The 230,686-nt window shown below is 55.5% G+C and carries 210 protein-coding genes, 2 rRNA genes and 2 pseudogenes (2 of these 214 running past the window's edge); 156 read left to right on the top strand and 58 right to left on the bottom strand.

Annotated features, from left to right (window positions below):
- The 4 genes from O3C79_RS06520 to O3C79_RS06535 form a co-directional block, all read left to right on the top strand.
- Positions 1–1,909 (top strand): 23S ribosomal RNA (locus tag O3C79_RS06520) (it extends 976 nt beyond the left edge of the window).
- A 130-nt stretch (positions 1,910–2,039) separates the two neighbouring features.
- Positions 2,040–2,155, top strand: a 5S ribosomal RNA gene (gene rrf / locus O3C79_RS06525).
- 146 nt (positions 2,156–2,301) lie between these two features.
- Positions 2,302–2,556, top strand: a complete 255-nt coding sequence (locus O3C79_RS06530; RefSeq protein WP_010322390.1) for an FAD assembly factor SdhE — start codon at positions 2,302–2,304, stop codon at positions 2,554–2,556.
- A complete protein-coding gene (locus tag O3C79_RS06535) occupies positions 2,534–3,010 on the top strand; it encodes a hypothetical protein (RefSeq protein WP_494385265.1) in 477 nt (158 codons plus the stop codon). The genes O3C79_RS06530 and O3C79_RS06535 overlap by 23 nt, the downstream gene beginning before the upstream one ends.
- Here the strand turns inward: O3C79_RS06535 and nadB are convergent.
- Positions 2,955–4,589 (bottom strand): L-aspartate oxidase, encoded by a 1,635-nt coding sequence (nadB, locus tag O3C79_RS06540; RefSeq protein ID WP_494385266.1) that lies wholly within the window; start codon positions 4,587–4,589, stop codon positions 2,955–2,957. The genes O3C79_RS06535 and nadB overlap by 56 nt on opposite strands.
- A gap of 221 nt (positions 4,590–4,810) precedes the next feature.
- Between nadB and rpoE the strand changes: the two genes are divergently transcribed.
- From rpoE to rlmB, 18 genes are all read left to right on the top strand, one after another.
- A complete protein-coding gene (rpoE, locus tag O3C79_RS06545; RefSeq protein ID WP_175612003.1) occupies positions 4,811–5,398 on the top strand; it encodes an RNA polymerase sigma factor RpoE in 588 nt (195 codons plus the stop codon).
- Positions 5,399–5,434: 36 nt separating this feature from the next.
- The gene (locus O3C79_RS06550; RefSeq protein ID WP_010322386.1) at positions 5,435–6,271 is read left to right on the top strand and encodes a MucB/RseB C-terminal domain-containing protein; all 837 of its coding nucleotides are present in this window, start codon (positions 5,435–5,437) and stop codon (positions 6,269–6,271) included.
- Positions 6,268–6,708 carry a SoxR reducing system RseC family protein gene (locus tag O3C79_RS06555; protein ID WP_010322385.1) on the top strand — a complete coding sequence of 147 codons (441 nt, stop codon included), beginning with the start codon at positions 6,268–6,270 and terminating at the stop codon, positions 6,706–6,708. Before O3C79_RS06550 ends, O3C79_RS06555 begins: the two co-directional genes overlap by 4 nt.
- A 12-nt stretch (positions 6,709–6,720) precedes the next feature.
- Entirely contained in the window at positions 6,721–8,124 is a 1,404-nt protein-coding gene (locus O3C79_RS06560; protein WP_029511002.1) for a DegQ family serine endoprotease, read from the top strand.
- A 133-nt stretch (positions 8,125–8,257) separates the two neighbouring features.
- Complete coding sequence (gene lepA, locus O3C79_RS06565; RefSeq protein WP_494385267.1) at positions 8,258–10,060, top strand: translation elongation factor 4; 1,803 nt, start codon at positions 8,258–8,260, stop codon at positions 10,058–10,060.
- Positions 10,061–10,069: 9 nt separating this feature from the next.
- Entirely contained in the window at positions 10,070–10,882 is an 813-nt protein-coding gene (gene lepB / locus O3C79_RS06570) for a signal peptidase I (protein ID WP_494385268.1), read from the top strand.
- A 12-nt stretch (positions 10,883–10,894) separates the two neighbouring features.
- Complete coding sequence (locus O3C79_RS06575; RefSeq protein ID WP_494385269.1) at positions 10,895–11,275, top strand: DUF4845 domain-containing protein; 381 nt, start codon at positions 10,895–10,897, stop codon at positions 11,273–11,275.
- Positions 11,272–11,958, top strand: coding sequence for a ribonuclease III (rnc, locus tag O3C79_RS06580; RefSeq protein ID WP_010322380.1), 687 nt, complete (start codon positions 11,272–11,274; stop codon positions 11,956–11,958). Before O3C79_RS06575 ends, rnc begins: the two co-directional genes overlap by 4 nt.
- On the top strand, positions 11,955–12,857 hold the full coding sequence (gene era, locus O3C79_RS06585) for a GTPase Era (RefSeq protein WP_417533373.1): 903 nt from the start codon (positions 11,955–11,957) through the stop codon (positions 12,855–12,857). The genes rnc and era overlap by 4 nt, the downstream gene beginning before the upstream one ends.
- Positions 12,857–13,552 carry a DNA repair protein RecO gene (gene recO / locus O3C79_RS06590; RefSeq protein WP_494385270.1) on the top strand — a complete coding sequence of 232 codons (696 nt, stop codon included), beginning with the start codon at positions 12,857–12,859 and terminating at the stop codon, positions 13,550–13,552. The genes era and recO overlap by 1 nt, the downstream gene beginning before the upstream one ends.
- Entirely contained in the window at positions 13,545–14,318 is a 774-nt protein-coding gene (gene pdxJ / locus O3C79_RS06595) for a pyridoxine 5'-phosphate synthase (protein WP_494385271.1), read from the top strand. The genes recO and pdxJ overlap by 8 nt, the downstream gene beginning before the upstream one ends.
- Positions 14,315–14,692, top strand: a complete 378-nt coding sequence (locus O3C79_RS06600) for a holo-ACP synthase (protein ID WP_494385272.1) — start codon at positions 14,315–14,317, stop codon at positions 14,690–14,692. Before pdxJ ends, O3C79_RS06600 begins: the two co-directional genes overlap by 4 nt.
- A 96-nt stretch (positions 14,693–14,788) precedes the next feature.
- The gene (gene cysM, locus O3C79_RS06605) at positions 14,789–15,685 is read left to right on the top strand and encodes a cysteine synthase CysM (RefSeq protein ID WP_494385273.1); all 897 of its coding nucleotides are present in this window, start codon (positions 14,789–14,791) and stop codon (positions 15,683–15,685) included.
- A gap of 154 nt (positions 15,686–15,839) precedes the next feature.
- Positions 15,840–18,116: a GTP diphosphokinase gene (gene relA / locus O3C79_RS06610; RefSeq protein WP_494385274.1), complete on the top strand. Its 2,277-nt coding sequence runs from the start codon at positions 15,840–15,842 to the stop codon at positions 18,114–18,116.
- Positions 18,116–18,916 carry a nucleoside triphosphate pyrophosphohydrolase gene (mazG, locus tag O3C79_RS06615; protein WP_494385275.1) on the top strand — a complete coding sequence of 267 codons (801 nt, stop codon included), beginning with the start codon at positions 18,116–18,118 and terminating at the stop codon, positions 18,914–18,916. The genes relA and mazG overlap by 1 nt, the downstream gene beginning before the upstream one ends.
- Positions 18,917–19,054: 138 nt before the next feature.
- Positions 19,055–21,655 (top strand): phosphoenolpyruvate carboxylase, encoded by a 2,601-nt coding sequence (gene ppc / locus O3C79_RS06620; RefSeq protein ID WP_494385276.1) that lies wholly within the window; start codon positions 19,055–19,057, stop codon positions 21,653–21,655.
- 374 nt (positions 21,656–22,029) lie between these two features.
- Positions 22,030–22,686: an adenylate kinase gene (adk, locus tag O3C79_RS06625; RefSeq protein WP_494385277.1), complete on the top strand. Its 657-nt coding sequence runs from the start codon at positions 22,030–22,032 to the stop codon at positions 22,684–22,686.
- A 188-nt stretch (positions 22,687–22,874) separates the two neighbouring features.
- Entirely contained in the window at positions 22,875–23,630 is a 756-nt protein-coding gene (gene rlmB / locus O3C79_RS06630) for a 23S rRNA (guanosine(2251)-2'-O)-methyltransferase RlmB (protein ID WP_494385278.1), read from the top strand.
- Between the two features lie 50 nt (positions 23,631–23,680).
- Here rlmB and O3C79_RS06635 read toward each other — a convergent pair whose 3' ends face one another.
- From O3C79_RS06635 to aroQ, 21 genes are all read right to left on the bottom strand, one after another.
- Positions 23,681–24,862, bottom strand: coding sequence for an acetate/propionate family kinase (locus tag O3C79_RS06635; RefSeq protein WP_494385279.1), 1,182 nt, complete (start codon positions 24,860–24,862; stop codon positions 23,681–23,683).
- Positions 24,862–25,836: a bifunctional enoyl-CoA hydratase/phosphate acetyltransferase gene (locus tag O3C79_RS06640; RefSeq protein WP_494385280.1), complete on the bottom strand. Its 975-nt coding sequence runs from the start codon at positions 25,834–25,836 to the stop codon at positions 24,862–24,864. The genes O3C79_RS06635 and O3C79_RS06640 overlap by 1 nt, the downstream gene beginning before the upstream one ends.
- A gap of 158 nt (positions 25,837–25,994) precedes the next feature.
- The gene (locus O3C79_RS06645) at positions 25,995–26,360 is read right to left on the bottom strand and encodes a histidine triad nucleotide-binding protein (protein ID WP_494385281.1); all 366 of its coding nucleotides are present in this window, start codon (positions 26,358–26,360) and stop codon (positions 25,995–25,997) included.
- A gap of 48 nt (positions 26,361–26,408) precedes the next feature.
- On the bottom strand, positions 26,409–27,938 hold the full coding sequence (locus O3C79_RS06650) for a SpoVR family protein (RefSeq protein WP_494385282.1): 1,530 nt from the start codon (positions 27,936–27,938) through the stop codon (positions 26,409–26,411).
- Complete coding sequence (locus tag O3C79_RS06655; protein ID WP_494385283.1) at positions 27,925–29,223, bottom strand: YeaH/YhbH family protein; 1,299 nt, start codon at positions 29,221–29,223, stop codon at positions 27,925–27,927. The genes O3C79_RS06650 and O3C79_RS06655 overlap by 14 nt, the downstream gene beginning before the upstream one ends.
- Before the next feature lie 78 nt (positions 29,224–29,301).
- A complete protein-coding gene (locus O3C79_RS06660; RefSeq protein ID WP_494385284.1) occupies positions 29,302–31,224 on the bottom strand; it encodes a PrkA family serine protein kinase in 1,923 nt (640 codons plus the stop codon).
- 195 nt (positions 31,225–31,419) lie between these two features.
- Positions 31,420–32,532, bottom strand: a complete 1,113-nt coding sequence (locus tag O3C79_RS06665) for a dihydrolipoamide acetyltransferase family protein (RefSeq protein ID WP_494385285.1) — start codon at positions 32,530–32,532, stop codon at positions 31,420–31,422.
- Positions 32,529–33,518, bottom strand: a complete 990-nt coding sequence (locus tag O3C79_RS06670; protein WP_010322356.1) for an alpha-ketoacid dehydrogenase subunit beta — start codon at positions 33,516–33,518, stop codon at positions 32,529–32,531. The genes O3C79_RS06665 and O3C79_RS06670 overlap by 4 nt, the downstream gene beginning before the upstream one ends.
- Positions 33,511–34,611, bottom strand: coding sequence for a pyruvate dehydrogenase (acetyl-transferring) E1 component subunit alpha (pdhA, locus tag O3C79_RS06675; RefSeq protein ID WP_494385286.1), 1,101 nt, complete (start codon positions 34,609–34,611; stop codon positions 33,511–33,513). The genes O3C79_RS06670 and pdhA overlap by 8 nt, the downstream gene beginning before the upstream one ends.
- Positions 34,604–35,665 carry a Leu/Phe/Val dehydrogenase gene (locus O3C79_RS06680; protein WP_494385287.1) on the bottom strand — a complete coding sequence of 354 codons (1,062 nt, stop codon included), beginning with the start codon at positions 35,663–35,665 and terminating at the stop codon, positions 34,604–34,606. The genes pdhA and O3C79_RS06680 overlap by 8 nt, the downstream gene beginning before the upstream one ends.
- A gap of 210 nt (positions 35,666–35,875) precedes the next feature.
- Positions 35,876–36,289: a hypothetical protein gene (locus O3C79_RS06685; protein ID WP_494385288.1), complete on the bottom strand. Its 414-nt coding sequence runs from the start codon at positions 36,287–36,289 to the stop codon at positions 35,876–35,878.
- Between the two features lie 26 nt (positions 36,290–36,315).
- A complete protein-coding gene (locus O3C79_RS06690; RefSeq protein WP_076462877.1) occupies positions 36,316–36,930 on the bottom strand; it encodes a LysE family transporter in 615 nt (204 codons plus the stop codon).
- Between the two features lie 205 nt (positions 36,931–37,135).
- Positions 37,136–38,422, bottom strand: coding sequence for a phosphoribosylamine--glycine ligase (gene purD / locus O3C79_RS06695; protein ID WP_494385289.1), 1,287 nt, complete (start codon positions 38,420–38,422; stop codon positions 37,136–37,138).
- Between the two features lie 28 nt (positions 38,423–38,450).
- A complete protein-coding gene (gene purH / locus O3C79_RS06700; RefSeq protein WP_494385290.1) occupies positions 38,451–40,034 on the bottom strand; it encodes a bifunctional phosphoribosylaminoimidazolecarboxamide formyltransferase/IMP cyclohydrolase in 1,584 nt (527 codons plus the stop codon).
- Between the two features lie 27 nt (positions 40,035–40,061).
- Entirely contained in the window at positions 40,062–40,343 is a 282-nt protein-coding gene (fis, locus tag O3C79_RS06705) for a DNA-binding transcriptional regulator Fis (RefSeq protein WP_010322349.1), read from the bottom strand.
- Between the two features lie 25 nt (positions 40,344–40,368).
- Complete coding sequence (gene dusB, locus O3C79_RS06710; protein WP_494385291.1) at positions 40,369–41,346, bottom strand: tRNA dihydrouridine synthase DusB; 978 nt, start codon at positions 41,344–41,346, stop codon at positions 40,369–40,371.
- Between the two features lie 147 nt (positions 41,347–41,493).
- Positions 41,494–42,444 (bottom strand): DUF3426 domain-containing protein, encoded by a 951-nt coding sequence (locus O3C79_RS06715; RefSeq protein WP_494385292.1) that lies wholly within the window; start codon positions 42,442–42,444, stop codon positions 41,494–41,496.
- 4 nt (positions 42,445–42,448) lie between these two features.
- On the bottom strand, positions 42,449–43,357 hold the full coding sequence (gene prmA, locus O3C79_RS06720; RefSeq protein ID WP_494385293.1) for a 50S ribosomal protein L11 methyltransferase: 909 nt from the start codon (positions 43,355–43,357) through the stop codon (positions 42,449–42,451).
- Between the two features lie 158 nt (positions 43,358–43,515).
- A complete protein-coding gene (gene accC, locus O3C79_RS06725) occupies positions 43,516–44,856 on the bottom strand; it encodes an acetyl-CoA carboxylase biotin carboxylase subunit (RefSeq protein ID WP_494385294.1) in 1,341 nt (446 codons plus the stop codon).
- A 22-nt stretch (positions 44,857–44,878) separates the two neighbouring features.
- Positions 44,879–45,337, bottom strand: coding sequence for an acetyl-CoA carboxylase biotin carboxyl carrier protein (accB, locus tag O3C79_RS06730; RefSeq protein WP_010322344.1), 459 nt, complete (start codon positions 45,335–45,337; stop codon positions 44,879–44,881).
- A gap of 48 nt (positions 45,338–45,385) precedes the next feature.
- Entirely contained in the window at positions 45,386–45,835 is a 450-nt protein-coding gene (gene aroQ, locus O3C79_RS06735) for a type II 3-dehydroquinate dehydratase (RefSeq protein WP_494385295.1), read from the bottom strand.
- Positions 45,836–46,111: 276 nt separating this feature from the next.
- On the opposite strand from aroQ, the gene O3C79_RS06740 reads away from it, so the two are divergent.
- On the top strand, positions 46,112–47,137 hold the full coding sequence (locus tag O3C79_RS06740) for a DUF2333 family protein (protein WP_494385296.1): 1,026 nt from the start codon (positions 46,112–46,114) through the stop codon (positions 47,135–47,137).
- A gap of 23 nt (positions 47,138–47,160) precedes the next feature.
- The gene (locus tag O3C79_RS06745; protein ID WP_494385297.1) at positions 47,161–47,934 is read left to right on the top strand and encodes a ParA family protein; all 774 of its coding nucleotides are present in this window, start codon (positions 47,161–47,163) and stop codon (positions 47,932–47,934) included.
- Between the two features lie 52 nt (positions 47,935–47,986).
- Here the strand turns inward: O3C79_RS06745 and O3C79_RS06750 are convergent, their stop codons facing one another.
- Positions 47,987–48,397, bottom strand: coding sequence for a PA2817 family protein (locus O3C79_RS06750; protein ID WP_494385298.1), 411 nt, complete (start codon positions 48,395–48,397; stop codon positions 47,987–47,989).
- Positions 48,398–48,557: 160 nt separating this feature from the next.
- Between O3C79_RS06750 and O3C79_RS06755 the strand changes: the two genes are divergently transcribed.
- From O3C79_RS06755 to O3C79_RS06770, 4 genes are read left to right on the top strand one after another with little or no spacing between them, the layout of a single operon-like run.
- On the top strand, positions 48,558–49,490 hold the full coding sequence (locus O3C79_RS06755) for an ABC transporter ATP-binding protein (RefSeq protein ID WP_494385299.1): 933 nt from the start codon (positions 48,558–48,560) through the stop codon (positions 49,488–49,490).
- Entirely contained in the window at positions 49,487–50,260 is a 774-nt protein-coding gene (locus tag O3C79_RS06760) for an ABC transporter permease (RefSeq protein WP_010322338.1), read from the top strand. Before O3C79_RS06755 ends, O3C79_RS06760 begins: the two co-directional genes overlap by 4 nt.
- Entirely contained in the window at positions 50,260–51,084 is an 825-nt protein-coding gene (gene queF / locus O3C79_RS06765) for an NADPH-dependent 7-cyano-7-deazaguanine reductase QueF (protein WP_494385300.1), read from the top strand. Before O3C79_RS06760 ends, queF begins: the two co-directional genes overlap by 1 nt.
- A 17-nt stretch (positions 51,085–51,101) precedes the next feature.
- Entirely contained in the window at positions 51,102–51,659 is a 558-nt protein-coding gene (locus O3C79_RS06770; protein ID WP_494385301.1) for an NAD(P)H nitroreductase, read from the top strand.
- A 294-nt stretch (positions 51,660–51,953) separates the two neighbouring features.
- Here the strand turns inward: O3C79_RS06770 and O3C79_RS06775 are convergent, their stop codons facing one another.
- Positions 51,954–52,967, bottom strand: a complete 1,014-nt coding sequence (locus O3C79_RS06775; protein WP_494384249.1) for an IS110 family RNA-guided transposase — start codon at positions 52,965–52,967, stop codon at positions 51,954–51,956.
- A 270-nt stretch (positions 52,968–53,237) separates the two neighbouring features.
- On the opposite strand from O3C79_RS06775, the gene O3C79_RS06780 reads away from it, so the two are divergent.
- Positions 53,238–53,687, top strand: coding sequence for a YiiD C-terminal domain-containing protein (locus O3C79_RS06780; protein ID WP_494385302.1), 450 nt, complete (start codon positions 53,238–53,240; stop codon positions 53,685–53,687).
- A 275-nt stretch (positions 53,688–53,962) separates the two neighbouring features.
- Positions 53,963–54,976 carry an IS110 family RNA-guided transposase gene (locus O3C79_RS06785; RefSeq protein ID WP_494384249.1) on the top strand — a complete coding sequence of 338 codons (1,014 nt, stop codon included), beginning with the start codon at positions 53,963–53,965 and terminating at the stop codon, positions 54,974–54,976.
- Positions 54,977–55,283: 307 nt separating this feature from the next.
- On the opposite strand, the gene O3C79_RS06790 is transcribed toward O3C79_RS06785, so the two are convergent.
- The 5 genes from O3C79_RS06790 to O3C79_RS06810 form a co-directional block, all read right to left on the bottom strand.
- Positions 55,284–56,975, bottom strand: coding sequence for an ABC transporter permease (locus tag O3C79_RS06790; protein WP_494385303.1), 1,692 nt, complete (start codon positions 56,973–56,975; stop codon positions 55,284–55,286).
- A 78-nt stretch (positions 56,976–57,053) separates the two neighbouring features.
- On the bottom strand, positions 57,054–58,079 hold the full coding sequence (locus O3C79_RS06795) for a Fe(3+) ABC transporter substrate-binding protein (RefSeq protein ID WP_494385304.1): 1,026 nt from the start codon (positions 58,077–58,079) through the stop codon (positions 57,054–57,056).
- Between the two features lie 173 nt (positions 58,080–58,252).
- On the bottom strand, positions 58,253–58,966 hold the full coding sequence (locus tag O3C79_RS06800; protein ID WP_494385305.1) for a 16S rRNA (uracil(1498)-N(3))-methyltransferase: 714 nt from the start codon (positions 58,964–58,966) through the stop codon (positions 58,253–58,255).
- Positions 58,967–58,996: 30 nt separating this feature from the next.
- Positions 58,997–60,007, bottom strand: a complete 1,011-nt coding sequence (locus O3C79_RS06805; protein ID WP_494385306.1) for an LLM class flavin-dependent oxidoreductase — start codon at positions 60,005–60,007, stop codon at positions 58,997–58,999.
- Between the two features lie 27 nt (positions 60,008–60,034).
- Positions 60,035–60,622, bottom strand: coding sequence for an antibiotic biosynthesis monooxygenase (locus O3C79_RS06810; protein ID WP_494385307.1), 588 nt, complete (start codon positions 60,620–60,622; stop codon positions 60,035–60,037).
- A gap of 162 nt (positions 60,623–60,784) precedes the next feature.
- Here O3C79_RS06810 and O3C79_RS06815 point away from each other — a divergent pair, with 162 nt between their 5' ends.
- Entirely contained in the window at positions 60,785–61,669 is an 885-nt protein-coding gene (locus tag O3C79_RS06815) for a LysR family transcriptional regulator (protein WP_494385308.1), read from the top strand.
- A 27-nt stretch (positions 61,670–61,696) separates the two neighbouring features.
- On the opposite strand, the gene O3C79_RS06820 is transcribed toward O3C79_RS06815, so the two are convergent.
- On the bottom strand, positions 61,697–62,596 hold the full coding sequence (locus O3C79_RS06820) for a LysR family transcriptional regulator (RefSeq protein ID WP_494385309.1): 900 nt from the start codon (positions 62,594–62,596) through the stop codon (positions 61,697–61,699).
- 104 nt (positions 62,597–62,700) lie between these two features.
- Between O3C79_RS06820 and kynA the strand changes: the two genes are divergently transcribed.
- The 6 genes from kynA to O3C79_RS06850 all read left to right on the top strand — a co-directional run bounded on the left by kynA (position 62,701) and on the right by O3C79_RS06850 (position 69,655).
- Complete coding sequence (gene kynA / locus O3C79_RS06825; protein ID WP_494385310.1) at positions 62,701–63,561, top strand: tryptophan 2,3-dioxygenase; 861 nt, start codon at positions 62,701–62,703, stop codon at positions 63,559–63,561.
- A 10-nt stretch (positions 63,562–63,571) separates the two neighbouring features.
- Positions 63,572–64,204 carry an arylformamidase gene (kynB, locus tag O3C79_RS06830; protein WP_494385311.1) on the top strand — a complete coding sequence of 211 codons (633 nt, stop codon included), beginning with the start codon at positions 63,572–63,574 and terminating at the stop codon, positions 64,202–64,204.
- Positions 64,201–65,442, top strand: coding sequence for a kynureninase (gene kynU, locus O3C79_RS06835; protein ID WP_494385312.1), 1,242 nt, complete (start codon positions 64,201–64,203; stop codon positions 65,440–65,442). Before kynB ends, kynU begins: the two co-directional genes overlap by 4 nt.
- Positions 65,443–65,584: 142 nt before the next feature.
- Positions 65,585–66,991, top strand: coding sequence for a sodium-dependent transporter (locus tag O3C79_RS06840; RefSeq protein ID WP_494385313.1), 1,407 nt, complete (start codon positions 65,585–65,587; stop codon positions 66,989–66,991).
- Between the two features lie 213 nt (positions 66,992–67,204).
- On the top strand, positions 67,205–68,521 hold the full coding sequence (locus tag O3C79_RS06845) for an OprD family outer membrane porin (protein WP_494385314.1): 1,317 nt from the start codon (positions 67,205–67,207) through the stop codon (positions 68,519–68,521).
- 171 nt (positions 68,522–68,692) lie between these two features.
- On the top strand, positions 68,693–69,655 hold the full coding sequence (locus O3C79_RS06850) for an AraC family transcriptional regulator (RefSeq protein ID WP_494385315.1): 963 nt from the start codon (positions 68,693–68,695) through the stop codon (positions 69,653–69,655).
- A 36-nt stretch (positions 69,656–69,691) separates the two neighbouring features.
- Here the strand turns inward: O3C79_RS06850 and O3C79_RS06855 are convergent, their stop codons facing one another.
- The 6 genes from O3C79_RS06855 to O3C79_RS06880 all read right to left on the bottom strand — a co-directional run bounded on the left by O3C79_RS06855 (position 69,692) and on the right by O3C79_RS06880 (position 75,186).
- Entirely contained in the window at positions 69,692–70,519 is an 828-nt protein-coding gene (locus O3C79_RS06855; protein ID WP_494385316.1) for an IclR family transcriptional regulator, read from the bottom strand.
- 99 nt (positions 70,520–70,618) lie between these two features.
- On the bottom strand, positions 70,619–71,329 hold the full coding sequence (locus O3C79_RS06860; RefSeq protein WP_494385317.1) for an ABC transporter ATP-binding protein: 711 nt from the start codon (positions 71,327–71,329) through the stop codon (positions 70,619–70,621).
- Positions 71,330–71,331: 2 nt separating this feature from the next.
- Positions 71,332–72,111, bottom strand: a complete 780-nt coding sequence (locus O3C79_RS06865; protein WP_494385318.1) for an ABC transporter ATP-binding protein — start codon at positions 72,109–72,111, stop codon at positions 71,332–71,334.
- A complete protein-coding gene (locus O3C79_RS06870; RefSeq protein WP_494385319.1) occupies positions 72,108–73,070 on the bottom strand; it encodes a branched-chain amino acid ABC transporter permease in 963 nt (320 codons plus the stop codon). The genes O3C79_RS06865 and O3C79_RS06870 overlap by 4 nt, the downstream gene beginning before the upstream one ends.
- A gap of 15 nt (positions 73,071–73,085) precedes the next feature.
- Positions 73,086–73,949, bottom strand: a complete 864-nt coding sequence (locus O3C79_RS06875; RefSeq protein WP_494385320.1) for a branched-chain amino acid ABC transporter permease — start codon at positions 73,947–73,949, stop codon at positions 73,086–73,088.
- 64 nt (positions 73,950–74,013) lie between these two features.
- Positions 74,014–75,186 carry an ABC transporter substrate-binding protein gene (locus O3C79_RS06880; RefSeq protein ID WP_494385321.1) on the bottom strand — a complete coding sequence of 391 codons (1,173 nt, stop codon included), beginning with the start codon at positions 75,184–75,186 and terminating at the stop codon, positions 74,014–74,016.
- Between the two features lie 232 nt (positions 75,187–75,418).
- Here O3C79_RS06880 and O3C79_RS06885 point away from each other — a divergent pair, with 232 nt between their 5' ends.
- The 14 genes from O3C79_RS06885 to O3C79_RS06950 all read left to right on the top strand — a co-directional run bounded on the left by O3C79_RS06885 (position 75,419) and on the right by O3C79_RS06950 (position 89,318).
- Positions 75,419–76,342 (top strand): catechol 2,3-dioxygenase, encoded by a 924-nt coding sequence (locus tag O3C79_RS06885; RefSeq protein WP_494385322.1) that lies wholly within the window; start codon positions 75,419–75,421, stop codon positions 76,340–76,342.
- Positions 76,343–76,787: 445 nt separating this feature from the next.
- Positions 76,788–78,137, top strand: coding sequence for a benzoate 1,2-dioxygenase large subunit (gene benA, locus O3C79_RS06890; protein WP_494385323.1), 1,350 nt, complete (start codon positions 76,788–76,790; stop codon positions 78,135–78,137).
- A gap of 3 nt (positions 78,138–78,140) precedes the next feature.
- Entirely contained in the window at positions 78,141–78,635 is a 495-nt protein-coding gene (locus O3C79_RS06895; RefSeq protein ID WP_494385324.1) for an aromatic-ring-hydroxylating dioxygenase subunit beta, read from the top strand.
- 74 nt (positions 78,636–78,709) lie between these two features.
- Positions 78,710–79,723 (top strand): benzoate 1,2-dioxygenase electron transfer component BenC, encoded by a 1,014-nt coding sequence (benC, locus tag O3C79_RS06900; protein ID WP_494385325.1) that lies wholly within the window; start codon positions 78,710–78,712, stop codon positions 79,721–79,723.
- A gap of 9 nt (positions 79,724–79,732) precedes the next feature.
- Positions 79,733–80,518, top strand: coding sequence for a 1,6-dihydroxycyclohexa-2,4-diene-1-carboxylate dehydrogenase (locus tag O3C79_RS06905; protein ID WP_494385326.1), 786 nt, complete (start codon positions 79,733–79,735; stop codon positions 80,516–80,518).
- 133 nt (positions 80,519–80,651) lie between these two features.
- Positions 80,652–81,044 carry a RidA family protein gene (locus O3C79_RS06910; protein ID WP_494385327.1) on the top strand — a complete coding sequence of 131 codons (393 nt, stop codon included), beginning with the start codon at positions 80,652–80,654 and terminating at the stop codon, positions 81,042–81,044.
- A 9-nt stretch (positions 81,045–81,053) separates the two neighbouring features.
- Complete coding sequence (locus O3C79_RS06915) at positions 81,054–82,277, top strand: benzoate/H(+) symporter BenE family transporter (protein ID WP_494385328.1); 1,224 nt, start codon at positions 81,054–81,056, stop codon at positions 82,275–82,277.
- A 221-nt stretch (positions 82,278–82,498) separates the two neighbouring features.
- Positions 82,499–83,566 carry a hypothetical protein gene (locus O3C79_RS06920; RefSeq protein ID WP_494385329.1) on the top strand — a complete coding sequence of 356 codons (1,068 nt, stop codon included), beginning with the start codon at positions 82,499–82,501 and terminating at the stop codon, positions 83,564–83,566.
- 325 nt (positions 83,567–83,891) lie between these two features.
- Entirely contained in the window at positions 83,892–85,352 is a 1,461-nt protein-coding gene (locus O3C79_RS06925; protein ID WP_417533337.1) for a 2-hydroxymuconic semialdehyde dehydrogenase, read from the top strand.
- A gap of 9 nt (positions 85,353–85,361) precedes the next feature.
- On the top strand, positions 85,362–86,147 hold the full coding sequence (gene dmpE / locus O3C79_RS06930) for a 2-oxopent-4-enoate hydratase (RefSeq protein WP_494385330.1): 786 nt from the start codon (positions 85,362–85,364) through the stop codon (positions 86,145–86,147).
- A 126-nt stretch (positions 86,148–86,273) separates the two neighbouring features.
- Positions 86,274–87,185 (top strand): acetaldehyde dehydrogenase (acetylating), encoded by a 912-nt coding sequence (locus O3C79_RS06935; protein WP_494385331.1) that lies wholly within the window; start codon positions 86,274–86,276, stop codon positions 87,183–87,185.
- A 14-nt stretch (positions 87,186–87,199) separates the two neighbouring features.
- On the top strand, positions 87,200–88,228 hold the full coding sequence (gene dmpG / locus O3C79_RS06940) for a 4-hydroxy-2-oxovalerate aldolase (RefSeq protein ID WP_494385332.1): 1,029 nt from the start codon (positions 87,200–87,202) through the stop codon (positions 88,226–88,228).
- Positions 88,228–89,034: a 2-oxo-3-hexenedioate decarboxylase gene (dmpH, locus tag O3C79_RS06945; protein ID WP_010322186.1), complete on the top strand. Its 807-nt coding sequence runs from the start codon at positions 88,228–88,230 to the stop codon at positions 89,032–89,034. The genes dmpG (O3C79_RS06940) and dmpH overlap by 1 nt, the downstream gene beginning before the upstream one ends.
- 92 nt (positions 89,035–89,126) lie before the next feature.
- On the top strand, positions 89,127–89,318 hold the full coding sequence (locus O3C79_RS06950; protein ID WP_494385333.1) for a 4-oxalocrotonate tautomerase: 192 nt from the start codon (positions 89,127–89,129) through the stop codon (positions 89,316–89,318).
- A gap of 144 nt (positions 89,319–89,462) precedes the next feature.
- Here O3C79_RS06950 and O3C79_RS06955 read toward each other — a convergent pair whose 3' ends face one another.
- Positions 89,463–90,473, bottom strand: coding sequence for an AraC family transcriptional regulator (locus tag O3C79_RS06955; RefSeq protein WP_494385334.1), 1,011 nt, complete (start codon positions 90,471–90,473; stop codon positions 89,463–89,465).
- A 255-nt stretch (positions 90,474–90,728) separates the two neighbouring features.
- On the opposite strand from O3C79_RS06955, the gene antA reads away from it, so the two are divergent.
- The 7 genes from antA to O3C79_RS06990 all read left to right on the top strand — a co-directional run bounded on the left by antA (position 90,729) and on the right by O3C79_RS06990 (position 97,658).
- Complete coding sequence (gene antA / locus O3C79_RS06960; RefSeq protein WP_494385335.1) at positions 90,729–92,114, top strand: anthranilate 1,2-dioxygenase large subunit; 1,386 nt, start codon at positions 90,729–90,731, stop codon at positions 92,112–92,114.
- 3 nt (positions 92,115–92,117) lie between these two features.
- A complete protein-coding gene (antB, locus tag O3C79_RS06965) occupies positions 92,118–92,606 on the top strand; it encodes an anthranilate 1,2-dioxygenase small subunit (RefSeq protein WP_010322190.1) in 489 nt (162 codons plus the stop codon).
- Between the two features lie 43 nt (positions 92,607–92,649).
- A complete protein-coding gene (gene antC, locus O3C79_RS06970) occupies positions 92,650–93,669 on the top strand; it encodes an anthranilate 1,2-dioxygenase electron transfer component AntC (RefSeq protein WP_494385336.1) in 1,020 nt (339 codons plus the stop codon).
- Positions 93,670–93,723: 54 nt separating this feature from the next.
- Positions 93,724–94,647 carry a catechol 2,3-dioxygenase gene (locus O3C79_RS06975; RefSeq protein WP_010322192.1) on the top strand — a complete coding sequence of 308 codons (924 nt, stop codon included), beginning with the start codon at positions 93,724–93,726 and terminating at the stop codon, positions 94,645–94,647.
- A 166-nt stretch (positions 94,648–94,813) separates the two neighbouring features.
- On the top strand, positions 94,814–95,800 hold the full coding sequence (locus O3C79_RS06980; RefSeq protein ID WP_494385337.1) for a TRAP transporter substrate-binding protein: 987 nt from the start codon (positions 94,814–94,816) through the stop codon (positions 95,798–95,800).
- A 53-nt stretch (positions 95,801–95,853) separates the two neighbouring features.
- The gene (locus O3C79_RS06985; RefSeq protein WP_010322194.1) at positions 95,854–96,402 is read left to right on the top strand and encodes a TRAP transporter small permease; all 549 of its coding nucleotides are present in this window, start codon (positions 95,854–95,856) and stop codon (positions 96,400–96,402) included.
- Positions 96,399–97,658 (top strand): TRAP transporter large permease, encoded by a 1,260-nt coding sequence (locus tag O3C79_RS06990; RefSeq protein ID WP_010322195.1) that lies wholly within the window; start codon positions 96,399–96,401, stop codon positions 97,656–97,658. Before O3C79_RS06985 ends, O3C79_RS06990 begins: the two co-directional genes overlap by 4 nt.
- Before the next feature lie 39 nt (positions 97,659–97,697).
- Here O3C79_RS06990 and O3C79_RS06995 read toward each other — a convergent pair whose 3' ends face one another.
- Entirely contained in the window at positions 97,698–98,705 is a 1,008-nt protein-coding gene (locus O3C79_RS06995) for an AraC family transcriptional regulator (RefSeq protein WP_494385338.1), read from the bottom strand.
- A 209-nt stretch (positions 98,706–98,914) separates the two neighbouring features.
- On the opposite strand from O3C79_RS06995, the gene O3C79_RS07000 reads away from it, so the two are divergent.
- From O3C79_RS07000 to O3C79_RS07020, 5 genes are read left to right on the top strand one after another with little or no spacing between them, the layout of a single operon-like run.
- On the top strand, positions 98,915–100,150 hold the full coding sequence (locus O3C79_RS07000; protein WP_494385339.1) for a dienelactone hydrolase family protein: 1,236 nt from the start codon (positions 98,915–98,917) through the stop codon (positions 100,148–100,150).
- Positions 100,151–100,161: 11 nt separating this feature from the next.
- Positions 100,162–100,950 carry an SDR family oxidoreductase gene (locus O3C79_RS07005; protein WP_494385340.1) on the top strand — a complete coding sequence of 263 codons (789 nt, stop codon included), beginning with the start codon at positions 100,162–100,164 and terminating at the stop codon, positions 100,948–100,950.
- 56 nt (positions 100,951–101,006) lie between these two features.
- A complete protein-coding gene (locus O3C79_RS07010; RefSeq protein ID WP_494385341.1) occupies positions 101,007–102,251 on the top strand; it encodes a styrene monooxygenase/indole monooxygenase family protein in 1,245 nt (414 codons plus the stop codon).
- Between the two features lies 1 nt (position 102,252).
- Complete coding sequence (locus O3C79_RS07015) at positions 102,253–102,792, top strand: flavin reductase family protein (RefSeq protein ID WP_494385342.1); 540 nt, start codon at positions 102,253–102,255, stop codon at positions 102,790–102,792.
- 56 nt (positions 102,793–102,848) lie between these two features.
- The gene (locus tag O3C79_RS07020) at positions 102,849–103,748 is read left to right on the top strand and encodes a SphA family protein (RefSeq protein WP_494385343.1); all 900 of its coding nucleotides are present in this window, start codon (positions 102,849–102,851) and stop codon (positions 103,746–103,748) included.
- Positions 103,749–103,808: 60 nt separating this feature from the next.
- Here O3C79_RS07020 and O3C79_RS07025 read toward each other — a convergent pair whose 3' ends face one another.
- On the bottom strand, positions 103,809–105,524 hold the full coding sequence (locus O3C79_RS07025; RefSeq protein ID WP_494385344.1) for a sigma 54-interacting transcriptional regulator: 1,716 nt from the start codon (positions 105,522–105,524) through the stop codon (positions 103,809–103,811).
- Between the two features lie 412 nt (positions 105,525–105,936).
- Here O3C79_RS07025 and O3C79_RS07030 point away from each other — a divergent pair, with 412 nt between their 5' ends.
- The 9 genes from O3C79_RS07030 to O3C79_RS07070 all read left to right on the top strand — a co-directional run bounded on the left by O3C79_RS07030 (position 105,937) and on the right by O3C79_RS07070 (position 113,321).
- Positions 105,937–106,248, top strand: a complete 312-nt coding sequence (locus O3C79_RS07030; RefSeq protein ID WP_494385345.1) for a phenol hydroxylase subunit — start codon at positions 105,937–105,939, stop codon at positions 106,246–106,248.
- 27 nt (positions 106,249–106,275) lie between these two features.
- Complete coding sequence (locus O3C79_RS07035; protein ID WP_494385346.1) at positions 106,276–107,259, top strand: aromatic/alkene monooxygenase hydroxylase subunit beta; 984 nt, start codon at positions 106,276–106,278, stop codon at positions 107,257–107,259.
- A 31-nt stretch (positions 107,260–107,290) separates the two neighbouring features.
- Complete coding sequence (locus O3C79_RS07040; RefSeq protein WP_494385347.1) at positions 107,291–107,560, top strand: MmoB/DmpM family protein; 270 nt, start codon at positions 107,291–107,293, stop codon at positions 107,558–107,560.
- Positions 107,561–107,576: 16 nt separating this feature from the next.
- On the top strand, positions 107,577–109,079 hold the full coding sequence (locus O3C79_RS07045) for an aromatic/alkene/methane monooxygenase hydroxylase/oxygenase subunit alpha (protein WP_494385348.1): 1,503 nt from the start codon (positions 107,577–107,579) through the stop codon (positions 109,077–109,079).
- An 83-nt stretch (positions 109,080–109,162) separates the two neighbouring features.
- Positions 109,163–109,525, top strand: a complete 363-nt coding sequence (locus O3C79_RS07050; protein WP_494385349.1) for a phenol hydroxylase subunit P4 — start codon at positions 109,163–109,165, stop codon at positions 109,523–109,525.
- A 21-nt stretch (positions 109,526–109,546) separates the two neighbouring features.
- Complete coding sequence (locus O3C79_RS07055) at positions 109,547–110,608, top strand: NADH:ubiquinone reductase (Na(+)-transporting) subunit F (RefSeq protein ID WP_494385350.1); 1,062 nt, start codon at positions 109,547–109,549, stop codon at positions 110,606–110,608.
- 168 nt (positions 110,609–110,776) lie between these two features.
- Complete coding sequence (locus O3C79_RS07060; protein ID WP_494385351.1) at positions 110,777–111,145, top strand: 2Fe-2S iron-sulfur cluster-binding protein; 369 nt, start codon at positions 110,777–110,779, stop codon at positions 111,143–111,145.
- Positions 111,146–111,165: 20 nt separating this feature from the next.
- Entirely contained in the window at positions 111,166–112,089 is a 924-nt protein-coding gene (locus O3C79_RS07065; protein WP_494385352.1) for a catechol 2,3-dioxygenase, read from the top strand.
- A 218-nt stretch (positions 112,090–112,307) separates the two neighbouring features.
- Entirely contained in the window at positions 112,308–113,321 is a 1,014-nt protein-coding gene (locus O3C79_RS07070) for an IS110 family RNA-guided transposase (RefSeq protein ID WP_494384249.1), read from the top strand.
- Between the two features lie 317 nt (positions 113,322–113,638).
- On the opposite strand, the gene O3C79_RS07075 is transcribed toward O3C79_RS07070, so the two are convergent.
- The gene (locus O3C79_RS07075) at positions 113,639–114,889 is read right to left on the bottom strand and encodes a YeeE/YedE family protein (RefSeq protein ID WP_494385353.1); all 1,251 of its coding nucleotides are present in this window, start codon (positions 114,887–114,889) and stop codon (positions 113,639–113,641) included.
- Positions 114,890–115,547: 658 nt separating this feature from the next.
- Here O3C79_RS07075 and O3C79_RS07080 point away from each other — a divergent pair.
- The 4 genes from O3C79_RS07080 to O3C79_RS07095 are packed head-to-tail and all read left to right on the top strand — an operon-like array spanning position 115,548 to position 122,114.
- On the top strand, positions 115,548–116,567 hold the full coding sequence (locus O3C79_RS07080; protein ID WP_494385354.1) for a WD40/YVTN/BNR-like repeat-containing protein: 1,020 nt from the start codon (positions 115,548–115,550) through the stop codon (positions 116,565–116,567).
- A 21-nt stretch (positions 116,568–116,588) separates the two neighbouring features.
- Entirely contained in the window at positions 116,589–119,084 is a 2,496-nt protein-coding gene (locus tag O3C79_RS07085; protein WP_494385355.1) for an efflux RND transporter permease subunit, read from the top strand.
- Positions 119,085–119,103: 19 nt separating this feature from the next.
- Entirely contained in the window at positions 119,104–120,756 is a 1,653-nt protein-coding gene (locus O3C79_RS07090) for a DUF1302 family protein (RefSeq protein WP_494385356.1), read from the top strand.
- A 41-nt stretch (positions 120,757–120,797) separates the two neighbouring features.
- Positions 120,798–122,114, top strand: coding sequence for a DUF1329 domain-containing protein (locus O3C79_RS07095; protein ID WP_010323261.1), 1,317 nt, complete (start codon positions 120,798–120,800; stop codon positions 122,112–122,114).
- Positions 122,115–122,177: 63 nt separating this feature from the next.
- Here the strand turns inward: O3C79_RS07095 and O3C79_RS07100 are convergent, their stop codons facing one another.
- Entirely contained in the window at positions 122,178–122,657 is a 480-nt protein-coding gene (locus O3C79_RS07100; protein ID WP_494385357.1) for a MarR family winged helix-turn-helix transcriptional regulator, read from the bottom strand.
- Positions 122,658–123,177: 520 nt separating this feature from the next.
- Here O3C79_RS07100 and O3C79_RS07105 point away from each other — a divergent pair.
- The 16 genes from O3C79_RS07105 (at position 123,178) to O3C79_RS07180 (ending at position 138,048) form a co-directional block, all read left to right on the top strand.
- Positions 123,178–124,326: an acyl-CoA dehydrogenase family protein gene (locus O3C79_RS07105; protein ID WP_494385358.1), complete on the top strand. Its 1,149-nt coding sequence runs from the start codon at positions 123,178–123,180 to the stop codon at positions 124,324–124,326.
- A 25-nt stretch (positions 124,327–124,351) separates the two neighbouring features.
- Positions 124,352–124,714 (top strand): hypothetical protein, encoded by a 363-nt coding sequence (locus tag O3C79_RS07110; protein WP_010323264.1) that lies wholly within the window; start codon positions 124,352–124,354, stop codon positions 124,712–124,714.
- A gap of 10 nt (positions 124,715–124,724) precedes the next feature.
- Positions 124,725–125,246: a nuclear transport factor 2 family protein gene (locus O3C79_RS07115; protein WP_494385359.1), complete on the top strand. Its 522-nt coding sequence runs from the start codon at positions 124,725–124,727 to the stop codon at positions 125,244–125,246.
- A 5-nt stretch (positions 125,247–125,251) separates the two neighbouring features.
- Positions 125,252–126,589: an aromatic ring-hydroxylating oxygenase subunit alpha gene (locus tag O3C79_RS07120; protein WP_237708638.1), complete on the top strand. Its 1,338-nt coding sequence runs from the start codon at positions 125,252–125,254 to the stop codon at positions 126,587–126,589.
- Between the two features lie 2 nt (positions 126,590–126,591).
- A complete protein-coding gene (locus tag O3C79_RS07125) occupies positions 126,592–127,077 on the top strand; it encodes an aromatic-ring-hydroxylating dioxygenase subunit beta (protein ID WP_010323267.1) in 486 nt (161 codons plus the stop codon).
- An 11-nt stretch (positions 127,078–127,088) separates the two neighbouring features.
- A complete protein-coding gene (locus O3C79_RS07130; RefSeq protein ID WP_494385360.1) occupies positions 127,089–127,844 on the top strand; it encodes an SDR family NAD(P)-dependent oxidoreductase in 756 nt (251 codons plus the stop codon).
- A gap of 10 nt (positions 127,845–127,854) precedes the next feature.
- Positions 127,855–128,817, top strand: coding sequence for a PDR/VanB family oxidoreductase (locus tag O3C79_RS07135; protein ID WP_494385361.1), 963 nt, complete (start codon positions 127,855–127,857; stop codon positions 128,815–128,817).
- 87 nt (positions 128,818–128,904) lie between these two features.
- Positions 128,905–129,933, top strand: coding sequence for a TRAP transporter substrate-binding protein (locus O3C79_RS07140; protein ID WP_494385362.1), 1,029 nt, complete (start codon positions 128,905–128,907; stop codon positions 129,931–129,933).
- 8 nt (positions 129,934–129,941) lie between these two features.
- Positions 129,942–130,463: a TRAP transporter small permease gene (locus O3C79_RS07145; protein WP_494385363.1), complete on the top strand. Its 522-nt coding sequence runs from the start codon at positions 129,942–129,944 to the stop codon at positions 130,461–130,463.
- A complete protein-coding gene (locus O3C79_RS07150; RefSeq protein ID WP_494385364.1) occupies positions 130,463–131,779 on the top strand; it encodes a TRAP transporter large permease in 1,317 nt (438 codons plus the stop codon). Before O3C79_RS07145 ends, O3C79_RS07150 begins: the two co-directional genes overlap by 1 nt.
- Before the next feature lie 106 nt (positions 131,780–131,885).
- Positions 131,886–132,809, top strand: a complete 924-nt coding sequence (locus O3C79_RS07155) for a catechol 2,3-dioxygenase (protein WP_494385365.1) — start codon at positions 131,886–131,888, stop codon at positions 132,807–132,809.
- 14 nt (positions 132,810–132,823) lie between these two features.
- The gene (locus O3C79_RS07160; RefSeq protein WP_494385366.1) at positions 132,824–133,744 is read left to right on the top strand and encodes a flavin reductase; all 921 of its coding nucleotides are present in this window, start codon (positions 132,824–132,826) and stop codon (positions 133,742–133,744) included.
- A gap of 22 nt (positions 133,745–133,766) precedes the next feature.
- The gene (locus O3C79_RS07165) at positions 133,767–134,795 is read left to right on the top strand and encodes a TRAP transporter substrate-binding protein (protein WP_494385367.1); all 1,029 of its coding nucleotides are present in this window, start codon (positions 133,767–133,769) and stop codon (positions 134,793–134,795) included.
- A 50-nt stretch (positions 134,796–134,845) separates the two neighbouring features.
- The gene (locus tag O3C79_RS07170; RefSeq protein WP_494385368.1) at positions 134,846–135,355 is read left to right on the top strand and encodes a TRAP transporter small permease subunit; all 510 of its coding nucleotides are present in this window, start codon (positions 134,846–134,848) and stop codon (positions 135,353–135,355) included.
- A gap of 10 nt (positions 135,356–135,365) precedes the next feature.
- Positions 135,366–136,700 (top strand): TRAP transporter large permease, encoded by a 1,335-nt coding sequence (locus O3C79_RS07175; RefSeq protein ID WP_494385369.1) that lies wholly within the window; start codon positions 135,366–135,368, stop codon positions 136,698–136,700.
- A gap of 49 nt (positions 136,701–136,749) precedes the next feature.
- Positions 136,750–138,048, top strand: coding sequence for an amidase (locus O3C79_RS07180; protein WP_494385370.1), 1,299 nt, complete (start codon positions 136,750–136,752; stop codon positions 138,046–138,048).
- A 77-nt stretch (positions 138,049–138,125) separates the two neighbouring features.
- Here the strand turns inward: O3C79_RS07180 and O3C79_RS07185 are convergent, their stop codons facing one another.
- Positions 138,126–139,178 (bottom strand): alkene reductase, encoded by a 1,053-nt coding sequence (locus tag O3C79_RS07185; RefSeq protein WP_494385371.1) that lies wholly within the window; start codon positions 139,176–139,178, stop codon positions 138,126–138,128.
- Positions 139,179–139,355: 177 nt separating this feature from the next.
- Here O3C79_RS07185 and O3C79_RS07190 point away from each other — a divergent pair, with 177 nt between their 5' ends.
- From O3C79_RS07190 to O3C79_RS07230, 9 genes and pseudogenes are all read left to right on the top strand, one after another.
- Positions 139,356–140,714: an MATE family efflux transporter gene (locus O3C79_RS07190; protein ID WP_494385372.1), complete on the top strand. Its 1,359-nt coding sequence runs from the start codon at positions 139,356–139,358 to the stop codon at positions 140,712–140,714.
- A 174-nt stretch (positions 140,715–140,888) separates the two neighbouring features.
- Positions 140,889–141,638: an acetoacetyl-CoA reductase gene (phbB, locus tag O3C79_RS07195; protein WP_010323281.1), complete on the top strand. Its 750-nt coding sequence runs from the start codon at positions 140,889–140,891 to the stop codon at positions 141,636–141,638.
- 376 nt (positions 141,639–142,014) lie between these two features.
- Positions 142,015–143,619, top strand: coding sequence for a methyl-accepting chemotaxis protein (locus O3C79_RS07200; RefSeq protein WP_494385373.1), 1,605 nt, complete (start codon positions 142,015–142,017; stop codon positions 143,617–143,619).
- Between the two features lie 232 nt (positions 143,620–143,851).
- Positions 143,852–145,534 (top strand): methyl-accepting chemotaxis protein, encoded by a 1,683-nt coding sequence (locus tag O3C79_RS07205; protein WP_494385374.1) that lies wholly within the window; start codon positions 143,852–143,854, stop codon positions 145,532–145,534.
- 75 nt (positions 145,535–145,609) lie between these two features.
- On the top strand, positions 145,610–146,302 hold the full coding sequence (locus O3C79_RS07210) for a DUF6134 family protein (protein WP_494385375.1): 693 nt from the start codon (positions 145,610–145,612) through the stop codon (positions 146,300–146,302).
- On the top strand, positions 146,299–147,078 hold the full coding sequence (locus O3C79_RS07215) for an SDR family NAD(P)-dependent oxidoreductase (RefSeq protein WP_494385376.1): 780 nt from the start codon (positions 146,299–146,301) through the stop codon (positions 147,076–147,078). Before O3C79_RS07210 ends, O3C79_RS07215 begins: the two co-directional genes overlap by 4 nt.
- A complete protein-coding gene (locus O3C79_RS07220) occupies positions 147,075–147,506 on the top strand; it encodes a nuclear transport factor 2 family protein (protein ID WP_494385377.1) in 432 nt (143 codons plus the stop codon). Before O3C79_RS07215 ends, O3C79_RS07220 begins: the two co-directional genes overlap by 4 nt.
- A gap of 334 nt (positions 147,507–147,840) precedes the next feature.
- Positions 147,841–148,308 (top strand): annotated as a pseudogene (locus O3C79_RS07225) (methyl-accepting chemotaxis protein); the annotation flags it as partial.
- Between the two features lie 66 nt (positions 148,309–148,374).
- Positions 148,375–148,737 (top strand): CZB domain-containing protein, encoded by a 363-nt coding sequence (locus O3C79_RS07230; protein WP_494385781.1) that lies wholly within the window; start codon positions 148,375–148,377, stop codon positions 148,735–148,737.
- A 26-nt stretch (positions 148,738–148,763) separates the two neighbouring features.
- Here O3C79_RS07230 and O3C79_RS07235 read toward each other — a convergent pair whose 3' ends face one another.
- Genes O3C79_RS07235 through O3C79_RS07255 form a run of 5 tightly spaced genes read right to left on the bottom strand, consistent with a single transcriptional unit; the run spans position 148,764 to position 154,028 of the window.
- Positions 148,764–149,336: a DUF3833 domain-containing protein gene (locus O3C79_RS07235; RefSeq protein ID WP_494385378.1), complete on the bottom strand. Its 573-nt coding sequence runs from the start codon at positions 149,334–149,336 to the stop codon at positions 148,764–148,766.
- Positions 149,314–150,627 carry an MFS transporter gene (locus tag O3C79_RS07240; protein ID WP_494385379.1) on the bottom strand — a complete coding sequence of 438 codons (1,314 nt, stop codon included), beginning with the start codon at positions 150,625–150,627 and terminating at the stop codon, positions 149,314–149,316. The genes O3C79_RS07235 and O3C79_RS07240 overlap by 23 nt, the downstream gene beginning before the upstream one ends.
- Complete coding sequence (locus tag O3C79_RS07245) at positions 150,624–151,874, bottom strand: class I SAM-dependent methyltransferase (RefSeq protein ID WP_494385380.1); 1,251 nt, start codon at positions 151,872–151,874, stop codon at positions 150,624–150,626. Before O3C79_RS07245 ends, O3C79_RS07240 begins: the two co-directional genes overlap by 4 nt.
- A complete protein-coding gene (locus O3C79_RS07250) occupies positions 151,861–152,658 on the bottom strand; it encodes a DUF1365 domain-containing protein (protein ID WP_494385381.1) in 798 nt (265 codons plus the stop codon). The genes O3C79_RS07245 and O3C79_RS07250 overlap by 14 nt, the downstream gene beginning before the upstream one ends.
- Positions 152,655–154,028: an NAD(P)/FAD-dependent oxidoreductase gene (locus O3C79_RS07255; RefSeq protein WP_494385382.1), complete on the bottom strand. Its 1,374-nt coding sequence runs from the start codon at positions 154,026–154,028 to the stop codon at positions 152,655–152,657. The genes O3C79_RS07250 and O3C79_RS07255 overlap by 4 nt, the downstream gene beginning before the upstream one ends.
- Positions 154,029–154,219: 191 nt before the next feature.
- On the opposite strand from O3C79_RS07255, the pseudogene O3C79_RS07260 reads away from it, so the two are divergent.
- The 5 genes and pseudogenes from O3C79_RS07260 to O3C79_RS07280 all read left to right on the top strand — a co-directional run bounded on the left by O3C79_RS07260 (position 154,220) and on the right by O3C79_RS07280 (position 159,159).
- Positions 154,220–155,365, top strand: a pseudogene (locus O3C79_RS07260) (RNA-guided endonuclease InsQ/TnpB family protein).
- Positions 155,366–155,479: 114 nt separating this feature from the next.
- Positions 155,480–156,100, top strand: coding sequence for a sigma-70 family RNA polymerase sigma factor (locus tag O3C79_RS07265; RefSeq protein WP_494385383.1), 621 nt, complete (start codon positions 155,480–155,482; stop codon positions 156,098–156,100).
- Complete coding sequence (locus tag O3C79_RS07270) at positions 156,097–156,753, top strand: ChrR family anti-sigma-E factor (protein WP_494385384.1); 657 nt, start codon at positions 156,097–156,099, stop codon at positions 156,751–156,753. Before O3C79_RS07265 ends, O3C79_RS07270 begins: the two co-directional genes overlap by 4 nt.
- 9 nt (positions 156,754–156,762) lie before the next feature.
- Positions 156,763–157,728, top strand: a complete 966-nt coding sequence (locus tag O3C79_RS07275) for a YbgA family protein (RefSeq protein WP_494385385.1) — start codon at positions 156,763–156,765, stop codon at positions 157,726–157,728.
- Complete coding sequence (locus tag O3C79_RS07280; RefSeq protein WP_494385386.1) at positions 157,729–159,159, top strand: cryptochrome/photolyase family protein; 1,431 nt, start codon at positions 157,729–157,731, stop codon at positions 159,157–159,159. It abuts the gene before it with no gap.
- 146 nt (positions 159,160–159,305) lie between these two features.
- Here O3C79_RS07280 and O3C79_RS07285 read toward each other — a convergent pair whose 3' ends face one another.
- From O3C79_RS07285 to O3C79_RS07305, 5 genes are all read right to left on the bottom strand, one after another.
- On the bottom strand, positions 159,306–160,166 hold the full coding sequence (locus O3C79_RS07285; RefSeq protein WP_494385387.1) for an alpha/beta fold hydrolase: 861 nt from the start codon (positions 160,164–160,166) through the stop codon (positions 159,306–159,308).
- A 64-nt stretch (positions 160,167–160,230) separates the two neighbouring features.
- Positions 160,231–160,782 carry a flavin reductase family protein gene (locus O3C79_RS07290; RefSeq protein WP_494385388.1) on the bottom strand — a complete coding sequence of 184 codons (552 nt, stop codon included), beginning with the start codon at positions 160,780–160,782 and terminating at the stop codon, positions 160,231–160,233.
- A 114-nt stretch (positions 160,783–160,896) separates the two neighbouring features.
- The gene (locus tag O3C79_RS07295; protein ID WP_417534456.1) at positions 160,897–162,093 is read right to left on the bottom strand and encodes an acyl-CoA dehydrogenase family protein; all 1,197 of its coding nucleotides are present in this window, start codon (positions 162,091–162,093) and stop codon (positions 160,897–160,899) included.
- Positions 162,094–162,138: 45 nt separating this feature from the next.
- Positions 162,139–163,077, bottom strand: a complete 939-nt coding sequence (locus tag O3C79_RS07300; RefSeq protein ID WP_494385389.1) for a 3-carboxyethylcatechol 2,3-dioxygenase — start codon at positions 163,075–163,077, stop codon at positions 162,139–162,141.
- Between the two features lie 264 nt (positions 163,078–163,341).
- Positions 163,342–164,151 carry a DNA-binding transcriptional regulator gene (locus O3C79_RS07305; RefSeq protein ID WP_494385390.1) on the bottom strand — a complete coding sequence of 270 codons (810 nt, stop codon included), beginning with the start codon at positions 164,149–164,151 and terminating at the stop codon, positions 163,342–163,344.
- Positions 164,152–164,545: 394 nt separating this feature from the next.
- On the opposite strand from O3C79_RS07305, the gene mhpD reads away from it, so the two are divergent.
- The 6 genes from mhpD (at position 164,546) to O3C79_RS07335 (ending at position 170,360) form a co-directional block, all read left to right on the top strand.
- Positions 164,546–165,343 (top strand): 2-keto-4-pentenoate hydratase, encoded by a 798-nt coding sequence (mhpD, locus tag O3C79_RS07310; protein ID WP_494385391.1) that lies wholly within the window; start codon positions 164,546–164,548, stop codon positions 165,341–165,343.
- Between the two features lie 22 nt (positions 165,344–165,365).
- Positions 165,366–166,298, top strand: a complete 933-nt coding sequence (locus O3C79_RS07315) for an acetaldehyde dehydrogenase (acetylating) (RefSeq protein ID WP_494385392.1) — start codon at positions 165,366–165,368, stop codon at positions 166,296–166,298.
- 11 nt (positions 166,299–166,309) lie between these two features.
- A complete protein-coding gene (gene dmpG / locus O3C79_RS07320) occupies positions 166,310–167,332 on the top strand; it encodes a 4-hydroxy-2-oxovalerate aldolase (RefSeq protein ID WP_494385393.1) in 1,023 nt (340 codons plus the stop codon).
- 104 nt (positions 167,333–167,436) lie between these two features.
- A complete protein-coding gene (locus tag O3C79_RS07325; RefSeq protein WP_083703206.1) occupies positions 167,437–168,489 on the top strand; it encodes a TRAP transporter substrate-binding protein in 1,053 nt (350 codons plus the stop codon).
- A 2-nt stretch (positions 168,490–168,491) separates the two neighbouring features.
- On the top strand, positions 168,492–169,007 hold the full coding sequence (locus tag O3C79_RS07330; RefSeq protein ID WP_494385394.1) for a TRAP transporter small permease: 516 nt from the start codon (positions 168,492–168,494) through the stop codon (positions 169,005–169,007).
- 18 nt (positions 169,008–169,025) lie between these two features.
- Positions 169,026–170,360 (top strand): TRAP transporter large permease, encoded by a 1,335-nt coding sequence (locus tag O3C79_RS07335; RefSeq protein WP_494385395.1) that lies wholly within the window; start codon positions 169,026–169,028, stop codon positions 170,358–170,360.
- Between the two features lie 48 nt (positions 170,361–170,408).
- Here the strand turns inward: O3C79_RS07335 and O3C79_RS07340 are convergent, their stop codons facing one another.
- The gene (locus tag O3C79_RS07340; RefSeq protein ID WP_494385396.1) at positions 170,409–170,609 is read right to left on the bottom strand and encodes a hypothetical protein; all 201 of its coding nucleotides are present in this window, start codon (positions 170,607–170,609) and stop codon (positions 170,409–170,411) included.
- Between the two features lie 274 nt (positions 170,610–170,883).
- Between O3C79_RS07340 and gspE the strand changes: the two genes are divergently transcribed.
- The 12 genes from gspE to O3C79_RS07400 all read left to right on the top strand — a co-directional run bounded on the left by gspE (position 170,884) and on the right by O3C79_RS07400 (position 186,001).
- On the top strand, positions 170,884–172,593 hold the full coding sequence (gspE, locus tag O3C79_RS07345; protein WP_494385397.1) for a type II secretion system ATPase GspE: 1,710 nt from the start codon (positions 170,884–170,886) through the stop codon (positions 172,591–172,593).
- A gap of 3 nt (positions 172,594–172,596) precedes the next feature.
- Positions 172,597–173,802 carry a type II secretion system F family protein gene (locus O3C79_RS07350; RefSeq protein WP_494385398.1) on the top strand — a complete coding sequence of 402 codons (1,206 nt, stop codon included), beginning with the start codon at positions 172,597–172,599 and terminating at the stop codon, positions 173,800–173,802.
- 14 nt (positions 173,803–173,816) lie between these two features.
- Complete coding sequence (gene gspG, locus O3C79_RS07355) at positions 173,817–174,254, top strand: type II secretion system major pseudopilin GspG (protein ID WP_494385399.1); 438 nt, start codon at positions 173,817–173,819, stop codon at positions 174,252–174,254.
- Complete coding sequence (locus tag O3C79_RS07360; RefSeq protein ID WP_494385400.1) at positions 174,235–174,699, top strand: prepilin-type N-terminal cleavage/methylation domain-containing protein; 465 nt, start codon at positions 174,235–174,237, stop codon at positions 174,697–174,699. The genes gspG and O3C79_RS07360 overlap by 20 nt, the downstream gene beginning before the upstream one ends.
- Positions 174,692–175,090 (top strand): type IV pilus modification PilV family protein, encoded by a 399-nt coding sequence (locus O3C79_RS07365; RefSeq protein ID WP_494385401.1) that lies wholly within the window; start codon positions 174,692–174,694, stop codon positions 175,088–175,090. The genes O3C79_RS07360 and O3C79_RS07365 overlap by 8 nt, the downstream gene beginning before the upstream one ends.
- Positions 175,087–175,773: a prepilin-type N-terminal cleavage/methylation domain-containing protein gene (locus O3C79_RS07370; RefSeq protein WP_494385402.1), complete on the top strand. Its 687-nt coding sequence runs from the start codon at positions 175,087–175,089 to the stop codon at positions 175,771–175,773. The genes O3C79_RS07365 and O3C79_RS07370 overlap by 4 nt, the downstream gene beginning before the upstream one ends.
- A complete protein-coding gene (locus O3C79_RS07375; protein WP_494385403.1) occupies positions 175,748–176,677 on the top strand; it encodes a type II secretion system minor pseudopilin in 930 nt (309 codons plus the stop codon). Before O3C79_RS07370 ends, O3C79_RS07375 begins: the two co-directional genes overlap by 26 nt.
- Complete coding sequence (locus O3C79_RS07380; protein ID WP_494385404.1) at positions 176,674–177,750, top strand: PilN domain-containing protein; 1,077 nt, start codon at positions 176,674–176,676, stop codon at positions 177,748–177,750. The genes O3C79_RS07375 and O3C79_RS07380 overlap by 4 nt, the downstream gene beginning before the upstream one ends.
- Entirely contained in the window at positions 177,747–178,343 is a 597-nt protein-coding gene (gene gspM / locus O3C79_RS07385; RefSeq protein WP_494385405.1) for a type II secretion system protein GspM, read from the top strand. The genes O3C79_RS07380 and gspM overlap by 4 nt, the downstream gene beginning before the upstream one ends.
- On the top strand, positions 178,340–178,891 hold the full coding sequence (locus tag O3C79_RS07390; RefSeq protein ID WP_494385406.1) for a hypothetical protein: 552 nt from the start codon (positions 178,340–178,342) through the stop codon (positions 178,889–178,891). Before gspM ends, O3C79_RS07390 begins: the two co-directional genes overlap by 4 nt.
- Before the next feature lie 58 nt (positions 178,892–178,949).
- On the top strand, positions 178,950–181,058 hold the full coding sequence (gspD, locus tag O3C79_RS07395) for a type II secretion system secretin GspD (protein ID WP_494385407.1): 2,109 nt from the start codon (positions 178,950–178,952) through the stop codon (positions 181,056–181,058).
- Between the two features lie 521 nt (positions 181,059–181,579).
- Positions 181,580–186,001 carry a prealbumin-like fold domain-containing protein gene (locus O3C79_RS07400; protein ID WP_494385408.1) on the top strand — a complete coding sequence of 1,474 codons (4,422 nt, stop codon included), beginning with the start codon at positions 181,580–181,582 and terminating at the stop codon, positions 185,999–186,001.
- Between the two features lie 82 nt (positions 186,002–186,083).
- Here the strand turns inward: O3C79_RS07400 and O3C79_RS07405 are convergent, their stop codons facing one another.
- Positions 186,084–188,963 carry an Ig-like domain-containing protein gene (locus tag O3C79_RS07405; RefSeq protein WP_494385409.1) on the bottom strand — a complete coding sequence of 960 codons (2,880 nt, stop codon included), beginning with the start codon at positions 188,961–188,963 and terminating at the stop codon, positions 186,084–186,086.
- Positions 188,964–189,955: 992 nt separating this feature from the next.
- Positions 189,956–191,359, bottom strand: a complete 1,404-nt coding sequence (locus O3C79_RS07410; RefSeq protein WP_494385410.1) for a sigma-54 dependent transcriptional regulator — start codon at positions 191,357–191,359, stop codon at positions 189,956–189,958.
- Positions 191,360–191,578: 219 nt separating this feature from the next.
- Here O3C79_RS07410 and O3C79_RS07415 point away from each other — a divergent pair, with 219 nt between their 5' ends.
- The 13 genes from O3C79_RS07415 (at position 191,579) to O3C79_RS07475 (ending at position 205,286) form a co-directional block, all read left to right on the top strand.
- Complete coding sequence (locus tag O3C79_RS07415) at positions 191,579–193,354, top strand: ExeA family protein (protein WP_494385411.1); 1,776 nt, start codon at positions 191,579–191,581, stop codon at positions 193,352–193,354.
- A 16-nt stretch (positions 193,355–193,370) separates the two neighbouring features.
- A complete protein-coding gene (locus O3C79_RS07420) occupies positions 193,371–194,066 on the top strand; it encodes a general secretion pathway protein GspB (protein ID WP_494385412.1) in 696 nt (231 codons plus the stop codon).
- Positions 194,067–194,157: 91 nt separating this feature from the next.
- Positions 194,158–194,556, top strand: coding sequence for an acyl-CoA thioesterase (locus tag O3C79_RS07425; RefSeq protein WP_494385413.1), 399 nt, complete (start codon positions 194,158–194,160; stop codon positions 194,554–194,556).
- A 31-nt stretch (positions 194,557–194,587) separates the two neighbouring features.
- Positions 194,588–195,616: an AI-2E family transporter gene (locus O3C79_RS07430; RefSeq protein WP_010325009.1), complete on the top strand. Its 1,029-nt coding sequence runs from the start codon at positions 194,588–194,590 to the stop codon at positions 195,614–195,616.
- 64 nt (positions 195,617–195,680) lie between these two features.
- Positions 195,681–198,542, top strand: coding sequence for an HD domain-containing phosphohydrolase (locus O3C79_RS07435; RefSeq protein WP_494385414.1), 2,862 nt, complete (start codon positions 195,681–195,683; stop codon positions 198,540–198,542).
- A 141-nt stretch (positions 198,543–198,683) separates the two neighbouring features.
- Positions 198,684–199,166: a GNAT family N-acetyltransferase gene (locus O3C79_RS07440; protein WP_494385415.1), complete on the top strand. Its 483-nt coding sequence runs from the start codon at positions 198,684–198,686 to the stop codon at positions 199,164–199,166.
- 117 nt (positions 199,167–199,283) lie between these two features.
- The gene (locus O3C79_RS07445) at positions 199,284–200,057 is read left to right on the top strand and encodes an ABC transporter ATP-binding protein (protein WP_494385416.1); all 774 of its coding nucleotides are present in this window, start codon (positions 199,284–199,286) and stop codon (positions 200,055–200,057) included.
- A 61-nt stretch (positions 200,058–200,118) separates the two neighbouring features.
- Complete coding sequence (locus tag O3C79_RS07450) at positions 200,119–200,877, top strand: transporter substrate-binding domain-containing protein (protein ID WP_010325005.1); 759 nt, start codon at positions 200,119–200,121, stop codon at positions 200,875–200,877.
- A gap of 51 nt (positions 200,878–200,928) precedes the next feature.
- The gene (locus O3C79_RS07455; RefSeq protein WP_494385417.1) at positions 200,929–201,621 is read left to right on the top strand and encodes an ABC transporter permease; all 693 of its coding nucleotides are present in this window, start codon (positions 200,929–200,931) and stop codon (positions 201,619–201,621) included.
- Positions 201,618–202,352, top strand: coding sequence for an ABC transporter permease (locus O3C79_RS07460; RefSeq protein WP_076460368.1), 735 nt, complete (start codon positions 201,618–201,620; stop codon positions 202,350–202,352). The genes O3C79_RS07455 and O3C79_RS07460 overlap by 4 nt, the downstream gene beginning before the upstream one ends.
- 166 nt (positions 202,353–202,518) lie before the next feature.
- Complete coding sequence (locus O3C79_RS07465; RefSeq protein WP_494385418.1) at positions 202,519–203,517, top strand: diguanylate cyclase domain-containing protein; 999 nt, start codon at positions 202,519–202,521, stop codon at positions 203,515–203,517.
- A 110-nt stretch (positions 203,518–203,627) separates the two neighbouring features.
- Entirely contained in the window at positions 203,628–204,557 is a 930-nt protein-coding gene (locus tag O3C79_RS07470) for a ZIP family metal transporter (RefSeq protein ID WP_494385419.1), read from the top strand.
- A gap of 159 nt (positions 204,558–204,716) precedes the next feature.
- Positions 204,717–205,286 (top strand): PH domain-containing protein, encoded by a 570-nt coding sequence (locus tag O3C79_RS07475; protein ID WP_494385420.1) that lies wholly within the window; start codon positions 204,717–204,719, stop codon positions 205,284–205,286.
- 30 nt (positions 205,287–205,316) lie between these two features.
- On the opposite strand, the gene ahpF is transcribed toward O3C79_RS07475, so the two are convergent.
- The gene (ahpF, locus tag O3C79_RS07480; RefSeq protein ID WP_494385421.1) at positions 205,317–206,855 is read right to left on the bottom strand and encodes an alkyl hydroperoxide reductase subunit F; all 1,539 of its coding nucleotides are present in this window, start codon (positions 206,853–206,855) and stop codon (positions 205,317–205,319) included.
- Between the two features lie 105 nt (positions 206,856–206,960).
- The gene (gene ahpC / locus O3C79_RS07485; RefSeq protein ID WP_471777533.1) at positions 206,961–207,518 is read right to left on the bottom strand and encodes an alkyl hydroperoxide reductase subunit C; all 558 of its coding nucleotides are present in this window, start codon (positions 207,516–207,518) and stop codon (positions 206,961–206,963) included.
- A 231-nt stretch (positions 207,519–207,749) separates the two neighbouring features.
- On the opposite strand from ahpC, the gene O3C79_RS07490 reads away from it, so the two are divergent.
- A complete protein-coding gene (locus O3C79_RS07490) occupies positions 207,750–208,223 on the top strand; it encodes a Dps family protein (RefSeq protein ID WP_494385422.1) in 474 nt (157 codons plus the stop codon).
- 234 nt (positions 208,224–208,457) lie between these two features.
- Entirely contained in the window at positions 208,458–209,471 is a 1,014-nt protein-coding gene (locus O3C79_RS07495) for an IS110 family RNA-guided transposase (protein WP_494384249.1), read from the top strand.
- Positions 209,472–209,861: 390 nt separating this feature from the next.
- On the opposite strand, the gene pyrC is transcribed toward O3C79_RS07495, so the two are convergent.
- On the bottom strand, positions 209,862–210,899 hold the full coding sequence (pyrC, locus tag O3C79_RS07500) for a dihydroorotase (RefSeq protein ID WP_494385423.1): 1,038 nt from the start codon (positions 210,897–210,899) through the stop codon (positions 209,862–209,864).
- A 272-nt stretch (positions 210,900–211,171) separates the two neighbouring features.
- Here pyrC and O3C79_RS07505 point away from each other — a divergent pair, with 272 nt between their 5' ends.
- From O3C79_RS07505 to O3C79_RS07585, 17 genes are all read left to right on the top strand, one after another.
- Positions 211,172–212,185: an IS110 family RNA-guided transposase gene (locus O3C79_RS07505; RefSeq protein ID WP_494384249.1), complete on the top strand. Its 1,014-nt coding sequence runs from the start codon at positions 211,172–211,174 to the stop codon at positions 212,183–212,185.
- A gap of 645 nt (positions 212,186–212,830) precedes the next feature.
- A complete protein-coding gene (locus O3C79_RS07510) occupies positions 212,831–213,844 on the top strand; it encodes an IS110 family RNA-guided transposase (protein WP_494384249.1) in 1,014 nt (337 codons plus the stop codon).
- A 324-nt stretch (positions 213,845–214,168) separates the two neighbouring features.
- A complete protein-coding gene (locus O3C79_RS07515) occupies positions 214,169–215,848 on the top strand; it encodes an MBL fold metallo-hydrolase RNA specificity domain-containing protein (RefSeq protein ID WP_494385424.1) in 1,680 nt (559 codons plus the stop codon).
- 156 nt (positions 215,849–216,004) lie between these two features.
- Entirely contained in the window at positions 216,005–217,315 is a 1,311-nt protein-coding gene (gene wbpA / locus O3C79_RS07520) for a UDP-N-acetyl-D-glucosamine 6-dehydrogenase (protein ID WP_494385425.1), read from the top strand.
- A 19-nt stretch (positions 217,316–217,334) separates the two neighbouring features.
- On the top strand, positions 217,335–218,282 hold the full coding sequence (locus O3C79_RS07525; RefSeq protein WP_494385782.1) for a Gfo/Idh/MocA family oxidoreductase: 948 nt from the start codon (positions 217,335–217,337) through the stop codon (positions 218,280–218,282).
- 53 nt (positions 218,283–218,335) lie between these two features.
- Positions 218,336–218,911, top strand: a complete 576-nt coding sequence (gene wbpD / locus O3C79_RS07530; RefSeq protein ID WP_494385426.1) for a UDP-2-acetamido-3-amino-2,3-dideoxy-D-glucuronate N-acetyltransferase — start codon at positions 218,336–218,338, stop codon at positions 218,909–218,911.
- A 47-nt stretch (positions 218,912–218,958) separates the two neighbouring features.
- Positions 218,959–220,035 (top strand): DegT/DnrJ/EryC1/StrS family aminotransferase, encoded by a 1,077-nt coding sequence (locus O3C79_RS07535; RefSeq protein ID WP_494385427.1) that lies wholly within the window; start codon positions 218,959–218,961, stop codon positions 220,033–220,035.
- Positions 220,036–220,088: 53 nt separating this feature from the next.
- Positions 220,089–221,474 (top strand): lipopolysaccharide biosynthesis protein, encoded by a 1,386-nt coding sequence (locus tag O3C79_RS07540; RefSeq protein WP_494385428.1) that lies wholly within the window; start codon positions 220,089–220,091, stop codon positions 221,472–221,474.
- The gene (locus O3C79_RS07545) at positions 221,471–223,057 is read left to right on the top strand and encodes an asparagine synthase-related protein (protein ID WP_494385429.1); all 1,587 of its coding nucleotides are present in this window, start codon (positions 221,471–221,473) and stop codon (positions 223,055–223,057) included. The genes O3C79_RS07540 and O3C79_RS07545 overlap by 4 nt, the downstream gene beginning before the upstream one ends.
- Positions 223,058–223,138: 81 nt before the next feature.
- Entirely contained in the window at positions 223,139–224,413 is a 1,275-nt protein-coding gene (locus O3C79_RS07550; protein WP_494385430.1) for a hypothetical protein, read from the top strand.
- A gap of 28 nt (positions 224,414–224,441) precedes the next feature.
- Positions 224,442–225,548 (top strand): glycosyltransferase family 4 protein, encoded by a 1,107-nt coding sequence (locus tag O3C79_RS07555; protein WP_494385431.1) that lies wholly within the window; start codon positions 224,442–224,444, stop codon positions 225,546–225,548.
- Positions 225,549–225,554: 6 nt separating this feature from the next.
- Positions 225,555–226,628, top strand: a complete 1,074-nt coding sequence (gene wecB, locus O3C79_RS07560; protein ID WP_494385432.1) for a non-hydrolyzing UDP-N-acetylglucosamine 2-epimerase — start codon at positions 225,555–225,557, stop codon at positions 226,626–226,628.
- Entirely contained in the window at positions 226,625–227,881 is a 1,257-nt protein-coding gene (locus O3C79_RS07565) for a glycosyltransferase family 4 protein (protein WP_494385433.1), read from the top strand. The genes wecB and O3C79_RS07565 overlap by 4 nt, the downstream gene beginning before the upstream one ends.
- A complete protein-coding gene (locus O3C79_RS07570) occupies positions 227,874–228,470 on the top strand; it encodes a sugar transferase (protein WP_494385434.1) in 597 nt (198 codons plus the stop codon). Before O3C79_RS07565 ends, O3C79_RS07570 begins: the two co-directional genes overlap by 8 nt.
- On the top strand, positions 228,467–229,093 hold the full coding sequence (locus tag O3C79_RS07575) for an acetyltransferase (RefSeq protein ID WP_494385435.1): 627 nt from the start codon (positions 228,467–228,469) through the stop codon (positions 229,091–229,093). The genes O3C79_RS07570 and O3C79_RS07575 overlap by 4 nt, the downstream gene beginning before the upstream one ends.
- Before the next feature lie 62 nt (positions 229,094–229,155).
- Complete coding sequence (locus O3C79_RS07580) at positions 229,156–230,505, top strand: AAA family ATPase (protein ID WP_494385436.1); 1,350 nt, start codon at positions 229,156–229,158, stop codon at positions 230,503–230,505.
- Positions 230,495–230,686 carry the beginning of a hypothetical protein gene (locus O3C79_RS07585; RefSeq protein ID WP_494385437.1) on the top strand. The gene runs 375 nt beyond the window's last position, so 192 of the gene's 567 nt are visible here — the first part of the coding sequence; it begins with the start codon at positions 230,495–230,497; its stop codon lies off the right edge, out of view. The genes O3C79_RS07580 and O3C79_RS07585 overlap by 11 nt, the downstream gene beginning before the upstream one ends.

Here is a 230,686-nt window from a genome sequence, read left to right on the forward strand (position 1 = left end):
GACCGCCAGCTAAGGTCCCAAAGTTCTAGTTAAGTGGGAAACGATGTGGGAAGGCTCAGACAGCTAGGAGGTTGGCTTAGAAGCAGCCATCCTTTAAAGAAAGCGTAATAGCTCACTAGTCGAGTCGGCCTGCGCGGAAGATATAACGGGGCTCAAACTAGACACCGAAGCTGCGGATGCCTTAGGGCATGGTAGAGGAGCGTTCTGTAAGCCGTTGAAGCGGAAGCCGGGAGGCACCGTGGAGGTATCAGAAGTGCGAATGCTGACATGAGTAACGATAAAGGGGGTGAAAAACCCCCTCGCCGGAAGACCAAGGGTTCCTATCCAATGCTAATCAGGGTAGGGTGAGTCGGCCCCTAAGGCGAGGCTGAAAAGCGTAGTCGATGGGAGACAGGTTAATATTCCTGTACCGCGCATAACTGCGACGGGGGGACGGAGAAGGCTAGGCCAGCACGGCGTTGGTTGTCCGTGTTTAAGGGTGTAGGTTGAGAAGTTAGGCAAATCCGGCTTCTTAAGACTGAGACCTGATGACGAGCTCCTTTATGGAGTGAAGTGGTTGATGCCATGCTTCCAGGAAAATCCTCTAAGCTTCAGGTTATGTGTGACCGTACCCCAAACCGACACAGGTGGTCAGGTTGAGAATACCAAGGCGCTTGAGAGAACTCGGGTGAAGGAACTAGGCAAAATGGTGCCGTAACTTCGGGAGAAGGCACGCCGATGTTGGTGATGGACTTTACGTCCTAAGCTGATGTCGGTCGAAGATACCAGGTGGCTGCGACTGTTTATTAAAAACACAGCACTCTGCAAACACGAAAGTGGACGTATAGGGTGTGACGCCTGCCCGGTGCCGGAAGGTTAATTGATGGGGTTAGCTTCGGCGAAGCTCTTGATCGAAGCCCCGGTAAACGGCGGCCGTAACTATAACGGTCCTAAGGTAGCGAAATTCCTTGTCGGGTAAGTTCCGACCTGCACGAATGGCGTAACGATGGCCACACTGTCTCCACCCGAGACTCAGTGAAATTGAACTCGCTGTGAAGATGCAGCGTCCCCGCGGCTAGACGGAAAGACCCCGTGAACCTTTACTATAGCTTCACAGTGGACTTTGACATTATTTGTGTAGGATAGCTGGGAGGCTTTGAAGCATTGGCGCTAGCCAGTGTGGAGCCGTCCTTGAAATACCAGCCTGGTACTGTTGAGGTTCTAACTCAGGTCCCTGATCGGGATCGAGGACATTGTGTGGTGGGTAGTTTGACTGGGGCGGTCTCCTCCCAAAGTGTAACGGAGGAGCACGAAGGTACCCTCAGGCTGGTCGGAAATCAGCCAATGAGCGCAAGAGTAGAAGGGTGCTTGACTGCGAGACAGACACGTCGAGCAGGTACGAAAGTAGGTTCTAGTGATCCGGTGGTTCTGTATGGAAGGGCCATCGCTCAACGGATAAAAGGTACTCCGGGGATAACAGGCTGATACCGCCCAAGAGTTCACATCGACGGCGGTGTTTGGCACCTCGATGTCGGCTCATCACATCCTGGGGCTGAAGCCGGTCCCAAGGGTATGGCTGTTCGCCATTTAAAGTGGTACGCGAGCTGGGTTTAGAACGTCGTGAGACAGTTCGGTCCCTATCTGCCGTGGGCGTTTGAGATTTGAGAAGAGTTGCTCCTAGTACGAGAGGACCGGAGTGAACGAACCTCTGGTGTTCCGGTTGTCACGCCAGTGGCATTGCCGGGTAGCTACGTTCGGACGGGATAACCGCTGAAAGCATCTAAGCGGGAAGCCCCCTTCAAGATGAGATCTCACTGGACCCTTGAGGTCCCTGTAGAGCCGTCCGAGACCAGGACGTTGATAGGCAGGGTGTGTAAGTGCTGTAAGGCATTGAGCTAACCTGTACTAATGGCTCGTGAGGCTTGACCATATAACGCCCAAGGCGTTTGGATGAATGGTTAGACGTTAAAGATTATCGGCTCGCAAGAGCACCGGTTGAGCGCTTGTAGCGACAAAACAGACAGTCGAAAGAATTTCAGATCCAGTTTGTTCCAGTTTTGCTTGGCGACCATAGAGCCGTGGAACCACCTGATCCCATACCGAACTCAGCAGTGAAACGCGTCATCGCCGATGGTAGTGTGGGGCTTCCCCATGTGAGAGTAGGTCATCGCCAAGCATTTAATTAAGTGAAAACCCCGGTCTCGATGAGATCGGGGTTTTTGCGTTATACGGCTTGCATCAAAGTCTGAGTGTCTGGGGATGGTGGATACTAGGTACAAACGGTAGTATTCGCCTCTGTTGTTAACGCATTGGGATGAATAGATGTATACAGAAGATGATGTGCGTCGACTGACCTGGCAATGCCGGCGCGGTATGCTGGAGCTGGATGTGTTGCTGGTTCCTTTTATGGAGCAGGCATTCAGGGATCTGGCAGAGGATGATCAGGATCGCTTTGTGCGCTTGCTGGACTGTGAAGATCAGGATTTGTTTGTCTGGTTCATGCAGAGGGGTAAATCAGAAGATCCCGATCTACAGCGGATGGTGGACTTGATTCTTGAACGCGTTCAGCCCGATTAGAATTAAACTGAACAGCAGCCCCAGGCTGCTGTTTTTGTATGTGTTTACCTATGCTCTCGGCTCTATCGGCTTGGTCCAGCTGAATATAGGCACAGAGGCTATCTGGCTTGCCTGGATCGCCTACAGCCTGTTGCTGGGTTTTCTGCTATGGCGTGATATCTTCATTCCGGCCTCTGAGCGCATTGAAACATTGTACTGGGATGTAGAGCATCGACGGCTGAGTGTGAAAACGGCAGAAGGGGATTGGGTTGAGGTAGACCATCTGCACCAGAGCTGTTCCTTGCCGGGCGTGGTGCAGATTCTGTCAATACAGCGCAGTGACCGTTACTGCCCCACGCGACTGGTGATAACACCCGACCGTTTGAGTAATGACGACCGCAGGCGCTTGCATGTGGCGATTACCTGGGCTGCTCCTCTCGAACCGCATCCTGCCAAAGATAGTTCGACGGTGTAAGAATGGTGTCCATTCGCTCCTGTGCCAGTTTCGGGTAGTCCAGCGTATAGTGCAGGCCACGGCTTTCCTTGCGACAGATGGCACTGCGGATGATCAGCTCTGCCACCGTGGCCAGGTTGCGCAGTTCGATCAGATCCGAGCTGACACGGTAGTTACTGTAGTACTCGGCAATTTCCTGCAGCAGCAGCTCAATACGGTGCTGGGCGCGCTGAAGTCGTTTGGTTGTGCGAACGATGCCGACGTAATCCCACATGAAGCGGCGCAGCTCGTCCCAGTTATGCGAAATAATAACGTCTTCATCCGAGTCGGTTACCAGAGACTCATCCCAGTGTGGTATCGGCGGAAGTGGGTAATCGGTGCTTTCCAGCTCCTTGGCAATACGACTGGAGGCATTGCAGCCCAGTACTATGCACTCCAGTAGCGAATTGGATGCCAACCGGTTTGCCCCGTGCAGGCCGGTGAAGCCCGTCTCGCCGATTGCATAGAGGCCTTCCAGGTCGGTCAGGCCGTTTTTGTCGGTCATGACACCTCCACAGGTATAGTGTGCCGCCGGTACGACCGGGATGGGATCACGTGTCATGTCGATACCAAGCTCCAGGCAACGCTGGTAGATGGTCGGGAAATGGGATTTGATAAAATCGGCATCCCTGTGCGAGATGTCCAGATATACGGAGTCGCAGCCCAGGCGCTTCATTTCATGGTCGATGGCGCGGGCAACAATATCGCGTGGTGCAAGCTCGGCACGCTCATCAAAGCGTGACATGAAACGGCTGCCATCGGGCAGCAGTAGACGCCCACCTTCACCCCGGACCGCTTCACTGATAAGAAACGACTTCGCCTGAGGGTGGTATAGACAGGTGGGGTGGAATTGGTTGAATTCCATATTGGCGACTCGGCAGCCCGCACGCCAGGCCATGGCAATGCCGTCGCCGGTTGAGCCGTCGCTATTACTTGTGTAGAGGTAGGCTTTGGCGGCACCACCGGTGGCAAGTACCACGCTGCAGGCACGGAAAGCTTCTACGTGACCGGTGTGATTGTTCAGCACATAGGCACCCACGCAGCGGTTGTGAGGCAGCTTCAGCTTGCGGCGTGTAATCAGGTCAATGGCGATGTGCTGGTCGTACAGTTGGATATTGCTACGCTCCTGCGCTCGCTGCAGCAGGGTTTCATGCACCGCGCGTCCCGTAGCATCGGCCGCATGTATAATGCGGCGGTGAGAGTGCCCTCCCTCCTTGGTCAGGTGGTAATTATCACCTTCACGGGTAAAGGGCACGCCCATATCAATCAGCCAGCGAATGCTCTCAGGCCCCGCCTCGACAATCTGCTGCACCGCCTCCGGGCGGCTGAGGTCTGCACCGGCCACCAGAGTGTCGCGGATATGGTCTTCAGCCTTGTCTGTTTCGTCCAGCACTGCGGCAATCCCGCCTTGGGCCATCCAGGTTGAACCGCTGGAGTAGTCCGCCTTGCTGAGGACGGCAATATCCAGGTGCTGGGGGAGGTTCAATGCCAGACTCAGGCCAGCGGCACCGCTGCCAATGACCAGTACGTCGAAGTCTGAGGATGTGCCTTGTGTGTTCATGTTCAGGTTCCATGCTCTGGGTACGAGTATTATGCGTGCTGAATTCAGTCAATAAAACCAAAAAACGGGAACTTCATTCTCTATTCAGGTTCATACGCAGTGCACGCCTGCTTTGGACACGAGGTTGAAATGCGTTAGGTTGGCATTACATACTGCATCGAATTGAAGAGCAGCCGATATGTCATCGGTTGCAGGTCGCAGCGACTTATTAAGGATACCGAGTGTCTAACGAAAGTCAGGCAGCTATTGATAAACGATTAGTGGAAAGGGTACAGGCAGGCGACAAAAGGGCATTTGATCTGCTGGTAAAACAATATCAGCACAAGATCATCGGTTTGATTGGGCGCTATGTCTACGACTCGCATGAGGCCATGGATATTGCTCAGGAAGCTTTTATCAAAGCCTACCGAGCGCTGCCGGGTTTTCGTGGTGACAGTGCCTTTTATACGTGGTTGTACCGCATTGCGATCAATACGGCCAAGAACCATCTGGTGTCGCGAGGGCGTCGCCCTCCTGATGTTGACGTGGATGTAGATGATGCCCAGTACCTGGGGGCAGATTCGCAGCTGCGTGATCTGGATACGCCCGAAAACAGCCTGTATCGGGAAGAGATGGAACGTGTTGTGCGTGACACACTCAATCGTTTGCCGGAGGACCTGCGCGTAGCCCTGACGCTACGTGAGTTCGAAGGCATGAGCTACGAAGATATAGCCAATGTTATGGACTGCCCCGTGGGTACGGTGCGATCCAGGATTTTCCGAGCACGTGAGGCGATCGACAAAGAGATCGCACCCTTGCTGGAACGTTAGATTAAGACTGCATGAGCAGAGACTTGGGGATGAGTTATGCATAAGGCCAAAGAATCGCTTTCGGCACTGCTGGACGGTGAAGTCAGTGACTTTGAACTGAGACGGCTGGTGGACACAACCAGTGAGTCGCCGGAGCTGCAACAGCAGTGGCGCCGGTATCATATGGCTCGAACCTGCCTCAAGGGCGAGCAGCAGGGTGGTCTGGAGCTGGATCTGAGCACACGCGTGATGGCTGCGCTGGAGTCAGAGCCCGCTTACGAGGCCGAGAAGCCAACGCAACAGGCTGAACCGGCTCGAGCGCCTGAGCGCAAGCGACGTGCGCCTCAGTGGTGGCGTTCGGTCACCAGCATGGCTGTTGCGGCTTCCGTGACTGCAGCCGTAATACTGGGGGCGGGCAACTTTGATGATGGCGCATCCGAGTCGCCACAGTTTTACCTGCCGGGACAAAATACAACGTCTGACCTGATGCGCACCCGTTTGGGCAGTGCCGTTCCGTCTCAGTCCTATGAGTCAGCCGATGTCATTCGCCTGTCCGATGGGCTAACCAAATATATCGATCAGCACCAGCACTTGCTGAGCAGCCAGAAAACGCCCCAGTGGACAACTCGTTGGCTACCGAAAGGCTATTCCATCGTGCGTCACGAACTGCTGCCCCATGGTGAGGTGATGGTATTTGCCAATGGTCGCGACGCCTTCTCCGTCAGTGTTGAAGAGCTGGGCCATCAGAGCATGCCGGAAGGTGTTGCCCAGGAAAACGGCTATATCGCAGTCGGTAAGCGCCGCGGAGACCATTTTGTGACGGTCGTTGGTGATGTGCCGTTGATGATTGCGGACCGTATTGCCAGCGCTGTTCAGCCCGAGCGTAACCGGTGATTGAAGAAATTGTCACTGTGACGGCAGCGGGCCCCGAGGGCGTGCGCGTTGCAGCAGAGCGCAACAGTGCCTGTGCGCAATGCTCAAGCCGTTCAAACTGCTCTCAGGGCGTGCTCTCACAGTGGCGCAAGGACAAGATGGTCGAAGTCGCCGTGATGAACCCTGAGGGCCTCAGTGTTCCTGTCGGCGCTCAGGTGGTTATCGGGCTGCAAGAAGGCAGCCTGATGAAAGCCTCCTTTCTGCTCTACTGCATTCCGTTGCTTTGCCTGATTCTGGCAGCCATTGCAGCCAGTACCCTTGGCTGGAATGAACCGGCTCAGGTTGTGGCTGCACTGGGTGCCATGCTGGCCGGTTTCTGGGCCGTCAGGCGCTACGCCAACAGCAAAAGTGTCAAATCTGATTATCAACCTGTGTTGCTTAAAATCCTTGAAACTTGAGGGTCAAAACCGATGAGAAGTATCAAGATCTGTTTGAGTGTCATGCTCGTTGTGCTTTTGTCGCCGCTGGTGAATGCGGCAGCTTTGCCCGACTTTACCCGCCTGGTTGAGAAGGCCTCTCCCGGCGTTGTGAATATCAGTACGGTACAAAACAGGGACGAAGTGGAGCAGGCTTCCCCGTTTGGGCAGTTTCAGGGCCCCAACGGTGAGCAGATTCCCGAAATCTTTCGTCACTTCTTTCGTGAATTGCCCCAGTTTCGTGAACGTCGGCGTGAAGCTCCCCAGTCGTTGGGCTCCGGCTTTATTATTTCCGATGACGGCTACATCCTGACCAATCACCATGTGATCAAGGATGCGGACCAGGTGATGGTGCGTCTCAATGACCGCCGCGAGCTGGAAGCTGAAGTTATCGGTTCCGACGAGCGTACCGATGTGGCACTGCTGAAGATTGAGGCCGATGATCTGCCGGTGCTTGAACTGGGTCGCTCTGCCGATCTCAAGGTAGGCGAATGGGTTCTGGCTATCGGTTCTCCGTTCGGTTTTGACCACAGCGTAACCGCGGGTATTGTCAGTGCCACTGAGCGTGCGCTGGCCAACGAAACCTATGTGCCCTTTATTCAGACGGATGTCGCGATCAACCCCGGTAACTCCGGTGGTCCGCTGTTCAATCTTGATGGTGAAGTGGTCGGCATCAACTCGCAGATCTATACCCGCTCTGGTGGTTTTATGGGGCTCTCTTTTGCCATCCCCATCGACGTGGCCATGAATGTGGCGGAACAGCTGAAAGGGCGTGGCTTTGTCGAGCGCGGTTGGCTGGGTGTCATCATTCAGGAAGTTAACCGTGATCTGGCCGAGTCCTTTGGCCTGCCCAAGCCTGCCGGTGCATTGGTGGCCAAGGTGATGGCTGACAGCCCGGCTGGCGCCTCCGGTCTGCGCGAAGGTGACGTTATTCTGTCGTTCAATGGTCAGGACGTAGAGCTTTCCTCCGACCTGCCGCCGCTGGTAGGCCGCATCAAGCCGGGAGAAAGTGCGGAAGTCGAGATCATGCGTAATGGCCGTCGCGAAACTCTGGATGTCACCATCGGTCGTTTGCCGGATGAAGATAGCCTCGCTGAAACGCATACTCAGCAGCCGGCCGACAGTAACCGCCTGGGGCTGACCGTGGCACCTCTGCCCAAAGAGCTGAGCGACAAATGGAACCTGCGTTCCGGCGTGATTGTTGAACAGGTTCGTGAAGGCGCAGGCGCGCGTGCCGGCCTGGTCCGTGGCGATGTCATCACCATGCTCAACGGTCAGCAGGTCGAGACGATTGAACAGTTCAGTCGCCTGGTGGCTGACTTGCCGGAGGGGCGCTCGGTCCCCATGCGCATCGTGCGTCGCGGAAGTCCGCTGTTTATCGCACTGAAATTGAAGTGATGTGCTGACTGAGGGGGCATTGGCCCCCTCATTTCATTGCGGCCAGTTGTGCTCTGATGACCTGCAAGGGGTCTTAGGGTACACTGCGCTCTTTTCTGCAACCCTAATTGACCTGGAGTCGGGTAAGCCTATCGTGAGTAACCTGGATCATATTCGCAATTTCTCGATCATCGCCCATATTGACCATGGCAAATCCACATTGTCCGACCGCCTCATACAGACCTGCGGCGGGCTCAGTGACCGTGAGATGGCGGCTCAGGTACTCGACTCCATGGAACTTGAACGTGAGCGTGGTATCACGATCAAGGCGCAGAGCGTTACCCTCGATTACCACGCCAAAGACGGCAAGGTGTATCAGCTGAACTTCATCGATACCCCGGGGCATGTGGACTTTTCGTATGAGGTATCACGTTCCCTTTACGCCTGTGAAGGTGCGCTACTGGTCGTGGACGCGGCCCAGGGTGTGGAAGCTCAGTCGGTTGCCAACTGCTACACCGCGATTGAACAGAGCCTGGAAGTGCTGCCGATCCTGAACAAGATGGACCTGCCGCAGGCCGACCCGGATCGTGTGCGTCAGGAGATCGAAGAAGTGATCGGCATCGATGCTACTGACGCCATCGCCTGCTCAGCCAAAACCGGCCTGGGTATAGATGATGTACTGGAAGCGTTGGTGCGTGTGATTCCGCCGCCGGAAGGTGATGTGGATGCGCCGCTGCAGGCCCTGATCATCGACTCCTGGTTCGACAACTACCTTGGCGTTGTCTCCCTGGTGCGCGTTAAGCAGGGGACGCTGAACAAGAAAGACAAGATCGTCATCAAGTCCACCGGCCAGTCCCACCAGGTGGATTCTGTGGGTATCTTTACCCCCAAACGCAAGGAAACCGGCGTGCTCAAGGCGGGCGAGGTTGGTTTTGTTGTGGCGGGTATCAAGGATATCCACGGTGCTCCGGTAGGTGACACCCTAGTGCCGGCCAAGAATCCGGAAGAGGTCGAAAGCCTGCCTGGTTTCCAGAAGGTGCAGCCGCAGGTTTATGCCGGTCTGTTCCCGGTCAGTGCCGATGACTACGAAGACTTCCGTGATGCGCTGGAAAAACTGACGCTGAACGATGCCTCCCTGTTCTACGAACCGGAAAGCTCCGATGCACTGGGCTTCGGTTTCCGCTGTGGCTTCCTCGGTATGCTCCACATGGAGATCATCCAGGAACGTCTCGAGCGTGAATACGACATGGATCTGGTCACCACCGCGCCGACGGTGGTATACGAAATCGAGCAGAATAACGGTGATGTGATCTACATCGACAGCCCTTCAAAGCTACCGGATCCCGGCTCTATCCGCGAGATGCGCGAGCCTATCGTGCTGGCCAATATCCTGGTACCGGAAGAGTATCTGGGTCAGGTTATCGGTTTGTGTGTCGAGAAGCGCGGCGTACAGAAGAATATGCACTTTGTCGGCAAGCAGGTACAGGTCACCTACGAACTGCCCATGGCCGAGGTGGTGCTGGACTTCTTCGACCGTCTGAAATCAGTGAGCCGCGGCTATGCATCACTGGAATACAACTTCCAGCGCTTTGAAGCCGCCAAACTGGTACGCATGGATATTCTGATCAACGGTGAGCGCGTAGATGCGCTGGCTGTCATCCTGCACCGTGACAATGCCGAATACCGTGGCCGTCAGCTGTGTGAAAAGATGAAAGAGCTGATTCCGCGCCAGATGTTTGACGTGGCGATCCAGGCTGCACTGGGTGGCAAGGTGATTGCCCGTACCACCGTCAAGGCGCTGCGCAAAAACGTAACCGCCAAGTGTTACGGTGGTGACGTCAGCCGTAAGAAAAAACTGCTGGCCAAGCAGAAAGAAGGCAAGAAACGAATGAAGCAGGTCGGCCGCGTTGAAATTCCGCAGGATGCCTTCCTGGCGGTTCTCAAGGTAGACAGCTAAGGCGGATACATGAACTTCGATTTTTCTTTGGTACTGGTGCTGGTCACCGCACTGGCAGGTGTACTCTGGCTGATCGACAAGCTTGTGTTTGCGCCCAAGCGGTCTCAGGCACTCAGCCAGGCGGAAGCTACTGCCGGGCGGGCGCTGGAAGGGAAAGAACGTGATACGCTGTTGCAACAGCCTGGCTGGGCTGATACTGCGCGTTCCATGTTCCCGGTTCTCTTTGTGGTCCTGATTCTGCGCTCGTTCCTGTATGAGCCTTTTCAGATTCCATCGGAGTCCATGTTGCCGACGTTGAAGGTAGGTGACTTCATTGTCGTCAACAAGTATCACTATGGCCTGCGACTGCCGGTACTGAATACCAAAATCGTGTCAAACAATGACCCCGAGCGTGGCGATGTCATCGTGTTTCGCTATCCTGAAGACACCAGTATCAACTACATTAAGCGTGTTGTTGGTGTGCCGGGTGACGTGATCACCTATAAAGACAAAGTGCTGTATGTGAATGGTGAACCTCAGCAGCAGGAGCTGCTGGCCAAGTTGCCGCCGGCACGCCCGACCCAGCTGCTGCTGAATGAACAGTTGGATGGTAAAAAGCACAGGATTTTCCGCGACGTTTACCGGCCGGTGATTGACGGTACCTGGGAAGTGCCTGAGGGGCATTACTTTGTACTGGGTGATAACCGGGATAACAGCAAGGATAGTCGCTACTGGGGCTTTGTTCCTGAGGCACTGCTGGTCGGCAAGGCTTCTGCGGTATGGATGCACTGGGAAGGCTTCTTCTCCCTCCCGGACTTCAGTGAAGTACGTCAAATCAACTAGAGGATGATTGCGATGAACACAGGTGTGGCTCAATTCCAGCGTGGTGCGTCTTTATTATCGACCCTGATCGGTCTGATCGTGGCCGGGATTTTCTTTTCCGTCGGTTTCAAGCTGTTCACGCCATACAAGGACCACGCCACCATCGATTCAATCATCAGCAACATGGTCGAAGACCCTGACGAGATGTCCGGCAGTATCCGTGATATCCGTACCGGGCTGGACAAGCGTTTCCTGATCAACCAGGTGAAGCTACCCAACCGAGATTCTCTGGATATCCGTCTGGAAGAAGGGGTACTTTACTTCGACTTGAAATACGAAGAGCGCGTACCGATGTTTTACAACGTCGACGCGATGGTCAAATTTGAAGAACACTACGAAGCTGTAAAACCTTGATTAAACCTGCTGCTGAACTGGCCCGTAAGCTGGGCAACCCCTGTTCCGATGAAGCCCTGTTCGAGTTGGCGCTTACCCACCGCAGTTGTGGCAAGCGCAACAACGAGCGACTGGAGTTTCTCGGCGATGCCATTTTGAGTTTTGTTGTGGCCGATGCGCTCTATGAGCGCTTCCCCGATGCCCGTGAAGGGCAGATGAGCCGCCTTCGTTCGCGCGTAGTCAAAGGGGAAACCCTGGCCAAAATCGCCCGTGAAATGCAGTTGGGCGATTATTTGCGTCTGGGCAGTGGCGAACTCAAGAGCGGCGGCTATCGCCGTGATTCCATCCTGGCCGACAGTGTGGAAGCCATCATCGGTGCGGTCTACCTGGATCAGGGGGTAGAGGCCGCACGTGCCTTTATCCTGCAGTGGTTTGACAAGCATCTGCAGCAGCTTGATCTCAAGGTTTCGCTGAAAGACTCGAAAACACGCCTGCAGGAGTTCCTGCAGTCACGTCGCAGCAGTCTGCCGCAGTACGAGCTCATCTCTGTTGAAGGTGAGCCCCATGACCAGACTTTTCATATCCGCTGTCAGGTTGCTCTGCTGGATCAGGCAACTGAGGGTAAGGGCAGCAGTCGTCGACAGGCTGAGCAGCAGGCAGCGTCTCAGGCATTGAAACATTTGGGTCAGGAGAGCGGAGCATGAGCGAGACGGGTATGCGTTGCGGCTATGTCGCCATCGTTGGTCGACCCAATGTGGGCAAATCAACCTTGCTCAATCGAATTCTGGGGCAGAAGCTGAGTATTACCTCGCGCAAGCCGCAGACGACGCGCCATCAGATCCTCGGCATTTACACTGAAGATGATCTGCAGGTTGTGTACGTGGATACCCCAGGCCTGCATAAGGACGACAAGGGCAAGGCGCTGAACCGGTTCATGAACCAGACGGCCTCCGAGGCGCTGCGTCATGTGGATCTGGTCGTCTTCATAGTGGACCGCACCGCTTGGACCGATGAAGACCAGATTGTACTGGATAAGCTGCAGCATGTTCGCTGTCCGGTGCTGTTGGCCGTCAACAAGGTTGATCAGCTGAAAGACAAGGATGCCTTGTTACCGCAGCTGGACCTGCTGGCCAGCAAACGCCACTTTGATGCCATCTTGCCCATCTCGGCAGAGAAAGGGCACAACGTTGAGCGTCTGCAGAGTGAAGTGGAATCGCGCATCCCTGAAGGCGTACACCTGTTCCCGGAAGACCAGATCACGGACCGCAGTTCGCGCTTTGTAGCCGCAGAACTCATTCGTGAAAAACTGATGCGTAACCTCGGTGATGAAGTGCCCTATGGCACTACCGTTGAGATCGAACAGTTCAATCATGATGGCCGTATCCTCAATATCAGTGCATTGATTCTGGTGGAGCGTGAAGGCCAGAAGCGTATCGTGATCGGGGATAAGGGTGAGGTCTTGAAAACGATTGGCCGCGATGCCCGCCTTGATATGGAGCGCATGTTTGATACCAAGGTGATGCTCAACCTTTGGGTCAAGGTGAAGCGTGGCTGGTCCGATAATGAACGCGCACTGCAGAGCCTTGGCTACAGGCATGAATAATGGATCAACGGGTCGATGCGGCAGCCGCCTATGTGCTGCACACGCGTCCCTATCGTGAAACCAGCCTGCTGGTCGACCTGTTCACGCTTGAGCATGGGCTGGTCAGCGTCGTTGCCCGAGGTGCTCGCAAGCCCGGTTCACGCTTGCGGGCGCTGCTACAGCCTTTTCAGTCGCTCCAGGTAAGCTGGCAAGGGCGCGCTGAGTTGAAAAACCTGCGTTCTGCCGAGGCCAGTGAAACCAGCTGCATGCTGCAGGGGCGGCCACTGCTTTGCGGCCTCTATCTGAACGAATTACTGCAGCGTCTGTTACGTCCACATGACCCGCACCCCCGTCTGTTTGTCTATTTCCGCTACGCTTTGAATGAATTGAAACTGGCGCAGGATATCGAAGGTGCTCTGCGTACCTTCGAGCGCCAGTTGCTGGAGCAGCTGGGGTTTGCGCTGGACTGCAGCGGTCTGTTGCCACAGGGGCATTACGGTTGGTCCGAAGAGCAAGGGCTGGTAAGGCTGGCGCCGACGGTTGCTGGCTGGCCGGGCGAGCATCTTTTGGCCATTGAGCGGGACCAGTATGATGACCCGGGTGTGCGACGCACTGCCAAACAATTGATGCGGCTTCGCCTGGCGCCCCTTTTGGGCGAAAAGCCACTGCGTAGCCGAGAACTGTTTATGAAACGTAAAGGAACTAGGGATGACTGATCCGGATCGCCTGCTGTTGGGCATCAACATTGACCATATTGCGACCCTGCGTCAGGCGCGGGGTACGCGTTATCCAGATCCTGTACAGGCGGCATCGCTGGCGGAAGAAGCCGGCGCTGACGGTATAACTGTGCACCTGCGTGAAGACCGCCGTCATATCCAGGACCGTGACATTGAAGTGCTGGCGCAGACATTACAGACACGCATGAATCTTGAGATGGCCGTGACCGAAGAGATGTTGCAGCTGGCTGAGCGAGTTCGTCCTGCGCATGTGTGCCTGGTACCGGAGAAGCGTGAAGAGCTCACCACCGAAGGTGGCCTGGATGTGGTTGGCCAGGAAGCCGCTATTCATCGCGCCTGCGAGCGTCTGGCCAATGCCGGCTGTGAAGTATCGCTGTTTATTGATCCGGAGCCGGCCCAGATTGATGCCGCTGTCCGTTGTGGCGCGCCGGTGATTGAACTGCACACCGGCAACTATGCTGATGCGGAAACCCTGGTGGCCCGTAATGAAGAGCTGGAGCGTCTGAAACTGGCCTCTCGACACGCCTGGCAGCAGGGGCTGGTCGTCAATGCGGGCCATGGTTTGCACTACCATAATGTCGAGCCTGTCGCCGAGATCCCCGAGATCAACGAGCTGAATATCGGCCATGGCGTGATTGCCCGTGCCGTACTGGTTGGCCTGAAAGAAGCTGTGCGCGAAATGCGCGACCTGTTGTTTGCCGTTCAGCAGCGTGTGCAGGGCAAGCGGGACGAGCTGCGTTCGTGATCATCGGGATTGGCACCGACCTGCTGCAGATCGAGCGCATGCAGGCGGCACTGGCGCGAACCCCTCGGTTAAGTGAGCGCATACTCACGCCAGCCGAGCGGTCGCGCTTTGCCACTTCCGCTGACCCGGCCCGATTTCTGGCCAAGCGTTTTGCCGCTAAGGAAGCTGCAGCCAAGGCGCTTGGCACAGGGATCGGCCGGGGAGTCAGCTGGCAGCATCTGGAAATCGGTCATGATGGCAACGGCCGCCCTGTGCTTCGGGTATCGGCTGGCGCCCAGGTGATTGCCGAGCGTCAGGGCATTTCCCACTGGCATTTGAGTTACACGGATGAGCGTGATTACGTCAGCGCCTTTGTGATCGCCGAACAGCGCTGAGATTGTCTGCCGTCAGGCAGGCTGGTATTATTCCGACTATATTTATCAGGAATAAATATTTTCTTTTTTATAGCGTTATCCTCTCCCGGAGCTGTCATGTCCATAGACTACCCCACTATCGCAGATTATGTCGGTCATACTCCCCTGGTGCGCCTGCAGCGTATCGAGGTACCGAATGGCAATACCATTCTGTGTAAGCTGGAGGGCAATAACCCGGCGGGCTCCGTCAAGGACCGTCCGGCATTGAGCATGATCAACCTGGCGGAAGCCCGTGGTGATATCGAGCCGGGTGATTGCCTGATTGAAGCAACTTCCGGTAATACCGGTATTGCACTGGCCATGGCTGCAGCGATCAAGGGCTATCGCATGAAGCTGATCATGCCGGATAACATGAGTGCCGAGCGCAAGGCCGCCATGACCGCCTATGGTGCCGAGCTGATTGAAGTTACTCAGGCCGAGGGGATGGAACGGGCGCGTGATTTGGCTCTGGAAATGCAAGCTGCCGGTGAAGGCAAGGTGCTGGACCAGTTCTCCAACCTGGATAACCCTGAAGCCCATTACACCGGCACCGGCCCGGAAATCTGGCAGCAGACACAGGGTACTGTCACCCACTTTGTCAGCTCCATGGGGACTACCGGTACCATCATGGGGACTTCCCGTTACCTCAAGGAGCAGAATACGGACGTCCAGATTGTTGGCCTGCAGCCCCGTGAAGGATCCCAGATCCCGGGTATTCGACGTTGGCCGGAAGCCTATTTGCCGAAAATCTTCGAGCGCAGCCGTGTGGATCAGGTCATTGATATTGACCAGGCCGCGGCCGAAAACTGCATGCGTGATCTGGCGCGCAAAGAGGGCATCTTCTGTGGCGTTTCTTCCGGTGGCGCCGTCGCAGGTGCGCTGGAACTGGCACAGCAGGTCGAGAATGCGACCATTGTCTGCATCATTTGTGACCGTGGTGATCGCTACCTGTCGACCGGTGTCTTCAACAGCTGAACCCTGAGTTAGCGGGCTTTTGCTCGCACTTCAAGGCTCAAGCGACTAGAATGTGTGCCCATCCCGAAACCGATGACCGTGACTTGCCGGTGGTTTCACGGTCTTGCAGTGACGCACATCGTTGCCGGAGACAAGACAGGAGTGGCTTGACGCCATGGTGAAGGTTCGAGAAGACCATCCTATTCGTGAAGATGGCACAGTGGATCTGGATCTCTGGCTGCTGCGTTTGCAGCAGCAGGTCGAGGTCACCGATATCAACCAGCTGCGTGAAGCGTGTGTACTGGCCAAGGAAGCCAGGGCTGCAGTCGCTGAGTGTGATGACGACTGGGCACAGAATACCGTAGGCAGTTTCCGTACCGGGCTTGAGATGGCCCAGATACTGGCCGAGCTGCAACAGGACCAGGAAACGCTGGTTGCCGCTGTTCTCTACCGTTCCGTACGTGAGCGCAAGCTCAGCCTGCAGCAGGTGCAGGAGCGCTTCGGTGCCACCATCGCCGGTTTGATCGATGGTGTCCTGCAAATGGCCGCCATCGGCAGCCGCAAAAATCCCCGCAGTGAAGACAGTGTTCTCGGTGCCAGCACCGCGCAGATTGATAATGTGCGCAAGATGCTGGTGGCGATGATCGATGACGTCCGTGTGGCCCTGATCAAGATCGCCGAGCGCACCTGTGCCATTCGAGGCGTCAAGAACAGCGATCGCAAGAAACGCTACCTGGTCGCACGCGAGGTGTTCGATATCTACGCGCCGCTGGCGCATCGTCTGGGCATCGGTCACATCAAGTGGGAGCTGGAAGACCTTTCCTTCCGTTACCTCAAGCCCAACGATTACAAGCATATTGCCCGTTTACTGGACGAAAAACGTCTGGACCGTCAGCTGTTTATCAACCAGGTTGTTGAGTTGCTACGCGAACGCCTGGACGACGCCCATATCGATGGCGAAGTGATGGGGCGTGCCAAGCATATCTACAGCATCTGGCGCAAAATGCAGCGCAAGAGCATCGATTTCAACCAGGTCTACGATGTGCGCGCCGTGCGCATTCTGGTACCTGAAATCCGTGACTGCTACACCGTACTGGGCATCGTGCACGGGCTCTGGCGCAATATTCCGCACGAGTTCGATGATTACATCGCATCGCCCAAGCCCAACGGTTACCGTTCCCTGCATACCGCCGTATTTGGCCCTGAAGGCAAGGTGCTGGAGATCCAGATTCGTACCTTCTCCATGCATGAAGAGGCCGAACTGGGTGTATGTGCGCACCACCTGTACAAGGGCACGGATACCCAGTCACGCGCCGACGGCTATGAAGAGAAGATCGCTTGGTTGCGCCAGGTACTGGAGTGGCATGATGACCTGGGCGATACCGAAGCGCTGGGTGACATGCTTCGTGGCGACGTGGTGCAGGACCGCCTGTATGTGTTCACGCCGGATGGTCATGTTATCGATCTGCCCCAAGGCGCGACGGCAGTGGACTTTGCCTACCGTGTGCATACCGAAGTGGGCCACCGTTGCCGTGGTGCCAAGATCAACGGCCGTATCATTCCGCTGAACAAACCGCTGCAAACCGGTGACCAGGTCGAGATTCTCACCTCCAAGGAAGAGTCCCCGCGCCGTGACTGGCTCAACGCCAACTTCGGCTTCGTGACCACCTCCCGCGCTCGCGCCAAGGTGGCACACTGGTTCAAGCAGCAGGCCAAGGAACAGAATGCCGAAGCCGGTCGCGACATCATCATGCGCGAATTTCGCCGTCTGGCGCTGGACCCTCAGGCGATCAGTTTGGACCGCATCGCCGAAGCGATTAACTACAAAACCGCGGAAGATGTCTGCGCGGCACTGGGGGCGGGTGATGTACGCCTGTCCCAGATAATTCATGCGGCACAGGACCAGGTGGAACCGCAGCGACCGGAGTCCCAGATGGATCTGGGCCTGCCTGCGCAGCAACCCAGTGCTGGCAAGGAGCCCCGCAGTGGCGGCAGCGGCATCAATATTCAGGGCATCGGTAACCTGATGACGACGCTGGCAACCTGCTGCAAGCCGGTGCCGGGCGATCCGATCATGGGCTATATCACCCAGGGGCGGGGCATCTCCATTCACCATGAAGACTGCCTCAACCTGATGAACCTGCGTGAACACGAGCCTGACCGTGTCATTACCGTGGACTGGGGCGAAGAGGACGAGCAGACCTATCCGGTGGATATGATCATCGAAGCGTTCGACCGTCCGGGCCTGCTGCGTGACGTCATGCTGGTGCTGAGCAACGAGAAGATGAACATCCTTGCTGCCAACACCCTCACCGACCGCAAGAACAATATGGCGCGCCTGACACTAACGGTTGAGATCCCGCGCCTTGAGCGTCTGGGCCGTCTGATGGACAAGATCAACCAGGTGCCGAATGTGCTGGATGTTCACCGTGAACGTAGTGGAGGGCAGTAATGCACAGCCTGGATGACCTGATCCGCCTGATGAATGCGCTGCGAGATCCGGAGTCTGGCTGCCCCTGGGATCTGCAGCAGACATTTGCCAGTATCGTGCCGCACACGCTGGAAGAAGCCTACGAAGTGGCGGATTGTATCGAGCGAGAAGACTGGCAGCACCTGAAGGATGAGCTGGGGGACCTGCTGTTCCAGGTGGTGTTCTATGCCCGTCTGGCCGATGAGCAGGGCTGGTTTGACCTGCCACAGATCATCGATCAGCTGGTAAGCAAGCTGGTCCGCCGCCATCCTCACGTGTTTCCCAACGGTCAGCTGGATGGCAGCGACAGCCAGACGGTGGCGGTTGAAACCGTGAATGCCAACTGGGAAGCGATCAAGCAGCAGGAGCGTGATGCCAAGGCACAGCAAGGCGTACTGGCTGATGTGCCGGTCAGTCTGCCGGGGCTAAGCCGGGCGGCCAAATTGCAGAAGCGTGCGGCCCGTGTCGGTTTTGACTGGCCGGATGTCTCCGGTGTTCTGGACAAGATTGAAGAAGAAATTGGCGAGCTGCGTGAAGCACTGGAGCAGGGCGATGAAGCCCATGCCCGTGAAGAGCTTGGTGATCTGCTGTTTGCACAGGTGAACCTGGCGCGCCACCTCAAGGCCGACCCCGAACAGGCCCTGCGCAACACCAACGCCAAGTTCGAACGACGCTTCAATTATGTTGAACAGCAGGTTAAGGCCGGCGATCAGGACTGGGAACAGCTCAGCCTGGACACTCTCGATCACTGGTGGGATGAAGCCAAGGCAAAGGGGCTCTAGCTCCCCAATCAACCCTTGCGGGTCGTAATGCTGTCGTTTCTCTGTCACTCCAGCCCTGCAGAATCATACCTTTGACTATGTATGTGTTCTGCCCGAATGGGGTAGCATCAGGGTATGAGCCTGAACGGAGGAGGTGGCATGAGCGACCTGCATGAAGCACTGCGTGATGATGTTCGTATGCTAGGCGAAAGCCTGGGACGGACCATGGAAGCCCATCTTGGCCCGGAATTTCTGGAGCGGGTTGAGTCGATTCGACACTGCGCCAAGGCTGCCCGGCTGACGGAAAATACCAGTCAGGACCAGTTACGCCAGGCGCTGGATGGCCTTGGAGAAGATGAAGTCCTGCCCATGGCACGTGCCTTCAGCCAGTTCCTTAATCTGGCCAATATCGCCGAGGAGCATCACCGGGTCCGCCGTTATCTGGAAGGCGACGAGGATGAATGCCTGATCGAGCAGGTGTTCTCGGAGCTGGCGCAGGGCGAAGCCTCTGCCGACCAGGTGCTGGAATGTCTGCGCCAGATGAATATCGACCTGGTACTGACCGCCCACCCCACCGAAGTTAACCGCCGTACCCTGATTCAGAAATATGACGCCGTTGCCGAAGCCCTCAAGCAGCAGGACCGCGGCGAATCCGTACAGGAGCGGCTGGATCAGCTGATCAGCCAGATCTGGCATACCAACGAAATTCGTCAACACCGCCCCACGCCCATTGAAGAGGCCAAGTGGGGCTTTGCTGTGATTGAAAACTCCCTCTGGAGCGCCATTCCCCGTTTCCTGCATCTGTTGGATGAGCGCCTGCAGCAGACACTGGGGGTGGCGCTGCCGCTGGACGTCAGCCCCATCCGTTTTTCCTCCTGGATGGGCGGCGACCGGGATGGCAACCCCAATGTGACCGCGGAAGTGACATCGGAAGTGCTGCTGCTGGCGCGCTGGATGGCCGCTGACCTCTATGCCCGTGATGTGGACCAGTTGCGGGCGGAGCTGTCGATGCATGAAGCTAACAGCGAGCTTCGCCAGCTCACCGACAACCACCCCGAACCCTATCGCGAAGTGCTGGGCTGGTTGCGTGAGCGCTTACTGACCACCCGCCGGGGGATCGAGCGTTACCTCAAGGGGGAGAGTGCAGACCCGGATGAATGGATTACGGATCTGGACGAGATTCGCCGGCCGCTACAGCTGTGCCACCGTTCGCTGGTGGAGTGCGGCATGGGCTGTATTGCTGCCGGTGGTCTGGAAGATCTGCTGCGCCGTCTGGCCTGCTTTGGCCTGACACTGGTCAAGCTGGATGTGCGCCAGAATGCCGAGCGCCATGCCGAAGTCTTTGATGCCCTGACCGACTTCTATCAGCTGGGCTGTTACTCAGACTGGAGTGAGGCAGACAAACAGGCCTTCCTGCTCAAGGAGCTGCGCTCGCGCCGACCGCTGTTGCCGCATAACTGGCAGCCGTCAGATGATGTGAAAGAGGTGATCAATACATGTCGCGTGATCGCGGCCAACCCTGAGCACAGTCTGGGCTCCTATGTGATCTCCATGGCCGGCAAGCCTTCCGATGTCTTGGCCGTGAACCTGCTGCTGCAGGAAGTGGGCGTTGAGCATAATATGCGCGTCGCCCCCCTGTTCGAGACGCTGGAAGATCTGGATAACGGGCCGGGCTGTATTGCCGACCTGCTGGCGATCGACTGGTATCGAGACTATATCGATGGCCATCAGGAAGTGATGATCGGTTATTCCGACTCTTCCAAGGATGCGGGCCAGCTGGCCGCTGCCTGGGGCCAGTACCGTGCCCAGGAAGCACTGACCGAATTGTGCCAGCGTGAGAACATTCGCCTGACTCTGTTCCATGGCCGTGGCGGTACAGTAGGCCGCGGTGGTGGCCCCAGCCATACCGCGATTCTGGCTCAGCCGCCGGGCTCGGTGGCCGGCAGCCTGAGGGTGACCGAGCAGGGCGAGATGATCCGCTTCAAGTTCGGCATCCCCGAAATCGCCGTGCGTAACCTGACGCTGTACACCGCCGCTGTTCTCAAGGCTACGCTGAGCCCGGGCCCAGCACCTGAGCCTGAGTGGCGTCAGGTGATGGACTCGATGGCCGATTGCGGGATGACCGTGTATCGCTCTCTGGTGCGTGAAGAGCCTCAATTCGTTCCTTATTTCCGCGCACTTACACCGGAGCAGGAGCTGGCCAAGTTGCCGCTGGGCTCACGCCCGGCCAAGCGTAAGGTCGATGGCGGCGTGGAAAGCCTGAGGGCGATTCCCTGGATCTTTGCCTGGACGCAGACCCGGCTGATGCTGCCGGCCTGGTTGGGCTCTGGCATGGCGCTCAAGACGGCCATCGATGATGGCAAGCTTGAGTCATTGCGCCAGATGTATACCGAATGGCCGTTTTTCCAGTCCTGGATCGATATGCTGGAAATGGTACTGGCGAAAAGCGATGTGAACATCTCGGCTTATTATGAGCACCGCCTTGTTTCACCGGAGCTGCATGCGCTTGGCTCGAGCCTGAGGGCTCGGTTGAAAGAAGCGGTTGAGCAGGTCTGCCACCTCAAGCAGGAACAGCGACTGCTGGCCAATAATCCGGTGATTCGACAGTCCATCGAGGTGCGAAACCCCTATATTGATCCGTTGCACGTGCTCCAGGCGGAGTTGTTGTTCCGGGATCGCAATCAGCCTGATCAGCGCCTGGAACAGGCCCTGATGGTGACCATGGCCGGTGTATCCGCAGGCATGCGAAATACCGGCTAGGACAAGCATCGTTTAGAAGGGGGTTGAATAGGCATCGGGGTTTGCGTAACCTCGATGCCTTTGTCGACAGTCTGACCACTCAGCCAAGACGTTTCCAGGGCGTCGTCAATGCTGTAACAGCTGACGAGAAGGCACGCAAAGCGGCCTTCCAGTTACCCTGGGAGGGCGCGTCGGAAACGCTTTGGTCCAGTCGTTTAGTTGTAAGACCCGCAGGGCAGCCGCTGAAAACAGGGTTGCTAGGTCTAATGTCGAATTGTCGACCAAGGGGCCAGGCCAGTAGCCTGAGGCATCCCGAATTGAAGAATTTCGTTGGGTAGACGAGCGTCTGCCCGGCTGCGTTTTACCGATTACTATAACTTTCAGGAGACAACCAGATGCGCATTATTCTGCTTGGAGCACCCGGCGCGGGTAAGGGCACTCAGGCTCAGTACATTACCGAGAAGTATGGCATTCCCCAGATTTCTACCGGTGACATGCTGCGTGCGGCTGTGAAAGCGGGCACTCCGCTGGGCAAACAGGCCAAGGAAGTGATGGATGCAGGTGGTCTGGTGTCCGATGACATCATCATCGGCCTGGTAAAAGAGCGTATCGCTGAAGCGGATTGCGCCAACGGCTTCCTGTTCGACGGTTTCCCGCGCACCATTCCTCAGGCTGATGCACTGAAGGACGCGGGTGTGGATATCGACGCTGTTGTCGAAATCGATGTTGCCGACGAAGAGATCATCAAGCGCATGAGCGGTCGTCGTGTACACCCGGCGTCTGGTCGTACCTACCACGTAGTCTTCAATCCGCCGAAAGAAGAAGGCAAGGATGATGTGACCGGTGATGAGCTGGTTCAGCGTGAAGATGACCAGGAAGATACCGTACGCCAGCGTCTGAAGGTTTATCACGACCAGACTGCGCCGCTGATCACCTACTACCGTGGCTGGAACGAGCGCGGCAAAGCCAAGGCACCGGCATACGTATACGTTGAGGGTGTGGGCAGCGTTGACGACATCCGCGACAAGGTATTTGCCGGTCTGGAAGGCTGATATCCGGTTGCAGGCCTGACCTGCTGCAGACATGACGAGAACCGAGGTGTTGCAAGGCACCTCGGTTTTTTTATGCTCATTACTGGGGTTGGGTGCTGTGCCGAGCGGCATTTTTCGTCATTTTGTCGCATAATAGTGCGCTATCGAATATTCATCGCAGCTACTTACCTGAAACTCCCTGGAGCCCCATGAGCCAAACCGACATCTTTGGTCTGCACGCCGTGACCAGCCTGCTTAACCGTAACCCCGGCCGTGTCCGTCGCCTGCTGGTACAGCAGGGGCGTGGCGACGAGCGCCTGCAGTCCGTTCTGGACAAGGCCGAGGCTCAGGGGATCAAGGTGATTGAAGAGCCGCGTCAGCAATTGGATCAGCGCGCTGGTGGTGGCCGTCATCAGGGCGTGATTGCCGAGTGCGAGCCGCTCAAGGCATTGAATGAAAAGGCGCTGGTGCCGCTGCTGGACTTTGCCGGTGACGCCCCCCTGATTCTGGTGCTGGATGGCGTTACCGATCCGCACAATCTGGGCGCGTGCCTGCGTACAGCCGATGCTGCTGGTGCGACCGTCGTTATTGCAACCAAGGACAAGTCGGCTCCGCTGAATGCAACCGTGGCCAAAGTGGCCTGTGGCGCGGCTGAAGTGGTGCCCTATGTACAGGTGACCAATCTGGCGCGCACACTGCAATCACTGCAGGAGCGCGGTATCTGGATTACCGGTACGGCTGGTGAAGCCGATGGCAGCCTGTATCAGGTCGATCTGACAGGACCGCAGGCGCTGGTGATGGGAGCCGAAGGCAAGGGCATGCGTCGTCTGACACGGGAAAACTGTGATCAGCTGATCAGTATCCCCATGGCAGGAGAGGTCAGCAGTCTGAATGTTTCCGTGGCGACAGGGGTATGCCTGTTCGAGATGGTGCGTCAGCGTCAGCTCAAGGCTGCCCAAGGCTGAAAACAGAACAGGCCGGGCAGTGCCGGCCTGTCATGTTCCACAGACGGGAATCAGTGCAGCAGTTCATCCACATGGGTGGCGATCATCAGCTCTTCGTTGGTGGGCATTACACGAACGGTTACTGCTGAGTCGGCCGCGCTGATAATACCGCTGTTGCGCTGGTTGGCTTCTTCATCCAACTTGATGCCCAACCAACCGCAGCGTTTCAATACACGGGCACGAACATCGGCGTCATTCTCTCCGACACCTCCCGAGAACACGACCTGTTCTACACCTTCCAGTGCGGCGGTCAGTCGCCCCATCTCCAGTGCCACACGGTAGCAGAACATGTCGATCGCTTCTTCTGCCTTGGGATCATCTGCCTGGTGCAGGGTTTTCATATCCGAGCTGATGGTGGAAATCCCCAGCCAGCCACTCTCCTTGTAGATCAGCTTTTCCAGCGCATCCACATCCATGTTTTCTTCACGCATCAGGTACAGCAGCACCCCGGGGTCCAGGTTGCCGGTACGGCTGCCCATGGGCAGACCTTCCACAGCGGTGAAGCCCATGCTGGAGGCGATGGACTGGCCCTCGGCGATGGCACACATGCTGGCGCCGGCACCCAGGTGGCAGGCGACGGTCTTCAGGTTACCGGCACCGGCCAGGCTCAGCTGGCGCTGCAGGTATTCGTACGATAGACCATGAAATCCATAGCGATGAACACCCTTGTCCACGAGGTTGCGCGGCAGGGCGTAGAGACGCTCAATGCGGGGTTGTCGGGAATGAAACATGGTGTCGAAGCAGGCCACGATCGGCAGCTCGGGTGCCAGTGAGCGGCAGGCCTCTACCAGCTTCAGGTTGTAGGGCTGGTGCAGGGGCGCCAGGGGAATGAACTGATGCAGTTGGCTCAGCTTGTCATCATCCAGCAGCACCGGCGCGCTGAACAGGTCGCCGCCATGTACAACACGGTGGCCGGTTGCGATCAGGTGAGACTCCGGCAGGTGTTCATCTACCCATTGCAAGACTTCCTTCAGCGCACGCTGGTGACGTTCGTCCAGCGCAACGTCCTGACAGGCCAGCTCATGGGAGTCCAGCACGCGGTTTTGTTCGTCACGTACCTTGAACAGGGTGGTATCGCCCAGCAGGTTTTCCACCTTGAGGTGAAACAGGCACTGGAGGTCCGTGTTGGTAACCGCATAGAGGCCGCACTTCAGGCTGGAGGAGCCGCCATTGACGGTCAAAATGGTATCCATCAGCTGCTGACTCCCTTGTTGTGTTTAACCATGTGCGAGGCCAGGGCACAGGATGCCAGACGGCCGAGTGTTCCTTCGGCACGGCTGGTCAGGATGATCGGTACCCGAGCCCCTACTGCGAGGCCTGCAGATTTGGCATCGGCCAGATAGATCAGCTGTTTGGCAATCATGTTGGCCGCTTCAAGATCCGGGGCCAGCAGAATGTCCGCATCACCGGAAACCGGCGACTTGATATGTTTGTCGATGGCTGCCTGCAGGGAGATGGCGTTATCAAATGCGAGCGGGCCGTCGAGAATACCGCCCTTGATCTGCTCGCGGTCTGCCATCTTGCACAGTGCCGCCGCATCGATGGTGCTCTGCATATTGGGCTTTACCTTTTCCACTGCCGCCAGAATGGCGACCTTGGGCTGGCTGTTGCCCAGTGACTGGCAAAAGTCGATGGCGTTCTGGACGATATCACGTTTTGTCAGCAGGTCCGGTACTACGTTGATGGCTGCATCGGTAATCACCAGCGGCTTGTGGTAGTTGGGCACATCGAACACGAATACGTGGCTCAGGCGACGTTCGGTGCGGATGCCCTTGGTCTTGTGCACCACAGCACTCAGTAGCTCGGAAGTGCCCAGGCTGCCTTTCATCAGGGCTTCGGCCTCGGCCTGACGAATCAGGTCGCAGGCGCGTTCGGCTGCCATATGGCTGTGCTCGGTGGTGATGATTTGATAGGGAGTCAGGTCCACGCCTTCCACTTCGGCGGCCGCGCGGATCTTGCTTTCCGGGCCAACCAGCAGCGGTTCAATCAGACCCTGTTCGGCGGCTTCAATAGCGCCAAGCAGGCTGTTGTGATCAACAGGGTGCACTACTGCGGTTCGGATAGGACCGGCCTGTCTGGCCTGCTCGATGAAAAATTCGAGCTGGTCATGCATGGGCGGGGTTTCAGTGGTTACCGGGCTATTGGGCAAGTCTGTGATGCTGGGCATGAGCGTTCCCTCCACGAATCTTTAGACAAGGCTAGTCTTCCATAATGAACGCATTATGACGCAGTGCAACATAAAATCGTCGGGAGTGTTGTAGATGTTGACGGGCGACAAAGTTGCCCAAACCAGCGGCTCCTCCGGGAAGCCGCCGGTTATGAGGGTTAGACGGGAGTTTTCAGGGTTTCCTGATAGGGCGGCCAGCCCAGGGGTTTGCCGCCGAGCAGGTGCAGGTGAATGTGGTAAACGGTCTGTCCGCCGTGTGTGTTGCAGTTGAATACGGTGCGGTAGCCGTCTTCTTCGAAGCCTTGCTGCTTGGCGATAACGCCGGCGGCCTGGATCATGTGGCCGACCAGTTCACGTTCGTCATCGGCAATATCGTTCAGGGTAGCGATATGCTTGCGCGGGATGATCAGGCAGTGAAAGGGCGCCTGAGGGTTGATGTCCTTGAACGCCAGCACCTGGTCGTCCTCATAGACAACCTCAGCCGGAATTTCCTTGTTAATGATCTTGCAGAACAAACAATCCATAACCTGTACTCGTCTCCAGAAGTGATGGCGTCAGTATAGCGGCCTGATTCAGGCCACCTCAACCACCTCCTTGGGTGGGCAGGAAAAGCGGTTGGTAACTTCACCATCAGGTGTCACGGATTCCAGATAGACATCAAAGCCCCAGAGCCGGTGCAGGTGCTTGAGTACCTCATCGGTGCTCTCGCCCAGTGGCTGTCCGTTATGCATGTAATGGCGCAGGGTCAGTGAGCGGTCTCCGCGCACATTGACGTTATAGACCTGGATATTGGGTTCGCGATTGCCCAGGTTGTACTGGGCAGAGAGCGACTCGCGCAGCTTGCGGTAACCGGTTTCATTGTGGATGGCATCCACCTTGAGGGTGGGGTGGCTGCTGTCATCCATGATCGAAAACAATTTGAGTTCACGCATCAGTCGTGGCGACAAAAACTGCAGGATGAAGCTTTCATCCTTGTAGTTGCGCATCGCATGGTCCAGGGTTTCCAGCCAGTCACTGCCGGCAATATCCGGGAACCATTCGCGGTCTTCCGGCTCCGGGTTCTCACAGATGCGGCGTATATCCTGCATCATGTTGTAGCCCAGAGTGTAAGGATTTATGCCGTTGAAGTAGGGACTGTCGAACGGCGGCTGATACACCACGCTTGAGTGGGAATGGAGGAACTCCATCATGAAGCCATCGGTGACCAGCCCTTCCTCATAGAGTTTATGCAGCAGGGTGTAGTGCCAGAAACAGGCCCAGCCCTCGTTCATTACCTGGGTCTGTTTCTGTGGATAAAAATACTGGGCGACCTTGCGCACAATACGGATCACTTCACGCTGCCAGGGCTCGAGAAGTGGTGCATTCTTTTCGATGAAATAGAGGATATTCTCTTCCGGGTCGGGCGGAAAGTGAGGCTCCTGATTGGAGTCACTATCGCTCTTTTTAGGAATGGTGGTGTTCCATAGGTCATTGAGGTGACGCTGGATATATTCCTCTCGGGAACGCTGGCGTTCGCGTTCCTCGGCAGCGGTTAAGGGGCGTGGACGCTTGTAGCGGTTTACGCCGTAGTTCATCAGGGTATGGCAGGAGTCGAGCAGTTTTTCGACCTCCTCAACGCCATGCTTCTCTTCGCACTCGCGAATGTAATTTTTGGCAAACAACAGGTAGTCAATGATGGCGCTGGCATCGGTCCAGGTACGGAACAGGTAGTTGCCCTTGAAGAATGAGTTATGTCCGTAGCAGGCATGGGCGATGACCAGCGCCTGCATGGTGATGGTGTTCTCTTCCATCAAATAGGCGATACAGGGGTTGGAGTTGATGACGATCTCGTAGGCCAGCCCCATACGGCCACGGGAGTAGTTCTGCTCGGTCTCGACGAACTGTTTACCAAACGACCAGTGGTTGTAGTTGAGCGGCATGCCTACCGAGGAGTACGCATCCATCATTTGTTCGGACGTGATTACTTCAATCTGGTTGGGGTAGGTATCCAGTCCGTATTCGGCAGCTACGCGGGCAATTTCCCGGTCGTAGGCTTCAATCAGCGGAAAGGTCCAGTCGGAACCGGTGGAGATGGGTTCCCGTTTCTTTTTACGCGGACTCATGGGCACCCTCCGTACGTTTTTCAAACAGGCGGCGGAAGACCGGGTAGATCTCGTTCGCATCGGTGATCTGTTGCATGGCAAAGCGTTCATGGAAGGCCTCGCGGACCTGCTCATACTCGTGCCAGAGATTCTGGTGAGGACCGTTGGTGATCTCTACGTAGGCGTAGTACTGGGTTTTGGGCAGTACCCGCTCGGTCAGAATCTTGCTGCAGGTGGCCGAGTCGCCATCCCAGTTGTCGCCATCCGAAGCCTGGGCAATATAGATGTTCCAGTCTTGCGGTGGGTAGCGTGCATCAATGATATCGGCCGTCAGCGCCAGGGCGCTGGACACGATGGTGCCGCCGGTCTCACGGGAATAGAAAAATTCCTGTTCGTCCACTTCCTTGGCATGGGTATGGTGGCGTACGAACACTACCTCGATCTGCTTGTAGTTACGGTTCAGAAACAGATAAAGCAGAATGAAGAAGCGTTTCGCCATATCCTTGATGCTTTGGGTCATGGAGCCGGATACGTCCATGACACAGAACATCACGGCCTTGCTGGACGGAATAGGGACGCGGACCAGGTTAGTGTAGCGCAGGTCAAAATCATCCAGGAAAGGCAGCTTGCTGGAGCCTTTTTCCATCTTTTTGATCTGCTCACGCAGGGCCGTGATCTTTGCGTTGCGCTCGGGAGAGGGCGTGGCTTCTTCCAGTCCCCAGAGCTCCTTGCGCAAAGCTCGAATCTGCTGACGGGTCTCCTTGTCGGTCAGGGCGATGCGGCGGGCATGCGCCGCACGCAGAGAGCGAACAATGTGTAGCTTTTCCGGCGAGCCGCTGCTGGTGAAGCCGGCTCGGCGGGTTTCAAATGAGGTCGCATCCTTGAGCTGTTTGCGCACCATCCAGGGCAATTCCAGATCTTCAAACATGAAGTCCAGGAACTCGTCCTGACTGATGTTGAAGGTGAACTCATCCTCGCCTTCACCCTGGTTGCTGGCCTTGCCCTGGCCGCCACCACCTCCACCGCCGCCTTCCGGGCGACGAAACTCATCCCCTTCCACGAACTCCTTGTTACCCGGGAAGATCTTGTGCCGGATGCCGCCTTCACCATGGTGAAAGATCGGCTCGGAGATATCGCGTTTGGGAATGGTGACCTGACCACCCTGGTCCACATCGGTGATCGAGCGGTCATGGATGGCATCTTCCACGGCGCGTTTGATGTGCTGCTTGTAGCGGCGCAGGAAACGCTGGCGGTTGACCGTGCTTTTCTTTTTCGCGTTTTCCCGGCGGTCGATAATATAACTCATGTATCGGCTCCCACAGCGGTGACCGGTGTGGGTCACCGCGATTCAGGTCCTTCAGGTTACGGCTCCCTGACGACGGGGTTACTGCGATTTGCGCACGCGGATATACCATTCAGACAGCAGGCGTACCTGCTTCTCGGTGTAGCCACGTTCGATCATCCGCTTAACAAACTCGCCATGTTTCTTCTGATCGTCGGAGGATGCTTTCGGGTTGAAGGAAATAACCGGCAACAGATCTTCGGTGTTGGCGAACATTTTCTTCTCGATCACGGAACGCATCTTCTCGTAGCTGTTCCAGGCCGGGTTTTTGCCATTATTGCTGGCACGGGCACGCAGGACGAAGTTGACGATTTCGTGGCGGAAATCCTTCGGGTTGCTGATGCCGGCCGGTTTTTCGATTTTTTCCAGCTCCTCGTTGATGGACTGACGATCCAGAATGTCGCCGGTTTCCGGATCGCGATATTCCTGATCCTGAATCCAGAAGTCGGCATAGGTGACATAACGGTCGAAAATGTTCTGGCCGTACTCGGAATAGGACTCCAGGTAGGCTGTCTGAATTTCCTTGCCGAGGAAGTCGATGTATTTGGGTGCAATGTACTCTTTCAGGTGGCCCAGGTAGCGTTCCTGGATCTCGGTCTGGAATTGCTGCTGACTGATTTCACGTTCCAGTACATACATCAGATGAACCGGGTTGGCCGCGACCTCGGTGGGGTCAAAGTTGAACACCTTGGACAAAATCTTGAAGGCGAAACGGGTGGACAGGCCATCCATGCCTTCGTTAACACCCGCGGCGTCCTTGTACTCCTGCAGCGACTTGGCGCGCGGGTCGGTATCTTTCAGGTTCTCGCCATCATAGATGCGCATTTTCGAGTAGATGCTGGAGTTTTCCGGGTCCTGCATGCGGGACAATACAGTGAACTGAGCCAGCATCAGCAGTGTGTCCGGTGCGCAGGGGGAATCGCTCAGGGAGCTGTTTTCCAGCAGTTTTTCGTAGATGTGCACCTCTTCAGTGACGCGGGTGCAGTAGGGCACCTTGACGATATAGACGCGGTCAATGAAGGCTTCGTTGGTCTTGTTGTTCTTGAAGCTCTGCCACTCGGATTCGTTGGAGTGGGCCAGCAGGATGCCGTCGTAGGGAATGGCACCCATGCCCTCGGTGCTGTTGTAGTTGCCTTCCTGAGTCGCCGTCAACAGAGGGTGCAACACCTTGATGGGCGCCTTGAACATCTCCACGAATTCCATCAGGCCCTGGTTGGCGCGGCAAAGTGCGCCGGAGAAACTGTAGGCGTCAGGGTCGTGCTGTGGATATTCTTCCAGCTTACGGATATCCACCTTACCCACCAGGCTGGAGATATCCTGGTTGTTCTCATCACCCGGCTCGGTTTTGGCGATACCCACCTGGTCCAGAATGGAGGGGTAGAGTTTCACCACGCGGAACTGGGTAATGTCACCGCCGTACTCATGCAGGCGCTTAACCGCCCAGGGCGACATGATGCCACGCAGGTTGCGACGCGGGATACCATATTCCTGCTCCAGAATCTCGGCGTCTTCTTCCGGGTTAAACAGCCCGAGCGGGGATTCAAATACGGGAGAGCCTTTGATGGCATAAAAGGGAATATGCTCCATCAGGTGCTTGAGTCGTTCAGCCAGGGAGGATTTACCACCCCCGACCGGACCCAGCAGATACAGAATCTGTTTCTTCTCTTCCAGACCCTGAGCGGCATGACGGAAGTAGGAGACAATATTCTCGATCGCCTCTTCCATGCCATAGAATTCACTGAAGGCTGGATAACGTTTGATGACCTTGTTGGAAAAAATACGACTCAGACGCGGGTCCAGAGCCGTGTCAACCACCTCGGGTTCACCGATGGCGTCGAGCATGCGTTCAGCCGCACTGGCGTATACTTTGGGGTCCTCCTTGCACAGGCTTAGATACTCCTGCAGGCTCATTTCTTCATGCTGCGTCGCTGAATAACGTGCCTTGTAGTGATCAAAGATACTCATGCTCACCTTCCTGCTCATTGCGCTAGCCACTGAAATTTCAACCGCTTATAGACCAGTGGTTGGCGTTAACGGTTAAATTCAGTGTAGTCCAGATTGGCGATAGTCAAGGAAATAGAGCACAGTAAAAAAGTCTAATTACCATGCTCTAATAAATATGACCGCTGTAACAGAATACGTTCAATTACAGGATTGAGTTCAGCTCGATAAGGCATCCATCAAGGCGCGCATAAACCGCGCGGCCTCGCCGCCGGTGGCGGCACGATGGTCGAAGGTGAGAGACAAAGGCATCACTTTACGGGGTTCTATTTTGTCTCCAATAACCATCGGTTGTGACCGGATAACACCGGCGCCGACGATGGCAACCTGAGGCGGAACCACAACGGGGCTGGCATAGCGGCCTGCCAATGTGCCGAAGTTGGACAGGGTCAAAGTGGCCCCCTGCATCTCTGCGGGCGGGATTGAGCGCGCTTTAACGTCTGCACGCAAGCGGTCAAGGCCGTCGCGCAGGTCCTCGCTGCTGCGCTCACCGATATTCCTCAATACCGGCACAAACAGACCCTGCTCGGTATCGACGGCAACACCGAGGTCAATGCGATCATGCAGTCGGCGTGACAGTCCCTGACCGTCGAACCAGGCGTTCAGGTCCGGCACCGCCTTGCAGGCCGCGGCAATTGCCTCAACCAGTCGCATGGTGATATCCGTACCCTTGGGCCAATGATTGATATCAGCGTCCTCGCACAGGGTTACCGGGACCACTTCGGCGTGTGACTGAGCCATGGTGCGCGCCATCTGCTTGCGCACCCCCTTGAGCGGTTCCGCGGCGCCAAAGGAGCGGTCCAGACTGGCAGCACGCTCCACATCGTCGGTGGTTACCCGACCACCGGGCCCCGATCCGCTCAGGCTGTCCAGATTGACGCCCAGGCGTTTTGCCAGCGCACGCATGGCGGGTGTTCCCTGCACAGCCAGTGCTTCCCGGCTGCTGGCGGCGGCGCCGACAATAAACTCCTCCCGCTGGCTACTGCTGTCACGCTGCTGTTTCAGTTCGCCCACCACCGTGCCGGTATCACCGTCTTCGTCACTGTCGAATTCGACCAGAGGCTCCCCGGTATGAATGGTATCGCCGGGTGCACCGAACAGGTGGGCGATGACACCCGCCTGTGGCGAGGGCACTTCAACAATAGCCTTGGCGGTTTCCATGGAAACGAGCAACTGGTCCACGTCGACGCTGTCGCCTTCCTGTACATGCCATTCGACAATTTCAGCCTCGGGCAGGCCTTCGCCCAGATCGGGCAATTTGAAATATTTCATCCGGCATACTCCATTGTCTCGCGGACCGCGATGATGATGTCATCGGTGTCCGGCAGATAAAGCATTTCGTTGCGGTAGTAGGGCATCACGGTGTCATGACCGGTGACGCGACGCGGTGGCGCCTGAAGTCGGGTCAGGATCTGCTCGCTGAGGGTGGCGGCGATTTCGGCGCCGAGGCCGCCATGATGAGGTGCTTCGTGCACAATGACACAGCGACCGGTTTTACTCACGGACGCCAATAGCGTGGCATGATCCATGGGGTTCAGGCAGGCCACATCAATCACTTCACAGCTGATGCCCTCTTCGGCCAGCGCATCGGCTGCAGCCAGGGTTTCACTGACCATGGCGCCCCAGCTGATCAGGGTTATATCCGTGCCTTCGCGCAGGGTGAAGCAGCTGTCCAGCGGCAGGGCTTCACCGTTATCCTCAATCAGTGTTTTGCTGGCGCGGTAAATCCGCTTGGGTTCCAGGAAAATAACCGGATCATCACTGCGTATGGCAGCCAGCAGCAGGCCGTAGGCCCGCGCCGGTGATGAGGGCACCACCACTCGCAACCCGGGGATATGGGCGAGCAGTGCCTCGGTGCTCTCCGAGTGATGTTCGGGGGCGTGGATACCGCCGCCGAAGGGGGCACGCAGTACCATCGGGCAGCTGAGACGACTGCGGGTGCGGTGTCGCATGCGTGCAGCGTGGGCGACCAGATGTTCAAACGCGGGGAAGATGAACCCCATGAACTGGATCTCAGCTACGGGCCGTATGCCCTGAGTGGCCATACCCACAGCCAGGCCGGCAATCATGGTTTCGGCCAGCGGGGTGTCTATGACTCGGCGTTCGCCAAAGCGGTCCTTGAGCCCTGCGGTGGCACGAAATACACCGCCGTTGGTGCCGATATCCTCACCCAACAGCACCACATCCGGGTCATCTTCCATGGCGCGGGCCATTGCCAGGTTTACGGCTTCCAGCAAGGTGATGGCATCGTTACTCATGGTCCTGCCCTCCCTGTTGCATGCGTGCCTGTTTCAGGCGGGTTTGCTCGCGCTGCTCAGCCAGCCCCGGTGGGCACTCGGCATAAAGGTGGTTGTACAGTTCATCCACGCTTTGCGGCGGCATGGCCTGATAGGCTTCCACGGCTGTCTCGATAAGCTGCTTGGTCTCTGCCTGCCAGGCCTGTTCGCGGGCTTCATCCCAGAATCCCTGTTGATGCAGCCAGTTGCGCAAACGGGCAACGGGTTCACGCTTCCAGGCTTCCTTCAGCTCCTCGGCAGGGCGGTAGCGGGTGGCATCATCGGCGGTGGTATGGTCGGACAGGCGATAGCTCAGGGCTTCTACCAGTGTCGGACCCTTGCCGGCACGGGCACGCTCCAGTGCCTGGCCAATCACTTCGTGCAAGGCGACAGCGTCATTACCATCGACCTGCTCGCCGCGAATACCGGCACCCAGGGCTTTCTGCGCCAGCGTTGGGGCGATACATTGCTTGCTGCGAGGAACCGAAATGGCCCACTGGTTGTTATTGATGATGAAGACGACCGGCAGCTGCCAGGCGCCGGCCACGTTAATCGCTTCCAGAAAATCACCCTTGGAGGTGCCACCATCACCAATCATGGTGAGTACCGCCTGATGCTGACCACGTAACTTCAGAGCGGTGGCTACACCACAGGCGTGCAGGCACTGGGTAGCGATGGGCACGGCGTTGGGCAGGTCCCGGCGCATTTCCGCTGCGGCACTGCCGCGTTCATCACCGCCCCAGTACAGAAACAGCTGTGAAATGGGCATGCCCCGGATCATCTGCATGGCATGGTTGCGGTAATAGGGCACCAGCACATCCTCTGCCTGCATCAATTTGGCGCTGACCACATCCAGCGCCTCGGCGCCGAGCAGGGATGCATAGGTGCCCAGCTGGCCGGTGCGTTGCAGGCTGATGGCCTTGGTGTCGAACTGGCGTGCCAGCACCATCTGCTGATAGTAATCGACCCAGGGGCTGTCACCGCATCCCCAGTCCGGCATATCGCCGACCGGCTTGCCTTCGGCATCCAGGTAGCGGGTAAAGCGGATCTCGCCCTGATAGCTGATGTCATGCATGGTGGCGCTCCTTGTCGGCAGGTTGCGGGTGGCCGGCATCTGCCAGCATCTGTTCCGCGTGCAGGTCGGCAACGTGATGTACAGGCATGTCACGACGCTCGGCCTCGGTAAACAGGTGCTCAAGCGTGGCGCCTATTTCGAGAATTTTGGCATCGCGTTCCGCTGCACTGGCACCGGTTCTGTGCATGGCGACATGAATCAGGCCGCCGGCATTAATGACATAATCCGGCACGTACAGAATGCCCCGCTCATGCAGGCGATTGCCGTCCTCGTCACTGGCCAGCTGGTTGTTGGCACTGCCCGCCACGATGCTGCATTGCAGTTTTGCGATGCTGTCCGGGTTCAGAATGGCGCCCAGCCCACAGGGGCTGAAAATATCGGCCTGCACGCCGTAAATGGAATCCGGGCTGACCGCTTCGGCTCCGAACTCTTCCACACACTGGCGTACCCGTGCCGAATCGATATCCGCTACCAGCAGGTGCGCACCGGCTTTATGCAGGTGTTGGGCGACAGCATGGCCGACATGGCCCAGACCCTGGATGGCGACGCTAAGGCCGGCAATAGAATCACGCTGAAGCTTGTGACGTGCAGCGGCCTGGATACCGGCGAAGATGCCGAGCGCCGTGTGAGGCGCGGGGTCACCGCTGGCGCTGGTGCAGCTGACAAAGTTGGTGGTTGTGGCAATGGTGTCCATATCGCTCACTTCGGTGCCGCTGTCCATGGCGGTGATATAGCGCCCGCCCAGCTGGTCAACGAAGCGGCCGAAGGCCTGCATCAGTGCCTTGCGATCAAAGTCACCCTCGGGTTTGATGATCACGGTTTTGCCACCACCATGAGGAAGTCCGGCCAGCGCTGCCTTGTAACTCATGCCGCGGGCCAGGCGGAGGGCATCGGTTACGGCATCCTGCTCTCGGGCGTAGTGGATAAATCGACAACCGCCGATGGCGGCACCGCGTGCGGTAGAGTGAATAGCGATGATTGCTTTCAAACCGCTAGCCGGGTCCAGGCCGAAATGCAGGTCGGTCAGGCCGGCGTTTTCCATCTGCTTCAACATGACGGGGTCCTCCGTGCTTGAGCGAAATGGGAAACGAATTGTGAGGGGCATCGACAGGTCTTTTGGACCTCATGCCATACATTCTGGATAGCACAGGGCTGACCAAAGTACAGTTTCAAGATCAAAGATTTATCGAGCAAAAACGCTCTTCGTGCAGGTGCACAAAAGGCTGGTCATCAGTCGGTGAGCTGGGAAAACTGTCGGAGGGTATCAGGGAATGTTGCGCTGCAAGGAAGGCCGGGAAATGCTTTCCATGACGCGTGGCCAGAGTGGCTGGTCGGGTGCTGCCAGGGTGGGTGGCAAAGCAGGAGGACGGTTTTGTTCACGGAGCTGGAGTTCGGGCGGAATCGGTTCGCCCTGAAGCTGGAGTCGACGTCGGGCCAGCCAGCGGCGAACCTCTGCCAAAAGCGTCATTAACTCCTCATCGGAGATGGTTTCGCCGGGCGCCAAAGGGTCACGTACTTCGGCCAGGGTCAGCGCCGGGGCGTTGCAGTCATACAGCTGACCTTCACCAGAGCGCAAACAGTAAGCTTGCTCTGCCGAAGACTCGGGGATGCTGGGCTGGCGGCTGCAGCCGACCAGCAGCAACAGCAAACCGATCTGTATAAACCGCCAGAGATGCATAACGCTCCTTGTTTAACAGACAGCTGTTAAAGCGTGGCCACCGACAATACCAGTGCTGCCGCGATCAGGGCAGTGCCTGCTACGCGTTGCTGTACCTGCATGGCTGCCGGGTCGGCAAAACGGTGCCTGAGGGTTGCGGCCAGACCACTGTAGCCGGTCATGACACTCAGGTCGATGATCAGGAGTGTAGCACTGATGAGCAGTAACTGAGGCTGTTGTGGCAGCTCCGGATCGATGAACTGGGGAATCAGTGCCACTAGAAAAACCAGACCCTTGGGGTTGGTGATGTTGATCAGCGTTGCCTGCCAGAAGCGGGTAGGGCCGGGAGCGGAAACGTGGGACTCAATATCGGCATTGTGGCGCTGACGCCAGAATTGGATACCCAGCCACAGAAGATAGCCAACCCCCACCCATTTGATCACCTGAAACAGCTCCGGTGAGGTGGCAATCAGGCTGCCCAGGCCAATGGAGACCACAATAATCTGAATACCGTATCCGGCCATCAATCCCAGCGTTGTCCAGCTGGCGCCCCGGATACCATAGGTTAAACCGGCGCTCATGGCGGTAGCGGCTCCGGCACCGGGGGAAAGGCTGATCAGTACGGCAGTGCCCAGCAGGGCGATCCAGACTTCTAGCAACATGTTCAAAACCTCAAGAACGCAAACAGCCGCCCGCAGGCGGCTGTTTTAACACTCGACGGGCGCACAGGTTGTTGAAAAACCGTTATCGAGGCCGCCGAAGCAAGGCAAAAACAGGCGAAAAAGCGCAGTTTAGTTAACTAAATGAGCATTTTGAGCCTGTTTTTAACACAGCCTTCGGCAACGCAGATAGATTTTTGACAGCCTGTTATGCGTTTTCGCGTGCGATAGCGCGATAAGCGATGTCAGTACGGAAGTAGGCGTCTTTCCAGCTAACCTCTTTCAGCAGCTCGTAAGCGCGCTGCTGAGCTTCGGTCACGCTGTTGCCCAGTGCGGTCACGCAAAGCACTCGACCACCTGCAGTCACGACCTGGCCCTGGTCATCCAGTTTGGTACCGGCGTGGAAAACCTTGGTACCTTCCGGGCAGGTTGCAGGCAGGCTGATCACGTCACCCTTGGCGTAATCGCCCGGGTAGCCGCCAGCGGCCATGACAACGCCGACAGACTTGCGCTCATCCCACTCGGCACTTGTCTGGTCCAGTTTCTTTTCCAGAGCGGCCTGGCAAAGAGCAACCAGAGAGGATTTCAGACGCAGCATGATCGGCTGAGTTTCCGGATCACCGAAGCGGCAGTTGTACTCGATCACTTTTGGTGTGCCGTCAGCCATGATCATCAGGCCGGCGTACAGGAAGCCGGTGTACTCGTTGCCTTCGGCTTTCATGCCGTTAACGGTCGGCATGATCACTTCGTCCATCACGCGCTGGTCGATCTCGGCAGTCACAACCGGAGCGGGCGAGTAGGCACCCATGCCGCCGGTGTTGAGGCCGGTATCGCCATTACCAACACGTTTGTGGTCCTGGCTGGTGGCCATCGGCAGCACATTGTCGCCGTCGACCATTACGATGTAGGAGGCTTCTTCACCGTCGAGGAACTCCTCGATCACCACGCGGCTGCCTGCATCACCAAAGGCGTTGCCTGCCAGCATGTCGCGGATGGCGTCTTCAGCCTCTTCCAGCGTCATCGCAACGATTACGCCCTTACCGGCGGCCAGGCCGTCGGCCTTGACCACGATTGGCGCACCTTTCTTACGCACATACGCAAGAGCCGGTTCTATCTCGGTGAAGTTCTGATACTCAGCGGTCGGGATCTGCTGGCGTGCCAGGAAATCCTTAGTGAAGGCTTTGGAGCCTTCCAGCTGAGCCGCACCCGCAGTCGGGCCGAAGATGGCCAGACCCGCTTCACGGAAGCGATCGACGACGCCAGCAACCAGCGGTGCTTCAGGACCAACGATGGTCAGCGCAACACTGTTGTCACGGGCGAAAGCGACCAGTGCATCGATGTCCATGACATCGATAGCGACGTTTTCCAGTTTGGGCTCGGTAGCCGTACCTGCATTGCCCGGCGCCACGAATACACGCGCAACAGCTTCGTCCTGAGCGGCAGCCCAGGCCAGAGCGTGCTCACGACCGCCGGAACCGATAACCAGAATATTCATGTTCAGTATCCTTCTGTAAGTGACGCGCTTAGTGGCGGAAATGGCGCATGCCGGTGAAGACCATCGCCAGACCGTGCTCGTCGGCGGCGTCGATCACTTCCTGGTCACGCATGGAGCCGCCCGGCTGGATTACAGCAGTGATACCGGCTTCAGCCGCAGCGTCAATACCGTCACGGAACGGGAAGAAAGCATCGGATGCCATGACGGATCCCGGTACTTCCAGACCTTCGTCAGCGGCCTTGATGCCGGCGATCTTGGCGGAGTACACACGGCTCATCTGGCCAGCGCCGATACCGATGGTCTGGCCATCTTTAGCGTAAACGATAGCGTTGGATTTAACGTACTTGGCCACTTCCCAGCAGAACAGCAGATCGCGGATTTCCTGTTCAGTGGGCTGGCGCTGAGTCACGATCTTCAGCTGGGACGCATCGATCATGCCCAGGTCCTGGTCCTGCACCAGCAGACCGCCGTTAACACGCTTGTAGTCGAAGCTGTGCTTGCGCTCTTTATCCCACTGGCCACATTCCAGCAGACGTACGTTCGGCTTGGCCGCCACGATGTCAGAGGCTTCCTGAGACACGGTCGGGGCGATGATCACTTCAACGAACTGACGCTCAACGATTGCCTGGGCAGTCTTGGCATCCAGTTCGCGGTTGAAGGCGATGATGCCGCCAAACGCAGAGGTCGGGTCAGTCTGGAAAGCGCGGTTGTAGGCTTCCAGAATATCGCTGCCTACGGCAACGCCACAGGGGTTGGCGTGCTTGACGATGACACAGGCCGGCTCCTGGAACGGCTTGACGCACTCCAGTGCAGCGTCGGTGTCGGCTACGTTGTTGTAGGACAGCGCCTTGCCCTGCAGCTGGCGAGCGGTGGAAACACTGGCTTCCCCCGGGGTAGCTTCTACATAGAAGGCAGCACGCTGGTGCGGGTTTTCACCGTAACGCATGTCCTGCGCCTTGACGAACTGGGTATTGAAAGTGCGCGGGAAGTCGGCCGGAACCTCTTCATCTCCTTCAACAATCGCGCCCAGATAGTTGGCGATCATGCCATCGTATGCAGCCGTGTGCTCGAATGCTTTAACCGCCAGGTCAAAACGGGTTTTGTGAACCAGGCCGCCGGTGCTTTTGAGCTCGGCGATGATGTTGTCGTAGTCGGAAGCATTAACGACGATAGCAACATCTTTATGGTTTTTGGCCGCAGAACGCACCATGGTCGGACCACCGATATCAATGTTCTCGATCGCCATCGGCAGGTCGCAATCCGGGCGGGCGATGGTCGCCGCGAACGGGTAAAGGTTCACGACAACCATGTCGATCGGCTGGATACCGTGCTCACCCATGATAGCGTCGTCGGTACCGCGACGGCCCAGAATGCCGCCGTGTACTTTCGGGTGCAGTGTTTTGACGCGACCATCCATCATCTCCGGGAAGCCGGTGTACTCGGAGACTTCAACCGCCGGGATGTTGTTGTCGCACAGCAGCTTGTAGGTGCCGCCGGTGGACAGGATTTCGACGCCTTGTGCACTCAGCGCCTGAGCGAATTCGACGATGCCGGTTTTGTCCGATACGCTGATGAGGGCGCGACGGACAGGGGTGCTGTTCTGTTCAGACATGCTTAGGTTCCCGTTACAAATGAATGCTTACAGCAGGCCGTACTGCTTGAGTTTCTTGCGCAGAGTGCCGCGGTTCAGGCCCAGGACTTCAGACGCCTTGGTCTGGTTATCCTTGGTATAGGCCATTACGCTTTCAAACAGCGGGGCCTCAATTTCGGACAGCACCATCTGATAGACATCGGTAACAGGCTGACCGTCCAGCTGCTTGAAGTAGCTGGTCAGTGACTGGTGCACGGTGTCACGCAGAGTCTGCTGCGGAATCTGTGCGTTTGCGCTGTTGTTTGTCTCTTTCACGTCTTTGGTTTCCACTGTACTTCTGTACCCAATCCAGGGATCAGGCTGCGTTTCGCCGTTGAGCAAAATACTGGTCGACGGCGGCGAGCTGATCTGATGCTGTTTCAAGTTGATTAAAGCGTTGCCGAAAGTCCTGGTCGTTGCCGCAGCTTTGCAGATACCAGCCCAGATGTTTACGCGCGATACGTACGCCCAGGTATTCACCGTAGAACTGATGCAAGGCGTCCAGGTGCTGACGCAAAATGCGATGCTGTTCGTCGGGTGTCGGATCCGGGCGCAGTTCACCGTTGCGCAGGTACTGGTCAATCTGTCCGAGCAGCCAGGGGCGTCCCTGGGCCGCGCGGCCGATCATCACGGCGTCAGCGCCGGTATGTGCCAATACCTGAGAAGCCTTCTCGGGCGAGTCGATATCGCCGTTGGCAAACAGAGGAATGCTGATGGCGTCACGGATGCGTGCGATGGTGTCGTATTCGGCCTGTCCCTGGTATTTGTCAGCGCGGGTGCGTCCATGAACCGCCAAAGCAGCGATCCCCGCAGACTGAGCCATTTTGGCAATACGCACGCCATTGCGTGAATCCGGACACCAGCCGGTGCGGATTTTAAGCGTGACCGGAACTTCTACAGCTCCCACGACTGCGTGCAGAATCTCTTCAACCAGAGTTTCGTCGCGCAGCAGGGCGGATCCGGCCGCTTTATTGCAGACCTTTTTGGCAGGACAACCCATATTGATGTCGATAATCTGGGCGCCGTTTTCCACGTTGAGCCGTGCGGCTTCTGCCAGCATCTCCGGATCGCCACCGGCGATCTGGATGGAGCGGGGTTCGGCTTCACCACGGTGATCAAGACGGAAACTGGATTTGCGGGTATGCCAGAGGCGCTTGTCGGCCGTGACCATTTCGGACACCACCAGCCCAGCTCCCATTTCACGGCAAAGCTGCCGGAAAGGGCGGTCGGTTACACCGGCCATTGGGGCCAGAATCACCCGACTATCTATGTTGTATGGGCCGATTCTGAACATGCCGCATCCCGTCAAAAAGGTAAAAGAAACACGTGTCTGCCGCATTGCTGCAGCAAACCAGGGTTTAACTTTCGGAAGGTGGGCAATGATACTCTTTCGGACCTCGGTGGCCAACCGTTTCTGATGAAAAATTGACCTGTAAAAGCGTCAGAGGGGAGCGACAAGCTCCAGCTCATAGCTGGTGCCGCGGCGTCCAGGGGCGGCCAGTTCGAGATTGATCTGCATGGACTGGCCCGGTGGCATCTGTTTCGGGTCCAGGGTTTCGGCATCCAGGTATTCGTCAGGCTGGAAGGTCCGTTGTGCCACCAATCGGCCCTTGAGGTCTGTAAAGCGAAGGCTCAAGGCCGGCCAGGGCTGTTCAAAGGGTGCCCGGTTTTCCAGCAGGATAGTGGCATTGAGTGCGTCGCGGTATTGCGGGTGTGGCTGCAGGATCAGGCCATGATTTTCGATGAACGCGAGTGCGGGGCGCTCCAGCGAGCAGTCGACCCGATCACACAAGAGTGCATAGACACTGCCCAGTTCCGAGTAGCGTGCCAGCTGGGCACGTTCAAACCAGATCAGCTGAGCAGCCAGCCCCAATATGGCCAGCAGGCAGAGCAGCAGCCAGCCGGTGGTGCGGACAGGGTTGGGGTCATTATCGGCCGGATGTCCCAGGTGGAGTGCTTCGGTGCGAAAGCCATCGAGTGTGTCCGGGCGGTTTGCGGTGTCGTTGTGTGTGGCCTCGTGCGCTGTGTCGGGCACTGCCTGAAAAAGCTCAGCCTGTTTTGCCGCTTCAGGTTCAGCCCTGCGTGCGACGCTTGTCTCGACGGCAGGCTGCTGCGGTGCTGTGCTCTCAGCTGCAGGTGTTTGAGGTGTAGCGGTCTCGGACCGGGGTTTTGCTGTTTCGGTGCCGGCGTTGGAGGGCTGTGTCGGTTCAGGTGCTGCCGAGACTGGTGTTGCAGCCTCGGCTTTGCGAGTCGGCGCGGGTCGTACACGGTGCTGCTGGGCATCGAACACCAGCAGGCAGGCGCCACAACGAACTTGCCCGGCGGCCAGCTTCAGCTGACCGTCGCTGACGCGAAACCGGGCATGGCAGTTGGGGCAACGTGTGACGACCAAGACGTCAGTCCTCTTGTCGACGGGTACCGCTCAGGCGAATCCAGCCTTCACGTTCCGCGGGCGGGTCCATTTCAAACCAGCGTGAATATACAGATGTTAGCTCATCTGCCTGCTGGGATAACAGGCCAGAGAGCAAGACTTTACCGCCTGGGCGGACACGCTCGGCCAGAGTGGGAGCCAGTTCCGCCAGCGGGCCGGCCAGGATATTGGCCACCAGGGTATCGGCTTTGATCAGGGGAGCATCCGGCGGCAGGTAGGTATCCAGCTGGGAGGCTTCCAAGCCGTTTCGCTTCAGGTTATCCAACGTTGCCGTCAGGGCCTGGGTATCGATATCCACTGCCTGTACATGATTGGCACCCAGCAGCAGAGCCGCAATCCCCAGGATGCCACTGCCACAGCCGTAGTCGACAATCTGTTGGCCATCCAGGTGTTCACCGTCCAGCCATTCCAGGCACAGGGCGGTAGTGGGATGCGTACCGGTGCCAAAGGCAAGTCCCGGGTCCAGCATCAGGTTGACTGCTTCAGGGTCCGGTACTTCACGCCAGCTCGGGCATACCCAGAGGCGCTTGCCAAACTGCATGGGGTGGTAGTGATCCATCCATTCGCGTTCCCAGTCCTTGTCTTCCAGAATCTCGGCCTTGAACTCGGGCTGAGAAGCACCCTCCGGTGTGTCCATCTGTTGCTGGGCCTGTTGCAGCAGTTGCAGGGTTTCCTGCAGGTCGTGCTCGGCATCAAACAGACCGGTGACAACGGTGGTGTTCCACAGAGGGGTAGTCCCAAGATCGGGTTCGAAAATAGGCTGGTCGGCCGCGTCCTGATAGGTGACGGCGCCACATCCGGCAGCCAGAAGCAGGTCTTCATAGGTCTCGGCCTGCTCGGGATGGATGGAAACTTTGATCTGCAGCCAGGGCATGCTGTTACTCCGGTCTATGAGTGCTGTCATTATGTCCTAAATCCGCGACGGGTAAACCCCAGGATACTGATGCAGGGCAAGGCAAGGCGGGAGTCGTCAAAGCGGTATTCAGGGAGAGAGGGAAGAATGGCAGCCCGGACTCGGGCTGCCATGGCAGGTCAGAGACCCAGTTTCTTTTCCAGGTAGTGGATATTCACGCCACCCTGGGCAAAGTTGGTATCGCGCACGATATCCTGATGCAGAGGGATATTGGTCTTGATCCCTTCAATCAGGGTCTCGTCCAGTGCACTCTGCATGCGGGCCAGGGCTGTTTCACGATCATCGGCGAAGGTGATCAGCTTGGCGATCAGGGAATCGTAGTGCGGCGGTACGCTGTAGCCACTGTAGAGGTGCGAGTCGACACGAACGCCGTTGCCGCCAGCCGCGTGGAAGTGGGTAACCTTACCCGGGCTTGGCATGAAGGTTTTCGGGTCTTCCGCGTTCAGGCGGCACTCGATGGAGTGACCACGTAGCTTGATATCTTCCTGCTTGTAGGACAGCGGCAGGCCGGAGGCGATGCGCAGCTGTTCTTTAACGATATCCACACCGGTCACCATTTCGGTGACTGGATGCTCAACCTGGACACGGGTGTTCATCTCGATAAAGAAGAACTCGCCGTTCTCGTACAGGAATTCGAAGGTACCGGCACCGCGATAGCCGATCTCGATGCAGGCATCGACACAGGACTTGAGTACGCGCGCACGGGCGTCTTCGTCGATCATCGGGGCCGGTGCTTCTTCCACCACCTTCTGGTGACGACGCTGCATGGAGCAGTCGCGGTCGTACAGATGGATGGCGTTGCCCTGGCCGTCAGCCAGTACCTGCACTTCGACGTGGCGAGGCTTCTCGAGGAATTTTTCCATGTACACGGTGGCATCACCGAACGCCGCCTTGGCTTCGGACTTGGTCACCTGAACCGCGTTGGACAGGTGTGCTTCGGTATGAACCACACGCATGCCGCGACCACCACCACCGGCAGCCGCCTTGATGATCACCGGGTAACCGATGCGACGGGCAACCTTGTAGATGGTTTCATTATCATCCGGCAGCGGGCCGTCAGAACCGGGTACGGTGGGGACGCCAGCCTTCTTCATGGCCTCGATGGCTGAAACCTTGTCACCCATCAGGCGGATGGTGTCGGCGCGCGGGCCGATAAAGGTAAAGCCGGAACGCTCAACCTGTTCGGCAAAATCCGCATTTTCTGCCAGAAAGCCATAACCCGGATGGATACCGACAGAGTCGGTTACTTCCGCGGCACTGATTAGCGCCGGGATGTTGAGGTAGCTTTGCGGAGAAGGAGCAGGTCCGATGCAGACCGCCTGATCAGCCAGGCGGACATGCATCAGGTCGCGGTCGGCAGCGGAGTGCACGGCCACGGTCTTGATGCCCAGCTCCTTGCACGCACGGAGGATTCGCAATGCGATCTCGCCCCGGTTTGCAATCAGCACTTTGTCCAGCATAGTGAGTATCCTTGGTCTGCTATCAGGCGATGGTGATCAGCGGCTGGTCGAACTCGACCGGCTGGCCATCTTCGACCAGGATGCTCTCGATAACACCGGACTTGTCGGCTTCGATCTGGTTCATCATCTTCATCGCTTCAACGATGCAGATCACGTCGCCAGCCTTGACGCTCTGGCCCACTTCAACGAACGCGGCAGAGGTGGGAGAGGGTGCACGGTAGAAGGTGCCGACCATCGGAGAGCAAACCGCATGACCTGTCGGAGCCGCTTCAGCCGGTGCTTCAGCTGCGGCCGGAGCCGGTGCTGCAGCCGGAGCAGGTGCCGCTGCCGGAGCCATCATCTGAGCCGGAGCGGGCGCCGCTGCTACCACGCTACCACCGCGGCTGATGCGGACAGACTCTTCGCCTTCCTTGATCTCGATTTCGTTGATGTTGGATTCTTCCAGCAGCTCGATCAGCTTTTTGACTTTGCGAATATCCATACTAAGACGGCTTCTCTGATTCAGGTGTTTAGGATTAAAACTGTCATATTATGTTGCCGCGGCACTGAGCCGCTCATGAACGGCTTCCAGCGCAAACCGGTAGCCGGCCGGACCCAGACCACAGATCACACCCTCGGCCTTGTCGGACAGATAGGAATGCTGACGGAAGGGTTCACGGGCATGCACATTGGACAGGTGAACTTCAATAAAGGGTAAACCTACCCCCAGCAAAGCGTCGCGGATGGCCACACTGGTATGTGTGAAGGCCGCCGGGTTGATGATGATGAACGCGGTGTCCAGAGATGGAGCCTGGTGGATGCGTTCAATCAATTCAAATTCGGCGTTACTTTGAAAGCACTCGACGGAGTGTCCCAGTGCAGCAGCCTGATCCTGAATCATGGTTTCTATCTGACGCAGGGTCAGGGTCCCGTAGATACCGGGCTCGCGCGTGCCGAGCAGGTTCAGATTGGGACCGTTCAAAACCAGAATATGGGCCATGCCGGTACTCCGCGAAAATCGTGACAGCCAGGGGTTATAAACTAAGGTCGGTAGTGTGCATCAAAGTGGAAAGGCTGTCTATGGCGCCAGATTAAAAAACGCCTGATAGCAGCGAGTTTGCCGAAGTTAGGCTTATATCAGCGGATAGCGGTCGTTATTCGTGTCTCTCGACTCAAACGGTTGATTGACCGGAATGCGGAATTTCGCCATAGTGCAATGCAACATTCCGACCGCAGTTTTAGCGACGGTCAGGCTACATAAAGCAAGGAGTTAAGTGTGGAGCGTTTGGAACGTATCTGGCTCAGTATTTGGGACCGCTGCTGTTCAGCCCGTTTTTTGCAGTGGGGGCTGGGTGCAATTCTGGCATGGCTGCTGGTGGCGCTGGTCTTGGGGATGTTCTGGAGCAGCACCCCGGATGGCTTCGATGTCCGTAATCAGGCGGAGCTCCAGACCGATGGCAAACCGGTCACAGGCACACACACCGCAGGTACACTGATTCACATGACCGAGACGCTGCTGGACAAGCCAGGCGGTTACCTCAGTAATGACATGTTTCCGCCGGGGCTCTGGCTGGACAATATGCCTGCCTGGGAGTTCGGTGTGCTGGTTCAGGCCCGCGACATGAGCCGTGCCATGCGCAAAAGCTTCAGCCGCTCCCAGTCACAGTCAACTGAAGACCCGGCTTTGGCCAAGGCCGAACCACTTCTGCACTTCGACCATCGCAACTGGATCCTGCCGTCTTCCGAGCGCGAATACCGCAAGGCTCTCAAACTGCTGCGTGACTACCGCGATCGACTGGGTGATACCAGTCAGCCGGATGCACAGTTCTATGCCCGTGCCGATAACCTGCGCGACTGGCTGGGCGACGTGTCCACCCGTCTGGGCAGCCTGTCCCAGCGCTTGAGCGCCAGTGTTGGCCAGCGTCGCATCAATACGGACCTGGCCGGTGACAGCGCCGGGCGTCAGTCGACGGCGGCCGAAGGCGAGATGGAAGTGAAAACGCCCTGGCTGGAAATTGATAACGTCTTCTATGAGGCGCGTGGTACCGCCTGGGCATTGATCCATTTGCTGGAGGCGGTTGAGCAGGACTTTGGCGAAGCACTGGACAAGAAGAATGCCCGTGCCAGCCTGCGCCAGATTATTCGTGAGCTGGAAGCAACCCAGTCCACCGTGTGGAGCCCGATGATTCTGAACGGTACCGAGTTCGGTTTCCTGGCCAACCATTCACTGGTGATGGCGTCCTACATTTCCCGCGCCAACGCGGCCATTATTGACCTGCGCGACCTTCTGTCCCAGGGATAAGGATATTTGCGGAGTTCTGTATCATGCGCAGAGTGGTATTCAATCAGAAAGGCGGTGTGGGTAAATCGAGCATCGCCGTTAATCTGGCGGCCATTGAGGCCAGTCGGGGGGCGAAGACACTGGTGATCGACCTGGACCCCCAGTGCAACTCGACCCATTACCTGCTGGGGGATGATGCCAACAACCCCGAGTCTGATGTATACGGCTTTTTTGAGCAGGCCCTGAGCTTCCAGCTCAAGCCTCTACCGCCGCACTCGTTTGTGCATGCGACACCGTTCGAGAATCTGTCGATTCTGCCGTCACATCCCGATCTGGGTGACCTCCAGTCCAAGCTGGAAAGCAAGCACAAGATCTACAAGCTGCGCGATGCCGTGGTTGAGCTCAAGGAGGATTTCGATGTGATCTACATCGACACTCCGCCGGCGTTCAACTTCTTCACGCTATCGGCACTGGTCGCGGCAGAACGCTGCCTGATTCCATTCGACTGTGATGAGTTTGCCCGTCAGGCACTTTACAGCCTGCTCAACAATGTTGGGGAAACGCGGGAAGATCATAACGCGGACTTGCAGATCGAAGGCATCGTGGTGAACCAGTTCCAGCCGCGTGCCTCACTGCCGCAGAAGATTGTGGCGGGCCTTGAAGCCGAAGATCTGCCGGTGTTGGCAACACGCTTGCCGGCTTCGGTGAAAATGAAAGAGTCCCACAACGAGGCCAAACCGCTGATTCATCTGGCGCCTCAGCACAAGCTGACCCAGGCGTTTGTGGCGCTGTATGATGAGTTGAGCGCAGGCAACTGATCTACGAAGAGCGAGCAGGTGTGAAAAGCTGCTCGCTGCATCCGCTAACCGGTTAGTGTCTGGTATCAGAACCGGGATCCAATACCGCCTGCCGCAGCTGCAGGTAGTCCACTTCATGTTGCTGGGCTTCTGCTTCTGACAGGGCTTCATCCAGCTGCTGGAACTGGCCAATCTCATCATCGCTCATAAAGTGCAGGCACTCACCGCCGAATAACCAAAAAAGATCGCGTGCCACCAGGTGAACGTATTGGGGATAACTGCGCACCATGCGTACGAGCAGATCCTGTCCCTGGTCGTAAGCGCCTGGCTGGTGGTGGTCATAGGCCTCAACCAGGCTGGCAAACTGATTCAGAAACTCAATATTGACACTCTCAACCTGGTCATCCTTGAAGTCGGCCTGTTGCGTGAGGTTGTTGTAGGCAATTTTCAGCAGATTGAGGTGAAAGGCATGGGAATTGGTCACGCAGGGCTCCAGTGGTAACAGCTTGGTTCGGGTGCGCCGGGGCAGGAAGCGAGGCGCTGGAAGGGGTACAATGGAGGGCTTGGGTTGAATTTTCAAGTTCCGACCTCATCAACAAGCTTCTCCTAATATATAGAAACGCAGACAAACGCATAGGCAGGACATGACGACAGCGCTATCGATACAGGACCTGCGCAAGGTTTATGGCAACAGTTTCGAGGCCCTCAAAGGCATCACTCTGGATGTTCAGCAGGGCGATTTCTTCGCGTTGCTGGGGCCAAACGGGGCGGGCAAATCCACCACGCTGGGCATCGTCTCATCGCTGGTGAACAAGACCTCGGGCAAGGTACAAGTGTTCGGGTATGACCTGGATACCCAGCTGGCTCAGGCGAAACAGTGCCTGGGCGTGGTGCCTCAGGAGTTCAACTTCAACCCGTTTGAAAAGGTACTGGATATCGTCGTGACTCAGGCGGGTTACTACGGCATTCCCCGCAAGCAGGCGACCGAGCGCGCTGAAACCTACCTGCGCAAGCTGGGCCTGTGGGACAAGCGCAACGAGCGTGCCCGCATGCTGTCCGGCGGCATGAAACGACGCCTGATGATTGCGCGCGCGCTGGTACATGAGCCCAAGCTGCTGATTCTGGATGAGCCTACCGCTGGGGTAGATATCGAGCTGCGCCGATCCATGTGGGATTTCCTTACCGAGATCAATGCGGCGGGCACCACCATCATTCTGACCACCCATTACCTGGAAGAGGCCGAGAGCCTGTGCCGCAATATCGCCATCATTGACCACGGCAGCATTATCCAGGACACCAGCATGAAGGCGCTGTTGCAGAAGCTGGATACCGAAACCTTCATTCTGGATTTGAAAGACGACTTTACCGAGCTGCCCGAGTTAAACGGCTACGTCATTCGCCCGCGAGATGCGCATACCCTGGAAGTGGATGTACCCAAGTCCCAGGGCCTGAATGAGCTGTTCAAATTCCTGGCGGAGCAGGGCATGCAAGTGACCAGCATGCGTAACAAGGCCAACCGTCTGGAAGAGTTGTTTGTATCCCTGGTCGACAAGAACCTGAAACAGGAGCGCGCATGAACACCCGGTTGCTCTGGACCGCTTTCGTCACCATCGTTGTCAAGGAAATCCGCCGCTTTACGCGTATTTGGGTGCAGACCCTGCTGCCGCCGGCCATCACCATGACGCTCTACTTCATCATCTTCGGTAATCTGATCGGCTCGCGTATCGGTGACATGGGCGGGTTTGATTACATGGAATACATCGTGCCGGGTCTAATCATGATGTCCGTAATCACCAATTCCTACGGCAATGTGGTGTCATCTTTCTTCGGCACCAAGTTCCAGCGCAACATCGAAGAGCTGCTGGTCTCGCCGGTACCCAACTGGGTGATCCTGGCGGGGTATGTCATCGGCGGTGCTTCGCGTGGCCTGGGTGTCGGCTTTATCGTGACCCTGTTGTCGCTGTTCTTCACCGACCTGCAGATCCATCACCTGTTTGTGACCATTGCGGTCGTGTTGCTGACGGCGATTCTGTTTGCGCTGGGCGGCTTTATCAACGCGGTGTATGCCAAAACCTTCGATGATATTGCCATCGTGCCGACCTTCATCCTGACCCCGTTGACCTATTTGGGCGGTGTCTTCTACAGCATTCAGTTGCTGCCCGGGTTCTGGCAGGGCGTATCCCAGCTCAATCCTATACTCTACATGGTGAACAGTTTCCGTTACGGTATCCTGGGTGTCAGCGATATCAATATCGGTTTCGCTTTTGCCATGATTATCGGTTTTATCGTATTGCTGGGGGGCTATGCCATGCATCTGCTCAACACCGGCAAGGGGATTCGTGAATAATGAGCGAACATCATCAAGTCAAGGCATCGCCGCTGGGGCAGGAGACCGCCTACGTCAACGAATACGACCCCAAGCTTCTGTATCCCATTGCGCGTGATCTGAACTGGCAGGCCAAGGGCGTTACACGTTCGTCGCTGCCGTTCCGTGGCCTGGATATCTGGAACGCCTATGAGGTGTCCTGGCTTGATCAGGGTGGCAAACCGGTGGTGCGTCTGGCCGAGTTTCGTATTCCGGCCAGCTCGCCGAATATTATCGAGTCCAAGTCATTCAAGCTGTATTTGAACTCCTATAACCTGAGCCGTTTCAGCAATGAAGCTGAGGTGCGCACGCGCATGCAGGAAGACCTGAGTGCGGCTGCTGGCGCGCCGGTGGAGGTGATTCTGACGTCCCTCAATGCGCCGGTAGAGGTGCAGCAGCTCAAGGGCCTGTGCCTGGATGAGTTGCCGCTGCAGGTTGAACACTATACCCCGGCGCCGCAGTTGCTGACCTCAGGGGGGCAGGTGCAGGATGAGACGCTGGTCAGTCACCTGCTCAAGTCCAACTGTCCGGTAACCGGACAACCGGACTGGGCCAGTATACAAATCCGCTACAAGGGACCGCAGATCGATCACAAGGGCCTGTTGGCGTATCTGATTTCATACCGTGAACATGGTGACTTCCACGAACAGTGTGTGGAGAACATTTTCATGGATATCTGGCAGCGTTGCCGACCGCAAAAACTCAGTGTCTATGCCCGTTATGTGCGCCGTGGTGGTTTGGACATCAACCCTTACCGCTCCAGCATCAATGACACGCCCCGGAATATGCGCCTTTCACGCCAGTAAGTCTACAGGAGAGACACATGCAGGCACTCGATGTCCTGATCAACCGCGTTTCATGCCCCAAACTGGAAGGGCCGGCCCCGACACAGGAACAGCTGGACAACCTGTTCAAAGCGGCGCTGCGCTCACCGGATCATGGTGCGCTGCGCCCCTGGCGCTTCCTGGTCACTGAAGGTGAAGGGCTTAAACGCATGGGGCAGCTGTATGCCGATGCCGCACGTGCGGATGACCCTGAAGCTTCAGCTGCACGCTTGGAAAAGTGCCAGAACATGCCACTCCGTGCCCCGATGATCATCACCGTGATTGCGGTCACCCGTGAGCATCCCAAAGTGCCTCACAGCGAGCAACTGATCTCTGCCGGCTGTGCCGCGCATGCGATTACTCAGGCCGCTTACGCACAGGGTTTGGGGGCCATGTGGCGCACCGGTGATATGGCCTATAACGCCCATGTGGAAAAGGGCCTGGGACTGAGCGAAGGTGAAAGCATTGTCGGCTATATCTACCTGGGGCAGCCGGGCCGTGACAAGGACGCCCCCAAGCTGGATGTGGACGAGTTTGTCAGCCGCTGGGGTGGTTAAGCTTTAATTAGCTCATCATTCGCGCACGGAGTGCGCTTATATGGATCCGCCCGGGTTGCAAGCCTTTGACCAGTAGATAGAGATTGCATGCTTATATCCGGCCTGTCATCGGGGCGTATCCACCCCTGGCCATTATGAGATATGCACTTGCTGTCCTGATCTCCCACTCGGCTTCTATGAGCCATGCGCGCTCAAAGGCTTCAGCAAGTCGATCTTATCTGTGGTGTCCTAAGGCTCTGCGCAACTCTGGTGATGAGTACCTGTTACATTACTGAGTATTAATATGGCTGACGCTCATGCCCGGTAACACTCTTCCCGTGTCATGAGCGCCCAGACAATGCGGGCCAGCTTGTTGGCCAGCGCGACGATGATTGTATTGGGATGTTTCCCTTTCATCCCGTGAAGCCATCGGGCCAACCGCGAGTCGTCAGTGTGTATCAAGGCGCGATAGGCCGCACGAGCACCATGCACGAGCTGCTTGCGCACGTGGACGTTTCCCTGCTTGCTAATGCCCAGCAGGCGCTCTTTGCCACCACTGGCATGCTGCCGGGGCACCAGGCCCAAGTAGGCACTGAAGTGCCGCGCTGACTTGAAGTGACCGGCATCGCCCGCGTGACTGTACAGCAGAGTGGCATTCACTGGGCCGATACCTGGAATGCTTTGCAGGCGTGTACAGACTGGGTTGTCTCGTGCGATCTGTTTCAGCTCGCGGTCATAGTGAGCAATGCGCTGTTCACGCTCAAGCCATTGATCTCGCAGATCATGAATCAGTTGGCGGCCTCGGTGGCTCAACTCAGCGTCGGCATCTTCTAAAACGCGTGGAACAGCCTCCAGGATGGCTCGATGTCCTTGGGCAATAACGACCCCCATTTCCAGCAAGATGCCCCTCAGCTCATTGCCAATGGCCGTGCGCTCTTTAACCAGCCGTTCACGTACTCGGTGTAGTGCCTGGATGTCGAGCTGGTCGACCGATTTGGGTGCCACTGAAGGCATCGCCGGTCGGGCGGCGGCTTCGGCGATCGCGGCAGCGTCACGCTGATCATTTTTATGCACCTGAACGAAGGGTTTTACGTACCGGGGATGAATAATCTTCACCTGATGCCCGAGCGCACTGATAGCACGTGCCCAGTAATGAGCACCGCCACAGGCTTCAATGGCAACCAGGCTTTTCGGTTGGCGCGCCAAAAAGGGCAGGAGCGCATGCCGTTTCAGTTGTTTTGCAAAGCGGGTATGCCCCTGTTGATCATTGCCTTGAAGTTGGAAAACATGCTTGGCCAGATCAATTCCGATGATGCTAGTCTTATTCATGAGATGGATCCTCTTGCCTGGATGCCGAACCTTGATTGGTCTGCAAACTCAATCATGGCACGGGGTGGGCGGATCCATCTCATTTCCCACACTTAGTCTTTGCAGGTCAGTAATACCGTTGTGGGAGAGCACTCTGTGCGCGAATAATCCCACATTGATAGCATAGCCCGACATAATGGGTGTGTATGAAAGCTTGTAGGAGCACGCTCCGCGCGCGAAAAGCTGTAGTGCCCAATGGGTGTCACAACGCTCAAGTAAATAAGGACTGCCATGCAAACCAATACCCAGGACTTTCTGAAATGGCTCAAAACCCAGATTCCCTTGCTGGAGCATCTGGGCATTGATCAACTGGATTGGGATGGGCAAACACTGACAGTCCCCACGCCGCTGGCGCCCAATGTAAATGACAAGGGAACCGGTTTTGGCGGCTCCCAGGCGGCCATCGCAACTGTGGCGGGCTGGTGTCTGACCACGCTTTGTTTGAAAGAGCGTGAGCTGGAGTGCGACGTGGTAATTGCCGACAGCCATTTGCAGTATCTCAAGCCGGTGACCTCCGATTTTGCGACCCGCGTAACCCTACCGGAGTTGTCAGCCGCTGATGCGCTGGCAGAGCGTGTTGAAGCCCGTGGCAAAGGCAAACTGGAACTTGTGGTTGAAGTGCTTTGCAAAGAGCAGGTATGTATGCGTCTTGAGGGTGTTTACGTCGCGATTAAGCGTTGAGAGGTTGTCAGGCGCTTGAATCATTCGGCCGCGGAGCGGCCTCCCACAGATTCCACAGTTACCGTTACAGGGTGGGCATTATGCTGCTGTGGGATCACAGAGTGGGAATTACCTGTGGGCGCGTGCTCCGCACGCAAAGGCTTAATATGGCACACCAGTTCTCTATTTAGGAAAGCCCGCATAGTGTGGGAAATGAGATGGATCCGCCCACCCCGTGCCATGATTGAGTTTGCAGACCAATCAAGGTTCGGCATCCAGGCAAGAGGATCCATCTCATGAATAAGACTAGCATCATCGGAATTGATCTGGCCAAGCATGTTTTCCAACTTCAAGGCAATGATCAACAGGGGCATACCCGCTTTGCAAAACAACTGAAACGGCATGCGCTCCTGCCCTTTTTGGCGCGCCAACCGAAAAGCCTGGTTGCCATTGAAGCCTGTGGCGGTGCTCATTACTGGGCACGTGCTATCAGTGCGCTCGGGCATCAGGTGAAGATTATTCATCCCCGGTACGTAAAACCCTTCGTTCAGGTGCATAAAAATGATCAGCGTGACGCTGCCGCGATCGCCGAAGCCGCCGCCCGACCGGCGATGCCTTCAGTGGCACCCAAATCGGTCGACCAGCTCGACATCCAGGCACTACACCGAGTACGTGAACGGCTGGTTAAAGAGCGCACGGCCATTGGCAATGAGCTGAGGGGTATCTTGCTGGAAATGGGGGTCGTTATTGCCCAAGGACATCGAGCCATCCTGGAGGCTGTTCCACGCGTTTTAGAAGATGCCGACGCTGAGTTGAGCCACCGAGGCCGCCAACTGATTCATGATCTGCGAGATCAATGGCTTGAGCGTGAACAGCGCATTGCTCACTATGACCGCGAGCTGAAACAGATCGCACGAGACAACCCAGTCTGTACACGCCTGCAAAGCATTCCAGGTATCGGCCCAGTGAATGCCACTCTGCTGTACAGTCACGCGGGCGATGCCGGTCACTTCAAGTCAGCGCGGCACTTCAGTGCCTACTTGGGCCTGGTGCCCCGGCAGCATGCCAGTGGTGGCAAAGAGCGCCTGCTGGGCATTAGCAAGCAGGGAAACGTCCACGTGCGCAAGCAGCTCGTGCATGGTGCTCGTGCGGCCTATCGCGCCTTGATACACACTGACGACTCGCGGTTGGCCCGATGGCTTCACGGGATGAAAGGGAAACATCCCAATACAATCATCGTCGCGCTGGCCAACAAGCTGGCCCGCATTGTCTGGGCGCTCATGACACGGGAAGAGTGTTACCGGGCATGAGCGTCAGCCATATTAATACTCAGTAATGTAACAGGTACTCATCACCAGAGTTGCGCAGAGCCTTAGGACACCACAGATAAGATCGACTTGCTGAAGCCTTTGAGCGCGCATGGCTCATAGAAGCCGAGTGGGAGATCAGGACAGCAAGTGCATATCTCATAATGGCCAGGGGTGGATACGCCCCGATGACAGGCCGGATATAAGCATGCAATCTCTATCTACTGGTCAAAGGCTTGCAACCCGGGCGGATCCATATAAGCGCGCTCCGCGCGCGAATACCCAGCCCAAACGAACCCGGCTCTAAACCCTACCGGCCCTGTCGAGTCGAAGTAATAGAGCGGCTCAGCAGTATCACCGGAACAATCCCCACCAGCACAATCAGCATGGCTGCCAAAGCACTGGTTTCCAGCATCTCGTCAGACGCATACTGGTACACATAAGTAGCCAGGGTATCGTAGTTGAACGGACGCAGGATCAGTGTGGCCGGCAGTTCCTTCATGGCATCCACAAAGACCACCAGAACGGCGGTCAAGAGTCCACCCCGTATCAGGGGCAGATGAACGCGGCGCAGTGTCTGCAGCGGGTTGAGGCCCAGTGAGCGGGAGGCCATATCCATGCTGGGAGTTACCTTGGCCAGTGAGGAATCCACACTGCCGGTGGAGACCGCAAGGAAGCGCACGCAGTAGGCGAACACGATGGCAAAAGGTGTTCCGCTGAGCAGCAGGCCGGTGCCGAAACCGAAATGCTCACGCATGAAAGCGTCGACACTGTTATCGAAGGCGGCCAGCGGGATAATCACGCCAATGGCCAGTACCGCGCCGGGCAGGGCATAGCCCAGGCTGCTGAAGCGGGCGGCCAGGGTCAGTGAACGCTTGGCCGGGTAGAGGCGTTTGCTGTACGCCAGAATGATGGCCACTGTTACGGTCAGCAGGGCGGCCGTCGCGGACAAGGTAAAGCTGTGGCTGGCGTGCGCCAGAAAATCGGCTTCGCCCAGTTGATCCAGTCGACGAATGGCATAGCTGCCCAGCACCAAAAAGGGTACCAGGAAGCCGAATAGAACAGGCAGCGTACAGGCCAGTGTGGCGAGGCCGGCTTTCATTGGGGGCAGGCTGTAGCGGTCGATACTGCCAAAACGGTCGGCGTTGGTGAACTGGCGCTGGCGCGCGCGCGCTATCCGCTCCAGCGTGATCAGCAGAATGACAAATACCATCATCAGGGTGGCAATCTGCGCTGCAGCCCCCAGGTTACCCATATTCAGCCAGGCATCGTAAATGCCGGCTGACAGGCTTTTGACAGCAAAGTAATCCACGGTACCAAAGTCATTCAGGGTTTCCATGGATACCAGTGATAGACCCACGGCAATGGCCGGGCGCGCAATGGGCAGGGACACGCGGTAGAAACTTTGTAGTGGCGAGCAGCCAAAAATACGGCTGGCATCGCGGATGCTCATGGACTGTTCCAGAAAGCTGGCGCGAGACAGCAGGTAAACATAGGGATAGAGCACCAGGGTCAGCATCAGGATGGCGCCCCCCAGGCTGCGAATTTCAGGGAACCAGTATTCACGGGCGGTTTGCCAGCCGAACAGGTCTCGCAGCAGGGTTTGCAGCGGACCGGCATATTCCAGCAGGTCGGTGTACAGATAGGCAATCAGGTAGGCCGGCATGGCAAAGGGCAGTAACAGCGCCCACTCGAAAATACGCCTGCCGGGGAAATTGCACATGGTGACCAGCCAGGCAGTGCCCACGCCAATCATGACCGAGAGGCAACCGACACCGGCCAGTAAGAGCAGGGTGGTCTTGATGTAGACCGGGAGAATGGTGTCGACCAGGTGCGGCCAGATATTTTCGGTTGGGAACAGGGCCAGCCAGAACACGGCCAGCACCGGCAACATTACCAGAATGGCACTGCCCCAGGCGATGGAATACCAGCCCGGCATCAGGCGGCGGGGCTTGCGGGTATCGATCAGCGGTGGTGCAGCGGTGGCGGTAATGTCGTTCATCGTTTGGTAATACGCACAAAAACGGTAGCCGGGAAGACTACCGTTTCAGTGTGCACCTGTCGATTATTCAACAACAAATCAGTTGTCGAAGCCGACCTTGTCGACCAGGCGAGATGCATCTGCGCGGTGTTTAACCACATCGCCCAGGTTGACGTCGTCAGCCTTGAATTCGCCCATGTGTTCTTTCAGCAGGTCGGACCACTCGATGCCAGGACGGACCGGGAACTCGTAGTTCACCTCAGCGTACATCTTCTGTGCTTTTTCGCTGGTCAGGAATTCGATCAGCTTGATGGCCGCATCCGGATGCGGTGCATTCTTGGCCAGCGCGGCACCGGAGATGCTCATGTGCGCACCACGGTCATCCTGGTTTGGGAATACCAGGTTGACGGACTTGGCCCACTCGACCTGTTCCGGCTCTTTGGTGTTGGTCAGCATTTTGCCGTAGTAGTAGGTGTTACCCAATGCCAGGTCGCACTGACCTTCCTTGACGGCTTTCACCTGGGCGCGGTCGTTACCCTGAGGGCGACGAGCCAGGTTGTTTTTTACAGCGCTCAGCCACTGCTCGGCCTGCTCTTCACCATTATGTTCGATGATAGAGCCGATCAGAGAAAGGTTATAGGAATGCTTGCCGCTACGGGTGCAGATGCGGTTTTTCCATTTCGGATCTGCCAGGTCTTCATAGGTTTGGATCTCGCCCTCTTCAACACGGTCCTTGGACGCGTAGATGATGCGTGAGCGTGCAGTCAGGCCTACCCATTTGTCGTCCTTGGAGCGGTAGTGAGCGGGAACGTTAGCGTCGACGATATCGCTATCGATGGGGGCAACCAGGTCGCGCTGAACAGCATCGTACAGTGGGCCTACATCAGAGGTCAGCAGAACGTCTGCCGGTGAGTTGGCGCCTTCATGTTCCAAACGCTCCAGAAGTCCTTTTTTGGAGAAGATAACGTTGGCCTTGATGCCTGTTTCCGCGGTGAAAGCTTCCAGCAGCGGTTTGATCAGGAACTCCTGACGATAGGAGTAAATGTTCACTTCATCAGCGGCCTGAGCAACGCTGCCAAAGGTTGAAAGAGCCAAGCCAGCCAGTAATGCTTTTTTTGCGGTCATCGTTGTCTCCATATACCGGGCTGTCCTCCCGGAAAGTTATCTTAAAAACTTAATGCGAATTGTTATTAGTTTTGGTTCTTATGTCAATGCTATTGCGTTTGATTCTTGTTTTCGAACTATGGCAATGAATTATATAGACCAGTGTTCCAGATATACCTTGCTCTGGGTCAGGCTTAGAGCGGGAAGAGCCGAGACAGCAACACGGGGACGGCGGTTTCAACGCGCAAGATGCGTCGGCCCAGGTGAATGCTCTCCAGGCCAGCTTCTTGCAGCTTTTCGACCTCGTAGGCAATAAAGCCGCCTTCAGGGCCAATGGCGAGTGTGGTTGGGCTGGCCTCGGGGCTGGGGCAAGGCTCGGCGTCATAGGGGTGGGCAACCAGTGCTCGGGTGTTGCGGGCCAGGGCCGGCAGCTCATCTTCGACAAAGGGTTTGAAGCGCTTGCGCAGGTGCACCCGAGGCATGCGGGTATCACCGGCCTGCTCCAGTCCCAGCAGCAGGTGCTCACGGGTCTTGTCCGCTTTCAGAATCGGCGTGGACCAGTAGCTCTTGTCGACACGGTATGAGTTGATCAGCCAGAGGTCTTTCACGCCGAGAGTGGCGGCAGTTTCCAGCGTGCGCTTCAGCATTTTCGGGCGCGGCAGCGCCATGATCAGGTGCAGGGGCAAGGGTTTGGGCGGCGCTTGATCCAGCTGAACTTGCAACTCTATATAGGTATCGGTCAATGCACAGACTTCTCCTTGACCAACCAGACCATCCAGAACGCCGACCTTGAACCGTTCTCCCACCTGCGCCTGGTGAACGCTACGCATGTGATGAAAGCGGCGGTCAGTCAGGCGCACAAGATGAGGACTGATAAAGTCGGAAGTGTAGAGCAGGATCAGGTTCACTGGAGTTACCGCGCCGTGCAAAAGCGCCGATCATAGCATCCTTTGTGCCAGCCTTTCATAACTGCCCAGACGGTCCTTGTAATCGTGTGTGACGGTGACGATACCCACCTCATCACTGCGATATTGGTCTGCCACCCGGCTGATCTGTTCGGCACATTCATCCGCCGAGCCCAGTACCATCGAATTGAGTACAGCATCAAAAAAAGCCTGATCCGAAGGGGAAAGCTGATCCCGGAGGCGCCAGGCTTCATCCGGGTGCTTAACCACTTCACGAATGCCCTGGCGGAAAGCTTTGACCTTCCAGTAGACCGCCGGGGCAGCCAGATACTCGGCTTCCTCACGGCTGTCGGCGCAGAGGGCAGCAACCGCGATACTGGCTTCCGGCTGTCCTTCGTGACCTGCTTCTGCCCAGGCCCGTTTGTATTCGGTAATAACACTGGGCGGTGCTGGCTCAGGGCTGATGAACAGGGCCAGACACATTTTCATGCCGACCTGGCCGGCAAGGCCTGCGCTGCCACCGCTGGAGCCAAGCATCCAGGTCTGTGGAATTGCCGGCTCACCGGGCATAACCTGCAGATCTTTATAGGGGTGATCCTCTGGCAAGCGGCCGTGGAGCAGTTGCTGCAGCAGCCAGGACTGCTCGGCATAGTCCTCATGTCCGGGCTGGGCCGGATACGCCAGGGCGTGGGAGGCCAGTGCATCACCACCCGGAGCACGGCCGATGCCCAGATCGATCCGCCCGGGATATAAGGTTTCCAGCATGCTGAACTGTTCAGCAACCTTGTAAGGGCTGTAATGCGTGAGCATGACACCACCACTGCCGACACGAATACGCTGCGTTTGACTGGCAATATGCCCGATCAAAATCTCGGGGCAGGGGCCTGCAAAGTTTACGCTGTTGTGGTGTTCGGCCAGCCAGTAGCGATGATAGCCAAGGCGATCACAGGATTTGGCCAGGTCAACACTGATGGCCACCGGTGAAGTATTGGTGGGCAAACCCTGCACGGGGGACTGGTCGACAACGGTCAGTTTCAACGTCATGGGGGGATCCTGAATTAGAGCGCTGTCTTAGCGTTCATTCTGTTCATGTTTGGGGAAAAGCCAAAAGGCAAACCAGCGTGTAAATCGAGGCATCAGTACATAGGACATGACGACCATGACCACAGCCGTGACCAGCAGCGTGCGCAGCAACAGCGGTACTTGTGCCAACAGGTCGCCGAACAGGTAAAAAATCAGCGTCACGGTCGGGTAGAGAGCCAGCCAGCTGACAAATGTCATTTTGGCCTTGGCAGGCGGTTTGACCGGGTTGTGGCCTGGCAATGTGAACCAATTGACGATGCCGGACAGGGTTTCGATTTCACTGGGGCTGACCAGCAGAGGCTCGATCTGTTCCAGCATCTCCGCACGCTCGCCGGAGGCCTGCCAGGCAGCCAGTGATTCCTGATCTGAAAACTTGAAGATGATGCGATATTCGGGGTCGTTGGCACTGGCCGGGCGAAACAGATCAGCGCCCAGGTAACCCGGGTAGCGAGACGCGCGGTGCGTCATTTCACTGCTCAGTTGCTCAAAGTGCGCTTCCTGCCCCTTGATCACCCGGCGGGATATAACCACCGTAACACTGGACTCGTTCGACCGTGTAGATTCTGTTTCTGGCATCATGAAGGCCCTGAAGTTGAAGCAGGCAGAAATGCATAAATCGGAGTAAAAACTGGATAGCGCCCGATATTTGCTGTGTTATGGTTGTTCAATATAGGCCGGTGTGGATATTTATCTACTGGATATGCGGGAAGGCAAGATTTCATTTTTGAGAATAATAATATGAACTATCAGGATCTTTACTATTTCATCAAAGTGGTTGAAAAGGGCAGTCTGGTCTCTGCAGCCCGCTATCTGGATATACCCACCTCGACGCTGTCACGTCGTCTGCAGGCGTTTGAGCAACAGCTGGGCTACAAGCTGGTGCATCGAAGCTCCAAAAAATTTGGCCTGACCGAGTCCGGCCAGCGGTTTTTCAACAGCCTGTCTCCGGTAATGACCGAACTTGAAATGCGCTCCGAGGATGTTAACTCGGAGCTGTCGTCTCTGTCCGGCGATATCAAGATTACGGCGCCCCTCACGCTGGGGCACCACTATGTCAAACCCTGGGTGTTTGAATTCATGGAGATCAATCCACGGGTAAGCGTAGAGATGTTCCTCAGCAACCAGAACGTGGACCTGGTCAAGAACAGCATCGATATCGCTTTCCGCCTGGGCAAGGTGACCTTGAATGACTGGATATCGCGCCCTCTGATGGAAACCGAAATGGTGGTGGTGGCAACTCCTGAACTGATACAGCGTTATCCACAACCGCAGCGACCGGAAGAACTGGCCGAGCTGCCACTGGTCGTGCTCAAGCGCTCTGCCTTCTGGCGCTTTCAGGACCCGGACGGGCACGCCGTTACCTTTACGCCCCATGCTCACCTGCGTACCGATGAAATCCGCTTCGCTGTCGATGCCGTGAAACAGAACCTGGGTGCCTGCTGCATGCCGCGTTATGTGGTGTCACAAGAGCTGGAAAGCGGTGAGCTGGTACAGCTGTTGCCGGATTGGTCCATGGAGGGCCGCACCATGCATATGCTCTACCCCCATCGTGAAAACCTGCCCGTGAAAACCCGCGCGTTGATTGAATTTGTAATGGATAAGGTGGCGCAGGCGAAAGTCTAAGGGTTCGGTTTAGTTTGGTTGTAAAGCTCAATCCAAATCTGTGCTTGTGATGGCTTCAGCGAGCAGAGAAGCTGGTGAATCTTCGGGTTCGTCATTGCGAACAAGAACATTCCAGTCGATGAAAAGCCCTTCCTGAGTTGCTTTGGCGGTACTCAACCCACCTTGCTGCAGATAGGGCTGTACCGCCCAGGTGGGCATAATTGAAATGCCTGCACCGGCTCTGACAAACTCAACGACGGCCTCGGTAACACCCGCACGTATTACGCGTGGAGGTAGTATCTGGTAGCGACTGAAAAGCTGCTCATACTCTCGTCCCGGGCCCGGGTTGGTGTGATAAGTGATGTAAGGACTTTCGGCAATCTCGTCTGGACCTAACCACTCCCTGTCTGCCATCGCATGACTCTGCGGCATCACTACAACCATCTCATCATGCAGTAACGGCAAGGCTCGAAAGCCGCTGTGGGTCAGAATACCGGAGACGATCGAAAGGTCGATAGTACCGTTACGCAAGGCGGTGTAGGGGTCCAGAGATACATCCGGGATAATTTCCACGCTGATGCTGGGGTGCTCTGATAGGAAGTCACTCAGGAAGCGAGGCAGCCACTGATAATTGCCGTAGGCCTCGTTACCGATTCTCACCACATGTTTAATGCCCATCGATAGCTTATTGATGTCGATTTCAGCTCGTTCAAGCTCACCCAAAATGACCTTCGCCGATTGCAGCAGGCGTTTGCCTGCGCTGGTTGGTATCAGGCGTTTGTTCTTGCGGTAGAAAATTTCTGTATTGAGCAGGCGCTCTGCTTCACGGATGCGGTGACTTAGGGCTGACTGGCTCAGCCCTATCTGGTTGGCTGCTTCGGAAACGCTGCCTGTGGTTGCAATCGACAGAATCATCTGCAGGTGCCGTGTACTAATACGAGCGCTCATAACTATGCAAAATTTTAATAATTTATGGTGATTTTATGAAATTTACATAAGAAATCATGTTTGTAAACTGTGTTTGTCTAATAAATAAAAACAGGAATGCAGTTATGAGTAGCGGTTGCCCATTTTGGGAGGCTGAGAAGAAGCAGGTCAGTCTTGATGATGAAAGCATCCATTGGGACCAGGATATGAGCTATGGCCAGTACCTGGACCTTGAGGCTCTGCTTAAGTGTCAGAAACCGGCTTCGAAAGAGCATGACGAAATGCTCTTTATCGTTATTCATCAGGTGTCGGAGCTGTGGATGAAGCTCTGCCTTCACGAGGCCTACGGCGCAGCGCGTCATATCAAGGACGACAATCTGCGACCGGCTTTCAAAATGCTCACCCGTGCCGCACGTATTCAGGAACAACTGGTGCAGGCCTGGGATGTGCTGGTCACCATGACTCCGGCGGACTACTCAAGCTTTCGTGACAGCCTTGGGCAGAGTTCCGGTTTTCAATCCTATCAATACCGTGAACTCGAGTTCCTGCTGGGCAATAAACACGCCGGCATGGTCGAGGCACACCGTGCTCACCCTCATCACTACGAGCATCTTCAGTCTGTCCTCAATGCGCCCAGCCTCTATGACCTGACGTTGCAGCTGCTGAGTTGTCGCGGCTTTGATATTCCGAGCAGCCACCTTGAACGTGACTGGCGCCAGCCTTACACGGCCAGTTCTCATGTCGAAGCAGCATGGTCTGATATATATCACAACACCGCAGAACATTGGGATCTGTATGAACTGGCTGAGAAGCTGGTTGATATGGAGTTCAACTTCCAGCGCTGGCGTTTCAGCCACATGAAAACGGTTGAGCGCATCATCGGTTACAGGAAAGGTACCGGTGGCACTGCTGGTGTGAAGTATCTGGTCAAAGCACTCGACCTACAGTTTTTCCCTGAGCTGTGGTCAGTGAGAAGTTCGATTTGAGGGCCCTGTCATGAGTCGAATTTGGGACATTTCTCAAACCCTGCGTAAGGGTATACCGGTCTGGCCAGGTGATACGGAATACCGTTCAGAGCAACATTGGGAACTGAACGAGAATTGCCCGGTTAACGTAGGTGCGCTTGAGTTATCCACACATACCGGCACTCATGCTGATGCCCCTCTGCATTACGATGCTGCCGGGAAATCCATCGCTGAAGTGGATCTGGAAACATACATTGGTCTCTGTGTCCTGATTGATGTTACGGACGCCAAAGGTTTAGTGCGCCCGGAACATGTTATCGACCAGCTACCTCAGCGTGCCGAGCGTGTACTGCTGCGGACCATGACGACTTTTCCGCATGACCGTTGGGTCAGTGACTTCACTGCTATTGATGCAGCAACCATCGATCTGCTGGCATCGCGGGGTGCTCGGCTGATTGGGGTCGACAGTCCTTCATTAGACCCTGAAACCTCCAAGGCCATGAGCGCACATCAAGCTGTTAAGCGCCATGGCATGGCCATCCTGGAAGGCCTGGTGTTGGATATTGTTCCCACCGGGTCATACGAACTCATCGCCCCCCCTTTAAAACTGTACAACATGGATGCATCGCCTGTGCGTGCATTATTGAGGAGTATCCACCCATGAATTCATTCACTCGCGAGCAATGCGCTGACTTTGACCGTCTGGATGAACTTGCTGAATACCGACAGCAATTCGACCTTGAAGAAGGTCTCATCTACATGAATGGCAACTCCTTGGGGGTATTGCCCAAGGCTGCCAAGGACCGGATGCAAGAGGTTGTTCATGAAGAATGGGGCCGAGGTTTGATTCGAAGCTGGAATACAGCTGACTGGATCAATCTGCCAAATCGGGTTGGCGACAAGATCGCGGGCCTTATAGGGGCTGATGCTGGCGAAGTGGTGGTAGCCGATTCCACCTCCGTAAACTTGTTCAAGCTTGCGGCTGCTGCGGTAAGGATGCGTCCAGGGCGGAGCAAAATATTGTCCGAGCCCGGCAACTTCCCGACAGATTTGTATATTTTGCAGGGACTGGAGAAGTTTAAGCAGGGACAGGTTCGCCTGAGTACGGTTAATCGAAACGACATTCTCGATGCCATCGATGAAGACACAGCTCTGGTGGTGTTGACGCATGTGCACTACAAGAGTGGTGACATGTTCGATATGGCTGCCATCACTCAGCGCGCTCATGACAAGGGGGCGCTCGTACTCTGGGATCTGAGCCACAGTGCCGGCGCTGTTCCGGTTCAGTTGAACGAAGCCGGTGTCGATCTGGCTATTGGTTGTGGCTACAAATACCTGAATGGCGGACCAGGTGCACCGGGCTTTCTGTTCGTTGCCAAACGACATCAGGAACAGCTTGAGCAGCCATTAAGCGGCTGGTTTGGACATGCCAACTCCTTTGCCATGCGAGATGACTATGAGCCTGCACCGGGGATCAAACGCACTCTTTGCGGTACCACTCCGGTAATCGGTGCCAGCCTGCTGGAAGTGGGCGTCGATATCATGCTGTCCGCCAGTATGAACCGAGTCCGAGAAAAGTCGCTGCAGATGGGCGATCTGTTTATCAAACTGGTCGAGCAGCGACTGAGCGGCTTTGGCTTTGAAATCGCGTCCTCAAAAGAGGCGTCCATTCGCGGTAGTCAGGTCTCACTCATTCATGAGCAGGGTTTCGCCATCATGCAGGCACTGATTGCACGTAATGTGATCGGCGACTTCCGGGCGCCCAATATTCTTCGTTTTGGTTTTACCCCGCTTTATCTGCGATATGTGGATCTTTGGGATTGTATTGATGCCCTTGTGGAAATTATGGAACAGGAGGAGTGGGATCGTCCGGAATTCAAGAAACTGACAGCAGTTACTTGATCCTGATTTTTTTAGATAGTCTTCTGTATTTTCTAATAAATGCTTATGGATGAGTGATTAAATAGAGTTCGGCTATTGATCGCTAAGAAAATAAAACACAAATGAACGTCTAGAAAATAATTATAAATTGGAGTGTTTAATCATGAGCAATAAAAGCTTATCGGCTGATACTGCCTGTTTTGAGGGGGGCGCATCTGCAGCGGCTACGGGGAAGCGCGGTCTTTGGTCTAGTCGACTCATGTTTATCCTTGCAGCGACAGGTTCAGCTGTAGGTCTAGGCAACATCTGGAAGTTTCCCTATATCACCGGCGAGAACGGCGGTGGGGCTTTCGTCCTGCTGTACCTTGGTTGCATAGCGATAATCGGCATTCCCCTTTTAATGGCGGAGATACTGATTGGTCGCAGAGGAGGACGCAACCCTGCAGGCTCGATGGAGGTCCTGGCGCAGGAAGCCGGTGTCAGCTCGCGATGGAAGCTATTAGGGTGGGCGGGTGTTATCACCGGTTTTGTTCTGTTGAGCTTCTACCTTGTAGTGGCGGGCTGGGCCGTTTCCTATATCTTCACTGCGGGATCAGGCGCCTTTAATGGTGCTACCAGCGACGACATCGGAGGCCTCTTTGGCGGGCTCGTCGGTGATCCCGTTGCGTCGACGGTATGGGGCACAATCGTGCTTGCCATTACTGCGACCATCATCATCAAAGGCGTTAAACAGGGACTGGAAAAAGCGGTCAGTATCATGATGCCGGGGCTGTTCGTCATCCTGCTGATTCTTGTCGGCTATTCGGTCTCAACCGGCTATTTCGGACAGGGCGTTGAGTTCATGTTCAACCCTGACTTCAGCAAGCTTACCGGAACCAGTGTTCTGATCGCGCTTGGTCATGCATTCTTCTCGCTGAGTCTTGCGGGTGGCGGCATGATGACCTATGGCTCTTACCTGTCCAAAGATGTATCACTGGGCAAAACCGTCATGACCGTGGGTGTGCTGGACACAGTAGTCGCTTTGATTGCCGGTTTGGCCATCTTTCCGATTGTGTTCGCCAATGGCCTGGAGCCGGGTGCAGGTCCTGGTTTGATATTTGTAACGCTGCCGCTGGCCTTTGGCCAAATGCCGTTCGGGCAGATAGTGGGTGTGCTTTTCTTTGTGATGCTCTCCTTTGCAGCGCTGACATCAGCTATCTCCCTGCTGGAACCGGCTGTATCCTGGATGACTGAAAAGCGTGGTATGAGTCGCCTTAAAGCGGGTGTATTAACGTCTGCAGGCATTTGGGTGCTGAGCCTGGGCTCCGTGTTTTCTTTCAACATCTGGCAGAACTATACCCTGTTCGGCAAAACCTTCTTCGATACGCTGGATTACCTGACCAGCGGCTGGATCATGCCACTGAGTGGTTTGGCCATGGCCATTTTCACCGGCTGGATTATGACGCGAGCTGCGACGCATGAAGAAGTAGGGGATGGCTGGGGCTATCGCATCTGGCGTTTCCTGATCCGCTATATCGTACCTGTGGGCATCCTGGCAGTCTTTCTTCACGCCATAGGTGCTCTCGATTAATAGACTTTCTGAGCCCCCACAGTGAGGTGCTCTGAGCAACTGAGCACGGCTTAAATCAGAAAACTCCACTTGAAAAATCTGCTGCCTGCGGGCAGCGGTAAAGGCTTGGTGCTGCCTGAAATTGCGGGATAGACCCCGCCATAAAATAACGTTCAGTCCCAATAAATTGGTTTTGAATTTTTGGGCAAAAAAATATAAAGAGAATAAGAATACATGAAGAATAAAATAATCCCGCTGGTTATTGCTGTTGGGCTTGGTGCTTCATTCAACGCTAATGCGTCGGTATTGCTCGATAATGATGTCTTAAGACTTACCTATAAAAACTATTACTGGAATGAAGACCCGAATAGCTATGGCAGTATTGATGGCGGGTCAACACGTAATGAATGGGTTCACGCGGCTTTGCTGGATTACAGCACGGGTTATATCAATGATTGGATTAAGTTTGATTATGGTTTCGCAGTCGCTGATCAGCTTTCCATCGGTTCAGACGTGACAGATGTTTCCAACTTGCCGTCAAACTCCGCTGACATTACAAACCCTGATTCGATGGCATCGACACAAACCGCGTACCTGTCGTTACGCTACCCGGGTGATACCTTTGCATTGACAGCTGGAGCAGGTAAGAAACGCCGCTCCTCCTTGCTGTATGACGATTCCAACTCACGAATTTTGCCGTCTACAACGGTTGGTTTCGATTTGTCTGTGGATACCGAAAAACTGACTCTGTATTACACACAATTTGATAAGCATAGCCCGCGAAATAACGATAACTGGGGCGATTCACTGGAGAACTTCCTGGGCGAAGAGATCGAGTATGTCAGCTACTACGGTGCCCAGTATCGCTTCGATAATGGGCTTTCAGTCGATGCCATGGAGTTGGAGGCTAAAGACTACCTGCGTGAGCGTTTACTCAAGGCCCAATACAGCATGCCGCTGTCTCAGGAAAGCAGTCTCCAGATGAGCTTCATTTATGGTAATCAGCAGGACGCCGGTCATCTGTTCGAGAGCGGTGGTTTGGGAGGCTATGCCCCGGCAGGAGACCTGGATGTTGATTTCTATGATGCTGGCATTGACTATCAGCATGGCCCATACACTCTGTCTCTAAACTATCTCACCGTGAAAGGGGGGGATTTCAACCGAGTACTCTTCTCCAGTGATCATGGCACCTGGAACACCAGTGGTAACAACTGGTCGTTCAATGGCCTTGAGAATGAAAAGATGATCCGGATTGGCGTTGCGACAGATTTCAGTCAGATGGGTGTTCCGGGGCTCTTCTGGGTCGTACAGGGCATCGGTTCCTATGACGCGGCAGGATACGATGATTTCAGTCGTAAAGAGCTGGTGAGTTATGTCAGCTATGACTTCCAGGGTGCACTGAAGGGACTCAATGTCAGTTGGTATGCTGATATTCACCGTGCAGAGGGTGAAGTTGATGGTGTTAAGCGAGCTGAGTCAGTCGTTGGGCCTGCAGGGCTGGAGCGAAAGGACGTTAACCGTTTCTATCTGAGCTACAGCAAAGAGTTCTAAGAGCACCGCAGGATGAAACTCTGTATGGAATCCCCTTCTCTGTACAGAGTTTCATACTTTCTGAGAGTTGAGTATGCGGCTTGATATGTGATCATGAAACAACCATTGCACTCAATTTAGGTTTATCTATAATGAATCCGTTAACAATAATTACAAAAAAACGGTACGGCTATGTTTACCAATGTGCTCAGCAACGCCGTGGTTTTCGACCAGGCGCATCCGCTTGAGGTGTCCGACTACGTTAACCTTCACGTAGGGCATCACCGGTTGGAGTTCAATAACCTTCACAAGAGCCGTCGACCGGCTTCCCGACTGCACTATCGCGATTTTGCCGGTATCGGTCTGTCATCGATCAGTTATGGTGATGATGTCCAGGTACGCTGCCCCGATCTTCAGAGTATTTATCATTTTCAGGTCGTTACCCAAGGGGAGTGTCGCTGGCATTTTTCTGATCAGCGCATGAAGTTGACTCGCGGCCAGGCATTGATGATGAATCCGGGTGAAAAGATGGATCTGACCTACTCGGATGATTGCGAGAAAGTGATCGTCAAGGTACCCGAAGAGCTGGTACGGGAGGCCTGTCTGGAGCAGGCCGGGCGGGTGCCCAGAGCAGGCGTGCGCTTTGAGCGTCGTGTGATCGAGCTGCAACAATCCCTGGGTTTCATGCGCCTGTTGGATGCGCTGTTATTGGAGGCCAATGAAACCGAGCTGGATTTGAGCCATCTGCAGCTGCCTTATCGGGATATCCTGATCCGCAAACTTCTGCAACAATTTGATAGCAATGCAGGAGAAGGCGGAGAGCTGAATATACATGACCGCAGCTTCTCTCTGCTGCTGGCCTATATCGAAGCGCATATTCGTGATGATCTGAGTGTGGAAACTCTGGCTCAGGCCGGCAATGTCAGTGTGCGTACCGTCTACAACCTGTTTGCAAAATACTTCAATCTGACGCCGAAGCTGTTCATCAAACAGTCCAAGCTGAAAAGCTTACGCGATGAGCTAAAGAATAATCCGGCTATCCGCAACGTGACGGAAATCGCTCTGGACTATGGATTCACGCACCTGGGGCGCTTTTCATCCGACTACCGCAAATTGTTTGGTGAGCTTCCCTCGGAAACACTGCGTCAGCGTTGATTCTGCCATCCGGTATGGGTCGGTCGGTATTGGTCGTCAGCTGACGTCAACTACCGACTGGCTGCGCCGACCACAGATCTCTTCAGTCACATTGCGCGCGCACTCCTGAACCATTTCACTGTAGCGACTGCCGGGGCGTACATCGGTATCGCCGTTAATGCCCATCAAGCTGATCACGGATGAGATGTTGCCGTTGATATCATGTATGGCGCTGCCAACCACGTTGATATCGGGCAAAAAGTCGCCGTAGAAGCAACAAAGGTTATCCTGTTTGACCTGCTCAAGATGAGACAGGAACGCGGGCTTTTCCAGTGTTTGCCCGTTGTAGCGCGGCAGTGCAGGCGGGTTGCCATAAAAGGCATCCACGATCTGATTTCGTCTGGTGCTGGGCAGGTGTGCAAGAAAGATTCGGCCCGAAACCGAATAGAAAGGCGACAGCTCCATGCCAAGGCGTACATTGACTGCCACGGGTTGGCTGGCATCCAGCCACTTGATAACCAGCGGGGCATGTCCATTCCACACGGTAATGGAAACCGTCTTATCGCTGCTGCGGTTGAGTTCTTCCACAGCAGCAAAAGCCGACTGTATTGGATCAATCCGGCTTAGTGCGGCGACGCCCAGTGTCAGACTGGATTTGCCGAGGATATAGCCACCGCCGTTTTCCTGGCCGATGTACCCCGTGCGTATCAGGCTGACCATGTATTTGTGCAATCGACTGGGTGACAGTTCCAGCACGTCAGACAGCTGTTTGAGCGTCATGGGGCGGGGGGATTCAGCCAGCGTGTCCAGAATTCGCAACCCGATCTCTAAAGACCCGATTCCCTGGCGTTGGGCCTCCATTGTTTTGTCTGTCTGGTCGGGCATCTGTTGGCATCCATTTACAACTTAATCAGTCAGGGATTCTACCAATGGATGGCACAACCCCCAACCAATGCAATCACGGCTTGCTGGCTCTCAGAATGATTACACGCCCAGGTAGGACTCAACCTCCTCCAGGCTTTGCATCAACTGACTGGAGCCGGCGCTGAACACCACCTGTCCTTTTACCAGCACGATGTGTTGATCGCAGAGCTCTTTCAGCACCTGGATATTTTTGTCCACGATCAGAGTGGAGATACCGCTTTCCTTGATGGTACGGATTACGTCCCAGATCTCCTTGCGGATTAGGGGCGCGAGCCCTTCGGTCGCTTCGTCCAATATTAATAGCTCGGGGTTGGTGACCAGTGCCCGGCCAATGGCCAGCATCTGCTGCTCACCGCCGGAGAGTTGAGTACCAAGGTTACTCAACCGCTCCTGCAGGCGAGGAAAGGTTTCCAATACACGCTCACAGGTCCAGTTCTGTTCGCCCTTCTGGTTGGCTCTGGCGGCCATCTCCAGGTGTTCCTTCACTGTCAGGTTGTGGAACATGCCACGCCCTTCGGGCACGTAGGCGATATCCTTGCGCATCCGCTGCCAGGTGGGCAGGCCGGTAATCTCGTCCCCCTGAAAGACTACATGCCCACTGCGAGGCGGCACCAGCCCCAGAATCGATTTCAGTGTGGTGGTTTTACCCATGCCGTTGCGCCCCATCAGGCTCACCGCCTGGCCGGGTTCGATACTGAAGCTGACCCCGTGCAGGATATGGCTCTCATCGTAGTAGGTGTGCAGGCCTTTTACGTCCAGTAGTTTCGTCATTGTCAGAATACCTCGTCGCCTTGACCCAGATAGGCCTCTTTCACCCGTGCATCGTCACGTACCTGCTCCACGGTGCCGGTGGTCAGATGCTGACCGTCGACCATTACGGTGAGCTGGTCGGACAGCTCGAACACCGCATCCATGTCGTGCTCTACCAGCACGATGCAGTATTCCCGGCGCAATTTTTTTAGCAGCTCGATGATCAGTTGAGACTCTTCGTGGCCCATGCCGGCCATGGGTTCGTCCAGCAGCAGGACTTCGGGCGAGGTGGCCAGAACCATCGCGATCTCCAGCTGGCGCTGTTCGCCATAACTGATCTGGGATGCCACGACGTCTCGTCGCGCACCCAGCCCGACTTTTTCCAGCGCTTCAGTGGCGATCTCGTCCAACACTTTCTGGGTGTAACGCGAGCGCAGAATATTGAAGCTGCCCCCCATGCGGCGCTGAACCGCCACACAGCAGTTTTCCAGACAGGTTGCGCCCGGATAGATATTGGTTTTCTGGAAGCTGCGTCCGATGCCGCGACGGGCAAAGGCATAGGGCTTGATGGCTTCGATCGCTTCATCCTTGTGCACGATGCTGCCGCGTGTGGGCTTGTAGTGGCCGCAGAGCAGGTTCAGCAGGGTACTTTTGCCCGCGCCGTTGGGGCCGACAATGCCATGCAATTGCTTGTCGAAAAACTGCAGGGATATATCGTCCAGTGCCTTGAGACCGCCCCAGTACTTGCACAGGCCCTGAGTTTCCAGCATGACCTTTAGGTCCAGTGATACTTGGGTATTCATGTGCGTTTCTCCAGCAGTTTCTCCATGGAGCCGGCAATACCGTTTTTGAACACCATCACCATGGCAATGATCAGGGCACCCATAAACAGCATCCAGTGCTCGGTCAGGTGTTCCAGTACATAGTGCAACCCTTCGTACACAAAGGTGCCGAGAATTGCGCCATAGATGGAACCCATGCCACCAAGGATCGACATCACCAGCGCCGAACCGGAAGTGGTCCAGGCCAGCATCGATGGATTGACGAAACCATACTGCAGGGTGAACAGATAACCGGCATAGGCACCCAGTGCCGAGGCGATCACGTAGCTCAACAGACGGAACAGGAAAATGTTGTATCCCAGTGCAGTGGTGCGGCCCGGGTTTTCATGGATGGCATCCACAACTCGGCCAAAACGTGAGCGGATCAGAATGCGGAAGAACACCAGCGTGTTGAACAGTGACAACAGGCACAGGTAGTAGAAGTGGGTCGGGTTATCCAGGTCAAAGAAGCTGAGCCCGAAAATACTGGTCTCCGGTTTGACGTAAATGAACAGACCATCCGTACCACCAAACTCGATGGAATCGGAGAAGAAATAGAACGCCATCTGTGCAAAGGCCAGAGTGATCATGATCATGTAGATACCGCTGGTGCGCAGTACCAGAAAGCCGATCACCAGCGCGACAGCGGCCGCGATCATGCAGATATAAAAGGTGTAGACCCAGAAATTCACCGCCTCGTATTCAGGCGCAATCATCCAGAAAAGGTAGCCCCCCAGACCATAAAACATGGCATGTCCCAGGGTGATCAGGCCGCAGCGACCGACCAGATAATCCAGCGACATGACGAAGAGGGCAAAGATCATGATGCTGGTGAGCTTGCTGACGAAAAAGGTGTTATCGGCCAGAAACAGCGGCATCAGTAGTGCCAGCGGAAAAAACACCCAGAAAAAGATGCGTTCGGTTCGTTTATTGAAAAGCATGGCATTAACTCCGAATCAGGATGAGAACAAACCCTGAGGCTTGATCAGCAGGATGAAGGCCATGAGGATGTAGATCATCATGCTCGACAGCTGTGGCACCAGAACCGAGGCAAAGGTATCAACCAGCCCGACCAGCAGGGCGGCAATGAAAGCGCCCTTGATGGAGCCCATGCCACCAATGACGACCACCACAAAACAGGTGATCAGAATGTGCTCACCCATGCCCGGTACAATTGAAGACATGGGCGCCGCTGCGACACCCGCGATGGCCGCCAGCATGACGCCGATGGCAAACACGATGGTGTACAGCTTGCGAATATCGATGCCGAGACACTCGACCATCTCCCGGTTGGATTCACCGGCGCGGATCAGCATGCCCAGACGGGTCTTGTTGATCATGAAGTACATCAGAGCCGCAATGCCGACGCAGAACAGGGCGACGAAAATGCGATAGACCGGATATTCCAGAACATCGGTCACCGGGATAGCGCTGGACAAGGCAGCAGGCACGGCGACGCCCAGCGGATCGTTGCCCCATAGAAGCCCCTGCAGCGCGTTAAACACGAAAATCATGCCGATGGTGAGCAGCACCTGGTCCAGGTGATTGCGTCGATATAGCTGCCGGATTAACGTGCGTTCCATCACAATGCCGATCAGCAGAGCGATAATGGCAGCGATCAGGGCACTGAGGCCGAAGCTGCCGGTATGTTCGACGAAATACCAGACCAGATAGGCACCGACCATATACATGGAGCCATGTGCCAGGTTGAGGATACCCATGACGCCGAAGACAAGCGTCAGGCCAGAAGCGATCAGGAACAGCAGCAGGCCGTATTGCAGGCCGTTGATCAGCTGCACGAGAAACAGGGAAGTGGTCATGATAGAACCCGGAAATCAGTGTGTTGAAAGCAGACGGGCAGGCATATGTCTGCCCGTCCATGGCTCAGAGCTTGCAGCCTCGGGCCGGGTCGGCCAGTGCGGGTGCAGCCACCTTGATAACCTTGTTTTCACCGTTTTCGACGGTACGCAAATAAATGTTCTGCACCGGGTTGTGGGCTTTGGAAAACGTGAAGTCCCCGCGAGGGCTCTTGACGGTGGTTTCGCCCAGCGCTTTGATCAGTGCCTGCTGGTCGGAAATGTCGCCGCCCAGCTGGTTCACGGCTGAGGCGATCATCAAGCCGGTGTCATAGCCCTGTACGGCATAGATATCCGAGGCCTTGCCGAACTCGGCCTTGTAGGATGTGCGGAAGCGGGTATTCAGCTCATTATCCAGCGTATCGGCGTAGTGCAGGGTCGTTAGCACACCTTCTGCCGCCGGTCCCTGAGCTTCCAGTGTCCCTTCGGTCAGGAAGCCTGAGCCCAGCAGCGGAATTTTGCCCTTCAGGCCCAGCGCGTCGTAATCCTTGACGAATTTGACGGCCCCACCGCCGGCGAAGAACACGAAGACCGCATCAGGATTGATGGACGCAATCTCGGACAGGTAGGCCTGAAACTCTGTTTTCGGGAAGGGCACCAAGATCTTTTTCACGATTTCACCACCCCCGGCGGTGAAGGACTCCTCAAAGGCGTCCAGGCTTTCCTTGCCCATGCCATAGTTCCAGCTCATGGTCACGACTTTCTTGTAGCCTTTTTCCAGCGCCACGTTGCCCATTGGATAGGAGGGTTGCCAGGAGGAGAACGAGGTGCGAAACACATTGGGTGAGCACAGAGGGCCGGTGACGGGGCCTGCGCCGGCGTTGGGGACAATCATGACGGTGTCTTTTCCGCGCAGCACTTTCAACATGCCCATGGCGACACCAGAATGAACCGGTCCGATGATGAAGTCGGCTTCGCTGTTACTCAGTAGCGAGGACGCGATCTCCGGCGCACGTTCAGGACGAGCCTCGGTGTCGATTTCAATGAATTCCAGCTTGCGGCCATGCAACTGCGAAGCCTGCTCGCGTAATGCCATTTTCAAACCGTTACGGGTCGCATCGCCCAGAGCCCCGTATACACCACTGAAGGGCAGCATCATGCCCACCTTGATGGGTTGCTCATTGGCCAGCACGGGGGAACTGAGTGTCAGAGTCGCCATGGCAGCCACCACAGCATTGCGCATCATGTTGGAATTGAACATGTTGGACCTCTCTTCGGGTTCGTTATTTTTATGGTCTGTTGATTAGAAAGAACCCGGCCCTGCACCAATAGCCAGCAGGTGCAGACCTGTGTCCAAAAACTGCAACCTCTTCATCTGCACTCTGGGGATAAAGCTTGCACCCACCGGATTTAACTTGGCTTCAGGCGCTGTAATAGTCGGTCTATTACCGGTAGACGGACCGTTGCCGGGCCTAAAACAAGAAGAGGTGGCTATGAAAAAGGGTGTAATGCGTCCCGGACATGTTCAGATTCGCGTACTGGATCTGGAGGAAGCACTGAAGCACTACGTGGACCTGATGGGCCTGATCGAAACTGATCGTGATACTGAGGGGCGGGTCTATCTGAAAGCCTGGACCGAAGTGGACAAGTTCTCCGTGGTACTGTGCGAAGCCGATGAACCGGGTATGGATTTCATGAGCTTCAAGGTTCTCAGTGATGAAGTGCTGGATGAGTTGCAGAGCGGATTGATTGGCTATGGTGTCAGTGTTGAGCAAGTGCCGGCTGACGAATTGAAAGGCTGTGGCCGTCGCATCCGTTTCCAGGCGCCAACCGGCCACAGCTTCGAGCTGTTTGCCACCAAGGAACAGACAGGCCGTTACGGCGTTGGTAATCACAACCCTGAAGCCTGGCCGCGCGACCTCAAGGGCATGAAGGCCCAGCGCTTTGACCACTGCCTTCTGTACGGTCCGAACCTGGATGAGACCTATGCGCTGTTCCGCGATGTACTGGGCTTTGACCTCTGTGAGCAGGTGATGACGCCGGACGGCAAGCGGGTGGCGCAGTTCCTCACAACGAGCATGAAAGCCCACGACATTGCCTTTATCGATCATCCCGAGCCGGGCAAATTCCACCATGCCTCCTTCTTCCTGGAAACCTGGGAGGACGTGCTGCGCGCCGGTGACTTGATCTCCATGACCGATACCTCCATCGATATTGGCCCGACCCGTCACGGTATCACCCACGGCCAGACAATCTACTTCTTTGACCCGTCCGGTAACCGCAACGAAGTCTTCTGCGGCGGCGATTACTTCTACCCGGACCATGAGCCCATCACCTGGGATGCGGACAAGCTGGGCAAGGCGATCTTTTACCATGACCGCCAGCTTAACGAGCGTTTCCTGACCGCACTGACCTGATTATTGTTGTGCTGCACTCGACTGCCTTGTCCGTAGTCGAAACCTTTGCGCCGTCATATGACGGCGTTTTTTGTTTGGTAGCCGGTGTGCTCTGGCAATTGCAGTGGGTGCCTGAGATCTCTCGCCCGCGGAGCGGGCTCCCACAATCGTTTGCCAGGAAGGCTCCCTTGTATCAGCAGGGCTCTTCTGTGGGAGTGCAATCTGTGCGCGAAAATATGTTCTTGCTATTGAAGTTGGTACCTGAAACCCCTTCGCTCGCAGAGGAGCTCCCACAACTTTGTGCCAGCAAAACATCTTCCTGTGGGAGCGCATTCCGTGCGCGAAATACCCATCTATCACTTCAAATACACCCTCTGCACATATGGGATAAAGAATGGCAAAAGCTGGATAGTGAGCCTTGCTGCTGCCCTCTACTCTGGAATCAAACAATAAGGAGGGCATCGCAATGCAAGATAATCTGATCGCCAAAGTGGGCGGCATGATGGAAGTGGATAAAGAGCAGGGTCTTTACCGCGGTCGTCGTGACATGTTTACCGATCCTGAGCTGTTCGAGCTGGAGATGGAACACATCTTCGAAGGTAACTGGATCTATCTGGCACACGAAAGCCAGGTTGCGAACAAGAATGACTACTTCACGACCTACATCGGTCGCCAGCCGGTGGTTATTACCCGCAACAAGGACGATGAGCTTAACTGCTTCATCAACGCCTGCAGCCATCGCGGTGCTGTGCTCTGCCGTAAGAAGAAAGACAACAAAGCTGTCTTCACCTGCCCGTTCCACGGCTGGAGTTTCAACAACTCCGGCAAGTTGGTGAAGGTCAAGGATCCCAACGATGCCGGCTACCCGGACTCCTTCAACTGTGATGGTTCCCATAACCTGAAAAAGGTACGCATGGAGAACTACCGCGGCTTCCTGTTCGGCTCTCTGAATGATGATGTGAAACCGTTGACCGAACACCTGGGCGAAGCGGCCAAGATTATCGACATGATCGTGGATCAGTCGCCGGAAGGTCTGGAAGTAGTGCGCGGCTCCTCTACCTATGTGTACAACGCCAACTGGAAGCTGCAGGCCGAAAACGGCGCTGACGGTTACCACGTATCGGCCACGCACTGGAACTACGTTGCCACCACGGCTCGCCGTAAGGCCGGTATGTCGATGGATGATGTTAAGGCGATGGATGCCTCCACCTGGAACAAGCAGAAGGGCGGTTTCTACGCCTTTGAACATGGTCACATTCTGCTGTGGATGCGCTGGCCGAACCCGGAAAACCGTCCCTTGTTTGAGCGCCGTGATGAACTGGTAGCCGAGTACGGTGAAGACCGTGCCGACTGGATGATTGGTAACCTGCGTAACCTCTGTCTGTACCCGAACGTATTCCTGATGGACCAGTTCAGCTCGCAGATTCGTCACTTCCGCCCCATCGCTGTGGATAAAACCGAAGTCACCATCTACTGCATCGCTCCCAAGGGGGAAAGTGCCGAGGCGCGTGCCCACCGTATCCGCCAGTACGAAGATTTCTTCAACGCATCCGGTATGGCGACGCCCGATGACCTGGAAGAGTTCCGTGCCTGCCAGGAAGGCTTCAAGGGGATCAAGCTGCCCTGGAATGACATGTGCCGCGGTGCCGAGCACTGGATTGAAGGCCAGGACGAGGACGCCAAAAAGCTCAACCTGTTCCCGGTGATGAGCGGCGAGAAAGTGGAAGACGAAGGCTTGTACATCGTCCAGCACCATTACTGGCAGAAAGTGCTGTCTGACGTGGCACGCAAACAGCAGGCAGAGAAAGGAGAGTAAGCCATGACCATTAGCTATGAAGAAATCCGTAATTTTCTGCACTCAGAACAGCGTTGCCTGGATGACAAGGACTACGACAACTGGCTGGAGCATTACGACAAGGATGCCGAGTACTGGGTGCCCAGCTGGGATGTAGACGGCGAACTGACCGTTGATCCCCATTCAGAGATTTCACTGATCTATTACGGTCGCCGTGATGGTCTGGAAGATCGCGTGTTCCGCATCAAGACTGATCGCTCCAGTGCCAGTTCACTACCGGAACCGCGCACCCAGCACATGCTGAGCAATCTGGAAGTGCTGACTGCATCGGAAGGTGATGCCGATGTGCGTTACAGCTGGCTCACCAACAGCGTGCGCTACAACAGTGTGGATACCTATTTCGGTACCGCCTTTGTAACGCTGGTCCGCGCGGATGACGGCAGTCTCAAGATCAAGCGCAAGAAGATCATCCTGAAAAACGATTACATCCATCACGTGGTGGATATCTACCACCTCTGACTGACCCTTTCCAATAACAAGTGTCCCCGGGGTGCTCTGGCACCCCTCGCATGAAGGGACCGAGGTAGCACAGCATGTATAAAGTAGCTCTCAATTTTGAAGACGGAGTCACCCGTTTCGTCACAACCATGCCGATGGAAACCCTGGCAGATGCCGCCTACCGTTCCGGCCTCAATATACCCCTTGATTGCCGCGATGGTGCCTGTGGTACCTGTAAGTGCCACTGTGAATCCGGCCAATACGAAATGGACGGTTACATTGATGATGCCCTTTCGGACCAGGAGGCCGAACAGCAGTTTGTGCTGACCTGCTGCATGGTGCCGGAATCGGATTGTGTAGTGACTGTTCCCGCGTCTTCCGAAGTCTGCGTACGCAGCCAGCAGGCCGATGTGCATGCCCAGCTAACCGAAATTAATCGACTGTCCGAATCCACGCTTTCCTTTACCGTGGCCAGCGATCAGGTGCGAGCCATGCACTTCCTGCCGGGGCAGTACGTGAATGTGCAGGTGCCGGGCAGCGATCAATCACGGGCCTACTCCTTCAGCTCCATGATCAACGAAGCCGATGAATCAGTGTCTTTCCTGATCCGCGTGGTGCCGGACGGCTTGATGAGCACCTACATGGCTGAAAGTGCACAGCTGGGTGACGAGCTGGTCCTGCGGGGGCCGTTCGGCAGCTTTTACCTGCGGGAGGTCAAACGCCCTGTCTTGATGCTGGCCGGTGGTACCGGGCTGGCACCGTTTCTGGCGATGCTGAACAAAATCCAGCAAGAGGGCTGTGACTACCCGATACATCTGATCTACGGCGTGACCAACGATATCGACCTGGTCGAGCTGGACAAGCTGGATGCCTTTGCAGCGGCGATCGACAACTTCACCTATACCGCCTGTGTCGCGTCCGATGAAAGTGATTGGCCGCAGAAGGGCTATGTCACCCACCACATTGAGCCGGGCCATGTTAACGATGGCGATGTGGATATATATCTCTGTGGCCCGCCACCGATGGTCGAAGCCGTGAACACGTTCATGCAGGACAAGAACATCCAGCCTGCCAGTTTTCACTACGAAAAATTTGCTGCCAGCAAATAAGGACAGGCCATGAGAACCGAACGTTTTGAAAACAAGGTCGCGATCGTGACGGGTGCTGCGCAGGGAATTGGCCGTGCGGTAGCGCTGCAAATGGCGGCCGAGAAGGCCTCTCTGTTGCTGGTTGACCGCTCCGATATCGTCTACGAGATCGCCCAGGAAGCTGAAGCTGCAGGAGCAAGCCGAGTCAAAGTGGTCACGGCGGATCTGGAGAAGTATCCCGAATGCTGCCGGGTGGCGGATGCCTGTATCGAACACTTTGGTCGTATCGATATTCTGGTTAACAACGTGGGCGGCACGATTTGGGCGAAGCCCTATGAGGCCTACGAAGAGGGCCAGATCGAAGCTGAGGTGCGGCGTTCCCTGTTCCCGACGCTCTGGTGTTGTCATGCGGTGCTCAAACCCATGCAGGCGCAGCAAAGTGGGGTGATAGTGAATGTCTCATCCATCGCGACCCGAGGCTTGAACCGTGTGCCCTATGCCGCGGCCAAGGGCGGTGTTAACGCGATGACGGTCTGCATGGCATTTGAAAATGCTCAGCAGGGTATCCGCGTGAACGCTGTGGCACCGGGCGGTACCGATGTTGGCGAGCGTCGTATACCCCGCAATACCGAGACCATGAGCGAACAGGAAAAGGCCTGGTACCAGACTATCGTCGATCAAACCATCGACTCCACGTTCATGAAACGCTATAGCCAGCCGGACGAACAGGCCAGTGCGATCCTGTTTCTGGCCTCGGATGAAGCCTCCTATATTACCGGCACGGTGCTGCCGGTCGGTGGCGGTGATCAGGGCTAACCAGCACAACAGCAGCAAGCAGGGCAGAGCCCTGCTTTTTACGTTTAAGTGTTTGAGCAGTTTTGTACTGCAACCCCCAGCCCGGTGGTCGCCTTATGCCATCGCGGTTTCTTTCTATGCTGAGGACAAAATCATGGCAACAAAAACAATAATCGTGCCTGAAGGAATGGAATTCATCCGTGATGAGATTGGCTACGCGCCGGCAGTACTGGTGGATACACGGCTCTATATCGCGGGACAGATAGGTCGCAACGATCAGCGTGAACTGGTGGCCGAAAAGGAAGCCCAGTTTGTGCAGGTATTTGAGAACCTGAAACGCATATTGGATGAGGCCGGAGGCAGCTTTGCCGATCTGGTCGAGGTCACCAGCTATCACACCGATATGCGCGACCTACCGCTATACATGCAGGTGCGTGATCGTTACATGAAGGGCTGTTTCCCCGCCTGGACGGCCATCGGCGCCGCCTCTCTGTGTGGCGCGCCTGGTTACTTTCTGGAAGTGAAAGGGATTGCCGAGCTGGCATAAGGAGGCCTCATGTTGAAGGATCTTTCCATCTCGACGTTGATTGCCGGACTTATGGCAGTACTGGTGTCCTACTCGGGCCCCTTGGCCATTTTCTTTCAGGCCGCACAGAGTGCCGGTATTTCGACGGAAATGATGACCTCCTGGGTCTGGGCGATCTCCATTGGCGCAGCCGTCACCGGCATTGTACTCAGTGTCTGGTTCCGTATTCCGGTGATCACGGCCTGGTCGGCCCCTGGCACGGTATTACTGGTGACTCTGTTTCCCGGGCTGTCGATCAATGAAGCGGTATCGGCTTATATCACTGCGGCCGTGATCATTTTTCTGATCGGTATCACAGGCCTCTTCGACCGGGTAGTGCACTTGATTCCAGGTGGTGTTGCCTCGGCCATGATGGCGGGCATTTTGTTTGATTTCGGGCTCGGCGCTTTCCGTTCACTGGAATCAGCCCCGCTGGTAACAGCCCTGATGATCCTGGGGCTGGTGCTGTTCAAGTTTATCAGTAGAGCCTACTTTCTGGTGTTGATGGTCCTGCTCGGTCTGGTGTTGTCGTTAACTCTGATGGATACCCATTTGGAGCAACTGGAGTGGCAACTGGCATCGCCTCAATGGATCGTGCCAGAGTGGACATGGAGCTCCACCCTGGGGCTTGCATTGCCGCTGGTCATTGTCAGTTTGACCGGGCAATTCCTGCCGGGCTTCGCCATCCTCAAAGCCTCGGGCTATGCCTTCTCTTCGCGCCCGATCATCAGCTTGCTGTCGCTGGTCTCCATTCCGACCGCATTCTTTGGCGGTATCACCACGGTGATCGCAGCGATTACGGCTTCGATCTGTACCAGCTCAGATGCCCATGAAGACCCGGAAAAGCGGTATATGGCCGGTGTCGCTAACGGTCTTTTCTACCTCATTGGCGGCATTTTTGCTGGCAGTATCGTGCTTTTTTTCACCAGTTTTCCCTCCGAGATGATCGCGATTATTGCCGGGCTGGCGTTGCTGGGTGCAATCAGCAATAGCCTCAATGCAGCTCTGAATGACAGAGAGCACCTGGATGCATCGCTGATTACCTTCATGGCAACAGCATCGGGTGTCAGCCTCTGGGGTATCGGCGCTGCCTTCTGGGGTGTTGTTCTGGGAACAGCGGTCTACGCCCTGCGCGTTGGGTTAATTCGATACCAGAGCGGAAAGGGTGGAGAAGCCACAGGTAGCGGGTTGTCGGTTAATTCTGGCGAACGCTGATGCTCCCTGTGACGGCGGATTTGAACCAAAAAATGTTGGTTTTTAGTACCAAAAATGGAAACTCAAACCGCCATTAATATATGACATTTCAACTAATTTTCATGTTTAGATTACGGCTGTGTTAAGCAAGATGCTTTGATTTTTCAGAGCCTTGCATACACGGCCCAACAACCCGTAGCAGCTGTACTGCTATCCACATTATAAAAATAAGGATTGACTGTATGTCACTTAAGAACGGTTTGGCCCTTGCTGTCATGGCGGCGGGAATCTCTACTACTGCGCACGCTCTGGACCTTGGCGAGTTCAACGGCACTCAGTTCAGTGTCGGTGGTTACATTAAAGCCGAAGGCCGCTTTAGCAACCCGGATAATGGCGACGGTGATTTTGATGGTACTGCCCGCCAGTCACGTATTAATTTCAGTGCCAAGCGGGATGTGAATGGACACAAAATCATGGGCCTCGTGGAAGGGGATTTCTACGGCGGCAATGCAACGGACTCAACCTATGACTGGCGCCTGCGTCATGCCTATTTGAAGGTTGATAACCTGACGCTGGGCCAAACCTGGAACGGTCAGTTCCTGGTATATGCACCTTTCGATGTTCCTTATCTGGACTTCTTCAATGCGGGTAAAGGCAACGCGGCCGGTAATGGCGGGGTGGTTCGCCCGGATCTGGTAATGCATTATCAAATGGGCGATGTGCGCCTGACACTGCAGGATCCTGTGAACGAAGACGCCGATTACCCGGATTTTGTCGTCAACTACACCAAGCGCTTTGAAGGTGGTCATGGTGCCAGTATTGCCCTGGCCGGTCGTGATGTGGCGAAAAGCAATGTGACCAACAGCAGCGAAGACTCGGAATTCGGTGCCGCAATTATTTATGCCGGCAAATACTCTCTGGGCGCCACGGCGCTGCACCTGAACGGCTATGTCGGTGAAGGACAGGGCGTGTATTCCGGCTTTGGTTACGGCGGTGCCTGGCACCCGAGCCTGCGCCCGGCAGTGGATGCCAACGCTCAGGGTGAGCTGATCAAGACAACCGGTCTGGTGGCGGGTATTTCCCATCGCTTCAATGACAAGCTGACGGGTGGTATCCGTTACTCCCAGGTTGAAGCGGATGAGACCTCTGCTGGCGCTGAAGATACGCTGAAAGTGAGCCATGTGAACCTGATCTACTCCTACCTGCCGGGACTGGATTTCGGTATCGAGTGGCGTGATCAGAACCTGGCGACGCATGGTACGCGTCCGGCGGGTCAGCAGTTGGAACTGATGGCGATGTACAAGTTCTAATGACTGCATCAACGTAAACGAGAGAACCCGGGTCCCCTTCCCCGGGTTTTTTCGTTTTAGGCACCGAAATTTGAGTCGGGGCAGTGGATGTAAGGGCATAAAACCCGACATTACATGCGTTGACCATTAATAAGCTCATTAACCTGCCATCATTCCCGTAAATGGAATTTCCAGCCCCCGTTTTTGCGGGTTCTATCCCGTTTTTGCAACGCTATACTGGATTTCAACCTGGCTGGCAGCCCTCATGACAGGGACTGTTGCAGTGTGACCCAACAATAAATGATCGGCCCGAAATTGCGATTGGCCGAAATTGATAAGGTGAGCCATGAAAGAGTTCAAGCATTTTATCAACGGCGAGTATGTGGCCTCTGCCAGCGGCAAGACCTTCGAAAACCGTTGCCCGGTCGATAACAGCCTGATCGGTCCTGTGCACGAAGCCGGCGAAGCAGAAGTGGACGCTGCCGTACGCGCGGCCAAGGCGGCGCTGAAAGGTCCTTGGGGCAAGCTGACCCAGGCCCAGCGTACCGAGCTGCTGAACAAGGTCGCAGACCGCATCAACGAGCGCTTCGACGAGTTCCTGGAAGCCGAGTGCCTCGATACCGGCAAGCCGCGCTCCATTGCCAGCCATATCGATATTCCCCGTGGCGCAGCCAACTTCAAAGCATTCTCCGAGACGCTGGCCAACCACCCGACCGAAGGTTTCCGCATGGATACGCCGGATGGCAAGGGTGCCCTGAACGTGGGTCACCGCACTCCGAAAGGCGTGATCGCCGTTATCTCCCCGTGGAACCTGCCGCTGCTGCTGATGACCTTCAAGGTCGGCCCGGCACTGGCTTGTGGTAACACCGTAGTGGTCAAACCGTCTGAGGAAACGCCGGCGACTACCACGCTGCTGGGCGAGGTGATGAACGAGTGTGGCGTACCGGCGGGTGTATTCAACGTGGTACACGGTTTTGGTCCGAACTCGGCAGGTGAGTTCCTGACGACTCACAAGGATGTGGCAGCCATCACCTTCACCGGTGAAACCCGTACCGGCGAAGCGATCATGCGAGCCGCGTCTGTAGGTCTGCGCAACATCTCCATGGAGTGTGGCGGCAAGAATCCGGGCATTGTTTTTGCTGATTGCGATATCGAGAAAGCGGTTGAGGGCACCATGCGTTCCGCGTTTGTGAACTGTGGCCAGGTCTGCCTGGGCACCGAGCGCGTTTACGTCGAACGTCCGATCTTCGAGAAATTCCTGTCCCGCATGAAGGAAGAAGTGGCCAAGCTGAAGCTGGGCCGTCCTGAAGACAAGGAAGCCAATTTCGGTCCGCTGGTCAGCCTCGAGCACCGCGAGAAGGTCAAGTACTACTACGACCTGGCCCGTGAAGAGGGCGCGACCGTTGAGATTGGTGGCGGTATCCCGGATATGGGCGCCGAGCTGAACGACGGTGCCTGGATCGAGCCGACTATCTGGACTGGTCTGTCCGACGATGCCCGCGTCATTCGCGAAGAGATCTTTGGCCCCTGCTGCCACATCCGTCCGTTCGACACCGAGGAAGAAGTGATCGAGCTGGCCAACGACACCGACTACGGCCTGGCGTGTGCCATCTGGACTGAAAACTCTGCCCGTGCCGTGCGTGTGGCTGAGCAGATGGAAGTGGGTCTGGCCTGGGTGAACTCCTGGTTCCTGCGTGATCTGCGCACCTCCTTCGGTGGTGCCAAGCAGTCCGGTATCGGCCGCGAGGGCGGTGTACACGGCCTCGAGTTCTACACCGAAACCAAGAATATCTGCATCAAGCTCTGAGGACAGACGATGGACAAGCAACTGATTCAACAATGTGGTGATGAGCTGTACACGGCGATGCTGGAACGTACGCCGGTACGTCCGCTGACCGAGCGTTTCAGCGATATCACCATCGAAGATGCCTACAACATTTCCCTGCGCATGTTGGAGCGTCGCATTGAAGCCGGTGAAAAGATCATCGGCAAGAAGATCGGCCTGACCTCCAAGGCGGTGCAGAACATGCTCGGCGTGGGTCAGCCGGACTTCGGTTACCTCACCGACAAGATGGCGTTCAGCCAGGGCGAAGAGATGCCGATCTCCGAGCGTCTGATGCAGCCTAAAGCCGAAGGCGAGATAGCCTTCATCCTGAAAAAGGATCTGATGGGCCCGGGTATTACTGCTGCTGACGTACTGGCCGCCACCGATTGCGTGCTGCCGTGTTTCGAAGTGGTCGATTCCCGTGTCGAGAACTGGCAGATCAAAATCCAGGACACCGTGGCAGACAACGCCTCCTGCGGTCTGTTCGTACTGGGTGACCGTGCCGTTGATCCGCGCAAGGTCGATCTGGCGACCTGCGGCATGGTGGTCGAGAAGAACGGTTCCATCATCAGCACCGGCGCTGGCGCCGCGGCGCTGGGCAGCCCGGTGAACTGCGTTACCTGGCTGGCCAATACCCTGGGTGAGTTCGGTATCCCGCTGAAAGCCGGTGAAGTAATTCTGTCCGGTTCTCTGGTGCCGCTGGAACCGGTACAGGCCGGCGACTTCATGAGCGTGAGCATCGGTGGCATCGGCAGCGCGTCTGTCCGTTTTGTCTGATTAATTGAGTTTGAATTGAGCCTTCGTGCGCGGGGCGCACTCCCACAAGTAAACGTGATCTGTGGTTAAAAGTGTGGGAGCCCGCTCCGTGGCGAAGGCTTCAAACAAGAATAAGTGGAACACACTATGTCCAAGAAGCTTAAAGCGGCCATCATCGGCCCGGGTAACATCGGCACCGACCTGCTGATGAAGATGAAACGTTCCGAGTGGATCGAGCCGGTCTGGATGGTGGGTATCGATCCGACCTCCGAAGGCCTCAAGCGTGCTGAAGAGATGGGCATCAAGACCTGCGCCACCGGTGTAGACGGCCTGCTTCCGCACGTGATCGAAGACGACATCCGCGTGGCCTTCGATGCAACTTCAGCCTACGTACACGCCGAGAACAGCCGTAAACTGAACGAGCTGGGCGTGATCATGGTCGACCTGACGCCTGCTGCCATCGGTCCTTACTGCGTACCGCCGGTGAACCTGGCTGATCATGCCAAGAACCTGGAAATGAACGTAAACATGGTGACCTGTGGTGGCCAGGCGACGATCCCGATGGTCGCCGCTGTCTCCCGCGTACAGCCGGTTGAGTACGGCGAAATTATTGCGACTGTATCGTCTCGCTCCGTCGGTCCGGGCACACGTCAGAACATCGATGAATTCACCCGTACTACAGCAGGCGCGGTTGAGAAGGTTGGCGGTGCCAAGCAGGGCAAGGCGATCATCATCATCAACCCGGCCGAGCCGCCGTTGATCATGCGTGACACCATCCACTGCCTGACAGAAGGCGAGCCGGATCAGGCCGCTATCACCGAATCCGTGCATGCCATGGTGAAGGAAGTGCAGAAATACGTACCGGGTTATCGCCTGGTCAACGGTCCGGTGTTCGACGGCAACCGCGTATCCTGCTTCATGGAAGTAGAAGGCCTGGGTGATTTCCTGCCCAAATACGCCGGCAACCTGGACATCATGACCGCAGCCGGTCTGCGCACGGCCGAAATGTTCGCTGAAGAAGCGGCTAACGGCGCCATCACCCTGCCTGAGCGTGGCTAACGGAGGATTACGATATGAACCTGAACGGTAAGAAAGTCACGCTGCACGATATGTCTCTGCGTGACGGCATGCATGCCAAGCGTCACCAGATCAGCCTGGACGAGATGGTCAACATCGCAACCGGTATGGACGAAGCGGGTATGCCGCTGATCGAAGTCACTCACGGTGACGGTCTGGGCGGTGCATCCGTGAACTACGGCTTCCCGGCCCATAGTGATGAGGAATACCTCAACGCCGTCGTGCCGAAAATGAAAAACGCCAAGGTCTCCGCGCTGCTGTTACCGGGTATCGGTACCGTCGATCACTTGAAAATGGCGAAAGACTGCGGCGTATCCACCATCCGTGTGGCCACTCACTGCACCGAAGCTGACGTATCCGAGCAGCACATCGGCATGGCCGCCAAAATGGAAATGGACACCGTTGGCTTCCTGATGATGGCCCACATGGTCAGCCCGGAGAAAATCCTGGAACAGGCCAAATTGATGGTCAACTACGGTGCCAACTGCATCTACGCCACCGACTCTGCCGGCTACATGCTGCCGGACGAAGTGACCGCCAAGATCGGCCTGCTGCGTGCTGAGCTGCCCAGCAGCGTCGAGATCGGTTTCCACGGCCACCACAACATGGGCATGGCCATCGCCAACTCCCTGGCGGCCATTGAAGCGGGTGCGTCGCGCATCGATGGCTCGGTTGCAGGCCTGGGTGCTGGCGCCGGTAACACGCCGCTGGAAGTGTTTTGCGCCGTACTGGATCGCATGGGCGTCGAGACCGGTATCGATCTGTACAAGATCATGGATGTGGCCGAAGACCGCGTCTTCCCGATTATGGATCAGCCGATCCGCGTTGACCGTGATGCACTGACGCTGGGCTACGCCGGTGTTTACTCCTCCTTCCTGCTGTTTGCCCAGCGTGCGGAGAAGAAGTACGGCATTCAGGCCCGTGACATTCTGGTAGAGCTTGGTCGCCGCGGTACTGTGGGTGGTCAGGAAGACATGATTGAAGACCTGGCACTGACCATGGCGAAAGAAAAGGGGCTGATCTAATGGCTGAAGCATACGAAAACAAGCTGACCCAATCCCAGATTGAAGAGCTGGCAATCCACTGCGAAAACGCCGAGCTGGAAGCGTACGAGATCACCAAGATCACCGACGATTTCCCGCAGATGACCTACAAGGATGCCTTCGACATCCAGTGGGAGATCCGTCGCCGCAAGGAAGAACGCGGTCACAAGATCGTCGGTATGAAGATGGGTCTGACCTCCTGGGCCAAAATGGCACAGATGGGGGTTGAGCAGCCCTGCTACGGCTTCCTGGCCGACTACTTCAGCGTACCTGAAGGTGGTGATATCAAGCATGATGAGCTGATCCACCCGAAGATCGAAGCCGAGCTGGCGTTCGTGCTGAAAGACGAACTGAAAGGCCCGGGTGTTCATATCGGTGATGTACTGCGTGCCACCGACTTTGTCATGCCGGCCGTTGAAGTGATCGACTCTCGTTACAAGGACTTCAAGTTTGACCTCAAGAGTGTAATCGCCGATAACTCATCATCCACCCGCTTTGTCACCGGCGGCCAGATGGCTGATGTTGCTGACCTCGACCTGAAAAACATCGGTGTGGTCATGGAGATCAACGGTGAAGTAGTACAGACCGGTGCTGGCGCTGCGGTACTGGGTCACCCGGCTGCCTCTGTGGCCATGCTGGCCAACATGCTGGGCGAGCGCGGTGAAAGCTTGCCGGCAGGCTCCTTTATCATGATCGGTGCCATCACGGCTGCGGTACAGGTGAACAAGGGTGATGCCTTCACCGTGCGTTACCAGGGCCTGGGTACGCTGAGCGGCAAGTTCGTCTGATACAGGGCGAAATGACCGTGCCGCTGAGATCTGGTTAAAGCAGGCTCAGCGGCTTTGAAAACCTGCTTGAATGACTGCTAAGGAGGCATGCCATGCCCATTGCACAGATCCATATTATGGAAGGTCGCAGTGATGAACAGAAAGAGCGCCTGATTGAGGAAGTAACCCAGGCCATTGCACGTTCATTGGATGCCCCTGAAGCCAACGTGCGTGTGCTGATTGATGAGATGCCCAAGCAACACTTTGGCATTGGCGGCCAGTCCGCCAAAAAGCTGGGGCGTTAGCCCAGGGAGGCTATATAAGTTCACAGCCCCCCTTATCCCTTAAGTTGTGTTTCTACCCATTGTTGTAGTCTCTTTGCCCCGCTTTAAGGCGGGGCTTTTTATTATGCACTGAATACGCGCATATAAAGAGGTGAAAACAGGCAGTTAGATATTTAACTTGGCTTTATTCAAGGTGTCAGAAGGCGTTTCACCGAATATTTTCTTATACTCGGTGGAAAAACGGCCTAAATGAGTGAAGCCCCAATTAAATGCCAGGGTTGAAATGCTGTCCGCCCCTAGGGATTTAATAATATCGCCGCGAACGCCCTCCATCCGGATGCGCTTTAAATAGGCTGTCGGTGGGACGCCAATATAGCGTTTAAAGTCGGAATAGAGCTTGTTTTTAGAAACGCCTGAAATCCATTCAACATCATCCATGTGAATTTCATTTTTGGCATTTTCACGCAGGTAATCGATTGTTTTGACAAGGTAGGAGGGCAGGTTGTTATTGAGCGCCCGCTTTACATCCTCAGAGTAGTTGTGAGGCTGGGATGTCAGCAGGCCTTTGATAAGTGCCTGTTCTATATCCCGTATGAACGCGGGGCTGTTGTACAGGCTATCGGTGTTTGAAAGCTCACTTTCGATATACCTGACGGTGCGCCACCAGGCGCTGGATGAGCCCACTGATGCATCCATATTTGCTTGAAATATCAGTGGCTTATCAGTTTTTTTGCCGGTCAGTGACTCGAGGCCAACTTCCATGGCCTGGCGGGAAATACGGACCAGGGTTTTACGACAGTTGCCGCTGATATTCAGCTCGTAGGGTTCGGCCGGGGAGATGATGACACCGCTGGTGATATTGGACTGTACGTTGCCGTCCTTGTAGCTCAGCTCCTGATAGCCGCTCAGGGGTAAACTGATACTGTAACTGTTACTCAGATCTTCGACATTTACGGTTACATCAGTGCCGTATTCAATATAGCCGATGGCGGTAGAGGTTGAGTTAAGGATATTACCGACATGTCTGAAATGCATTTTTTTTGCATCTTCAACCGTCAGGTCATGTGGCCCACATATATTGGACATCCAGGATATGGCATCGCGGGTATTATGAGTGTCTGCCATTAACTTGTTAGGGGGTGACCCTTCGTTCTGGATATCGGTGTGTATCATCATGTGATCACTTTTTAATTATTGGTTTTATTCATGATTAGCCAGCTATTGGTCAAGGGGGCTTCTCGAAATTAGCCTGACTGACGTCATATGTCAATTACTTGTTGTCATGCGGCTGAAATGATTTCGATCAGTGAAAAAGCGGATAGCAAATCAAAAAAAAGCGGATAGCTGACAGGGATCAAGCTTTGGTTTTATGGGTGTAACCAAGAGAGCAGCCGGTCGAACGGCCTGGATGCCACCCAATGGAGACCTGAAATGAGCCTGAATAATAAGCCCCTCGAAGCCTGGCGTCAGCAAGTTGAGGACGCCCTCAACTTCCGCCCAGAAGAGAAGACGTTCAAGGTTGCCCGTGAAGTCTTTACCGACCCTGAATTGTTCGATCTCGAAATGGAATTGATTTTCGAGAACACCTGGATCTACGCCTGTCACGAAAGTCAGATCGCCAACAAGCATGATTTCTTCACCATGCAGGCGGGCCGCCAGCCGATGATTATTACCCGCGATGCCAAGGGTGAGATCAATGCACTGCTGAATGCCTGTCAGCACCGTGGCGCAACCCTGACCCGTGTGTGCAAGGGTAACCAGTCCACCTTTACCTGCCCCTTCCATGCCTGGTGCTACAAGACCGATGGCAAGCTGGTGAAGGTGAAGGCACCTGATGAGTATCCGGCTGACTTCGACAAATCAACTCGTGGCCTGCGCAAGGCGCTGGTCAGCAGCTATAAGGGCTTTGTGTTCATCAACCTGAACACCGAGTGCACCCAGTCACTGGAAGAGTTTCTGGGCGACGCCAAAATCGCGTTTGACATGATGGCAGCCCAGTCACCCACAGGCGAGCTGGAGGTCCTGCCGGGCTCCTCCTCCTATACCTTTGATGGCAACTGGAAGCTGCAGAACGAAAACGGTCTCGATGGCTATCACGTCAGCACCGTCCACTATAACTACGTAGCCACCGTGCAGCATCGTCAACAGCAGGATGCGGCCAAGGAAGGTGGCGGCAGCAAAACACTGGACTACAGCAAGTTGGGCGCCGGTGACAAGGAAACGGATGATGGCTGGTTTGCCTTCAAGAATGGGCACACCATTCTGTTCAGTGACATGCCGAACCCGGAAGTACGCCCGGGCTATGCCTCCGTTATGCCGCGTCTGATTGAAGAGTATGGCCAGGAGCGTGCCGAGTGGATGATGCACCGTCTGCGCAATCTGAATATCTATCCCAGCCTGTTCTTCATGGACCAGATCAGCTCCCAGTTGCGTGTAGTACGACCGGTGGCCTGGAACAAGACCGAAGTGCACAGCTTCTGCCTGGGCGTGAAGGGCGAATCTGACGCCGACCGTGAAAACCGTATCCGCCAGTTTGAAGACTTCTTCAACGTATCCGGTATGGGTACCCCGGATGATCTGGTGGAATTCCGTGAAGCCCAGAAAGGCTTTGAAGGACGTGCCGAGCGCTGGAATGACATCTCCCGCGGCTGCGAAAACTGGTCGTACGGCCCCACCGCCAACACCCGGGCGCTGGATATCGAGCCGGTGATTACCGGTACCGAATTTACCCAGGAAGGCCTGTATGTAAACCAGCACTCCACCTGGCAGCGCTACCTGCTGGAAGGTCTGGCAGCCAAAGCGAAGAAGGAGGGTTAAACCATGAGCAACACTATCCAGAGCATCGAACAGTTTCTGTACCGTGCGTCCGAGTACTGCGACCGTCAGCAGTGGGATGAATATCTCGACATGTTTGACCCTGAGTCCATGTTCCATATCCCGCAATGGGACAGCGAGCATGTGTATACCACCAACCCCAAGCGCGAGATGTCGCTGATCTATTACCCGACTCGTGCCGGCCTTGAAGACCGTGTATTCCGCATCCGCACCGGCAAAAGTGCCGCCTGCACGCCCATGCCGCGCACCATGCACCTGATCGATAACGTTCAGGCGGAACAGCAGGATGATGGTCTGTGGCAGGTGAAAGCCAACTGGGCCACGCACTTCTTCCGTTTTGGTGAAGCTGAATGCTTTTTCGGCTGGGCCGAGTACCTCCTGCGGGAAGAGGGTGACAGCTGGAAGATCATGAGCAAGCGCGCCATCGTGCTGAACGACAAGATCCGCCATGTGCTGGATTTCTACCACGTCTGAGCACCTTCGGGTGCTCGTTTACGAGTGAGCAATGGTGAGTAGTATGCATAAGGTAGCACTGAACTTCAGCGATGGACGCACCCACTTCATCGGCATTAATCCGGGTGAAGTCCTGATGGACGCGGCTCTGCGCCACGGCCTCACGCTGCCGGTGGATTGTCGCGAAGGTGTTTGTGCCTCCTGTAAGGGCACCTGCCAGTCCGGTCAGTATGATCTTGAATATGTCGACGAAGATGCGCTGAGCGAAGACGATCTGGAGAAGGGCGGCATTCTGGCCTGCCAGATGCGCGTCGAAAGTGACTGTGCCGTTCGTTTCGACTTTGATTCTTCCCTCTGTACCAGTGCCGGGCCGGAAGAGGTTGAGGCGGTGGTAACCCGGGTCGAAGTTCTGTCCGACTCCGCGGCAACTTTGCATCTGGATGCCAGTGGTCGTGAAGGGCAGCTGGACTTCCTGCCAGGACAGTATGCCCATGTGCAGGTACCCGGCACCGACGAGTGGCGCTCCTATTCCTTCGCCTGTCAGCCAAACGAAAACAACCAGCTGCAACTGCTGATTCGTTTGTTGCCGGACGGGGTCATGAGCAATTACCTGCGTGATCGTGCCCAGTCCGGTGACAGCATTCGTCTCAAGGCACCTCTGGGGGCCTTTTATCTGCAGCAGGTTAAACGTCCGCTGATTCTGGTCGCTGGCGGCACCGGCCTGGCGGCATTTCTGGGTATGCTGGACCAGATGGAGTCCGATCCGAGCCGTATCGATCAGCCGGTCAACCTGTTCTACGGCGTCACCAAGCCGGAAGACCTCTGCGAGCTGCAACGCCTGGACCGCTATCAGCAGGCGATTCCCGGTTTCACTTACCACAGCATCGTGATGCAGCCTGATGAAAGCTGGCAGGGTCCTGAAGGTGTAGTGACCGACCTGTTTGAAGAGCAGCATTTCAATGCCGGTGAGGTGGATGCCTATCTTTGCGGCCCGCCGCCGATGGTAGAGGCGGTTAAAAACTGGCTCGATCAGCGCCAGATGGAAAATGCCAGTATCTACTTTGAAAAGTTTTCTGCCAGCTGAGTCAACAACAGCTGAGCAGTAACCCAACACAATAACAACAAAGAGATCAGCACAATGAAAAAAGGTGTAATGCGCCCGGGACACGTTCAGATTCGTGTTCTGGATATCGACGAAGCACTGCTTCACTACCGTGACCTGATGGGTCTGATTGAGGTCGGCCGCGACGCTCAAGGCCGCGTCTACCTCAAGGGCTGGACGGAAGTCGACCGCTTCTCGGTCGTCCTGCGCGAAGCTGACCAGCCCGGTATGGACTTCATGGGTTTCAAGGTACTCAACGAAGCGACTCTGGAACAGCTCCACGGTGAGCTGGTCGAGCACGGCTGCGAAGTGGAGCAGGTTGCAGCCGGGGAGCTTGAAGGCTGTGGTCGCCGTATCCGCTTTCAGGCACCCACCGGGCATGCTTTTGAGCTTTATGCCGATAAAGAGCAGACCGGTCGCTACGGCATCGGTAATCACAACCCGGAAGCCTGGCCTCGTGACCTCAAGGGCATGAAGGCGCAACGCTTTGATCACTGCCTGCTGTACGGACCTGACCTGGATAAAACGCTGGATCTGTTCCGTGACGTGCTGGGCTTCGATATCTGCGAACAGGTGATGACGCCGGATGGCAAACGTGTGGCGCAGTTCCTGACCACCAGCATGAAGGCGCACGATATCGCCTTCATTGATCACCCCGAGCCGGGCAAATTTCACCACGCCTCATTTTTTCTGGAAACCTGGGAAGACGTGCTGCGTGCCGGTGACCTGATTTCGATGACGGACACGTCGATCGATATAGGCCCTACGCGGCATGGCATTACGCACGGTCAAACGATATATTTCTTTGACCCGTCAGGGAACCGCAACGAAGTTTTCTGTGGTGGTGACTACTTCTACCCGGATCATGAGCCAATCACCTGGGATGCCGATAAATTGGGCAAGGCCATCTTTTACCATGATCGCCAGCTCAACGAGCGCTTTCTGACCGCCTTGACCTGATTTCGTTTACGAATGTGGGCTTGGGTGGCATGGCCTTTGCTTGGTACCGCTGACGGTACAGCATCTGATCGGTAACCCAGGGCCCATATCCCAGCGTCCCGGTGAGCACCTGTCGTTTGCTCGGGGCGGTGGCTAAAAAATTACAATAGAGAGAATGGAGTTAGACATGTCGATGAAACGCTTAATGACGTCCGTAATGGCGGGCGGCCTGGCCCTGATGATGACCGTACCGGCTCAGGCACGGGATTTCCGCCTTGGCCTGATTACACCACCCCCGCATCGCTGGACTCAGGCTGCCGAAGCCTTTGCCGAAGATGTGAAGCAGAAGTCCGGTGGTGAGCACAGCATTGCTGTCTTCCCGTCTCAGCAGCTGGGTAATGAAGCGCAGATGGTGCAGCAGCTGCAGACCGGTGCGCTGGATATGGCTTTCCTGACCGTTGCTGAAATCTCCAACCGTGTGCCCGATTTTGGTGCGCTGTACGCGCCTTACCTGGTCGATAACATTGATCAGGCGGCCGCTCTGCTGAAATCTGAAGCCGCGACCGACCTTCTGGATCAGCTGCCGTCTGAAGCTGGCCTGGTTGGTGTGGGTTACGGCATGGCCGGCCTGCGTCAGGTGATGAGCCGCGATACTCTGGAAGGTCCGGCCGACCTGGAAGGCAAGAAACTGCGTATTACCCCGTTCGAGCCGATCCGTGACTTCTACAAGGCCACCGGCGCCGCACCGACCCCGATGCCGCTGCCGGCCGTATACGATGCACTGGCAAACGGTCAGATCGACGCCATCGATATGGACTTCGACTCCATCCTGATTTTCAAATTCTATGATCGTTCCGACAAGATGCTGATCTCCAACCATATGATGTTCCCGATGGTGGGTGTGGTGTCCGGTCGCGTCTGGAAAGACCTCAGCAAGGAAGACCGCAAACTGCTGCAGACCAGCATGCGTGCGCAGCTGGATGGGGTCATCGATCACTTCCAGGCTCTGGAGAAGAAGCAGGAAGAGGAACTGCGTGGGCTGGATATCACCATTCATGAAGCAACCAGGGAAGACTTTGCTGACGCTATCGCAGAGTGGGAAGGAATCTGGTCCGAAAAGGCACCGTCTCTGCCCAAACTGAGAAAAGCGGTTGCCGAGATCAAGGGCAGCTGATCCTCTGAGCCATTACCCCGCAGGCCCTTGTGCCTGTGGGGCGAGGACACCTGATGTTGAATTTCATATCTGATCGGCTGGTCCGCATTGAGATGGGACTGGCGGCCGTTATGGCGGCGGCAGTCACCTTGCTGATCTTGCTGAACATTGTTAGCCGTTCCCTGGGCATGGCAATTTACTGGGTGGATGAGCTGGCCATCTACGCCATGGTCTGGACTACATTCCTGGCGACATCGGTGGCGCTCAAGCGCCGTCAGGTTGTAGCGGTAACGTTGCTGGTCGACCTTCTGGGCAAGCGCACCCAGGCCTGGATGCAGCTGTTATCCGACCTAATGATTCTGACCTTTGCGGTTGCTGTGCTGGTCTTGTGCTGGCGCTGGCTGGACCCGGTGACCTTTGCCGGTGTTGGTTTTGATATAAAAGAGTTTCAGGGCGAAACATTCAATTTTCTGTATTCGGAAAAAACCAATACGATAGGTATTAAGAAAATATGGCCCTGGCTAATACTGCCTATATTTTCCATTTCGCTCAGCCTGCATGCCCTCAATAATATGCTGGGCAGTCTTAAGAAAGCAGTATTTTATAAGGGGGCTATGGAATGACGTTTGCCATATTTTTCATTCTATTGTTTATCGGTGTGCCAATAGCACTTGTGCTGGCGTTAACGGCGCTCTGGTATATTGCGACTTCTGGCAATTCCGTACTGTTTGAATCCTACCCTCAGCAGCTGTTTGGTGCGATTGAAAGCTACGGTCTTCTGGCTATTCCGCTGTTTATGTTGGCCGGTGAGTTGATGAACGAGGGCGGGCTTACCAGCCGCCTGATCAACCTGGCGCGTATTCTGGTGGGCGGCTTCCGCGGTGGGCTGGCATATATCAACCTGGTCGCCAATATGATGATGGCGGCGATCATGGGCTCGGCGGCTTCACAAATCGCAATCATGTCCCGTGCCATGGTGCCTGCCATGGAGAAAGAGGGTTACTCGGCCTCATACGCGGCGGCTATCACCTCAGCCGGTGGTCTGCTGTCGCCCATCATTCCACCGTCCATGTTGTTCGTGCTTTTCGGGGTGTTGGCGCAGGTGCCCATTGCCGAGATGTTCATCGCCGGTATTGTGCCTGGTCTGCTCATGTCGCTGCTGTTTTTCATCGTGATTGCGTTGATTGGCCTGGTGCAGGAGTACCCGAAAGGGGAGTGGCCGGACCGCGCCAAGCGCCGTGAATACCTGCTGATGGGTATGCCGGCCGGCTTGATTCCGATAGTGATTATCGGCGGTATTCTGACCGGTCTGGCGACGCCAACCGAGTCTGCAGCCCTGGCATCTCTGGCGGCATTGCTGATCGGCAAGTACGTCTACAAGGATCTTAAGTTCTCACATCTGCCGGAGATCCTGCGCCGTACGGCCCTGAATGCGGGCATGGTGATCATGCTGATCTCTGCAGCCGGCGTGTTCGGCTGGGTTGTGGTATATGAGCAGATTCCGCAGGCGGCAGCAGCCTGGATTGCCCAGCAGACCTCGGATCCATTCGTATTCATGCTGATGGTGGTCGGGGTACTGATTCTGGTTGGAATGGTGATTGATGGCATCGCCGCGCTGATCCTGGTAGTACCCATCCTGCTGCCCATTGCGCAGCAGCAATTCGATATATCGGCCTATCAGTTCGGAGTAGTGGTGTGTTTGACGCTGGTGACAGGGTTGCTGACACCGCCGGTGGGTGCAGGGCTGTTTATTGGTTCATCCATGACCGGGATTCCGCCCATGCAAATCTTCCGCTCACTACTGCCTTTCCTGCTGGCAACACTGGCGACGCTGGTGCTACTGAGTGGGGTGCCTGAACTGGTGTTGGTGCTGCTGTAGCGGGTATTTAAGAGGGTGCCCGATGCAGGAGGCAGGCTGTCAGGTCTGTGCCCTGCGTCGGGTTTCGCTTGGCTTTTCGCCAAAGATTCTCTGATATTCCTGGCTGAAGCGGCCCATGTGACTGAACCCCCATCGCATGGCGGTTTCGGTAACCGAATGCACATTATCCTGCTGCATCAAGGCGTTATGAACACGCTGCATGCGTACGTTACGCAGGAACTCCATGGGGCTCATCTGCCTGAAATCCTTGAATCCGGCATGCAGGGTGCGCACGCTGACGCCCGCTATTTCAGCGAGTCTGGATGGCGATAAGGTCTCTTCGGCATGGGCTTCGATATATTCCTCAACACGGCGTACATGGCGGGGAGCAAGGCGTGCCTGGGGTGCGTTGAGTTCAGTGGAGTAATTGCTGGGTTGTTGGGTTAGCAGGGTATTGATCACGAGCTCGACCAATTGGTGGGATATGAGACGTTGATTGAGGCTTTCCGGCGAGTTGCGTTGCAGTTGAGTCAGGTATTCGAGCGTGTGTAACCAGCTTGAGGAGCGTTGCCAGTCGAACTCGGGGGCGAATTCGAGCGGTTGCCGCAGCCTGTGGCCCAGGTGTCGGCTGCATATCTGTTCCAGTTCCTGCCGGTCTATTCTCAGCATCAGCTGATCACAGTCTTCATAGCGCATCTTCAATTGCTGGTCCGGGCTCAGTATTACGCCCTTTTTCCGGTGAGTAATCACTTGCTTTTCGCCGCACAGAATCTCGGCAGAGCCGTCCATGGGCATCTGTATCAAGTAAAAGTCTTCCAGGCATTCCGGGTCCACATCCGCACGGCCGCCATACTTCAGGCGATGCATGGATACCTCCCCCATAGAGAACTGGTGCAGGCGCGAACAGGTCTGTGCACTGTACTGAACCGGTGTAAAACGGTGAGGTTTGAAGGCCTGACCGACCTTGCTGCAGACCTCATCCGGGTCGGATGAATTGAACACTTCCTTATCCGGCTGATCCAGCATTGCAGTCCCCAGCACTGGAGGAATAAAAAGTTTTGTTGGCATTGGCTACTTCCCTTTTAGTGTTAGTGCTCTTTATTGCGTCGAGCTTTATTTAAGGGTGATGACAGTATAAACACGATTTTTCACTTGGTGGATAAAAAAATAACATTTTTGCGCTCTGTGGATATTGGCTGCGAAAAACGGCTCGCTCTAATTCAACACATTTAAATAGGATGAAGTTGTATTGATAATAAATAGAGCGGAGTCAGATAATGGGAACGCAGATTCAGATAAACGCAAAAGATGGAAACGGAGTTTTTTCCGGCTACTTGGCATTACCTGCAGCGGGAGAGGGACCAGGCCTGGTGCTTTTGCAGGAGATTTTTGGTGTAAATGACACCATGCGCCAAATCGCGGATTACTACGCTGAAGAAGGGTATGTCGTGGTTGTACCCGATCTGTTCTGGCGTCAGGAACCCGGTGTTGAGCTGGGCTATGACGAAGCCTCCTGGCAGAAGGCCTTCGGTTTCTTTCAGGGTTTTGACCAGGATAAGGGGGTGGAAGATATCGATGCAGCCGTTTCGGCTCTTAAAGGCCTTAAGGAGTGTACCGGTGGCACTGGCGTACTCGGCTTCTGCCTCGGCGCCCGCATGGCCTACCTGGCTGCCTGCCGTTGTGATGTGGATGCAGCCATCGGCTACTACGGCATGGGCATGGAAAACCACCTGGATGAAGCCGACAACATCCGTGGTCGTCTGGTACTGCACTTTGCCGAGCAGGACAAGTACTGTCCGGCGGCAGCGCGTAACGATATTTATGCCGCGCTGGAATCCCGTGACAACGTGGAACTCTACACCTACCCGGGTGTTGACCACGCCTTTGCCCGTCCGGGCTCAGAGCATTACCACAAACCTTCAGCCCTGATCGCCCATGAGCGCTCCGTTGCGGTTCTGCGCAAGGCGATTGGACCGCACTACAACCTGTCCCACCTGTGGGACAAGCATTGCGAATACGAATTCGATACCCGTAATGTGGACGACACCATGGCCACCATGGTGGCGGAGCCTTACGTCAACCACATTCCCACCCTGACCGGTGGTGTGGGTTACAAGGACCTGTACCGTTTCTACAAGCATCACTTTGTCGATTCCAATCCTGCTGATACTTCCCTGGTACCGATTTCACGCACCATCGGCGATACCCAGATCGTTGATGAACTGCTGTTCTGCTTCACCCATGATCGCGAGATCGACTGGCTGGTGCCGGGTATCGAGCCGACCGGCAAGTATGTCGAGATTCCTCTGGTTGCTGTAGTCAAATTCCGCGGTGACAAGCTGTATCACGAACACATCTACTGGGATCAGGCGTCGGTACTGGTTCAGCTGGGCATCCTTGATCCCACCGGCCTGCCGGTAGCCGGGCGCGAAACTGCGGCCAAGCTGCTTGATGAAACCCTGCCCTCCAACAAGCTGATGCCGACCTGGCCCAGCAGCGCAAATAAGGACTGAGGAGCGGGATCATGAGCGAATTCAACAATCGCGTGGCTTTGATTACCGGTGGTGCAACCCTGATCGGCGCCGCCGTTGCCCAGGCCTTTGTCAGCAATGGTGCCAAGGTTGCCATTCTCGATATCGATGTGGAGGCGGGTGCCAGTCTGGCGGATAAGTTGGGTGCGTCTGCGCTGTTCATCGAGACCGACATCACCAATGACAGCCAGTTGGAGGCCGCAGTGGCCAAAACCGCCGAGCATTTTGGTGGCCTGCATTACCTGATCAACCTGGCGTGCAGTTACCTGGATGAAGGTGCCGACTCTGACCGTAGTGACTGGCTCAAGGCACTGGATATCAACGTGGTCAGTGCCGTGATGGCTGCCCGCAGGGTACGCCCCTTGCTGGCACAGGAAGAGGGCGCAGCCATCGTCAACTTCACCAGCATCTCTGCACAGGCTGCCCAGACCGGTCGCTGGATCTACCCGGCCAGCAAGGCGGCTCTGAAGCACCTGACACGCAGCATGGCACTGGATTTCGCCGAGGAGGGTATCCGCGTCAATTCCGTATCACCGGGCTGGACCTGGTCCCGTGTGATCGATGAGGTCAGCGGTGGTGATCGTGCCAAGGCCGACCATGTCGCCGCGCCTTTCCACATGCTGGGCCGTCTGGGCGGGCCTGAAGAAGTTGCCGAAGTGGTGCTCTTCCTCTGTTCGCCTCGCGCCAGTTTTGTCACCGGTGCCGACTATGCCGTCGATGGCGGCTATTCGGCGCTTGGCCCCGAGCAGCAAGAGCCGGCAATTCCCAAGCTGGCCGAGTAACCCAACATGACCGGGACCTGTCCCGGTCACTCCAAGAACAATAAAGGTGAATCTCAATGACTCGTAAAATCGCAATCGTAGGCGCGGGCCAGTCAGGCCTGCAAACCGGCATCGGCCTGCTCAAGGCCGGTTATGACGTCACTATTCTGTCCAACCGTACCGGTGAGCAGATTCGTGCGGGCAAAGTGATGTCCAGCCAGTGCATGTTTGATCAGGCACTGCAGTCAGAACGGGATCTGGGGCTGAATTTCTGGGAACATGATTGCCCGCCGGTGGAAGGCATCGGCGTCACTGTCCCCAATCCGGAGAAAGCGGGTGAGAAGCTGATCGACTGGGCAGCCCCTCTGGATAACAAGGCACAGTCGGTGGATCAGCGCGTCAAAATGCCGGTCTGGATGGATGAGTTCGAGCGTCTGGGCGGTGAGCTGAAAATCTGTGATGTGGGTATTGCCGAGCTGGAAGAACTGGCCGCGTCCTATGAGCTGGTGCTGGTAGCAGCAGGCAAGGGCGAGATCGTGCGCATGTTTGAACGTGACGATGAACGCTCCCGTTTCGACAAGCCGCAGCGTGCTCTGGCGCTGACCTATGTACACGGCATGACGCCGAAAGAGCCCTATTCACGGGTGGCCTTTAACCTGATTCCGGGCGTGGGCGAGTACTTTGTCTTCCCGGCGCTGACGCTGAGTGGCCCCTGTGAAATCATGGTGTTTGAAGGTATTCCGGGTGGCCCCATGGATTGCTGGGGCGATGTCACCACACCGCAGGAACATCTGCAGCGTAGCCTGGAAATCATTAACACCTACGCCCCCTGGGAAGCGGAGCGTTGCAAGAACGTTGAGCTGACCGATGACGGTGGTGTTCTGGCCGGCCGTTTCCCGCCGACGGTACGCAAGCCGGTGGCGACCCTGCCGTCAGGCCGCAAGGTGATGGGCATTGCCGATGCACTGGTGGTGAACGATCCGATTACCGGCCAGGGCTCCAACAACGGTGCCAAGTGCAGCCGCATCTACCTGCAGGAAATCATTGCCCGTGGCGATCAGCCGTTCACCGAAGAGTGGATGCAGCAGACCTTTGAAACCTACTGGGACTATGCCTCTCAGGTTGTGGACTGGACCAACAGCATGCTGCTGCCACCGCCGCCGCACATCCTGGAATTGCTGGGCGCTGCGCAGCAGTCTCCGTCACTGGCTGCACAGATTGCCAACGGCTTTGATAACCCGCCGGATTACATGCCCTGGTGGCTGGACGAGGCGGCCTGTCAGGATCTGATCAAATCGCACATGCAGCAGGGAGCGGCCTGATATGACCAGTGTAACCACCGCCAATGTTGCTGCCGACAGCAGTACGGCCGCAGCCAATCTGGCCCCCGCAATTGACCCGCGTGAATTGCGCGATGCGCTGGGCTTGTTCGCCACTGGCGTCACGGTTGTGACCGCGCCGGGCACCGGAAAGGACGCTGTCGGCATCACCGCGAACTCCTTTTCATCCTTGTCTTTGGAGCCGCCCCTGGTGCTCTGGAGCCTGGCGCTCAAGTCGCCGAGCCTGGATGCGTTTGAAGAGGGCAAGCCCTTTGCCATCAATGTATTGCAGCGTGAGCAGGAAGCCCTGGCCATGCAGTTTGCACGCCCGCTGGACGACAAGTATGAAGGTGTGGATTTCAGCCTGAACAGTCGGCAGGTGCCACTGCTGGATGGTGCTCAGGCACAGCTGGAATGCACGGTCGAGTTTACTCGTGTGCTGGGTGACCACCTGCTTATTGTCGGACGGGTTGATGCACTGAATACAGCACCCGGCGAGCCACTGCTGTTTTACCGGGGTGCTTTTGCCCAACTGGAAAGCTGAACCGGTCACTGCATCCGGATCGCGATTGCGAACAAGACCTGAACAGGACTCTGTGCATGATGAAAACAATGAACAAATCCAGCCTGGCACTGGCCATGGCTCTGGCGTTAACCCTGACCACTGAAGCTCAGGCAACCGAAGGGGGCGGCTCCAACTATCCTATGGGCGCCGAAAACTACCTGATGGGTGCGCTGCCGCCTCCCGGTGTGTATCCGCTGATCTATGCCAATCGCTATGCGGCCGATGATCTGATGGATGATGCCGGTGACAGCCTGCCGATCGATTTCCGCCTGCGTGCCAATGTGGTGGCCCCGCGTCTGGTATGGGTGACGGATACGACCCTGCTGGGTGGCCAGCTGTTCCACGCTGCACTCCTGCCGTTAGTAGATATGGATGTGTCGGTTAACGGCATGAGTGACAGTAACCGGGGTATTGGTGATCTGGACCTGACCGCCTTCGCACTGGCCTACCACCACAGCCCCAACTTCCACTCGGTAGTGGGGATGGATGTGTTTGTGCCGGTGGGTGAGTATGACGCCAAGGATATGGCCAATATCGGCCGTAACTACTGGGGCGTACAAGCGGCCTATGCGGCATCCTGGGTTAACCCGACCGGCTGGAATGCCGACATCAAGCTGATGTACGACTACAACTTCGAGAACAGCGATACGGATTACCAGTCCGGTCAGGAACTGCACTTTGACTATTCCGTTGGCTATGGCGTCAGCTCCAACTGGGTCGTGGGTGTGGGCGGCTATGCCTACAAGCAGACCACCGGGGATGAAGTGAATGGTGTTGATATCGGTAATGAGGGGCAGGCATTCGCCATTGGTCCGTCCATCAAGTACGACAATGGCAAAGGCTTCTTCCTTTCACTGAAATACCAGAAAGAGATGGCGGTGGAGAACCGTCCTGAAGGTGATGCCTTCTGGATCAAGACCATCATTCCTTTCTGATCTTCACCTTCCTCCGTTCGACGCTCGTCAGCCCTGGGAACAGGGCTGACGTTTTTTGTTTCAGGCGGTCTCCAGCTTCTTCAGTCGATAGGCCAGCTGCGGCCGTGTCATGCCCAGCATACGTGCTGCCTGGGATACGTTACCCTCAGCACGGTCCATAGCGCTGCGAATCAACTGCTCCTCCATCTCTTCAAGGCTGAATTCGTCATTGAGCAGCTGCTCACAGAGGTCGGCCTGGGACAGGCTGGTGTTGGGTGAGCGGTTGGCAATTTCCTGCGCCAGTACCCCCTGGCGGTTGATGCTGTTCAACGGGTGGGTGGGTTCGGACAATGACGGGAAAAACGCATCCAGATCGATGGTGTGGTTGTTGTCCGTGAGGATGACGCCCCGCTCGATCATGTTCTCCAGTTCGCGGATATTTCCGGGCCACTTGTAGTGCATCAGCGCCTGCATCGCCTTGTCGGACACGCTCAAGGTTTGCTTGTTATAGAGCGTGTGGTACTTCTTCAGGAAGTGATTGACCAGCAGGGGAATGTCTTCGGTTCGCTCGCGCAAGGGCGGGATATGCACCGGATAGACATTCAGGCGGAAGAAGAGATCAGCGCGGAACTTGCCGTCGCTGACGGCCTGTTCCAGATCCTCGTTGGCCGCAGCCACCACGCGCACATCGATGCGACGGGTTCGGGTGTCACCGACGCGTTCCATTTCACTCTCCTGCAGTACGCGCAGCAGGCTGGCCTGAGCCCGAGGGGACAGTTCGACCACCTCATCCAGGAAAATCGTGCCACCGTGGGCGCGTTCAAACTTGCCCTCGCGGGACTGGGTGGCGCCGGTAAAGGCGCCTTTTTCCACACCGAAAAGCTCAGCTTCGATAAGGTCGGGCGGGATACAGGCACAGTTGACCGCCACAAAGGGCTTGTCGGCGCGATCTGAGCTTTGGTGCAGCCCCTTGGCAACCACCTCTTTACCGACACCGGTTTCGCCTTGCAGCAAAACGGTGACGGGACTGGTGGAGGCACGGCGAATCATCTGGCAGACGTTCTTGAAGGCGCCGGACTGCCCTACGGAATTGAACAGCAGGTCGTCACTCTGGTCGCTGCTGCGGAAGTTGTCACGCAGCTCACTGAGTTCGCTCTGCAGGCCAAAGAGTTCATCCGCGATGGGGTCGGGCAACAGGTAACGTTCCAGCTCGGCCTGGTCTTCCCACTCATCGGCAGGGCGCCCATGAATGTGGCAATGGTCATGGCCCATACCGGCACATTCGGTCTCCTTGAAGATGATATTACGACCCATAAAGTAGGTGGTATAGCCGCTGGCATAGCCGATCAGCGTCCAGCAGATAGGCTCGTCGGCAGGGCCAAAATCCTGCATGTGCACATCGGCCTCGTATGAGTCGAACCAGTTGAATTCTGCATCGAATTTGCCGCTATTAACGTCCAAATCCAGAGAAACGGGTTTTACGTTGACCATCCCTTTGATGCAGTGCAGCTGAGGCCCGACGAAGAAGGCATCCTCCTTCGACATGTCCGGTCGAATCTTGTCCACCAGCTCGGCATCCTTCCATCCCGAATGGTAACCAAAGCGCATCAGAAAACCCTTGGCGCGCTCGATACCGAGGGTCTCTATCAGCTCCTTGCGCAGCAGTCCCATGACGCTGGAGTGGATTAGCAGCATGCGTTGTTCATTGAGCCAGACCTTCCCCTGGTCGCTCTCAAAGCGTATCTGAGACAACAGGTCGCTGCTGCCCGGAAACTCGAGTGTCTGCGTGTTAGCCATAGTTGTTTTTATACCGGCCGTTTTTGTGAGTTGTTATGTCGATCAATTTTTGATCGTTTTTTGCACAGTGTGTCTTTTTTATTGTTGGAGCATTTGGCTTCAGTTTGGAAGTGAAAGTCTAATATATGAGACTAAAGTCTAATGATCTGGTGCTGATTAAAAAATCAACATTCTCATCATTTGATCAACAAATCCCGCAGATTTTTCACCATTTGATCAGCTTCGGCAGAACCTCCCTATGTCGGGTTTACTCCCTGAACGCGGGGTATCAGATGCAAAATAATTATTTTTAATAATTATAAATCAATGGGTTATGTTTAATTTTCTGTGCATTTCTGTCGTTTTAATTCCGCTTTGGCACGCCCGTTGCTCCAGTGCAGGGTGAACATGCGTTGATGAGCAGAGGATAACAATGACAAAACTCAAACTGCACAACAGCAACGATGACCTGCCCAAACGGCAGAGTTTTGATCGTTTGACCAAATACATCCGTGTCCGCAGTGAACCGGATGCCCGCTTTGTCGAATTCGATTTTGCCATTGGTGACCCCTCCCTGTTTGTCGAGCTGGTGATGCCTCAAGGAGCCTTCGAGGCTTTCTGCGCCAGTAACGATGTGGTGCCCATGACCGACGCGCAGACCCAAGCCGTTGATGCCGAGATGGAAAAGTGGCGTTACGGCGAAGAGACGCTGATGTCGCACAACCACAGCCGCGCTTCCGAATAACAACAATCGCAGCCTGGGAATAGATCGATGAGTATTGAAATCAAAACCGCCACGATGGAACCGGTCCGCAATACCTACGCCAACGTGGAGCGTCGTTTCGGTGACAAGCCGGCGACCCGCTATCAGGAGGCGACCTATGACCTCCAGTCCGAGACCAACTTCCACTACCGCCCGCTGTGGCAGCCCGAGCTGGAGCTGAACGACCCGCGCCGGACCGCCATCGTGATGAGCGACTGGTACGCGTTCAAGGATCCGCGCCAGTTCTACTACGGTGCCTACGTGCAGCAGCGCGCCAAGATGCAGGAAGTGGCCGAGAGCAATTACGCCTTCTTCGAAAAGCGCGATCTGGCACGCTTCCTCAGCGATGAAGCTCGTGCTGAGGTGATTCGCTTCCTGGTACCGCTGCGCCATCTGGAACACACCGCCAACCTGAACAACATGTACGGCGCAGCCTACGGCTTCGGTACCGCGATTACCCAGGCGCTGCTGTTCAACGGCATGGATCGACTGGGTATGGCGCAGTACCTGTCCCGTGTCGGTCTGATTCTGGATGGCAACAGCGGCGATGCCCTGGCCGAGGCCAAGCAGCAGTGGCTGGACGCGGACATCTGGCAAGGGCTGCGTGCCCTGTGCGAAGAAACTCTGGTCACCGAAGACTGGTTCGAGGTGATGTTGGCGCAGAACCTGGTGATGGATGCACTGATCACCGACCTGGTGTACCGCCAGTTCGATCAGAAGCTCTGTGATGCCGGCGCTCAGGATATCGGCATGCTGACCGAGTTCATGCAGCTGTGGAACAAGGATGCGACGCGCTGGATTGATGCGGTGCTGAAAACCGCCGTGGCTGAATCCGAAGAGAACAAGGCGCTGCTGGCGCAGTGGATCGAGAAGTGGCGTGGCAAGGCCGCCGAAGCATTGGCACCTCTGGCCGACGCGATGTTGGGGGCTGATGCCCTTGGCGAAGCACTGGCCTCGCTGGACAAGCGTGTCGCCAAGGCCGGTATCAAGTAATCAGCGCAGCCAACAACAAGGAATCAGCCTCATGTCCAAAGTGTATATCGCCCTGCAGGATAACGACGAGTCCCGCTATATCGTTGAAGCGATCGAAGAAGACAACAGCGAAGCGACCGTTATCCACATGCCCGCGATGATCCGTATCGAAGCGGAAAATTTCCTCGCCGTAAAACGCGAAACCGTTGAAGAAAAAATGGGCCGCGACTGGGATGTGCAGGAGCTGCACATCAACCTGATCACCCTCGGTGGCAACGTGGACGAAGACGACGATCAGCTGACGCTGACCTGGAACGAATAACAATAAGGTGAACCCGATGGCAGCCAAGAAACTCAACATCAAAGACAAATACCGCTTGTTGACCCGTGACCTGGACTGGGAGTTCTCCTATCAGGATCGCAACAAGGCATTCCCGTTCGAAGAGTTCGAAGGGATCAAGATCACCGACTGGTCCAAGTGGGAAGATCCTTTCCGTCTGACCATGGACGCCTATTGGAAATATCAGGCCGAGAAAGAGCGCAAGCTCTATGCGATTTTCGATGCTTTCGCCCAGAACAATGGCCAGTTGAATATCTCCGATCCGCGCTACGTCAATGCACTGAAGATCTTCCTCACTGGCGTGTCGCCGCTTGAATATCAGGCGTTCCAGGGCTTTGCCCACACAGGTCGTCAGTTTGGCGGAGTTGGTGCTCGTGTCGCTTGCCAGATGCAGTCGATTGACGAGCTGCGTCACGTGCAGACGCAGGTTCACGCCATGAGCCACTACAACAAGTTCTTCGATGGTCTGCAGGACTGGTCGCACATGCACGACCGTGTCTGGTACCTGTCTGTGCCCAAGTCCTTCTTCAACGATGCCCGTGCGGCGGGTCCGTTCGAGTTCATGGTGGCGATCGGCTTCAGCTTCGAATACGTGTTGACCAACCTGCTGTTCGTGCCGTTCATGTCCGGCGCGGCCTACAACGGTGACATGGCGACCGTGACCTTCGGCTTTTCCGCCCAGTCCGATGAAGCGCGTCACATGACCCTGGGTCTGGAAGTGATCAAGTTCCTGCTCGAGCAGCATGAAGATAACGTGCCGATCGTGCAGAAATGGATCGACAAGTGGTTCTGGCGCGGCACCCGTCTGCTCACCATCGTCTCGATGATGATGGACTACATGTTGCCCAACAAGGTGATGAGCTGGAAGGAGGCCTGGGAAGTCTACTTCGAGGAGGCTGGCGGTGCCCTGTTCAAGGACCTGGCGCGTTACGGCATCCGCATGCCGAAATACGCCGACATCATCGAGAAGGAAAAAGAGCACGTGTCGCATCAGGCCTGGTGGACTTTCTACACCCACGGCCATGCCGCCGGCTTCCACACCTGGATTCCGACCGATGAAGAACTGGACTGGCTGAGCGAGAAGTACCCGGACACCTTCGACAAGTACTACCGTCCGCGCTGGGAACTGGCCAAGGAGATGGAAGCCAAGGGCGAGCGTTTCTACACCAAGGCGCTGCCGCAGCTGTGTACCACCTGCCAGATCCCGATGCTGTTCACCGAAATGGATGACCCGACCCAGATCAGCTACCGCGATTCCATCTACAAGGGCGACCGCTATCACTTCTGCTCCGATGGCTGTAAGGACATCTTCGACGATGAGCCGGAGAAGTTCGTCCAGTCCTGGCTGCCGGTGCATCAGATCTTCCAGGGCAACTGTGGTGGTCCGGGTGTCGAAGACATCCTGCGCGACTACTACCAGATGAATGTTGGCGTGGACAACATGGACATCAAGGGTTCGCCGGACGAAGAGCGTTGGAAGAAGTGGAAAGGGGTTGCTTAAACCTCGCGGTTTTCACCTGACACTCTGAACAATTCAAGAGAGGGGCTGACGGCTGGTTGGCCCCGGATCTGAGGATAAAAATAATGCCAGTACAAGCCATTACGCCGGACTACACCGGCGACATTAAAGACCGTGTCGAGAATTTCCACGGCAACCAGATCGTCTATGTGGGCTGGGATCATCATCTGATGTTCTGTGCCGCCTTTGCCTACCCGCTGCCGCCGGAAACGCCCTTTCGTACCCTGCTGGAAGAGGTAATGCCGGAAGGGTTCTCACTGCACCCGGAATGGGACCGTATCGATTGGGATCAGGCCACCTGGCTGCTGGACGGAGAGCCGTTCACGCCGCAGCTGGATGTCGCCCTGAAAGACCAGGGCGTCGGCCATAAATCCCTGTTGCGTTTCCAGACCCCGAACCTGAAGGGGTACCAGGACGCCGGCGTCTGAGGTGAGTTGAGGAGAGCCGTTATGAGTTACGAAGTGACCGTAGAACCCACCGGTGATGTGATTGAGGTGGAAGAAGGGCAAACCATTCTGGATGCGGCCCTGCGTCAGGGCGTCTGGCTGCCGTTTGCCTGTGGCCATGGCACCTGTGCCACCTGCAAATGCCAGGTGGTCGAAGGTGATGTGGACCTGGGCAATGCCTCGCCCTTTGCGCTGATGGATATGGAACGTGACGAAGGCAAGGTACTGGCGTGCTGTGCCATGCCGGAATCCGATCTGGTGATCGAAGCCGATATCGATGTGGACCCGGACTTTGCCGGTTATCCGGTGCGCGACTTTGTCGGGACCGTGACCGATATCGTCGATCTGTCGCCGACCATCAAGGGCATAACCTTTGCGCTGGATGATGACATGGAGTTCCAGGCCGGGCAGTACGTCAACCTGCGCATTCCCGGTGTCGAGGGCACGCGTGCCTTCTCCATCGCCAACAAACCGTCCGATAGCCGTGCGCTGGAGCTGCATGTGCGGTTGGTGGCCAACGGCGCAGGTACCACCTGGTTGCACGAGAGCCTTCAGGTGGGCGACACCCTTGATGTGTCCGGTCCCTACGGTCAGTTCTTCGTACGCAAGTCCGACGAACAGGGCGCGATCTTCATTGCCGGTGGCTCGGGGCTGTCCAGCCCCCAGTCGATGATCCTCGATATGCTGGAAGAGGGCGACAAGCGTGAGATCTACCTGTTCCAGGGCGCGCGCAATGTGGCCGAGCTCTACAACCACGAGCTGTTTGAAGCGCTGGATCAGCAACATGCCAACTTCCACTACATCCCGGCCCTGAACGAGCCTCAGGAAGACGAAAACTGGACGGGCTTTAAAGGGTTCGTGCATGAAGCGGCGATCAAGTATTTCGACAACCACTTCAGTGGCCACAAAGCCTACCTGTGCGGGCCGCCACCGATGATTGATGCGGCCATCACGGCGCTGATGCAGGGGCGGTTGTTTGAGCGAGACATTCACATGGAACGCTTCCTGACCGCTGCCGACGGCGCCGAAGAGCAGACCCGCTCTGCACTGTTCAAGCGAATCTAGGTTCAAACAGCAAGCAGGATCGAGTGGTGGGGAACGGATAGGCCCGGTGGCAACACCCGCTTTCGGGATTACATGTTCCCACCTCAACCGCTGGCGAGCGGTGTCGGAACATCCGATGATCGTGACAGAGCCGAGGCCCGTGATTCGGGCCGTAACAGAGGTCGCGTCATGAATAACAATAATCAAGCGCACCCCGATACGGAGGTGCCGACAGTTCATTACATCGCCGTTAACGACCAGCCCCAAGGGTTTCCGGCCAGTTCGGATCTCAGTGTGCTGGTGGCGATGGAGCGAGCCGGGCAGCAGCTGATTTCCGTTGGTTGTCGCGGTGGCGGCTGCGGTAAATGCCGCATCCGCATTGTACAGGGTGAGTATTTCAGTAAACGCATGAGCCGTGCCTGGATTTCGCCACAACAGGAAGACGAAGGCACGGTACTGGCCTGTCGGGTATTTGCCCGCAGTGACCTGGTAATTGAGCCTGATCCACCCGAGATTGGCACCCACTGCCAACCCCAGGATCAGCCTGACTGCGATTAGAACAATAAAAGGTGAAGAGCATGAAAAAAGGTGTAATGCGTCCCGGCCATGTCCAGATTCGTGTGCTGGATATGGATGAAGCCCTGAAACACTACGTCGAGCTGCTGGGTCTGATTGAAGTTGATCGTGACGACCAGGGGCGTGTGTATTTGAAGGGCTGGACTGAGGTGGACAAGTTCTCGGTGGTCCTGCGCGAGGCCGATCAGGCCGGTATGGACTTCATGGGCTTCAAGTGTCTGGACGAAAACGTGCTGGATAGCCTGCACGAAGATCTGAAGGCCTTTGGCTGTGCCGTGGATGTAATCCCCGAAGGTGAGCTGAAGGATTGCGGTCGTCGTCTGCGCTTTACCGCTCCCAGTGGCCATGATTTTGAGCTTTATGCCACCAAGCAGCAAACCGGCAAATGGGGCGTGGGCAACCGAAACCCGGAAGCCTGGCCGCGTGGCCTGCAGGGCATCAAGGCGACCCGTTTCGACCACTGCCTGCTCTATGGTGTCGATTTGGACAAAACACTGGATCTGTTCCGCGATGTGCTGGGTTTTGACCTGGCCGAGCAGGTGGTTACCCCGGATGGCAAACGTGTAGCACAGTTCCTCACCGCCAGCATGAAAGCGCATGACGTGGCGTTCATCGATCACCCCGAGCCGGGCAAGTTTCACCACGCCTCCTTCTTCCTGGAAACCTGGGAAGACGTACTGCGCGCCGCGGACCTGATCTCCATGACCGATACCTCCATCGACATCGGCCCGACCCGCCATGGTCTGACTCATGGCAAGACCATCTACTTCTTCGATCCTTCAGGAAACCGCACCGAAGTGTTCTGCGGTGGTGATTACCATTACCCGGACCATGAACCGGTCACCTGGGATGCCGATAAACTGGGCAAGGCGATCTTCTACCATGACCGCCAGCTCAATGAGCGCTTCCTGACCGCACTTACCTGAGCCAAAAGTATCATGTGAGGTTGAAATATTGTGGGAGCTCGCTCCGCGCGCGAAAAGCCTTCGCCCTCAGAGAGGGCTCCCACAGCCTCAGCAAAACTCCAAGCCAGACTAAAACCCTTGCATGTAATGTGGGAAATGAGATGGATCCGCCCACCCCGTGCCATGATTGAGTTTGCAGACCAATCAAGGTTCGGCATCCAGGCAAGAGGATCCATCTCATGAATAAGACTAGCATCATCGGAATTGATCTGGCCAAGCATGTTTTCCAACTTCAAGGCAATGATCAACAGGGGCATACCCGCTTTGCAAAACAACTGAAACGGCATGCGCTCCTGCCCTTTTTGGCGCGCCAACCGAAAAGCCTGGTTGCCATTGAAGCCTGTGGCGGTGCTCATTACTGGGCACGTGCTATCAGTGCGCTCGGGCATCAGGTGAAGATTATTCATCCCCGGTACGTAAAACCCTTCGTTCAGGTGCATAAAAATGATCAGCGTGACGCTGCCGCGATCGCCGAAGCCGCCGCCCGACCGGCGATGCCTTCAGTGGCACCCAAATCGGTCGACCAGCTCGACATCCAGGCACTACACCGAGTACGTGAACGGCTGGTTAAAGAGCGCACGGCCATTGGCAATGAGCTGAGGGGTATCTTGCTGGAAATGGGGGTCGTTATTGCCCAAGGACATCGAGCCATCCTGGAGGCTGTTCCACGCGTTTTAGAAGATGCCGACGCTGAGTTGAGCCACCGAGGCCGCCAACTGATTCATGATCTGCGAGATCAATGGCTTGAGCGTGAACAGCGCATTGCTCACTATGACCGCGAGCTGAAACAGATCGCACGAGACAACCCAGTCTGTACACGCCTGCAAAGCATTCCAGGTATCGGCCCAGTGAATGCCACTCTGCTGTACAGTCACGCGGGCGATGCCGGTCACTTCAAGTCAGCGCGGCACTTCAGTGCCTACTTGGGCCTGGTGCCCCGGCAGCATGCCAGTGGTGGCAAAGAGCGCCTGCTGGGCATTAGCAAGCAGGGAAACGTCCACGTGCGCAAGCAGCTCGTGCATGGTGCTCGTGCGGCCTATCGCGCCTTGATACACACTGACGACTCGCGGTTGGCCCGATGGCTTCACGGGATGAAAGGGAAACATCCCAATACAATCATCGTCGCGCTGGCCAACAAGCTGGCCCGCATTGTCTGGGCGCTCATGACACGGGAAGAGTGTTACCGGGCATGAGCGTCAGCCATATTAATACTCAGTAATGTAACAGGTACTCATCACCAGAGTTGCGCAGAGCCTTAGGACACCACAGATAAGATCGACTTGCTGAAGCCTTTGAGCGCGCATGGCTCATAGAAGCCGAGTGGGAGATCAGGACAGCAAGTGCATATCTCATAATGGCCAGGGGTGGATACGCCCCGATGACAGGCCGGATATAAGCATGCAATCTCTATCTACTGGTCAAAGGCTTGCAACCCGGGCGGATCCATATAAGCACGCTCCGCGGACGAAAAGCCTCCCTCTCAGAAACCCCTCCCACATCTATTCACACCTCAGGACTGCAAACGCTTACCTGTCACATTGCCAATGACACCACCAGCAACCATAAACACAAGAAAGATCCAGCCGGACAGAGAGAAGTTGGCGATAGGAGTAAACAGCGCACCCACATTACAGCCATTGGCGAAACGGGTACCCAGGCCCATGGCCAGACCGGCAATAATCAGCAGTACCGCTTCCTTCAGGCCCAGGCGCATCTTCGACATGCCACTGAAGCAGCGACCGGCCAGCAGCAGTGATACCACGGCGCCCAGCATGATGCCGATATTCTGCACGTTCACCGGGTGACTGAAGAACGGCATGGTGAACACCTCAACCGGGCGGTGGGTAAATTCGGCAATAGCTGCCGGATCAGCACCCAAGGCGATTAGCAGGCGGCCGAACCAGAAACCGAACGGGGATGAAGCGCCCCAGCCGGCACCGGTGACGCCCATCAGCAGGGTGAACAGCACTACGATCACCGCGATGCCGGTGGTCATGGACCAGCGTGAAACGAACAGTGCTTCATAGGTTTCACGGCTGAAAAAGGGGTGCTGTCCCAGGTTGGCAGCCGGCTGTTGTTCCTGTGCCTGCTCGGCGGCAACTCCGATATAGGTATCGTTGCGACGGCGGCGCTGTTCATAGCGATGGGCCAGCCAGCTGACCACAGCGGCAAAAAAGGCTGTCAGTACAATCGCGCCGAAATAGCCTTTCATCGGGTCCTGCGGAAACAGGTCCGGCAGGTATACGCCCTGATTGGCATAGGTCTGGGTGGATACCAGTGTATCGGTGATCCAGGGCTGGGTTGCCTGCAGTGGAAAGCCCAGGAATACACCGGCACCGAAACAGGTCAGGATCAACGCCGGGCGGGTAAGGTTACTGGAAAAGTAGGTCAGTACCCCGGATGCACAGCAGCTGGCGAAGGACATGCCAAAGCCGAACAGCAAACCGCCCACAACCAGTCCGGCATTGATCGGGTTGACCCAGAGGTTCAGATCTTTCGGGTTCTGGTTGTAGAGAAAAGCGGTGGTCGCGATGGCCGTGGCGGTAAACATCAGCATCAAGCCACGCATCAGCTTGGTGGAACCGGCACGATAGGCACGGTTCACGCTGCCGGCAAAACCCAGCGCGGCACGGGTCAGGGCATATCCCAGGCCAAGTCCAATCAATAGACGGAAAAAAATATCAGCTTCCAGTGCCAGGCTGCCGGCACTTAAAATCAAAACGAGCAGCAGAAACCCGCTCAGGTTTTCAACTTTGTTCATCAGGTTTTCTCTTGGGTACTACGGCGGGCGGAGGTCTGGAACAGAACGCGCCCAATGAAGGATGGCAATCCTAATTCTTTTCCGCTATGGATCAATGTTCTGTAAAGACTAATATGTAATAAGCAAATAACTGATGCTTGGTTTGCAGGTTTCTACAGACGTGCAGCGTGGCGGGTTGTGCGCTGTGTGTATTGCCTGAGTGCCAACAAAATCTTCGCCCTCAGAGAGGGCTCCCACAGTTTTAACAAGGCTCCATGCCATTCACCTCTAATGTGGGAGCGCGCTCCGCGCGCGAAATACACTCACTCAGAGAAGAAAGCTTCCAAACCTATTCAAGGTGCTCAAATGACATCCATTCTCAAAAAGGGGCCAGGCCACTCTCAGCACCCGCATCAGACCAGACATCAGCTTGTTACAACCGGTCTTAATGATTTGCGCAAATACCCATGAAGACTTTGATGATTTGATCAATCCGGTTTAATGATCTGCGCAGGTGTATCGCTATCGTTCGATCGCTGGATTTTCTGTTTTTCACGCTAACTGTTTGTTTAATAAGATTTAAATAGTCAGCAAAACACGCCAGATCAATTCTGGCACAACCGTTGCTCTATCTGCATGAAGCCGAATATACGTGCCCATTCATCCAGAAGAACAACAAATGATGAAACCACAAGCAGTAGACCTCAACGGCAGCCGCACGCACGCGTGCCTGTCCCGAACGAATGCCGCTCATATGCCTCTTCGCCTGTCTCGGGCTTTGGCTCTGGGCGGATGTGCCTTACTCCTCAGTGCCTGCGAAGCCCCGCTGAACCTGTCAGGTGTCGAGCAGGAACTGGAAAACCCCATACGTAGAACCGATCAGATTCTGGCGCTGGCCGTGACCGATCAAGTGCAGGTTGCCGTGGGCAATGCAGGTCTGGTTCTGACTCGTCCAGATGATGACACAGAATGGAAACGGCAGGCCCTGGATGGCGCACCCAACTTGATTGATGTGGATGCCTGCCCGGATGGCTCGCTGATCGCGCTGAGTTTTGAACGTCAGTTGTGGATAAGTGATGCCGCCGCGCAGAACTGGCGCAAGTCTGAACTGCCCACACCGGAAAACCTGCTCGATGCCACCTGCGCACCGGATGGCAGCTACTGGGCTGTTGGCAGTTTTTCCACTCTGATGGTCAGCCGTGATGGTGGTGCCAACTGGAGCGAAACCAGTCTCAACGAAGACGCCATGCTGACATCGATCCAGTTTCTGGATCAGCAGACAGCCTTCGCCACCGGCGAGTTTGGTCTGGTGGTGCGCACGGATGACGGCGGTCAAAACTGGCAGCCCCTCGACTATATCCCCAACGACTTTTATCCCCAGGCGGCCCATTTCCGTTCCCGTGAACAGGGCTGGGTTGTCGGGCTGGACGGCATGATTCTGCAGACCCTCGACGGGGGGCAGAGCTGGCAGTCCGAGCGCACGCCAGTGGCGGCACCTCTGTATGGCATCGCCGATACCTCGGCCGGGCTTTTTGCGCTTGGCGAGAACGGCACGGTGCTGTCCCGCAGTGACGAGCGCTGGGAGCAAGTGGACGTGCCGGCATTGCCGGTCTGGCTGCGCTCTGCAGCCGAGCAGGCCAGTGGCGAGCTGCTGATTGCCGGAGGCAACGGCACGCTGATGTCGCTGCCGATCCAATAATAACAACACGACGGTTCTATCATGGATAAACGATCTGCCAGTGCCCACAAGGCCACGCACTGGTTGCACAGCGTCGACCAAAAGCTGTTCAACTATCCCAAAATCATCCTGTCCCTGATCCTGCTGGCGACGATCTGGTTTGCGGCCCAGATCCCCGGCGTGAAGATGTACTCGGATTTTGCCGACCTGCTGCCGCAGACGCATCCCTACATCGAGCTGCATAACGATATTAAAGAGTCGTTCGGTGGTGCCAATGTGATCATCGTAGGGGTCGAGTTCACCGAACACGACATCTTCGATAACGAAGCGCTGGCGCGGATTCACCGCATCACCCAGTCGGTGGACTCTCTACCTGGGGTGGACCATAACCTGGTCACCAGTGTGACTCACCGCAACTCGCGCAAGGTGTGGCTGACGCCTGAAGGCAACGTCAACTCCGAGCCTTACTACAACCCTGAGCATACTGACCTTAGCGCCACTCAGCTGGATCAGCTGCGCAAGGATGTAGGCGCAGATCCACGCGTGCTGGGGCCTCTGGTCAGTCCTGATCTGCACATGGCGCTGGTCAAGGCGCAGCTGATTGAAGGCAAGCTGGATTATGCGGCGACCTATGAACATATCCAGCAGATGCGTGAACTGGAAGCTGCTGATGGTGTGAAAATCCATGTGACCGGCCAGCCGATGCTGGTGGGCTGGGCCTACCAGTATCTGGATCAGATCATCGAGATCTTTCTGTTCACCGCGCTGATCATGTTGTCCCTGCTGGTGTTCTATTTCCGCAAGGCCTACGGCATCTTCATTCCGCTGGCGGGCGTGATCGTCTCCTCGATCTGGGGCATCGGCATCATTTCGATGTTCGGCTACAACCTGGACCCGTTGAGCCTGGTGATCCCCTTCCTGATCTCGGCGCGCGCCATGTCCCACGGTATCCAGTTGGTGGAGCGCTACTATCTGGAGCTGAATACCCATGATGACCATCACCAGGCGGCACGGCTGACCTTCGAGAGCCTGTTCCGTCCCGGCAGTCTGGGGGTGGTGTCCGATGCCATTGGTCTGCTGCTGATCGCCATCGGTTCCATCCCGCTTAACACCAAGCTGGCGCACTACGCCTCCATCTGGGCGCTGAGCATCATCATTACCGTGCTGTTGGCCGTGCCCTTGCTGTTGTCGGTGCTGCCCAAGCCGAAGAACACCACCATCAAACACAACCTGTTCCGGAATGTGGGCTATGTCTGCGCTGATTTGATCAGTGGTGAGAAAGCAGCGAAGAAGGCGCTGGGTATTGCGGCGCTGCTGCTTTGCGGCGGTTTCTATTTTTCCTCCCATGTGGTGATTGGCGAGTCTGAGCCGGGATCACCGATCCTGTATCAGGACCATGATTACAACCTGTCCTCCAAGGCGATCAATGACAGCTTCCCGGGCTCCGAGGAGATGTACATCGTCGCTGAAACAGACGAGAAGGGCGGTATCAAACGACCGGAAGTGCTTAAAGCGCTGGCCGATCTGGAACGTCACATGCTGCTTGATCCCGGTGTCGGTGGTGCCAAGGGTATTCCCGATCTGGTGAAGCAGGTGAACCGTCTGCTGCACAATAACGACCCGCGCTGGGCGCAGATTCCGGATGATCCGCTCTATGCTGGTGGTCTGATGTTCACCTACATGATGTCCAACCCGATTCCGGGTGCGCTCAAGGAGTTCATCGACAGCGACGAACGTGTGGCCAACCTGGTGTTTTACTACAAGGACCATCAGGGCGAAACCATTCGCCGCGCGATTCATACCGCAAAACAGTGGATCGCCGAGAACGAGGGCAAGGTGGAAGGGCTAACCATCCGTCTGGCCGGAGGGACCATCGGTGTTATCGCCTCACAGAACGAAGCGGCGTTCGAAACCAATCTCTGGGTGCTGCCGCTGGTGTTCCTGTTGATCTTCTTCATGGTCACCTTCTTCTACACCTCCCTTATGGCCGGAACCATGATGTTCGGCGCCATGCTGTTCGCCACCACGTTGACTTACGCCTACATGGGCCTGAGCGGTATGGGCATCAACTCCAACACCGTGCCGATCATCGCTGTAGGTGTGGGCATCGGTATCGACTACTCAATCTACATGATGGACCGCATCCGTTCGGAAATGGTGGTGCTGGGAGATCTGCATGCGTCGGTGCGCCGCGCCATTCGCACTACCGGCCTGGCGGTCAGCTTTACCGCCATCACCCTGATCGCCGGCATCGTCATGTGGGTGGTGCTGTCCGACCTGCGCTTCCAGGCAGAAGCAGCACTGCTGTTGATCGTCATGGTTGTGCTCAACGGCGCTGCTGCCATGTTGCTGGTACCCAGCTGGGTGCTGGTGTTCAAACCCAAGTTTATCTGTGCGGCCTATGCCGATGAGGACGGTGTGATTCACGCCGATGCCGAAGCATCGACTGGCTACCCAGCAGGGCTGGGCGCTGTTGATAAAGAACCCGAAAAAGAACCGGAAGCCGAGTCTTCCCTTGTCATGACAACCAAGGCTTAAACCATAAGAGGCCAGATCCATGTCGAAAACAATAACAACGACATTCAATCATCTCGCACTGGGCGTTGCTGCTGCACTGGGTACCGGCATCGCCTTACCCGCAGCGGCTGCCGACACAACCTGGGCGGGCTACGTCGAGAACGCCACCTACTACCGTGATGGGGTAGGAATTTCCAAGTTCCGTAACACCGGGCAGGCGGAGTTCGAGACCAAGTTCAAATCCGATACTTTCCGTACACTGCAGCTCAACGGTGTACTGCGTGGCACCTATGATGGCGTCTACGACCTGAACGATGACGAGTTCGGCAAGGATGCCGGGCATGATTACCTGGGTCAGAACTGGCATGGCCAGGACACCTCCACAGCAGTGCTGACCCCCGGTGTGTCCTTCCCCTGTGATAATGATCCGACCCTGTGTAACAACCTGGACGGGTACATGGATCATGACGAAAACGATGCCCGTTTTCCTGAGTTTAACGACCGCCTCGACTTTATCCGCGAGCTTTACCTGAGCGCCGACAAGCAGCTTGATAATGGCGATGTGCTCAGCTTCCGCCTGGGCAAACAGCAGGTGGTGTGGGGCAAGACCGATCTGTTCCGCGTGCTGGATGTGATCAACCCGGTGGATTACTCACGTCACAACATCTACGACGAGCTGGAAGATATCCGCATCCCTCAGTGGATGTTGACGGCCGAATGGCGCATGGGGCCCAACAAGGTATTTGATGACTCCAACCTGTCGCTGGTGTGGAACTTCGACAAGTTCCGTCCCAATAACCTGGGCACCTGTGGTCAGTCCTACCGCATTCTGGATGCGGGCTGCTTCTTCTCCTCGTCAGCCAATCTGCAGCTGATTCCCAATGGGCCCTACAGCCAGCCGGTACCGATTATTCATGATGTGGAAGACCCGGACTGGAGCCTGGCCAACACCCAGCTGGGGGTTAAGTGGGAAGGGGTTTACGGTGATGCGACTTTCTCTTTGAACGCGCTGACCTATCGCCAACAGCTGCCTTCACTGCACTTCCGTGAACTGGCTCCGGGTGCCGGTGTGCCAGCGGTGGATGGTGTGTTTGATATCAAATTCCCGCGGGTGAACCTGCTGGGCGGCTCCATCGATTACTACTCCATGAACATGGATGCGGTCTGGCGTCTGGAGATGGCCTACACCGAAGGTGAAGAGATGCCGCGTGACCTTAACGGTCACAAGGAAACCGACATGCTGCGTTACGTGATCGGTTTCGACAAGAACATCATCATCCCCGAACTGGGCACACGCAGTGCCTTCCTGCTCTCCACCCAGCTGTTCGGTGAACACATCCTCGAACATGAAGTGGATATGCCTAACGACGAAGACAACTGGATCGCCACCGTGCTGTTCAAGGGCTTCTACAAGAACAACCGTTTGAGTCCGCAGCTGATTGTGGCGCACGACTTCGCGGCTGAATCCACCGTCTATGCGCCCAGCATCTCCTGGACGCCGGATAACCACTGGATGTTCAACCTGGGTCTGAACTTCAAGACCGGCGGCAACGAGCGTTTCCCCTGGGGTGTGGCCGGTGCCTTTGGCGATTCAACGCCTCAGTATGAACCCCTGGCTCGCTTTACCAATGGCCCGATCGGCGTGGCTAACGATGAAGACGAACTCCAGTTCACCGTTCGTTACAGCTTCTGATAATCCCGTTTCGAATAAGAGAAATAATAAGGAAAACTGTCATGTTGAAGAAAACACTGTTGTCCGCTGCCATTGCGCTCACGCTGGCGACCGGTGCCCAGGCGGCCGAGGTATCAGAAGAGATTATTCAGGAATCCTTCTTTCCTTATGCCAAGGGCACACCTGAGTTTACCGGGCTGAAAGCCGGCATGGTGATCAACCAGGGCAATGTGGAGCAGTTCAAGGATGTGCTGGACCCCGCCATGTACATGTTCGTGAAGAACGGTGATACCGAGATCAAGGTGGGTGAAACAACCGACTTCGCCTTGCACCCGAGCTATATCGAAGCAACCCGCAAGTACTCCGCGGATGTCGAATTGGGCGCCGAGCACGGTGAAATCTCCGACACCATTGCCGGTCGCCCTTTCCCGGCGGAACCATCCATGGATGATCCGAGGGCAGGGGAGAAGCTGGCCTGGAACTACAAGTATGGCTACAACTGGGGTGACTCGGCCGCCATCATGCCGTTCTACTGGACCATGCGCGATATGGAGTCCGGTAACAAGGAACGGACCATTAAGATGAACTTCCACTTCCTGAACTTTACCCACCGTACGTCTCAGGAGCCCTATCCGGCAATTACGCCGAACCCGTCCGAGCTGTTCCGTGGCATCTATGTGCAGGTGCTGGAGCCGTTCGATGTGAAGAATACCCAGCTTCTGATCCACCGCTTCGAGGATGACACCAAGGTGGATAACGCCTACCTCTACCTGGGCTTCCAGCGCAGGGTGCGCCGTCTTTCATCCGGTCAGACCACTGATGCTTTTCTGGGCACCGATGTCATGATCGAAGACTTCGAAGGCTATAACGGCCGCATCTCCGACATGAAGTGGACCTATAAGGGTACCAAGCATCTGTTGATGCCGATGTATAACCACAACGACATGGAGCTGGATACGGAAACACATCAGGATGATGATGGCTATCAGGTGGTTGCCTTTGGCGGCAAGGGCGGCTGTTTCCCGGAGATCACCTGGCAGCTGCGTAAGGTGTATGTGGTTGAATCCGAGCCGGTAGATCCTAACCACCCGATCAGCAAGCGTCAGCACTATATGGATGCGCAGACCTTCATCATTCCGCGCAATATTACCTACGACCGTAAGGGGGACATGTGGAAGAGCTGGACCATCGGCCAGTCCCATCCGGACCACCACCTGCCGGTGAACAAGGGCACCGGTGTCTCTATCGATGACTCCTTCACCATGATCGACATCCAGGCTGATCACTGCACCACCGGCCAGTTCAAGGGTATTGTCGATCCAGAGCGTAGCCCGGTGGACAAGTTCAGCGTGCAGAACATGCGTGCGTCCGGCCGCTGATCCGGCGCTTTTTCATCACCCCTCTTTGCCCCGGTTTTGACCGGGGCTTTTTCGTTCCGGGGGTTAGTCCGATACCTGGGAAAGGTTGTCGTACAGCTTGGCCAGCAGCACATTGGTGCGGTGAATCTGGGCCGAGGTTAGCCCCTTGAAGCTTTTGCGAAACAGCAGACTGACCGATTCACGTACTTCTTCCAGCTGTTCCAGCCCCTTGTCCGTCAGGGACACCAGCGTCACCCGCCCGTCTTCAGGGGAGGTTTTGAGCAGCACCAGCCCATCATCCCGCATGCGATAGAGAATCTTGGTGGTGGTTGGCAGCTTGGCCACGGCGTGATCAGCGATTTCGGAAATACTCAGCTCCGAATGCTCGAGCAGAATCATGGTGATACGCCAGCGCGGAATATCCATGTCGACCTTTTTCAGCAGCCGCTCCATCTCCTGGCTGTAGAGGGCATTCAATTGGGCTACCCAATAGAACGGGAACTCCTGGCGTTTGAAGTCATCGCTCAAGGGGTCGTACATGTCGGCTTTACGTTTCTGGCTCATTGCAACAAGGCACTCCGGCGAAGGTGCTGGCAGGTTCTAACAATATAGTTGATCTGGAAAGTATATATCCAAACGGCTTTCGGTGGAATTTTTTGGTGCGTTTTATGGTTTTTTGCACCATTTTGGATGCTGTTTTTGTATACGAAAATGGGATGTTTTGATGTCAAAAATGGGCTTTACATCCATGTGTTACTGCACTTCTGGTACTAGTTTTGTGTTGTGTTTTAGCGGATATTTATGGCTTTTTCTTAATTTTATGAGCACTTTATATGATTTTTGTGTGATTTTTTAAATTCATTTCAGCGTCACAAAGATCGGCTCCATCTGATATGGATCATGGAAAATTTGCTAAATATTTAGTTGACGATTCAAGTGATAAGTGAAATTCTTTTTCCAGCGTATGAGGCAAGCTTTACTGCCGCAGCAGGCCTGAAAAGCAAAGCAAATGCTGTGCGAAAGGTCAGAGGCGCTTCCACTCAGCGCCCAAAACAATAAAGACAACAAGATGGAGCCGAGCGACATGCCTGGTTATCAGATCGACAAATCTCTCTGGGGCGGAGAGACCGTATTCGACGCCCTGCTGGACGAGGTGCGTACGCGCCGACAGGAGTTTGAAGACCAGAAATATATCTCCCGGGATATCATCGAATCCTTCAAGGACATCGGTGTGTACCGGGCGATGGTCCCCAAGGCGCTGGGCGGTGATGAGCGCAGCCCGGTGGAATTCCTGCAGATGGTCGAGGCGATGGCAGCAGCGGATGGCTCCGCAGGTTGGGTTGCCAGCTTCGGCATGAACCCCGCTTATCTGGCGGCCCTGCCGGCAGCTACCGTCGACAAGGTCTGGTCCGAGACGCCCGATGTGGTGTTTGCCGGCGGTATCTTCCCGACCCAGCCCGCCCGCAAGGTTGATGGTGGCTTCATTGTCAACGGTACCTGGAAATTCGGCAGTGGCTGCATGGGGGCTTCCCTGATCGGTGTTGGCATCATGCCCGATGACGACCAGCCCCTGCCGCGCATGGCCGTGATGCCCGCTGATCAAGTGCGTATTGAGCCCAACTGGGATGTGATCGGCATGGTCGGTACCGGCTCCCACGATCTGGTTGTGGAAGAGGTGTTTGTGCCGGAAGAGTGGACCTTCGTCCGCGGCGGCAAACCCAGCATCGAGTCCGACTTTTTCCGCTACCCCTCCCTGGCCTTTGCTGCACAGGTACTGTCCGTGACCACTGCTGGCCTGGCCCGCGAGGCTCTGGATGTGGTGCAGGGTATGGCGGCTGGGCGCAAATCCGTGACCGGTGCGCCAAACCTGGGTGAACGCGAGTACGTCCAGATTGAAATTGCCAAGGCTGAGGCCAAGGTTCGTGCCTCCCGCGCCTTCTTCTACGAAGCTACCGAAGATGCCTGGAACAGTATTCAGGACGGTGGCAAACCCGGCCGCGACCAGATCAATCTGGTGCGCCTGGCCACGACAAACCTGGCACACGAATGTGCCGATGCGATCCGCACCGCCTATCAGGTTGCGGGCATGACCAGCACCTACAACGACCATCCGCTGTCACGCATCTTGCGCGACTCCATGATGGCGACTCAGCACGCCTTCATGGGTGCGATCACCTTGAAAAATGCCGGCGCCATGTTCTTTGGCCATGACCCGCTGCCGGGCTACCTCTAACTGAATCAGATCCAGGAGACACACCATGAGTGATAACAAACCTTTGCGCGTCCTTTTCTGCATGGGCATCAACCAGAACTTCATGGATGCCCCCCGTGATGAGCAACTCGATGTCTGGGCTGCATTCGGTGAGATGTGGAATGGCATCCACGATATGGAAGGGGTTGAAGTGATCGGCAACATGGATGACGACCAGAGCATGGTCGGTCCGTCCAATGGCTACCCCTGGACTACTTACTTGCTGGCGGATGTGAAGGATTACGACACCGTGTGCGCCTGCTGCAACCTGTTCCGCTCTACTGAAGTGGGTTCCGGTCCTTACAAACTGTGGCGCTACGCCAAGGTAGAAGCGCGTATCGGCCGTGAACTGATCGTTCAGCGTGCCTGAGGCCAAGGTGATGAACGAACTGGACCAGCTGCGTCAGCGCGTGCATGCCCTTGAGGCTGCCAAAGAGGTGAGTGCCTGCCTGCATGATTACATGCAGCTGTGTGACTACCTCAATGAAGGCTTCGATCTTGACCCGCTGATGGCGCTGTTCACCGAAGACGCCATCTGGGAAGGCAAGGGCAAGCGCTACGCCGCCACCTTTGGCCGTCGCGAAGGGCGTGAGGCGATTCGCGCCATGTTCGACAAGTACACCCAGCCGCCGGCGCATTTCGCCCTCAACGTGCACTTTCTGACCTCGGAAAAGGTTGATGTGCGCAGCGAATTAGAAGCCGAAGGCACCTGGGTGTTGCTGCAAACCGCCACCTTTGCCGATGGCCGCTCCCAGCTCAGCAGTGCGCTGCTGAACGTGGAATTCCGCCAGGAAGGCGGGCGCTGGAAGATCGCCCATTTCTGTACCACCAGCCGTTTCAACCGTCCGGTACAGACCCCCTGGGACAACCCGCAGCCGCTGCCGGTACCCGAAGAAGAATAAGAGACATGGCGGGCAAGCAGAGCCAGCCGGTCATGAATAAAGAGAGCAAGACCATGAGTGAACTGATCGAAATGCAGAACGTCAGCCTGAAAGCGGCTGAAATGGTAGAAGAGGGGCGTGTACACAAGGCCCTCTACTCTGATCCGGAAATCTTCGAGGAAGAGCTGGATAAGGTGTTCAACAACACCTGGGTTTATGTGGGTCACGAAAGCGAAGTGCCTGAGGCCGGCTGCTACAAGACCGCCTGGATCGGCCGTCAGCCGGTCATCCTGAGCCGTGATCGCAAGATGAACCTGCATGTGCTGCAGAATCGCTGCCGTCACCGTGGTGCCACCGTCTGTGAAGGCCGCAAGGGTAAAACCAAGAGCTTTACCTGCCCCTATCATGGCTGGGGCTATGGTCTGGACGGCGCCCTGCGTGCACTGCCCAAGCCGGAGGAGTACGAAGGTGTATTCGACAAGAAGGACTTCCCGCTGGAAAGCCTGCGCGTGGAAACCTACCAGGGCCTGGTGTTCGCCACCTACCGTGATGATATTGAATCGCTGGAAGACTTCCTGGGCGGCGCCAAAAAGTGGATCGATCTGTTCATGAAGCAGGGCGGTGGCTACCCGCTGAAAGTGCTGGGCGAGCACCGCTTCAACTTCCCGGGTAACTGGAAAATCCAGCTGGAAAACACCACCGACGCCTACCACTTCCCGATTATCCACAAGTCCTTCGTGACCTCGCTGGATGATGCTACCGCCGATATTTTCGACTTCCTGCACGGCGATGGCTTTGTTGAAGATCTGGGTAACGGCCATAGCGTGATGGTAATGATCCCTGAACTGGTGGATCTGGAAGAGGACCTGGACCAGCCAATCCCTGCGCGCTTCGAAAAGCTGGCCGAAGAGCTGCGCGCCGAAGGCAAGTCCGAAGACGAAGTGAAAAAACTGGTCCGCGCAGCACATGGCACCGGCTTTAACCTCAACCTGTTCCCGAACGTGTCCTGCTCCATGGCGTTCTTCCGTGTCCTGCGTCCGGTCAGCGTTGGCGAGACCGAGATCCAGCACGTGGCGCTGGGCGGCGAAGGGGCTCCGGCACCGTTCAACCGCAAGCGCATGCGTCTGCATGAGCACTTCCAGGGCCCGATGGGCTTCGGTACGCCTGATGACGGCGAAGCCTGGGAGCGTGTGCACAAGGGTGCCCAGTCCGGTCAGGACGGCTGGATTCTGGTCAACCGTGGCCTGAACAACCTGCACGAATCCAAAGACGGCAATGTGGCTGGCGCGGTTTGCTCCGAAACGGGCATGCGCGGTGCCTACCGTCAGTACCAGAAAATGATGGCTGCGGGCGAGGAGAAGTAATCATGACTGTTAACACCCAAGTACTGAATGACGTTACCGCTTTCATCTGGCAGGAAGCTGACCTTCTGGACCACAAGGGCTACCAGGAATGGCTGCAGCTGTGGAGCGACGATGGCCTGTATATCGTGCCAGCCGAGTTTGCCGCCGATGACAACTACGAAGACACCCTCAACCTGGCACTGGACGATGCCGACATGCGCCGCATGCGTGTGGCCCGTCTGGAAGACGGTGAGTCCGTATCTGCCAACGCCACCGGCAACACCGTGCGCATGATCTCCCGTGTACGTGTGCTGGAAGCCGGTGACGATCTGGTTATTGCCCGCTGCGCCATGACCCTGAACGAAATGCGCCACGGCAAGCTGGTGACCTATCCGGCAGATGTGGAATACCAGCTGCAGCCTTCGGCAGATGGCTTCCGCCTGGCCCGTAAAGTAGTTCGGCTGATGCACGCCGACAGCTTCCTGCGCACTGTCAGCTTCATCTTCTGAGGAGGTCGCCCATGTCCACATCTGCACAGTCTCAGGTGGCGCTGGTCACCGGTGCCGCTCAGGGCCTGGGCTACCACATTGCCGCGCGTCTGCATGACGCCGGCTACCGTGTGGTGCTCAGCGATATCAATCTGGATGCCGCGCAGCAGGCTGCAACAGCGCTGGATGGCAGCGGCGAAACCGCTATGGCGGTGCGTCTGAATGTGGCCAAACAGGCCGACTTTGAAGCCGCGCTGGCGCAGGTGCTGGAGCGCTGGGGTGCCCTGCATGTGTTGGTGAACAATGCTGCCGTGACCCGTGCGACCCCGGTGATGGAGATCTCGGCCGATGAATTCAACGACATCGTCAACATCAACCTGGGCGGCACCTTTGTGGGCTGTCAGGTGATGGGCCGCTACATGGCGGACCAGGGGTATGGCCGCATTATCAACATGTCCTCTCTGGCTGGCCAGAACGGCGGTACCTCTACCGGTGCGCATTATGCCGCTTCCAAGGGCGGCATCCTGACGCTGACCAAAGTGTTTGCCAAGGAGCTTGCTGCACAGGGGGTTACCGTCAATGCCATCGCGCCGGGCCCTGTCGACTCCCCCATGGTGAAAGCGCTGGTGCCGGAAGAGCGCCTGCCCACTCTGCTGGGCGCCATCCCCGTCGGCCAGCTGGGCGATGCCGGTTTTATCGGCGACATGGTGGTGCAACTGGCAAAGCCGGAAGCGGCCTTTGCGACGGGCACCACCTGGGACATCAACGGCGGCTTGTTCATGCGCTGAGGCAAAGACTATGACCACGAATATCGATAACACACTTATCCAGGCGACGGTGACCCGTCGTGACGACCACACCGACGACATTGCGGTGTTTGAGCTGGCGGCTGCCGATGGCAGTGCGCTGCCGGCATTTGAAGCCGGTGCTCATATTGATGTGGTGGTTGGCCCCGAGCTGATTCGCCAGTACTCGCTGAGCAATGCGCCTGGCGCAACGTCCTACCGTCTGGGCATCCTCAACGATCCGGATTCCCGTGGCGGTTCGCGCCAGATCCACGCCGAACTGAAAGCAGGTGCCGAGGTTCAGATCAGTGCGCCGCGCAACCACTTTCCGCTGGCCATGGATGCCGAACACAGCCTGCTGATCGGCGGCGGTATCGGTATTACGCCGATGATCGCCATGGCCTATGCCCTCAAAGCGGCCGGCAAGTCGTTCGAGCTGCACTACTGCAGCCGCAGCCAGAGCAAGGCCGCATTTCTGGAAGAACTGGAGCGCGAGTTTGGCGACAGCCTGACGCTGCACTTTGACGATGCCGGTGAAGCCAGTCGCATCGATCCGAAAGCGCTGGCAGCCGCACGCCCGGGCACGCACCTCTATGTCTGTGGCCCCAGTGGTTTCATGGATTTGGTGATCGAGCAGGGCAAGGCTGCAGGCCTGCCGGAAAAGCAGATCCATTTTGAATACTTCAATGCCGAAGTCGACATCAGTGGCGAGGCGTTTGAGGTCTATGCCGAAAGCAGCGATGTCACCGTGCAGGTTGGCCCCAACGAGAGCATCGCTGCAGCCCTTAAGGCTGCGGGTGTGAAGGTCCAGATGTCCTGTGAAGAGGGCGTGTGCGGTACCTGTATCTGCGATGTCAGCGAAGGCATACCGGATCATCGTGATCACTTCCTGACTGACGAGGAGAAAGAAGACAACGACCAGATCGCACTCTGTTGCTCGCGTGCCAAGAGCAGCCGTCTGGTGGTGGATATCTGATGTAAAGACCTGACGCCCTGGCGCTTGTGGCCAGGGTGTAAAACCGGCTTTAGACCGGAATAAAAACCCAATCGGGAGACCATAAAAATGAAAACGATTCTCCGTGTTGCAGCCACTGCAACAGTTGCACTTCTAGCCACTACCGCCAGCGCTGAAACGCGCCTGACCATGTCGTCCTGGTTACCGACCGGACACCCTCTGGTCAAGGATGTGATGAAGCCCTGGATCAAGAACGTTGAAGAAGCCACCGATGGCCGCGTGAAAATCATCATGCTGCCTTCTGCGCTGGGTCATCCCAAGGTGCATTACGATATCGCCCGTGAGGGTCAGGCCGACATCACCTATAGCGCACACGGCTATACGCCGGGCCGTTTCAAACTCTACAAGATGGTTGAATTTCCCTTTGGTGGCGACAGTGCCGTGGGCACCTCCGTGGCCTACTGGAATGTCTACAACGACTATCTGAAGCCGGCCGGCGAACATAAGGATGTGAAACTGCTGGGTCTGTTTACCCATGGCCCCGGTCATATCCATAACAGCAAGCGCACCGTGAATGCCGCCAGCGACCTGGAAGGCCTGAAGCTGCGCGTAGGTGGCGGCATCATGAATGACATTGCCACCGAGCTGGGTGCCGTGACCCTGCAAAAACCCTCCTCCAGCACCTACGAACTGGTCTCCAGTGGCGTCGCTGACGGCACCCTGTTCCCGCTGGAATCCGTGCCAGCATTCAAGATTCAGGACAAAACCACCCACACTACCCTGGTGCCGGGCGGCCTGTACAACTTCAGTTTCTTCCTGGTGATGAACCGCGATCGCTTTGCTGACCTGTCAGAAGAAGATCAGCAGGCAATCGAGTCTGTATCCGGTGAAGCCTTTGCGCGCCTGGCCGGTGAAATGTGGGATACCCAGGATGCCAAGGGGCTGGAAGCGATTAAGGCGAATGGTAACGAAGTCGTTACCGCTAACGAAGCTTTCCTGACTGAGATCCGCAACGCCAGTGCTCCGATGGAAGCTGAGTGGCTGAAAACCGCTGAGCAGCTGGGTGTGGATGGCAAGGCGGCACTTGAAGCCTTCCGGACTCAGAGCCAGCAGCTGGACGTAGCTCAGACTCGCTGAGGTTAATGATGAACGCAACACGTACACAAGACTCAGGTTGGCTGTCACGTGTCGAGGCGGTCGTCAAAACAGTCCTCAGTGGAACAGCTGCCATTGTCATGTTTTTGATGATGGCGCTGACGCTGGTCGACGTGTTGGGACGCTACCTTTTCTCGGCACCGGTCACCGGGGCGTTTGAAGTGACGGAGTTGATGTTGGCAGCGGTAATCTTTCTGGGATTGCCGCTGATAACAGCGGAGGGTGGCCATATTGCTGTGGATATTCTCGATTCTCGACTCGGCTCGCGCACCAAGGTGGTCCAGTACTGGTTGATCGGTTTGATCAATGTTCTGGCCTTCAGCATCTTCGCCTGGATGCTTTGGGAGCATGCCTTCAAGGTGCTCCGTTATGAAGATACAACGGCGGTATTGCAGATTCCCTACGCCTGGCTTGCGTTCCTGATGGCGATTACGACATCTGCAGCGGCGCTGGCAACAGCATTGAAACTGCTGACTGACCTACCCGGCAAGACTTCGAGAGGAGAGCGGTAATGGAGGCAAGTCTTATCGGCTTTGCAGCACTTATGGTGCTGATTTTGGCCCGCGTCCCGTTGGGGATCGCCATGGGTATTGTCGGTGTAGTCGGCTTTGCTCTGGTGCAGCAGGTGACCTATGGCAACCCGCGCGGCTGGGATACGGCGCTGAATATGATCGCATCCACCGCCTTTGATACCGGCCTGGCCTATGGCCTGTCGGTGGTGCCATTGTTCCTGCTGATGGGGAACCTGATCACCGAATCGGGGATGTCCAAAGAACTGTATCGCGCTGCCAATGCCTTTCTGGGTCACTTCAAAGGTGGTCTGGCGCTGGCCACTGTCGTGTCCTGCGGTGCCTTTTCAGCGGTATGTGGCAGTTCCATGGCGACCGCTGCGACCATGTCCAAGGTGGCGATGCCATCCATGCGAGAGTACAAGTACTCCGATAGTCTTGCGACCGGCGCTATTGCTGCAGGCGGCACTCTTGGCATTCTGATTCCGCCCAGCGTAATTCTGGTTATTTACGGCCTGATGACCGAAAGCGATATTGGCAAACTGTTTATTGCCGGTCTGTTGCCCGGTTTGATCGGCGTCATCCTCTACATGCTGGCGGTGGTGTTTACCGTTCGTATCAAGCCCGAAAGCGGGCCGGCCGGTAAACGTTCCACCTGGAAAGAGCGCCTGATTTCGATGAAGGGTGTTTGGGGTATCAACCTCATTTTCATCATCGTAATGGGCGGCATCTATGCCGGTATCTTCACACCCACCGAGGCTGCAGGCATCGGTGCTTCGGGAGCATTCCTGATTGCTCTGTTCAGCGGCAAGCTGAGCGTGACCATGTTCAAACGCTCTTTGACCGGAGCGGCACGCACCACTGCGATGCTGTTCTTCCTGGTCATTGGTGCCGTGATCTTCTCCAACTTCATCAACCTCACCGGGATGCCGATGACGTTGAAAGATTGGGTGCTGGAGTCCGGTTTCAGCCCCTTCATGGTGATTCTGATTCTGGTTGCCGTATACCTGCTGCTGGGCTGTGTGCTGGAAAGCATGTCGATGATCCTGCTCACCGTACCGGTGTTCTACCCGATGGTAGAGGCCATGGGCTTTGACCTGATCTGGTTCGGCATTCTGGTGGTGGTTGTGACCGAAATCAGCCTGATCACGCCGCCGGTTGGCATGAACGTGTTTGTCCTGCGCGGGGTGATTCCGGACGTGAAACTGTCGACCATTTTCCGCGGTGTAACGCCGTTCTGGATGGCGGACATCGTGCGCCTGGTGCTGATTATCACCATCCCGTCCTTGTCCCTGATGCTGCCTAACGCAGTGGGATAGTGAGGCATTTTTAATCTGAAGCGGCAGCCTCAGGGCTGCCGGATCAGACCCGTTTTTAGCTGCTACATGTGCAAACAACCTATAAGAATAACGACGAGGTAACCCAATGAAAAAAGGTGTAATGCGTCCCGGACATGTTCAGATTCGCGTGCTGGATCTGGATGAAGCGATTAACCATTACGTGGACCTGATGGGGCTGATCGAAACCGATCGTGATGCCGACGGCCGCGTCTATCTCAAGGCCTGGACCGAAGTGGACAAGTTCTCCGTGGTGCTGCGTGAAGCGGACCAGCCGGGCATGGACTTCATGAGCTTCAAATGCCTCAGTGAAGAGGTGTTGGATCTGCTGCAGCATGAGCTGGTGGCTTATGGTGTCGAGGTTGAAGAAGTGCCGGCCGGTGAACTGAAAGGCTGTGGCCGCCGCATCCGTTTCCAGGCCCCCACCGGCCACAGCTTCGAGCTGTTTGCCACCAAGGAGCAGACCGGTCGCTATGGTGTGGGCAACCACAACCCGGAAGCCTGGCCGCGTGATCTCAAGGGCATGAAGGCCCAGCGCTTTGACCACTGCCTGCTGTACGGTCCGAATCTGGATGAGACCTATGCGCTGTTCCGCGATGTACTGGGCTTTGACCTCTGTGAGCAGGTGATGACACCGGATGGCAAGCGAGTGGCGCAGTTCCTCACAACGAGCATGAAAGCTCACGACATTGCCTTTATCGATCATCCCGAGCCGGGCAAATTCCACCATGCCTCCTTCTTCCTGGAAACCTGGGAGGACGTGCTGCGAGCCGGTGACCTGATCTCCATGACCGATACCTCAATCGATATCGGCCCCACGCGTCATGGCATCACCCACGGCCAGACGATCTACTTCTTTGACCCGTCCGGTAACCGCAACGAAGTGTTCTGTGGTGGTGATTATTTCTACCCGGACCATGAGCCCATCACCTGGGATGCGGACAAGCTGGGCAAGGCGATCTTCTATCACGACCGCCAGCTCAACGAGCGTTTCCTGACTGCACTGACCTGATGCCGGAGGTACCCATGTCATTTGATCCCAAAGATTTTCGCCGTGCCCTGGGCAAGTTCCCCACCGGCGTTACCGTTATTACGACTCGTGATGCAGACGGCAACCCCATCGGCATGACCGCCAGCAGTTTTAACACCCTGTCGATTGATCCGGCGCTGGTGCTCTGGAGCATCGATAAGGGTGCCTACAGTCTGGAAGCGTTCACCAAGGGCAAGGGCTTCGCCATTAACGTGCTGCGCAACGACCAGGTAGAGTTGTCCAACAACTTCGCCCGCCGTGGCGAGGACAAGTTCGCCGGTGTGAACACCCGAGATTGTGCCAATGGCGCGCCACTGCTGCCGGATACGGCGGCCTGGTTTGCCTGCAACACCTGGGAAGTCTACGAGGGCGGCGACCACTTCATCATCGTGGGACAAGTGACGGAGTACCACTACGAGGACAATGTCGGGTCGCTGGTATTCCACAACGGTCGCTACGCTGTGCCGGAATCCCATCCGGCGACCCAGTCACCAGCCGAGTCATTGCAGGCCCGAGGTCTGCTCGGGGACTATCTGCTGTATCAACTGCGCCAGACCCTGAATGCCTATGCCGCAGACTTTTACCCGCAGTTGAGCCACTTCGGCGTTACTGCCGAAGAGTGGCGGGTGCTGACACTGCTGTCAGATGGCCAGACCATGACACTCGAACAGATCAGCCCCTTCGTGTCCCAGCCGCTGAAAGAATTGGCCGATACCGGCGAATGGTTGCAGGAAAAAGGCCTGCTGCAGGTGAGTGACGCAGGGTTTGGTTTGACCGACAAGGGCCAGCAACTGGCTGCGCAACTGCTGGACAAGGCGGTTGAGCATGAGCAGAAGACGGTTGCCTGCCTCAGCAGTGAACAGCAGCAGGCGCTGAAAGAGAGCCTGAAGCTGTTGCAGCAGAGCTTCGCCGGTTAACTCAAGGAAAGGGAGAAGGGATATGAAAATGCGTGTACTGAGTGTAGCGGTAGCTGCCGCGGTCTGGGCCGGTGGTGCGCAGGCCGGAAAAGTCTCCATGGATGTTCAGAGTGCCTGGCCGCTGACGCTGCCGGCCAGTGGCCAGAATGCAGCGCATTTTGCCGAGCGCATCAACGCCACAGGTGCCGGTAGCCTCAAGGTGAAACTCTATTCGGCGGGCAAGCTGGTGCCGCCTCTGCAGATCTTCGACGCCGTGCAACAGGGCAGCCTCGATGCCGGTTATACCTCGCCCCTCTACGTGGCAGGTCGTTTCCCGGCGGTACAGCTTTTTGGTGGCGTACCGTTCGGGCCGGATGCTTTGGATTACCTGGGCTGGCTCTATAACGGCGGTGGACTTGAGATCTGGCGCGAGATCTACGCCAAGCAGGGTGTTGTACCGGTGCCCTGCGGGTTGATGGATTCCGAGGCTGGTGGCTGGTACACCTTCGAGATCAACACACCTGAAGACCTCCAAGGCAAAAAAATCCGCTTTGCAGGTCTGGCCGGTGAAGTGATGAAAAAAGCCGGGGCTTCGGTGGTACTGCTCAGTGGTGGCGACATTTATCCCAATCTCGAGCGTGGCGTAATTGATGGCACCGAGTTCTCCATGCCGGCCATCGACGCGGCCATGGGGTTTGAAAAGGTCGCCAAGTATTACTATTTGCCGGGTTGGCACCAGCCGGCGGCGATCAACGAATTGATCATCAACAAGCGCAAATGGGATGCCATGGATGATGCGCAGCGCGGGTTGATTGAAGATACCTGCCGTGAAACTCACATCTGGTCGATCACATCGACGACGGTGCCAAATGCCGAAGCGATTGCCAAATTCAAGGAAGCAGGTACCGAGATTCGCAGCTTCCCTGATGAGGTGATGACGGTATTCCGCAAGGCAACCGACGAAGTAATGGCGGAGCAGGCTGCAGATGATGCCGACTTCAAGCGTGTCTGGGATTCACTGCAGGCGTATCGAGACCAAACCTCTCTTTGGAGTACCCACAAAGCTGATTAAAATACTGCGGGGCAGGTCTGCCTGCCTCGCAGGTCAGGGGGAGGTTCGCCATGCCCATGTACCGTATTGCCGCCTGGATTGAGTGCCTGTCCATTTGGGTGGGGAAAACCGGGTCGCTGATTCTGCCGTTGCTGATATTGACCATTCTGGTGAATGTCATTCTGCGTTACGTCTTTAACATCGGTCTGATTGAGCTGGAGGAACTGCAGTGGCATCTCAACGCCACCGTGGTGATGTGCTGTCTTGCCTTTGTACTGCAGACGGACGAGCACGTGCGTGTTGATCTGCTCTACAACCGAATGCGACCCGCCGGGAAGGATTGGGTCAACCTGCTGGGTGTATTGGTGTTATTCCTGCCCTTTACCGGATTGGTGACCTGGCACGCCTGGAAACTGGTGGCCTATTCCTGGGAGCTGAAGGAAGGCTCCCCGATGCCCTCGGGGCTGCCGGGGCGTTATGTCATCAAGGGCATCATGGCTGCAGGCATGACACTGCTGATGCTGCAGGGTGTGGCGTTGATGCTCAGTTGTCTATCTCGCCGTTTCGGTCGCCCTCAATAGGATCGCTGTCATGGATGTACTCTTTGTCTTTCTCCTCTTTGGCGCCTTCATGCTGGTCCTGTTTTCAGGTTTTCCAGTTGCCTTTGTGCTAGGCGGGGTGGGTGTGCTTTTCGCGGCGCTGGGAACCCTTATTGAGCCACTGGAAATTGCTGAAGTCGCTGACTTGCGCATGATCGGGTTTGTCTCCAACCGTATCTTCAACACTTTGTCGAGTTACTCGCTGATACCCATGTCCATGTTTATCTTCATGGGCTATATGCTGGATCGTTCGGGTATCGCCGAGCGGTTGATTTTGGCCATGCGCCGAGTTCTGGGGCCTGCGCCCGGCGGACTGGCGATTGCGGTGGTACTGATCGGTGTGGTGCTGGCCGCTTCTACCGGCATCATCGGTGCATCAGTGGTGTTGTTGGCAACCATTGCTCTGCCCACCATGGTGCAGTCAGGATATGCCCGCTGGATCAGTGCCGGGACCGTCGGGGCGACGGGCTGCCTGGGGATTCTGGTGCCGCCATCGATCATGCTGGTGGTGATGGGTGATCAGTTACGGATACCCGTGGGTGATCTGTTCATGGGCGCGATTTTACCCGGGCTGCTGCTGGCCTGCTGCTTTGTGGTGTTTCTGCTGGGATATGCGGTGCTGCGCCCAAACGACATGCCCGCTCTTGAGAGGACGGAGCAGTCTGCAAATGTCTGGACTTTACTGCGAGAAATGGCAGGGGCCTTGTTGGCACCCCTGATACTGGTGATTGCCGTACTTGGGTCTATTCTGGCGGGGATCGCGTCACCGACTGAAGCGTCCGGCATAGGGGCTGCGGGGGCGACTTTTTTGGCCTGGGCTTCCAGACGACTGAGCTGGCTGGACCTGCGTCAGGTTTGTTATCAAACAGGGCGAACCGTTGCCTTCCTGTATGCACTGATTTTTGGGGCTTCCTGCTTCTCCGTGGTGTTACGTGGATATGGCGGAGATGAGGTGATCGAAAATGCACTCTATGCCTTGCCCTTCAGCCCTGAGGGTGTGCTGGCGCTGGTTATTCTGGTGGTTTTTCTGCTGGGCTTTTTCCTCGATTGGATGGAAATTGTACTCATCATTGCACCTCTGGTGATGCCGATTCTGACCGGGTTTGGTTTTGAGCCTGTGTGGGTTGCGATCCTGATGGCACTTTGCTTGCAAACCTCCTTCCTGACGCCTCCCGTGGGGATGGCGCTGTTTTATCTGCGTAATGCCACGCAAGAGATCAGCATGGCCGAAATCTATAAGGGCGCCATGCCTTTTGTTGCCTTGCAATTGCTGACGCTAGTGCTGGTTGCGTTGTTTCCATCGTTGGCGCTTTGGATGCTGGACTGACCCTGGCGGGAAAACGAATTGAATAATTTGCTTATGGGACACACTAGATATGAACGAGCTTAATCCGTTAAACACGATGGGCCTCAAGCAGGCCTTGCAGGCGATTGAGAGCCATGAATGCACAGCGCCGGAGATCATTGCCGCCTGCTATGACCGGATCGAAGCGCGCGAATCTCAGGTTGGAGCCTGGCAGTACAACCTGACACGGGAGCAGTATCTGCGGCTTTATCGCAGCAACCAGGCGTTTTATGAGCAAAGCCCACTCAAGGGGCTGCCGGTGGGGATTAAGGACATCATTGATACCGCTGATATGCCCACGGAGATGGGATCGCCGATCCATCAGGGGCGTCAGCCGGTGGATGATGCCAGTTGTGTGGCATTGATTCGTCAGGCCGGGGGAATTGTACTGGGCAAAACTGTCACCACCGAGTTTGCCTATTTCAAACCGGGTAAAACAGCCAACCCCCGTGATCTGTCCCGAACGCCGGGCGGTTCGTCCAGCGGTTCGGCAGCAGCAGTAGCAGATGCCATGGTACCGGTTTCCCTGGGGTCTCAAACGGCAGCGTCGGTGATTCGTCCTGCTGCCTACTGTGGTGCGATCGGTTATGTCGGCACTCGCGGTACCTTTTCGTTGCGGGGCGTGCAGCCCCTGGCGCAGTCACTGGATTCACTGGGGCTGATGGCGCGCAATGTGGAAGATGTGGTGCTGATGCGTTCACTGCTGTTACGTGACAGCAACCTGCTGGCAGCGGCTCCCGTAGCACGGCCCAAGCGAGTTCTGCTGGCAATGGGCGAACGGATTGGCGAGACTGATTCCGCCATGCAGGTAGCGCTCACTGGTCTTGTAGAGCGCTTGCGAGAGGAGGGGGTTGAGGTCGTTGAACTGGACGAGGCTGTTCGTCTGGACGAGATGGTGTCGCATCATCAGTCGATCATGTCCTATGAAGTGGCACGTAACCTGGCCATCGAGTCGGCTAATCCTGAGCAGCTGAGCGAACCGTTGAGTGAGCTGATTGAAAGCGGGCTGAACCTGAGCCGGGAGGCCTATTTGCGTTCGCTGACAATTGCCGATGCGACAGCCGAGTCGCTGTGGCAGCTCCACCCGGATGCCGATGTGATTCTGGCCCCTGCTGCACCGGGAGCAGCCCCTGAAGGGCAGGGTAAAACGGGAGCCCCGCATATGAGTCGTCCCTGGCAGGCGATGGGGCTGCCTGTCATCAATGTACCAGGGATGAAAGATGAGCAGGGCTTGCCGCTGGGTGTCCAGCTGGTGGGGCGTCGTCAGGACGATGATGCTTTGTTGGGCTATGCCGGGTGGTTGGAAAAATTGATGGGTTTTGCGGCCTGAAGGTCGACTATCAGCGATTAACTAACCGCAGGATGTCAGGCCCCTGTCCTCATGGCTGAAGGCAGGGGCTTTTTGCATTAGTCCATGGTCGGATAATCAGTGTAACCCTCGGGGGAGGAGGCATAAAAAGTGCTGGGGTCCTGTTCGTTCCAATCCGCACCTTTCTCAATGCGCAGCGCCAGGTCCGGGTTGGCAATGTAGGGTTTGCCAAAGGCTACGGCGTCTGCCTTGCCTTCTTCCACATAGGCCTGTGAAGACTCGGCCGTGAAAGCTTCGTTGGCGATATAGACGCCGCCAAACTTCTCTTTAAGCATAGGGCTGATGCTGTCTTCGGCAACATGCTCGCGGGTACAGATGAAGGCCAGTCCGCGCTTGCCAAGCTCTTCGGCAACATAACCATAGGTTTCTTCGCGATTGCTGCAGCTGACGTAGTGTGAATCGGCACGGGGCGACAGGTGCATGCCAACTCGGTCAGCGCCCCAGACCGATACTACGGCATCGGTCACATCCAGCATCAGGCGGGCACGGTTTTCCAGTGAGCCGCCGTACTGGTCCGTACGTGTATTAGTACCGTCCAGCAAGAACTGCTCCAGCAGGTAGCCGTTGGCCCCGTGGATTTCGACACCGTCAAAGCCGGCGGCTTTGGCATTCTCGGCACCCTTGCGATAGGCCTCGACGATGGCGGGAATCTCGTCGGTCTCCAGCGCACGTGGCGTGACATAGGGTGTTTTCGGGCGTATCAGGCTGACATGTCCATCCGGTCTGATGGCACTGGGCGCGACCGGTGTTTCGCCATCCAGGTAGCTGGGATGGGAGATTCGGCCTACATGCCAGAGCTGCAGAACGATCAGACCCCCTTCGGCATGGACCGCATCGGTCACCTTCTTCCAGCCTTCAACCTGAGCGTCTGACCAGATTCCCGGTGTATCCGGATAACCCACCGCCATGGGCATGATAGATGTGGCTTCGGAGATGATCAGGCCGGCGTTGGCGCGTTGGCGATAGTACTCCACCATCAGGTCGCCCGGCACTCGGTTGGCTTCGGCACGGCAGCGGGTCAGCGGGGCCATAACGATACGGTTACGCAGTTGCAGGGCACCGGCCTGCAGGGAATCGAACAGGGTTGGCATCGGACGCTCCATAGTGTTTGTAATGTGTATTACACATCATGTGGGTGCCGGTCCGGTATTTCAAGTCGCAACTTTGTGTTCGACAGGAATACAGTGTCCGGCCCGTTCCGGTTGGTACTTTTCTGTTACACTCTTGTGCCTTTCTGTCAGTCTATATAATCGCCTTTTAGGAGCTTCATGTCCCGTCGGCCCGACCTGCTTAATGCCCCCGTCCGCCCGACTCTGGTGCGTATGACAATCCCGATGATGCTGGGGATTGTCAGCCTGATGCTGTTCAACCTGGCGGATATCTGGTTTGTGGCACAGCTGGGCACGGAGCCCATGGCGGCGCTGGCGTTTACCTTTCCCGTGTCTTTCTCGGTGGTGAGCCTGGCGATCGGGTTGGGGATTGGTACTTCGGCTACCCTGGCGCGCCTGATCGGCAGTGGCAGTACCGAAGGGGCGGCACGTCTGGCAACGGATAACCTGCTGTTGACGGTGTTGTTGATGGCGGTGGTCGGTGTTGCCGGACAATTTCTGACAGATCCGGTATTCCGGTTAATGGGCGCGGCCCCCGAGTTGATGCCCCTGATAGATGCCTATATGCAGATCTGGTTCGCCGGCTCCGTCTTTCTGGTGCTGAATATGGTGTGTAACAGCACCTTCCGGGCATCAGGGGATACGCGCCTGTCGGCGACCATCATGCTGATCTCCTCCTTGTTAAACATCCTGCTGGATCCCTTGCTGATTTTTGGCTGGGGGCCGGTACCGGCTCTGGGCATTCAGGGCGCGGCGATTGCCAGTGTTATCGCCTGGGCGACGACCACCTTGATCGCGTTGCACCTGTTGTATCACCGCAAGGGCATGTTGATGCTGCAGCGACCTCAATTGGGGCGATTGCTGGATAACTGGCGCAAGGTTCTATCGATCAGCCTGCCGGCTGCTCTGTCCAATATGATGACGCCATTGGCGAACGGCATTCTGACGGCGATGGTCGCGGTACATGGCGCCGAAGCGGTGGCCGCGTTTGGCGCCGGTGCGCGTATCGAGTCGTTGTCGTTGCTGGTGTGTCTGGCGCTGTCCATGACACTGCCACCCTTCATAAGTCAGAATCTGGGCGCGCAAAAGCTGGAGCGGGTTGGGGCGGCCTATCGTGGCGCGGTGCGTTTTGCACTGGTTTGGCAGCTGGTGATTTTTGCCCTGCTGGTGGCAATTTCCGGGCCGGTTTCACGCCTGTTCAGCGACGACGAAAACGTGGCGCACTGGCTGCAGCTGTGGCTGGTCATCGTGCCTGCGGGCTTTGGTTTTCAGGCCACAACCTTCCTTAGTGCCTCTTCCTTCAATGCGCTGCATCAACCGATGCGCGCCATGCGCATCAGCCTGTTCCGGCTGTTCATTCTCTATGTCCCCCTTGCCTGGCTGGGCAACTACTTGTACGACCTTAAAGGCATGTTTATCGCGCTCGTGATCGCCAATGCACTGACCGCACTGATGGCAAGCGTCTGGATTCGTGGGTATCTAAATAAGTTGTCGCAGAAAAAAGTCAAAATATCCTGATAAAGGGTATGGCTATCTCAGGTATATCTAAGTAATACTACTGAAATCCTTAATGGGCTATGCTCGAAGAAGTTACATTGGTAACGACATCATAATAAGCACTTTGTACATCGCTAGACGGCTGCACTCATCTGAGTGGAGCTGACAATTAGAACGTGTAAAGGGATGCAAGATATGAGCAAACGAGTCGCATTGGTGACCGGTGGTACCGGTGGCCTGGGTGAAGCTATCTGTCGCAAACTGGTTGATGCCGGTTTTCATGTAGTTGCCGGCTATAACAGTGGCGGCAATCATGACAAGGCCAAGGCCTGGCAGGAAAAACAGCGTGAAGCAGGGTACGAAATTGACGTAGCCTACGGTGATGTAACCAACGCTGAATCCTGTGAAGCCTGCATCGCCACCGTCAAGGAGCTGACGGGCCAGAATATTGATGTACTGGTAAACAACGCGGGTATTACCCGTGACGGTCAATTCAAGAAAATGAGCTGGGAGCAGTGGGATGAAGTGCTCACCGCCAACCTGGATTCCATGTTCCACATGACCCGCATGGTCATCAACCCGATGATTGAAGGCGGTTTCGGTCGCATCATTAACATTTCCTCTGTTAATGCTCAGAAAGGCCAGTTCGGCCAGACCAACTACTCGGCTGCCAAAGCCGGTATCCATGGTTTCACCAAGGCACTGGCGCAGGAAGTGGCAGCCAAGGGTGTTACTGTTAACACTGTATCACCGGGCTATGTACTGACCCCGATGGTTGCCAAGATCGATGACTCGGTTCTGGAAAAAATCGCCAAGTCGATTCCGGTCGGTCGTTTGGGCGAGCCGGATGAGATCGGACGTATCGTAACCTTCCTGGCGGAAGATGAATCTTCCTATATCACTGGCGCCGACTTCTCCATCAACGGCGGCCTGCACATGTTCTAACCATCCCCCACCGTGAAGCGCGCTCTCACCTTGATGTTGTGGGAGCTCGCTCCGCGAGCGAATCTTCCATTCCTGTGTTGTCTGTTTCTAAATTACTATTCCACTGATACGCATTTACCTCACCTGCTCTCACCATTCAACTGCTGAAGCTGCACCCAATTTCCATTGGTAATGAGAGCGGTTCTTGCCAACGTCGCCCAATCGATTGAAACAAGCGTATTAAAGCGCCTGCTAATATTAAAAACCCCACAAGTGTTGGCTATAATCGAAAGACTCTCCTTACTGTAAGAAAGGTACTCAGATGTCCGGACTTAGACTAACCCCCAAGCTGCTGCTGTTGTCACTTGTGCCTCTGCTCATAGTGGTGACGTCAGTCATGTTGATAGTTCGTTCCGAAATGCTGGCAATGGGGGACGAGGAAGTCCAAAAAATTCGTCAGGACATGATGGCCGCCAAACAGCTCGAGCTAAAGAACTACGTGGAGCAATCCATCACAGCGCTAACCCCGGCACTGAAGGCGCCGGGTCTATCCGATGATGAACGCAAGGCGCGAGCTGCCGCGATTTTGAATGCGATGAAGTTTGGCCCTGATGGCTACATTTTTGCGTACACCCCGCAAGGAATTAATATCGCACATGGGGCCAATCCTAAACTGAATGGCACAGATATGAGCGGTGCGACGGACCCTAACGGGGTCAGAATTATTACTGCGCTCATTGATGCTGCGACAAGCGGTGATGGCTATGTGGAATATGTCTGGGCCAAGCCCGGTGGAGGCGAAGCTCCGAAGCTGAGCTACGCCATGATGCTGCCTGAATTTAACTGGATGGTGGGTACCGGTTTTTATATCGATGATATCGATGCCAAGGTGGCTGAGAAGGAGGTCGAGCTCAAGGCCAGCATGAACAGTACGCTAGTGCTGATTGCGATCTCTTCCCTGGGCTTGATTGTGGTTGTTGCAGCGGTCTGTGTCTGGCTGTCTCAGCGTATTGTACGCCCACTCAAACAGACCGCTGACGCACTCAAGGATATCTCCGAGGGCGATGGTGATCTGACCCAGCGTCTGCCGGTTGAAACACGTGATGAAGTGGGTGATGTTGCAGACAACTTCAACCAGTTTGTGGAAAAAATCCAGCAATTGATCGTGGAAGTTCAGCGGGGTATTCAGTCGCTGGGACAATCGACGGAATCCATGCGCAGTGTCGTAACTCGAGCCCACCAGGATGCCCATACCCAGAAAGGTGAAACATCCCAGGCTGCGGCCGCAATTCATGAAATGGCGGCTGCGGTTCAGCAGGTGGCCGGTAGTGCTGCCCAGGCGGCTGAAGCGGCCCGTGAAGCCGATAGCGAATCCGTAAACGGCCAGGGCGTGGTTGAACAGACCATCGATTCCATCAACCGCCTGGTGGATGACGTTAACCGCTCTGCCGAGGTTGTTGGTTCGCTGGATACCGATGTGGACCAGATTGGCACCGTGGTAAACGTGATTCGTGAGATTGCCGAACAGACCAACCTGTTGGCACTCAATGCGGCGATCGAAGCGGCTCGCGCCGGTGAACAGGGCCGAGGCTTCTCGGTGGTGGCCGATGAGGTACGTACGCTGGCCAACCGTACTCAGCAGAGCACGGATGAAATTCAGCGCATGATTGAAGGGCTTCAGTCCGGTGCCCAGAAGGCGGTGCGTGAGATGGAGAGCTCACAAAGCCAGAGCCGTGAAACCATTGAACGTGCCGATGATGCGCGCGGGTCTTTGCAGCAGATTACGCACTCGGTCAGTACCATCACCGAAATGAATACCCAGATCGCCAGTGCAGCGGAAGAACAGACCGCGGTGGCTGACGAGATCAGCAAGAGCGTTCAGCAAATTGCCGATATTGCGGACCAGGCTACGCAGAATGCGGAAGAGCTGGCAGGCACGGCAACCAGCATGAGCGAACTGGAACAGCACCTCAACCAGCTGGTATCGCGTTTCAAGACCTGATCGCGCCAGAGGTAGTAAACGAACCCTTCGGTCTCTCGGGATCGGAGGGTTTTTTTGTGCGCGTCCGCTGGCACCGACCATTGCGGATGACAGCTTGCCTCGCTGCTGAAAAAGAGTACGAAGGAGGGATTGTATTATTTAACCTATTAATTATTAACGTGTTAAGCGTGTTGCTTTTTAGGTACAATGTGTTGATTCAAGTCAAAAAACAGTTTCAAGGTAAAAGGCCCCCATGTTCGGATTTAAACTCAGAACCAAGCTGCTGTTGCTGTCGTTGGTTCCTTTGGTGTTGGTGGTGGCAACCATCATGCTGGTCGTGCGCAGCGAAATGCAGGCGATGGGCGATATCGAGATCGACCGCATCCGTACCGATATGATGCAGGCCAAGCGCGATGAGTTGAGAAACTACGTGCAACAGGCAATGAGTGCGGTGAAACCTTTGCAGCAGAGCTCCGGCGATCTGGCTGCGCGCCAGGAACAGGCCGTGACACTTTTGAATGCAATGGAATATGGCTCTGATGGCTATTTCTTTGGTTACAACGTTGACGGCGTCACCATTGTGCATGGCGCCAGTGCTGCGCAAATCGGCAAAACCACGCTGGATGTTAAAGATGCCAATGGTTTTGCGTTTATCCGTGAAATGATCAAGGCGGCCCGCGATGGCAGCGGCTATGTGGAGTATGCCTGGGCCAAGCCGGGTGCCCGCGAAGCATCACCCAAATTGAGCTATACCGCCACCATGCCGGGCAGCTGGAACTGGATCATCGGTACCGGCTTCTACATTGATGATATTGAAGCGGCTGTGGCCGAGGCCGAGGTCGAAATCGGCGAAGCCATCAACGCTACCCTGGGTCTGATAGGGCTGTCGGCTCTGGTTTTGCTGGGGGCTGTAGCGGCCTTGAGTTCCTGGCTGGCACAGCGCATGGTGCGCCCGCTGCAGCAAACAGCTGCTGCGCTAAAGGATATTTCCCAGGGTGAAGGGAATCTGACGCACCGCCTGCCGGTTGAAACCCGTGATGAAGTGGGCGATGTGGCCAGCGGCTTCAACGAGTTTGTGGAAAAAATCCAGCAGCTGGTGCAGGAAGTGAAGCACGGCATTGAATCCTTGGGGCAGTCCACCGAATCCATGCGCTCGGTCGTCATGCTGACGCATCAGGATGCCCATGTTCAGAAAGAGGAAACCTCCCAGGCGGCTGCCGCCGTGCATGAAATGGCGGCAGCCGTACAGCAGGTGGCCGGTAGCGCAGCCCAGGCGGCAGAAGCGGCACGTGAGGCGGACAATGAGTCGCTCAACGGCCAGGGGGTCGTGGAGCAGACCATCGATTCCATCAACCGCCTGGCTGAAAACGTGAACCGTTCTGCCGATGTGATCGGGTCTCTGGATGCCGATGTTAACCAGATTGGCTCTGTGGCCAATGTGATCCGCGATATTGCTGAGCAAACCAACCTGCTGGCGCTCAATGCGGCGATCGAAGCGGCTCGAGCCGGTGAACAGGGGCGTGGTTTTTCCGTTGTGGCGGATGAGGTACGTACGCTTGCAACCCGAACCCAGCAAAGCACGGACGAGATTCAGCGCATGATTGAAGGCCTGCAGTCAGGCGCACAGCAGGCCGTACGAGAGATGGAAACGTCACAGACACAGAGCAGCGACACCATCGACCGCGCCGACGACGCGCGCGGATCTTTGCAGCAGATTACTCATTCGGTAAGCACTATAACCGAGATGAATACCCAGATCGCCAGTGCAGCCGAGGAGCAGACCGCGGTGGCGGACGAGATCAGCAAAAGTGTGCAGCAGATAGCCGATATTGCCGACAAGGCCACCCGCAATGCTGAAGAGCTCTCCGGTACTGCCAGCAACATGACTGAGCTGGAGCGCCATCTGAGCAATCTGGTGTCACGCTTCAAAACCTGATCAACAGCCCAGGTAACTGAAACCCTCCTGAACCACTGCGCCCTTGGTTGCGTAGTGGATCTGGAGGGTTTTTTTATGCGCAATCTGTTTTTGGCCGTGATGTTGTTGGTACTGGCGCTGCCGCTGCCGGTAAATGCCATAGAGCCGCTCAGCCTCTACGGTCAGGAGGCTGTGTACACTGTTGAGCGCAAGGGCAAGCCGATAGGCACCTACCAGATACGTTTTGCGCCCTGGCAGCAGGAAGGCCTGCAGGTCGATGTTGAAATGCAGCTGGGCTTCAGATATCTGGCCCTGTTCGACTACGAGTTTAACTATCGGGCCCGGGAGTACTGGCAAGGTAATAAGCGACTTGAGCGAATGCAGGTGCAGATTGATGATGATGGCAAGCAAACGGAGTATCGGTTTTCACGCAAGGAGGATGGCCTCTACCGCGACAACGCGGAACAGGGCGACGAATATTTGGGCGATCAACTCCTGACTTCCAATCACTGGCACCCGGGCGTGGTGCAACAAGATGCGTTGATCAATACGCTGACCGGTTCGGTGAGCAAACTAGACGTAACTCTGGAAGCTGCTGAGGCAGTCACAATTGGTTCACACCGGGTGGAGGCCAGCCGCTACCGTTTGGGAGGTGAGCTGGGTGATACACTGAGCTGGTACGACCAGCGAGGGCGCTGGCTGGGCATGGAATTCAGTGCCCGCGATGGCAGCCGGGTGCGTATATGGATGGAACCTGAGTTGTACGCGCATGCTGGAGGGGACTTATGAGCCGCGAAACCTTACCCTGGCGCCTGGCCTGGATTACCGGTGCGGGCACCGGCATTGGCCGTTCAACGGCATTGCTTTTGTCATCCTTTGGCTGTGACGTTGTCATCAGCGGGCGCCGACAAAAGCCGCTTGATGAGGTTGCCGAGGAGGCGCGGTCGAGGGGCTATGAGGGACGCATCTGGCCGCTGGCCATGGATGTGACAGAGCCCGGGGCTTATCAGCGTGCACTAGAGGAGATACAGGAAGAGTGGACGTTACCCGACCTGGTGGTTCTCAATGCCGGTAACCATATTCCCATGTCATTGGATGAATTGAATCTGGACAACTGCCGTGCTCTGATGGAGATTAATTATTTTGCAGTGATGGCGGGCCTGGAAACGATATTGCCGCGCATGCGTGAGCGAGGTTCAGGCCAGGTCGCCTGCACCGCCTCGCTGGCAGGCTACCGCGGCCTGCCTACAGCAGCGGCCTATGGTGGCAGTAAGGCCGCGCTGATTAACGCTTGTGAAGCCCTGCAGGTAGAACTGGCCGGGTCGGGCGTCCGCTTACAAGTGATCAATCCCGGCTTTGTCAAAACGCCGCTGACCGACAGGAACCCTTTTGCAATGCCTCAGTTAATAGAGCCGGAAGAGGCCGCCCATGCACTGATAAAGGGGCTCAGGTCCAGTCGTTTTGAGATCCGTTTCCCTCGGTTGTTTGCCGCTTTCATGTCCTTGCTGGCGTGTCTGCCAGACAGGCTGTATTTCCGTTTGGTGAAGAGGGGGACCGGCTTTTGAGTCAGGCCTTGCTTGAAACCTATGCCCATACTTTTGCCGAGCTGACGCCGGAGACAGTTGATCAGCTCTGTACGTTGGTCAGTGAGCAGGTGCACTTTCGTGATCCTTTCAATGATATTCATGGCCCCGATGCCTTAAGGCACCTGCTTCAGGACATGTTTGCACGTGCCGGGCGCCCGCGCTTTGAAGTGAAGGATATTGTCTGGCATGAGCACAGTGGTACAGGATGGCTGGGCTGGTACTTCAGCACTGAGCTGCCTTTTATTGGGCTGTTACAGGTAGAAGGTTGTTCCCGTATTACGTTCGATAACGAAGGGCACGTTAAGGAACACCTGGACTATTGGGACAGTGCCCCCATCTACCTGCAGCTGCCTTTTATCGGGTGCTGGCTCAGGCGTATTCGTGACCGCATTTCCAGCCAGTCCTGACTTCACCCAGACCAATGTCACACTTTTGGTCAATTTTTGCTACTGCTTGGTGACAGTCTTTTAAGCGGCATAGTATTCTGTACCGAACAAGTGTTTATCTCGGTGAATACCCTCACCGCGGCCGGAAGTGGAACTCAGGATGTTTTTCAGCAAGCAAGCCAATCAGGAAGTGGAACAGCTGCGTCAGCAACTGGCCGCCGTACATGAAGACTATCAGCAGCAGATTTCAGGCTTGAAAGAGCTGGTGGCGGAAAAAGATGCCCAGCTGCAGTCGTTACAGTACAAGGGTGACAATGAGGCACGAGTACTGGCCTATCAGCTAAGTGGCAATGATATGCTCAACTCGATTCGTGAAGGCCTGGCCGGCAATGCTGAACAGCTGATCGAAGAGCGCAAGTCGTTAGCACACCTGGATTCTGTGTTTGATGATACGCGTGAAGCCGTGTCCCGTTTGAGTCACCGCGCCGAGCAGATAAACCATCACGCCCAGTCCAGCATGGAGGCCACCGAGGTTCTGGACCACACGGCGGCATCGATCAGTCATCTGGTGGTGGGGATCAAGGAAATCTCGGACCAGACCAACCTGCTGGCCTTGAATGCGGCGATTGAAGCGGCGCGTGCCGGTGAAGCCGGACGTGGTTTTGCCGTTGTGGCCGATGAAGTCCGTAACCTGGCCAGCAAGGCTCATGCAGCCAGTGATGAAATTGAAGCTCTCATCACCAAGGTGCTGGAGCAGACCGGGGCGATCAAAGGTATCGTGAATGCCAACCATGAGAGTGCGGTGGAAGTATCGGCGTCGTCCACGCAGATCGATTCCGTAGTAGGGGATGTCATAGAGCGTTCCAACCACATGCAGCGTGTGATCAACATGGCGACAACCTCATCCTTTCTGGATACGGTGAAGCTGGACCACGCTGTCTGGAAGAACCGCGTCTATAGCCTGATTGAACAGAATGACTTTGCCCAGGGCGCAAACGGCCACACCGAGTGCCGTTTGGGTAACTGGTACTACCAGGGCTATGGTGCTGAAAAATATAGTCACTTGAGCAGCTTCAGGGCACTTGAAGCACCACACCGCCAGGTGCATGATGCCGGTAAAGCGGCGCTGGCTGCGGGCCAAACCGGAGATTACGCCCAGATGCTGAAACACCTGGGGCATATGGAAAGTGCCAGCATGGATGTGGTGCGTGGCATTGATCGCCTGTTGACTGAGGTGACCAGCAGCCTGTAGGTGTGCGGGGCGATCTCGTATCTGGCTCAGAGAGTGAAGGGCGGTTGTTTGAACGATTCTTCACCGATAAAGAACAGGGTGACAGTCCCCAGTGTGAAGCCCCACTTGCTGACCTTGGCTCGGTTGACCATTACGTCGCCGGGCTGCAGGTACATCCAGTCGTTGAAGCTGACTTTCCAGCTGCCATCCCCAACCTTGAGCGCCATCTGGTAACGCCAGTTCAAACTGTTGCCTGAGCTGACGCCCTCGGCCTGACCGATAATATCACCGGCCTTACCGATGTAGCGGCCATTGCCGTCGGGCGTAATGGTCCAGACGCGGCGATCCTCCTCGCCATCGGCGTACAGAAACTTCTCATCCAGTACCAACTTTTGACCATCCCAGTTTCCATCTATCTCGACGCGAAATTGGCGTCTCAGGGTACCGAAGCGGTCTTCGAAAATCCCCCAGGCGTACACCTTGCCGTCGAAATACTCCTCAATTTTCAGTGAGGGGCCAAGCTGGGTGGTGGGGGTATTGTTCATGGGTGAGCACCCTGTCATCAGTGAAAAGAGAGTTAGGGTAAAAAGCAGGCGTTTAATCCACATGGGGGACTCCATCAATCTGTTGCAGGCGCCTGTGCAGCATGGCAGAGCGAGCCTGACGCAAGGGGTAGTTACGCAGGCGTACTACCGCTATGGCCTTGAATACGCACGGGAGGCCTGCGTAGATCAGCGCCAGAGACTGCGCCGACTGATCGTCTGTCAGCAGCCATTGGGCCAGTTGCAGCAAGCCGAAGCCCAGCAGGGCGGCCAGTGCCAGCGCCAGTTTGTTGGCCGCATTCCAGCAGGCAAACAGGAGCCCGCGTTGCTGGCGCCGGAAGCGGAAATGGTCCCAGTCACAGACCTCGGCCTGCATGGCATGCGGCAGCGCCAGATCTGCGCCCAGCATCAGTCCGGTCAAAATGCAGATCGGGATAAACAGCAGCAGGTCGCCAGCACCGAGCAGGGTGGCGGGCAGAAAGGCAAGAATGGAAAGGGTCATGGCTGTACGCCATAGATCCACTTTGTCGAAGTGGCGGCTTAATGCCAGCCAGACCGGCAAAGACAGCACTGCCGCGCCAAAGTAGATCAGAATCAAGAGGCCCCTATCCGATTCAGTGCCAGCCAGTGTGGTGGTGATGAAAAGTGGAAACAGCACGGCCGGGATACCGTTGCCTACGCCGTTGAAGAACCAACTGCCCAGTAACATGCGTGCAGGGCGGTTGCGCATCAGGCTGAAAAGACGAATAGCCACAGGCTGAGTGTCATCAACCGCGGGCAAGGGTGTCGAGCGCAGTAACCAGGACAGTGACAGGCCTCCGAGGACCAGCGTTAGCAGGGCCATGACCAGCAATACGCTGCCGGTCTCAAGGCCTGTCATCAGTCCAAGCGCAGGCATGACAGCTGATATCAGCAGGCCGGCCAGGGTGAGTCCTTCTCGCCAGCTGGCGGCTCTTGCGCGCTGGTGGGAATCGCCACTGAGTGCGGCCAGCCAGCTAAGATAAGGCACCTGTACCAGTGTCCAGCCCAAATAGAGGACAACAGAGCCCAATAGCAGGCTGGTTGCTGCCAGACCCTGCAAGGGCAATACCAGTAGCCAGAGGCCGGGGATGCACAGGATGCCGCCCAGCAGAATAAACTGGCGGTATCGGCTTGGAGAGCCTCTATCCAGCCAATGACCGATAAACGGGTCACTGACCAGGTCACTCAGGCGGGCCAGCATCAACAGCACTGCCACCAGCCCAAGTGATATCCCCCACTGCTCCACATACCAGGTGGGAAGCAGTATATAGAGGCCAACGGTAGGAATCGCCAGCGGCAGCGCCGGCAGGGCATAGCTGAGTAGTTGTTGCCGTGTCAGGGCGCTCATCGGGTCAGCTGGTACAGGCCTACATCGATGCTGCCCTGACGGAAACCGCCTTCGCAATAGGCCAGATAGTAAAGCCACATGCGTCGGAAGCGCTCATCAAAGCCCTGTGCCTGAATGCGGGGCCACTGTTCGATAAAGCTGTGTCGCCACTCGCGCAGGGTATCGGCGTAATCGAGACCAAAGGTCTGCTCATGCTCCAGCTCAAGGCCGGCGTTGCTTACTTGCTCACGTAGGCGTTCGGGGCTTGGCAGCATACCGCCAGGGAAGATGTAGGTCTGGATAAAGTCGGCACTGTTGCGGTAGCTCTCGAAGCGTGCCTCCTCGATACTGATCACCTGGAGCACAGCCTTGCCGCCGGGCTTCAGGCAGTGTTTCACTTGCTCGAAGTAGACCGGCCAATGCTCTTCACCGACCGCTTCAAACATCTCGATGGAGACGATGTGATCGTACTCTTCGCTCAGGTCACGGTAGTCGGTGAGTGTGAAACGGCACTGCTCGTTCAGCCCGGCGCGATGTATGCGTTCGCGGGCGAACTGCAGCTGCTCAGTCGACAGGGTGACACCGTGTACATGGGCACCGAACTCGCTGGCGGCAACCAGTGCAAAGCCGCCCCAACCACAGCCGATCTCCAGAACCTGTTGGCCGGGTTGTAGCTGCAGCATTTCACAGATGCGTCGATATTTGTTGAGCTGAGCCCGGTGTAAGGCCTGAACGCCCTGGCGTGGGGAGTCGTCCGGGTAAAGGGCAGCCGAATAGGTCATGCTGGAGTCGAGCCAGAGCGAGTAGAAGTCATTGCCCAGGTCGTAGTGATAGGCAATGTTGCGCCTGGATCCCTGTCGTGTGTTAGCGCGGCGCAGGTGACGCAGCCGGTTGAGTGCACGCAGCCACCAGCGACCCTTACTCAAGTTGCTGAGCTGCTCTTCATTGCCAAGGCCCCAGCGCATCAGGGATACCAGGTCAGGGCAGTCCCAGTCACCGTCCATGTAACTTTCAGACCAGCCTATGGCACCACCGCGCAATACACGCCGCAGCGCGCGATAACGATTGATGCGTATCTCGACGCGAGGCTCTCCCTCACGTTGTTGGCCAAACTGTAACTGCTGACCTGATGGCAACTGCAGATTCAACTGGCCGTAATTCAGTTTGGGCAGGTGCTTGAGCAGGGTGTCCAGACACCAGCGGTTGAGCCAGCCAGCGTTGGGTAACAGGTCGGCCTGATTCAGACTGCGGTACTCAGATGGTTTCATGGGACTCTTCCCTCTGGTTGGTGACCAAGGTGATACTGCTGGCAGGTGGTGCAGGGCGTGGCTGCAGGGGGATCTTCTTGCGCCAGATGTGCAATGCTTCCCAGTGGATGCCGGCAATCACTTTCAGTGTCATCAATGGATAACGGGCAAAGGTTTTCAGCAGGCTGCTGTCGCTCAGTGGGCGCTGCTTGCCGGTGAAGCTGGCGTGCAGGAGTGCGCCATCTTTATCGGTTTCGCGGATGCAGACAGCAACCTGTTTACCGGGTTGCTGCATGCGGAAGTGGTAACGTGCTTCCATGCCGATAAAGGGTGAAACATAGAAGGCCTTGGGGCAGCTTTGACGAATGATGCTGTCATCAGGCTGATTGACCGGGATGAGGTAACGATGCTTCTGGTTGAAGGTGTTACTGACCTCATACAGGATGGCACCGAGCTGACCCTGTTCGTCATAGCAGTAAAAGACACTCAGCGGGTTAAATACATACCCCAGCAGGCGCGGGTAACACAGCAGTTTTACTTTGCCCTGTCCCAGGTTCAGCCCCTGACTCCGCAGTGCGTCTCGAACCTGATTCACCAGCGGGCGCGAGCTGCCATCACCGTGATCACGTTCATGGAAGGAAAACAGGTTGAAGCGGTTCAACGAGAACAGCTTGAGCCGCTTATTGATGGTGTCCAGCTCCTCCAGGTCGAGCAGCATGGAAAAGACCTGATAAATAAAGCGGTGTCTCGCAGGCTTAAAGCGGTGGTGCATCACCTGACCGGCATAGAGACATGAGCTGATCATGCCACAGCCTCCGGTATCCAGAGGTCGCGCGGCTTAACGGGCATGCTGACATGGATGCGATTGTTGGGGTTCTCCAGCGTCCAGGGTCGCAGCTTACCGCCAAGTTGCTCGGCAACGGCCAGTCCGGATTGCAGGCCGTCTTCATGGAAGCCATAGCCGAAATAGGCACCGCAGAACCAGGTATTCTGCCGGCCTTGCAGTGACCAGAGCTGCTCCTGTGCGGCGATAGAGTCCAGATTGAATACCGGGTGGTCATACAGAAAGCTGCGCAGAATCTTGCCTTCACGGGGCTCCGTGGTCGGGTTCAGTGTCACGAACAGCGGATGCTGTTCAGGCAGGTCCTGTAAACGGTTCATCCAGTAGGTGACGGAAATATCTTCCGGTGAGCCGGAGGCCTGACTGCTATCCGTAAGGTAATTCCAGCTGGCCCAGGCTGCACGGCGTGCCGGCATCAGGCGTTCATCTGTATGGAGCAAGGCACGGTTGCGCTGATAGGGGAAACAGCTAAGCAGGCGCTGTTCTTCAGCGGTGGGGCTGCTCAACAACTCCAGCGCCTGGTCGGCATGGCATGCCAATACAACATGGTCGAAGGCTTCGCTGGCGCCATGCAGGAATTCCACCACCGGCTTGCCGTTTAACCGATGAATCTTGTGAATACGGCTGTTCAGGCGTACACCTGCTCCCAACTCCTTACAGATCGTCTGAACGTATTCACGGCTACCACCGGTCACGGTGCGCCACTGAGGACGATCCTTGAGTTGAACCAGGCCATGGTTCTGGCAAAAGCGCAGGAAGGTCAGCGCCGGGTAATCAAGCATCTGGTCGGCAGGCGTTGACCAGATAGCGGCACCCATGGGAATCAGGTGCTGATGAATGAAGGCTTTGCCATAGCCACCCTTTTCCAGTAACTGCCCCAGAGTCATGGACTGCGTGGCCGGGTCCTGCATCATATCAGGCGCTTCGCGATAAAAGCGCAACAGGTCAGCCAGCATTTTCCAGTAACCAGGGCGCAACAGGTTACGCTTCTGAGCAAACAACCCTTGCAGGCCACAACCACTGTATTCCAGCTGACCCTGATTAATGGAGACGCCGAAGGACATATCAGTGTCATGACTTCTGATACCCAGCTCGTCAAAGAACTTGACCAGATTGGGGTAATTCACCGGGTTGTAGACTATAAAGCCGGTATCAACTGCGATGGGGCCGTCGGCGCTGGGTACATCTACCGTATTGGCGTGACCACCGGGGCGGTCATCTTTTTCAAACAGGGTGACATTGTGCTGTTTATTGAGCAGCCAGGCCGCCGACAATCCGGCAATGCCTGAGCCGATCACGGCAATCTTCAGTGGTTTGAGGGCGTGTACATTCATGCTGGGTCGCTCGTCATGTCCTTTTGCGAGCCTTACGCAGGGAAAGGCGAATACAGATCATCTCTCATGCGCGAGATACCACGCGCTTCTAGGCTGGGGAGGGGTAGCATGGCGTTCGTAGGATGCCCCTGTTCCCGCGACTCTCCTCTGATTGCTTGCTATCTTACATTAATGGTTTTATTTTGTGAGATATGACTAAGCGTGCCTACAAATACCGCTTTTACCCAACGTCTGAGCAGGAGCAAATTCTGTCCCGGACGTTTGGCTGCGTGCGTTTGGTCTACAACTCGGTCCTTCGTTGGCGCACCGATGTTTTCTATCAGCAGCAACTCAAAGTCGGCTACGTTGAAGCCAATGCGCAGTTGTCGCGGATGAAGAAAGATCCCGAGTTGGCGTTTTTGAGCGAAGTCAGCTCGGTGCCGTTGCAGCAGTGCCTGCGTCATCAGCAAACCGCCTTTAAAAACTTCTTTGAAGGCCGCGCCCAGTACCCGAAATTCAAAAGCAAACGGCACCGCTAGTCGGCGGAATTCACCCGTTCGGCCTTTAAGTACCGGGACGGCAAGCTGTTTCTGGCCAAAAGCAAAACCCCGTTGGATATTCGGTGGAGCCGCGAACTGCCCAGCGAACCCAGTACTGTGACTATTTCCAAAGACACGGCGGGTCGCTACTTTGTGAGCTGCTTGTGCGAGTTTGAACCCAGCAAGTTGCCGGTCACATCTAATATGACCGGCATTGATCTGGGCCTGAAAGACCTGTTTATCACCGACAAGGGTGAGCGGGTCGGCAATCCCCGTCATACCGTGAAATACGCCGCTAGACTGGCCAAGGCGCAGCGTCGACTGAGCAAGAAAATGCTCGGCTCGGCCAACCGCGCCAAGGCCCGGCAGAAGGTGGCGAAACTTCACGCCAAAATCTCCGATTGCCGACAGGACAACTTGCACAAGTTGTCCCGCAGATTGATTAACGAGAACCAAGTGATCTGTGTTGAATCCCTGAAAGTGAAAAACATGATCTGTAACCCTTCACTAAGCAAAGCCATTGCCGATGCCGGCTGGGGCGAATTCGTGCGCCAGTTGGCGTATAAAGCCGATTGGGCCGGGCGCTCGCTGGTCGCCATTGACCAGTGGTTCCCAAGCTCGAAACGGTGTTCGGGTTGCGGACACACCTTGTCGTCACTGCCATTGTCGGTCAGGAAATGGAGCTGCCCCGAATGCGGTGCGCACCATGACCGTGACCAAAACGCAGCGATCAACATTAAAGCCGCCGGGCTGGCGGTGTTAGCCCTTGGAGAGAGTGTAAGTGGCATGGAGCAAGTCTCCGTGTCTGGTTCTCGGTGAATTGGGAATCCCCTTCGTAAGATGGGGCAGTCAACGACAGAGTGTATCCAATACCGCCCGGATAAATGTAATCTGAATGATCCATTGGCCAACAATGATGCGTATGGAGAATAGATGCAGAAAGACGATGCCGGAGGAGGCGATGTGAATGCTGCCGCTATCACCCCGCAAAGCATGACATCAGAAGAGAGGAGAAAGCAGGTGCGTGACGAATGGAGCGCCTGTCTAACCCGTCTTGCTGAGACACGGGACAAAACCGAGTTCGCCAGGCTATTTGGTTATTTTGCACCTCGCGTTAAAGCGTACCTGTTGAGGCTGGGCATGGTAGATGCCACGGCTGAAGAGGTAATGCAGGAGGCAATGCTGCTGGTGTGGCGCAAGGCACACCTGTTTAACCGCAGTAAGGCGAGCGCCAGTACCTGGATTTTTACGCTGGCGCGTAACCAGAGCATTGACCGTATGCGCCGTGACAAGGTGCAGTTCTACGAGCTGCCGGAAGAGGAGCCCGACCCGGACCATCGCGATATGGGTGAGCATTCGGTGATAGAAGAACGTATGCAGGAGGCGATTGCCACCCTGCCCGAAGGCCAGGCACAGGTTCTGCATCTGTCCTATTACGAAGGCAAAAGCCATTCCGAGATTGCCGAACAACTCGGCATTCCGCTTGGCAGTGTTAAATCAAGACTCAGATTGGCATTCAGTAAGCTCAAAGCTCACTGGGGAGAAGACGCGTGAATATAAGCCATCACTTTGACGACGCAACCCTGATGGCCTACTCAGCCGGCAGCCTGCCACAGGGCATGGCATTGCTGGTTGCCTGCCATTTGCACTGGTGCGAGCATTGTCGTGAACGTGTAGATGCAACCAATGCCGTGGGTGGTGTCCTGCTCGACGATATTGAGCCGGTATCACTTGGCGAGGGTGCATTGAATGATTTGCTGGCACGCCTCGATGAGCCGGAACAGGAACTGGCGAATCCTGTATCCAGGCAGTCTGCGTCAGCAGGAGGTCAGCTGCCGGCACCGCTGGCGGAACTGGTTGGTTGTGACATTGATGAGTTGCCTTGGAAACGGATCGGCTACGGCGTGCGCCAGGTAGACCTTGATCTTGATGGCCCGGGAGCAACCCGTCTGTTACGCATTTCGCCCGGGGTCTCTGTACCTCACCATACCCATACAGGCAATGAGCTGACCCTTATCCTGAGCGGCTCCTATAATGATGAAGTCGGGCGCTTTCGCCGTGGTGATGTGGCCGATCTGGATGGTGAGATGGAACATCAGCCTCTGGTCGACACAGACGAAGACTGTATCTGTCTCATTGCCACTGATGCGCCGCTCAAATTCACCGGCCTCTTTGGCCGCCTGGTTCAGCCGTTTATCGGTTTGTAAGGATTTCGCATGGAATCAACCTTGCCCGCACAGAAAATTCCGGTTGGCATCAGCGCCTGCCTGACTGGTCAGCAGGTGCGTTACAACGGTGGACACAAACGCTCCCGATACTGCCTGGGCGTGCTGGATGACTGCTTCAGTTTCGAGACCTTCTGCCCTGAGGTGGCGATTGGCTTGGGCATTCCACGCGATCCGATTCGGCTGGTCGGGCTTGAAGGTGAGCATCCGGAAGCCCGAGGAACCAAAACGCCTGAGCTTGATGTAACAGACGATCTACTGCGAGTGGGCACTGACTTCGCACGCAAGCATGAACATCTGCGTGGGTTCATTCTGATGAAGGGCTCCCCCAGTTGCGGCATGGAGCGAGTCAAGGTTTACCATCCTAACGGCATTCCGCACCATGCAGACCAGGGTGTGTTTGTACGGGCCTTGCGAGAAGCCAACCCGGTGTTGCCGTTGGAAGAAGAAGCGCGCATGAACGATGCTGTGCTGCGTGAAAACTTCATCGCCAGGGTGTTTGCCTACGATGACTGGAAAACATCGGTTGAGAAGGATGCCAGCTACCACGATATTTTGCAGTTCCATAGCCGGCAGAAATACCTGCTGATGGCGCACCATTATGAAGGCTATCGCGAGCTTGGACGCTACCTGGCTGATGCTCATGACAAGCCACTCGATGAAGTCAAACAGCACTACATTGAGCGCTTCATGCACCATATGGCGCATAAGGCGACCCGTAAAACCCACACCAATGTGTTGCTGCACATGCTGGGCTACCTGAAAAAAGAGATCGATAGCGATATCAAGCAGGAAATGATCGACTCTATCGAACAGTATCGTCTGGAGCAGGTGCACCTGGTTGTGCCCCTGACACTGCTCAAGCACTACGTGAAGCGACATGGGTCTGACTACATCCGCTCACAGACCTACCTGAACCCACACCCGTATGAATTGGGCCTGAGGAACTACATCTGAATGCAACTGGTCTGGTTTCGCAACGACCTGCGCCTGATTGATAATCCGGCGCTTTACTACGCCCGTGCCACTGAAGAACCTGTTACCGCTGTAGTGTGTATGACACCGGGCCAGTGGGCTGAGCACAACGAATCTGAAGCACGTATCGCACACTGGCATGCACGCCTTGACTGGCTGGAAGAGCAGCTTAACCAGGCAGGCGTTAAACTGCAGCGACTGGAGCTTGATCGCTTTTCTGACTGCCCGAATGCGCTATTGGAGCTTGCACGAGAGCTGAGTGCCAGTGCGCTACGCTTTAACTATGAGTACCCACTCAACGAGCAAAATCGTGATCGTGCAGTCTGCAAGGCACTGAATGCCGTGGGTATAGAAGCTCTGGGGTATCACGGTGATCTGGTCGTACCGCCAGGACAAGTCGTCACCGGTGGTGGCACGCCGTTCAAGGTGTTTACCCCCTTCAGCAAGGCCTGGATGAAGCGCCTGTTGCAGATGGATCATGAGCCTTTGCCGTCTCCGTTTGCGGATAAGGCTGTTCGGCCAGAGACTGGCCTCCCGCATGAAGAGGTTGTGGGAGCGCGCTCCGCGCGCGAAAAAGCTTACCCCCTAAGCCTGCAACTAGGATCAGCCAACAAGTCCTTCACCTACCCAGTCGATGACACCAGCCTTCTGCAGCACCTCAACAGATTTATCCATGAACAGGAGCCAGACTACCAGCGCCTGAGAGACTTCCCCTCACGGCATGGCACCTCTGGCCTTTCGCCTGCGCTTACCATCGGCTCCCTTTCAGCACGCCAGTGCCTGGCTGCACTTAAAGCGGCATATCAGGGTGAAGCCTGGCAGAGCAGTACCTGGCTGAATGAACTTGTCTGGAGAGAGTTCTACCGCCACCTGCTGGCCAGCTTCCCGGGCCAAAGCCGTTATGAGCCTTTCCGCCCTGAAGTGGCTGAGCGCATTAGCTGGCTGGATAACAAGCAACACCTCGAAGCCTGGAAGGCAGGCGAAACCGGCTTTCCTATCGTCGATGCAGCCATGAAGCAGCTGAATGAGACTGGCTGGATGCACAACCGGCTCCGCATGATCGTGGCCAGTTTTCTGACCAAGCTGTTGCGCATCGATTGGCGTGAAGGGGAAGCCTACTTCATGTCCAGGCTGATTGATGGGGACTTTGCCTCCAATCTTGGCGGTTGGGCATGGAGTGCTTCAGTTGGAGCCGACGCAGCCCCTTACTTCCGTATCTTCAATCCACAGCTGCAGAGCGAGAAGTTCGACCCCAATGGCGAGTTCCTTGCCGAGTGGCTGCCCGAGCTACGACAGCTGGAGCCGAAAGAGCGGCATAAGCCCGGCGCCGGGCAGAGGTATGGCCGGCCAGCGCCGGTTATTGATTACAAAGTGGCCAGGAAGGCTGCGTTGGATGATTATAATCGTGGGTAAAGATTATAGTAATTAACGTCTTGTAGGTTTTTTTTTGCACTATCATAAGCTGATTTTCAGTTGGCGTTGCTTAACGTTAGTTACCCGAAGCATTGATAGGCAGGCCACCGCCATTAGGCAGTGGCCGACACAAAACGAACTCTCTCTTAGTGCTGCAGGAAGTCCAGCACCATACGATTGAAGCGGTCTGCATGTTCCCACTGCGCCCAGTGGCCGCACTGGTTGAAGATATGCAGTTGGGAGTTGGGAATCCCCGCTACCAGGCGCAGGCCGGTATCCATGGGTACGAAGTGGTCCTGACGGCCCCAAATCACCAGGGTATCCTGTTTGATCTCGGGCAGGCGTGGGCTGAAGTCCGGGAACTGTCTTGGGTTGGCTTCCAGGCTCTTGACGAAATTTTCGAGGTGGTCGCGACGCTTGAGCATGTTGTCCAAACGGGTCTGAAACAGTTCTTCGGTCAGATCGCTGGTATCGAATACGAAGACCGACATCATCTGCTTCAGGTTCTCAATGGTCGGCTCACGGTAGAGCTTCTGCAGCAGCTTGATTCCTTCCGCCGGCATCGGTGTAAACAGACTGGCACCACCGGTGCCGCCACCCATCAGTACCAGCTTGCCGACACGTTCCGGGTTTTCCAGTGTAAAGGCTACAGCACTGTGACCACCCATGGAGTTGCCCAGGATATGGATCTGTTCAAGGTCCAGAGCATCGACTACGGCTTTCAGAGCACGAGCGTTCAGGTCGGAACGTGAACCGGTACAGACGATGGAGTCGCTTTTGCTCCAGCCCGGGCAGTCGAGCAGGATGACACGGTACCCGGCGGTGACCAGGGGTTCGATATTCCGGTTGAAGTTGGCCCAGCCGCTTGCGCCAGGGCCGGAGCCGTGCAACATGACGACGGTTTCACGGCCTTCACCGCAGTCGTTGTAATGCAGTTTGACCGGCTGGCCGTCCAGCTCGATGTCGATAAAGCGGCTGGTATCCGCTTCAGTCAGGTTAATGCTCATGTTGTACTCCTGCTAAAACACATAACCCCGACACGTGCCGGGGTGAGAAGTTCGGTAGTGTCACTTACTGGGGAATTTGCCTGAAGCCGCCATTCAGGTAGATCAGCGCTTCGCCATCCTGGCGCTCGCGGGTTGCCAGCACTTCGCAGAGGAAGGCATGGTGAGTGCTTTCGTCAAACACTTTCACGACGCGGCAATCAAAATTTGCCAATGCGTCCTGCAGTACTGGAGCACCGGTAGTCAGGTTATCCCAGGTACCAAATTCAAAACGTGACTCGCCCTGTACATCCTTGATCATGCCTGCGAATGCCTTGGCAACATCTTCCTGATCACCCGCCAGCACGTTGACACACAGTGCTCCGCTTTTAAGGATAAGCTCGCTGGCGTAGACGCCCTTGTTGACAAATACGACAAGGCGAGGCGGATCGGCGGTCACGGAGCAGACGGCGGTGGCGGTCAGACCGGCCCGTGCCTTGTCGTCGCCACTGGTAATGGTGCTGACGCCCATGGCGAAATGACGCATGCCGTTACGGTGTTCGTCGGCACTGACCATTGGCTTTTCACTGAGCTCGGCGTTGGGTGTCCAGTCGAGCATCTGGTTGATGTGCTGATTCATGATCGTCTCTCTAATTAAATGGGCGAGGCCTTATGCCTTGGACAGAAGGCCGTGTAGCCCAGGTTTTGACGCCAAATGGGTTCGGCTTATGCCTTAAAGCCAAACGGGTTTGGCTTATCCCTTAACGCCAAAAGGATTCGGCTGGGGCAGCGGGTTGCCCAGCAACTGGCCACCCAGCAGATCGCCGATGTTGTCCTGGTTCTGGGTGATATGGTTAGCGCCCACCAGAATGTCGCGCATCTGGCGCTGCATCGGGTTGTTCAGCCATACGCCACGGGTGGAGGTCTTTTTGAAGATCATGTGAGCCGCATCGAAGCAGTCACCGCCGGTGAACTGGTTGGTGGCAAAGTGACGCACACGAACATCGGTCGGCACCAGTTCGCCTCGGGAAGCGTAGCTCCAGGCTTCATTGGTATTGCTCAGTACGCGTGCTTCGGCAGCCGTGATTTTGGCTTCTGCTTCGCCCAGGCGGTATTTGATGAACGGGTCATTCACCGCAGCACCTACGGCCTGGTTAAGGTTCTGGCGCGGTACCATATGCTCAACGTAGAGATCCGACATGCCACGGGCCATACCGATCAGCACTGAGGAAACGGCCGCATAGAACACGAAGAAGAAGGGTACCTTGTACAGGTTTTCGACGTGGCCGTGGGACTCCTGGTCGTAGGCCCCAATCACGTGACTACGGTAAGCCGGAACAAAGACATCCTTGATCACCAGCTTCTTGCTGCCGGTACCGGCCAGGCCGACCACGTGCCAGTCATCGATGATTTCTTCAATCTGGTCACGCTGAACCCAGAAAGAGCGGAATACCATTTCGCCGTTTTCCTGCACGCGACCACCGAGGAAGGTGCCACCTTCGGCATGGTCGCAGCCGCTGGAAGTCAGCCACTCACCGTTCAGTTGGTAGCCGCCTTCAACAACATCCACGGTACCGAAAGGTGCGTAGGAGGAGGACACCAGGCGGGTGTTGTCCTCGCCCCAAAGCTCATCCCCCACCTGTTCCGGCAGCAGGCCTACTTCGAACGGGTGTACGCCCAGTACCATCACGTTCCATGAACTTGACGGGCAGCCACGGGCCAGCTCGATCAGCACGCGGTTGAGGACATTGGGATGCATCTCGTAGCCGCCCCAGCGCTTGGGCTGCAGGATTTTGAAGAAGCCGGCTTCCTGGAAGGCTTTAATGGTCTCTTTGGGTACCATGCGAGCCTTTTCACAGGCATCGGCACGTTCGCGCAGCATCGGGATCATGTCGCGGGCGCGTTGTACGATCTCTTCTTCGGTCGGGATTGGGGTAACGATAGCGTTCATATCGGTCTCTCCAGATGATTCGTTTTATTGTTAGCTGTGGTCAGCTCAGGCGGGAGTGGCGCTGACCACGCCGTAGCCCGCAATCCATTCATTGATGGGTCGGTAATAATCCTTGCGTGCCTGGTAGGGACCGCTTGCTGCCAAGGCGGCAAAGGCAGCAACCCAGGTACGTACTTCGTGGGTCGAGCGTCCGGCTTCGGTTGATATCTGCTGGATGTCGAAGTCATCCACCTGTTCAAGCTCGCCGCTCTGCAGCAGTTCGATAAAGGCTTCGTCCCAAACAGCGTTGAGCGGCGTCTGCTGGCAGAGCTCGGAGCCGTAGATCTTGCCAGCGGCAATGGTGCGGGCTTCGCGCGCCGCACGACCTTCCGGTGTCGGGTTGCGGCCGCAGATCAGGAACTCCTGTACTTCTTGCGGTGAATCGGCCAGCAGGGGAACCGGAGGTTCGTGAGACAGGCCTCCGGTACCAAGGATCAATACGCGCTTGTTCAATCCGGCCAGGAACTGGCCAACGGCCTCTCCCAGTTTGCGGATACGGCGGTAGGGTACGAAAGGAGGCGCCACCGAGTTGATAATGATCGGGATCACCGGATAACGGGTCAGGCTGCCGGTCATCTCTTCCAGAGTTTGTGTACAGCCATGGTCAACCTGCAGGCGGTGCGAAAGGGATACATCCAGGTCGCTGTCCATCAGGTGTTTGGTCAGCTCCAGCGCCAGTTCAGCGTCGACTGACAGGGGGCCGGGTAGAGTGCCGTAGTCACCGACCGACTCGGCAGTCGTGGCGACAACGAACGGAGGCATCAAGTCGTAGAAGAGGCCGTTGTAGTGATCGGGGGCAAACAGCAGCACCAGTTCGGGATCGAATGCTTCGACTTCTGCGCGTGCCGCAGCCAGAACCGCATCCACTTCGGCAACAACATCTGCACCAGGGTCATTACGACCACGCAGGGGCGTATGCGACAGGCATTTAAGCATGATGCTCATATCTCTACCTTCTTTTTATATGATTGCAGGAGCGGGAAGCATGAATATGCCGGCTCCCGGTTTATTGTCGGAATTAATAAATGCCGTTTTGAGCAGCGGTCGTAAATATTCGACCGGAATAAAACCCTCAAGGTAAAATCTATTTAATTTAACCTTGCGATTTATTTAGGATGGATTCTGGACAGGCGAGGAAATAACATCAAGCAAAAAAAGATCCGAGGTGCACATAGTGCACGGCGGGTGTGGATAACTGTTGTAAAGGGCTTAGCGGATCCTGGGCGACAGGCTATGCTCGATGCGTGTTACCACCGACTGCATGGCGTCCAGATAGCGGCGCGCCGCTTCCTCAATGGTCATGGCATCGGCGATATAGACCAGGTTCAGGCAACCCAGTACCCGATCTTCATAGCGAATCGGCAAGGCGATGGCGGCGATGCGACCCTCTTCACCCCAGTCACGGTAGTTGGAGCCGTAGCCATCCTGGCGCGTCTTGCGAACCAGCTTTTCGACATACTGGGGGTCTTGAGCCAGCTTTGCCTGGCTATCATCTCGGCTGGCCAGCAGCTGGAGGATCTGCTCCCGTTCCTGATCGGGGCAGTTGGCGATATAGGCACGGCCCGCAGCGGTCAGCAGCATTGGCAGGCGGCGACCGACCATGGAGCGGTGGAAAGAGAGGCGGCTGAAACGGTGAGTGGTTTCGCGGATCACCATGGCATCCACATCCAGCGTCGATATATCGGTGGGCCAGACCACTTCCTGTAACAGCTGCCCCAGCAGGGGAGCCGCAAACTGGGAAACCCACTGTTCATCACGAAAGCCTTCGCTGAGTTCGCGTACCTTCAGCGTCAACAGGTAGCTGTCATCCGACTCACTGCGGCGAACATAGCCCTCGTGCTGCAGAGTCTCCAGCAAACGGCGTACGGTGGTGCGATGCAGGCCGGTCTGTTGCGACAGCTCGGTGATGCGGGCGCCGCCATCACAACGGTTGAGAGCGTGCAGCAGCGACAGGCCACGGATCAGGCCTTGAACCAGCTTGTACTCACCCTGTCCCGGGATTTTGTCCTGCTCCGACATGGCTGACTCCTTGTGAGTTGTTGTGCACATAGTGCACCTCGGGCTCGATTTCTGTTGCTGCCGCTGATGGGCTGTTCCTATACTCCTGCACATAATAAAAACATGCCTTCACGGAGTCCACAGATGATATTCGATGGATTAAAAAGTCGTGCCTTTTTAAAGATTTTTTCAGCACGGGATTTTAATAGCATAAAAAACCGTAAAAGGGTCCGACAATATATGGCTGTTTTATCCGTTACCCTGATTCCGGATATTAATCTGTTCACACCTGCTCAATGTGATATCGGACTTGGTCCGGATATCCACATCCGTTAGCGCTCCGAGTCGTCTGTTTTTAGCAATCCGAAACGGCCCCGTCGCAGTACTGCGGCGTAGTGCCAGGGTATGGAATCACATGGTAAACGAACAACAGTTATACGAAATGGCCGAGCGCTTGCGCAGGGCTGAAGCGCAGCACGAAGCGACCGCTCCGATTCGCGATCGGCTTGACCCTCAGGACGCCGAGTCAGCCTACCACATCCAGCAGATCAATACCGAACATGCTGTTGCCCAGGGCCGACGTATCGTGGGCCGAAAGATCGGCCTGACCAACCCCCGTGTGCAGACCCAACTGGGCGTAGATAGGCCGGACTTCGGCACCCTGTTTGCGGATATGAGCTTCGGAGACAACGACATCATTCCCGCTGACCTGGTGATGCAGCCAAAGGTTGAGGCCGAGATTGCTTTCATCATGGAACGTGATCTTCCGCAGCGGGACTGTACCCATACCGAGTTGATGCAGGCGATCGGCTGGGTTGTGCCGGCGCTGGAGATCGTCGGCAGCCGTATCCAGAACTGGGATATCCGTTTTGTCGATACGGTGGCGGACAACGCGTCCAGCGGCTGTTTCGTACTGGGCACGCCGGCCCGTCGCCTGGATGGCGTGGACCTGCGTGGCGCCGAGATGCGCATGACGCGCAATGGCGAGATCGTATCCACCGGCAGCGGTGCCGAATGTCTTGGTAACCCGCTCAACGCGGCCCTTTGGCTGGCGCGGACCCTGAGTTGTTTGGGCACGCCTTTGAAAGCCGGTGATCTGGTGCTCAGCGGTGCCCTCGGCCCAATGGTGGAATGTGCACCGGGAGACCGTTTCGACACTGAAATCAGCGGTATTGGCCTGGTTGCCGTCGAGTTTGCGCAGGCAAGCGCCTGAACCTCTCTCTGTAGGAGTCAGAATGAAAAAGACCAAAGTAGCCATCATCGGTTCCGGCAACATCGGTACCGACCTGATGATCAAAATCATGCGCAACAGCGACGGCCTGGAAATGGGCGCCATGGTTGGGATCGACGCCAATTCGGACGGACTGGCCCGCGCGGCCAGGATGGGCGTTGCAACCACTCATGAAGGTGTTGAAGGCCTGGCGCAAATGCCCGTTTTTGAGGAGATCGACATCATTTTTGATGCGACTTCGGCCAAGGCGCACATGCATAACGAAGTGTTCTTGCGCGGTAAAAAAGAGGGGCTCAAATTTATCGATCTGACACCGGCGGCGATCGGTCCCTACTGTGTACCAGTCGTTAATCTGGAGCAGCACCTCAACGAGGGCAACGTGAACATGGTGACCTGCGGTGGTCAGGCAACCATTCCAATGGTGGCGGCCGTATCACGCGTGGCCAAGGTGCACTATGCCGAGATCGTGGCGTCGATCTCCAGCAAGTCCGCCGGCCCGGGCACTCGTGCCAATATCGACGAGTTTACTGAAACCACCACCAAGGCGATCGAAGTGGTCGGTGGTGCCAGCAAGGGCAAGGCGGTGATCATCCTGAATCCCGCTGAGCCGCCACTGTTGATGCGCGACACCGTCTACGTGCTGTCCGAGAAGGCCGATCAGGCCCAAGTGGAAGCGTCCATCGAGGAGATGGCTGCTGCGGTACAGAGTTACGTACCGGGTTACCGCCTGAAACAGAAGGTCCAGTTCGACGAGATCCCCGAAGAGCAACCGATCAATATTCCGGGCCATGGCCATTTCAGCGGCCTGAAAACCTCGGTCTTCCTCGAAGTGGAAGGTGCGGCCCATTACCTCCCGGCCTACGCCGGCAACCTCGACATCATGACCTCTGCCGCGCTGGGTACCGCCGAGCGCATCGCCAAGTCACTGGTTTACTGAGGACGAACAAGATGACATTTAACCCCGGCAAGAAACTCTACATCTCTGACGTGACGCTGCGTGATGGCAGCCATGCGGTGCGCCACCAGTACTCGATCAAGAACGTACAGGACATCGCCCGCGCTCTGGACAAGGCTAGAGTGGACTCCATTGAAGTGTCCCATGGTGACGGCCTGCAGGGCTCCAGCTTCAACTACGGCTTCGGTGCCCATACCGATCTGGAATGGATCGAAGCGGTAGCGGAAGTGGTTGAACATGCGCAGATCGCTACGCTGCTGCTGCCCGGCATCGGCACTGTGCACGACCTGGAAAATGCCTACAGCGCCGGCGCACGCATCGTGCGTGTCGCCACTCACTGTACAGAGGCTGACGTGTCCCGTCAGCATATCGAACATGCCCGCAAGCTGGGCATGGATACCGTCGGCTTCCTGATGATGAGCCACATGCAGACACCGCAGGGACTGGCCGAGCAGGCCAGGCTGATGGAGAGCTACGGTGCTACCTGCATCTACGTGGTGGACTCTGGTGGAGCCATGGGTATGCAGGATATCCGCGACCGTTTCCGCGCAGTGAAAGATGTGCTGGACCCGGCGACCCAGACCGGTATTCATGCGCACCACAACCTGGCACTGGGTGTGGCCAACTCCATTGTGGCGGTGGAAGAGGGCTGTGACCGAGTGGATGCTTCCCTGGCCGGCCAGGGGGCGGGTGCCGGTAACGCACCGCTGGAAGTGTGCATCGCCGCCTTCGACAAAATGGGCTGGGAGCACGGGACCGATCTATATGCCCTGATGGATGCTGCCGACGACATTGTACGCCCGCTGCAGGACCGCCCGGTGCGCGTTGACCGCGAAACCCTGGCGCTGGGCTATGCCGGTGTCTACTCCAGCTTCCTGCGTCACTCCGAAGTGGCGGCCGAAAAATACGGTCTCAAGACCGTCGATATTCTGGTCGAGCTGGGCAAGCGCCGCATGGTAGGCGGTCAGGAAGACATGATTGTCGATGTGGCACTGGATCTTCTCAAGCGTCAATAAACCCCAAAGGGTCGGCTAGTGCCGGCCCTTTGTATATACCCCGTTACTGAGAACAAACAACAGACAAAACAAATACATAAACATAACAATACAGGACTATCCCCATGAAAAAGATGAATGTCGCTGCTCTTGCGCTGGCCGCTGCCGGTACTGTGTTTTCTGCCTCCGCATGGAGTCAGACCGTAATGCGTTTTGCCAGCTGGATGCCGCCGACGCACCCGGTCAATGAAGTGGTACTGCCGACCTGGAAAAAGTGGATCGAGGAAGCCACCGATAACCGCGTAACCCTCGCCGTCGAGTACAACATGGGACACCCCAAAACCATGTTCAACCTGGTCGAGGATGGCGTTGCCGATGCCAGCTGGGGCTATCACGGTTATGTACCGGGCCGTTTCCGCCTGACCCAGATTGTGGAGCAGCCCTTGCTGGGTGTATCCGGTGAAGCCGCGTCTGTGGCCCATTGGCGTGTGCACAATAAGTATTTCAAGGACACTTATGAGTTTGAGGGGCTGGAGTTGGTGGCGCTGGTAACTCATGGTCCGGGACAGATTCACAGCACGTTTCCAGTAAACACGCTGTCCGAGCTTGAGGGCAAAAAGATTCGAGTCGGTGGCGGCGTCCAGTCTGTTATTGGTGAGCGTGCCGGCCTGGTACCGGTATCCGCACCGGCCCCCAAGGTTTACGAGATGCTGCAGCAGGGCGTGATTGACGGTGTTTTTCTGCCGGTTTGTGACGTCAAGAATTTGCGCTTGAACGAAGTGATTACCGACAGTACCCAGTTGCCGGGCGGCATGTACCTGGGCAGTTTCTCATTCTTCATTAATCCGGACTTCATGGCTGATCTGGACCCGAAAGATGCTGAGGCAATCAGGGCGGTATCCGGTGAGCGACTGTCTGCTCTGGGCGGTTGGGCGCAGGACCAATCCGATGTGGCCGGTTTGAAACTGGCACGAGAGAGCGGCGTGCGTATCAATACAGTTGGCGTAAACGATCCTTTGGCGCAGGAGTATAAGGCGCTGGCTGAAGGGATCGATGAAGCCTGGATTGAAAGCGTGTCGGATCTTGATGTGGACGCCCGTGAGGCTCTGAAAGAGCTGCGTGAAATTGCACGTGGTTATGAATCCAACCAAGATGTCATTGCCAATATTCAGGAGTGAGCATGTCATTTGCCGCCTGGCTTAATGAACATTATGACGAGAAGGGGCCGGCCAAGTGGCTGGCCTTTTTTCTCGAGGCTGTATCTTCATTAGTGCTGTTTACCCTGATGGCGTTGACCTGTGTCGACGTGGTTGGGCGTTACCTCTTCAACAGTCCGCTGCATGGCGGCACCGAGCTGACCGAGATCGGTCTGGCGGTGATGGTATTTGCGGCCATGCCGGTGATCACCTGGCGCGGCGGTCATATCGTGGTTGATCTGCTGGACCGATTCCTGGGCTCCAAGGTCGTCAAGGCGCTGTCGCTGTTTGCCGCGCTGGTGATGTCCACCTCGCTGTACTTCCTGGCGCTGCGCATCTTCGAACTGGGTGAACGCTCCATTCGTCGTGGCGTGGTGACCGAGTTTCTGGCGATGCCCACAGGATACATCGTGCAGTACATCGCGATCATGAGCTGGGCTACAGCGGCGGGTATGATCACCTATGGTGTCTACCGCATCCTGTTCCAGAGTAAAGACTAACCGAGGCGGTATCTCCTTATGTCCGTTATTCTGATCGGCTTTGCCGCTCTCCTGTTTCTGATCATTGTGGTGCGAATGCCGATCGCATTCGCCATGGGTATCGTCGGTTTCTTCGGCTTTGCCATTCTCAGTGGTCTGGGCTTCGACAACTTGGACAGCTTCCGCTGGACGGGGCCGTTGTCGATGGCCTCCAACCGCGTGATCGACACCGTACAGGAATACAGCCTGTCGGTGATTCCGCTGTTTATCCTCATGGGCAACCTGGTGACGCGCTCCGGCCTGTCCCATGAGCTGTACGCCGTCTCCAACGCCTTTCTGGGCCACCGCAAGGGCGGCCTGTCCATGGCAACCGTTGTCGCCTGTGGCGGTTTCTCTGCCATCTGTGGCTCCAGCCTGGCGACCTCTGCGACCATGTCCAAAGTGGCCATGCCGCCGATGCGCAAGTACGGCTATGCCGACTCTCTGGCCACGGCGTCCATCGCCGCCGGTGGTACTCTGGGTATCCTGATTCCGCCCAGCGTCATCCTGGTGATCTACGGCCTGCTGACCGAATCCTCCATCCGTGAACTGTTCGCGGCGGGCTTCATTCCGGGCATCCTGGGCATCATCCTGTACCTGGTGGCGGTTCGTTACGTGGTCTGGCGTGATCCGAGCGCGGGCCCGGCTGGCGAGAAGACTGAATGGCCGGAACGCCTGCAAACCATGAAAGGGGTTTGGGGTGTGCTGCTGCTGTTTACCATCGTCATGGGCGGTATCTACCTGGGTATCTTCACCCCGACCGAAGCGGCGGGTATCGGTGCCGGCGGTGCCTTCCTGATTACCCTGTTCCGTGGCCGCATGACCCTGCGCAACCTGTTCGAGACGCTGGCGGATACCGCCCGTACCTCGGCCATGCTGTTTGCAGTGGTAATCGGTGCCCTGATCTTCTCCGACTTCATCAACCGTGCCGGTCTGCCGGATATGCTGCTGGAGATGGTCACCGCCATGGACGTGGCGCCGATCGTGGTGATCCTGGCGATTCTGGCGATCTACATCGTGCTGGGCATGGTGTTCGAGAGCCTGTCGATGATGCTGCTGACCGTGCCGGTGTTCTACCCGCTGGTAGCGAGCCTGGGCTTTGATCTGGTGTGGTTCGGTATAGTCGTCGTAGTCGTGACCGAGATCAGTTTGATCACACCGCCAGTGGGTATGAACGTATTTGTACTCAGTGCGGTGCTGCGCGATGTCAAAACAGGGACTATTTTCAAGGGAGTCACACCGTTCTGGTGTGCGGACATCGTACGTCTGGCGATGATTGTTTTCGTTGCTCAGATTGCGCTGTTCCTGCCGGAAATGCTGTACCGCCAGGGTTGAAAAGGTGCCGCCTGAAGGGGAGAGGCGGCACCCTCCGTTTGCGATGCTTTAGAACTTCAGGTTAACACCCAGTGCGATGTTGTCGTCGCTGTTGTCGTACTGGCCGGTTTCAGCCCAGAGCGCAATGCTCGGGCTCAACTCTTTCTTCACCTGGAACATCACACTGCTGTTGTCGGCGGCATGTGATGCAGTGATTTCTAGATCCGCTGGTATCAATTGGTCATATACGACTGAATCTATAGCGTTCACCCGGAGGGTGGTTAGAAATCCAGCGCCGTTCAGTGCTTGGACACGCACTTGAGAAGCAGCTGTAAAGTTGGGTTTACATTTTCTCGGAGTTTATGGGGCGTTTAAAAAATATACAGTTCGGATGCTATGGAAACTCTATTTCCGACTACAGTTATAGGGTAGTCGGCGTGTCTGATTCCGGCCCCCAGATCAACACGGCAGTGGTGTACTGTACAAGGCAAGTTGGTACTTTCTTCATGCCCTGAGCCTGTTCCTGCAGGCGAGGAGGGATGAAATGAGTGAGCTTTCACCTTCCCAGCCACTGGATCCTGAGGAGGCCTTTCTTTCCGAGCTGGTCCGTCGTGGACTGCTCTCCGAGCCTGACCTGGAACGGGTCTCGAGGATGCGTGCGGGCCGAAACGAGCCCGAATCCTGGCCCGGCCTGCTGGTGCGTCTTGGCCTAGTGTCCGAGCGTGATATGGCAACGGCTCTGGCGGATGCATTGGAGTCCCCCCTGCTGACACCTGAAGAGCTTGTAAGCCGTTGTGAAACAGGTTCCAACCTTTCTCTGCGTTTCATGCGTGAAAACCAGCTCATGCTGCTTGCTGCTGATGACAGCTCGCAATCACTGGCGATGGCAGACCCGTTCAACACCTACCTGATCAATGCCGTTGAAATGGCGATACAGAAGCAGGTTGCCGTCGAGGTGGCTGTAGGCTCTGAGATTGTACAGGTGCTGGATCAGCTTCATGGCGAAGGCCAAAGCCAGATGGGCGATATCCTGGCAGACGTCAATGCGGCGGAAGATCAGGAGGAAAGTGTCGAAGCCCTTATGGACATGGCCAGTGGCGCGCCGGTTATTCGTCTGGTGAACCTCATTATTCAGCGCGCCGTGGATGCCAGGGCTTCTGATATCCACATTGAACCCTTCGAAAACCAGTTGAAAGTACGCTATCGCATTGACGGTGTGCTCAGCGAAGAGGAAGCACCGCCGGTGCAGCTGTCGTCAGCGGTGATCTCACGTTTGAAAATCATGGCACGGCTCAATATTGCCGAGCGCCGTCTGCCTCAGGACGGCCGTATCGAGATCAGGGTGCAGGGCAAGGAGCTGGATATTCGTGTCTCAACCGTTCCCACCATGTTTGGGGAGAGCGTGGTACTGCGTCTACTCAATCGTGACAGCATCAGTTTTGATTTTGCCAGTCTTGGATTTACCGACACCTGCCGGGAACAGCTGGACCGTTTGTTGGCGATTCCACACGGGATGATTCTGGTGACGGGGCCAACCGGCAGCGGTAAAACCACCACCTTGTATACCGCGCTGCGCCAGCTCAATACTCAGGTGCGCAAGCTGATTACGGTGGAGGATCCGGTGGAGTACCAGTTGCCGGGCATCAACCAGATTCAGGTGAAAAGCAGCATCGGGCTCAGTTTCGCCAATGCGTTGCGATCCATTGTGCGCCAGGACCCTGATGTGATTATGGTGGGTGAAATGCGTGACCTGGAAACGGCGCGTATCTGTGTCCAGTCGGCTCTGACAGGGCATCTTGTGCTCTCTACCTTGCACACCAACGATGCGGCAACCAGCGTAACACGATTACTGGAAATGGGAGTCGAAGACTACCTGCTGACCTCAACCCTGCATGCGGTATTGGCCCAGCGGCTGGTGCGACGTCTTTGTCCTGAGTGCCGCCAGGCTTATACACCCTTGCCGGAACTGATTCGTGAGTTGGGTCTGCCCGATGAAAACAGGGCAAAGCTCTGGCATGCCCCGGGCTGTGAACACTGTGGCGGGGCCGGTTTTAAAGGGCGCCTGGTGATTCACGAATTGCTGCCGGTGGATGACAACATTCGTCGCCTGATTCTGGACCATGCCGATTCCGGGCGTATCCAGCAAGCCGCCCGTCAGGCCGGTATGGTCAGCATGTATGAAGATGGTTGCCGCAAGGCGCTGGCCGGGCTGACCAACATGGACGAGGTGCTGCGTGTTACGCAGGAGGACTGAGCTATGGCGACCTATGTATATTTTGCACTGACCCCCAGCGGAGAAGAACGTAAGGGCGAGTTGGATGCCAGCAGTAGCGAAGCGGTGGTTCGCCAGTTGCAGCAGAGCGGGTTGATACCCGTTCAGGTTGATCAGGCCCGGGCAAACATCGGCTTGAGCGGCCTGCGTGGTCCCCGCAACCGTTTGCAACGGGTTCAGCAGTTCTCACAAGAGTTGGCAGAACTGATGCGTGCCGGTATTTCACTTGATCGTGCCTTGCACATCATGGGCAACGCCACCGGGGATGAAGAACAAAAAGCGGTTCTCAAGCGCATTCAAGACAGTGTGCAGCGTGGTCAGTCCCTGTCTGTAGCTTTGCGGCAGCAGGGTGGCCTCTTTTCTCCTTTCTATATCAGCATGATTCAGGCGGCCGAAAGTGCGGGCAGCCTGGCTGAGGGGTTGAGCGACGCGGCCAACTATCTTGAGCGCAATCGAGCACTGCGGGAGCAGCTGACCTCGGCACTGATCTACCCCGCCATTCTGTTTGTCGTCGCACTGTTCTCGCTCACCATCATCATGGTTTATGTCATTCCCCAATTTGAGCAGCTGTTTGCCGATATGGGGGAAGCCCTTCCGCTATCGACACGGGTGGTGGTTACCAGCGCTGAATGGGTGAGGGACTTTGGTCCCTGGTTCCTGCTTATCCTGGTTTTGCTATGGCTTGGGCTGCGACGTCAGCTGCAGCGACCGGAGTTGCGCCTGAGTTGGGATTCCGCCCTGTTGCGTTGGCCACTATTGGGAGAGCTGCTGCAGGGCGTTGAAACCGCTCGGTTTTGCCGCAGTCTGGGCACTTTGCTCAAAGGCGGAGTTGCACTGGTGCCGGCACTTCAGCTGGCAAGAGGTACGCTGACCAACGCCGCGTTTGTCACGGTGATTGAGGAAGTGACCGAAGACGTCAAGGCCGGGCGACGGTTGGCGGATCAACTGCAACAGTCCGGTTGTTTCCCGGTAATGGCGATGCAGATGATTCAGGTCGGTGAAGAAACCGGCCAGCTGGATTTGGCATTGCTCAAGGTGGCGGAGCGTTACGACCGTCAGGTGAGCACATTGCTGCAGCGTCTGTTAACGCTACTGGAACCCATTCTGATTGTCGGACTCGGCGTGCTGATTGCCGGCATCATTATGTCGATTCTGGTGGCGATCATGTCGATCAATCAATTGCCTTTGTAAGGCAAGGAGACACCATGAAGCCGAAAATTGCCGTTTATCGGCCAGAACACAAGGGCTTCACTCTGCTTGAGCTGCTCGTTGTACTGGTGATTCTCGGGCTGTTGGCCAGCCTGGTCGGTCCTCAGGTGCTGCGGCATGTTGGCAGTTCCAAAAGCCAGACTGCCGCTCTGCAAATATCGGAGCTGGGGGCTGCACTGGATTTGTACCGGCTGGAAGTGGGGCGTTACCCGAGCAACGACGAAGGCCTGGAGGCGTTGATCAAGAAGCCTTCCGGTGTCAGCAACTGGAATGGCCCTTACCTGAAGAAGAAACTGGTGCGCCTGGATCCCTGGGGTAATGAGTACGTCTATGAATACCCCGGTACGCATGGCGATTACGACCTTTATTCGTTGGGCGCTGATGCCAGTACAGGGGGGGAGGGAGAGAACCGTGATGTGGTCAGTTGGGAATAACTCCCGGCAACCGGGGTTCACACTGCTGGAACTGCTGGTTGTACTGATGATTGCGTCGCTGATGCTGACCATGGTTGCTCCCAACGTTAGTCAGGTGATGCCTGGCAGTGAGCTGAAAGCGTTTGCGCGTCACACCACTGCACTCTTGCGGGAGCTGCGCAGTGAAGCGGTCAGTCGCGCCGATGTGCGTGTCTTGCGGTTTGAGCCGGAGCAGCGTCGCTTTGTGACCCCGCGACTGTCACTGGAGTGGCCTGATCAGGTTCTGGTGGAACTCAATGCGGGCCAGCTGCCGGTGTTGATGACCCCTGTTTCTGAGAGCCAGGCGTTGATGTTCTTTGCCGATGGCAGCAGCAATGGCGGGATATTGCTGTTACAGGGCGAAGCTGCCAGACAGTACCGGATTCAGGTCGATGCACTGACCGGGAGGGTGAGAATCCATGACTAGGTTTCGCCAACTGAGCGCCGGCTTTACCTTGCTGGAAGTGCTGGTCGCATTTGTGGTGTTGGCAGCTGTTCTGGGTGTGATCCTGCGCATTAATGCGCAGGTGCTGGAAGGCACTCACCGGGTCAGTGAGCGTCAGCTGGCGCTGATGCTGGCGCAATCCCAGCTGGATCGAGTGCTGGCAAATGCCGAACTTGAACCGGGGCAGCTGCGTGGCGACCTGACCATACCTGGTTATCGCTGGGAACTGGATGTTTTTCCTCTGCAAGCGGCAGAGCAGGTACCTGATGCTGAAAGACTGCGTGTCACTCCCTATCAAATTGATCTACACGTTTATTGGGCCGAGCAGCAGCACCTGGTGCTCAGTACGTTGCGGTTGGGGCGGTCATTATGAAGCGGACAGTGCGAGGCTTCACCCTGCTGGAGTTGCTCATCACGTTGGTGTTGATGGGACTGGTCATGTTGCTGGTATTCGGTGGGCTGCGTATCACCTCGCGCATATGGGAGGCGGCCGAACAGCGTCAACAACAGGTTGCCGAGCATTACCAGTTACAGCAGGTGCTGCGGCGTTTGATCAGCCAGGCGCAGAACCGCCGTGTACGTGATCAGGAGGGGCGTGTACAACTGGCGTTCAAGGGGGAAGTAGACCAGTTGATTTTTGTTGCTCCGGCCTCTCGTTCAAACAGCAGAACGGGGGCGAATTGGTATCGCCTTTACCAGGCACCTGCTTCCAGCGATCAGCCTGCGGCCTTGATGTTACAGGCCCGACCTTTTGCCAGCGGCGAGGCGGTCGATTGGGTCGGGCTGTTCGAGCCGGGTGTCACTGATCTGTCTGAACCGGTGGTGTTGAGTGAATATCAGTTGTTGCCGCTTTCGGATGCAAGTGTACGGCTGGTCTACTGGGGGCAGCAGGATCGATGGTTGGCCGAGCAGCCTGACTGGGTGGAGCAAAGTGTATTGCCCCGGTTGGTTGAGGTGCACATAGAGTTTGAGTCTGAAATGGCAGCCGAAGCCTGGCCTGTGCTGGCGGTGGGGCTGCAGGAGTATCTATATGATACGCGTCGACAGGCTTTTTAACCCTTCTCAGGCCGGTGTCATCCTGGTGATAGTGCTCTGGGTGCTGGTTCTGCTTAGCCTGATAGCGACCAGCCTTGCGGTTGGAGGGCGCAGCTTCAGTCGCCAGGCACTCAATGCTGAAGAGGGTGTGCGTGCAGCCATGGCGGCTGATGCCGGACTTGGCTGGGCGCTTTGGCATATTCAGTTGCCGGGCGGTGGTGGCTGGCTAGCCGATGGTGATGTGCGTGAGCTGGTGCTGGGCGGTGTGCAGATCAAAACTGCGTTGTTTGATGAAAGCGGCAAAGTCGATCTGAACAGCGCCCCGACAGAACTGCTGGATGCGCTGCTGGCGTCATTGATGAACGATAGTCGCCAGCGAGCGGCACTGGTTGCGGCCATAGAGGACTGGCGGGACCCCGATGACCTGGTGCGCCTGAATGGTGCTGAGGTGGATGATTACCTGGCGGCAGGTCGTGTAGAAGGGCCTGCCAACCGACCGTTCCAGACTCTGGTAGAACTGCGGCAGGTGCTGGGTATGGAAGAGCCTGTCTTCCAAGGCTTGTCGCCGAGCCTGACACTGGTTACACGCAGCCGAACCATTAATCCGCAAGTGGCCCCCTTTGACGTTTTGATGGCGTTGCCCAACGCCAGCACCGGTGTGGTTGAAGCCTATATTGAACAGCGTCGAGAGGCCTGGGCCGATGGCCTGCCGGTACCGGAGCTGCCTTTTGATGCTGCGCCCTATGTGGGTAACGGACGTACGGGCGTACATTATCTTGTCTATACCGAAGCACGGCTGGGTGCCCGGTCTCGTGCTCTTAAAGCCGTCCGTTTGCAGCGCCGTGGTGCGCGGCTGGAATTGGAGTCTGAAGTCGCACTGCCCCCTCCCAGACAGGTGTTCAGCGAACAGGAGGCGGGGCTATGAAGGCTCATTCCGGCCCGGTGGCGGGCATCAACCTTGTTCAATCGATGAAGGGCTTCTGGCGCTGGTGGGCCGGAGAGCTGGAGCAGCTGATACCGGCTCGCTTGCGTCAACGCCTGCAAGGGCGTGAACGGCGCTTGAGGTTCACCGGTAATGCGGTGGAAGTGGATGTGGCGGGCCAACCGCAAAGCATAGCCCTGGACCAGATCACCCAAGACCCGACATTAGCGACCTGGCAGTCACAGGACAGGCAGCACACGCGCTTGCTGGTGACACTGCCGGATTCCGGGTTACTGCACAAGGTCATCCAGTTGCCGGCTGCAACCGAGCCGCGGCTGGCAACTGTACTGGGATACGAGTTGGACAGGCATACCCCCTTTACCCCGGAGCAGGCCAGTTTTGGCTATCGAGTGCTTGGCCGGGATCGAGCAGCCCGTTCGCTTGAGGTTGAGCTGTTCGTTATGCCCAATGAACAGCGCCAACGCCTGGTTGATGCTCTGGAAACCTGTGCTCTGGTGCCTGCCTGGATAGTGCCGGAGAGGCTGGCGAATGATATATCGCTCCGGCATCAGCTTAATTTGATGCCGGAATCCTCGGTCGTTTCATCACGCAAACGCCGCTATGCAGGAAGGCTGGCGCTGCTATGCCTGGTGCTGGCAACCGTTGCTGGCCTTTTCTACCTGCAGCAGCTTCACCTGCAGCGATTGCGAGAACAGGTCACACCCTTACAGCAGGATGCCCAGCTGGCAGAGCAGGTTCGCAGCGAAGCCGATGCGCTTGAGCGCAGTGCGCGCTTTGTGGTTCAGCGTCGACAGCAACAGCCCTCGGTACTAATGCTGCTCGATGAACTGACACGTCAGGTGCCGGATAACACCTGGGTTAACCGGTTGGAGTTGAAGGGGCGGGAGCTGCAGGTGCAGGGGGAATCGTCCAATGCCTCAGCCTTAATCAGTTCGCTGGAATCATCAGAGCTCTTGCGTGATGTCAGTTTTACCTCACCGATCACGATCAACCCCCGTTCGCGCAAGGAACGATTTAGCCTGAAGGCAGAAATAGAGCGGGAGGAGGCACCATGATGGCGCTTACACCGGGCCGAAGCCGTTGGCTCGCCATTGGCTTGTTGATCATTCTGACCCTGCTGATTATCCGGGTCGCGTTGCTACCGCTGTGGATCCACTGGTTCAGTGTGGCCGATGAAATCGACATGCTGGAGCAACGCCGGGATGTCTATGAACGGCTGGTTGATTCCTTGCCAGGGCAACGGGAGCGGCTGGAAACCTTGCAACAGCAGGTGCCCTCAGAAGCCTGGTATCTGCAGGAAAGTACTTCGGCTCTGGCGGCTGCCAGCCTGCAACAATTATTGCATGGACGAGCCAGCAGCAGCGGGGTACAGGTGGTCAGTACTCAGATTATTAACGAACCCGCCGAGCAAGGGTTACAGACGGTTGTCATCCAGGCACATCTGCGCGGCGATCTGGGGGAGGTGGTGGATCTGCTCTACACGCTGGAGTCGGGGCAGCCGCTGTTGTTTATCGATAACCTTACGCTCCTGGCCAATCCACGACGAGCGGCAGCCAATACCCGTGCATCCCGAAATAATGGGCGTATAGATCATCTCGACCTGCGCATGAATCTTACCGGTTATACCGGCCAGGAGGTGCAACCGTGAAAGCCTTGACCCTGGTGTTAATCGTATTGTGCTGCGCAGGCAGGCCAGGCCTGGTGTGGGCCGACGAACATGGCCTTGAAGGGGCTGGCACAGGCCTGTCCCTGAGCCTGCCACTGCTGCCCCCGAAAACCGACTTTGACAGCATACTTGAGCGGCCTCTGTTTTCAGAAACACGCTCACCGTCGCAGGACACCAGTGCCGACCAGCCCGTTAGCTCTGCACGAGAGCTACGGGAGCAATGGAAGCTAACCGCCGTGATCCTGACGGGCGAACAAATGACCGCTCTGTTTCGCCAACGTAACGGTGTACTGCATCGGCAATTGCAAACCGGTATGCCGCTGGATGACGCCTGGGTACTGAGCGAAATAGATGACACCAGCGTGGTGCTGGTTGCAGGTGACAATGAAGTGCGTCTTCAACTGCTTGAGCCGCGAAATACAGCCCCCTTGATCAGCGACTCGCCCCAATCAACAGACTCCGGGACAGATACCGATAGTGCAACCACTGCACAGGACTCAGCTGATCCCAGGGAGGTGCCAAATGAGTAGTCGATTCATGGGTAGAGAGCCCCGGCGCGCTTTCTATAGTGTTAAACCGGTTTTCTTGATGGTTCTTATACTGGGGCTAAGTGCCTGCGCACTGGATGAAACACGTAACCCCAATGCCCTTGATAGCCCCTGGTATGAAGCGCGCGACCCGGCGGCTGATCGCCCGGTAGCCAGCCGTATCCGGGAGCAGCGCGGTGTCCAAACGAGTACCGTGGATAAAGGCCGTTTCAGCAGTGAAGCGTCCCCCACGGCACCTGAGCAACCTCCTCCGGCGGAGTATTACACCGGTACAGGCAATTTTGTGGACCTGAGTGAAGGCTCCGAGGTCGCGCCTGTCAGCGGCGATATCACCTTTAATTTCCAGGATGCCGAAATCGGCGAAATCGTCAAAACCATTCTGGGGGATATCCTGAGGGTCAACTACATCCTGGATGACCGTGTTCGCGGGGTAGCCAATATGCAGACGGTGCGTCCGATCAGCCGAGATGCGCTGATACCGACGCTGGAACATCTGCTGCAAATCAACGGTGCTGCTCTGGTGGATCAGCAGGACTTTTACGAAGTGGTGCCAATTGACAGTATCAACGGCGGTACGGTGAGCCTGAAAGCCAACCTGAGTGCTGATAGAGGCTATCAGATGCTGGTTGTGCCCCTGCAGTACATCGGCGCGCAGGAGATGCTCAAAATCCTGGAGCCGATGAAACCTCAACAGGGGATTCTGGAAGCGGATGTTCGCCGCAACATGCTCACCCTGGCCGGTACCCAGGCGGAGCTGATTAACCTGAAAGAGACAATTCGGGTATTTGATGTCGACCAGTTGAAAGGGATGTCGGTGGGGCTGTTTCGGTTGCAGTCGGTCGATCCTGAGCAGCTGATGACAGAGATGGATGTGATTTTCGGCGATGCTGCAGAAGGTCCCTTGGCTGGTGTGGTGAACTTCTTGCCCATTGAGCGTTTGAACGCCTTGCTGGTTATTACGCCACAGAAAAAGTACCTGTCGGATGCCGCCGCCTGGATTCGTCGTCTGGATAGAACGGAAGGGGCCCAGGGCATGGGCATGTATGTCTATTACGTGCAAAACGGACGTGCGGAAAGACTTGGTGAAATGTTGAGCGAGCTGTTCGAAGGGCAACGCCGCAGCCGGCAATCGCAGCCGCTGAGTCCCGCTCCAGCCTCTGACTCAGGGGATGAGCAGGAAGCCCCGGGCGTCAGGCCAGCATCGTCGGGCGCTTCACCGGCCAGTCTGGATGTAGGCGAAGTGGAGATTATTGCTGATGCCGAAAATAATGCCTTGTTGATCATGGCGTCACCGACCGATTACGACAAGGTGTTCCGAGCAATTGAAAAGCTGGATGTGCTGCCGTTACAAGTGCTGGTTGAAGCCACGATTGTGGAGGTCACGCTGGAAGATGAGTTGCGCTATGGGCTGAACTGGTTCTTCAAAACGAGCCATGGCAGCAGCCAAGGGGTGGGTACCATTGGCAGTGGTTCCTTTCCGAGTGCTTCAGAGTTGTTGGGCAGTGCCAGTTTCGAGGTGTTCAAATCCGGCGAAACCCGAGCCCTGCTGGATATACTGGCCTCGGACTCTCGCCTGAATGTTGTCTCCTCACCTTCGCTAATGGTACTGGATAACCATACGGCCGAAATTCGTGTTGGTGATCAGGTACCTATCCGTACTTCCGCGACTACCAATACGGCCAGTGATGATCTCAATACCACCAGCACCATTCAGTATCGGGATACCGGGGTGTTGCTGGAAGTGACCCCACGCGTAAACTCCGGAGGCATGGTGGTACTTGATATCACTCAGGAGGTGAATGATGTCGCGGGTGAAACCACCAGCTCCAATATTGATTCGCCCACCATCATTCAACGCAGAATTAATACCAGTGTCGCCGTGCAAAGCGGCGAAACACTGGTGCTGGGCGGGTTAATCAAGGAAAACAAGACCAATGGTGGTGAAGGCGCGCCCTATCTGCGCCATGTTCCATTGGTCGGCTGGGCGTTTGGCAGTCGAGGCAAGAGTGTAAGCCGCACGGAACTGGTGGTGATGATTACACCAACGGCGGTTACGGATACTGCAGATGCTCGTCAGGTCACCCGGGAGTACCAGAACAAACTGCGTGGACTGGATTTGGCACCAAGGGCGCTTGATCAGTCCGAATAGCCTTGTTTTTCAGCTAAGGCCCGGTAACCCCGGGCCTGTTTTATTTCTGGAACCTTGTAACTTCACGCTTACAGCTGAGGAACATTGGTAAAAGCTTAATTTTTTCAATGAGTTAGCCATTTTGTGGAAGTTCATCTGTCAAAAAGACCGTATATTCCACATCACTACTACCTGCCTTTAAAAGAAATATTCCTTATATATCAATAGGTTAATTTTCTGGCACGTTCCTTGTATTAACCAGCACACCAAGCGGCTTTGGCGATAGAACAGATCGTGCTGTGCAGGGAATGAACCTCACTGCCCGGTCAGTAAGGGGGGAGGCCTGGCCTCAAATCTCTTATCTTCATCAAGTCGATGTGTGCTGGCAGTTCCTGCCAATCAGCAGGACAGCAGTTGGGGGCTGAAGGTTACACACATAAAGAGGTACGCCGGAGTCTTGGCCAGCCACCGAACACACCGAGGAGATGGAACAAATCGGCAAGGGGTTAAAAACGTAAGCCTCAAGCCGAAGGAGGTGGGACATGTGGTCCCAGCTAATTGAAACCGATGCCTGGCGCAGGTGGCTATGGTTGCCCTTGGCAGTAATGACACTGCTGATGTCCTGGGGTGCTCAAGCGGCTTTTCCGGTGCAGATCGGTTTTACCTTGGAAGGTTGTCGTCTGGAAACCGGCGCAACTTATGATCAAACAACCTTTACCTGTACCGATGAGGGCTATGTAACCGGTAACCTGGGTAAACAATGGAACGAGTTGGACTATGTGCCGCACCGAGTGACACTTCACAATGGTAACGGCGCTCAAACGTTCGACTTCATCGTCGCCGGGGACTACACCCCCAACAGCACCAGCACCACCGGGTGGGATGACATCACTGCACTGACATTGAATGCATCCCTTTCGGATGGTAGCTGTAACGCGGTTGTATCCGGCCCCGTAAGTATCACGCCACCTGGTGATGGTGCCGGTGGTGCGCATGAAACCATTTATCGTCGTATCGAAGCCACCATGGCGGCAGACGAAACCTGTGTTTACGACTATGCACAGCGCCTGTCTCTGGGGGCCAGCGAGTTCAGTGGCTCCTCACTGCAGTCCAACCTGTGGAATGAGGACTTTGAAAACTCCAACATCGGTCAGAAACGTATTCAGCTGCCGGTAGCCGATATCCTGCCGCAGGAATTGGATAAGGATATGAACGCACAGCAGGATACTGTGTACATCTGGAACCTGACAAAAGAGGCGACTCCGTCGGATCTGTCATTCCAGAACAGCTGTGAGCGTGATGACCCGATGACCGAAGAAACCACCATTCGCATTGAATGGGAGCGTTTGCCGGGCGAAGCCGGCATGGTCACTGTCGTGACGAACATTTACGCAACCAACCCGGCTCACCTGGATGTGCATGTCAGTATTGATGACATGATCTACGGTAATCTGGGCGGTGGTGAAGTGCTGCTGGATACAGCATCAGAAAATGATGTGCTGGTACCGGCAGGGGAAACCGTCAAGATCCTGACCCATACCATCCCGAACGTGGATGAAGCCGTATTCGGTCTGAATGACGTTGCGACGGCCACCTATAAAATTGGCGAAATCGAGGTGCCGGGTCAAACCCAGGCGACCGCCTCCGCTGATGTTCAGCCCAGTGGTAACGAGGTGGATGCCACCGCCGTTATTACCGATGTGGAAGGGCCTATCACCGGTCTTGGCTACATGTTCTCGGTTGACTCGGTTGATGGCAGTGGCGGCTTCACGGATGGCTACACACTTGGCAGCATGACCGCAGGTCCGGTGACCTGGGAGTCCTCGCAGCAAAGTGGTAATGGCTATGTCGAATTCGTCAAAACCATCTATCTGGACGAGCCGCGCGACAGCAATGGTGAGCTGCCGGATACCGCAACTCTGCTGGCGTCCAATGGCTATACCGCCCAGAAAAATGCTAGCGTAACCTTTGCGGATTATCCGCTGGTTGAGCTGACCATTCATAAATCCATCGACCTTGAACTGGATGAGGGCGAAAGCGCCAGCTTCTACTTCGATGTCTACAAGGTAATGGAAGGTGAAGACGAGCTGGTCGCTGACAATGTGGAAATCGGCTTCGGCCCGGGTGAGCTCAATAACCAGGTAACCCTGGGTAACCTCGATCCGAATGAAACCTACCGTGTCGTGGAAGTGAGCGGCAGTGATGGTTTCGTGCTGGACGACGAACAGCAGGCCAGTATCCTGTTGCCGATTTGTGGTGGTGATGTCTACTTCGTCAACGAAGCAGAACCCGCCAGCGCCAAGGCAGTCAAGGTCACTGTACCTGAAAGCGAAAGTCCGGCAGGCTTCGAGTTCCTGCTGACTGGTCCTGGACTGGACGGTGGTGTACTTGCAGTCTCCAATGAAGCGGGTGATGCCGTCTTCCCGGTGGATCTGTTCGAAGGTGTATACACCATTACCGAACAGCCACGCGATGGTTGGGAACTGACAGGCGTCAGCGATGGCGAAACCAATAACCTCGAAGGCGGCTTCTGTACCTTTACGGTCAACCTGCCGGAAAGTGCAGACTACGAGTTCTTCTGTACCTTCGAGAACACTCGCCTGGCTGCTCTTATCATCACGAAGGTGGTGGAAGGCAACAACGCGCTGAATCTGGCCGGTAACTTTGACTTCGACAGCAACGTCGGCAGTCTGGATGCCTTGCTGGATGCTGAATCCTGGAGCTTCGGGCCAGCAGCCCTGTCGGGTGACAGCGTATCCCATACCTTCCTTGATCTGTCCCCGGGCAGCTATGATGTCAGCGAGGTGGATCCGGTGCTGAGCCTGTTCAGCCTGACCGATATCAGCTGTAATGACCCCAGTGGCGACAGCACCACAGGTGGCTTTACCGCCAATATCGAGCTGGCGGCGGGTGAAACGGTTGAATGTACGTTCACCAATACCAAGCTGGCAGCGCCGGGTAACCTGATCATCTACAAAACCACTATCGGTGATATAGGCAGCTTTGACTATGTCAGTGGTGATGACAGCCTGCCGCCGTTCAGCATTGCGACACTGTCTGAAGGTGTTGATACCACTGGACCTCAGGCAACCTTCCTGAGCCTTGAAGAAGGTATCTACAACCTGAACGAGATCGTGCCTTCGGGCTGGGATCTGACAGGCTTGCGCTGTGAAGATGATACCGCAATCTTCGGTGAAACCTCGGTTGACTTTGACACCGCTTCCATCAGTGTCAGCATCGATAACGCTGAAACGGTCGAGTGTTTCTTCGAGAACACCCGCCACAGCTTCATCATCGTCGATAAGGTGACCGACCCGGCACAGGATCCGCAGCTGTTCGACTTCCTGCCGGACTACGCTGCCCCGTTCTCACTGGCTGATGAAACCGACCCGCACGTGTCAGGACCTCTGAATGCCGGTGTCTATTCAGTGTTTGAGAATGTACCGGAAGGCTGGGATCTGACCGATGCCTACTGTAGTGATGGCAGCGACCCGGACAGCATTAGCCTGCAAGCAGGTGAAACCGTAACCTGTACGTTTGAGAACACCAAGCGTGGTTACATCATCGTTGATAAGGTGACCGATCCGGCACAGGATCCGCAGCTGTTCGACTTCCTGCCGGACTATGATGACCCGTTCTCACTGGCCGATGAAACCGACCCGCACATGTCGGGAGCACTGGTTCCGGGAGGCTATTCAGTGTCTGAGGATGTACCGGAAGGCTGGGATCTGACCGATGCCTACTGTAGTGATGGCAGCGACCCGAGCAGCATCAGCCTGCAAGCAGGTGAAACCGTAACCTGTACGTTTGAGAACACCAAACGCGGTTACATCATCGTTGATAAGGTGACCGATCCGGCACAGGATCCGCAGTTGTTCGATTTCAACCCGGACTACGCTGATCCGTTCTCACTGGCCGATGAAACCACACCGCACATGTCAGCTCCGCTGGTACCGGGTGGCTATTCAGTCTCTGAAAGCGTACCGAATGGTTGGGACCTCACCGATGCCTACTGTAGTGATGGCAGTGATCCGAGCAGCATCAGCCTGCAACCGGGTGAAACCGTGACCTGTACCTTCGAAAATACCAAACGCGGTATGGCCGATGTACTGAAAACGGTCTCTGGAGTTGCGCCGAATGGTGTCTACCCGGCCTTTGACTTCCAGATCCGCAGTGGCAGCACCGTTGTCGCAAGCGCCACCACCGATCCGGTGACCGGCTATGCCAGCTTCAGCTGTGAAGTGGGTGTGAACCCGGATCTCTGTGTCGATGTCGAGGGCATGGCGAAGCTGCTTCCGGGCGACTACGCCTTCTGTGAGCTGGATGTTCAGCCTGGCTGGCTGGTAACCGGCAGCAGTAATGATGGCCCGTTGATCTGGTACTCACTGAGCGTAGGCGAAGACTACATCGGTGAATGTGCCAACTTCACACTGAGTGTGGCAGAAACCGAAAGCTTCAATGTGGACAACACACCGCCTCCAGGGGGTAATGCCCGCACCATCGGTTTCTGGAAAAACTGGACCAGCTGTGACGGCAAGGGCAACCAGTATGACCGCTGGCTGACCGATCCGGAATACTATGATGTTCTGGATGAATTCCTGCCGGTAGCACTGCATCCGGAAATGCTGATCGAAGACTGTGCCGTGGGCGTGGATATCCTGGATAAACGGGATGTTGCCAACCCTGCTGAAGTCGGTGACGGTCGTAAGAAAGCCGGTGATGCAGCCTACGGTATGGCGGCTCAGCTGATGGCTGTTCAGCTTAACATTGAAGCAGGTGCGGGTACTTGCCCGGCACTGATGGATGCCAAACTGGCCGCTGAAGCGCTGCTGGTAAGCATCGGCTTTGATGGTACCGGTGACTATCTGAAGAAAGCCAAAGGGCCTAATGCTACAGTGGCACAAGAAGCCAATACGCTGGCCGGCATTCTGGATAGTTACAACAATAACCTGCTCTGTCCGTAACAGAGCCTGATCTCCGAACCTGATCGGAGCATAAAAAAGCCGCGGTGGGGGAAACCCGCCGCGGCTTTTTGTATATCAAGGCTTACTTGTTTTTACCCTTGCCATTGCCCGGGCTACCAGTGCTACCGTCGCTGCTGGAGTCACTGCTCAAGACGATGCTGACGGTTGTTGTTGCAGCCTTGTCACCGTCACTGATGGTGTAGCTGAAACTGTCATCACGTTTGAACGACTTGGCTGGGGTGTAGGTCAGGGTGCCATCCGAGTTCAGACGGACACTGCCTTTATTACCTTGGGTAAATGCACTGACTTCAATCGTACTGCCCTCTGGGTCGTAATCGTTGGCAAGCACCGCAATCTGTACACTCTGTTTGCTACTCAGGGTAACGCTGTCGGCGATAGCCACTGGTGCTTCGTTGACACTGGTCGGCTCTGCAACGGTAATGATGACAGTCGCGGTTGCGCTGGCACCCTCAGGGTCTTGCACGGTGTAGTTCAGGCTGGTCTGGCCACTGAAGCCGGTTGCCGGGGTAAACGTCAGGGTTCCATCGGCATTGATGCGGACATTGCCGGTTGCTGCATCGGCTGCGGTGATACTCAGGTTGCCGCCTTCAGGGTCATAGTCATTACCAAGAACAGAAAAGGTCACAGCTGTTTCAAATTCGGTGCTGGCACTGTCATTGACCGCTACCGGAGCTTCATTCGGTACCGGTTCGGGCTCAGGTGCAGCCTCAACCTGAATGCTCAAATTGGCACTGTCGTTGCCGCCCTGACCATCACTGATGCTATAGCTGAAGCTGGTCAGGCCACTGAACCCCTGGGCTGGCGTAAAGGTAATGCTGTTATCGCCGTTGATTTGCGCCGTGCCGTTCAGTGCGTTCACTGAGGTGACACTCAGGCTGTCGCCATCGACATCACTGTCGTTGGCCAAGACATCAATGGTGACGGGGGTTTCAAATGCTGTGCTGGCAGAATCACCCAGTGCAACCGGTGCCGTGTTAGCAACGGGGTTGTCGATGACAACAGTTGCCTGGTCCTGCGCCTGTACGCTGCCAGAGGTGGCGCTGGCTGTCAGGGTGTAATAACCATCGGTTGCACTCTCAGCCGTGGTAAGGCTCCAGCTCAGGCTTTGTGTTTCACCCGGCGCCAGGTTTAAAGAGGTGTTACCAAGCTGGCTGCTCCAGCCACTGGGGGCCTGGGTTGCAAGTGAATACTGACTGCTGGCGCAGGCTGAACTGTCATGGTTGGTCAGCGTCAGGGTATAGCTATGGGTAGCACCTGATTGAGTCCAGACGGTAGTTCCCGGGGTGATGTCCAGAGTCGGCTGCACCGGGGTGCAACTGATTGGGCTGCCATCCAGTTGAACGTTGACCTGAGCCAGGGTGCCATCCACCCATTCAGTAGCCAGAGTGACGCCTGAATCGGGGTCGGTGAACTGTTGGCCAACTTCCAACGCCGGGTCACGCGTGTCGGTATAGCTGGAAGACTTGCTGCCGGGCGTCATATCCAGCATGTAGCTGCTGTTGCCTTTGTTGCTGATCCCGGTGTGAACGACAACGCCATTTTGTACATTGGCATTGCTGGCAAAAATAGAGTCGTAACCGTTAGCTTGACGGTATTCGACATAGAACCACTCCGGCTCACCGGAAGCGGCATCGGTGCCTTTGGCAATTTTCAGTGCCTTGGGCGCATTGCCCGGCAGGCCTGCGTAGGGTTCCAGTTCATGCAGGCCGCTGCTGGTTACGGTCTGGATATGTCGGCTATCGAGCCAACCCAAGCGTTCTTTCTGGAATGTAGTGAAGTGACCGCTTACTCGGCCCATGATATCCACACCATCACCGTATTCGTCACTGGAGCAGTTACTGCCCAGCACGTCAGTGCCACACTCCAACGCATGGGAGTGATACAGGCCCAGGTTGTGCCCCATTTCGTGGGCAACAGTGAACCAGTACATGGAGCCATTGATGATCATGGTAGAGTTGGTACCACCGACGGATCCCACGCCCGAAAAGCCGCAGGTTGAAGTGCTGGGCATGGCGAAGATCAAACGGTTGTACTGGCTGGTGTCATACCCGGCGCTGGCGGCAGCGTCCATCGCGGCATTGACGATGCTGGTAGTATCGCAGCTGGCGCCATTGATCGGCAGGTTGAGCCAGGGAGTAACATCGCCGGTGAGCCAGGTTTGGCCGAAGGAGTTCTCGTAGATAAAGTCGCTGGCCTGGTCGAAAACGGTGCTGCGTGCCTGCTCCGGTGTCCAGGGCTCGGATCGGTCGTCGCTGAAATTGACGTTGATCACCAGTGTGGATTGAGCACCGAAGGTCGCGCTGTCGGCGGCAGTGCCACCGTTGCTGCCGCCAGTACTGCCACCATCAGCAGCCAGCATCAACATACCAGGTTCCAGTGCCACATCACCATCCGTTGCACTCTCGGCGTCACCGGCAACGAGAACCCCGTCCAGCTCTACTTCCTGGCCGTGTTTGAGCTGGCCGGGTTTACCGGCAAAATGCAGTTCAAAACGCTCGCCGAAGGGCGTTTTCAGGTAGTGCTTGAGTTGATGGCCACCGTCTTCCTTGTCCTCATAAAATACCTCCAGCTGGCCCTGCAGGCTGAGGCGCTGCTCAAGTTTTTCAATGACCTGCTCAGGCATGGCCATCTGCTTTTGCGCAGGAATAGCTAACTGCAGAACGATTTCAGGGTGCTGCTGCATCAAGCTACGCAGTGTCTCACGGCGAGTGTCAGCTTCCTGAACCAGTTTGCCCAACAGTAGCGCATTAACCTGGCCTTCATTGCTCCAGCGTTTTTGCAGGGCTACCAGGTTCTGTGATTGAGCGCGGGCTTGCTGCGGCAGGTTGGTCTGGGCATGAGCGGACGCAGCTGGTGCCGCATGAACCGTGGGGGCCAGGGTTGTGGCCAGAATGCTCAGTGCCAGTAGGCAGGGTTTCGCGGAAGGTCTTTGCTGCAGCATGCTCGTCTCCTGAATCATCAAGTTCAGCAAGATCCTCATGCGAGCAGGCACTGTCTCGGCTCAGTGAGTATTCTCCTTCGGTAGCCGGGCCAGAGTCATCCAGGATGACTCTCCCATGGCTTTGCGTGACTGTTCCAGTCGTGCCTTTTCGGGAGAGGATCTCAAATCTGTAATGCTCAAGCGAAGTATTTGTAGTGGCGGCTTAACAGACTCTTCGTCTGATCAAGTTGTGCAACAGGTCTGAACACGAATTATGAACAAGTGTTCAGTTTCAAATACTCGGTATGAGCTAAATGTGTTTAAAATCTGATCAAAATTAATTGGTGGCGATAATATCAGGCAGGTGGAAAATGTATAGGTGACACTTTTTTGAAGCTGTGTTAAATATTTGATAGGTAATTATCGAGTGTTTCATTTATTTAACAGCTCCTATATTTGAGGTGTTAATTAAATGAAAGCTTCAGGAGGTTTTTCGATAATAAAATACAAAGTGTTAGTCTTTTAGAGACAGTGTATAAACATGTTGTAAACCATGGTTTACACATTTTAGGAATTAGCGGCGGGGAGGGATTTTTAGACTTTTTTGCTATATGTTTCTTCGGTTTCATCCCATAAGGCAATAAGCCTTTCAAAACGGCTTTCAGGACTACTCCCACCAGCATGCCAGGGCCGTTTTCGTTGCCAGTGTGTATCACCTAAAGACGCGGCGGTCGGCGCGTCATAGGTGTCCCGGTCGGTTGCAGAGTTGGCGGAAGGGGGCGTATCGGCAGAGTTGGTCTCCGGTTGGGACCGAATCAAGCGGTGTGTTGAAAATGCCTTGCGTAGATGTCTCATAGGAAAGCCCTCTCTCCCGGAGAGTTCAGCAGGATTCAGGCCAACTTATCCGTATATCTTTACGTTCAATTGCTTGTGACACTGCTAGCCTGTTGGAGGGGCGGTAATGGCCTGCGGATGTAACGCGCCATGAACAGCGGCCAGAGGTGGCCGGCTGCTCAATGATGGGCGGCTTTGGTGTGCAAATGGTGCTTTTCGATCATGCGATAGAGGGTTACGCGGGAAACATCCAGTGCCTTTGCCGCTTTGGACACGTTGTTCTGACATTGCGCCAGGGTATGGGCGATCACCACTTTTTCCGCCTCGGCACGTGCTTCGTCGAGGGTTTTCATACAGTCGCTGGCAGAGGTGTGGCTGGCGAAGGCTTCAAGGTTAAGGTCCTGTGGGGTGATCAGGTGGTTGTCACTCATGATCATGCTGCGGCGGATACGGTTAATCATCTCGCGCACATTGCCGGGCCAAGTGTATCGATTAATTGCCTCTATAGCCTCTTGAGTAAAGCCTTTGAGGTGGCCGCCGTGATCACTGGCAAACTTGTGGAAAAAGAACCGGGCCAGTAACTCCTTGTCCTCGCCTCGTTCCCTTAAAGGGGGGACGCGAATCTGCAGCACACTGAGTCGGTAGAACAGGTCTTCTCGAAAGCTGCCGTCCCTCACTGCTGCGTCCAGATCTGTATTGGTTGCGGCAATCACACGGGCATCAATTTCCAGTGGGGTGTTGGAGCCAAGCCGCTCAATTGTACCTTCCTGCAGGAAGCGCAGCAGGTGTGCCTGAAGGTTATTGGCCAAATCACCGATTTCATCCAGAAACAGCGAGCCTCCCTGGGCCGCTTCAATGCGTCCAAGGCGGCGTTGGTTCGCACCTGTGAAGGCTCCTTTTTCAAAGCCGAACAACTCCGACTGAATCAGGCTCTCCGGCAGAGCGCCGCAGTTTACGGCGATGAAAGGGGCTTGCTTGCGGCTTGAGCGCTGATGAATGGCCCGGGCAATCAGTTCCTTGCCCGTTCCGCTCTCACCCATGATCAGAACAGCGGCATCCGTTTGCGCTGTCTTGCGTATGAGATTGAAAATACTGAGCATCTGAGAACTTGAGCCGACCATCTGAAACTGGTTGTCGGCTTCCTGAGAAACCTGCTCAAGGTGCTGCAAGTGGTACAACCCATAGGCGTGTCCCATGATGACCGAGAGGTGCTCCTTATTGCCGTCCAGCGGCAGTGAGCAATAGTCGTAGAAGTTCTCAAACAGCAGTCGGCGCAGATCCACGTCGGTGAGCTGCTCGGGCTTGATCAACGCAATCCAGGCAATTTCATGGTGTTGTTGAAAGAACTGAACCAGGGCATTTTTATTGCTGAGCTCTGACCAGTCAAAGCAGGTAATGCCGACCATGTAGGGTGAGGCTTTCAGCTGCTCTTCCGCTGCCTCCAGACTGTTGACTGAGTGAAAGGACCATCCCTGGAAGTGTTCAGTATCAAATGTCATATTGCTGGCGCTGCATAAATCAACATAAATTGCTGAGCGGCCAGTATCGGAAGGTTTAGCTCCCAAGGCTCCTAAGGTGTTCATTTTATTAACCTCGCGGCTGAACAACCGGGAAGGGCGGGGGCACTGTATATTAAAAGTGTAGTCTGTTTATTGAATAAGCACTGAAATATTACTCAATAAATTATCATTAATGATGCTTGTTTTTCATCTCCAATGAATTCTTTTAAGCCTTAGTGGCCCACAATTATGACAGGCGGGAGCTATAGTTAACTGAAACTGGCACAAGAAAGGTGATGTGTCATGTATTGTGATTATTTTGGTTTACAGGAGCCCCCATTCTCCATTGCGCCCAACCCGCGCTATCTCTATATGAGTGAGCAGCACGAAGAGGCACTGGCACACCTGCTTTACGGTATTACCGCTGATGGCAGTTTTATCCTTCTGACCGGCGAGGTCGGTACCGGCAAAACCACTCTTTCCCGACACTTGATTGAACACCTGCCTGACACAACCGACTTTGCTCTGATTCTGAATCCGCAACTGGAGCCACGAGAGCTGTTGGAAGCAATTTGTGAAGAGTTGCGCATAGAGACAGGGGCGAGCTCTGCACCCTCCATGAAACAATTGTGCAGCTTGATCTATGACTTTCTCTTGCAGCAGCATGCACAGGGGCGCAACACCCTGCTCATCATCGATGAGGGACAGCAGCTTTCGTTTGAGGCTCTGGAGCAGGTTCGCCTGCTCACTAACCTGGAAACCAGTGAAGCCAAGTTGCTGCGTGTTGTTCTGCTGGGCCAGCCGGAACTGCTGACTCGGTTGGCTCGTGATGATCTGCGCCAACTGTCCCAGCGTGTCAGTGCCCGATACCACCTTGGACCCTTGTCAGAGCCGGATCTGAAACGTTACATCGAACATCGCTTGCATGTAGCCGGTCTCAGTCGTCCGGTTTTCCCCGCCGCCACCATCGACTGCCTCTATCGCCTTTCTTCAGGTCTGCCCAGGGTTATCAATCAAATATGTGACCGTGCCTTGCTGGGAACCTATGTTCAAACCGGTAATGAGGTCACGGTTAAAACCCTGCAAAAAGCGGCAAGGGAGGTTTTGGGAGAGGAAAGCGGGGCCTGTATGCAGCCTCGGCGCTCCATGCTGTTTTGGGTGTCACTGGTCATTTTGTTGGGACTGCTTGGCTGGGGTACCGGGCTGGGGTTATCCATAGTATTCAGTGGGCAGCTGAAAGTGCCCGAGTACCTGAGTTGGCAGGCGTTTGTGAAAGAGCAGCAGGCACCAGTGCTTGGCGAGGCAGACCTTGTCGTGCTGCGTCAGCAGCTTTTCCCCTGGGAAAAAGGTGATACCGGCCTGGAAAATGTTGCGGTGTCCAGTGACTCCGGTGTGGGCATGGATGTCGGCAATGGCCTTGAGACAACACAGGTGTCCAATGCGAATGCGGCGCTCGCCAATGGGCAGCCAATCAGTCATGCTGAATGGCCGGTTCCAGAGGATGTAGATCTGGCCCGGGTACTGGCCTATATGGAGTTGTTCTCAATTTGGCAGCTGGAATATGACCCGCGTCAGGACCCTGTCGTGTGTGACTATGCCGCCCGGCACGGGCTGGGATGTTTGTCGATGCAAGGCACCATGCTACAGCTCATGCAGTTGGACCGTCCTGCAGTGATTACTTTGAAGGCAGAGGAACAGGACTACGAAGCACTTCTGGTCCAGCTGGAAGCAGGGTGGGCTGAGGTTATTGTCAATGCTCAGGTCCACAAGATACCCGTATCACGCTTGAAGGAGCTGTGGGGCGGGCAGTTCACGTTGCTTTGGCGTCAGCCTCCCGAATACCCGGGGCCGTTATGGCCAGGAAGCCAAGGGGCGGGTGTCGACTGGTTGAACCGTCAGCTGGCGCAACAGCGGGGAGAAAAGGCCGATAGAAAGCTGAACTACGATGCCCAGCTTTATTTACAGGTCAAACATTTTCAGCAGCAACAGGGGTTGGCAGTGGATGGCATTGCCGGGCCCCTCACGTTGATTCGACTAAATAGCCTGCTGCAGCCCGAGTTGCCGCGTTTGAGTGGCTGAAGTGAGGACCGCTGAGATGTCCTATATCCACGATGCACTAAAAGCTTCAACCCGGCAGCGGTCGGAACGCCAGGCTGACAGAGGTGGCTCACCTGATGCTGTGCCAGCCGAACCGGCACAAGCCGTGTCAGGAAAGACGTTCGGTCGCGTACTGCTGGTGCTGATCCTGCTGTTGTTGGGCGTCTGGTTATGGCAGGGGCAAAATGCGAAGCAGGCAATAACCAAAGCAGGTGATCGAACTGATACTGACCCGCCTGTCGCAGCGGCGGCCCCCCCACAGGGTGTTTCTGCCACAGACAAGGTGTCGGCGTTCAAGGGGGTAAGGATTGAGCTAGGAGCGCCTGCGGCCGATTCTGCTGATGCGACCAGGGGGCAAAACCGGAACCTGACGCCTCAGCAAACGCCAGCTGTCACGACCGAGTTCGCCCCGGTGGAAGAGCCAGTGGGGGAAGCCCGGTCGATAAGCACAGACCCGTTCGAGGGACTGCCATATCTGCGTCAACTACCGGCTTCGCAGCAACGGGAGCTGCAGGGGCTGAGATTCTCGGTACATATTTACGCAGAAGATCCCGCTTCACGTCTGGTGAAGTATGAGGGGAGAGTCATGCGGGAGCAGGACTTTGTTCGCCCGGGGTTGAGGGTTATTTCCATCATTCCACGCGCCGTTGTCATGCAATACCAGGATACGCGTTTCAAGGTGCCAGCGTTGTAGGAAGCGGGCACCTGAGCGGGTGGAAGCTGGACGGGAATCCTGTCTGCACTGATATACTGGGCGCAAATATGAGTGAAAGGAAGTTACCACGATGTTCTCGCAAACCCTGACACCCGCTTTTTACGACACTGACGGGCTGGGCCATATCAATAATACCCGTCTGCCACAGTGGTTTGAGGGCGCGCGCAATGACCTGTTTCGAATTTTTACGCCGGATCTCGACACTAAAAAGTGGGAGTTGATCATGGCGCGTATCGAAGTCGACTTTGTTGGCGAGCTGTTTTATGGCCGTGATGTCGAGATTCGCACGTTCATCTGCAAAATTGGTAACAGTTCTTTCACGGTGCTGCAGGAGGCTTGGCAGGACGGAAAGCTGGGTGCCCGGGGCAAGGCCTACATGGTGCGCTATGATTTTGCCAATGGTTGCGCCCAGATCCTGACCGCTGAGCAAAAAGCAACGCTGGAAGTTCATTTCAAGGAAGAGGCCTGAACCGGGTCTGCGATCACAGGAGCCGTCACCTATGTCGGATTTCAACGGAGCGAGTTTTTCCTCAGGGTTTAAATGGCTGCTGGGGCTGGCAGCATTGATGATTGTTTTGGGCGCCTTGAAGGTGGCTGAAGCGATTGTCGTGCCCATGCTGCTGGCCATTTTCATCGCCATTATCTGTGCCCCGCCGCTGGCCTGGATGACCTCTCACAAGGTGCCGCCCTGGTTGGCGATCCTGCTGCTGGTGTTTACGCTGATGATTTTCAGCTGGGTACTGGTGCTGTTTGTCGGCTCGGCGATAGACACCTTTACTCTCAGGCTACCCACCTACCAGGCCCGGCTTCAGGAAGAGGCGGTTAAACTCCTGCCTTTCTTTGAGCGTCTTGGGCTGCCTGTTACCCGCGAGCAGTTTCTCAATCACTTTAATCCGGGCTCCTTGATGCGTCTGGCAGGCAATGCTCTGACCAACCTGGGTGGGTTGCTGACGGATCTGATGTTGATCGTATTTGTCGTGATCTTCCTGCTCATGGAAGCAACCCTGCTGGGGGATAAGCTGCACAAGGCGTTGCCCAGTGCTGAGCATTCACTGGAGCAAGCGGATGATTTCGTGCGTAAGGTGAACAAATATCTGGTGATCAAAACCACGATCAGTATTGCGACCGGTTTTCTGATTACCACCTGGTTGTGGTTCCTGGGCGTGGACTTTGCGCCTCTGTGGGGGCTGGTGGCTGCGCTGATGAACTTCATTCCCAATGTGGGTTCGATCATTGCCGCGGTGCCGGCGGTGCTGCTGTCCATTGTTCAACTGGGTTTGCCCGATGCAGCGCTGGTGGCGGCCGGCTATATTGCTGTCAACTTACTCATGGGGAATGTACTGGAACCACGCTATATGGGCACAGGGCTGGGGTTGTCGCCTCTGGTGGTATTCCTCTCCTTGATGGTGTGGGGCTGGATGTTTGGGCCGGCGGGCATGTTCCTGTCTATTCCGCTCACCATGATCGTTAAAATTGCGCTGGAACAAAGCCCATCGACGCGATGGGTCGCTATTATGATCGGTAACTGATGCCTATGGACTGATCTATACTTCATCCTCATGGATGTTGGTTGCCACTCATAGAGGATTTGAAATGGCGCTTTCCAGACGCGGTTTCCCGTTGCAATGGGTGATGGTCACGGTGATCGTGGGCATCACACTGCTGCTAAGTGCCATTCTCATCACGCGGGCGTATATCGACCAGCGGGACCTGTTGCTGGAAGCGGCCGAATCCTCTTCTGAACACCTTGCCGGGCGGTTGGACAGTGCCAATCTGAGCCTGTTGGCACCAGTGCAAAACAGTATCCAGCTGCTGGTCCACGACACTCTTCTTGAAGCCCGCTCGCTTGAACAGCGGCTCGAACGCTTGCCATTACTGGTACAGGTTCTCCAATCCAACCCTGTTACCAGTGCCATCTATGCGGGCTATCCTGACAAGGATTTTGTGCTCCTGCGTCAGCTTAAGTCTGATCGCGTGCGCCAATTATTGAATGCACCTGAACAGGCAATGTGGATGGTGCAAAGTGTCGACCATATCGATACCGATCGTGTTGAGCGTTACTGGCTGTTTTTTGACAGCAAAATGGCGCTGGTGGAAAGGCGAGAGGTCCCCGACTATAGCTTTGATCCAACCCTCAGGCCCTGGTACAAGGAAGCCCAGGGGAAGTCAAAGCCCGTACTGACATCGCCTTATCTGTTTTTTACCACCCGTGAAGTGGGGGTAACCCTGTCTCGGCAATCAGCCAGTGGTGGGGTCGTTGGCATTGATGCGTCGGTGGAAGAAATTTCGCGCGAGTTGGCTGCGCTTAAGCCCAAAGGTGCACACCGGCTGGTAGTTGTTGACCCCACGGGCACGGTGGTGGCCTGGCCGGATCTGAATGCCATGCTGATTCAGCAGGGCAAGGATGTGCGTCTGGCCAATCTGGGGGAGCTGGGCGTACCCGCACTCGAAAAGATGAGAGCCGTCTCCAAACTGGGTGGCCGCATGGTGCAATTTAACGAAGGCGAAGAGCAGTGGTTCGGTTCGCGACAACCTTTGTTAGCTATGCAGGGCGCTTCACTTGAGCTACTGATGGCCGTTCCCGCCAGTGAACTCCTGGCCGGGATCAGGGACCGGCGTCAGGCCTATGTATACTGGGCGCTTTCAATCACTCTGCTGGCGCTGTTTATCGGTGCAGCCATGGCTTATCGTCTGACCCGGCCACTTGATCGACTGTCGAGTTGGGTGCGTGAGCTGGCGCGTTTCGATTTCAGCCGCTCGGGTATTAAGCCTTCTGGTGTGCGTGAAGTTAACCAGCTCAATGAAGTGCTGGGAGGAATGGCGAATGCGATTCGTCACTTCCAGGCCATCAGCCATACACTTGCTCGTGAGCAGCACCTTGAACGCATGCTGCCGGGTGTGGCTGAACACCTAAAGGCCAGTATCGAGGCTGAAGAAAGCTCGATCTATCTGCTGGACCCCGAGACCTCAACGCTGACACTGGCCAGTGGACGGAAAGAGGAGTCCACACGCCTGCCGCGTACGGTCAAGGGCGACAGCAACAACAGCAAGATGCTTGGCGCGCAGCTGGAAAAAGCCTTGCCGGATGGTCAGGGGCACTGGCTGGTCACGCCCTTGAAGGGTCGTGAGATTGAGCCGGCTGGCTTTATGGTGCTGCGCATTACCGATACTGACCCCAAGGCACAGCAAGCCTTGGCCAATTTTGTCGATGAACTGTCAGGATCGGCGGCAACGGCGATTGAAACCCGCCAGCTGATTGAAGCCCAAAAACGGTTGCTGGATGCCATCGTGCATTTGCTCGCCGATGCGATTGATGCCAAATCGCCCCATACCAGCGGTCATTGTGAACGTGTGCCCGAACTGGCACAGATGATGGTGGATGAGGCATGCAAAAGCAGTGACGGTGAGTTTGAACGCTTCCAGATGAGCGAAGAGCAGCGTTATGAGTTTCATCTGGCGGCCTGGCTGCATGACTGCGGCAAGATAACCACGCCAGAGTACGTGCTGGACAAGAGTGTTAAATTGGATGCTCTGTACAACCGTATTCATGAGGTGCGGACGCGCTTTGAAGTGCTTTGGCGTGATGCCGAAATTCGCTATTTGAAGGGGCTACTGGCGCAGGAGAACGAAGCCGGTTTATACGAGCGGTTACTGCAGGAGCAGGCGAGTCTGCAGGCTGACTTCGAGCGGGTGGCGCGGCTCAACCTGGGGGCTGAATCAGTGACTGATGAGGATTTGGCCGACGTTCATCGTATTGCGCAACGGACCTGGGAGCGCAACTTCGACAAACGCTTGGGGCTTGCCGAAATCGAGCTGGATCGTATGCCCCCGGAAGGCGAGCTGCCGGTTACCGAACCTTTACTGTCGGATCGCCCTGAGCATCTGGTGTCATGGAATGGCCGCCGCCCACCGGTTGAAGCTGGCAACCCTGACAATGTCTGGGGCTTTGATATGGAGTTGCCGGAGCATCAGCAAAATCTGGGCGAAATCTATAACCTGACCCAGCGCTACGGCACGCTTACACCTGAAGAGCGCTTCAGCATCAATAATCACATTGTGCAAACCATTCGCATGCTGACAAGCCTGCCGCTGCCGCGTCATCTGCGTCGCATGCCGGAAATTGCCGGTAACCACCATGAGCGTGTTGATGGCCAAGGCTATCCGCGTCGGCTTCACGCCGGCGAACTCAGTATTCCCGAGCGTATCATGGCATTGGCTGACGTGTTTGAGGCACTCACCGCTGCAGACCGGCCTTACAAGAAAGCCAAGACTCTTTCCGAATCGCTGCGGATTCTGGCTTTTATGGCGCGGGACGGGCATCTGGATCGGGCCGTATTCAAGCTGTTCCTTGAGTCTGAAGTGTATCTGGAATATGCCCGTCGCTACCTGCCTGAGGAGCAGATTGATACCGTTGACCGTCGCCAGCTTTGGCTGTTGGCCAAAGGGGAGGGGTGAGTCGCCGGTACCAAATCGGGCCAGAAGGACAGGGTACTGGCATGCAGTCCATGGCAACGTACAATAGCCGGCCAAAACAGGGCCGGCTTTTTTGTGCCCGCACATCCAGTTTTATCGGCCTAAGCATAGAAGGAGAAAGAAATGCACCCGGTTGAAATTAGAAATGCGACTACAGACGATGCCAGTCTTATCCTCAGGTTCGTTCAGGAGTTGGCCGCCTATGAGAAAGAGCCGGAGGCGGTAGTCGCGACGGAAGCTGATATTCAAGCCAGCATCTTTGGACCTGAGTCCACTGTTGAAGCGGTCATTTGTGAGGTGGCAGGTGAGCCGGTGGGCTTTGCCGTGTACTTTTACAATTACTCGACCTGGCTGGGCCGAAACGGCATGTATCTTGAGGATCTGTATGTGTCGCCGGCATATCGCAAGGTCGGAGCGGGCAAGGCACTGCTCAAGCACCTGGCGGGTATTGCCGTCGCCAAGGGTTGTGGACGCTTTGAATGGTCGGTTCTGGACTGGAATGAGCCTGCCATCGGCTTTTATCAGTCGCTGGGTGCCAAACCAATGGACGGCTGGACCGTTTACCGTTTGACAGGGGCCGAGCTGGAAGCCTTGGCCAGGTCATAAGAAAACGTTAATCGACACATTTCTGGAATATGAGGCCAAAAGATGACGCTTTACAGCAAAAGTAGTACTATCCGCCGTTTAATTTGACCAAAGGTCCTATGGCCTACCGGGTTGCCCATGAGCGAAAAGAAGACCGCACTAGAACTGATCGATATTCACAAGTCCTACGGCTCGCTGGAAGTACTGAAAGGCGTTTCACTCAGCGCCAGTGACGGTGAGGTGATCTCGATACTGGGTTCCAGTGGCTCCGGCAAGAGTACGCTTTTGCGTTGTATCAACCTGCTGGAACGCCCCAGTCAGGGGCAGATTCGTCTTGCTGGTGAAGAGTTGGCACTGACAGCGGGCAAGGATGGCGACCTTCAAGCCAGCAACCGTCGCCAGCTTGAGCGGATGCGCGCCCAGGTCGGTTTCGTATTCCAGGGCTTCAACCTCTGGCCGCACAAGTCCATTCTGGAAAATATCATCGAAGCACCGACCCAGGTGCTGAAGCAGCCCCGCGACCAGGCGGTCAGCCGGGCCAAAGAGCTGCTGGAGCGGGTCGGGCTGCTGAGCAAGGCGGATGCCTATCCGGCCAACCTGTCCGGTGGTCAGCAGCAGCGTGTTGCCATTGCTCGCGCACTGGCGATGGATCCGCAAGTCCTGTTGTTCGACGAGCCTACTTCCGCCCTCGACCCTGAGTTGGTTAATGAGGTGTTGGCGGTGATGCGTTCGTTGGCCGAGGAAGGCCGAACCATGTTGATTGTGACCCACGAAATGCGTTTTGCCCGTGAGGTATCCAGTCAGGTGGTATTCCTGCATCAGGGACAGATTGAAGAATCCGGTACCCCGGAGGAAGTGTTTGACCGCCCGCGCTCACAACGCGTACGGGACTTCATGGCAAGTCATTCCTGATGGTCTGAATTTTGCTGGGAAGAAGGGTCAATCTCAATACAACTGAATCGGTGAATACTCTATGAAAATAAACAAACTGATCTCTGCAGTGGCTCTGGCAGCCGTTACTACCGTAACAAGCACAGCTGCACTGGCTGGCGATAAAATCCGTATCGCTACCGAGGGTGCCTATGCGCCATTCAACCTGATTAACGAACAGGGTGAACTGGCCGGTTTTGATGTTGAAATTGCCAAGGCACTCTGCGCTGAAATGAAGGCTGACTGCGAAATCGTGGCGCAGGACTGGGACGGTATCATCCCCGGTTTGATGGGGCGCAAATATGACGCCATCATCGCCTCCATGTCCGTGACGGAAGAGCGTCAGCGCGTGGTCGAGTTTACCGATCGCTACTACTCCAATGTACTGGCTTTCGTTGCTGCTGAAGGCAAGGAACTGGATACCAGCGAAGCCGGCCTGAAAGGTCTGACCGTTGGTGCTCAGCGTGCCACCATTGCCGGCCAGTATCTGGAAGACAACCTGGCTGACGTGGTTGATATCAAGCTGTACGACACTCAGGACAACGCCTATTTGGACCTGGCCAACGGCCGTCTGGATGCGTTGCTGTCTGACAAGTTCCCTGCCTACGACTGGTTGCGCTCTGAGGATGGCAAGGGGTTTGATTTCAAGGGCGAAGATATCGATATCGATGACGAAATCGCCATCGCGATCCGCAAGGGTGACCCGCTGAAAGAGAAGTTCAATGCGGCCATCAAGGCGATCGTTGAAAATGGCACCTACGAGAAGATTAACGCCCGTTACTTCCCGTTCTCCATCTACTGATACCACACTGGAGCCGGCCCCGGTCGGCTCCGCTAGCGGATACTCTGTTCAATGGATTTACTTGGTTTTGGTGACCTGCTGCTGTCCGGCGCCTGGGTGACGGTCAAACTGGCGTTGACCAGCCTGGTATTCGGCCTGATATTCGGCCTGCTTGGTGCATCAGCTAAACTGTCCCGTTTCTGGCCGGCTCGCGCGCTGGCAACCGCCTATACCACCTTTATTCGTGGTATCCCCGAGCTGTTGCTGGTCCTGACGATCTATTTCGGTGGCTCCATGGTTCTGATGGCCATTGCCGAGCAGTTTGGCTATACCGAATACATCGAGATCAGCGCTTTTGCTGCGGGTGTTGCAGCCCTGTCGATCGCGTTTGGTGCCTATTCCACCGAGGTGTTTCGAGCCGCCATTCAGGCCATAGCCAAAGGGCAGTGGGAGTCCGCACAAGCGCTGGGCATGACACCACTGAAAACCTTCTTCCGAATTATTCTGCCGCAGGTATGGCGTTTGGCGCTGCCGGGGCTGGGAAACCTGTTCCAGGTATTGTTGAAAGACACTGCGCTGGTATCGGTGGTCGGTTTGAACGACCTCATGCGTCAGGCCTATGTCGCAACCGGCTCGACCAAGCAGCCGTTTACCTTCTACATGGCGGCAGCTGTGATCTACCTGGGACTGACCGTCATTTCCACACTGATGACCACCTGGCTTGAGCGTCGCGCTGATCCGGCCTCACGGAGGGCTGCTGCATGAACTGGGACTGGAATGTCATCATTGAGTACTTCCCGCGCCTGATCGACGGTGTCTGGTTGACGCTGGAGCTGGTGTTTTTCTCCGGCCTGTTGGGGCTGTTGCTGGCAGTACCGCTGGCGCTGATGCGTGCATCGCACAACCCCTGGCTACGTGCCTTGCCCTTTGGCTACATCTTCTTTTTCCGTGGCACACCGCTGCTGGTGCAGATCTTCCTGATCTACTATGGTGCGTCGCAGTTTGAAGTGATTCGTGAATCGGTACTCTGGCCGATTCTGCGCGAGCCTTACTGGTGCGCAATTATTGCCTTCACTCTGAATACTGCAGCCTACTCCGCCGAGCTGATTCGCGGCGCCATCCAGGCAATCCCCAAGGGCGAACTGGAAGCGGCCGATGCTTTTGGTATGAGCCGTGTGCTCAAGATTCGCCGCATTGTGCTGCCCCGTGCCTTCGGTATCGTGCTGCCTGCTTACGGCAATGAGCTGATTCTGATGCTCAAAAGCAGCTCCCTGGCATCCACGATTACCTTGCTGGATATTACCGGCGCTGCCCGTACGATTATTGCGCGTACCTATACACCGCTGGAAATCTTTGCCGCGGCCGGCGTGCTCTATCTGCTGATTGCCGCCGTGATGATCGGCTCCTTCCGTTTGTTGGAAAAACGACTCAATCGCCACCAGCACTACAAAATGCCCGCTGAATTGGCGGCTGTAGACCCGCGTATGGTGGATTGACCCCGCGTCAGGTTGCCCATTTTTTGCGGGGTAGCCTGGCCGTTCTCTCTCTGTTCGTTTCCTGAAATGGCATCGTTCACTTTCAGCGACTATTATGATTGAGGGGGAAGTCTATTGCTTTGCCTTCGCCTTTATTGGCCCCCGGTAGTCAACTCAGGACTGGATCATGCCTACGCGCAGACAGCTGCTGCAGGTAATCCGTATCCAAAGTGAGCTTGCCAAGCTGGGGCTGGATTTGGGTGGGGCCATGCAGTTCATCGTCGAACAGACGCTATCACTGATCGATGCTGATGGTGCTGCTATTGAATTGGCGGAGCGTGAGGACATGGTCTATCGTGCGGCTGCCGGTATTGCTCGACCTCAATTGGGGTTAAGGCTGAAAATCGACCAGAGCCTCACCGGTCTGTGTGTGCGCCGTGGCAAAAGTCTGCTGTGTAAGGATGTCGAAACTGATACCCGTGTAGATCTTGATGCCTGCCACCGAGTGGGATTGAGGTCGATGATCATTATCCCTCTCAAGCACCGAGGCATTGCCATTGGTGCACTCAAAGCCCTTTCTGCCCAACCGGACAAATTCCAGAAGCGCGATGTCGTTTTGCTGAGTATGTTGTCAGATGTGATTGCTGCTGCCATGTATTTCTCTGTGAAATACAGTGGTGATGACCTGTTCATCAAGGCAACCCATGATGATATGACCGGCCTGGCAAACCGTGCGCTGTTTATGGACAGGTTGCGCAATGCCGTGGCATTGACTGACCGGGATAAAAAGGTGGCAGGGGTGTTGATGATTGATATGGATGGGCTCAAGCAGATCAATGACAATTATGGCCACCGGGTGGGGGATGCGGTAATCCTCGAGTTTGCCCACCGCCTTGTCAAGGCAACCCGTGATATTGATACCGCTGCACGTCTTGGCGGGGATGAGTTTGGCGTTGTCCTGGCGACGCTGGAAAGTCCGGAAAGTGTTGAGTCAGCGGCTGCACGCATTGATGCCGTCAATCAGCCTCCATTTCTTTTCGAGGGCGAGTCGTACCAACTGAGCGCCAGTATCGGTACGGCGGTTATTCCTGGTGACGGCGTTGAGCCGGAGCAGCTACTGGATATTGCCGATAAGCGGATGTACTGCGCCAAGCGTGAGCGTAAAGCTCAGTTGTTCAGTGCTTGAAGCGGCGTTGTATTGAGCGGACCTATAACCTGAATAGGTCGGGTTCATTGGACCTGGATTCTCAAGGAGCTTAGTCTCTAGTCATTCGATGATTGATTGGAGATCCTCTCATGGAGCAGGCTCAGGCGCTGAATGACAGCTTTCGTGCGGCACTCAAGCGTGAACTTATCCGACACCGTTTTGCCGCCATCGGCATGTCGGTCGCACTGGTTGTTGTTTTGCTGCTGCTTGTGCAGAACAGTATTGTCGCTGTACAGAACGGGGGTGGAGAGCGTCTGCAAAATGCCATGCTCGGTGGTGTTGGCGGTTTCGTCTCGACAGCCGTGGGCGCCTTTCTTGCGTTGATGCTGGGGAATATCAAGGCGCGTACCCAGGACACCATGCTCGGGTTTGCTGCGGGCATGATGCTGGCTGCCAGTACCTTTTCCCTGATTCTGCCCGGTATCGAAGCCGCTGAAGCACTGATTGAAATACCCTTGCTGCCGGTTGCGGTCGTGATTACCGGCATGGGGTTAGGTGTGCTGCTGATGCTGGGGCTGGATCGATTCACGCCCCACGAGCATGACAACGAAGGCCCATGTGGCCCCGGTTGTGAGCGTATCGGCCGTGTCTGGTTGTTCTTCCTGGCTATTGCACTGCATAACCTGCCGGAGGGCATGGCGATCGGGGTCAGTTTTGCCGACAACGATATGAGTGTTGGCGTACCGCTGACGGCCGCGATTCTGTTTCAGAATGTACCCGAGGGGTTGGCGGTGGCGCTGGCATTACGTGCGGCCATGTTGAGCCCGGTTATGGCAGCGGCTGTGGCCTCTGGCACCGGATTGATGGAGCTGCTGGGGGCTTTTGTCGGAATCGGGATTTCCGGCGGCATGCCTTTGGCCTATCCGGTCGGGCTGGGTCTTGCTGCCGGGGCCATGATCTTTGTTGTCTCGCATGAAGTGATTCCTGAAACCCATCGTAACGGGCATCAAACCCCGGCCACGCTCGGACTTATGGGAGGTTTTGCCGCCATGCTGGTACTGGACGCCGCGCTGGGGTAAGCCTTTCCCTATTAGTTCTGTACTTTCATATGCATCCAGAGCTTCTCGCATGAAGCTCCGACTGTGGACGGGAGTCGAATATTTGTCAGGGTAGGGTTTTATTAAGCTGATTCGGGCTAGAATTGCGCCGGAAGAATTCAAGGCTGACAAGGATCCGTGATGCTGCCCAACGAGAAAACGTTATTATCGGTTAAACGTTCCTGCCTGGCCCTGACGCGTGGCGCGCTGGACCTGGTTGTGACGCTTGTATTTATCTATTTGTCCGCACGTGCGCTGGCAAACCCGCCTTTCTGGGATAGCTGGTGGCTGGTGGAAGAATACCGGAAGCTGGCGACTCGCTTTCTGTGGGAAGGTGCGGGTATTCCGGCTAGCTGGATAGCCATCGCTTTGGGTCTGGTTGCACTGCTGTTTGCACTGGATGCATTGCACCGGTTGGTGAGGGAGTTCAGCACCCGGTATGAGGTGACCAACCTGCGCCTTACCCTTAACCATGGCCTTTTGGGCAAACACCGCGAAGATCTGTACCTGCTGAGTGTGGACGGTGTCACCCTTGAGCGGAGCCTCGCAGGACGACTTCTGGGTTGGGGCAGCCTGACGTTAAGAGGGCGTGGCAATAACAGCCTTGAATGGCGTTTTGTGCGTGACCCTGAAGCAGTGAGAGATCAAATCGACAAGCTTGTGCTGGCCAGGCGCATGCAGACCTCGGTAACCAAAAAAGCCGCTTCATGAGAAGCGGCTTTTTTGATGGCGCCAGAGCCTTTAGTTGCGGATCATGTAGTCAAAGGCACCCAGTGCGGCGGTTGCGCCCGAGCCCATGGAAATGACGATCTGCTTGTACGGCGTAGTGGTGACATCGCCCGCTGCAAATACGCCCGGCATGGAGGTGGAGCCGTGGCTATCAATGACAATTTCGCCACGCTCACTCAGTTCCAGGCTGTCTTTCAACCATTCGCTGTTCGGAATCAAGCCGATCTGAACGAAGATACCGGCTACGTCCAGTACGTGGGTTTCATCGGTGTTGCGGTCCTTGTATTTCAGGCCGACAACCTTGTTGTCGTCACCCAATACCTCGGTGGTCATCGCCTGTTTGATGATGGTGATGTTGGGCAGAGATTCTGCTTTTTTCACAAGTACATCATCGGCGCGCAGGGTGTCAGCGAATTCCAGTACGGTCACGTCCTTGACGATACCCGCCAGGTCGATGGCGGCTTCGATACCGGAGTTGCCGCCACCGATCACGGCGACGCTCTTGCCCTTGAACAGCGGGCCATCACAGTGCGGGCAGTAGGCTACACCCTTGCCACGATATTCCTGTTCACCCGGTACGTTCATTTCACGCCAGCGCGCACCGGTGGCCAGAATCACACTGCGGCTTTTCAGGGTTGCGCCACTGGCCAGCTCAACTTCAATCAGCTCGCCTTTTTTCAGCTTGGTCGCGGCCTGCTCGGTGATCACGTCAACTTCGTACTCCTTGACGTGCTGCTCCAGGCTGGCCACCAGTTTGGGGCCTTCGGTGTAGGGCACGGAGATGAAGTTCTCGATGCCGACCGTATCCATTACCTGACCACCGAAACGCTCAGCGACCACACCTGTACGTATACCTTTGCGTGCAGCGTAGATCGCAGCGGATGCTCCGGCCGGGCCACCGCCTACAACCAGTACTTCGTAGGGCTCTTTCTCGTTCAGCGCAGCGGCTTTCTTCTCGGCGGCACCGGTATCCAGCTTGTTGACGATCTCTTCCAGTGTCATGCGGCCCTGGCCGAAATGCTCGCCATTCATGTATACGGAAGGCACCGCCATGATCTGGCGTTCGTCCACTTCCTGCTGGAACAGGGCGCCGTCGATCATTGTATGGGTGATGTTCGGGTTGAGCGTCGCCATCAGGTTCAGCGCCTGCACCACGTCCGGGCAGTTCTGGCAGGACAGCGAGATGTAGGTTTCGAAGTCGTATTTGCCCGGCAGATTACGGATCTGCTCCTGTAGCTCGGCATCAGCCTTGGACGGGTGGCCACCGGCCTGCAGCAGTGCCAGTACCAGCGAGGTGAACTCGTGGCCCATGGGCACACCAGCGAAATGGACGCGGGGCGCTTCGCCGGCCTTGGCAATGGCCAGGCTTGGCGTGCGGCGGTTATCGCCGGTTGTGTTGCTGATCTTGTCGTTGAGCGAGGCGATTTCGCCTGCCAGCTCTTCGATCTCTTTTGCCTTAGGGCTGTCATCACTGGACACGAGCAGTTCGATCGGCGTCACGATGTTCTGCAGGTAGGCGTCCAATTGCTGTTTCAGGTTGGCATCCAACATGGTTCGTGTCCTGTGATAGGAAATTGGGATTCAGGTTTTTCGGTGGAGCAAGGGGAGGGGAGAGCCCACCGACCAAGGCGGTCGGTGGGAGACCGGTAGTCAGGCTTAGATTTTGCCGACCAGGTCCAGAGACGGAGCCAGAGTTGCTTCGCCTTCTTTCCACTTCGCCGGGCAAACTTCACCCGGGTGAGAAGCTACGTACTGAGCCGCTTTAACCTTGCGCAGCAGGTCGTCAGCGTCACGGCCGATACCTTCAGCAGTGATTTCAACAGCCTGGATGATACCTTCCGGATCGATCAGGAAAGTAGCACGGTCAGCCAGACCCATACCTTCGCGCATTACGCCGAAGTTGTTGGTGATGTTACCGGTCTGGTCACCAACCATGTAGTAGTTGATCTTGCCGATGGTTTCGGAAGCATCGTGCCAAGCTTTGTGAGTGAAGTGAGTGTCAGTAGACACGGAGAACACTTCAACGCCCAGCTTCTGCAGCTCTTCGTATTTGTCCGCTACGTCGCCCAGTTCGGTCGGGCAAACGAAAGTGAAGTCAGCCGGGTAGAAGAAAAATACAGCCCACTTGCCTTTAACGTCGGCTTCGGTGATGTCTACGAATTCACCCTGTTTGAACGCTGTTGCCTGAAACGGTTTGATCTCGGTATTAACGATACCCATTACAGTCTATCTCCATTTGTGAGTGGGTCATGTGGAACTCTTACATGCTAATACTAAAGTGTGAATGTTTGAAATAAATTAAAGCTAAAAGCTCGATAGTTTTTATTTATAGAAGTGCGGGGCGCATTATAGAAAGGGTTAATCGCTGCAATAGAGAACGACTTTTGATAGTCATGCGTAGAATGTACTAGGCTTGAGAACACATTCAAGGCAGCGAGGAGGCTAATGATGCACACGAATCGAATTGGACTGGACTCCGAGAAATCCACTCAGCTGGCCGAGCGACTGAATGAGCTGCTGGCAAGTTACCAGATCTTCTACATGAACGTGAGGGGCTTTCACTGGAATGTGAAAGGGCCGGAATTCTTTGAGCTTCACGTCAAGTTTGAAGAGCAGTACAACGACCTGCTGCTGAAAGTGGATGAAATTGCCGAGCGTATTCTGACACTGGGTCAACAGCCGGCTCACGCTTTCAGTACTTATCTGGAAACCAGCCAAATCAAGGAAGCCCAGAACGTTACGGCAGGGCGTGACTGTGTACAGGGCTTGCTGGAAGGCTACCGGGTTTTGATCGGCCTGCAGCGTGAAATCATGGAGTTGGCCGGTGAAGCGGATGATGAGGGTACAACGACCTTGATGAGTGATTACATCACGCAGCAAGAGAAGACGGTTTGGATGTTCAGCGCCTGGATGGGCTGATCCACAGCGAGTAATGATCAGGGATGATGTGGAACACTAAAGGCGCCATTGTGCGCCTTTTTATCTTTGCGTTGGTAGTTAGTTAGGGATTCGCGCACGGAGTGCGCTCCCACAAGTGCCTGCCAATATGCTCAACTACATGTTGTGGGAAATGAGATGGATCCGCCCACCCCGTGCCATGATTGAGTTTGCAGACCAATCAAGGTTCGGCATCCAGGCAAGAGGATCCATCTCATGAATAAGACTAGCATCATCGGAATTGATCTGGCCAAGCATGTTTTCCAACTTCAAGGCAATGATCAACAGGGGCATACCCGCTTTGCAAAACAACTGAAACGGCATGCGCTCCTGCCCTTTTTGGCGCGCCAACCGAAAAGCCTGGTTGCCATTGAAGCCTGTGGCGGTGCTCATTACTGGGCACGTGCTATCAGTGCGCTCGGGCATCAGGTGAAGATTATTCATCCCCGGTACGTAAAACCCTTCGTTCAGGTGCATAAAAATGATCAGCGTGACGCTGCCGCGATCGCCGAAGCCGCCGCCCGACCGGCGATGCCTTCAGTGGCACCCAAATCGGTCGACCAGCTCGACATCCAGGCACTACACCGAGTACGTGAACGGCTGGTTAAAGAGCGCACGGCCATTGGCAATGAGCTGAGGGGCATCTTGCTGGAAATGGGGGTCGTTATTGCCCAAGGACATCGAGCCATCCTGGAGGCTGTTCCACGCGTTTTAGAAGATGCCGACGCTGAGTTGAGCCACCGAGGCCGCCAACTGATTCATGATCTGCGAGATCAATGGCTTGAGCGTGAACAGCGCATTGCTCACTATGACCGCGAGCTGAAACAGATCGCACGAGACAACCCAGTCTGTACACGCCTGCAAAGCATTCCAGGTATCGGCCCAGTGAATGCCACTCTGCTGTACAGTCACGCGGGCGATGCCGGTCACTTCAAGTCAGCGCGGCACTTCAGTGCCTACTTGGGCCTGGTGCCCCGGCAGCATGCCAGTGGTGGCAAAGAGCGCCTGCTGGGCATTAGCAAGCAGGGAAACGTCCACGTGCGCAAGCAGCTCGTGCATGGTGCTCGTGCGGCCTATCGCGCCTTGATACACACTGACGACTCGCGGTTGGCCCGATGGCTTCACGGGATGAAAGGGAAACATCCCAATACAATCATCGTCGCGCTGGCCAACAAGCTGGCCCGCATTGTCTGGGCGCTCATGACACGGGAAGAGTGTTACCGGGCATGAGCGTCAGCCATATTAATACTCAGTAATGTAACAGGTACTCATCACCAGAGTTGCGCAGAGCCTTAGGACACCACAGATAAGATCGACTTGCTGAAGCCTTTGAGCGCGCATGGCTCATAGAAGCCGAGTGGGAGATCAGGACAGCAAGTGCATATCTCATAATGGCCAGGGGTGGATACGCCCCGATGACAGGCCGGATATAAGCATGCAATCTCTATCTACTGGTCAAAGGCTTGCAACCCGGGCGGATCCATATAAGCGCGCTCTGCGAGCGAATGTCAGCTTCCACCGGAACCCACTATTGGTCAAATCCCCGTGGGAGCTCGCTCCGCGAGCGAATACCAGACCCGATCAGAGCTAGGCACTCACTCGGCAAGCGAACCCAATATATCAACCTTCCAGTTTCCAGCGCAGGGTCTCACCAGCACGGAGAGGAACAATGATATCCGAGCCAAACGGCATTTCGTCAGGCACCTGCCAGTCTTCCTTCACCAGTGTAATGGTATCGCTGTTGCGCGGCAGGCCGTAAAAGTCAGCACCGTGGTGGCTGGCAAAGCCTTCCAGCTTTTCCAGCACACCCAGGTCTTCAAAGATTTCTGAATAGAGCTCAATCGCCGCGTAAGCGCTGTAACAGCCGGCACAGCCGCAAGCACTCTCTTTTGCGCCCTTTGCGTGTGGAGCAGAGTCGGTGCCCAGGAAGAATTTGCTGCTGCCACTGACAACGGCATCCTGCAGTGCCTGCTGGTGTACGTTACGCTTCAAAATCGGCAGGCAGAACAGGTGCGGACGAATGCCGCCCACCAGCATGTGGTTGCGGTTGTAGGCCAGGTGCTGCACGGTGATGGTGGCGCCCACGTTATCGCCATGAGCATTTACAAACTCGGCTGCATCGCGGGTTGTAATGTGCTCAACCACCAGTTTCATGTTGGCATGACGGCCGGCCAGCGGCGTCAGTATCTCGTCCAGGAACTTTTTCTCACGGTCAAAGATATCCACATGGTTATGGGTAACCTCGCCATGTACCAGCAGAGGCATGCCGGCTTCCTCGAGTGCCTCGCATACGGCATCCAGCTTGCCCAGGTCGGTAACCCCTGAGTCAGAGTTGGTCGTTGCGCCGGCGGGGTAGAGTTTGACGGCGGCAACTTTACCGGTTGCCTTGGCTGCAGCAATGGTTTCCGGAGTAGTGTTGTCGGTCAGGTAAAGCGTCATCAATGGATCAAAATCGCTGCCCTCAGGTGCTGCCGCCAGAATACGCTCACGATAGGCCAGCGCCTGCTCGGCATCGGTCACCGGTGGGCGCAGGTTCGGCATGACGATGGCGCGGTGCATCTGGCGAGCGGTAGCGGGTACAACGTGCTCAAGCACTTCGCCATCGCGCAGGTGAAGGTGCCAGTCGTCTGGCCGGGTAAGGGTGAGGCGATCAGTCATCAAAATGTCCCGAGTATCCAGTTAAATGATGACCCCAGTATACCGGAATGAGCTCTCAGGGCCGAATGCCCACATGAATGCTTTAGTTGCGCCTTAAGCCTGTGCGTGCAAACCAACATACCCATTATTCGAGTGGGAAGCAGCCTCTGGAAAGCGCCCTGATTTACTGATTGTTGGAGGTTGTGGGAAATGAGATGGATCCGCCCACCCCGTGCCATGATTGAGTTTGCAGACCAATCAAGGTTCGGCATCCAGGCAAGAGGATCCATCTCATGAATAAGACTAGCATCATCGGAATTGATCTGGCCAAGCATGTTTTCCAACTTCAAGGCAATGATCAACAGGGGCATACCCGCTTTGCAAAACAACTGAAACGGCATGCGCTCCTGCCCTTTTTGGCGCGCCAACCGAAAAGCCTGGTTGCCATTGAAGCCTGTGGCGGTGCTCATTACTGGGCACGTGCTATCAGTGCGCTCGGGCATCAGGTGAAGATTATTCATCCCCGGTACGTAAAACCCTTCGTTCAGGTGCATAAAAATGATCAGCGTGACGCTGCCGCGATCGCCGAAGCCGCCGCCCGACCGGCGATGCCTTCAGTGGCACCCAAATCGGTCGACCAGCTCGACATCCAGGCACTACACCGAGTACGTGAACGGCTGGTTAAAGAGCGCACGGCCATTGGCAATGAGCTGAGGGGTATCTTGCTGGAAATGGGGGTCGTTATTGCCCAAGGACATCGAGCCATCCTGGAGGCTGTTCCACGCGTTTTAGAAGATGCCGACGCTGAGTTGAGCCACCGAGGCCGCCAACTGATTCATGATCTGCGAGATCAATGGCTTGAGCGTGAACAGCGCATTGCTCACTATGACCGCGAGCTGAAACAGATCGCACGAGACAACCCAGTCTGTACACGCCTGCAAAGCATTCCAGGTATCGGCCCAGTGAATGCCACTCTGCTGTACAGTCACGCGGGCGATGCCGGTCACTTCAAGTCAGCGCGGCACTTCAGTGCCTACTTGGGCCTGGTGCCCCGGCAGCATGCCAGTGGTGGCAAAGAGCGCCTGCTGGGCATTAGCAAGCAGGGAAACGTCCACGTGCGCAAGCAGCTCGTGCATGGTGCTCGTGCGGCCTATCGCGCCTTGATACACACTGACGACTCGCGGTTGGCCCGATGGCTTCACGGGATGAAAGGGAAACATCCCAATACAATCATCGTCGCGCTGGCCAACAAGCTGGCCCGCATTGTCTGGGCGCTCATGACACGGGAAGAGTGTTACCGGGCATGAGCGTCAGCCATATTAATACTCAGTAATGTAACAGGTACTCATCACCAGAGTTGCGCAGAGCCTTAGGACACCACAGATAAGATCGACTTGCTGAAGCCTTTGAGCGCGCATGGCTCATAGAAGCCGAGTGGGAGATCAGGACAGCAAGTGCATATCTCATAATGGCCAGGGGTGGATACGCCCCGATGACAGGCCGGATATAAGCATGCAATCTCTATCTACTGGTCAAAGGCTTGCAACCCGGGCGGATCCATATAAGCGCGCTCCGCGCGCGAAAGAACCGGCACCGATCATTGCAAACAAAGGCTCGGCAGGTATCATTGTTCCGCTTTGCTCAGTAAGGCAGAGTTCAGGGAAGTTGGGTAGTACGTAACATGCATTGAAACCGCTAAATACGCGGCTTCACGACCCAAGACAAACAGGAAAACAGGGGTGTTGAGGATTGCCCGAATTATAACCTCCGGGCGGTAGCGTGTCTGAAGTGCAACTATCAGCACCCTAGCGCTGGAGTGTCTTGATATAGCAGTCCCTGTGGTTGCAGCGGTTATGACTGTTGTGGGAAATGAGATGGATCCGCCCACCCCGTGCCATGATTGAGTTTGCAGACCAATCAAGGTTCGGCATCCAGGCAAGAGGATCCATCTCATGAATAAGACTAGCATCATCGGAATTGATCTGGCCAAGCATGTTTTCCAACTTCAAGGCAATGATCAACAGGGGCATACCCGCTTTGCAAAACAACTGAAACGGCATGCGCTCCTGCCCTTTTTGGCGCGCCAACCGAAAAGCCTGGTTGCCATTGAAGCCTGTGGCGGTGCTCATTACTGGGCACGTGCTATCAGTGCGCTCGGGCATCAGGTGAAGATTATTCATCCCCGGTACGTAAAACCCTTCGTTCAGGTGCATAAAAATGATCAGCGTGACGCTGCCGCGATCGCCGAAGCCGCCGCCCGACCGGCGATGCCTTCAGTGGCACCCAAATCGGTCGACCAGCTCGACATCCAGGCACTACACCGAGTACGTGAACGGCTGGTTAAAGAGCGCACGGCCATTGGCAATGAGCTGAGGGGCATCTTGCTGGAAATGGGGGTCGTTATTGCCCAAGGACATCGAGCCATCCTGGAGGCTGTTCCACGCGTTTTAGAAGATGCCGACGCTGAGTTGAGCCACCGAGGCCGCCAACTGATTCATGATCTGCGAGATCAATGGCTTGAGCGTGAACAGCGCATTGCTCACTATGACCGCGAGCTGAAACAGATCGCACGAGACAACCCAGTCTGTACACGCCTGCAAAGCATTCCAGGTATCGGCCCAGTGAATGCCACTCTGCTGTACAGTCACGCGGGCGATGCCGGTCACTTCAAGTCAGCGCGGCACTTCAGTGCCTACTTGGGCCTGGTGCCCCGGCAGCATGCCAGTGGTGGCAAAGAGCGCCTGCTGGGCATTAGCAAGCAGGGAAACGTCCACGTGCGCAAGCAGCTCGTGCATGGTGCTCGTGCGGCCTATCGCGCCTTGATACACACTGACGACTCGCGGTTGGCCCGATGGCTTCACGGGATGAAAGGGAAACATCCCAATACAATCATCGTCGCGCTGGCCAACAAGCTGGCCCGCATTGTCTGGGCGCTCATGACACGGGAAGAGTGTTACCGGGCATGAGCGTCAGCCATATTAATACTCAGTAATGTAACAGGTACTCATCACCAGAGTTGCGCAGAGCCTTAGGACACCACAGATAAGATCGACTTGCTGAAGCCTTTGAGCGCGCATGGCTCATAGAAGCCGAGTGGGAGATCAGGACAGCAAGTGCATATCTCATAATGGCCAGGGGTGGATACGCCCCGATGACAGGCCGGATATAAGCATGCAATCTCTATCTACTGGTCAAAGGCTTGCAACCCGGGCGGATCCATATAAGCGCGCTCCGCGCGCGAAGAGCTCATACACCCCAAACTACAAAAATAAGGCAAAGGAACTGCCACAATGAAAATAGACCACCACGGCGCACGTGATGGAGTCACCGGCTCATGCCATCAGCTTCATGTTGATGGTGAAACCAGCTTCTTGATTGACTGCGGCCTGTTTCAGGGCAGTGAAATCGGTAATGGCAACCACCACGACTGTCACATAATTGATTTCGACATCAGCAGCGTCAAAGCACTGATAGCCACCCATGTTCATATCGACCATGTGGGCCGCATCCCTTGGCTACTTGCCGCTGGCTTTGAAGGACCAATTATTTGCTCTCAGCCTTCAGCAAAACTGCTGCCGCTGGTATTGGAAGACGCTTTCAAACTTGGCATCAGCCGTGATCGCAAACTGGTCGAACGCTACCTGCAACAGATTGAACAGCGTCTGATCGCATTGCCATACAAGCAATGGTTCACGCTGAGCGATACGCCAGAACACAAAGTACAGATCAGACTGCAACGCGCCGGGCATATCCTCGGCTCCGCCTATGTGGAAGTCGATGTTGGAAAGAAGGAAGAGTCTTCGCACATAGAGTGCGCTTTCACAACGGAGTGCGATCCAACAATAGTGGATGCGACTTCCCAACCTTGTGGGAGCTCACTCTGTGAGCGAAACAGTAAGGGTGCAGAAGCCCCATCAACAAAGAAAGATAGTGGGAGTTCGCTCCGCGAGCGAATAAGCACCAGAGTCGTTTTCTCCGGTGATCTGGGCGCCAGCGAGACACCACTCCTGCCTGCACCCGAACCACCAGAAAGAGCCGATATTCTGGTGCTTGAAAGCACCTATGGTGCCCGCAACCACGAAAACCGCGCCACACGAAAGCACCGGCTAAAAGCCGCTATTGACCGTGCGCTTCACAACAACGGCAGCATTCTGATTCCTGCTTTCAGCATAGGCCGTACGCAAGAACTACTTTACGAACTGGAAGAGCTGCTTGGGCAGCACCAGTGGTGTGAAAGCTCGCACTATGAACCAGAGAACCCCAGTACATCGATAGAACAAGCTGCTTGTGGGAGCTCACCCTGTAAGCGAACAGGTCAACACAGTGAGTTAGCTCCAAGCAGCTGTGGGAGCACGCTCCGCGAGCGAACAAATAAAACACCTAAACCCTCGATACCTGTAATACTAGACTCACCCCTGGCATCTAAGTTCACAGCCGCCTACCGAGAGCTACAACCCTTCTGGGATGAAGAAGCTCAGGCTCGACTGGAGCAGGGCCGCAAACCTCTGGCCTTCGACACCTTGCTCACTGTCGACAGCCATCAGGAACACCTGAAAATGGTGCACCACCTGGCCAGCTCCGGTCGCCCGGCCATCGTGATCGCCGGCAGCGGCATGTGCAACGCCGGTCGCATCGTCAACTACCTAGAAGCGATGTTAGGTGACGAACGGCACGATGTGCTTTTCGTTGGTTACCAGGCTGAAGGCACACCAGGACGGGATATTCAGCAATATGGCCCTAAAGGCGGTTGGGTTGAGCTGGATGGCGAACGCTATACCATCCGTGCTCAGGTTGAGACTATTGGCGGATATTCGGCCCATGCCGATCAGCAAGGGTTGGTGAATTTTGTCAAGGGAATCAAGTACAAACCCGGCGAAGTACGTCTGGTGCATGGGGATGAAGGTGCGAAGAAGGTTTTAAGGCACTCGCTAGCAGCAGTTTGTAACACCAGTACGAAATATAGAAGCTAGCGCCATAGCTGGGGGTATGGGAGTTCAGACAGTGAGCGAAAGACAAGAAAGCAGAGATACATGAATGCCATCGTAGCCGGTACAGACTATTAGGCACTATCCAGCGCAGCATAATTTCCGTAACCAAATATTCAGTAAATAGATTTAGAGATCCCAATGTCGACACTTCAAGCCACACTCACCAAGTTCAAAAATAAAGAAGCCGTCATCGGTATTGCAGGCCTGGGTTATGTTGGCCTTCCATTGATGTTGCGCTATAACGCCATCGGCTACAGAGTGATTGGTATCGACATTGATGCTGACAAGGTAGGCCAGCTGAATGCTGGTAAAAGCTATATCGAACATATCCCAGGCGATAAAATTGCCCAAGCAAGACAAACCGGGTTTGAAGCGACCACTGACTTCAGTCGTGCCAGTGAATGTGATGCGCTGGTAATGTGTGTACCCACACCGTTGAACAAGTACCGTGAGCCGGATATCAGCTTCGTCATCAACACCATGGATGCGCTTAAGTCACACCTGCGCGCCGGTCAGGTGATTTCACTGGAAAGCACCACCTACCCGGGTACTACTGAAGAAGAGCTGCTGTCACGTGCAGAAGAGACTGGCCTGAAAGTGGGGGATGAGCTTTTCCTGGTCTACTCCCCAGAACGTGAAGACCCAGGTAACCCAGACTTTGAAACGCGCACCATTCCCAAAGTGGTGGGCGGCCATACCCCTGCGTGCCTTGAAGCCGGGATTGCTTTGTACGAGCAAGCAATTGATCAAGTAGTGCCCGTCAGCTCAACCAAAGCGGCTGAAATGACCAAACTTCTGGAAAATATTCACCGAGCAGTGAACATCGGCTTGGTAAATGAAATGAAGATAGTCGCCGACCGCATGGGCATCGATATCTTTGAGGTCGTTGACGCCGCTAAAACAAAGCCGTTCGGCTTTACCGCATACTACCCCGGCCCGGGGCTGGGAGGGCACTGCATTCCGATTGACCCCTTCTACCTGACCTGGAAAGCCCGCGAATATGGCCTGCACACCCGCTTCATTGAGCTGTCAGGTGAAGTAAACCGTGCCATGCCGGAGTATGTGATCAGCAAATTGATGGATGGCTTGAACGGAGCAGGCAAGGCGCTGAAAAACAGTCGCGTATTGGTATTAGGCATAGCGTACAAGAAAAACGTAGACGACATGCGTGAATCTCCATCAGTCGAGATCATGGAGCTGATCGAAGCCAAAGGGGCCGTGGTTGCTTATTCCGATCCTCATGTGCCGGTGTTCCCGAAAATGCGTGAACACCACTTTGAACTGTCTAGTGAACCGCTAACGGCGGAAAACCTGGCTAATTATGATGCTGTTGTACTGGCAACCGATCATGATCGTTTTGATTATGATCTGATCAAGCAGCACGCCAAACTGGTTATCGATAGTCGTGGCAAGTTCCGCGAACCGGCAGAGCATATCGTCAGGGCGTAATGGTAAGGAACAGATAGAAATGAAAAATTTTGCACTGATCGGCGCATCGGGGTACATCGCACCACGTCACATGAAAGCGATCAAGGAAACAGGTAATCAGCTGAGTGTTGGTTACGATATCAACGACTCAGTCGGTATTATTGACAGTATTTCACCGGCTAGTGAGTTCTTCACCGAGTTTGAGCGCTTTCAGGAACATGCTTGGCAGTTGAAACGTAAGCCTGAGACGGCTTTGGATTATGTGGCTGTATGCTCGCCAAACTACCTGCATCATCCGCACATTGCGGCCGGTCTGCGCCTTGGTTGCAATGTTATCTGTGAAAAACCATTGGTTCCGACGCCCGAAATGCTGGATGAGCTGGCATTGGTGGAAAAGGAGACCGGCCAGCGGGTCTATAACATCCTTCAGCTGCGCCACCATGACGTAATTCTGAAATTGAAAGAAAAAGTGGCCAATGAGCAGCGTGCTGACAAGTTCCAGGTTGACCTGACCTACATCACCTCGCGCGGCAAGTGGTATATGGAAAGCTGGAAAGGTGATCCCCGCAAGTCCTTCGGTGTTGCCACCAATATCGGAGTGCACTTCTTCGATATGCTGCACTTTATCTTCGGCAACCTGGAAAAAAACGTGCTGCACTATGCCGATAACTATAAAGCTGCCGGTTATCTGGAATATGAAAAGGCGCGTGTTCCTTGGTTTCTGTCTATTGATGCCAACGATCTGCCTGAAGAAGTGAAAGGTAAGCAGACGACCTTCCGTAACATCAGCTGTGATGGTGAACAAATTGAGTTCTCTGCTGGGTTTACTAACCTGCATACCATCAGCTATAGGGAAATCCTTGCGGGTCGTGGCTACGGCATTGAAGATGCGCGTCATTGCATCGAAACCGTGCATCACATCCGCACTGCTAGGCCGGAAAAGGCTGAAGCCGGCGAAGCTCATCCCTTCCTGCAAAAACTTGTGTAATTCCATTTAAGCCCGCGTTGCGGGCTTTTCTCTGTGAAATAAAGGGAAATGTCGTGTCTTATCAGGCTCATGAATCCGCCATTGTTGATGAAGGCGCCCAGATTGGTGAAGGTAGTCGTGTATGGCACTTCGTACATGTCTGCGGCGGTGCCAAAATCGGCAAGGGTGTATCGCTCGGCCAGAATGTGTTTGTCGGTAACAAGGTAACTATTGGCGACAACTGCAAAATTCAAAACAACGTTTCGGTATACGATAATGTGCACCTGGAAGAGGGCGTGTTCTGTGGCCCCAGCATGGTGTTTACCAATGTATATAACCCTCGCTCGTTGATCGAACGTAAAAGTGAGTACCGCGATACCCTTGTAAAAAAGGGCGCGACACTTGGCGCCAATTGCACAGTTGTCTGTGGCGTTAGCATTGGTGAATATGCCTTTATAGGCGCTGGCGCGGTTATCAACAAGGATGTCCCCCCCTATGCCTTGATGGTAGGTGTACCCGCCAAACAAATTGGCTGGATGAGTGAGTTTGGCGAACAGCTGGATTTGCCACTCAGTGGGGACGCAGTGACTGTTTGCCAACACACAGGGGCAACTTACTTACTCAAAGGTACCCAGCTGACCAAACCATAATCCTTACAACCGGTGTGGGAGCGCACTCTGCGCGCGATTGATTGACTATGCAATTTATTGACCTGGCTACACAGCAAGCCCGTATTAAAGACAAAATCGACGCTGGTATTCAGAAAGTACTCGCCCACGGCCAATATATCCTTGGCCCTGAAGTGGCAGAACTGGAAGAAAAACTGGCTGAGTTCACTGGTGCCAAATACTGTGTTACCTGTGCTAACGGGACCGATGCACTGCAGATCGCCCAGATGGCGCTGGGCATTGGCCCTGGGGATGAAGTCATAGCGCCGGGTTTCACCTATATTGCAACTGCTGAAACTGTTGCATTGCTTGGTGCGAAGCCTGTGTATGTGGATATCTGTCCCAAAACCTACAATCTTGATCCGTCCAAACTGGACGCTGCGATCACACCGCGTACCAAGGCGATTATTCCGGTTTCACTCTATGGCCAGTGTGCGGACTTTGATGCGATTAATGCTATTGCAGAAAAGCGCGGTATTCCGGTGATTGAAGATGCTGCACAAAGTTTTGGCGCCAGCTACAAGGGTAGGAAATCCTGCAACCTGAGCACTATTGCAACTACTAGTTTCTTCCCAAGTAAACCATTAGGCTGCTACGGTGATGGTGGTGCGATTTTTACCAATAATGAAGAACTGGCCAAAGTGATCCGCCAGATTGCACGCCACGGGCAGGATCGGCGCTATCACCACATACGTGTAGGCGTAAATAGCCGACTAGACACTCTACAAGCGGCTATTCTGCTGCCTAAGCTAGAAATCTTCACGGAAGAGATCGAACTGCGTAACTTGGTCGCTGCCAACTACACGCGCTTGCTGAAGGAAGAGGGTATCCTCACGCCGCATGTAGAGGCACATAATACTTCCGCCTGGGCGCAATACACCATTCGCTTGAAAAACCGTGAACAGCAGCAGCAAAAATTGAAAGATGCGGGTATTCCTACCGCTGTGCACTACCCCATACCGTTGAACAAACAGCCCGCAGTAGCTAATGCACATGTGCAACTGTCAGTAGGGGACGAAGTCGCGGAAGGAGTGATGAGTCTGCCGATGCACCCGTACCTTACAGGACAAGACCAGAAGCACGTAGTAGAGGCCTTAAAAGAGTGATGAAGGCAGTTAGAAAACTGCTCCCGAAAAGCGCGTTTGCTCGTGGTGTAAGCATGTTGGTAGGTGGCACGGCAGCTGCACAGGCGCTGATGTTGCTAGCATCACCCCTGCTAACGCGCTTGTACTCTCCTGAGGATTTCGGCCTTCTGGCAGTTTATGCAGGGCTTTTGGCTTTTTTTGTGGTCGTCTCAAGCTTGCGTTATGAATTGGCCATTCCGTTACCGGAAACGAACACCGAAGCAGCGAACGTTTTGGTGCTCAGTCTTTTGCTGGTATTTGTGATGACTAGCGTATCAGCGATTATGGTGGCTCTCGCTGGTGACGAAGTCTCTAATACTCTGAATGCGCCGGAACTGGCTAAGTATTTCTGGTTATTACCAGTCGGTGTGTTTTTATCCGGCATTTACAAAATCTTTAACTACTGGGCGGTGCGTACCAAAAATTTTGGTGATATAGCCAAGACCCGTATAAGCCAAACATTGGCAACCCTGGCGATCCAGTTGGTTGGTTACAAATTTGGGGCAATAGCGCTGTTGTTCGGCCAAGCCGGCGGACAAAGTGTTGGAAATGTTCAATTAGCCCGTTCAGCCATCATGCGCGGGGAAGTTCAAAACTGGTCATGGCCCGGCGTCTGGGCTGCCGCTAAGCGTTACAAGGTTTTCCCGGCTTTCTCGACTTGGGGGGGGATATTTAACACAGCAGGCATCCAGCTGCCCCCCTTGATGTTCGCCGCACTCTTTAGTGCCAGTGCTGCAGGGCTGTATGCTTTGGCACACCGTGTACTGGCTATGCCTATGGCAGTGCTCGGTGAAGCTATCGGTAAAGTCTTTTTTTCTAATGCAGCCGAAGCGTACCGAGAAGGGCGCTTAGCGCCGCTGGTGGAAAAGGTTCATATTATGCTGAGCGCAATCGCTATGCCAGTAACTCTCTTGCTGGTGCTGGCAGCTCCGGAAATGTTTGCCTTGGTATTTGGTGAAAGCTGGCGAGAAGCAGGTGAATTCGCACGCTACATGGCGCCCTGGCTCTATGTCGTATTTGTGACATCTCCACTGTCGACGCTTTTTGAGGTGATGGAGCGTCAGCAGTTAGCCATGGCGTTTCAAGCAGGATTGTTGGTGGTTAGGTTAATGGCTATTCTAATCGGTGCGTATTGGCTCCGGGCACTACTTCCTACCGTCATGTTATTTAGTTTGGTCAGTGCGCTTTTCTGGATAGGTTTTTTGGTTTGGGTTTGTCGCGCATCGGGTAATAAGTTGTCAGCGGTAGTCATGCCAACCTGCAGCGCATTTTTAAAAGCATCTGCCTTTTTATTGCCGCTTGGACTCGTTATCGCAGTCAGCCCTGAAAAAAAAGCTTGGCTGTATCTCGCCCTATCAACAAGCGGGTTGATGATCATGGTTTACTATATTCTTTTATTTAGAAAGGCTTACGCTAAATGAGAGCACACGTTTACTTGGCTTCCGCCGGCTGGCAAGAAAAAAATGACGGTAGACTCAAATTGCGAGGTACTTGCTGGACAGGTTGTGATGATTTGCTTAACGCCACAAGTGTGCAGAGCGTAAGTGATGCTCTCCGGTTGCAGAATGGTTTCTATGCGCTTGTCTGGGAGGATTCAGATACCCTATATGCAGCTGTAGATCACATCCGGTCAATCCCCTTGTTCTATGCCCTGAAAGATAGTGCTTTTTACCTTTCCGATGACGCGGACTGGGTGCGTGAGAAGGTCGGTAATACCGAAATGGATGAGGTGGCTAAAGAAGAATTTCAGCTTTCTGGTTATGTAACAGGGCAGGAAACACTTTACTCGGATGTTAAACAACTGCAGGCAGGAGAGTTTTTGTGGATTAACAACCAGAGCGAATCGCCAACAGCTGAAACAGAACGATATTACCGCTTTCTGCATAAAGAGCCCGAAACTTTCAATGAACAAGAGCTTTTACAGCAGCTCGACCATGTTGCCTTGGCTTCGGTTGATAACCTGATTCAATATGCTAACGGCCGCCAAATCGTGATTCCTCTCAGTGGCGGATATGATTCCCGTTTAATAGCCACTCTTCTAAAGCGCCGGGGCTACGAAAATATTCTTTGCTTCACCTACGGTGTGCCTGGTAATAAAGAGGCTTTATTTAGTCAAAAAGTTGCTAAAGAGCTGGGCTTTGATTGGACGTTTGTTGAATATTCTGCAACTAATTGGAAGAATGCTTGGCGTACAGAAGAGGCCAAAGAATATAGGGCAACGGCCTCAAATCATACAAGTCTTCCTCACGTGCAAGACTGGCTAGCAATTCGCGAGCTCTTATCAGATGGTCGTATAACTAAGTCATCTGTAGTTGTTCCTGGGCATAGCGGTGACTTCGTTGCCGGTAGTCATATACCCCAAATAACATTTGAATATACGCAGCACGATGAGGATGTGCTCTATAGTGCTTTGATCAAAAGACATCTTTCCAACGCCCCGAGGGATGAGATGAAATTGGCTGATAGTGGCCTTTTAAAGGCGCGACTTCGTGCCTGTATCGGTATGGACTTTGATGGTAGTGACATTGCGTTTGCGAATCTTTACGAGCTTTGGGATTGGCAGGAACGACAATCAAAATATATTGTGAACTCAGTCCGAGTTTATGAGCAATTCGATTTGGATTGGTGGCTTCCTCTATGGGATATAGAATTCGTTAGATTTTGGCAAAGCATCCCATTAGCCTTGCGCAAGGAAAGAATTTGGTTCAAAAGCTGGATAATCAGTCAATATTCAACAGTAGTTGGTGATGCTATGGTCGGAGCAGAGTACCTTGGTAATGCAGCTGATCATTCAAAAGTGATGGGGATTCTAATTTATTTAGCTAAAAAGTTACCGAGGCCCATTCAAGTTATGATAAGTAAAATATGGAGGGCAAGGAAAAATAAAAATCATTTTCTCGCCTTTGAGGGCTTGGTTTCAAATGATTTGTTTGATGATTATCTTAATAAGAATTATAACATGATTGGGATCTATTCAGACCTTTATTTGAAATCGAAGTGGTAGTTGAAAAAGGGTTTTAATTAATTTTTTATTATGATTGTCAAAAGTAGTTATAATTCTTTTTCCTGATTTCCGGGTGTTGATGTGAATGGTATAATAGCTTTAACAGAAAAAAGTTTTTTTTTCTGGTTTAGTGTGGTTTTTCTTAGGAGTGTACTTGATATTTCTTATGTTACATTTGTTAGCCCTCTTTATGGATATTCGGGTTTTTATTTGGATGTTAGCTTAATAAAGTATGTTGAAAGCATTGTTTTAATGCTGCTTTTTTGCGTGATAACACCCAGGTTTTTGAATAGGCCATCAGATTATTTGATTATAACTATGCTGTATGCCTTTATAATTCCAATTTTAAGTTATTATGCTTTAAGCAACCAGTCAAGATTCCACCTTTATTTGTCATTGATTTGCGTTAGTCTTGTTTACCTTTTTTCAAAAGGTCAAAGCTTCAAACTTCCGGAAGTGAAATATGGAATTAGAACTTCAATTTTAGTTTGTTTTGTTTTGACGTTGATTACAACGATTTGGTTTTTTTATTCTTCGGGTTTTAGATACTTTAACCTAAACTTCAATCATGTTTACGATTATAGAGGTGCGGTCTCAAATGCTTCGTATGTGGGGTTGATGGCTTATATTATAACTTGGACAACTAAAGTAATAGGTCCCGTTCTAATGGGATATGCAATTTGTTATAGAAGATTTGGCTTGGCTTTTTTTATATTATCTGTTCATGTTTTATGGTTCGGTTTTAGTTCTCATAAATCGGTTCTTTTTTATCCGTTTCTAATAATAGGGCTTTGGTTCTGGTTTCAAAAATCCAAGTCCTTATCCCCTTTGATATTCATATCCGCAATTATTTTGTTACTTTCATTTTTATCATACCTTGTTTTCGATGAGTTGCTATATGCTAGTCTTTTTATAAGGCGTGTTTTTTTTGTTGTCGCGCAAAATACATTTTTGTATTTTGACTTCTTTAGTGAAAATCAAAAAGTTTTTTGGTCAAACTCTTTTCTTTCAGGTGTCGTTGAATATCCTTATCACATAGGGCCTGCGAAGTTAATGGGATTTATACAGGATAAAGAATCTCATGTTAACAACTCATTTGTTTCAACGGGTTATATGCATGCGGGTGTGTTTGGTATTTTGATATATGGCGTCCTTGCAGGCTTGCTGTTTAGATTGATAGATAGTTTGGCTAATAATTACTTGCAGGTTTTGCTTGTTTTGTCGTCCATATTAATCCCGTCAAGAGCTATGATTTTAAGTGCGGATTTACCTACGGCATTATTAACACACGGTATTGCTATAGCAATATTGCTTGCTTTTTTGGCTAGGTACTCAATTGGAAAAGCGTCAAGTTGAATTTTATATATTTAAGTAGGTCTCTTTAATGAAGGTCATCCACCTCACTTCCGTCCACCCGCGCTTTGACACCCGAATTTTCCTCAAAGAATGTACATCTCTTGCCAGCAACGGCTACACCGTTTCGCTGGTCGTTGCTGATGGCAAGGGCGATGAAGCCAAGAACAATGTCGCCATCTACGATGTGGGCGCATCACAAGGCCGCATGGACCGTATTCGCAATGCTCCTGGTCGGGTGTTGGCGAAAGCGCTGGAATTTGATGCAGATATCTACCATCTGCATGACCCTGAGTTGATTCCCATTGGTGTCAAACTCAAAAAGCGCGGCAAGGTGGTGGTTTTTGATGCCCATGAGGATGTGCCCAAGCAGTTGTTGGGTAAGCCGTATTTGAATAGGCCCGCTAAATGGTTTCTGTCGAACACTTTTGCAGTGTATGAGCGCTTTGCTTGTCGTAAGCTGGATGCGGTTATTGCGGCCACACCCTATATTCGTGACAAATTCAAAGCGATGGGGGTGCGCTCCGCTGATATTAACAACTACCCACTCTTGGGTGAGCTTTCCAGAGGTGAGGTGGATTGGTCGCAGAAGAAATCGCATGTGGGGTATGTTGGGGGAATTGGGCAAATTCGCGGCATTTCCCAAGTGGTAAAAGCGATGGGGCTGGTCCAGTCTGATGTCCGTCTACAGCTGGCCGGTAAGTTCAACGAGCCTGCTGTAGAAGGGGCTGCTCATGCTGACAAAGGTTGGCAACGTGTAGAGGCATTAGGTTTTGTTGGGCGCGAAGATGTTCGTGACATACTATCGTGCTGCGTAGGTGGGTTGGTTACTTTTTTGCCTTCGCCCAACCACATCGATGCGCAGCCCAACAAAATGTTTGAATACATGAGTGCGGGCGTACCAGTGATCGGCTCTCACTTCCCCCTCTGGAAGAACATCATCGAAGGTAATCAGTGCGGCCTGTGTGTTGACCCCCTTGATCCTAATGCCATTGCTGAGGCAATTGATTATCTGGTTAACCATCCCTTAGAGGCAGAACAGATGGGGCGTAATGGCCAAATTGCTGTACAGGAAAAGTACAACTGGGGTATTGAAGAGCAAAAGTTACTAAAACTTTATAATTCACTTATCGGCTGATTTACCATGCAAAGAATCCTCACCATCATCGGTGCACGCCCGCAATTCATCAAAGCGAGTGTAGTCTCCCGCGCTATTCAGAAAACTGACGGCATTGAAGAGGTCATACTGCACACCGGCCAGCATTTTGATGCCAATATGTCGAATATCTTCTTTAACCAGCTCAACATTCCTCGCCCTAATATTCAACTGGATATTCACGGCGGGGGCCATGGTGAAATGACCGGGCGTATGTTGACTGAAATCGAGCAGGCGTTACTTGAGTACAAGCCTGATCGTGTATTGGTTTATGGGGATACCAACTCCACCCTGGCTGGTGCACTGGCGGCGGCCAAGCTGCATATCCCCGTTGCCCACGTGGAGGCGGGTCTGCGCAGCTTTAACATGCAGATGCCGGAAGAGATTAACCGTATCCTTACCGATCAGATCAGCGACCTGCTGTTTTGCCCGACGGATACTGCCGTGCAGAACCTCAATAACGAAGGTTTTGCCAACAAGCCCATTCAGGTGCTGCAGCCGGGCGATGTGATGCAGGACTCGGCACTGTTGTTCGCCGGACAAGCGATTGCCCCGGCACGCGACTTGCCTAAAGGTTTCATCCTGGCTACCTTGCATCGCGCCGAAAATACCGACAACCCCGAACGGCTTGCGGAGATAGTGGCGGCACTTAACGAAATCAACTCGACCCTTGCACCTGTTGTTCTGCCGCTTCACCCGCGCACCCGCAAGCTGGTCGGCCAGTACGGCCTAGAACTCAGTGTCCAGCTGATCAACCCTGTGGGCTATTTTGAGATGGTGTGGCTGCTGGATCACTGCGAGTTGGTACTGACTGACAGCGGCGGTGTGCAGAAAGAAGCTTTCTTCTTCGGCAAAGCGTGCGTCACTATGCGCGATCAGACCGAGTGGGTAGAGCTGATCAAGGTAGGCGCGAATGAGCTTGTCGGTGCAGATAAAGGTAAACTCATTGATGCTGCGACTCGTAATCTAGGCCGTAAAGTGCGGGATACCCAGCATCTATATGGTGGGGGCAGAGCGGCTGAAAGGATAGTGAACACTTTAGTGAATGGAGTGTTACTTTGAAAATCATCTACCTCCACCAATACTTCAACACCCCCGAAATGTCTGGCGGCACCCGCTCCTACGAAATGGCTCGTCGAATGGTTGCTGCAGGGCATGAAGTACATATGATCACAAGTTTCCGTGAAACCAATCATCAGCATAGTGATTGGTTTCAGACGGATGAAGCAGGTATACAGGCGCATTGGTACCCAGTGCCGTATTCAAACCACATGAGCTATGGGCAGCGCATAGGTGCATTTTTGTCTTTTGCAAAAGCTGCACGTAAGAAGGCCGTAGAGCTTGAAGGGGATGTGGTATTTGCGACTAGCACTCCTTTGACGATTGCTTTGCCGGCTGTACCTGCTGCCCGGAAGAAAAAGATCCCGATGGTATTTGAAGTCCGTGACCTCTGGCCGGAGATGCCGATCGCTATGGGGGCACTTAAGAATCCTGTTTTGCGCTTTACGGCATATAAGCTAGAGCACTGGGCGTACAAAAATGCTGCGGCGATAGTGGCTTTGTCCCCAGGCATGAAGGCTGGCATTGTGGCAACCGGCTATTCTGCCGACAATGTTGCGGTGATACCCAACAGTAGTGACAACCGTGAATTTGCCTACGATGCTGATGCTGCGAGGCAGTTCCGTACTGAAAGGCAGTGGCTGGGAGATAAACCCCTGCTGGTATATACCGGTACGTTCGGTAAGGTAAACGGCGTTGGTTACATGGTCGAACTGGCTAGCGAGTTACAGGCACGTGGTTCTGATGTGCGTATTCTGCTTGTGGGTGGTGGTGCCGAGCGTGACAGCGTGAAACACGCTGCTGAGAAGGCGGGTGTGTACAATAACAATTTGTTCATTGAAGATCCGTTGCCCAAGAAGGAGATCCCTGCATTGCTCAGTGCTGCAACTGTGGCATCAAACCTTGTGACGGACTTGCCCCAAGCAAGGGCAAACTCTGCCAATAAATTTTTCGATACATTGGCCGCAGGCAAGCCTATTTTATTAAATCATGGTGGCTGGATGCATGACCTGGTGACTATACATGAGTGTGGTTTGCCCATGTGGCAAAAGTCTGTAAGCGAAGTGGCAGAAATCCTTGATTCTAGAATGTACGATCAGGCTTGGTTGGATAAAGCGGGGCAAGCGGCGCGCAAGTTGGCTGAAGAGTGCTTTGATCGTGACCTGCTGGCTGCTCAGTTGATGGAAGTGTTGCAGTCAGCGGTTGATGGTAATCCTCATTACGTGCAAAAGATTGCACCGGGCAATTATGTTTAAACGCCTTTTCGATATCATCGCCTCTGCCTTTGGCCTGCTGTTGCTTGCCCCGATTATCGCTGTAGTAGCCATACAAATCCGACGCAAACTGGGATCACCAGTCCTTTTTCGGCAAGTCCGCCCAGGCAAGGATGGCAAGCCATTCGAGATGATCAAGTTCAGAACCATGCGTGATGCTATCGATAAAGACGGTAACCCGCTGCCGGACTCCGAGCGCATGACCCCCTTCGGTTCTTTTTTACGTTCAACCAGCCTGGATGAGTTGCCTGAGCTGTGGAATGTACTCAAGGGGGATATGAGCCTGGTGGGGCCACGCCCTCTGTTGATGGAGTACTTGCCGCTGTATTCCAAGGAACAGTATCGCCGCCATGAGGTGCGCCCTGGCGTAACCGGTTGGGCGCAGGTGAATGGCCGCAATGCAATCAGTTGGGAAGACAAGTTCAAACTGGATGTCTGGTATGTGAATAACCGCTCATTTTGGATGGATCTGAAGATCATTTACCTGACGATCAAGAAAGTATTGGTCAGGGATGGAATTGCGGCTGAGGGTGAGGCAACGATGTCTAAGTTTACGGGTACTGAAAAGTGAAGCGCTTGGCGGTTCTGGGTGCCAGTGGCCATGGTAAGGTCGTTGCTGATATTGCCGAATGCTGCGGTTGGGATGAGGTTGTTTTCTTCGATGATGCCTGGCCTGCTGTCTCAAATAACGGGCATTGGGCGGTAGAGGGAAATGGGGAAGCACTAGCCGAGCGTCTGCATCTTTTTTCCGGTGTGATCGTCGCAATCGGTAACAATGCCATACGTGCTGAAAAGCTGCGCTGGTTGTCGGACTTGTCTGCCCCTGTGATTACACTTGTCCATCCTTCTGCTGTTATCAGTCGTTATGTAGAGTTGGGCTTGGGCTCGGTTGTTATGCCGGGTGTGGTCGTGAATGTCGCATCCCGCATTGGCGATGGCGCTATCCTTAATACCGGCTGTAGTGTTGATCACGATTGTGTCATCGGTAACTGTGTTCATATCAGCCCCGGTGCGCGGCTGGCTGGCGGTGTTCACGTTGGTACGCAAAGTTGGGTCGGGATTGGTGCTTCTGTCAAACAGTTAGCCAGGGTCGGTCAGAGCGTCACTGTTGGGGCTGGTGCTGCTGTGGTAGCTGATCTACCTGATGGTATTACGGCTGTGGGCGTGCCGGCCAAGCCACTTCAGACCAGCTGAATTATGTTGTACCGTGCGCAACTGTTAACATGCATCAAACATAGGAACTACCAGGCATCGCCATGAAACAGCGTTGGTCACTGAACATCAAAGGGTTTGGCAAAATTCAGTCTGCCAAGGTGGAAGTGGCACCGATGGTGCTGTTCGTGGGGGAAAACAATAGTGGTAAAAGCTACCTTGTTTCTTTGCTGTGGGGAGTATTGGCACTGGGGCGAGGACTGTTTCCCAAAGATCCGCCCAATAATGAAACATATAAAGCCTGTGTGACGGAGTTGCACCCCGGTGAAGATGGTACTGTCGATGCTGATTTTCAACAGGCGTTGATTAATTGGTTCAACCTGCTTTTGAAACACCGTAAGGCGGAGCTGGTGCGGGAGATTTTCTCACTCGATACACTGTCGATTGATCATCTTTCCATCACGGATTACCGGCGTCAAAAGCCACTTCAGATCCGTTGGGAACCGAAACGAACAGAGACTTCCAGTCGTTTCTCGGCCGGCAAGGACTATGTACGTTTTCCTTATGTTCCCGGTGAAACACTCAGTGAAGCCGAAAAATATCGGATGGTGCAGTATCTTTGCTGGAAGCTTCTGATGGACGACCTGAGTGCGCCGCTTTTCCCTATGGGGGGCGTGTCTGCCGGGCGTCGTGTTGAGGGAGAAACCCTGTATTTACCGGCTGCACGCTCGGGGTTTATGTTGACTTACCCCTCGTTAACCGCAGAGCTGATGGAGGCTTGGGGAGGACGAAAGGTCAACAGTACCTTCACCCTGCCGGTCGTCCGCTTTTTACAGGGGTTGACCGAAAACCGTCGTAGTAAAAGTGCCAAGCTGGCCGATATCGCTGATGACCTGGAAGAGAATGTTCTGAATGGTCATGTGGTGAGCCAGGAAGGCCCTATCAATTACTACTTGTATAAGGCGAAAGGCAGTCAGGAAGGTCTGCCTTACCACGTGGCGTCTTCACTGGTGGGAGAGTTGTCACCGATCATCATTTTCCTGCGCTCGACTATCCGGTATCGCTCCATGATCATCGAAGAGCCGGAGGCGCACTTGCATCCGGCCATGCAGAAACGCCTTGCGTGTGCCTTGTCACGGGTTGTGTCGCGAGGTGTCCCTGTGTGGTGTACGACTCACAGCGAAACGGTGTTTCAGCAGATCAATAACCTCATTAAATTGGCGGCTCATCCTGATCAACAGGCTTTAATGCAACACTATGGCTACAGCAAAGATGATCTCTTGCAGCCGGGTGAAGTGAAAGCTTATGAATTTGTGACCAATCTACAGGGTAAAACGGAAGTAAAACCCCTGGAGCAGACTGAAGATGGCTTTGCGGTACCGACGTTTAACCGTGCGCTGATCGATCTGAACCAGGAAACATTGGCTTTTATGCAGGATGAAAATGGAATTTGATCTGCAGACACGCCTGGAGTGGCTGGACACCAATCATATCCAGTACGGGCAGACTGTAACCCTTGTTGAGCCAAGCGCTGAGGGTGAAGCCGAGGTGTGCATTTCTGCCGCCAATTTATTACTTTTGGTTAAGACCACCGAAAGAAATGCACTTGGCTATCTGAAGCAGAAAAAGGTGGCT

The organism is Marinobacterium sp. NO-S09 (assembly GCF_059179545.1).

Coding starts and splice junctions, on each gene's coding strand:
- O3C79_RS06530 (WP_010322390.1), top strand. CDS start 2,302: ATGTATACAGAAGATGATGTGCGTCGACTGACCTGGCAATGCCGGCGC.
- nadB (WP_494385266.1), bottom strand. CDS start 4,589: ATGAACACACAAGGCACATCCTCAGACTTCGACGTACTGGTCATTGGC.
- O3C79_RS06550 (WP_010322386.1), top strand. CDS start 5,435: ATGCATAAGGCCAAAGAATCGCTTTCGGCACTGCTGGACGGTGAAGTC.
- O3C79_RS06560 (WP_029511002.1), top strand. CDS start 6,721: ATGAGAAGTATCAAGATCTGTTTGAGTGTCATGCTCGTTGTGCTTTTG.
- lepB (WP_494385268.1), top strand. CDS start 10,070: ATGAACTTCGATTTTTCTTTGGTACTGGTGCTGGTCACCGCACTGGCA.
- O3C79_RS06575 (WP_494385269.1), top strand. CDS start 10,895: ATGAACACAGGTGTGGCTCAATTCCAGCGTGGTGCGTCTTTATTATCG.
- era (WP_417533373.1), top strand. CDS start 11,955: ATGAGCGAGACGGGTATGCGTTGCGGCTATGTCGCCATCGTTGGTCGA.
- recO (WP_494385270.1), top strand. CDS start 12,857: ATGGATCAACGGGTCGATGCGGCAGCCGCCTATGTGCTGCACACGCGT.
- pdxJ (WP_494385271.1), top strand. CDS start 13,545: ATGACTGATCCGGATCGCCTGCTGTTGGGCATCAACATTGACCATATT.
- cysM (WP_494385273.1), top strand. CDS start 14,789: ATGTCCATAGACTACCCCACTATCGCAGATTATGTCGGTCATACTCCC.
- relA (WP_494385274.1), top strand. CDS start 15,840: ATGGTGAAGGTTCGAGAAGACCATCCTATTCGTGAAGATGGCACAGTG.
- mazG (WP_494385275.1), top strand. CDS start 18,116: ATGCACAGCCTGGATGACCTGATCCGCCTGATGAATGCGCTGCGAGAT.
- ppc (WP_494385276.1), top strand. CDS start 19,055: ATGAGCGACCTGCATGAAGCACTGCGTGATGATGTTCGTATGCTAGGC.
- adk (WP_494385277.1), top strand. CDS start 22,030: ATGCGCATTATTCTGCTTGGAGCACCCGGCGCGGGTAAGGGCACTCAG.
- rlmB (WP_494385278.1), top strand. CDS start 22,875: ATGAGCCAAACCGACATCTTTGGTCTGCACGCCGTGACCAGCCTGCTT.
- O3C79_RS06635 (WP_494385279.1), bottom strand. CDS start 24,862: ATGGATACCATTTTGACCGTCAATGGCGGCTCCTCCAGCCTGAAGTGC.
- O3C79_RS06640 (WP_494385280.1), bottom strand. CDS start 25,836: ATGCCCAGCATCACAGACTTGCCCAATAGCCCGGTAACCACTGAAACC.
- O3C79_RS06645 (WP_494385281.1), bottom strand. CDS start 26,360: ATGGATTGTTTGTTCTGCAAGATCATTAACAAGGAAATTCCGGCTGAG.
- O3C79_RS06650 (WP_494385282.1), bottom strand. CDS start 27,938: ATGAGTCCGCGTAAAAAGAAACGGGAACCCATCTCCACCGGTTCCGAC.
- O3C79_RS06655 (WP_494385283.1), bottom strand. CDS start 29,223: ATGAGTTATATTATCGACCGCCGGGAAAACGCGAAAAAGAAAAGCACG.
- O3C79_RS06660 (WP_494385284.1), bottom strand. CDS start 31,224: ATGAGTATCTTTGATCACTACAAGGCACGTTATTCAGCGACGCAGCAT.
- O3C79_RS06665 (WP_494385285.1), bottom strand. CDS start 32,532: ATGAAATATTTCAAATTGCCCGATCTGGGCGAAGGCCTGCCCGAGGCT.
- O3C79_RS06670 (WP_010322356.1), bottom strand. CDS start 33,518: ATGAGTAACGATGCCATCACCTTGCTGGAAGCCGTAAACCTGGCAATG.
- pdhA (WP_494385286.1), bottom strand. CDS start 34,611: ATGCATGACATCAGCTATCAGGGCGAGATCCGCTTTACCCGCTACCTG.
- O3C79_RS06680 (WP_494385287.1), bottom strand. CDS start 35,665: ATGTTGAAGCAGATGGAAAACGCCGGCCTGACCGACCTGCATTTCGGC.
- O3C79_RS06685 (WP_494385288.1), bottom strand. CDS start 36,289: ATGCATCTCTGGCGGTTTATACAGATCGGTTTGCTGTTGCTGCTGGTC.
- O3C79_RS06690 (WP_076462877.1), bottom strand. CDS start 36,930: ATGTTGCTAGAAGTCTGGATCGCCCTGCTGGGCACTGCCGTACTGATC.
- purD (WP_494385289.1), bottom strand. CDS start 38,422: ATGAATATTCTGGTTATCGGTTCCGGCGGTCGTGAGCACGCTCTGGCC.
- purH (WP_494385290.1), bottom strand. CDS start 40,034: ATGTCTGAACAGAACAGCACCCCTGTCCGTCGCGCCCTCATCAGCGTA.
- dusB (WP_494385291.1), bottom strand. CDS start 41,346: ATGTTCAGAATCGGCCCATACAACATAGATAGTCGGGTGATTCTGGCC.
- prmA (WP_494385293.1), bottom strand. CDS start 43,357: ATGCCCTGGCTGCAGATCAAAGTTTCCATCCATCCCGAGCAGGCCGAG.
- accC (WP_494385294.1), bottom strand. CDS start 44,856: ATGCTGGACAAAGTGCTGATTGCAAACCGGGGCGAGATCGCATTGCGA.
- accB (WP_010322344.1), bottom strand. CDS start 45,337: ATGGATATTCGCAAAGTCAAAAAGCTGATCGAGCTGCTGGAAGAATCC.
- aroQ (WP_494385295.1), bottom strand. CDS start 45,835: ATGGCCCATATTCTGGTTTTGAACGGTCCCAATCTGAACCTGCTCGGC.
- O3C79_RS06745 (WP_494385297.1), top strand. CDS start 47,161: ATGCGCAGAGTGGTATTCAATCAGAAAGGCGGTGTGGGTAAATCGAGC.
- O3C79_RS06755 (WP_494385299.1), top strand. CDS start 48,558: ATGACGACAGCGCTATCGATACAGGACCTGCGCAAGGTTTATGGCAAC.
- O3C79_RS06760 (WP_010322338.1), top strand. CDS start 49,487: ATGAACACCCGGTTGCTCTGGACCGCTTTCGTCACCATCGTTGTCAAG.
- queF (WP_494385300.1), top strand. CDS start 50,260: ATGAGCGAACATCATCAAGTCAAGGCATCGCCGCTGGGGCAGGAGACC.
- O3C79_RS06770 (WP_494385301.1), top strand. CDS start 51,102: ATGCAGGCACTCGATGTCCTGATCAACCGCGTTTCATGCCCCAAACTG.
- O3C79_RS06775 (WP_494384249.1), bottom strand. CDS start 52,967: ATGAATAAGACTAGCATCATCGGAATTGATCTGGCCAAGCATGTTTTC.
- O3C79_RS06780 (WP_494385302.1), top strand. CDS start 53,238: ATGCAAACCAATACCCAGGACTTTCTGAAATGGCTCAAAACCCAGATT.
- O3C79_RS06785 (WP_494384249.1), top strand. CDS start 53,963: ATGAATAAGACTAGCATCATCGGAATTGATCTGGCCAAGCATGTTTTC.
- O3C79_RS06790 (WP_494385303.1), bottom strand. CDS start 56,975: ATGAACGACATTACCGCCACCGCTGCACCACCGCTGATCGATACCCGC.
- O3C79_RS06795 (WP_494385304.1), bottom strand. CDS start 58,079: ATGACCGCAAAAAAAGCATTACTGGCTGGCTTGGCTCTTTCAACCTTT.
- O3C79_RS06805 (WP_494385306.1), bottom strand. CDS start 60,007: ATGACGTTGAAACTGACCGTTGTCGACCAGTCCCCCGTGCAGGGTTTG.
- O3C79_RS06810 (WP_494385307.1), bottom strand. CDS start 60,622: ATGCCAGAAACAGAATCTACACGGTCGAACGAGTCCAGTGTTACGGTG.
- O3C79_RS06815 (WP_494385308.1), top strand. CDS start 60,785: ATGAACTATCAGGATCTTTACTATTTCATCAAAGTGGTTGAAAAGGGC.
- O3C79_RS06820 (WP_494385309.1), bottom strand. CDS start 62,596: ATGAGCGCTCGTATTAGTACACGGCACCTGCAGATGATTCTGTCGATT.
- kynA (WP_494385310.1), top strand. CDS start 62,701: ATGAGTAGCGGTTGCCCATTTTGGGAGGCTGAGAAGAAGCAGGTCAGT.
- kynB (WP_494385311.1), top strand. CDS start 63,572: ATGAGTCGAATTTGGGACATTTCTCAAACCCTGCGTAAGGGTATACCG.
- kynU (WP_494385312.1), top strand. CDS start 64,201: ATGAATTCATTCACTCGCGAGCAATGCGCTGACTTTGACCGTCTGGAT.
- O3C79_RS06840 (WP_494385313.1), top strand. CDS start 65,585: ATGAGCAATAAAAGCTTATCGGCTGATACTGCCTGTTTTGAGGGGGGC.
- O3C79_RS06845 (WP_494385314.1), top strand. CDS start 67,205: ATGAAGAATAAAATAATCCCGCTGGTTATTGCTGTTGGGCTTGGTGCT.
- O3C79_RS06850 (WP_494385315.1), top strand. CDS start 68,693: ATGTTTACCAATGTGCTCAGCAACGCCGTGGTTTTCGACCAGGCGCAT.
- O3C79_RS06855 (WP_494385316.1), bottom strand. CDS start 70,519: ATGCCCGACCAGACAGACAAAACAATGGAGGCCCAACGCCAGGGAATC.
- O3C79_RS06860 (WP_494385317.1), bottom strand. CDS start 71,329: ATGACGAAACTACTGGACGTAAAAGGCCTGCACACCTACTACGATGAG.
- O3C79_RS06865 (WP_494385318.1), bottom strand. CDS start 72,111: ATGAATACCCAAGTATCACTGGACCTAAAGGTCATGCTGGAAACTCAG.
- O3C79_RS06870 (WP_494385319.1), bottom strand. CDS start 73,070: ATGCTTTTCAATAAACGAACCGAACGCATCTTTTTCTGGGTGTTTTTT.
- O3C79_RS06875 (WP_494385320.1), bottom strand. CDS start 73,949: ATGACCACTTCCCTGTTTCTCGTGCAGCTGATCAACGGCCTGCAATAC.
- O3C79_RS06880 (WP_494385321.1), bottom strand. CDS start 75,186: ATGTTCAATTCCAACATGATGCGCAATGCTGTGGTGGCTGCCATGGCG.
- O3C79_RS06885 (WP_494385322.1), top strand. CDS start 75,419: ATGAAAAAGGGTGTAATGCGTCCCGGACATGTTCAGATTCGCGTACTG.
- benA (WP_494385323.1), top strand. CDS start 76,788: ATGCAAGATAATCTGATCGCCAAAGTGGGCGGCATGATGGAAGTGGAT.
- O3C79_RS06895 (WP_494385324.1), top strand. CDS start 78,141: ATGACCATTAGCTATGAAGAAATCCGTAATTTTCTGCACTCAGAACAG.
- benC (WP_494385325.1), top strand. CDS start 78,710: ATGTATAAAGTAGCTCTCAATTTTGAAGACGGAGTCACCCGTTTCGTC.
- O3C79_RS06905 (WP_494385326.1), top strand. CDS start 79,733: ATGAGAACCGAACGTTTTGAAAACAAGGTCGCGATCGTGACGGGTGCT.
- O3C79_RS06910 (WP_494385327.1), top strand. CDS start 80,652: ATGGCAACAAAAACAATAATCGTGCCTGAAGGAATGGAATTCATCCGT.
- O3C79_RS06915 (WP_494385328.1), top strand. CDS start 81,054: ATGTTGAAGGATCTTTCCATCTCGACGTTGATTGCCGGACTTATGGCA.
- O3C79_RS06920 (WP_494385329.1), top strand. CDS start 82,499: ATGTCACTTAAGAACGGTTTGGCCCTTGCTGTCATGGCGGCGGGAATC.
- O3C79_RS06925 (WP_417533337.1), top strand. CDS start 83,892: ATGAAAGAGTTCAAGCATTTTATCAACGGCGAGTATGTGGCCTCTGCC.
- dmpE (WP_494385330.1), top strand. CDS start 85,362: ATGGACAAGCAACTGATTCAACAATGTGGTGATGAGCTGTACACGGCG.
- O3C79_RS06935 (WP_494385331.1), top strand. CDS start 86,274: ATGTCCAAGAAGCTTAAAGCGGCCATCATCGGCCCGGGTAACATCGGC.
- dmpG (WP_494385332.1), top strand. CDS start 87,200: ATGAACCTGAACGGTAAGAAAGTCACGCTGCACGATATGTCTCTGCGT.
- dmpH (WP_010322186.1), top strand. CDS start 88,228: ATGGCTGAAGCATACGAAAACAAGCTGACCCAATCCCAGATTGAAGAG.
- O3C79_RS06950 (WP_494385333.1), top strand. CDS start 89,127: ATGCCCATTGCACAGATCCATATTATGGAAGGTCGCAGTGATGAACAG.
- O3C79_RS06955 (WP_494385334.1), bottom strand. CDS start 90,473: ATGATGATACACACCGATATCCAGAACGAAGGGTCACCCCCTAACAAG.
- antA (WP_494385335.1), top strand. CDS start 90,729: ATGAGCCTGAATAATAAGCCCCTCGAAGCCTGGCGTCAGCAAGTTGAG.
- antB (WP_010322190.1), top strand. CDS start 92,118: ATGAGCAACACTATCCAGAGCATCGAACAGTTTCTGTACCGTGCGTCC.
- antC (WP_494385336.1), top strand. CDS start 92,650: ATGCATAAGGTAGCACTGAACTTCAGCGATGGACGCACCCACTTCATC.
- O3C79_RS06975 (WP_010322192.1), top strand. CDS start 93,724: ATGAAAAAAGGTGTAATGCGCCCGGGACACGTTCAGATTCGTGTTCTG.
- O3C79_RS06980 (WP_494385337.1), top strand. CDS start 94,814: ATGTCGATGAAACGCTTAATGACGTCCGTAATGGCGGGCGGCCTGGCC.
- O3C79_RS06985 (WP_010322194.1), top strand. CDS start 95,854: ATGTTGAATTTCATATCTGATCGGCTGGTCCGCATTGAGATGGGACTG.
- O3C79_RS06990 (WP_010322195.1), top strand. CDS start 96,399: ATGACGTTTGCCATATTTTTCATTCTATTGTTTATCGGTGTGCCAATA.
- O3C79_RS06995 (WP_494385338.1), bottom strand. CDS start 98,705: ATGCCAACAAAACTTTTTATTCCTCCAGTGCTGGGGACTGCAATGCTG.
- O3C79_RS07000 (WP_494385339.1), top strand. CDS start 98,915: ATGGGAACGCAGATTCAGATAAACGCAAAAGATGGAAACGGAGTTTTT.
- O3C79_RS07005 (WP_494385340.1), top strand. CDS start 100,162: ATGAGCGAATTCAACAATCGCGTGGCTTTGATTACCGGTGGTGCAACC.
- O3C79_RS07010 (WP_494385341.1), top strand. CDS start 101,007: ATGACTCGTAAAATCGCAATCGTAGGCGCGGGCCAGTCAGGCCTGCAA.
- O3C79_RS07015 (WP_494385342.1), top strand. CDS start 102,253: ATGACCAGTGTAACCACCGCCAATGTTGCTGCCGACAGCAGTACGGCC.
- O3C79_RS07020 (WP_494385343.1), top strand. CDS start 102,849: ATGATGAAAACAATGAACAAATCCAGCCTGGCACTGGCCATGGCTCTG.
- O3C79_RS07025 (WP_494385344.1), bottom strand. CDS start 105,524: ATGGCTAACACGCAGACACTCGAGTTTCCGGGCAGCAGCGACCTGTTG.
- O3C79_RS07030 (WP_494385345.1), top strand. CDS start 105,937: ATGACAAAACTCAAACTGCACAACAGCAACGATGACCTGCCCAAACGG.
- O3C79_RS07035 (WP_494385346.1), top strand. CDS start 106,276: ATGAGTATTGAAATCAAAACCGCCACGATGGAACCGGTCCGCAATACC.
- O3C79_RS07040 (WP_494385347.1), top strand. CDS start 107,291: ATGTCCAAAGTGTATATCGCCCTGCAGGATAACGACGAGTCCCGCTAT.
- O3C79_RS07045 (WP_494385348.1), top strand. CDS start 107,577: ATGGCAGCCAAGAAACTCAACATCAAAGACAAATACCGCTTGTTGACC.
- O3C79_RS07050 (WP_494385349.1), top strand. CDS start 109,163: ATGCCAGTACAAGCCATTACGCCGGACTACACCGGCGACATTAAAGAC.
- O3C79_RS07055 (WP_494385350.1), top strand. CDS start 109,547: ATGAGTTACGAAGTGACCGTAGAACCCACCGGTGATGTGATTGAGGTG.
- O3C79_RS07060 (WP_494385351.1), top strand. CDS start 110,777: ATGAATAACAATAATCAAGCGCACCCCGATACGGAGGTGCCGACAGTT.
- O3C79_RS07065 (WP_494385352.1), top strand. CDS start 111,166: ATGAAAAAAGGTGTAATGCGTCCCGGCCATGTCCAGATTCGTGTGCTG.
- O3C79_RS07070 (WP_494384249.1), top strand. CDS start 112,308: ATGAATAAGACTAGCATCATCGGAATTGATCTGGCCAAGCATGTTTTC.
- O3C79_RS07075 (WP_494385353.1), bottom strand. CDS start 114,889: ATGAACAAAGTTGAAAACCTGAGCGGGTTTCTGCTGCTCGTTTTGATT.
- O3C79_RS07080 (WP_494385354.1), top strand. CDS start 115,548: ATGATGAAACCACAAGCAGTAGACCTCAACGGCAGCCGCACGCACGCG.
- O3C79_RS07085 (WP_494385355.1), top strand. CDS start 116,589: ATGGATAAACGATCTGCCAGTGCCCACAAGGCCACGCACTGGTTGCAC.
- O3C79_RS07090 (WP_494385356.1), top strand. CDS start 119,104: ATGTCGAAAACAATAACAACGACATTCAATCATCTCGCACTGGGCGTT.
- O3C79_RS07095 (WP_010323261.1), top strand. CDS start 120,798: ATGTTGAAGAAAACACTGTTGTCCGCTGCCATTGCGCTCACGCTGGCG.
- O3C79_RS07100 (WP_494385357.1), bottom strand. CDS start 122,657: ATGAGCCAGAAACGTAAAGCCGACATGTACGACCCCTTGAGCGATGAC.
- O3C79_RS07105 (WP_494385358.1), top strand. CDS start 123,178: ATGCCTGGTTATCAGATCGACAAATCTCTCTGGGGCGGAGAGACCGTA.
- O3C79_RS07110 (WP_010323264.1), top strand. CDS start 124,352: ATGAGTGATAACAAACCTTTGCGCGTCCTTTTCTGCATGGGCATCAAC.
- O3C79_RS07115 (WP_494385359.1), top strand. CDS start 124,725: ATGAACGAACTGGACCAGCTGCGTCAGCGCGTGCATGCCCTTGAGGCT.
- O3C79_RS07120 (WP_237708638.1), top strand. CDS start 125,252: ATGGCGGGCAAGCAGAGCCAGCCGGTCATGAATAAAGAGAGCAAGACC.
- O3C79_RS07125 (WP_010323267.1), top strand. CDS start 126,592: ATGACTGTTAACACCCAAGTACTGAATGACGTTACCGCTTTCATCTGG.
- O3C79_RS07130 (WP_494385360.1), top strand. CDS start 127,089: ATGTCCACATCTGCACAGTCTCAGGTGGCGCTGGTCACCGGTGCCGCT.
- O3C79_RS07135 (WP_494385361.1), top strand. CDS start 127,855: ATGACCACGAATATCGATAACACACTTATCCAGGCGACGGTGACCCGT.
- O3C79_RS07140 (WP_494385362.1), top strand. CDS start 128,905: ATGAAAACGATTCTCCGTGTTGCAGCCACTGCAACAGTTGCACTTCTA.
- O3C79_RS07145 (WP_494385363.1), top strand. CDS start 129,942: ATGAACGCAACACGTACACAAGACTCAGGTTGGCTGTCACGTGTCGAG.
- O3C79_RS07150 (WP_494385364.1), top strand. CDS start 130,463: ATGGAGGCAAGTCTTATCGGCTTTGCAGCACTTATGGTGCTGATTTTG.
- O3C79_RS07155 (WP_494385365.1), top strand. CDS start 131,886: ATGAAAAAAGGTGTAATGCGTCCCGGACATGTTCAGATTCGCGTGCTG.
- O3C79_RS07160 (WP_494385366.1), top strand. CDS start 132,824: ATGTCATTTGATCCCAAAGATTTTCGCCGTGCCCTGGGCAAGTTCCCC.
- O3C79_RS07165 (WP_494385367.1), top strand. CDS start 133,767: ATGAAAATGCGTGTACTGAGTGTAGCGGTAGCTGCCGCGGTCTGGGCC.
- O3C79_RS07170 (WP_494385368.1), top strand. CDS start 134,846: ATGCCCATGTACCGTATTGCCGCCTGGATTGAGTGCCTGTCCATTTGG.
- O3C79_RS07175 (WP_494385369.1), top strand. CDS start 135,366: ATGGATGTACTCTTTGTCTTTCTCCTCTTTGGCGCCTTCATGCTGGTC.
- O3C79_RS07180 (WP_494385370.1), top strand. CDS start 136,750: ATGAACGAGCTTAATCCGTTAAACACGATGGGCCTCAAGCAGGCCTTG.
- O3C79_RS07185 (WP_494385371.1), bottom strand. CDS start 139,178: ATGCCAACCCTGTTCGATTCCCTGCAGGCCGGTGCCCTGCAACTGCGT.
- O3C79_RS07190 (WP_494385372.1), top strand. CDS start 139,356: ATGTCCCGTCGGCCCGACCTGCTTAATGCCCCCGTCCGCCCGACTCTG.
- phbB (WP_010323281.1), top strand. CDS start 140,889: ATGAGCAAACGAGTCGCATTGGTGACCGGTGGTACCGGTGGCCTGGGT.
- O3C79_RS07200 (WP_494385373.1), top strand. CDS start 142,015: ATGTTGATAGTTCGTTCCGAAATGCTGGCAATGGGGGACGAGGAAGTC.
- O3C79_RS07205 (WP_494385374.1), top strand. CDS start 143,852: ATGTTCGGATTTAAACTCAGAACCAAGCTGCTGTTGCTGTCGTTGGTT.
- O3C79_RS07210 (WP_494385375.1), top strand. CDS start 145,610: ATGCGCAATCTGTTTTTGGCCGTGATGTTGTTGGTACTGGCGCTGCCG.
- O3C79_RS07215 (WP_494385376.1), top strand. CDS start 146,299: ATGAGCCGCGAAACCTTACCCTGGCGCCTGGCCTGGATTACCGGTGCG.
- O3C79_RS07230 (WP_494385781.1), top strand. CDS start 148,375: ATGGCGACAACCTCATCCTTTCTGGATACGGTGAAGCTGGACCACGCT.
- O3C79_RS07235 (WP_494385378.1), bottom strand. CDS start 149,336: ATGGAGTCCCCCATGTGGATTAAACGCCTGCTTTTTACCCTAACTCTC.
- O3C79_RS07240 (WP_494385379.1), bottom strand. CDS start 150,627: ATGAGCGCCCTGACACGGCAACAACTACTCAGCTATGCCCTGCCGGCG.
- O3C79_RS07245 (WP_494385380.1), bottom strand. CDS start 151,874: ATGAAACCATCTGAGTACCGCAGTCTGAATCAGGCCGACCTGTTACCC.
- O3C79_RS07250 (WP_494385381.1), bottom strand. CDS start 152,658: ATGATCAGCTCATGTCTCTATGCCGGTCAGGTGATGCACCACCGCTTT.
- O3C79_RS07255 (WP_494385382.1), bottom strand. CDS start 154,028: ATGAATGTACACGCCCTCAAACCACTGAAGATTGCCGTGATCGGCTCA.
- O3C79_RS07265 (WP_494385383.1), top strand. CDS start 155,480: ATGCAGAAAGACGATGCCGGAGGAGGCGATGTGAATGCTGCCGCTATC.
- O3C79_RS07275 (WP_494385385.1), top strand. CDS start 156,763: ATGGAATCAACCTTGCCCGCACAGAAAATTCCGGTTGGCATCAGCGCC.
- O3C79_RS07280 (WP_494385386.1), top strand. CDS start 157,729: ATGCAACTGGTCTGGTTTCGCAACGACCTGCGCCTGATTGATAATCCG.
- O3C79_RS07285 (WP_494385387.1), bottom strand. CDS start 160,166: ATGAGCATTAACCTGACTGAAGCGGATACCAGCCGCTTTATCGACATC.
- O3C79_RS07290 (WP_494385388.1), bottom strand. CDS start 160,782: ATGAATCAGCACATCAACCAGATGCTCGACTGGACACCCAACGCCGAG.
- O3C79_RS07295 (WP_417534456.1), bottom strand. CDS start 162,093: ATGAACGCTATCGTTACCCCAATCCCGACCGAAGAAGAGATCGTACAA.
- O3C79_RS07300 (WP_494385389.1), bottom strand. CDS start 163,077: ATGAGCATCATGCTTAAATGCCTGTCGCATACGCCCCTGCGTGGTCGT.
- O3C79_RS07305 (WP_494385390.1), bottom strand. CDS start 164,151: ATGTCGGAGCAGGACAAAATCCCGGGACAGGGTGAGTACAAGCTGGTT.
- mhpD (WP_494385391.1), top strand. CDS start 164,546: ATGGTAAACGAACAACAGTTATACGAAATGGCCGAGCGCTTGCGCAGG.
- O3C79_RS07315 (WP_494385392.1), top strand. CDS start 165,366: ATGAAAAAGACCAAAGTAGCCATCATCGGTTCCGGCAACATCGGTACC.
- dmpG (WP_494385393.1), top strand. CDS start 166,310: ATGACATTTAACCCCGGCAAGAAACTCTACATCTCTGACGTGACGCTG.
- O3C79_RS07325 (WP_083703206.1), top strand. CDS start 167,437: ATGAAAAAGATGAATGTCGCTGCTCTTGCGCTGGCCGCTGCCGGTACT.
- O3C79_RS07330 (WP_494385394.1), top strand. CDS start 168,492: ATGTCATTTGCCGCCTGGCTTAATGAACATTATGACGAGAAGGGGCCG.
- O3C79_RS07335 (WP_494385395.1), top strand. CDS start 169,026: ATGTCCGTTATTCTGATCGGCTTTGCCGCTCTCCTGTTTCTGATCATT.
- gspE (WP_494385397.1), top strand. CDS start 170,884: ATGAGTGAGCTTTCACCTTCCCAGCCACTGGATCCTGAGGAGGCCTTT.
- O3C79_RS07350 (WP_494385398.1), top strand. CDS start 172,597: ATGGCGACCTATGTATATTTTGCACTGACCCCCAGCGGAGAAGAACGT.
- gspG (WP_494385399.1), top strand. CDS start 173,817: ATGAAGCCGAAAATTGCCGTTTATCGGCCAGAACACAAGGGCTTCACT.
- O3C79_RS07360 (WP_494385400.1), top strand. CDS start 174,235: ATGTGGTCAGTTGGGAATAACTCCCGGCAACCGGGGTTCACACTGCTG.
- O3C79_RS07365 (WP_494385401.1), top strand. CDS start 174,692: ATGACTAGGTTTCGCCAACTGAGCGCCGGCTTTACCTTGCTGGAAGTG.
- O3C79_RS07370 (WP_494385402.1), top strand. CDS start 175,087: ATGAAGCGGACAGTGCGAGGCTTCACCCTGCTGGAGTTGCTCATCACG.
- O3C79_RS07375 (WP_494385403.1), top strand. CDS start 175,748: ATGATACGCGTCGACAGGCTTTTTAACCCTTCTCAGGCCGGTGTCATC.
- O3C79_RS07380 (WP_494385404.1), top strand. CDS start 176,674: ATGAAGGCTCATTCCGGCCCGGTGGCGGGCATCAACCTTGTTCAATCG.
- gspM (WP_494385405.1), top strand. CDS start 177,747: ATGATGGCGCTTACACCGGGCCGAAGCCGTTGGCTCGCCATTGGCTTG.
- gspD (WP_494385407.1), top strand. CDS start 178,950: ATGGTTCTTATACTGGGGCTAAGTGCCTGCGCACTGGATGAAACACGT.
- O3C79_RS07400 (WP_494385408.1), top strand. CDS start 181,580: ATGTGGTCCCAGCTAATTGAAACCGATGCCTGGCGCAGGTGGCTATGG.
- O3C79_RS07405 (WP_494385409.1), bottom strand. CDS start 188,963: ATGCTGCAGCAAAGACCTTCCGCGAAACCCTGCCTACTGGCACTGAGC.
- O3C79_RS07410 (WP_494385410.1), bottom strand. CDS start 191,359: ATGAACACCTTAGGAGCCTTGGGAGCTAAACCTTCCGATACTGGCCGC.
- O3C79_RS07415 (WP_494385411.1), top strand. CDS start 191,579: ATGTATTGTGATTATTTTGGTTTACAGGAGCCCCCATTCTCCATTGCG.
- O3C79_RS07420 (WP_494385412.1), top strand. CDS start 193,371: ATGTCCTATATCCACGATGCACTAAAAGCTTCAACCCGGCAGCGGTCG.
- O3C79_RS07425 (WP_494385413.1), top strand. CDS start 194,158: ATGTTCTCGCAAACCCTGACACCCGCTTTTTACGACACTGACGGGCTG.
- O3C79_RS07430 (WP_010325009.1), top strand. CDS start 194,588: ATGTCGGATTTCAACGGAGCGAGTTTTTCCTCAGGGTTTAAATGGCTG.
- O3C79_RS07435 (WP_494385414.1), top strand. CDS start 195,681: ATGGCGCTTTCCAGACGCGGTTTCCCGTTGCAATGGGTGATGGTCACG.
- O3C79_RS07440 (WP_494385415.1), top strand. CDS start 198,684: ATGCACCCGGTTGAAATTAGAAATGCGACTACAGACGATGCCAGTCTT.
- O3C79_RS07445 (WP_494385416.1), top strand. CDS start 199,284: ATGAGCGAAAAGAAGACCGCACTAGAACTGATCGATATTCACAAGTCC.
- O3C79_RS07450 (WP_010325005.1), top strand. CDS start 200,119: ATGAAAATAAACAAACTGATCTCTGCAGTGGCTCTGGCAGCCGTTACT.
- O3C79_RS07455 (WP_494385417.1), top strand. CDS start 200,929: ATGGATTTACTTGGTTTTGGTGACCTGCTGCTGTCCGGCGCCTGGGTG.
- O3C79_RS07460 (WP_076460368.1), top strand. CDS start 201,618: ATGAACTGGGACTGGAATGTCATCATTGAGTACTTCCCGCGCCTGATC.
- O3C79_RS07465 (WP_494385418.1), top strand. CDS start 202,519: ATGCCTACGCGCAGACAGCTGCTGCAGGTAATCCGTATCCAAAGTGAG.
- O3C79_RS07470 (WP_494385419.1), top strand. CDS start 203,628: ATGGAGCAGGCTCAGGCGCTGAATGACAGCTTTCGTGCGGCACTCAAG.
- O3C79_RS07475 (WP_494385420.1), top strand. CDS start 204,717: ATGCTGCCCAACGAGAAAACGTTATTATCGGTTAAACGTTCCTGCCTG.
- ahpF (WP_494385421.1), bottom strand. CDS start 206,855: ATGTTGGATGCCAACCTGAAACAGCAATTGGACGCCTACCTGCAGAAC.
- O3C79_RS07490 (WP_494385422.1), top strand. CDS start 207,750: ATGATGCACACGAATCGAATTGGACTGGACTCCGAGAAATCCACTCAG.
- O3C79_RS07495 (WP_494384249.1), top strand. CDS start 208,458: ATGAATAAGACTAGCATCATCGGAATTGATCTGGCCAAGCATGTTTTC.
- pyrC (WP_494385423.1), bottom strand. CDS start 210,899: ATGACTGATCGCCTCACCCTTACCCGGCCAGACGACTGGCACCTTCAC.
- O3C79_RS07505 (WP_494384249.1), top strand. CDS start 211,172: ATGAATAAGACTAGCATCATCGGAATTGATCTGGCCAAGCATGTTTTC.
- O3C79_RS07510 (WP_494384249.1), top strand. CDS start 212,831: ATGAATAAGACTAGCATCATCGGAATTGATCTGGCCAAGCATGTTTTC.
- O3C79_RS07515 (WP_494385424.1), top strand. CDS start 214,169: ATGAAAATAGACCACCACGGCGCACGTGATGGAGTCACCGGCTCATGC.
- wbpA (WP_494385425.1), top strand. CDS start 216,005: ATGTCGACACTTCAAGCCACACTCACCAAGTTCAAAAATAAAGAAGCC.
- O3C79_RS07525 (WP_494385782.1), top strand. CDS start 217,335: ATGAAAAATTTTGCACTGATCGGCGCATCGGGGTACATCGCACCACGT.
- O3C79_RS07535 (WP_494385427.1), top strand. CDS start 218,959: ATGCAATTTATTGACCTGGCTACACAGCAAGCCCGTATTAAAGACAAA.
- O3C79_RS07540 (WP_494385428.1), top strand. CDS start 220,089: ATGTTGGTAGGTGGCACGGCAGCTGCACAGGCGCTGATGTTGCTAGCA.
- O3C79_RS07545 (WP_494385429.1), top strand. CDS start 221,471: ATGAGAGCACACGTTTACTTGGCTTCCGCCGGCTGGCAAGAAAAAAAT.
- O3C79_RS07555 (WP_494385431.1), top strand. CDS start 224,442: ATGAAGGTCATCCACCTCACTTCCGTCCACCCGCGCTTTGACACCCGA.
- wecB (WP_494385432.1), top strand. CDS start 225,555: ATGCAAAGAATCCTCACCATCATCGGTGCACGCCCGCAATTCATCAAA.
- O3C79_RS07570 (WP_494385434.1), top strand. CDS start 227,874: ATGTTTAAACGCCTTTTCGATATCATCGCCTCTGCCTTTGGCCTGCTG.
- O3C79_RS07580 (WP_494385436.1), top strand. CDS start 229,156: ATGAAACAGCGTTGGTCACTGAACATCAAAGGGTTTGGCAAAATTCAG.